Here is a 230,686-nt window from a genome sequence, read left to right on the forward strand (position 1 = left end):
AGTACAAACCAGACGACAAACACCATGAAAAAGGCAAGGTAAACCGTGGCAAAACGGTTGAATACCAGATCCATAAAACCTGAAGATTCAAACAACTTGCCATCGCCAAACAAAAAGTCCAGCGGCTGCGGAACCTTGTTCAGAACGGTGAGCGTCTGGGTTGCGCCATCAAAGAGCAAGCGGCTGATAAAAAGCGCTGAACCAGCTCCTAGAAAGTTAATAGCGATACCCGAAACAATCTGCTCAGCAGAAAAAGAGACACAGGCGATTGCATGAATAAGCCCCCAAAATGCTCCGCCAAGCGCTGCACACAGTAGCCCCAGCCAGGGATTACCGGCAAAATAGGCGACTGCCGCACCAACAAAAGCCCCGAAATACATCATCCCTTCAAGGCCGATATTAACAACACCTGAGCGCTCGGTTATAACGCCTCCCAGCGAAGTAAAAATCAACGGGGTTGAGTACATCAGGGTGGTACCGATGATAAATCCGATATCCTGAATAATAAGTTCCATGATGTTAACCCCTTCTTGACCTGAGAATCATCTGAATGAGTTTAGGCATTGCAGTAAATAAAATAATAGTACCCACAACGATGTTGATCACTTCAGTCGGCGCACCGACCGCATCCTGAATTTTTGAACCGCCATATTTTAGGCCTCCAAAGAGCAAACCCGCAAAGACAGAGCCGGGGCCGGTATTATTGCCGATAAGCGAGACAGCGATACCATCAAAACCATAGCCTTCCATGATGGCGAGTTTAGCAATTTTATGGCTGACTCCCATTACCTGAAGTGCACCTGCACAACCTGCAAGTCCGCCTGCGATGGACATGGAAGTTACGATACTTCTCTGGACATTAATGCCCCCGTATTCAGCCGCATGCTGGTTATAGCCCACTGCACGTAACTCGTATCCAAGAGTCGTTTTATTCAGGACATACCACATCAGAATTGCCAGGATAATAGCGATTATAATGCCTGCATTCACAGGTGATTTAAGGACATCACCCAGATATTTATGTGACCTGATAAAATCGATTCCCGCTTCGGTTATCTTCCACTGACCAAAGAGATCAATACGAGCTGTGTCCTGAATTATATATGATTTACCGGTCCCCATCTTGCCAAAAGATTTCAGGCTGAGTGACCAGTTAGATAAATAGAGGGCGGTCCAGTTGAGCATGATGGTAGAAATTACTTCATGAACACCAAACTTTGCCTTGATATACCCGGCAAGACCACCCCATATTGCTGATGCACCGACAGCAAGCAGGATACATACAGGAACATGGAGTAAAAGCGGTAGATGAATATAATATCCGGCCATTGCCGCGACCATCGCACCAACTATAAACTGCCCTTCCGCTCCGATGTTGAAAAGCCCTGTCCGCAGCGCAAAAGCAACCGACAAACCGGTGATGATCAGTGGTGTTGCATAAATGATGACATACGAAACATATTTCGGCTTTGCAAAGGTTCCGCGCAAGATTGCCCAGTATGCATCAATCGGATTAAAGCCTGCGATTAGCAACACAATGGCGCCTACCGAGAACCCAACCAATATAGAAACAAGAGTGAGCCCTAAGGGGCCTCTCATAAATAGCTCTTTGAGTTTTTGGAGGGTCATTTTCATGCTGATCCTCCCGCCATGAGCATTCCTATCTGTGTTTCATCAACGCCTTCGGCATCAAGAATCCCCACTATCTTCCCCTCAAAAATTACCGCTATCCTGTCTGAAACATGTATAACTTCATCAAGCTCAAACGAGATCAGTAAAACCGCCCGTCCCTCATTGCGCTGTGCCACCAGAGTTTTATGCACATATTCGATGGCTCCGACATCCAGTCCGCGCGTTGGCTGGGCCGCAATCAATACTTCGGGCTCATTGGCAACCTCACGGGCAATAATCATTTTTTGCTGATTACCGCCGGAGAGTGCCCGCGCTTCAATATCTGATCGTTCAGGGCGGATATCAAACTTTTTAATCAGGTTGTCAGCATTTTGATAAATCTTATCCCACAACAACCTGAATCCTTTAGAAAACTCAGGATTAGAGTAGGTTTCGAGAACCATATTTTCAGCAACATTAAACTCAAAGACAAGACCTCGTTTCTGCCGGTCTTCTGGAATATGGCTGACTTTATGCTCGTTGATGATCTTCCCCGGACTGAGGTTGGTGATATTCCTGCCAAGAACCTCTATGCTGCCGCTCTTGACCTTTCTAAGACCAGTGAGCGCCTCAATCAACTCTGACTGCCCATTACCATCCACACCGGCAATTCCAAGAATTTCACCTTTACGCAACTCGAGATCAAGATTATCGACTGCCACTATCCCCCTGCTGTCCTCAACACAGAGTTTTTTAATTTCTAAGACTTTTTCGCCTGGCTCCTGCTTTGCTTTTGCAACCTTGAAGCTGACCTCCCTGCCAACCATCTTAGCGGCGAGATCCTCTTCAGAAACGTTACTCACATCAACCGTATCAATGTGACAACCTCTTCTGATAATTGTACAGAAATCTGCGACTTGCTTAATTTCGTTCAATTTATGGGTAATGATAATGATCGACTTTCCGGCAGCAGTCAGATTACGGATAATCCCGACGAGTTCCTGTATTTCCTTGGGAGTAAGTACTGCGGTAGGTTCATCGAAAATAAGAATCTGAGCACCCCGATACAGAGTCTTCAGTATTTCGACACGTTGCTGGCTGCCCACAGACAAATCCTGAATCAACGCCTTCGGATCAACCGTCAACCCATATTGCTCAGAGATTGATATCACCTTTTCTTCTGCTGTCTGAAGATCAAGGATCCCGAATCGTTTGGTAATTTCTTTGCCAAGCACAATATTTTCAGTAACCGAAAATGTATCAACCAGCATAAAGTGCTGGTGAACCATTCCGATACCGTTTGCGATGGCAATATTGGGATTAGCGATATTGAGCTGCTTGCCATTTATCCGAATGGCCCCGGAGGTCGGCGGTAGCAAGCCGTAGAGGATATTCATCAAGGTCGTTTTACCTGCACCATTCTCACCAAGCAATGCGTGGACTTCGCCTTTATGAACTGTCAGGTTGATGTCATCATTGGCAGTAAAATCACCAAACTTTTTGGTGATCCCTGTCATTTCGACAGCTTTATGTGAAAAATCTATAGCTTTCAAATCATTACCCGAAGTAATGCATCAGCTGCCCAGTACAATGTCTGAGCAGCTGATTGATTTCTTTATTTCTTTATATAGCTTTCATACTCAACTGCAGTCGCAGGAACAACTATCTCGCCAGCTTTGATTTTTGCAATCAAGGTATCAACCTCAGCAAGGATCTCTGCAGGAACATGCTTTGAGCTGGTTGGTGCAATACCAACACCATCATTTGAGAGATTATATACAACAGATTTTCCGCCTTCAAACGTGCCTTCTTTAAGCTCTTTAACGATACCGAACATGGCATTATCAACGCGCTTCATAGCAGAGGTAAGAACGTTATCCGGTGCAAGAGCGTTCTGGTCTTTATCAACGCCGATAGCCCATTGACCTTTCTCTTTTGCCGCTTCGATAACACCGTCGCCAACACCACCTGCCGCATGGAAAACAATGTCTGCACCCTGCTGGTACATATTGTTGGTGATCGCCTTTCCTTTAGCTGCGTCAACAAAGGATTCTGCATACTGGCGGACAATTTCAGCATCAGGATTAGCAGTTTTTACGCCAGCCATATATCCGTACTCAAATTTCTCAATCAACGGGAACTTGATTCCGCCGACAAATCCAACCTTATTGGATTTGGTCATTTTTCCTGCAATATAGCCAACCAGAAATGAAGGCTGCTCTTCCTGGAAAACTGCACAGGCAACGTTCTTTGGAGTTTCATCACCATAGAAGAAATCGATGATTGCATACTTCTGATCAGGATTAACCTGAGCGGTGGACTTTACCGCATCAGCCATAAGGAAACCGATACCCCAAATAAGGTCATATTCTGCATCGGTGAGGGTCTCCAGGTTGGGTGCGTAATCACCATCCTGCCTTGACTCTTTATAGGTAGCCTTTATACCAAGTTCGCCCTCGGCCCGTTTCAAACCTTCCCACGCTGACTGGTTAAACGACTGGTCATTCACACCACCAACGTCTGTAACCATACCTACTTTAAGGTTCTTGGCGCTTACAGAGCCGCTGACACACAACATAGCTGCAAAAACAACTGCAGCCGATACCATGAATAACTTTTTCATTTATGCTCTCCTTGTTGTTACATTGTTCAATATTCTTCCAGTATCAGTCTAAAAACTCTCTAACGTCTTTCACTAACGTGTGTATTTACATTCTTAACCGTGCAGATAGACCAAACACATGACTTAAATCTTAAAGTATGCCGCCAGACTCCTGGCAACATCAGCAAAACTCCTTCGTATACCTAGATCGACTGCGGCCTGCTGCTTTGAAAAACTGAGCAGTGGCACATATTCGCGGGTATGATCCGTGCCTTTAAATGCCGGATCACATCCGTGGTCGGCAGTAATCACCAGTAAATCTTCATCATTCAACATGCCTATTACTTCAGCAAGTCGTGCATCAACCCGAGCAACAGCATCGTGATATCCAACGATGTCTCGTCGATGACCATAAAGCATATCGGTATCCACAAGATTTATAAATATAAATTGTTGTTTTTTCGAACAATCAGCCAAACATTCAACAAGCCTGTTAAGGCAGGCTTCATTGCCACTATCATGATAACTTCGGTCTATCCCCTGCTCACAAAAAATATCCCCTATCTTTCCAATGGCTACAGTCTCAACACCATTTTTCTGCAAGGTATCAAGGATCGTTGTCGAGGGGGGTAACATGGAATAGTCTCTTCGCAAACCTGTACGGGTAAAATTACCGACTGTACCGACAAATGGCCTGGCTATAACTCTGCCGATTCGATACGCATCGCATAGTTTTCTGGCTATCTCACAAACTCGATATAACTCTTGAATTGGAACAATCTCTTCATGGGCAGCAATCTGAAATACGGAATCCGCCGAGGTGTAGATTATTATGCCCTCACCATTCAGATGCGCTTCTCCCAACTCTTCCAGGATGGCAAGCCCCGAACTCCCTTTATTGCCAAGTACCGTATAACCGGTCTGCTCCTGAAAGTGCCCAATCAGTTCGTCAGGAAATGAGGGGTAGCCCAATGGAAAGGTCTGAAAAGGCTGTTTCAATTCTATTCCTGCCAGCTCCCAGTGACCGGTGGTCGTGTCCTTACCGCTGGACGCTTCAGCCATTACACCGTAACTTGCCATCGGTTGCTGAACGGCTTCACAACCTGGAAGTGTATACCCTAAAAGCTCAGTGCAGTTCCCCAATCCCAGTTTTTGTAGATTAGGCCATTGAACATTTTTCGATTTCACTCCTTCACAGATATGCAGGGCGGTATTGGCTCCAGCATCGCCGTACTCATCCGCATCGGGCAGTGCACCTACACCAAAGCTATCGATAACTACAAGTATAGCTCTCATCTTATGAACCTATTTCGCAGCTTGTAATTCCTGCATTATCGCTAATCCAGCACTCGCACCAATACGGTCCGCCCCTGCATCAATCATCTTTTTTGTATCTTCGAGGTTTTTTATTCCGCCTGAAGCTTTTACCTGAAGATCGTCGCCAACTGTCTTTTTCATCAATGCAACATCCTCAGCAGTAGCACCGCCTCCGGCAAAACCTGTTGAGGTTTTGACAAAATGAGCCCCGGCTTTTTTGGCGAGTTTACATGCCTCAATAATCTCATTTGTATCAAGCAGACAGGTCTCAATAATGACTTTGACCGTATTTCCCTGTGCAGCTTCCACCACAGTGCGAATATCGTTCTCTACCAGAGTATAATTTTTATCTTTCAACGCCCCGACATTGATCACCATATCAACTTCATCCGCACCATCTGCGATTGCCCGTTCAGTTTCGGCAGCTTTAATAAAACTGGTATGCGCCCCAAAAGGAAAGCCGACAACAGAACACACCTTTACCTCGCTACCAGCCAGCAACTCTTTTACTGCACTGACATGGACAGGGTTTACACATACGCTGAAAAAACCATATTTAACAGCTTCTTCGCAGATATTTTTCACTTCAGCTGCAGTTGCGGCAGGCTTAAGAATAGTATGATCAAAGTATTGAGCTAATGTAGCTGGATTCATCATTTCCCCTCAGGTTCAGGATATTTTAGCGTATATAAGCGGGTTCTTCTTTGGAGGCTGATCCCCGAGAACCAGTGCATGTGTAAATCGAGACTTTGCCTGCTCAAGCTTTTTGGTATCGTTCACATAAAAGATCGCAAGTTCATCACCGATTTCGACACGATCTCCGAGCCGTTTTTTCATCCAGATACCAACAGCTGGATCTATTGTATCAGCTTTGGTCGCCCGCCCTGCACCAAGCAATAATGCGGCCATCCCGATTTCATTAGTCATGACATCTGATATATAGCCCTCATTCTGCGAGGTGATTGACAGTATCGTATCGGCTTTAGGTAGAAGCGTTGTGTCATTACACACTTCAGGATTCCCACCCTGTGCCTCAATCATTTTTGCAAGCTGGACCAGTGCTTTTCCGGATTCAAGCGCCTCTTTGACCATAGCTATCGCCGCAGGCTCGTCTTCTACCAATTCTGAAATTAATATCATCTGAGAGGCAAGAGCGATGGAGACATCTTTTAAGTCACCATCATGCTGTCCCTGCAATATTTCTATTGCTTCCTGCACCTCAAGCGCATTACCCACAGCATTACCTAAAGGCTGATTCATGTCTGTGACCAAGGCAACAGTTTTCTTATCTGCCATTTTACCAATGCTCACCATGGCTGCCGCGAGTTCCTCCCCATTTTTCCGTTCTTTCATGAAGGCACCGTTACCGACCTTCACGTCCAGAACAATGGTATCACTGCCGCTGGCCAGTTTTTTACTCATGATGCTTGATGAAATGAGAGAAAGATTATCGACGGTTCCCGTTGCTCCTCGAAGGGCATAAAGCAATTTGTCGGCTGGCACAAGTTCGTTGGTCTGACCCGCTACTGACATCCCGCATTCGCTAACGATCTGCTTAAAGCGGCTCATTTCAATATCTGTCCGGCATCCGGGGATCGATTCGAGCTTATCAATTGTGCCACCAGTATGGCCCAATCCACGACCCGACAGTTTCGCCACCTTTATACCACAAGCGGCTACGATAGGAGCAGCGATAAGCGTTGTAGTATCAGCCACACCTCCGGTGGAATGCTTATCAACTATAGGACCTGGAACATCGGAAAGATCTATAATATCGCCTGAGTCCCGCATGGCAAAAGTCAGTTCAGCAGTCTCACGCTCATCCATTTTTTCAAACCAGATGGCCATCAGCAGCGCTGCCAACTGATAGTCAGGTATATTGCCGCCGACATACCCTGATATAAAAAATTCTATCTCCTCTTTTGATAGGCTCCCGCCGTTTCTCTTTTTGAGGATAATATCTAGAACGTGCATGTGTAAACCTGTATGTATTTGAATACTATCGAATATGTGAATAAACCAACAACAACACTTTCAGGAAGATGCTTAGCAGGCTGTCCGAGACAAGCACTTCTTATCATGATGTTATTCCGACCAAACGTATCGTATCAGCTACTGAATATCTATAGTATTTCGATACTATCATCTAGAGCGGTTAAATTATACTCGTTTGTATCAACTCCTAGTCATGTACGTTCTTTTCGTGTCCTCCACCTAACTTTATCGAGTTAACGGAAATAGAAAAGTCATCAGATCAGTGGATTAACCTGCCATGCCTTTTAATCCCACCCCTCTTCGAAGTTGCACAGATGCATATTGGAGTGCAAACATGCACACAGTACATTATAACATTAAATTCATTAGATATTTACCATTCCCTCCTCATTCCTTTGTTGCAAATTTGCAGCCGCAAAGGAGATATGGCTCTCTAAATTTTAGCTGACAACATCTTGATTTGGGAGAACTACAGACCAATCAACGTTCACATAAAATGGTCTGCATCTGTTAATTTCTTTGTAGCCCGACACATGCACAGTCAACCACAACAAATTGTTATTACACACATATTTAATGAAAACAACATTTCAGTCTCTGTATTTTTCAAGAGTACGACTCAACGTATTTTTCCATCTTCGTTCCAAAAAATTATACAAACTTCTCTCGTGCTTAACTGTTGGCACACCACTTGCAATAATGAGAACCATTCATGGATAAGAATTTATCCCTAACGGTTGTGGAAGCATTACAGGTTCTGGATTACAGCCAAGAGAAGTTCAATCATATATCAGGAGAATATTATGGAATGTTGTGTATCCCCTCACGAGCAGCGCCTCTTAGACAAGATTGAAGGTAAGGAAGATATCTATCGTGCCAGCCATCCTCGTGTATTTAAAATCCTCGATACATTTGACGGCCTAAAGCCTGTTATTGATGTAGAACGTGCCCAGTACTTCACCCAGTCCATGAAAAAGACAGAAGGAGAAATGCTCTGTCTGCGTTGGGCCAAAGCGCTCAAACATATCGCTGAGAACATCACTGTATATATAGATGACGATAACCTTATCTGCGGTCGTGGCGGTGTTAAGGGTCGTTATGGCCTGCTCTACCCTGAGCTTGACGGCGACTTTCTTGACATCGCAATTAAAGATCTGCCAAATCGTACTGAATCTCCTTTTTCTATCTCCAAAGAAGATGCCCGCATAGTTGTTGAGGAGATCGCACCGTATTGGAAAGGTAAGACGTACCACGAAGCATTGAATGCAGCCTTCCCTGAAGATGTACATAAGCTTTCCTACGATGACCCTGAAGGACTTAACTCCCGTTTCATCGTCAATGAAACTTCTTCATTCCGCTCATCCATCCAGTGGGTCCATGACTACGAGAAAATCTTAAAACGTGGTTTTGGAGGTATTAAACAGGAAGCAATTGAGAAGATTGAGGCTCTTGATCCCCTTTCTCCAAAAGATAACGTTGAGAAGAAGCCATTCCTCGAAGCGATCATTATCGTCTGTGATGCAGTAATTATATGGGCTCGACGCCACGCAGTGCTTGCCCGTGAGACTGCAGAAAAAGAAACAGATATGAACCGAAAGATGGAACTCTTCAAGATGGCAGACATCTGCGAGCGTGTTCCTGAGCACCCGGCACGCACTTTCCACGAGGCAGTTCAGTCACAGTGGTTTACCCAGATGTTCTCCCGTATCGAGCAGAAAACCGGTACTATTGTATCTAATGGTCGTATGGATCAGTACCTCTATCCATACTACAAGGCGGATACTGATGCTGGCACCATTGATGACGCCCAGGCTCTTGAGTTACTTGAATGCCTCTGGGTTGGAATGGCGCAGTTTATTGACCTCTATGTAAGCCCTACCGGTGGCGCATTTAACGAAGGCTATGCTCACTGGGAAGCTGTCACCATCGGTGGCCAGACCCCTGAAGGTCGTGATGCTACGAACGAACTCACGTATCTGTTCCTGAAGTCCAAGAGAGAGTTCCCGCTCCATTACCCTGATCTTGCAGCCCGCATTCACTCCCGCTCTCCTGAGCGATATCTTGCTGATGTTGCTGAGACAATCAAGGACGGTTCAGGATTCCCTAAGCTGATCAACGATGAGGAAGTTGTACCTCTCTATGTCTCAAAAGGCGCAACCTTTGAAGAAGCGTATGATTATGCGGTATCCGGTTGTACTGAAGCGCGTATGCCTAATCGCGACACCTATACCTCCGGTGGTGCATACATTAACTTCGTTGCAGCACTCGAAATGACGCTTCGTAATGGCAAGATGCAGAAGCATGGCGACGAACAGCTCGGTCTTGAGTCCGGTGATCCAACCACTTTTGAGACCTGGGATCAGTTCTGGAATGCTTATGTTTCACAGCATCAGCTCTTTTTAAAGACAGCTTTCCAGCAGCAGTACATCATCAACAATCTGCGTGCAAAGCACTTTGCTCAACCAATGGGTTCAGCTATGCACGACCTGTGCATGAAGCATTGCCTCGACCTGCACACCCCGCAGATCCCTGAAGGAATCAACCTTGGGTATTTCGAGCACATGGGCCTTGGTACTCTCGTTGACTCTCTCAGTGCAATCAAAAAATTTGTCTTTGAAGAGAAGAAGATCACCATGGCTGAGATCATCGAAGCCTGCGACTCCAACTTCGAAGGTAAAGAAGATGTACGCAGCCTGCTTATGACTGCACCCTGCTATGGCAACGATGATGCATATGCTGACGATATCGCGGTTAAGGTTGATGAACTGAATGTACTCTTCGGCAAGAAATACAGTCAGGAGCTTGGTATGCATAACGATATTCGTTACGTACCATTCACTTCGCATGTACCTTTTGGTAAAGTTGTTGGTGCCACTCCAAACGGACGTTATGCCTGGTCTCCACTCTCTGATGGTTCATCTGCGTCACATGGTGCCGATAAGAGTGGTCCGACATCTGTATTGCTCTCAAACTACAATTCTAAAAATCATGGTCACAGGGACCGTGCAGCGCGAATGCTGAACATCAAGTTCACTCCGAAATGCCTCGAGGGTGAAGACGGTACAGATAAGATGGTATCGTTTATCCGTACATTCTGCGACCTCAAACTCTGGCATGTACAGTTTAACGTAATCAATAAAGCAACGCTCATCGCTGCCCAGAAAGACCCGGATAAGTACAAGAGCCTGATTGTACGAATTGCCGGTTACTCCGCATACTTTGTAGATCTTTCTCCCGATCTGCAGAATGACCTGATCGCCCGAACCGAACACGAAACTGTCTAATATGTAAGCTGTTCATCAGCATGAAAACGAGGTGATTACGCAGCAAAAAGGAGGTTGCCCCGGCATAGGGGCAACCTCCTTTTTTTATTACAAAACAGCGACTACCTTCTATAAGCAAAACAAGAGCTTACTCAGCCATATGGAGATATTCTTTTTTCAGAGAAGCCATTTCCCCTTTTAAGATCATCTGGTCCATCATAAAATTGACGGTATCCTGCAACCGATAAGCATCTGGAGCCATCAAGTAACCAAGCTCGGACCGGGTAAACGGGGTATCGGCAAGCGGAGCAGCCAGCCTTGTATCGGTAGCTGCATAGTAAAGAGCTTCGACGCTATCGGTGATCATCACATCAACTTCTCCTGATGCCACAGCTACAGGAATAGCAAGATTTGACTCAAAGAGAACCACTTCAGCATTCATGATATTTGCCCGGACAAATTTCTCGTTTGTGCCACCCGGGTTTACGCCGATCCGAACACCCTTTGTATCAATATCGGCAAGCGAAGTGAATGTATCTTTCTTTGCAGCGGCTACAAGTGGTGTTTTTCCAAACATGACATACCCCTGAGAAAAACAGGCATCTTTCTGGCGGCTGATGGTACGGGTGATACCGCTCATACCAATGTCATACTTCCCTGCTTTGAGATCTTCCATCAGCGTCGGCCAGGTAGTCGGAACCAGTTCGAGCGTAACACCTAATTGTTTAGCAAAACTCTCTGCAACCGCAATATCAAACCCCTCATGGGTTCCGGCATTGTTAAATGAAAACGGCTTATAATCACCGGTTGTTCCAACCTTTAATGTTCCACTAGCCAGAACTTCATCGAGATTTCTTGCAGTTACCACACCAGCGAGAGCAAGAACCACCATACAGGTCACGAGTAAACCCAATACATTCTTCATCACATATCCTCCTAAAATTAAAGTAACGAACCAATCCCACCTATTAAAATTAGGAAATAATACGTTTTGACCTACGTATATGCAACAACAAACGCACAAAACCTAACACTACTCAAAAGAACCGCCAGCCAATGCTGCAAAAGCGTAACCTAGAGAGATGCATGGAATCATGATCAATGCTGTTGTTCCAGCAGTTGTAAGACGCCTATCTACCATTCATTTATTGATCCGGCAGCACGAAATTCTAAGTGTTTGCCGTTGAATGATCTGCTTGATTTTTTTCTTTGATAACGTTGTCTGAATTCTAAACGGCAGAAAGAAGACTCCCTACCCGCCTTCGAATATCCCCCTAATTTTCCTGGAGCACGTTGTGGAAATATTTCACCATAAAAACCATATAATTATAGACTCTTATTGCATTATAGAAAGATTTGGAGCCCCTGACCAAGATTGACAATCCCGGTCATAGCATTACATTCAATTAGCCCTATCTAACTTTATTCTATATTTCAAACTTTTAGCGTAAGTATTCCAGTCCCAAAACACTATAAGCGTCCAGCAGTATCGTATTTATTTGTTGTGAAATCATATACATGCCTTTTGGATGGAGGGGAATGATGCGTATTATTTTACTAATAATTGCATGTGCTGTTTCCGCATTGACTGCAAATGCAACTGTCAATCCACTGAGTAACGAGCAAGTACCTCTACCTAAAGCGTTTGGTAGCTCGGGAAGTGTCAGCATTTCCTCAACATCTGGTGCGGTGTCAGACAGCATCGCATTGGAAGTAGCGCCAGGGCGCCGTGGAATAAAGCCACGTTTGTCGATATCTTATAATTCGATGGCAGGAAATGGCGATCTGGGATTGGGTTGGAGCATCGGACTCGGCAGTATTCAGCGTTGGAGCGGTGATGGCATTCCGAGCGTCAAGGCAATTGTCGAACAATCGGCAAATGATCGTTACTCGTATTCTCTAGGCGGTGCAGGCGGCGAGTTGCATGACGAGAATGGTGACGGCGTTTACCGTGCGCGTATTGAGAGTGTCTATAGACCATTCGAAAAGAATGGCAATGGCTGGGTAATGTATGATGGCCGAGGCGTCTCATATCATTTTGGCAGTACGTCAAACAGTCGAATTGATGGCGAGTTATGGTTGTTGAATCAAGTTATCGATCCATCTGGAAATACCATGACCTACTCCTATAAAACGGGGTGCGAGCTTGTTCAATCCGGACAGTATTGCGACAGTGAAAGTCAGAAAAAATACATCAGCACGATTCATTACACCGGATACGGCGCGAATCTTGGCGAAAACCTGGTTGAGTTTACCTATGAACAGCGGCCTGATCAGAAGGTTTCCTACACGCGCGGTGTACGTGAGGCTGCGAACCTGAGATTAAACCGGGTCTCTAATTATGCACAAACAGATTTGGTACGCCGCTACCAACTCGCCTATGACCAATTCGAATCGGGTCCTTCACGCTTGACATCGGTCACCCTTATCGGTGCGGATGATACGTCAGAAGTGGTCTTGCGAAGCGTTGATTATAGCGAACGTCCACTGGGATGGCAGGCATCGGTAAATACAACCCTACCTGTTGATTTGGCAGAAGAAGATGGTAAAGGCACTGGCGTTCAGTTGATGGATGTCAACGGCGATGGATATGCAGACCTGGTAAATAATGCCACTGAGGTGTATCTGGGATCAGGTTTTGGCGGGTTTTCCTATGATTCATCATGGACCGGCTCGCTTGCTGATGCAAATGTAGAAATTGTCAATGATTCGGGTATTGATACCGGTGTTCGTCTGCTTGATGTCAATGGAGATGCCCGCCCGGATATCTTTATTGCTACACCTGACCGTACTGAAATTCGGCTGAATACCGGAGCCGGCTGGGAGTATGATGACACCTGGACGACGCAATTGGCCAGCCTGTCGGTATTGGAGATTGCATTAACAGATGGCTCTGCAACTACTAATTGCCGGGCACCCGCCTGTAGTTCATTTAGCGGAAATCCACCTGCAGGTTGCTCTGGCGAGTATTGTACCGGAGATCCCGAGATAGATGCTGAAGACTGCGTCGCCCTGGAAGAGGAGGAAACAGAGCTGCCTTTTTGTGTTGCACCAATTTTCACTGATCCGGGTACTGAATCGTTTTCGTTGATTGGAGCTGATGGAGAATCAAAAGGCGTCGAGCTTGCAGACGTTAATGCAGATGGAAAAATCGATATTGTCTGGTCGTTGATGTTTGATCAAACAACATTCCTGCTTGAGCTGCCCCGGATTGTTCGTGCAGTTTTTCTGAATGGCGGCAGTGATAATCCCGGCTGGTACAAGAGTGACAGCCTTTCGAACGCGTTGGGTGATGTGCTCTCTAATCAGGACGGTGCAGCCGGCGCTTTCATTGTTGAAAATAAATATCAGGGTTACTCCCTGATGGACGTGAATGGCGATGGTCTTGCAGATATTGTGCGCTCAATCGATGGCAAACAAGCTGTCTATTTAAGTAACGGTAGCGGCTGGGTGTTTGCCGATGATTTTACCCAGTCTATGATCAGCCAGGGTATTTTTACTCTTGATGCTGATTTGAAAAGCCAGGGCTTAATGCCAATGGATTTTAACGGCGACGGCCTGCTGGATTACGTGCGTGCTGATGACGGATATTACGAGGCGTATGTCAATACCGGTTACGGCTGGTTGTCTTATCCTGCCATGGTATCGGTGTTCGAAAGTGCCGATGTCGATTTTGTTGATGGGGAAGGTAAAGGAACTGGCGTCACTATGGCGGATATCAACGGCGATGGTGCAATCGATCTCGTTTCCTCCAAGGCCGGTCAACAGGGACGTTTCTTGTTTGGTTACGGCGTTCAATCTAACAAATTTCTGCAATCGGTGAATACGCTTGGTGAAATTACAGAGGTTGGATGGTCAGTTTCGACGGAGTTTGATAACACTGCGCCAAATGGTATTCAGACATTGCCTATTACGCTGTCACTCGCGAATAAACTCACTCGATATGACGGACTTGGCGGGGAATTAGTAACAGACTATGTTTACTCCGGTGGTTTATACACAGATGAAGGATTACGGGGCTTTGGCACTGTATACCAGATTCCGTCAGCCGGTTTGGAAACCGTCACGAAGTATTACCAGGACGAATACCGATCAGGTCAGCCTTTCGAGATCCGTGCCTATGACTCATTGCACAACCTACGTGCATTGACCACCTCGGTGACGGATGTTATCGATGCTCTAACGATTGACGGCTCAGGCACTGAAACCGGTGTCACTCAGGTGTTGTTGATGCGGACGGATACGCAACGTATCGACGCCGATGGCACGGTAAATCAATCTTTTGTATTACGTGAATATAATGATCGATTGCAAGCTGTACGCGTTTACAATGACGACGAAGTTGGAGTAGCAGGCGAAGAAAAAAGTAATCGGTTTAGCTGGGCGCGTAATGATAATGCCGGCATATGGGATTTGCTGGTGCGTGCCGCTGAATATGATTCCGAAGAGACACTGCTTTCTGAGACTATTACGCTCTATGACAACCTGGAACAGGGTAATGCCTCCCGCGGACTGCCCACAGCTACCAGGGAAATGGTTGAACCGGGCAGTTATGTAACCCGGTCTTTGAACTATGACAATTATGGGAATGTTACAAGCGTTGTTAATCGTACCGGAAACACCACGGCATTTTTTTATGATACTGTGACTTCGACCTTTCGCGTAGAGGCAACCGATCCATTGGGGAGAATCACGCGCAGTCAGTACGACCACCGTTTTGGCACATTAACACGTGATGCAGATGCCAGCGGCAATGCTACCACCACAGCATATGATGCATTTGGCCGCAAGACGAAAGTTGTATCACCCGGTGATGAGGCTTCACCGTTTGGTACTGTCAGCTACGAATATTCCGGGCTTGGTGATCCGCAACAGCAATACTATATAGTGAAACGAACAGAAAACGCCGGCAGCAGTGACGTTTTTGAAGAGGTGACATATTTTGATGCGTTCGGAAGAATCTATGAAACGCGTAAAGAAGCTGCAGCCGGGGATCCGATTGTAACACTGATCGGTTTTGGTGAAGATGGCCAACCAGCAGTAGTGACCTTACCATTTTTTGAAGGGGATTCGTACGTTACGATAATGACGGAACGTGATGATCTCGGTCGCATCACGGCAACGACCGATCCGCTCGGCCAAACAGTCCGGATGTCTTATTCGGGGTTAAAACTCAACATTGAAGATGCTCGTGGTAACACCACGACCGTAATCTCTAATGCAAACGGTGATCCTCAATCATTTAGCATGGAGGTGAGTGGTGAACTGCAAAACACGCAATATACGTATGATCCGCTGGGGCGCTTAACCAATCTGGTTGATGCTTTAGGAAGTGAGACGCGCATCACGTATGACTCACTTAGTCGACGTACTAAGCTGGAAGACCCAAATGCCGGCACATTCCAGTATGCATATGACGGAGAGGGGAGGTTAATTAAACAGACCGGCCCTGATGGCAAAGATACACAATTACACTATTCTCCTGCCGGCGAACTGATAAAAAAACAACTGCCCGATGGAACAGCATATACCTTTCGTTACGGGACAGGTGCTGAGCCAAACGACGCGGGGAAACTTGTAGAAGTCCAGGATGGTGCGGGTAAGCTTAAGCTGGGCTACGATAAGCGCGGTCGTGTAATAGAGCGCAAACGGACAGTTGATGGTCGTACGTATGTTACCGGCTACGTATATGATTCGATGAACAGAACACGACAGGTTATTTACCCTGATGGGTTTAGCGCTAATTATGACTACGACGCAGGCAACAATCTGGCAGCAATTACAGACAAAAAAGGTCGTCCTATTGCGGAAGGTTTTCAATATACAGCTTCCGAACGTATAGCCGAGTTTACTTTTGGTAACGGGGTCACTACGTCATATAGCTATGACGACCTGGCGCGTATGGCCTCAACGGATACCGTAACCGCAAATGGAGTGAACCTGCAGAAACTTGCGTACGTTTTCGATTCTGCAAACAATGTTCTTGAGCTCGACGACTTGGCAACCGGCATGACGCAGAGCTTCGAATATGACGAGGCGAATCACCTGACCAGAGCAATGGGCCCCTACGGCGAAGAGACCTATGAGTATGATGCAGTGGGAAACCTCTTAAAGAAGGGTAATCTGTACTTTGGTCTCGATCCGGCTCATCCTCAGCGCGTTGCTTGCGGGGTTGAAGTTAATGGCAAATCGGGTGGCAAAAAGTCCCGATCTGCTACACAAAGTAATTGTGTTCAAAATATTGCCGGGGTTGACCCCAACCTGGCAAAACGAGCGTTTGAGATTGCCTATGATGCTCGGGGTAACGTCATCTCAAAAGGCGCACAACAATACGAATACAATAGTGAAAACCAGCTTGTTCGCGCCTATGGAGAAAATGGCAAGCTTACTGAAATCAATGTGTATGACGCGGCAGGCGGTTTAATCGTCAAACAACACAGAAACGACAAAACCGTGTATATCGACGGCATTTACGAAGAGGGTAAGACACATGTCTCCAGACATATTCGCGCAGGCTCAATGCTTGTTGCCACCCTCGTTATACCACGCGCCAACGTTGAGCTTATTACAGATGCGCACCCATCTAACAATCATGTGGTATTATCTGCCGGCTTGTTTGGCGGGGCACCAATGTTACTCCTGTGGTTGAATAGCGTGTTTGGCTGGCGCATACGTAGCCGTTTTGCAAGTCTTGTCGCAATGTTTCGTAAGCATCCGGTTACCATGACGATGATTGTATTCTTCGTGATATCGGGTTTGCCACAACCTCTCCAGGCCGGCCCTCTTAAAAATAGCGATAGCGAAAAGCGGTATTATTATCACGCCAATCATCTTGGCAGCATTAATGTGATCACCGATGATGATGGTGAGGTTACGTCACGACGAGACTATCGGCCGTATGGCGAACCTTTCGAGTGGTCCGGCGCTAATGCGGGTCCTCGTGAACTGCTCCAGACATACCAGGGACAGCAGTTTGACGATCAAACCGGGCTGTATAACTTCAAGGCACGTTATTATGACTCTGAAATCGGGCGTTTTCTCAGTGCTGATACCGTAGTCGCGGATTCGAGCGACCCGAGAACCTTAAACCGTTATGCATTTGCAGGTGGAAACCCGATCCAGTTTGTAGACCCGAGCGGAAACTCGTTCTGGTCTTCTGTCGGAGATTTTTTCGGCAGCGTCGGTGATGCAATAAACTCAGCAGTTGATTGGGTTGGAGAGCATGCCATTGAAATTCTAACGGTCGTTGTCATCGTCATTGTTGTCGTTGTTGTTGTGGTAGCCATAGTTGCAACAGGCGGTTTAGCTGCAGGCGGTTTGCTGGCCTATGCCGCCGCCGGGGCCGCAATAGGATTTGCAACCTTTGGCGGGATCGCCCTATCCCAGGGGAATGATATAACGACCGGCGCATTTTGGCAGGCCGCCGGAACAGGTGCTGTCCTTGGTGGACTTGTAGGTGCTGCCTTACCGGTTGCATTTGGCGCCATATCACTAGGACCGGTCGCAGCCGGGGCGCTGGTGGGTGCTGCAGCCGGCGGGTTAGAGCAGGCGGTAGCCTGTGCCACAGGGTGCGGCGGTGTCGAGAATCTGTTTTTACCGGTAGCACAAGGAGTTGTAGTAGGAGGAATACTTGGCGCGATCGGCGGGAAGGTTGCAGGCAAGTTCCTGGGATCTCTCGGCTCGGGCGGTAATGCAAAAGTCAGCTTAGGAAGACAAGCGCTTAGATTTTTGGTCGAACCCGGAAAAATAGGGTTTGTTGGAAAGGCGGCATATGCAGGTTCTTCTCATGCGGCATCAAGTGCGGGTGCATCTGGCTTCACGGGAAGACGAACACTGTATGGTGATCTCGGAAGGCTCGTATTTTTCCAATCAGCCAGCGGGGCAGATGAAAGCTCGGCTTTTTACGGGGCACTTGATGATGCTGGCACGGGTCTATGCACTGCGCCAACACAGTGTCCGTAATAATGACACAAACCTCCGGGGGCAACGCTTCTGCGCCCCCGGATTTATGACCTGTTTAGGATAGGTTTTAAAAGCGACCAACACGTGTGCATCCATACTCTCTGAGGTGCCTGCAAACACACCACTTTTCCACTTCCAATCCTCTTTTCGTTGTCTCTTAAAACACTTTTAAGAGACAACGAAAAAGGTTTATCCTCTCCCAAAAAAAATCACACACCTCATTCAAGGACATTGGCAAGTGAAGGAATAAACTTTACCTGCTGGTACGGCAAACCATTCTGTTTGCAAAGATTGACCAAAGCTGATGTCGCTGCCATAAAAATTCGATGCTGAACAGGGTCCTGAGTTACAGTATTTCCATCTCTGACAGACGCTAAGCATAGCTGTTGGTCAGGAGAGGTAAAAGATCTACACGCCAATGGTCGGTATTCATAAATACTGCAGAGGTCGTGTTGATTCAAAAAGGGGCATTTCAGTCGATGTTGTGAACTCTCTTGTTTCAACACATACTTCTGCAATAGTTGTTGTAGTTGAGTCAACTCTTGATGTGACAATGTGTTTTTGAGATAGATAGCAATATCGGCAATAACTTGGGGAGGACAGGTAACCGGTAAAAAACAACAATGACTGCACCCCTTTTCACAATCTGTTTTTCGATGGAGAGGGAAATTATTGGAAAAGAAGATAAGCGCGTCATCTGTCCATTTTCTGCAGACAGACATGATTTGAACTGGGCTATCCAGGTCTTTAATATCCAGACTGATTTGCGATTGCAGATCGACAAACAGCTGTTCATATCGCTTTGTAGCATTGCGAATCTGCTCTGCTGTTTCAATAACTGCTTGCTCGCTGAACACCTCTGATGATGACATGGGGAACACCTCTATAATTGGTTCATAACCAATATTATGATGACTGTTATTCTGCATAGACTGGAAGCGGGCACAAGGACTAGGAGGCTGTCCGAGAATAGAAATTTTCACTCAGATCAAGGCAAACTCGAAAAATTACCGGAGGCATATAGTCGATATCTCGGAGTCTCGTCCCTCGCTTACCGGAGGATAATTTTTCGAGTTTAACGAAGATATGGGTGGAAAGGGCATTGTCGGACAGCCTCCTAGGGCCAAAGGTAAAAGGACTGAGTCCTTCAGAAGCTTATTGCATTTTCAATGCAATTTGCTCAGCCCTGCCCCCTTCAACCTCAATCTTTTTGCCATCATCGTTATGCAGATCACTGTCCTGAAGCGACTTGTATTGCGCTGATAAAGACACTCAAGCCATGGTTAGAACTGGCGTCACCGCAAACAGATTTACCATGAGAATCAAAGAACCCTGGAAGCATAGATTTTCCCTAGAGGTCAATTGTGCTGGTTCCACTCCCTGATTTCTGTAAAACAGTAACCTCATCTCTAAGAGCAACAATCCTGCCTTCTTTTTCCGCGATCGCCTCAACCTCAGGCTGTTTGTCATTCATAGTAAGTATTGAACCATTGTGAAAAATAACACCCACAGGTTCTGCACCAAATATCGGTTGGGCAAAATTCAGAAAAACAATCAAGTTGTTTAACCCAATATAGTCTTCATGAAGTTAATTCTTGGTTGATATGGGTAATAAAAGTGCTACAACACGAAAAGTATCAGAAGTAATTTTTTCTGCTTCTCTGCCCAAAACCTAACACACCATAACATCTAGAATGGAAATTTCGTAGTACACGGGATGAGTATTTGTGAATTTTTATGATTTCTGGAGGATTGTAAAAACTCAGGGATTATCTTTGACTACAAATTGCTCCTTTTCGGCGAAGATTTTCAGGCAGGATTTTTTTTAACTTAACAGGAAGAATCTTCAGCTAATGGTCCTGTACGATATTATAACTTCGACAGGGCCATCTTAGTAGCCTTTGGCTTCTGATTGTACTTATTGCCTACTTCTGTGGCTCGTAAGGATCAGGGGTTCCTAATTGAATCGGTGGTTCCTGTTCGAGCGTTTTTTGGAATGAGACAATCTTTTCAAACAACACAGGTAGCACCCATGTTGCTTCAGAAGCCATATTATATTCCTCTTTAGGGTCCGTTATTAGATTATAGACCCTTGGCACGTTAAGAGGTTTAGGTTCGCTGTTCATGTTTTCCAGCTCAACGAGATGCATCTTCCAATTGCGCCATTTGTACCCGTAGACATCATCATTGTTGTAAATGATAAAACCCTTACGGTTTGACTTCTCCTGCTTACCCATGAAAAAATCAAGTTGATCGACACCATCTATGATGCGGTCATCTGGTACTTCGTAACCGGCGATTTTCCCCAATGTAGGTAGTAAGTCGACAACATGGATGATTTCGTTACTGATACTTCCAGCCGGTATTTTCCCCGGCCAGCGTATCAAGCAGGGCGCGCGCATAGAACCCTCCCAAGCAGTAAAGTAATTACCTCTCCAGGGACCGGCTGTACCGTGATATGGGTAGAAGTATTCTGGCCCGTTGTCACTCAGCCAAATGACTACCGTATTATCTCGAACATTCAACTCGTCAATGGCATCGAGGACCTGACCAGCTCTGTAGTCAATCTCTGCCAGAACGTCTGCATAATGACCATTGCCAGTTTTTCCATCAAAATCCGGATGTGGCAACGTGGGAAGATGCGGCTGTGTATAGGGTATAAAGGCAAGGAAAGGTTTCTCTGCTTCGACATTTTTCCGAATAAATTCGATAGCCCGGTCATTGAGTTCTGAGTCTATTGTGCGACGACTTTCGATATTGTACGGCTTCACATCTTTGGGAATTTCCCCCTTTTGAGCTTCGACTATCATAGGATTTGTCCCAGCCTCAGGATCAAACTGAAACTGTGAGGAGTAATCGGACTCATCTGTTGTATTGGCCACTCCGTACCACTCATCAAATCCTTGATCTGAAGGAAAGCGGCCGGGTACATCGCCAATATGCCACTTGCCGAACATCCCAGTGGCATAACCGGCTTCAGACATAAGCTCTGCCATAGTTATCTCCCAACTCGTCAAACCATAAAGCATACCCCAAACGACTTTGGTGGTACCTGACCGAATCGGTCTACGGCCAGTCATAAATGCAGATCGAGTGGGTGTACATTGAGGCTCTACATTGAAATTCTGTAGCATCATACCTTCGCTCGCCATTTTATCTAAGCGAGGCGTAGCAGCTCCACGAAGTTCACCACCTCCATAAATACCGAGTTCTCCCCATCCAAGATTGTCGACCATCATTACTACAATATTGGGCTTTTCAGAGGCGTTTATATTAGTTGCTGCTAAAACGATCAAAGCTAATGCGGAAAACGCTAATAGAATCTTCGCCCCATTTTTCATTTAACAAAACCTCTATGGCAAGTTGACTGTAAAGATTTAATACCGCAATTGATTATAGACATGGAATCTTTCTATCAATTATGCATATTGGAAGTGGGAATGCGAGATGTTTCTAAGTTTCAAACATCAGATTGCTGATGGTAATATTAATCGAAATGATAGGTCTGTGGTTGAAGATGTTTCCTGTACACCTCTAATTTTAACTAAATGGATCGCATGTTGACTGTCAACCGGTAGATGTACAGGAAACATCTCTATTTACTGGATTTATGCAGTAATTAATCTTGCCACTGGATTCATTAGCAAGCATCTGATACATTGAAGTGATTGATATCCCTGATAACACAGACATTTTTTTTCATTTAATTATCTCTAACTTGTAAATATGGAGGTCAAATTGGAAAAACAATATCGAGTCAGCATTATCATTGCCACGCTTATTGCAGCCATAATGGGAGGGGCAACAGTCACAAAAACAGCTATTGCTGCTCCTCAGCGCCCAAGTGATGCTGACCTAATGGCCTTCAAAGTATATCATCATACCATTTACAAGGTGACCACCACGAAACAAGTTGGGGGCACTAATAAATTATTACACACAACCGAACTTCCAACTGAAGGTACGGACCCTGTGGTGACGCCCGCACTGGATCACCTTTATACTAAAGCTGTTTTAGACTTGACAGAAGGGCCGGTGATATTGGAGCTACCGGTGGTAGAAAAGGAGCGCTATTTCTCTATCCAAATTATGGATCAGGAGCACTACACCATTTATGATGAAATACAGCCTTCAGGGAAATACGTGTTTGTGCGTAAAGGGAAAAACATGAAAGTTCCCAAAGAGGCAAGGGTAATCGAGAGCCGAAGCGACTATCCGCACCTCTTAATCCGTATTCAGGTCTATGATGACGCAGACAGAGCCAATATCCCACCTATCCAAGAAAAGATTAAACTGATAGGAGAAAGTAATGCACCCCTGTCTACTGATGCCCCTGTGAAATTCTCCTTGGAAAACCATGATGTTTATCCCCAAAACAAAGCATTATTGGAGTCTGCGGTAGGATTTACAAAAGAAGATTACCTTCGTGTAAGCAAGTATGTCGGAGAGATTGCTCCTCAGTTTAGTGTGACCGGTAATACCGGTATGTTCGGTCCTATCGACAGCACAGAGCCTAAATCTAATGACCCAGTCTACCGAGCTGCAGGTATTGTTGGGCACCTTGGATTTCCCATCCATCATGCATTTTACAAGCCCTATTTCACCAATTGCGAAGAGGAAGTGTTAAACGGCAGCAAACCCGAAGTGTTTGTTTTTCCTTACGAGCCCAAAGGAGTTGAGCTGTTTTGGTCAGTAACCCGCTACAGTGCTTTGACCCGAAACACCATTCCTGGAAAAAACGATCTTTTTAACGCATACAACACCGAACCGGACGCAAATGGAAACATTACTGTTACATTCAGTGTCGAGGACCCTAAAGACGGCACTTACTGGATGCCTGTGAATGCTGACGAACCTTATTACTTTGTGGTTCGTTACTACAAGCCTGATGTGGATCAACTTCCACCAAAGCCCTGTAAATAGTAGACCTAACCAAAGAACCAAGCGCTCAACACGGGCGTGGGTGATCCTGCGTCCGTGAGCTTACTCTTAACATTGCCAATTCCAAGATATTAACTCTTTGCAACCCTCGAAAGTATAGATTCTCCCTGTTGCTCTCAACCTGGCAGTATTATTGATTACAGATGGGGAGGTTGGTCCTATTACCGCTCCCCATCAATTTTCTCGGGATTTAACCATAAAGTGTCTCGATCCACCTGATTGCTTCAGAATCATTCACCTTGCCCAGATACTTCTGTGTTGTCGACAAATCAGCATGCCGCAAAATCACTTTGCTGACAATTTCAAGAGGAGTACCAGATCGGGAAGCATAGGTTGCAGCATGTCGCCTGAGATCATGAGGTCGTAATTCAATATCAACGAGCTTGCCTGCTTTCTTGACCATCGACCATGCTGCGACATAGGAAATCGGAAAAATTCTCTCACTGCTATTGTAATTATTGGCTCTCACGTAGTCGTTTAACCTTAGCAATAATTTCCGTGGAACATAAACTGTCTCCCCAACTCGACCGCTTTTCGGGTTCTGGACGGCCAGAGTTCTCTCCTGGATATCAGCTGGTTTGAGGTTTAGAACTTCTCCTATTCTCATCCCTCCCCTGGCCATTAGCTCAAGCATAATCCTGTTACGGATGTTCATGGTCCGGAAGATAATCTCATCGATCGTTTCTTTATCTATTATTTGCCATTGAATGGTTTGGGAGCGTTTGAAAATCTTTTAAATAACCGCAGTATTGCAGGGGTTCATCAGGGCGGGTAATGCGTTGTTGATGCTGAAGTTGTAGAAAGAAGAAAGAACAGAATAGCGGTTTCTCTTTGTCGCCTGTTTGTTGTTTTTGGTCAGGGATAGAAGAAACGCCATCACCTCTTCCTGTGAGATACTAGCGAGATCACGTTTATCAAACTGTGCAGTAAAACGGGAAAGAACAAACTCGCAGGTCTTAATGGTATTTTTTTTTGGAGTTAGCTCGGTGATACTGCAGATGGAAATCGACTGCTTGTGAAACTTTCATAGTGCACCTCCTGATAGAGTGAGTATTGGGCAGAAATTGCCACATTTAATGATACTCCAGATGCAGGGTTGATGTCAGGAGGAGGGGTGATGGGCTAACAGGAACTAACATCAATTCGCCCTGACAGACACTTGTTTTAGCTTGCAAATTGTAAGGTCCGACGATTGGTCGATGATCCTGTGTAATTTATAGCAGTATTCTGCGATTGTGTTGGGCAGATTATGAGAATCCCGTTTCTTATGCAGCAAAATTTAAGCTCTTCAGTGGATACTTCTGCCTAAAATTTGAAAGTATAGGGTAGGTACGACAGCTTTGGCCCAAATCTATTTAGTCGTAGATTGCGCCTATAAAACTCCTCTAAGAGACGGCGAAAAGAAAAGGCCATCATCTCTCGAAAACCAGTTGCAGTATTGCCTGGATGACTACTATCGAACGCTACTGCGTCCCATTTTCATAACAAGAAGTGCCATTGGGCTTGCATGCATAACTAAATCAAAGATATCAATAGATTTGTTCAGGTTGCCACTGACAAGCATCCCTAGCTTTTCGATGAGATGCGGTGCAGGTGTAAATGGAGCAAGCCCCAAAGTTAACGACAGAATTACAAGTACGGAAAAAGGTATCTTATCTAGCCAGGACATTTTTGCTATTTCTCTTTCTTACCAAGAATTAATCGTATCAAATCTTCACCGTTTGTTGATCTGACTTTACCTGTTGTAATAAACCTTGTCGAACAAGCCCGTCAACAAATTCTTTTATAAACTTGACGTAGTGTTTTTCATTGCACAAAACTATCTTGGCTACAATTTACCTGGCAACAAGGGACAGTGGGTTGTGGATGGGGTGTTGTCTAAGAATCATTATTTAAGGTCAATCATGATCATTAAATCAGAACTCTTTCTTTTCTAAAAAGTTAAAAGGTGCTCCTGATTAGAAACAGGAACAAGGTCAGGTTGGAGGGCCGGTTGCATTTACATGTGTTTTCTACTGGCAACCTTAACCGCAGGCAATTGAGCAATAAAATACGTCCATTTTTCAAATGTACAGAGGGTGATGCTATACTAAGTTAATATCCAAGCCGGTACCCTGCATGGCATGAGAGCCAAGGAAAACACATGGAACTACTTTTGCTTACTGATATTGTCATTATTTTTGGGTTAGCCGTTACCGTCCTGCTGATATTCCATTATCTCAGTCTTCCATCTATTGTCGGACTGCTTCTAACCGGTATCCTGGCAGGTCCACATAGTTTCGGACTAGTTGGGGCAGTTCACGAAGTCGAGATGCTTGCTGAAATAGGGGTCATATTGTTGCTCTTTTCTATTGGAATAGAGTTTTCATTCAAAAAGCTCATTGAAATAAAAAAACAGGTTGTTGTTGGCGGATCTCTCCAGGTAGGCCTGACTATTGTTGCAGTTTTTTTGATTTCCAATCTCTTTGGTCTATCAACAGCCGATGCAGTGTTTATTGGTTTCCTGATAGCATTATCCAGTACAGCTATCGTTCTCAGACTGATTCAGGAAAGGGCTGAAGTTGACACCCCTCATGGCAAAACTGGCCTGGGAATTCTGCTTTTTCAAGATGTTATCATCGTTCCGATGATCCTCATAACTCCCCTGCTGGCGGGAATTAAACCTAACACAATCGATTCTGAAGTTCTTACCGTTTTCGCCAAAGGCATTTCAATAGTCATTCTGATTCTGGTTGCATCAAGATGGCTGATGCCCTGGCTCTTGCACCAAGTTGTTCGTACACGCAGTAAAGAATTGTTTCTGCTTAGTATTGTCGCCATATGCTTCGCCATAGCCTGGCTCACTGCAAGTGCCGGACTGTCGCTTGCACTGGGAGCGTTTATCGCGGGATTGATCATTTCTGAGTCCGAGTACAGCCACCAGGCACTTGGCAATATCCTTCCTTTTCGAAACGTATTTACCAGTTTCTTCTTTGTTTCGATCGGTATGCTGTTGGATACCAGTTACCTTTTCAATAATTTGCCTATTATCCTGGTGGCCGCTGGCGGAACTCTGATTTTGAAAGCAGTGATTGCCAGCTTTGCTGTAATGCTCATGGGAATGCCTCTTCGCTGTGGAATCCTGACAGGCCTGTCTATTTGTCAGGTGGGAGAATTTTCATTCATTCTATCTAGGACCGGAGTAAATCACGGACTTATTGCCAACTATTACCAACTGTTTCTGGCAGTGGCTGTCCTGACGATGGCTGCCACACCCTTCATCATCGCATTTGCACCACGTTTTGCTGATAATTTTCTCCAGGCTCCACTTCCTCAAAAACTAAAAACCGGGCTATGGCCTTTACCGGAAGATAATAACCTTACAAAACTGGAGAAACATCTGACCATTATCGGTTTTGGCTTAAACGGTCGAAATGTTGCCTATGCAGCTAAAATGTCGGGCATCCCATACAAAATTATCGAATTGTCATCTGATATCGTTAGGTCAGAACGGGAAAAGGGAGAGCCAATTTTTTATGGCGATGCCATTCATAAAGAAGTCCTGCAGCATGCCGATATTGAGGATGCGAGAGTGGTTGTTGTAGCCATTAACGACCCGACCGCCACCCGAGAAATTGTCGAAACTATCAGAAATCTGACCGAAAAAGCCCATCTCATTGTTCGTACCAGGTATCTTACGGAAATGAAGCCGCTCTATGATTTGGGCGCCAATGAAGTAATCCCGGAAGAATTTGAAACATCGGTGGAAATTTTTTCACGTGTCCTGGCTAATTATCTTGTACCAAGGGATGAAATAGACAAGCTTGCCATTCATCTCAGATCTGACGGATATGAGATGTTCCGTATGCTCCCAGGAAAATCATCTTTGCTCTCAAAAATAGACCTTCACCTCCCGGATGTTGAAGTTGCCGCCATCCGCATTGAAGAGAATTCACCAGTGGTGGGCAACACACTGCTCAATCTTGAACTGCGGAAAAAACATGGTGTGACGGTTCTCGCTGTGCGACACGATTCTCAAACCTTTTCCAATCCTGAAGTGGATGCACCTTTTTGTGTAGACGATATTCTTTATGTAGTCGGCACACCGGAAAAGCTGGCTGATATTAGACCATTGTTCAAGCAGGATGAGAAGTCAGATAACACAGTAAGTTGACTTTGCAAGGATTTCTCCTGGTAACCTCAACAATTGTGCAAAGAACAGAGGGTAGGATTGTTCCTGTATACCTTCAGAGCCGGACCATCCTCGGGAAACTCCACTCACCAGACAGGAGCTACCGCATCCTCACAGGACGAGTGTAAAATTTCAGATTTGCTTAAATGGTTAACATTTCCGATACTATCCTATTGAATTTCCAATGAAATGATATTCCCGCAAATAAACAGTAGTAGCATCAAACTGATAAGGTTGACTAATTCTAGAACATTAGAATAGCCAACCTGAATGGTTATTGGATCTATGCTTCTCATATACACTGTTTAATGTAAGCTGATCATCTCATCTATAGCTCCCTGATAGATGCCAATCGGAAAGATATTTCTTGACGTTCACCACAACATAATATATTTGTATGTGCAACTAAGGAGTCAGGTATGGAATGCACTAAATCAAATCCGTTAGAATGTTGTCTTTTTTTTACAGCCAATTCCCTTGCCCGTGACATAACACGGATGGGAGAAGAGGAATTTGCAAGCATTGGCATGACACCGTCCTATGCCTTTCTGATGATGCTTGCCATTGAATCTCCAGGTATTTCGCAAAAGGAAATTTCTCAAAAGATGAACATGGCACCATCAACGGTCTCACGGTTTATTGATGCCTTGGTGAAAAGAGGGATTTTGCAAAAGGAAGGGCAGGGGCGTATGACCTTTATCCACCCTACCGATAAAGGTTTGCAACTCCAAGAGAGTATAAAGGAAGTTTGGAAGAACCTCTACGAACGATACAGTATCATCCTTGGTAAGGAAAATGGGGATGAATTGACCCGTCTTTGCCTGGAGGCAAGTAGAAAGTTGCAACAGGAATAGTTGTAATTTATCCGAACCATCACTTGTATGCACAACTAACACTCAACATTCCTAGAGACACAAGTAAGCATTAAGAAATGAATACGGAGATAATTCGAGAACTAACGGCATGTATGTCCATATTTGCATGCACAACTTACTGATGAAAGGAGAATACAAATGAAACGTGTAGCTATTGGCGGAAAAAACGCTCTCTATCCCTCGTTAACAACAATAGTCGGAGCCGAGGTCGATGGAAAACCGAACTGGATTACTATTGCCCACGTCGGGATCATGAACCACTCATACGGTGAAGTACCACAGTATCTTTCCATAGGTCTTCACTCATCACATTATACAAATAAGGGAATTCACGAGTATGGAGAGTTCAGCATCAACATTCCCTCCCAGGCAATGCTCCAGATTACCGATTATGCCGGACTTGTAACTGGAGAAAAGGTTGATAAAAGCGAACTCTTTCCATTGGAGAGCGGCAGCCTGAACCATGCACCGCTCATTGCCAACTGCCCTGTATCCATGGAGCTGAAACTTTCACAAACCGTCAATATAGGCCAACATGAAATTTTCATCGGCGAGGTGGTAAACACATATATTGATGAAGCATGCCTGACAGACGGCAAACCTGACTTGGCCAAGATAGATCCCCTTCTCTTTGACTTCATGATGATTGACTACTGGTCAATCGGCAAACGAACGGGAAAACCGTGGAGAGATGGAAAATCACTTAAAAAATAGAACACGACACACAATAATCAGGAGAAGACGACAATGCCGGTAATCACGTATCAAGGCGCTCACCTCAGCACAGAAATGAAAAAAGAACTCATAGAAAAACTAACTGCTACCGCAGTTGAAATAACACAGACTCCCTCCAATTTTTTCACTGTCATCATTCAGGAATTCAGTGATGAAAATCTCGGTGTTAATGGAGAAAGTGTATCAGATATTAAAGCTCGTTTACATGGCTAACCTACCCCCCAAAGAGGTCCTAATGAAGATAATAGGAATTAACGGAAGTCCACGTCTAAAAGGAAATACCGCCCAGTTGCTTGATGAAGCCTTACAACAAGCCGAGAATAATGGCGCCGCAACCACAACCTATAACCTTAACCGGTTGAATCTCAAAGGTTGCCAAGGATGTTATAAATGTCGTGAGATCGGCAGAGAAGGAACCTGTGTTTTGAAAGATGACATGAACCAGATCCTTGAGGAGATCCTCTCAGCCAATGCTGTGGTACTCGCCTCACCTGTTTACATGTGGCAAATGACAGCCCAGACAAAGATTTTCACAGATCGCTTGATGCCTTTGCTAAAGCCCGATTACTCTTCCAGGCTTAGTGGCCAAAAATTGTTATCCATTTATACGCAAGGCCAACCTGATCTGGAAAAATTCAAACAGTATTTTGATTATGTGAATGCCATGTTCTCCTTCCTGGGATTCAGAACCCAGGAACCGCTGGTCGCCGGATGGTTACGGGATGTCAATGATATACATGAGCAACCCGAAGCTAAAGAAAACGCACGTAAAGCTGCAGAGAACCTGATACTTGCCGACTGGTAACTGACCATGCCTAGTGTCATGTCATGTGTCAGATGTCGTAATCATGTGAAGCTTTTTCTCTTCCTGCGAGGCACGAGTGATGGAGGATAGCAGCGCTATGTAACAGAACCAGTAACGAAGTCAGAAAGTGAAAAGGGCGAACAGGATTAGACATCTGAGGCATGACAGGACACTAGGGTGATCCCATCAAGAATCCAACTTATTCACCCAAGGACTAGAAAAAATGAACGAGTGTATAAATGTCATCCTGAAACGGGGAAGTGTCAGAAATTATACTGAACAGACTGTTTACGCTGAACAATTGGAATTATTGGCGCGAGCAGCAATGGCCGCTCCATCTGCCGCCAACAAACAACCATGGGAGTTTATTATAATAACAGACCATGAGAAACTGAATGAATTGGCAGAGAAGCTACCCTATACCAAAATGACGAAGAAGGCTTCAGCTGCAATGGTAGTCTGCGGTAACATCAACAGAGCATTGGCTGACTGGGAGCAGGACTTTTGGATTCAGGACTGTTCGGCGGCAACCCAGAACATTCTGCTGGCTGCAGAGGACATTGGATTAGGAGCAGTTTGGACGGGAGTTTACCCTTCAGAAGAACGAGTTAAAATCGTATCCGAAATACTTGCTCTGCCAAAGCATCTCATACCTCTGAATCTTATTCCTGTTGGGTATCCAGTGACTCCACTCAAATATTTAGAAAAATTTGATCCTACACGAATTCACTGGAATTCATGGGAAAAGGAAAAATAAGATGAGATCTTTTTACCGCTACCTGATCTTTTTAAGTTTCGCCGCCCTACTTCCGGTGATAGTAATGGCGCAACCCAGCGACATTCATCAGACACAAACAATTTTTACAATGCCTAAAGGACATTTTTTCGAGAACATAGCCTCAGGGCCTGACGAAGCATTCTACCTAACTGATTACACTGGCAAAGCTATCTATCGGTATACAACCGAGAGCGGCTTGACACTGTTCAAGACTACTGATGGTCATCCAGTTTCCCTGCGTTTTAATAAGGATGGCGATGGATTGCTTGTTGTTCACAGAATACCGATCCGTGCCGGTCCCTCCTTTACGAAGTCCATGGCACTGTACCGGATCACCATCCAAGGAGATATCTCATTTCTAAAAGAGGTACCTGAAGCATCCTTTCTCAACGGGATGACAATGCTGGATGAGCATACTTTTCTCATTGGAGATGCTATCAAGGGGATTATTTGGAAAATCAATATACAGGATGGCTCTTTTGGTATATGGCTTAAAAGTGACGCCCTCACTCAGCAGACACTTGGTGGCCATATTCCCGGTGTCAACGGAATCCAGATTTACGGAGACGATTTTTATGCAGCAAATGGTGATCGAGCACAAATTCTCCATGCGGGCATAGACCCGCAAGGAAAACCTGCAAGACTTACAATCTTACATGAAGATATCGTGGTTGATGATTTTGTGGTCGATGAAAACAAGACCATCTATGCAACTACCCACGGTAATGATGTCCTCAAGGTCGAACCGGACGGCACCATTATTCTCCATCGCTGGCAAGGAACACGATGTAACCGGCAGTACGGCTGCACAATTTGGCACTGCTCTGGGTGATCGCCAATCCCTGTATATCGTCACCGATGGTGGCCTGATTTTTGGAGAAGATACCGGGGCGAAGCTGGTTCGTATTAAGTTGCCGTAGTGTTTGCTTGACGTCGTCCCTGTTCCAGAAACTGCGGCCACTCTGTAATAGGAAGGACAAGAGTTTACCAGAATATAATGAGCAAGAGTTGACACAGAGATTTGTTGGCAAGGATTTGGCGGGGTTCTCTCAGAAAGCCTACAATTTGTCTGTCCTGAAAGGTGTAGTATAGTGCAAACTCAGATTGAAGATTTACACTGCCTTTCCCTTTAGCTTGAGCTTCTTCCTGTATCCCTGCCCCTCTGATACCGTTACCTCAAGCAAAAACTCTACGGAAAAGTCACTCTATTTCAGATGATCCGGGTTGTTATTCTCTATTCATTCCGGTCAAACGCTGTTGCTGCTATAATACTACAATCAGGGAAAAAGGTGTTGTATACATATTACGTAATTTTGAACAGTTAACTCAACCATAAAACTTGAAAGGTTAAGTTTTTTTAATTTTCAAAAGAACAGGGGAGTTTTAAAATGGTGCAACTAGGAAAGATTCAAAAACCAGATGTATCTGAATTTACTGGAAAAAGAAAACTCTATTGTATTGCGAATATTTATTCTTTTGAAGATGCGCCGGATGAATTTAACAAGCTCATTGAACAATACTGGTATGAGGTGATTCAGCATATAGAAAAGATTGAAATAGCAGGGAAGATAGAGAAGATTTTTTGCGAAACGATTTATCAGCATGGAGATGAGGCCCTTAGTGTATTATCGAAAATAAATATCCACCTTTCAAGAATTATTGAGAAGAAGATGAAAGAAGGTGCAGCACTGTTACCTTTGGAAAGTAGGGAAATACTGGGACCATATACTGATTGGGGAAACTGCTTAAGTGTTGTGTTTACAAACGAGGTATTCAATAAAGTTTTAGAATTCTACAAAGAGTATTCAGAAAAGAGACTTCGTCACATGTTTGATACTATAGAGGAAAACCTCTCCGAAGCAGAAGCAGGGCTGTTAATAATGAAAGACGAAGAAAGGGCTAAGTTTGAATTTCCAAAAGATATAGAAGTGTTTCTAATCACTCCACCATCATATGATGATATCATGACATGGTTGAGAACAACTCATGCAGCAACCTGATTCATCAATGAAAAAGAAAGAAGGTGATACGTAATCGCTTTACAGGCAGGTGGGCCATAGGTCAGATTTCCGTTTTAATCAGGAACAAGCCTCTATAAGCAACATAAACATTCCCCCCGGCATCTCGTTCCTGATGGCCGACGCTCCGCATAATTAATTCAGTAGCATCCCAAACCAGGTTGACCTTATAGTTCCTGTATCTCTACAAAGGAAGGGGACAGGAAGAACCTATAGGTGAATGGATATGTTGATTTCTTGTAACGTTGAGATGACAAGAATAAATTCCATTACGAGTATCAATGCAGCTATACATACCAGTGGGCAAACTTCTCTTTCCATTTTAATACATGTATTGTTGAAGCATCATCATCTGGTCAAGTAGATTTGCCGCAATAAACTATTTTGGAAACAGCAAGGTGATAACCGCGCGAAAGGCCAGGCCCTCTGGTCCGCTGTCTGGTGATTCTGCCCAGTACCGTAAGCCACCTGAAAAACTGACGGTCTGCCCACCGATATTTGTCACTTTCGAAACAATCCCAGCAATAGGTATTGACCACTGCTCATTCTCCCAGTCATACGTGTTCTCTGCCTGCAATGTAAAGCTCCATGCCGTTGGCGTTGTATAGGAAAGAAACGGCTGAAGAAATGTTGCATTGATATCGTCGCGGTCGTCATCACCGGAAAAAGACCAGATATGGTTCATAAGAGCACCATAGGTCCAGGGGCCTCGCTGAGCGAGTGCCACTACTGTCGGGCCCACTCCCCATTTGTCGGTAGTCAGCAGGTCATCTGAACCGGTGGGAAAAAGAAATACCGGGCCGGCACCCCAAATCCAGCCATTTTCTGTTGGATTCTTTGGCGAGAAAAACACACTTTGTACAATATCGCCAATACCCGATTGACTGCCCGCACCAGCAAAAATGTCATCCTGATAGACAACAGGCAGGATAGTACGAGAGATAAGGTTCCAGTCCTCACTGATACTAACCGGTACTACCGGCTGGATATTGAGGGTCAACCTTTCACCATCGTCATTTGCGCCAATATTCCTATCATAGTTAAACTGGAACGGTACACTGATCAAAGCCGCCACCGGATTCTGGAGCTGTTTGGCCAGTTCTTCCTCGGTTTTGGCTAGAAGAACAGTGGGGATAGCACAACATATAAGTACAGCAGTAGCGATTGGAGCAATTCTGGAAAGTTTCATATTTTTTTACCCTTACTAATTTTCAATGAGATTACGTATCTGTTGTATACTCCTTTTCAGAAAGGACTATTCTTCAACTTCGTCATCGGAAAAGACATGCGCTCCGCAATTGTCCACCGCAGGCAAGGCAACCGGTATGATTGTTTTCTCGCTGATCCAGCGATTCACATCCACCGGCTTGAACCGTCCATTTTCTTCTACAGGATACCGGATAGGCTGGCCGGGCTTCACGTCCGCCAGCACTTTGGATTTTTTGACTACAACGGTGCCGTTTACGATCACATAGGGAATGCCCGTGGAGGGAAGGCCGTTCTCACCTGCCGTAAAGGTTGAGTTGTCGGTAACTGTTTCTGGATCAAAGATCGTCAGGTCTGCAATTTTCCCTACCTGCACCCGCCCTCTGTCTTTCATATCCTGTAGCCCGGAGTCACCGAGATGCAGGGCCGACCAGTAGCTGAGTTGTGAAAGTTGAAACATCAGGGGCACACTCTGCTCGCGCCCCAGACGTAATGTCCTGGCATGTGTACCGGCCGTGCGTGGATTGCCTTCGTATGCTGAGTAATCGGCGTCCCATGGTAGAAGATTCCCGTCTGCTTCATGCCCGGGCAGGCCGTCATTAGCCACGGCCATGTGCGGCATGGTAAGCCAGTACTTGATCCATTCCTCCCGCCATGGCATGAATATCACGATAGACCGGCTGGGATCACTGGCAACTGTCTCCTGAAAAGTCTCACGAGTAAAAAAGCTGTCTGTCTGAGGGTCAAAGATGGTCTCCTCGTAGCGGTTGCCCTGAATATCTTCCCATACTTCAGAGCGAAGAAAATCCGCAGAAATTGCTGTAGCACCTGAAGCGTATGGATAATGCTCGGACCACATGTTAAGGCCCTTGGCTCGGGCGAGCTGAAGTTTTTCTTCTATTTCCCACCACCCGTAATCGTTGTTATGTTGCACCAGCAGCGGCGCATCGAGAAGATATGCATTGGTAAATACCTCGTCAAAGCCGAGGGCAGCTTCCGTAGGCGGTTCGGAAGAGAGATGAAAACGGGTATGCACTGCTGTAAGGCGTCCATAGCGAGAGGCAACACGCTGGGCCTCGAAAAGGGCATAGGTTGTCAATCCACGGGCCATGTAGGCGGGAACTGCAGCAAGACCAAGAGCTCCCTGCCGCAAATCTTCGTCAAGGAAACGAGACACCTTATTCATCGTTTCAACAGTGTCCTTTGTCATGGCCCAACCTACAACGCCGTCTTCACCTGCGGCATGCATGTAATGGGCTGCGTTGCCCATATCTACTGGCTCGTTCATGGCAATTTCCGGATCATGCACCCTCATCCGGTTCAGCGCATGGCTGGTGGTTGTACCATAATTGACCTGCCATCCGGATTGCGTTTTCCCGTCGTACCACTCTCCGACATGGATTGCGCCGACCTCAAGATCCATAGCAGTGGTCACGCCGTCACGCAGGATCATCTTTATGGTGAAGGGGTCCACTCCATGGACATGGGTGTCGATAAAGCCGGGAGCGATCACAAGACCCTTTGCGTCAATTTTTTCGGTTCCGGTAATTTTATCCGTGGTGATAACTGCTATTCGGCCATTTTTTATGCCCACATTGCTCACTGCATCAAACATAGTCTCCGGGTCCATGACACGACCGTTCAAAATCACAAGATCATAATCCTGTGCAAAGGATATTGAGATTAAGGCGAAGTGAAAAATCAATAGTGTAATTACTCGAAAAATTTTCAGGATCATTCTTTCTCCTTTTAAGGATGATCATTGCACCACTGCAGCATTTATAACCTGGGAGCGTGCACCACTGCAGCATTTATAACCTGGGAGCGTCTACTATCTGCTTATCTGACTGCATCTATTACACAATACTCTCCTGCCGTTGTGTCCATGTACTTTTGCACCTTTTCATTTCACCTCTATTACCTTTGCACAATGGCCCGCGCATAAATCAGCAGGCACAGAGATTTATTATAGACGTTGGAAAACCAGACCATAGCCATATCCTTCTTCAGAGAAACGTAGATGCACTGGCCATTATCCCCGATTTATACGGGTCACTATCTTTAAATACGGTGCCTCATTGATAGGAGGCATGGGAAGGTGACTCTTTGAAGTTCTTAATCATACGGCCGCCAAGATCACTGTCCTGAAGCTGCTTGTATTGCGCCGATAAATACACTCAAGCCATGGTTAAAACAGCCGTCACCGCAAACAGGTTTAAACCCGGTATGTTCATGAAGTATGCACACAGGGTCACTCACTGTCACTCCGAATAATGCTGCACCAGAGAGTGATGCTGCATGAGCTGGTCGTTTGTAAACTGATCGGCCTTCTTTAAACGTTTCCAGCACCTTCAAATCGTCAAGTTGGTCCTCTGGAACCTTCATCGGGTTGCCAGACAAAACAACCAGATCGGCAAGTTTACCAACTTCAATGGAGCCTTTCCGGTCTTCTTCGAAATGTTGCCAGGCTGGCCATATAGTCATTGCTTTCAGAGCAGTATCAACAGAAACACGTTGATGCGCCCCCAATATATCACCGGTACGTGAACGACGTGTAACTGTTGAAGACAATACCCGCATTGAATCAGGAAGAGCTACAGGAGCATCATGATGAGTCCCGAACATCATTCCGCGCTCTGTCAGCCATCCCGTTGGGGAAATATTTTCTGCGCGCACAGGTCCAAGTACTGAGTCACGATGATAATCACCCCAATAGAAGGTGTGCATCGGAAAAAGAGATGGGAAAATTGCGAGTTCTTTCAGTTGATCGACCTGATCTTCTCGTAAAGTCTGACCATGTATTAATACCGGTCTGTTGTGAACATCCGGAAATTTTTCTCTGGCGATCTGAACAGCCTTAATGAACAGATCAATGGCCGCATCACCATTAGCATGACAGAGAATCTGCCAGTTATGAGCAAAGGCCTTTTGAATCGCTTTTAAGGTTTGCTCTTCAGTGATTGCCGGATAACCAACATAATTTTTATCCCTTCCCGGAGGTGGTATAAAATACGGTTCTGTCAGCCATGCTGTTTTCCCCTGGGGAGATCCATCAATGGTGAGTTTGGCACCGCCTATACGATAGCGGTTAGTGTACGTGCCTGTTGGTTCAATATTCTCAACTTCAAGGATGTCTGGATACGCAACCAGATCTATCTTCAGCGCACCGGAGTCAGCAACACGCTTCATTGCATCAAGTGCCGGAGCAGTTGCCCTGCCCTCCTGACCAGTGGTATAGCCATAAGAGGCGAGCATTTTTACCCCTTCGACGACAAACATATCGTTGATATTGGTGTTCAATGATTGTGCGAAAGCACCGGCTAACTGGAAAAATGCGTACTCCTCAGCAACACCGTTTGGTTCTTTGCTATCTTCTTCACGCTGAAAAACTCCACCTGCCGGGTCTTCAGTTGCGGCAGATATTTTGGCAATTTCCAGAGCTTTCGAGTTTGCTACTCCCAGATGGCCGGACTGGTGGACAATGAGAACCGGAATGTCTTTAGATACCAGGTCAAGGTCATGACGAGTCGGATGGCGATTTTCGGCTAATTGAGAATTGTCATAACCAAACCCAATAATCCAGCCAATTTTCTCGATGCCTTCCTGGTTAGCTTTTGCCCAGTCCTGGAGTAGCGTTATAAGTGACTCAATATCCTTTCCATTTCCATCAGGAGGCGGAAGTAAATTTGCGGTGAGAGATTGGAAACCCACTAACCAGGCATGACCATGAGAATCAAAGAACCCTGGAAGCATAGTTTTTCCCAAGAGGTCAACTCGGGTGGTTGTACTCCCTGATTTCTGTAAGACAGTTGCCTCATCTCCAATAGCGACAATCCTGCCTTCTTTTACCGCGATCGCCTCAACTTCAGGCTGTTTGTCATTCATAGTGAGTATCGAACCATTGTGAAAAATAACATCCACAGATTCTGCACCAAATATCGGTTGGGCAAGATTCAGAAAAAACAGTCCAGTTATTAAACCCAATAGAGTCTTCATAAAGTTATCCTTGGTTGATATGGGTAATAAAAGTGCTATAAAACGAAAAGTATCAGAAGGAGTTTTTTGCTTCTCGGCACAAAAACCTAACACACTATACCAGCTAGTCTAGAAATTTCGTAGTACACTGAATGAATATTTCTGAATTATTATGATTTCTGGAGGATTGTAAAAAACTCAAGATGTATATCGATCATCTCTTTAGTCACCTGTATGTCCTCTATCAACCAGGAAATACAAGACTGCCGTTTCTGGATTATCCGGCTTTTCATTCTTTAAAAACCTTGAATAATCGAGTCATTAAGGAAGATCAGGCACTTGAAGCGGGCACTAGAGGTTTTATCAATAAGCCTATGGTTAAAAGTGAAATCGCTGGGATGATTCGTCAAGTACTGGCCAGCAGCAGAGATGCTAACAAAACTATTTCCAGTTAACCTGAATCTTTGATGAAAATTGTGTGGGGGGAGGAAATCTTCAGACTGAGATCACTCACTATTCATTTCAAGAATTCTGCCAGCTTCATCACGAAGTACCAAAATTTATAGAGGACGTACCAGCCGGAGCTCTGTAACGTCCGGATCACATCGATATCATTGATTATCATATCAAGGGACCAATAACCAACATCGTGCAGCACCTTTTTACTGAACACCGCAATGACTCCCACTTGCGAACACATCTGAAACCGAGATCGACCCCATGAAACAGCATTTGGTTCACGCAGTGTGTCACCATCAATACATACCAGATGTAAACTTGTCACCGCTGTTTCACACAAAAGAAAGTCCTGGCAGGACTGCATGCCAGAAGAACAAGTGAATATTTTCAAACGAGATCTCATAAAGAAGCAAACTCAGTTTACTGGAATAACAACGCTCCCCCCTTGTTTGTTATTCGAGTCAAGTAGCGTTATGAGCGTTAGCGCGTATTGAAGAGATCTTTTCGAGAAATGATCAGTTTTATCAATCCAAAACCACATGCCGAGATATTTCACCGCCACATATGCATCTCCAGGATTTTCCGAACCGCTTTGGATCTCCATGAGAGGCAATAAGCCAGACATGTCCTTCTCAGGTATCGGCTTTAAAGGTGGTGCGACCCTTGAACTGATGTGAGTTTCAGGGATTTGCACCCCTGTTGAAAGTGCCACCAAAACTTGTAGTAAAGAACGGCCTTGAATAAAAACATTCTCTTGATTGTGGAAATCTGAATCATTAACAATCCCAAATGAGTTTTTACTTACATCCAATCCTAATCTTTGTTTCAGGTCTCGAAGGTCGCTGCGCTGATTTATGGTCAGTTTTTCAGGAAATATTCTTAGAGTGACAGTTTCTGGTTTCTTTTCATTTTTCCTTATTGAAACTCTCATCGCGTCAGCGGCTTGTAAGACTTTGAGCATCGTAATAAACTGTGCGAACGCGACATCTGTTCGATGCATCACTCCATATTGAGCGCTTGAGTTGAAATTACCACTCACTGATCGAAGTGCGATACGGGAAAGATGATCAGCTGGCCAACCTGACTCGATCAGTGCAAATACAGAAGCAGGTTTAGCAGGTGTCAACATAGCATTGACATAATTTTCTCCTGAAAGTGGTTTGTATAAAATTGTTGGTCTTTCAGCGAATTTTCCTACCCAACCGGCTTCTGCCTGGTCATTTGTCAGAACATCTGAGATTCCACGCTTACCAATAAGCCTTGCAGTACCAGTATGTTCCATCGTATATGCAGTTATGATTTGGTCTACAGTCACAAAAGTTGGCCAATCGCTATATCGTATCCTGACGATATTCAACAAGACCTGTTCTTTCCATGAGTCTCCAACCGCAGTTGTATAATCGAATCGGTCCTTGTACATCATGTCCGGCCCAACCCGCGTACAACCATTTGTGACCAGAAAGAAGACTATTATGCAGAGAATAAAACCACGATGTAATCGCATATGTTGATGCCTCAAGTGCCAAATTAATACACCGATGCTTCATCAAAATGAGAGGAGATATACGTTGTAGCTGCTCAATAATACGTAGTGTTACTGTAAACTTTAATCCCCCAGGCCAATCAGGCTCGCAAGGCCATTTTTCACAACAGGAGCAATATTTAAACTGATCATCCACTCTGGACCAAAGTCGTCAGCTTTCTCAACATAATAATTCACTTCTGCCGAGAGTTTCCATGGTCTACCGTGCCAGACAACAGTCTTACCTGCGTTGATCTGCAACGGTACAGTCCACTGTTCACTCTCCCAATCATAGGTGATTGTTGGACCAGAGCCGACACTCCATCCTCCACCAGGTAGATAGGTGTAAAACACTTGAATTGAGGTGATGTTAATCTGGTTTTCAGTCCAGCCAGCGACATCCCATTGATGACTCGGGAATAATCCAGCAACCCATTTCGGGTTCAATTTCCCGATAAGAAGTTCAGGGCCGAGAGTCCACTGACCAGATCCCAGATCATTAGTAGCAGTGGGCAGTGAGGTGATTATCCCGTAGGCAAACATCAGGCTGCTGTCACTCAATTTGGGGGCATATGCAAGATCAAATGCAATGTCACCAAAGCCTGTTTCTCCTCCGAACCCTCCTGCAAATACTGGTTGATCAACAAGGAACGGGATGGCCGGTCGCCAGATGAGCTTGTCACCATTCTCCAAGACAAAAGGCAGACCTGGCTGAAAAAGCAATGTATAGCTCGATTGATCGTCAGCACCAGGTAAGTCTCCCTCAAACCAGCGTAACTGGTTTTTAAATGTCAAGGTAGCCACGGCGCTATTGGGGTTGGATAGCTCAGCAGCAAGCTCTGCAGCTGAAGGTTTTGCTGCTCCACCTTTATTATCAACTGTTTCGGGTTCTCCGATGGTTATTGCTGCACCGCCAATCACCTCAAATTCTGTCACCTTGCCTGAGACAACCTCACGGGCCCGATATAGCTTTTCGTTATCACTATTACGCTCAAATTGATAACAGGCTATCTCCTGCTCCGCGTTAATACAAACCTGATTGTCTCCTTTCACCTCCCAGGTCCTTGGAATAGTTGCGCCCCAGGCAAACAATGTTCCGGTTCCGTCATGGTTATATTCACCTCTGATGAGGTTTCCATTGGGTAAAGTACGTTGTAGTTTTTTCCCACTCATATACTTATGCAGATTTTCTTTCCCGGTAACAGGTATCCACTCGTTAGCATGTGCAAGTGCTACGAAACAGAAAATGAGTAAAGTGCCTACTGCTATTGGCTTCAAGATTCTTAAGCCCAAGCCTTCGCTTATCGACATGATTAATCTCCTGTTTTTGTTTATCATTGCAGTATTTATAATGCTACGCGAAGCCGTAACCCAAATGCCCACAGATTATCTTCATCATCATTCAACGCCGGGTCTTTGATATATTGAATCGAAGGTGTCACAGCGAGTTCTTTTGTCAGCTGAAGTCTCCAGAACAGTTCTGTTGTATACTGATCGTCTGCACCTGCAAATGATGTCTGATTGGGTTTGCCCCAGTTGAATCCCAGGCCAATAACGCCACGCATGGGAACGGGCTGATACCCGAGACCGACTGTTACTGATTTTTCAAGAAGGCTGCCGCTGTCTTCTGTATAGCCGCCCCGTACAAAAGGAAGCCATTTGTCGTTTATCCAGTTCTGCCAGGAAACATTGATTCCCCAGCCATCGGGTGTGCCGTTGGTACGCTCGTCGATCTGCCAGAAGGTTAGATGAATGTTGTCAAAATAGAGATTGTCCTGATTTGGCGTGAAACCGATTTCAACCCATTTGAAAAAATCACTATCGCTGGCCACTGAATCAAATCCATCAAAAGGTTCGGTCGGATCTGAGTTGGCATCGGCAATTCCTGCCTGAATGTAAATCTTGTCTGTCACCATCCCACCTGCACCGATACCTAGAGTGGCATCGTTGGGAAGGTCGGTAGCAGCCGAACCTGTCGAGAATACAAAGTTATTGAACCCGGTCCATGGACTGGCCATCAGGTAGACATCCACAAAATCGGTAACGTCCAGAAAACCTCCGACGATAGCCCATGTGCCTTTGCTTAAATATTGCTTCCAATAGAGGTTGGTCAGCCGTGTCCCCTGGTCGCTGAACGGCGGCTCAAAAATCCCGGCATAGCCGCTTTCAAACCCTAATGCGCTCGGAGGTATATCAGAATATTTGTGGCGATTCTCAACCTTCCAGTTTAAGCTTCCCTTGTTAGGAGTGCCGCGATTGACCAGATCCCAGAACCCAAAGAAGCGAACCATGCCACTACTTGCAGAATCCTCACCCGGACTTCCGCTGACTCCCATGAACAAAGCAGAATAGTCGAGACTCCAGTTGAAGCCGGTTCTCTCTGCCACGCCGGTTTTCCATTCCTGAATCGGAGCAAAAAGCTTTGATTCGTACAAAGGATTGACCTCTTGGTCCATGTTGATCTGGTTCTCAACCTCATCCGGGCTCAGCAGCGGACTTGTTTTGCTTCCCGATTCGCCTTCTTCTGCCAGCGTAGCAGTAGCAAATGCTGTCAGCAGAAACGTACACAATGCGAATTTTATCATTTTCATCCTTCTCTCCAGTTTATTGCTTCTCACATTCACCATCTACGTATTCAATGACCTCATGGTCAGAGCATGCTGTGCAGCCGTTGGAATACGTTTGATGACTGCCATCCTTCTTTTCTCCACAGACAGGATTATAATCCATGGTGCAAACCTGGGGCCGGGGGTCAGAACAGACAGTATGTTTTTTGTAATCCGATAATTGGTTATGTTGTCCATTAGTTGCAACACAGCCCATGAGGAAGAAAATGGCGAGCACAAACGATGTTATCCGGCTTTGTCTTTTCATTTTCTTCCTCACATGCAGGGTAGAGTTAATTGCGGAACGCTTCTGCGCTCTGCAATGTCGTTAGTTCTAGAGCGTATTCTTATAAATCTTGCCGTCCTTCATGATCAGGTTGATGGTCTCCACACCGTCGCGCGGCGGCGCCTTGTACTATTGATACGTTTAATATCACACAACCTCCCGGTTATTTTTTGTAAAAACCCAGCTTTTCGATATTCGACACAGCCATACTAAACGTCGCATGCATTGGCACCGGCCCGTCGACTACCAGGATTGTACGATTGGTGGGTTCAATTGAAAGTAGTCCCGAAACCCGCACCGGCTGGTACAGTGCCTTGGGCTGCCACTTGTTGGGCAAGCGCAGTCGAACAATCTGGTTTGGCTGCGGTGGCGGCGTATGGCTGCACATACCACGTTCCGGGACCAGGTAGGCCGTTGATGTGCCGTCAGCATCCACGGGTGCAGCAATCACGAAACCGAACAAACTAACCTCGCGGCCATCGACTGCCTTGTTGCCTGAAACTGCAGCACGTTCACGTCGCTCGGCCACGATCCAGCGCTGGGCAATCAGATCATCAACATCAATGCCTTCTTCGGTCAGAGAAGCTGTCTTCCGAGAGAGCTGCTCTTTATCGATTGATTCACCTTGTTCTGCCTTTTCAAGCAGTTGGGCAACCGTAACAAAATTAATCAGCTGCTCTTGTGACAGGTCTCGGTAAGGGTCATCGTAATCCTGTACTGACTGGTCAATGAGTCTTGACCAGTCCATATGCACGATTTCGTCTGCATTGACAGACGAAGCAATAAGCATGATCACAATGGCAGAAATATAAAGAGTAATTGAACGCATATCTCTGTCTCTATCTCCAGGAAAAAACGTAACGGGGCAGCAGCATACGCTGCCGCCCACACGGTTCAGGTTTAAAGTGTGTTCTTGTAGATTTTACCGTCCTTCATGATGATCCGAATCGTCTCGGGGCTTTCCGGACGAGGTTCGGCGTCGAACCATTTGTCACCGGTGCCGATAACTGAGAAATCCTCCAGCGGGTTGCCATCGAGGATGAGTATATCGGCATAGGCACCTTCCTCGATCACGCCGAGCTTGCCCTCGCGATAGGGGTTCGTGAAGTCGCCGGATAGCGCCATGATCTCACCACCGATTGACGTCATCGTAACAAGCGACTGGTAGGGCCCGAAGAACTCGTTGTTGAGGTATTTTTCATAGGCGATCTGGATGTTGCAGGCCTCGACGGAACCGACGCAATCGGTCTGGAAAGCGCGCGGCACTGGGCATTTTTTCATATTTGGGATGTAGTTTGCGAAGGTCGCTGATGCCGATTTCGCCTTGGCCAGGCTCGAGGGCTGGTTGGCGACAGCCGGTATTGTCAGCAAACCAGGATCGAAGGCCGTCAGGTTCGTGGTGATGTAGGCGCCCTTCTCGTTCATGACCTCTGCAATCTCGCAATCGAAGCTGAAGCCATGCTCAATGGTCTTCACGCCGGCATTCAGAGCATTCATGATGGCTTCTTTCCTATAGGAGTGAGCCATCACATAGCTGCCGTACTCGTTGGCAACATGTACCGCGGCTTTGATTTCTTCCGGTGAACCCGCGAGTAGCTGCCAGGGGTCGAACGCTGAGACCACACCGCCCGACTGCATGAACTTCAACTGTGTGGCGCCCATGCGAAAATTGTTGCGACCGTATTTGTAGACGTCATCAACACCGTGGACTTCCTGTGCCATATTTAAACGGCTGAAATTCGTTGGCGAACCTGGTGGGTTCGTGAACGTCCCGAAGTCGGCATGCCCGCCCCGCGTGCCCAGAAATGCTCCAGACGGATAGTACCGCGGCCCCACAATCTGTCCCGAGTCTATGGCCCGCTGCAGGCCACCATTGGCACCACCCGCATCGCGCACCGTCGTGAAGCCCTGCATCAGGTACATCTCGGCCATCCGCGCGCCGTGGATGGCGAAATCCTCCCAGGTCGAGTTCGTCTCCATCGCACCAATCGACGGCCCCATTAACATCAGGTGCGCATGGGCTTCGATGAAGCCCGGGGTCAGCGTACGCCCACCGCCATCGATAACCTTGACCTCAACCTCTTGTTTTGTGGTCTCTGCTCCAGGTTCCATTACAGTGATATCATATACGCTGCCACCAACATCAGAAACAGCTTTCACCTTTCTCTCGCCGCCAGTGGTTATCTCGACTTCGTAGGTGCCGCCGGTGGGGATGTCCTTGCCTATCTTCTTGATCTTGTTTCCGACAACCAGCACATCGTAGTCCATTTTCAGCTGTTCACTGACTCCGTCAAAGATATTGACATCCTTGAAAAGTATGACTTCTGCAGGATATTTGTCTGCAGCCATAGACAGACCAGCAAGTCCAAAACTGGCGACCATCACTCCCACAGACGCATATGACTTCATTTGTTTCAGCATGGTTTTCCTCCTATAGTTTTCATGCCTAATGTTGACTTACAGGCTGGAAGTTTCTACATCCTGTATTTCTCAACAAGGGTGGCCTGTAATTTGTAATTGACGTTAATGTCGTTCGACCCATCCTTGAGGAAGAGGTTTTTGGTTGTGTTTTGGGTCATCATTTCACCGGCAACCCAAACCGGTTCGTACCTGCTTCTGCTTTCAAACGCATTACCTTTATCAAGTACCACATGGACAATTTGATTTGGCGGCGGTGGTGGAGTATGGATGCAGGCCCCAACCCATGGTACCAGTAAAAATTCAGTTATCTTATGATCGGAATATTCCAACGGCAATACGTACCCCGGCATTTTAACTGAGGCACCGTCAAGGTTGGTCACCACCGCACCTGCGCGTTTTTTACGAAGTTCACGAATTTTGCCACGACGAGCAAGCAGGCCATCGATATCAATGCCATCCCTGGTCAGGATGGCTTCAATCTCTGCGAGCTCTTGCATCGTTTCCGGGCTGATCTCTATGCCCGAGGCAATCATATTGCGCACCCTGGCAACGAATCCAAGGTACTCAAGGGTCTCACGGTCCAATGCTGCAAATGGATCGTCAAACTTTACTGAACTGGGAATCAGGTCATCCCACGTCAACTCTCTTACAGTCGAGGCAAAAACAGGCGCCAGTAGCGATAGTGAGAACACCATCAGAACGAGCAATTTGAGTAGCCTATTCGTCATACCCCTATCTCCACATTAAGATCTTTTTCCCATATCAATTTCCTCAGAGCCGCACCGTCATACCGTCTGCCAGCGAAAAACGGTAGATTCGATACCCCGGTACAAGGCCGATGACCACCCCTGCAAAACACATAGACAGCACCACCGCTACCTCACTGAGGGACGGTGCACAGATGGTCATAAACAATCCCAAATAGGTCTCGATGATTGGCCGAACAACAATCAGCAGGCCATAGAGAGCTGCAATACCCAGGATAACACCTACCGTCGCTATGATTGCCGCCTCCCCGACGATAAGGCCAAGGATATGTGCCGGTCGTGCACCAACCGCCCTGAGGATTGCCATTTCTCGCCGTCTTTCGTTGAGGCTGGTCATAATGGCAACCATCATACCGATCAGTCCAACCAGGACGACAAAACCTGATATTGCCAGCAGGGATTTTTCTACTGTCCCAACTATTCTCCAGAGTTCCTGCAGGGCTGCTGCGGGAATAACTGCTGATAACGGTTCGTCCTGGTATTCATTAATTGATCTCTGGACAGCCAAAACATCTCTTCTGGATTGCAGCCCAAGAAAAATTGCACTGATTGAGGGGGATTCAGCTCCACCCAGCTCACTATGACCGTCGTATTCAAGATGGCCGGCAAGGGGATCGTGTTGGTGGCCTTCTGCCATTGTCACTTCTGCATGAATTTCATCGATACCTGTGAGACTGATATGGACAGTCTGGTCAACCGGTGTTCCGGTCCTCTTAAGGATCCCGGAAACAAGAAATGGGTGCTGCTCATGATTGATAAAACTTATATCACCTGAGCCATGGGAAACGACAATCTCACTGCCTACTGAATATCCAAGGGCTTTTGCAATCTCGGCACCAATAACTGCTCCGTGTTCATCAGCAAACCATTTTCCCTCTTCCAGGCTCAGATGCTGCTTACTGCCAAACTGCAGGTGCTTGTAATAATTTTCATTTGTACCAAGAACCCGATACCCTTTATGGGTGTCACCCAGAGAGATGGGGATAGCCCATTTAACCTGGGATGTACCGGCAATTGATTTGTAGCTTTCCCAGCTGATGTTATTAGATGTATCACTGAGCCTGAAGACGGAGGCGAGCAGAAGTTGAACCTGACCGGTGCGAGCACCTACAATGAGGTCCGTTCCCGAAATGGTATTGGTAAATCCAGCCTGCGCCTCATGCCGTATCCTCTCAACAGAGAGGAAGAGTGCAATGCTCAAACTGATAGAAACGATGGTGAGAAAGGTGGTGAACCATCGATTTTTGAGGCTTTTCACCGCAAGGAGCAAAACTGCCATCATTGCACCTCTCTATTTGTAGCGCAAGACGTACCATGAACTGCGTTTATTTCATCAAACATTAAAGCCCGGTCAAACCTGGGAGCGAGTATGGTGTCGTGACTGGCAAAAATCAGACAACTGCCACTTTTCTCGCATTCCTCGAACAGTAAATTGAGAAATGACTCCCTGTTTACCGGATCAAGAGATGAGGTAGGTTCGTCACAAATGATCAGTTCCGGTTGTCCCATGAGAGCGCGTGCAGCAGCCACCCGTTGCTGTTGCCCGACACTTAAGTTTGTTACCGCTCGTTTGAGGATTGATGAATCTCCAAGGCCAAGCCGAGTAAGAATACGTATCGCCTCTGTGGTAATATTTTCTGCGTTATAAAGGGCCCGTTTTCGACGATGTTTTGAGAACAGACAAGGCAGGGTTACGTTTTCTATAACTGATAAATACGGTAATATATTAAACATCTGGAAAATCAGGCCAATGTGATCAGCCCGGAAAGAATCCCGCTCTGCCCCGCTCATGGAATCCAGTTGATTCCCCAGTATGGAGACTGTCCCAGATGCAGCTTTGTTTACTCCTGCCAGAAGGCCTAGAAAGGTTGATTTACCGCAACCACTTGGACCTTCAACAAATAGCTTTTCCCCATGGTTTGCGGTAAATCTTGGTATTTCCAGGGTGGGTGATGTTGCCTTGCGCCAGAAGAATTGGGCATTCTCGATCTCAACGGTAGTGCTGCCCTTTTGTGAAGTTGTACCTGAGACGGCGGATCGTAATCGCGCTGATGTGTTGAGTGCTGCAAGCATCCTTTAGTTTCCCTCCGCTTGAGAGTCCTCGGTAAGATATTTCAAATGCAGCACTGCATATCCCAGGTCATGGAGTGTGTTAAGTACTCCCAACAATACTGACTGGTCAATAATCTCACCCTGTAGAATTGTCCGGGCTACCCTGTCTTTTCCCCCTCTTGTGGTGATTGACATACCAGCCAACCTATCTGACCAGCCAATATCAAGCCGTCCCTGAATATGTATCTGATATTCAGCAGGATAGGTAATAAGAGCTTTTTGACCTTTGTCTTTTTTTTCCGTGGTTGCTGTTCCCATACAAATCAGTGTAGGAGCAATTCTCAGAAATTAAAATGTGCCAAAAAGGTGTAAAAAAGGTGTAGATGATAAGGGAAATAGATGAGTGTGACTACGAGATAATATTGAGAGACTTGGCCTTGTCTACAGCTTCACGTCGATTTTTGACCTCCAGTTTTTTATAGATGTTTGCTGTGTGCCGTTTCACAGTACCGTATGATATATACAGATTATCAGCAATTTCCTGGTTGCTGAGTCTTTCATGTAGCAATGTAATTACCTCATGCTCACGATTGGTAAAAGATGGAAATATTGACTTGCTCACTGACTCTTGAGATCTACGTTGATTTGTAACGGCTTCAGGAAAAATCGACAGCAACATTCTGGCATAACCATCAAAACGATGTTCAGTGGGAAAGTTGATCAGGAGTCCTGCCATCTCTTGCCCCATATCGACAAATGTGCGTACAAACCCCCTTGGCTCTGCGAGAGTAAATGAGTCAGTCAGTTTCTCAATGGCCTTTTCTTTTTCTCCAGATTTTTCATGAAGCAAGGCCTGCAGTGCCAGAACTTTGATCTGAAACTGGAAATTGCAAATTTTGTGAAAATATCGATCCAGTGTGGTTAGAAATGATGCTGCTTTACTCAGGCTGTCAGCCGAGCCTTCAGCCAGGTATGTTCTGACAAGTGTGAGTCTGGGAGTGTAGAAACGCAGAGCCGGGCGCATGATGGATGAATCGTATGTTTTACTCCAGGCCATGGCATCATTCAATGCTCCTAACCGCACTGCCAAATCTGCTTCGAACGCTTTGGCAACACTTAAGATATACGGGTTGCTGATATCAAGAGCAAGTTTTACAATCGCCTCCGTAACTGTTCGAGCTTTTTCAACCATTCCCATTTCGAGATAGACGTATGCCAGGGCAAATCCGCTGTGTACGTAATTATGACGATTCACGAGCTTGAGGGTTTTGTCTTTTTCCACCACTTGTGACAGATGAAAGAAAGCCGTTTCTATATCGTTCATTTCATAACTACTGACTCCTAAAAAGAAATGGGCGTGAGCCACCGTCTCTGACAACCCTAATCTTTGGCCAAGCTCCAAATATACCTTTGCTATCTGTTGCAGATCTCTCAACCTTCCATCCATCCAATAAACAAAGCAAAGAGCACTCAGTAGTCGGGCATGATATGTACAATCTTTGGATTGATTTGTGCTCAGAGCATGAAGTACCAGCTTCTGAGCGTCCAGAGTTTCACCCTTCATCTGCAGCGAAACGGCCTGAATAATTACCCCAAATCCCCGCTCACTTCCATTCTCCTCAGGGAGATATTCAAGAGCTTTTGAGGCCTGCTGTAATGCTTTATCGCCATCGCTATCGAGGTAACTTTGCAAGCTTCTGAGCACCAGAAACTCTCCCCATATCCGACCTCCCCGAGGGTAATCCTGTGGAGATCCAAGCATTATGCTTTCAATAGAGTCAAGAATCGGGTTCATCTCAGGAAAACCTATCAGGGACCAGGCTCCTATCATCAGAATCTCAGGTTCGCTCTGAAGAAGCTCGGCAGGAAGAGGCAGGATCAAGCGACGCAATTGTTGCCATTCTTCTTTTTCCATGAGTATGGATTTGTTTGCTGCAACAAGGGATACGGCAAGTCTCATGTTCCCCGCCAGCAAGGCGTGACGCATTGCATCTTCGATAAAACCGTTTTCGCTGAGCCATAAGTATGCCCGCTCATGAAGAACCGAAATTTCGTCTGAGCTGAATCGTTTTTCAAGGGAATATTGGAGAAGAGATTGGAAGAGGTGGTGGTACCTGAACCAATTTTGATGTCCATCTAAAGGGATGTAGAACAGATTTGATCTCTCAAGTTGTTGGAGAAACATCGAACCATCAACATCAGGTTGGTCACAAAGGGCCTCACAAAGTGACGCACACATCCTGTTGAGAATGGATGTTTTAACAAGATACTCCCGAATGGCTGTGGGTTGGTGTAACAATACCTCCGACATCAGGTAATCCCTAATGTCTCGAGTATCTCCCCGCATCTCCCGTGCAAATTCTTTGATATTGGCATGTCCCTTTAAACCAAGAGCTACCATACGGGTACCGGCTGGCCATCCTTCGAGTTTATCATAAAACTCCATACAGTCTTCATCTGTAATGTCACCAGCTACAACGGTTCTGAGAAACTCTCTTGTCTCGCTAAGAGAAAATTTTAAATCGGTTTGCCGTATTTCGACAAGAACTCCCTTACCACGCAGTTTTGTTAAACTCAGCGATGGATCCCTCCTGGTAATGAGAACCAGGGAAAGTGCCGGGAGGTGATATTCAAGTATGCAGTCCAGAACATAATGTATGTCAGGATCGTGGATAAATCCGTAATCGTCGAGCACGAGGTGCAATGGATGACGTATCTCTGAGAGATCATTGATGAGGTCTTTGGCAAGCTCTTCACGAGAACAAGGAACTGGTGCACTCAGCAGCGCCCTCGACCGAACGCAAGAGTTAGGCGAATTTTGTTGAATTGCCTCAATAAAATAATGGAAAAATGATACTAAATCGCTGTCGGTTTCCCCAAGAGAGAGCCATGTACTGTTGATACCAGAGCGTTCAAGCCACCTGCTGACAGTGAGACTTTTACCGTAACCTGCTGAAGCAGAGACGAGAATCAGACGATTGTTCGCGCTTTTTTCCAGCCGCTTGAAAAGCTCAACACGATCAACAAAATCATTTGGGATCTGTGGCTTAAAGAGCTTTGTGCGTAAAATTGTTTTTTGAGGCATATCAGAAGAATTCCTTTTTTACCCGTGCCTCTTAGTATCTTTGATTTTGTAATTAAACACAAGATGGAACAATGAATTTGTTGAATTCAACTCCGTCATTGGTGGCTGTTTTAACCCTCTCAAACAGGGGGTCTAACCGAAGATGGGTAGGTCAGTTATTACATAAAACAACTTTATGATTTTCTGCAGCATCCTAAACCCTTGAAGTAATGAACTACCCTATATTTCAAGCCAGGAATTTGTATAAGGAGATGCCCTTTAGCAATCATAAACACTCCTTGCAAACAGCTTTTCGACCATATTCTGATAGAAGCTCAATTAAATTGAACAGTATAGGCAGCAGTGCACAATTTGCCCAGACAAGACTCAGGGAATACACCAGAAACACGGCAGCACCCTTCTGCCTTTTTTTGCTAGGATTTTCTTTAAGTAAAATCAGGTCGCAACCCCTTCCCTACCTCTGAAAACTACCAGGTTCCTCCCTATATCTCTTCAGCACCAACTGGTGGTAGTGATTATAATAAGAAGGTTAATTTGATTATGTATTGCGCTATTATCGTTTTATCAAAAAGCGGCACGCATCAACACACTGCCTCTGCTTGACAGGCATATTGTAAAGAGGTCACACAATGTTCAGAATATTCTTAATTCTTTTACTTCTCGCCCCCGGTCTTGCTACTGCTGAGAACTTCTCAAAACTCTACGAAGACGAAACAAAAATCACCTATGACGATCTTGTCGTCGATGTAAAAGGATACAACGTTCCAACCCGCGCATCATTCAGAGCCTGGATGATGCTAAACCACGCTGAAAAACGTGTACAGGCAATCGCAGATGATTTTAAAGCCAATGACATAACAGTAACGATGCCCCTCTATCTGATTCTGCTGCAGGGTACAGATTGGGTAATGAACAATACATCCCTATTCACCCTCCCGGATAAGAAAAACCTCCCCAACATGATCAAGACGATCAAATTTATTCAAACATACATTGAGCCCGAGATAGGTATAGTTATTCCGGTATCCGGGGAAAGAAGCGGCATTTACAATTCCACTGCCGGAGGGGCAGCCCAGAGCAAACATCTCAGCTTCTGTGCCCTGGATATGGTGCCTAAGGAAGATATTACCAGAGAAGCACTACATAAAAAGTTGAAAGCTGTTCACAAAAAGCACGGGCAAAAATATAATGTGGGATTAGGTTTGTACTCAGGAGTACGATTCCACATTGATACTTGTGGCTTCAGAAACTGGTAGTAATACTAAGAGCATGCTTCATCAAGAAAACCAGAACTTGCCTCTAAGTAATCCACATAAACTAATGTCATATCATGTGTCAGATGTCCTAATGTTGCGAAGCTTTTTTCTCTTCCTGCAAGGCACAACTGATGGAGCATAGCAGCGCTATGTAACAGAAGGAGTAACGAAGTCAGGAAGTGAAAAGGGCGAGCAGAATTAGACATATGAAGCATGACAGGACACTAAGATAAATCGGACTTGCAATAGTGTATTGAGTGACAGCTCCCCCTTCTTATTCACATGACATGAGGAATTATGAAATGAAGCTAGCACCAGGCATAGCAATTTGTGTCGTATTAGTTACCACCTCCTGTGCAATGGCCTTGCCTCGGGTTGGGCAAAGACCTGAGGGAATATGCACTCGTGATCTTAACCTTTGGGGGAATGCGAGCCAATGCTCCTGCACCACCGGCGATGTCTATAATGAACGATCTGGTCTGTGCCTTCAAGGCGATAATATCGAGCAGATTACGGTGCAAGGAGCTATCATAGCTGGGATGATGGCTATAGGCGGAGAATCTACTGGTTTTTCAATAAAAACTCCTGAAGGCGACTCTTACGAGCTGATTTTAACAACAGCCGATCAAGACAAATTCACTCGGCTCAACGGAATGTGGTTCGAGGTAGAGGGTGAATTAATCACCATTGATTCCGTCAAGATTAAGGGAAGGAAAGCAATCATAGCGGATAGAATTGCTGTTCTTGAGTAATCAATTCAGACCGGAATGTACGATTACTGCCTACATCTCAAAATGTAAAATAGCCGGGAGCTAGTTTATTTCCTCAGAGTCTATAATTCTGAGCTGCCATGAAGCCTCTCCTTGGAATAGCCCGTATGTTACCTTGCGTGTCCCACCATTAGCGGACGCATTTTTATCGGTAGACAAATATACCGGGAAAGATCTAATGAGCGTATTATTCGAAAATTGGAACACATCATGTCCCATATACCCATCAAAACGTTCATCATCTTCTTGAATTTCAGGGAAATATATCATCGATAGACTTTTATCTTTGTTAGAGGCAAAGGCTACTATATTTCCGTAACTACCAGACCCACTGGATATCGTGACTATATAAAATTCGTCAAACCCGTTACCGTCAAGGTCTGCTACATGAACTGTGTGGATCGGGTCAATGTCTTTAAGATTTTCAGAGAGGTCATGCTCAAATCCTGACGATCTCAGTTGGATATTACTCAGACTTTGCCCCAAAGGATGACTCTCCTCAATAAATAGAGATTTACCCGATCGAGTTACATATTCACCCGCATATGCTTCAATGCCGTCAAGACACAGAAAAAAATAGCATGTCAGGATGACGGTCATGAGAAAAGTTAGCCTCGCTTTATTCATCTTCATATCCTTGTGTCCTGTCATGCCTCAGATGTCTAATTCTGCTTGCCCTTTTCACTTCCTGACTTCGTTAGTCCTTCAGTTACATAGCGCTGCTATGATCCATCAGTCATGCCTTGCAGGAAGAGAAAAAGCTTCACAATATTACGATATCTGACACATGACATGACACTAGTAGATTTTCACCACAGAATGCATGTCAGTCCCTTCAATAATGTTAATAAATACCGGGCGCTCTGCTCTACCATCAGGATTGATCCGTATTCGTCCAAAAAGCCCGGTAAGCGGGATGCTGCTACGTAACATTGTATTTATGCATGATCTGCTCGCACTGTCTTCACAGCGTTCCATTGCCGTCATAACGAGAGATGTACCCTCGCATCCCAAACCGGCAAAGGTTGTTCCGGGTACATCAAAAGAGCTTTCAAAAATTTCTTTTACCCGTTTTCCATAGTCAGTCATCGGCAGGTTTGATGAGTATATATCTGTAGCAAGTACTCCCTGAACATAGGTTAATTTATCAGAAAACTGGACGATCATTCTACTCAACAGATTATCAGTCACCATTCTCTGGGGATGCCAGTCTATTTCCTGTGCTGCCTGCTCAATTGAGATAATCTGCTCTGCATCAAGAGGAAGATAGAGAAATTCAACACCATTTCTTTGCAGCCGCTCGGCAATTGCAGAATAATCGTCTTCTTTCTCATTAAGAGTTATAACGGTTACACGACCACCTGCTGCCCTGTACTTGCGTTCAAACTCATCAGCCAGAAATTTTGAATGCGGATTGGTAGAATCTTTAAAAACACCCACTTCATCAATAAGTAATTCATCAATGACATAAAGCGCAGCAACAGTTCCCATCACTTTGTCATCAACTGTCACCTGAGTGATCCAATCATTTTTTACTACCTCAGGATGAGATGCGAGTACTGCAATAAGTGGTGTTTTATATTTGGCAGCTAAATCCGCCACAGTGTAGGCGGCAGTACTGCTTGAAAAGAGCAGGATTGCTGATACCTCTTCCTGCAATATCAAGCGTTGCACTGCTGAAAATGTTAATGCCGGGGTGTTTCTGTCATCAGCCTCGACCAGCTTGATTGTATCTCCATTTGCCAGATATGGTTTAAGCTGAAGAGCAGTCTTTACTCCTAGAAGACCATTTATGCCCCACCCTTTATCTTCTCCGCTAAACGGGCCGACAATGCCAATTTTAATGATTTTACCACTTGCTTGAGGCTGCTTCTGTTCGCTGCATGCGACCTGAAGTATAGTGATGCCAAGTATAATTATGCACAGCATTCGGGTGAGTATTTTCATCTGAAAGCTCAAGGGATATATATTATCTTCGCCCTGATCTCAAGATCATAGGGAAAGTTCTGCACAACCTTTCGTCTAAACTCAGTCAGGTCAAATCTGTTGAGAGTTTCACGCGCATAAATCTCGACAGTAAGTATCTTTCGATCTCTGAATTTAGTTAGTTTTGCCTGCTTTACGATTAAATACTTTTCATTGACTAGAAATCGCTCTCTCTGCCAGCTCTTCTCAAATCGTGCTTGAAACACAATTTCATCATAAGCGAGGTAGAGCGGAATGGAGATAAGGAAAAGTGACAAAATCACTACTAATATTCCACGCCTATGCCGTACAACCGGAGAGAATCCAAGTACCCTGAAAGTTATAGTTGCCGATATTATAATACCGATAAGATTTGTGGAGAAGAGCAGGAAGGCCTGTCCGAAGAAATAGAGATCCCCCCTGCCCAAACCAATACCGGCAACAGCAAGCGGAGGTACAAGTGCAACAGCAATCGCGACTCCGGCAAGACTCTGCAATATTTCCTTATATGATTTGGTATAGGCACCGGCAATCCCGGCAACAATTGCGACCATCAGATCAAGAACAGATGGGTTCAAGCGTGCTGCCATCTCCTGGGTGAATGGCTGATATGGAAAGATAAGTGTAAGAATTGCTCCGACTGAAAGGGCCAGCGCTACCCCCAGGGCAATCTTGTAGAAGGAATTTCTGAAGAGTATCTGCTCATAGCGAAGCAGGCTCATGGCCATTGAAATGATCGGAGCCATGAGTGGAGCCAGAAGCATTGCACCTATAATAACAGATGAGCTGTTGAGGTAAAGACCGACCGAGGCCAGCATTGTGCTGAGCAGCATGAGTACAATATAAATCGTATCAATTTTTGCATCGGCTCGTAGTGCCTTAAAAAGATCCCTGAACCGATCTTCAGAGGCATAGGTGAAAAATGGCACCCGCTTATCCTTTGCCTTCAATAATTCTTTACCCGCAGGCAGTGAATTAATAATTGTCTTTTCTTTACCTACATCACTTGCCTGCTCAACTGGTGTTTTACATCCATGATTAATTCGGACAGCGCCAGGAACTACGCGACATTCAAGAGGGGTGGATATCTTTATTTCACCATCAATTATGAACTTGATATCCTTTTTTGAATCCAACCTGAAATGCCGACTTTTAATAAAGCCGACAGAAGGGAGAATACGACCTGCTTTGGTAGGAGCAAAGAGCCTGTAAAGCATTAATTGCAGATACGCGATAATGGAAAATGGCGCGATCAGCAACATGGAGACCATCTCATCAACACATGAATATTCATGATCTATCAAACCGGTTGCAAAACTTTTTTCACTATTTTCAAATATCAGAACTCCACTCACCGCAGTATCGATAGTGGTTTCGTTTGTACCAAGCGTGGTAATCGTGACCGGCAGCAATTTCAGCGAGAAAAGCCGTTTTATACCCCGTAAAATAATTTTGGAAAGATGAGTATGTTGAGCATTGGCCACCAAAGGTACCCGGCCAAAGCTTCCTGTGAACAACAGTACTGTATCGTTACAGAAAACAAGGTCCATCAAATGCGGACTGCTCTGAAGAGCAAGAAGCAGAGCGTCATCAGTTTTTACGGGAAGCCGATAACTACGGATAAGTTTCTTTTGCCTAGAAAGTGGGAGAATTCCTACACTGAATCCGTATTTTTGCGCCAACTCTAAAATTGTCTTTATTTCATTAAGTTCACCGCAAACTACAGCATGGTCTGCATGTGTAACGGTTTCCTGATTGTCTGGCAGTTCTTGAATGGCAATCGAAGTAATGCGGGTTCCAACCGGATTGTTTTCTACCTGCTCTCTGTATTGTTCTCCTTCAGTAGAATAGATGAACAATGCTCTGGTGACATAACCTGCCATGATTGCCTGGCGAATTTGAAGTTACTGAGATTGAGGGCGTTGCAACTCAGAAAAAGGCGAATTCCTACTTTTGTAACTAACCTTTAAGAATTTCACCTGATATTGTCCTCTTGAAATGTGTTTCCAGCAGATTTTTTTCACATTTTTTTTTCATAATCATACAACTGTCCTGACCTGAAATACAGGCCCACTATCCGATTGTTCCGAGTTAAAAAACCTGCTGTATACATTAAAATAATCGCACGACTTTTAAGAAAATAAAAGATCAGATTTTTTATAAAGAACCACACTTCCGGACAAACCTGTATAAGTTGTAATTGAAAAGGCTTAACTCCACCTAACCCGCTATTTACACCCATCTATTTTGATTTCCGTACGATTTTCAGGACCAAGGATTACCTGACAGGCATCACTGCCATCTTCAGGAATGTTTGTTTTTACAAGGCGTTTGATTGGAGTAGTAACCGGGCTTGCAATAAACTTCACCGCAGTTCCGATGACTGATGTAACTCCTCCAACACCAAATTTTATATCATCAAGGGTACCATGAATTTCAACAGGAGTTGCCAGATTAAAGAATTCAGGTCGCTTTGGAGTAGGTGATACGGTTATATCAACACGATTGTTCTTAAAATCAACTTCACCGTCACCGCAAATTCGAATTTTGCTGGTATCGATAAAGAAGACATCAGGTACAAGCTTGCCATCAACTACAGACCACCTGCCTACAGCGCAGTTGATTTCGGATTGTTGCTCTTCAGTTGAAGAGACTACCGCTGTAATGAGGTTTACCGCCCATAAATCTATGATACCTGCTGCGATATTGTTTAATTCTCCGGAAAAATCAAAATAGCCATTACCGTTTGCCAAAATCTGGTCGACTGAGGTTGCAACTGACTTTAAATCAATATCCAGATTAACTAAGCCACCCATCTTGGCTTCCGGTTTAGAACGTCTTACCAGAATACCAATATCAAAATTTTCTATCTCAACATCAAGAGATGCATCAGACTGCTGCTTACCCGGTTTTACAGATGCCTTCATCAGAATCAAACCACCCGGAATGCTGATATCAAGCTTATCCACCGCTAACCTTCCATCAAGAAGGGTTGCTTCAAGTGTTCCTTTACCAAGTTCGTCGTTCCCGGATAGAACAGCGTCCGCCTGGACATCGAGTTTTACATCCAGCTGCGCAAGCACCTCAGGGTCTAATAATCCCAGCTTTTTCTCCTCTCCCGCACCTGCCTTTTCTTCTTCAGGTTGTTTCTCCTGCTCCTTTGTAACGTCCTGTTCTTCTTTTTTTTCTTCGCCGATCCAGGACCAGTCATCAAAGACAAAATCATCGAGTTGAATCATGGGAGATTGAAGATTCAGGGCAACCTCAACCTTATCTCCCTTTTTTATATGGGCAGTTCCATTCAAGCTGCTTGATCCGGTTTTGACAGCCAGGTTTTCCAGCTCAGCCACACCTTTTTTAAGGCGTACCCTGGCTTCAACCCCATATGCTTTCATTGGTGGAAGATCAAGAAGAAGCAGGTTATCCAGACTGTTAAGATTTTCACCGGAAATTGCAGCCTCCATTACCAGTTCTTGATGGGCTTTTTCGAGATTAACATCACCTTTAAAATTCAAAAGCGTTTCTGCCAGTTCGATATTCAATTCTAACCCGGAGCGGTTGTTGAGTAAAAACTCCTCAAGTGAAGATATTGTAAGATCCAGGTTATACGGAAAAGACTGCAACATACCGCTGGCATCCATTTTCATAGGTTCCCCCGGCAGCATGATACCATTACATTTTGTCAGCTCAAATCGGGAGAGTTTTGCTTCGGGACTTATGTAATTAACAATGATGTTATCAAATGTAAGCTTACGTACGACAAGCATATCGCTTGTCAGCTTAGCTTTCTTATCACTTGCAGTAGGTTCCGATTCCTGATCATTTTTTTCTGTCGCTTCTGATGGAGTCTTTTCAGTGGAGGCAAAAATCCAGTTAACATCCCCATTCTCAAGTTCTTCCAGGTTGATATCCAGTTCGGTTACGTGTATTTCTGCAATGTGAACTTTCTTCTGCAACAACGGAAGCAACTCAAGCTGAACCCGCGCAAGATCAAGAGATACAAAGTTTTTTTCGGTAAATTTATCTGTATTCTCAACCCGTAACCCGCGTAAGGTAAAAACAGGCTTGAGGGATGTGGATATAATGATGGAATCATCAATTCGTACCGGCTGTTTCAGTGCTTTACTCGCCAGATCCTCAATAGGAGTTTTGAACCTGGTCAAATTTACAGGAATCTGCAAAAATGTTACAGCTATGACGAAAATAATGACACACAGCAGCAATGCAAAAAACGTTCTAAATAGCCAACGAAATAAAGTTTTCATCTACTCCTCCTGATTATTTCATCGTGCTTTACGATCACAACATTGCACCTAGGAGACTGTCCGAGAATAGGGATTTTGGTCAAAATCGAGACATTTTAAAAAAATAAGCACAGTCATATAGATGATATCGAAGTCTCACTTCGTTCGCTTATCTGCGAGCATTATTTTTTGAAAATTCCGAAGAGTTTGGACAAAAGGCCATTCTCGGAGGCCTCCTAGGCAATGAGTGTCATTCGTTCAATTCTTTGTATGGATTGATAATGTGATTTTTGCAGGTAAAAAAGAGCGCACCCATGCCTAACATTATCATGAACCAGAAGGTCAAATGTCAAATAAATTGTCTTTTAAAAAAAACTTCACTCAATATGTGAAGCTATGAAAATGTACAGCAGATGCTAAATCTCTATTTGACGTATAAGCATCAGCACATATAATGACGTATTGACGTTTAGTCAGAATATCTCATATGGCTGCGACAAGAACCTGTCCCATATACTCAATAGCGTTTAGTACACATAGCTCTTCAAACTGATGTTCATCGAATTATCTGGTTAACAGTTCTATCCATGAACTTCTCACTCAGGAATATCATCATGTCATGTAATGCAATTTTTCGTGTTTCATCCGTATGGGTGATATCGTTGATAACGTTAATTGCAGGCTGTGCGCGAATGCCGGATAACTCAGGAAGATCAGTCTCCTTTGCTTACTCAAATCCAGAACAGACTACTATGGGCAGGTCTGCCGCTGAGGAACTGCAAAATCATCCCGATAAATCCGCATTTTTTTTACTTAACGACGGGCTTGATGCGTTCGTCGCACGTGGTGCGCTTGCCCAACATGCGGAAAAGACAATTGATGCACAATATTATCTGCTGCACAATGACACTGTCGGAAAACTTTTTATTGACCAGTTGCTAAAGGCCGCAGACAGGGGTGTCCGGGTCAGGTTATTGGTGGATGATATTGCTATGGCCGGCAGGGATCATATGGGTGTACTCCTTGATACACATCCAAACTTTGAAGTACGAATATTCAACCCGTTCAACAGAAGGACCAACCGAGCTATTCAGTTTATTACCGGGTTTGGCAAACAGACACGACGCTCACACAACAAATCATTCACCATTGATAATGTGGCAACAATACTCGGGGGAAGGAATATCGGGAATGAGTACTTTGTTGCTGATCCTGAGTTTGATTTTCTGGATATTGATATACTTGCAATAGGCCCAATTGCCCGTGAAGCCTCTGTGGCCTTTGATGAATATTGGAACCACGAATTAAGTTACCCCATTACGAATCTATCCGATTTCAAGGCTACAGATGAGGCGATTGACAGGGGGAGAGAAGAACTTGATAACTTTGTGATAAGCAAAAAAGACTCATGGTATCTCAAAAGCCTGAGGGATTCGAGTCTGGCAAAGTCGATTCACACCAACACAATAGAATACCTGGTAGCAAAAGGGAAAGTTGTGGCAGACAGCCCGGACAAATTGAATCAAACGACTACCGACACGACATTGCACCTTTCGAGAGAGCTGCAACCGTATTTTAAAAATATACAACATGAGTTAATCATTATTTCGCCATATTTTGTACCCGGAAAATCTGGTGTGAACTATCTGCGTGAGTTACGCAGCAAAGGTATTCGAGTGAGAATTCTCACAAATTCATATGCTTCTACAGATGTCCCTATCGTACACGCTGGTTATGCAAAATACAGATATGACCTGTTACGGGCAGGTGTTGAACTCTATGAACTCAACACAAATCTTGGAAAGAAAAAACTGCAGGTTTTCCGCGGAGGCAAAATGTACCAATCACGGTCGAGTCTTCACGCTAAAGCTATGGTGTTCGACAGAGAAACAGTTTTTATCGGTTCCCTGAATCTCGACCCGAGATCAATCATTCAAAATACTGAAATCGGTGTAATCGTTGATTCCACTGATATAGCGAATGGTCTTGTCAGTTTTTTCGATAAGGATATCGAAAAAATAGCTTTTCGATTAGAGCTGCACCACGATAATGACAATATAGAATTTATCCGCTGGCACGGATTTGTTGATGATGAGCCAATCGCCCTCTTCCCTGAACCAAACATGGGAATCTGGAGCAGATTACTGCTTAGCCTAATCGGATGGTTACCGATCGAATCTCAAATTTAGCGTTTATATACCTTTAAAGTGATTCACTTATCGCTTACAAAAAAACGGTATCGCGACAATAAATGAGACAATTATAGAGAAATCGTAATTACTTACAGGGTAAGCGACTTGGTTTTGTAAACCTCTGTATTTGTAGCTGCTTGCAGGGTGCCGGAGATTTTCGCAAGCAGATTGGTGAAGCGTATATTTCATACGTAAACCAGACTGCTTGCGGAAAGATTTGGTGCCCTGTGAGCAGTTACGAAAAATCAGCATTACAAACTGCTGTAAATCACTTAACAGCAGTTGTTCTGTGTTGCCGCAAAGCCTCAGTCAGCCACTGCTGAGATAATATTTCTTTTCCCTCGCACCGTACCGTATACGCCTTTCTCGACAGACTGCTTTTAGAGGCTATTTTTTCTATGAAAACGTCTGCAGAATTTATCCTCTTTTTTACATGATTGTATTTCATCTCCAGATGCTCCGCCGCCTCTCCTGAGTCATACTCTTTCCCATTGCGTATAAACATGCATTCACTTGTGGAAATAAATGACAAAAGATAATCAATTTCATCTGCATTTTTACACAGAGCAGGGCTTGATATCATTATTGTACTCAGCAATAACAGTATACAGGTGTGTTTCATCTCAATTCTCATGAGGTATGATTGCCAGATTCTGCTCTCCCGTAAAACGGAAAACCACTGAAATAGGGTTATGATCTGATGACTCCACCTGATATGCTGTTCGGGTAACCGGTTCAAGTCCCCGATAGAGAATATGATCGACAGCCTTACCCCAAAATGTAGTGCGGGCTCCGTCTGAAAAACCGAGTGTAGAAAGGTTGAGTTCAGCAGCAAGACTCTCTATTATTTCTGCTCGTCTATCATTCCAGTTATTGAAGTCCCCGGCAAGTATAAGCGGTCCGTCATGGCCTCGAAGAGCTTCCCGAATTTCTTCAAATTGCTCTTTATACGATTGAGTTCCGAGCGTAAAATTTATGGCATGGACATTAGCCACAACCAGCTTTTTTGATGAACCAGCTATCCGGTAACTGGTGATGACCGCAGTTTTTGGTAATCCGATCACAGGCTCTGTCTGTCGCATCCCGCATCGCGTAAGAGGTTCAATCACAGAAGCTATCAGAACACCTGTTTCAACTCCTTTATACGTAAAAGCACTGTTGAAGTCCCAAAAGGGTTGAGAGTTTTGGAGAACATCCCGTAGTGGTGTATTAAATGAGACTTCTTGCAAAAGTACTATATCCGCTTCACTGGATAGGTGAACGAGATCCTCGATTAATCCAGGTTTCCTGCTCTTGTAAATATTCCAGTCAAACACTGAGATATGGTCAGGGTTGAGACCAGTTATTGCTTTTAGGGTAGCTGCTCTACCTTCAGCGTCATCACATTCTCCTGCACTTCGAGTATACATCGGTGACATCGCAGCGGTTACAAACTGCTCCTGCCTGGGAACAAATGAGCAGCTGAACATTACACTCATCAGGAGTGAGAGTAGTACTACAGCTAATCTATTGGAAGTTATTCTAAACCTGATTATTTGGGACGGTGACACGTTGAATACCTTAAAACGACAAAATATGCCTAACTGGTTCAAAGACTATTACAAAAAACGTAATACCTCATATTAAAATTTTACAAAAAAAATGCCTACTTCCTTGTAAATCATCTCTACAATATAGCAGAATAGAAATAACACCAGCCCGATCAAAGCCCCAACAACTACCTAAGCCTTAACATTCCAGTATATCACTGTAATGGGATAGAGATTTTTCTATTTTTTGTGCTTTGAACGAAGCAGGGAACTTTCTAGCACAATTTCGAGGTTATGCGTGGGAGATAACCTCGTTCCACTTTCAATGTAATCTTAGTATACAAGACCGTTTAACGAATCTGACTAACTCAATAAACAGGAAGAACCCATGAGATATCCATCGCTTTTGTGTGTGCTTATCCTATCCGTCCTTGTTGGTTGCGCAAAAAAAGCGCCTGATCCCATAGCTGTTCTGATTCCGTCTCATCCAGTCAATTACCTGCAGGAGATAAAACCTCTGCTCGATAAACGATGTGCAGTGTGCCACTCCTGTTACAATTCTCCCTGCCAGTTGAAACTCAACTCATATGAAGGCGTAGATCGTGGTGGCAGCAAGGATAAGGTCTATAACGCGACTCGCCTGACAACCATGGACCCGACGAGGCTATTCACCGATGCGATGACCACTGAGGAGTGGCGACAGAAAAACTTTCATTCTGTTACGGATAACAGTGCTCCAGCAGGGTTGAATAACTCACTCATGCTGCAGATTCTTTCCCACAAGATGGAAAAGCCTGAAGTCAAAGGAGAGTACAACTCAGAGGCGGAAAATCTGACCTGCTCTGCAACCTCAATTGAGCTGGATAAATACCTCTCCAAACATCCCAATAATGGAATGCCATTCGGTTTCCCGCCACTTCAGCAGAAAGAATTTGAACTCATCGCCGGCTGGCTTGCTCAGGGTGCCAAAGGGCCCTCACCGGCAGAGCAGGATGAATTAACGAGCCCCAAAGATCCTGATGTCGCTGAAATTAAAAAATGGGAAATGTTTTTCAATAATCCCGATCCGAAATACGTAATGACCGCCCGTTATCTCTATGAGCATCTCTTTCTGGCGCATATAAAATTTGGAACCGATACAAACGAATATTATGAACTCCTTCGCTCAAAAACAGCTCCCGGAACCCCGGTAGATATTATTGATACTGTCCGGCCTTACGATGATCCGGAAGTAGAAGTCTTCTACTATCGGTTTCGAAAAATTCATTCGACCATTGTCCATAAAACCCATATGGTCTTCAATTTTGACGATGCAAAAATGGTGCGCTTCAAAGAGCTCTTCATTGAACCTGAATGGTTGGAACAGCCACACATTGTCGGATATGAACCGGTTTTTGCAGCCAACCCCTTTGCCTCTTTTGCGCAGATTCCACCACGCTCCCGCTATCAATTTCTTCTTGATAATGCCCATTACATTATCATGACCTTTATCAGAGGCCCTGTATGCCGGGGGCAGGTAGCACTCAATGTCATAAACGACCATTTCTGGATCATGTTTAAGGATCCTGACCATGATTTGAGCATCAAATATCCAGCCTTTCTTAAGCTTCAAAAAGACAATTTGATGATGCCAATCGAGAAAGGCAGCAAATTTCCCGTGGTCGATCTCATCGGCAATAAATATGACCAGGCTCTCGACAAATATTATCGTGCCCGGCAGGAATATTACATGACCCATAATTACAGTGGGATGAACTATGAGTCCCTCTGGAAGGGTAACTCCCCTGCAGATGCACCAATTCTTACTGTTTACAGACATTTTAACAGTGCCTCGGTACATAAAGGTGTTCTCGGCTCATTACCGCGCACCATGTGGGTTATAGATTATCCGTTATTTGAACGAATCTACTATGCTCTTGTTGCCGGGTTTGATGTGTACGGCACACTCGGTCATCAACTTGCAATTCGGCTCTATATGGATGGGTTGCGGGAAGAAGGAGAAAGCTACTTCCTCAATTATATGCCTGCTGAAAAAAGACGGGAGATGATGGAGTCCTGGTACATTGGAGTAAAACCGGAAAAAGTTCCGTACTACGATGCGGGTATGCCTTCCGGAATAGCATTTTCAACAGATACTCCACGACAGGAATTTATTGAATATGTCGTAAAAGAGCATATCAAACCGGAAACACACATCACTTTTGATCCGGTCAATTATCTCCCTGCGGGAGTTGAATATCCCCCTTTGCCTGATCAATACGTCACACTTGCTGATTACCTCCAGGCGTTCCGCTCAGTTTCCCAGCCCGGTACTAAATTTGTCTCACTGGTTAACGATTATAACGCTAATGTTGTCTATATCAGGGTAAGGAAAAACGATGGAAACGATGTAGTTATCTCTATGATTATGAACAGGTGGCATGACAATGTCGCCTATCTCTTTAAAGAAGCTGACACCTTAAAGCCTGAAAAAGATCGGGCTGACTTCATCCAAGGTTTTCATGGCTCATACCCCAACTACTTCATTGATATCACACAGGACAAACTTGAAGACTTCTTTGATCTCATGACTAATCTTGACACAATTGAAGAGGATGAAGCCAGAAGAAGGTTCAACAGTTACGGTGTAAATCGGGCCAACCCGAATTTCTGGGAGGTATATGATTGGTTCCAGAGCCGCTTTGACGATGACCAACCTGTTCAGTCAGGTCTTTTTGACCTTAATCGGTATTTTTATAAGGCTCTGTAGATCGGTTTAGCCAAATAAATACACTAGGAGTGTGTCCGACAATGGCCTTTCGCTCAAACTCTTCGGAATTTTCAAAAAATAATGCTCGCAATATCATGTACATGGCTGTGCTTATTTTTTGAAAATGTCTCGATTTTGACCAAAACCCCTATTCTCGGACAGCCTCCTAGTGTCATGTCATGTGTCAGATGTCGTAATACTGTGAAGCTTTTTCTCTTCCTGCAAGGCATGACTGATGGAGCATAGCAGCGCTATGTAACTGAAGGAGTAACGAAGTCAGGAAGTGAAAAGGGCAAGCAGAATTAGACATCTGAGGCATGACAGGACACTAGAATATGTATCTCTAAAAAAGGGACAGCTATGAACACCTCTGCACAAGATCAATTTTCGGGGCAAAATATTGTTGATGCGGCTATACGCATTGCGTTACTGGGGATTATGGCTGTCGCTTCACTCCGCATTATTCAACCTTTTATCATGCCAGCAGTCTGGGGGATCATCATTGCGGTTGCTGTGCATCCGTTTGTTGAGATGCTTGCAAAGCGTTTAGGCGGCAGAAAAAAAATTTCAGCCATCATTTTTGCTCTTGTGGCTATAGCTGCTCTGGTCGTTCCTACTTTCATGTTACTCTCCTCCTCTGTAAATGCGGTTCAGGAGTTGTCTGAGCAATTAGAAAATGATGTTTTGCGGGTCCCGCCTCCACCACCTGGTGTTGCCGATTGGCCGGTCATCGGCACTCCTGTAAATGCGACATGGAATCTTGCTTCTACCAATCTGGATGCCGTAATCACCAAATACTCCCCCCAACTGAGAGAAGCCAGTACAACGCTGTTGGCTAAGGCCGGCGGAAGTGCCAAAGGTCTTTTTATGTTCATAATATCCATCATGATAGCCACCGCCCTGCTTATTACAGGTGAAGGCGGGGTACGCGCTATAAACAAAATAATTACACGATTTGCAGGGGAAAAAGGCCCTGAACTGGTAACACTGGCAACAGCAACAATCAGAGGTGTAATGCAGGGTGTTATCGGAGTTGCGGTAATTCAGTCTGTTCTCTCTGTTATCGGGATGTTGCTTGTGGGTGTTCCTGCTGCCGGGTTATGGGCAGTGCTTGTGCTTATTCTGGCGATAATCCAATTACCGCCAATTCTTATACTCGGGCCTGTTGCTGCCTGGGTATTCACTTTTGCTGACCAGGTCCCTGCAATATTATTTCTAATCTGGGCGCTGGTTGTAAGCGGCTGTGATGGTTTTTTAAAGCCTGTACTCATGGGGCGCGGCGTCGATGCTCCGATGCTGGTAATTCTTTTGGGTGCGCTTGGCGGAATGATGCTATCAGGCATTATCGGCCTCTTTGTCGGAGCTGTAATACTGGCCATCAGTTTTACACTCTTCATGGCCTGGGTAGATGAGAGTGAAACGGAAAAAACAGATGCTGGTTCTTCGGAGACGGCATGACACAGCACTGTAATTCAACAACGTTCAGTCAATTCATGTTCCGCATTTTTATCGTATTGATAATTATCTGGCAGAGTGGGTGCACAAAGGTCGGACCGGATTTTCAACTGCCAGTCCAATCCCCCCCGACAACATGGAGCCAAGAGGAAAATGATCTCTTTAAGAGTCCTTCACAGCCCGACTCTGTTGCATGGTGGGAGCATTTTAATGACCCTCTTCTCAACACCCTGATACGAACAGCGTACGAGCAAAACCTCACTTTGCGTACAGCTGCTATACGAATTCTCGAATCGCGGGCCCAGCTTGCCAGGGTCAGGGGAAACATCTACCCGCAATCCCAGAATATTAACGGAAATATTTTCACCACAGGAACACCAGAGACAGGTGCCGACAGATATTTCAATTCAATCTCCACAGGGTTTGATGTTGCCTGGGAGATGGACTTCTGGGGCAAATTCCGCCGTTCGATAGAGTCCGCCGATGCTAACCTTATGGTTTCTATGGCGGATTATGAAGATCTTCTTGTCAGTCTCACAGCAGAAGTAGCAAGAACATACGTGGATATCCGTACGGTGCAGGAGCGAATTAAGCTAGCACAAACAAACGCAGAACTTCAGGAAAAATCTCTGCGGCTTGTAACTCTGCAATTCGAGGCCGGAGTAGTAACGGAACTCGATATCCTCCAGGCCAAGACTTTGCTCTACAGCACACTGACAACAATTCCTTCATTTGAGGCCACACTCGCAACCTATATAAACAGCTTAGGGGTGCTTCTGGGTATGATGCCGGAAGAGGTTAGTCTACTCATCCAGCCCGAAGGAAATGTACCCGATTTCACCTCTCAGGTAGCACTGACTATTCCTGCCCAACTGCTGCGTCGCAGGCCTGATATTCGTCGATCTGAAATGGCGGCCGCCGCCCAAAGCGAGCAGATAGGTATCGCCCGCACAGAACTGCTGCCGAGCTTTACCCTCTTTGGTTCCATCGGCTGGAGTGCTGATGATGCAGGCAGTAACAGCCTTGATGATCTTTTTGACTCAAACAGTTTTTCATATAATTTTGGGCCGGGATTTACCTGGAGCGTCTTCAATTATGGACGATTAAAGAACGAGGTCCGCATTCAGGATGCCCGCTTTCAGCAAGCGGTTATCAGGTATCAGGAAACCGTACTTAATGCCGCAAGAGAGGTGGAAGATGCAATGCAGAGTCTTGTTCATTCTCGCAAAGAAGCTGAACTTCTGAAAAAAAGTGTCGAAACATCGAGACGATCTGCCGAGCTATCGATGTTGCAGTATACAGAAGGCCTCGCAGACTATCAGCGGGTACTGGATTCGATTCGCGCCGTCACCCAGAAAGAAGATCAATATGCCCAGACAACAGGCAAAATAGCCAATTTTACAATAGCCCTCTACAAGGCATTTGGTGGTGGCTGGAATATTTCAGAGAAAGAACCGTATCTACCGGATGAAGTAAGAGATGAGATGGAGAGCAGAACCGATTGGGGTACACTGCTCTCACCCGTACCCACTGCCACCGAGTAAAATATGTTTAAATTTTTAGATAAATTCAATTCCAGAGAATACGGCTTTAGAAATCTATTATGCTTCCTACTGATCTATATTTTCGGAAGTCCGTTTATCAGCTCGTATCCCTCGCTCTCGTTTGTTGCCCATACGTTACTTTCACTCACATTATGCTTTAGCGTCCTGGCGGTTCAAAAACAACAAAACTACCGATCTTTTGCAATGGCAGCGTTGCTCCCTGTCCTGATTTTATACTGGCTCGATATTTATAACCTGATTCCGTTCAGCCGGCTGGGTTCATATAGTCTGATAGCCCTCTATTATTGCTTGTTAGTCATATCATTTGCCATTCAGATAAGCCGTTCCAAACACATTACCTTTAATCTTCTTTGTGCAACTCTCTGCCTCTACCTGATAATCGGTCTTTTCTGGGGAACTTTATACGCTCTGCTTTATGAGATAAATCCCGAAGCCTATTCCGGAGCAATGCTTGAAAATACAAAGGGAAGACAACTTATTGTTTTTAATTATTTCAGCATGGTAACACTTACCACTCTCGGCTACGGAGATATAACCCCGCAGACACCGGGTGCAGCAGCCCTGTGTCAGTTTGAAGCAATAATTGGACAATTTTTTACCGCTGTAATTGTGGCCTGGTACGTCGGTAACTTCGTCGCCCGGCAGGATCGACCAAAAAAAGACTGAAGCACCCACTCATTTTCTATTACAGGTTTTCACATTATGTCTGACGATAAAAAGAATCCCGATTCAGCTGTTGAAAATAGCGCATCAACAGCTCCGGAAAAAGGTAGCGGAAGTAGTGCTGTCACATCATGGACGACTGCAATTATTATTGCCTGTATCGCTATATTCACCGGCCATATTATGGCTGACAAATACACGCCCTACACCAGTAACGCAAGGATAGAAGCATTTGTTGTGCCTATTGTTCCGGAAGTATCCGGAACGTTAAACCGTGTAAATGTTACCAACAACCAGCTGGTTACCAACGACGAGGTACTGGCAGTAATAGATTCAACAAAATATGAATTGGCAGTTCGTAGGGCAGAAGCTGATTTGCAACTCGCGACCCAATCATCTGAGGCGGATATTTCTTCTGTTACAACCGCTCAGGCAAAGGTCGCAGAGGCAGAAGCCAACCTAAGAAATGCAGAGGTGAAGGGTAAACGTATAATTAAACTCTCCACACAGGGCGCGGCATCTGTCTCAAGAGCAGATGATGCCCGCTCGCGGATTGAAGCGAACAAAGCCAAGTTGGCGAGTGCACGTTCCGAGCTTGAAAAGGCAAAGAGTAATCTTGGCAATACCGGCAAAGATAACGCTCGTGTACGATCGGCACTGGTAGCTCTGGAGACAGCCCAGCTTGATCTTGCCCGCAGCTCAATTCAGGCACCTTCTAATGGAATCATTACCAATCTGACTATTGATGTCGGCCATTATGCCAGTATTGGTTCTCCGCTAATGACTTTTATATCTACCCGATTTGTCTGGATTCAGGCAGATATGAGAGAAAACTGTTTAATGAACATGAAAGCCGGAAACCCTGTAGAACTGGTACTTGATGCAGCCCCCGGCAGAGTGTTTAACGGTGAGGTAATGAGTGTAGGGTATGGTGTTTCCGATAATGTGAATAACACCCTCGGAGGACTGACAACTGTTCAACCTACACAAGGATGGCTCAGACAGGCCCAACATATGCCAGTATTGATACAATTTTCTGATGATGCATCTAAAAATTTCAAACGGGTCGGCGGTCAGGTTAATGTAATTATTTATACTGGGGATAATTCAATTTTAAACTTTCTCGGAAAATTCTGGATCAGGATGATCAGTATTGTCTCCCATGTCTATTAGATTGGTGGCTAGACTTGACTCTGCAAAATCTTTCAATATTTCGGCTTTCCACCGGCGTTACCGCTGCTGTCGCTGTGAGTTACGGCGGTAGTTGGTTCCTTTCATTTCTTACGCCCATTTTCACCTTTATGTTTCTGGCCATGCCTGTCTGGATTGGAGCAAGAATGGCACGACAGCTTGTGTTTCGTCTTGGCTATTCGCTCCTGTTGGGTATTGCTATAAGTGAATTTCTGCTCAATTATCCGTTGCTCTGTGTTCCTGTATATGGATTGCTTCTCTTTTTTATCTATTATAACGATACACCAACTGCCCCTCCTATGGCTGCCATGTTCATGACAATGGGAATCACCATGATTCCGATCATAAGTTTTTCAGGTCAGGGAGTAGCACATGTTATCGCCTCCTATCTTCTGCTCAACATGGTTGGGGGGCTGATCTTTGCATGGATATTCCATAGCCTTTGTCCAAATAGTCTGGCTGAACAGGGACCACAGCAAAAAAAAGCAGCCCAGCCTCCACCACAACCCGATAATGCAGAAAGAGCACGCCTGGCAGTGGTCAGTACTCTTGTTGCACTTACTGCAGTCATCATCTTTTTTGCCCTGAACTTATCCCAACATGCTCTTGCAATGATCTATATCTGTTTCATGGCAGGCACGCCCAACACCAATGCATCTGTTGTCGTCATGAAAGCAAACGCCACCGCGACGTGTATTGGTGGCTTTGCCATAATAATAGCTTTCAATCTGCTTGTGGCAGTACCTGTCTACCTGTTTCTTATCATGCTAACCCTTGTGTTTTCGCTCTTTTTCTGCAAGCAAATCTATGGCGGCGGAACGCATGCTGCAGCATTCACATCAGGATATACAACCTTTCTGATTTTACTGGGAAGTTCAACAGGCGTTGATAAAACTGCTGCAGCAAATTTCTACCTGCGTATTGCCCAGGTTCTCTTCGCCGGGTTATTTACTCTCATGGGCCTGATGTTGGTTGAGCACTTTCTGCGTCCCAAAAAGTGGGGATTACGAAAACTGATTCACGGAGTTGCAAATCGAAGGAAAAACATTACTTCCTGACAACAATGAGCATTTTATTGGTAGGCGCTCTATGAACACCTACAGTTATGATGTTTTCCAGGCTTTGGTGTGATTAATTGATCGTTTACCTTGATCGTATTGACTGACGTGTTTCAGGATGAGAACTCACTCGAGGATTTTAGACCTGCTCCTGCCCCTTGATGCCGTCTTTCAGACCGCATCAAACGACCGTCTATCTATTCAGCTTCTGAACGAGTCAAGAAAGCGGTAGACAACTGGAGAAATCTCTCACAGATCACCTCATTTTGACTCTGGTGCAGCACTTGTGCATAATTAAAAACACAATGTTTGTGAAGTTAGCCCGAAGATTTCACAATTCTCAGAAATATTACGACATCTTAAGGTTTACAACACACTGGGCATAACGAGATCATCTGCAATATTAGGCAGAATCATCAGGTGGATACAACAATGAAACAACACAACACATATCAGCATTATTGTCTGATATTCTCATTTTTCATCTCTATCAACCTATTCATAATAGCTATTTGCACTTCTCTATCTTTTGCTGAAAAACGCTTTCCTGTATGGGATGAGCAGGTTTTTGCTGAAGTTGAAAAACGTCATGGACTAAAAGCTTCTGAAAGGATCAGAGATCTATACGACCTTATCCGGAATAATCTCAATAAAAATGAAATGGAACAGCTGGAGATTGTAAATGATTATATGAATGGTCTTCAGTGGATCGCGGATTCAAATCTCTGGAAGCAGGAAGACTACTGGGCCACACCGTTTGAGACCATGACCACCTTCGGCGGTGATTGTGAGGATATAGCCATTGCCAAATATACAGCACTCCGCCTCATGGGATTTAATGATGACAGCATGGGCTTTGCCTATGTGATTACAGCAAAGAAAGAACGACATATCGTTATGGTGTATAAATCGGCCCCAGACAAAGAATCTCTTATTTTGGACAACCTTCATCCCGATGTGGTTACAGCAAAAGAACGAAAAGATTTGATGGCCGTTTACGCATTTAAAAACAACGGTGATCTCTTTGTTATAAAAGATGAAGGCAATGGTAATCGCTCAGTGCTGGCAAAAAAGGAAAACAGCACACTTCAAAAATGGCTCACTGTAAAAAAACGCGCACGGGAAAACACAGCCAGCTATCTCCCTTTTAATGGAGGAAAACCGTTGATACCTGAGTGGGCGGAGCCCCCTGACTTGAAGGCTGTCCGAGACGAATAATTTTCATCTAAATCGAGACACTCGATAAACTTCATGGAGGATAGAATGTACAAAATTATACTCGTTGCTTTTGTTCTGATGTTGAGTGTTCTACCTGCTTATGGCACAGACGAATTCGATACTGAAAAAATGATCACTGATCTTGAGCAAAAAATTAAACTGTCACAAGAAAAACTGGAAAAACTCAAGCCTGCACTTGATGAGAAAAGTACTGAATTGAAAAAATCCATTCATGAATCTATAGACAAGGGTTTTGCAGAGCTTGAGAAGCTCTCAAAAAATTTTGAAACCTTGTCAAAAGATGCTGAGAAAAAAGTACAGGATGTGCTGACCAGCGAGGAAATGCAACAGCTCCAAGATTATTTGAAAAACATCGATAAGGAGGCGATTCAGCGGGTAAACGAAACCATCATTGACGAAGTATCAGCACTTCTTGAACTGACAGAAGAACAGGTCGTAAAGCTTAAACCGATGCTTGACGATAGCTTTAACCAGCTTGCTGATCTCCTAAATGATGTTTCCAGAAAAGGCACAGAAAGCCTTGGCGAATTTAAGACTCGATACGATGAATGGGCTAAAGATTTACAGAAAAAACTTAAAGGTGCGCTAAATAACAAACAACTCGATACCCTGGAAAAACATAACGAAGAGCTGAAAGTCAAAATTGAGGAAAATGTGTATGCAATATAATCTTTCCCTCAACCGTATTATTCAAAAACGAAACCGATCATAACTACGAATCAGCTCAAGGATGTGAGGTCTAAGGGATTAAGGTGAGAAGCAGGGCAACAACTTGCTCTGCTTGCCTTTCCTTTTACGTAGAATATTTCTTACTACTTACCTGCCTTTGAATAACCGAAGTCAATAACCCAACCTCGATAGGCTTTGAAATGTAGTCGTTCATACCGGCATCAATGCACTTCTCTTTGTCTCCGGCCATTGCGTTAGCGGTCATTGCAACTACCGGAATGTCAGCTCTATGAGAATATTTTTTGTTATGGCGTAAAATCCTTGTCACTTCAAGACCATCGATTCCGGGAAGCTGTACATCGGTAAATATGATATCATAATCGTTTATTACCAACATCTCTAAGCCTTCTTCGCCGGAGACTGCCAGGTCAACCTGTCCCCCTATTGCCTTCAACATACGAGAGATAACTATCCGGCTGATTTTATCATCCTCAATAACAAGAGCATTAAACGAAGTAATTGGTATTACCTGATGCAACGTATGAGTCGAAATACCATTTTGTGCAGGCCTATCCTGAATATGAAACGGCAAATGAAGATAAAATGTAGATCCCACACCTTGCTGACTCTCAAAGCAGAGTCCGCCACCCATCAAGAGAACAAGCTGTCTGACAATAGCCAGACCAAGGCCTGCCCCCTGCCTTTCAGAATTGTTTGCCACTTGAGTAAAGCTCTCAAAAAGGGCAACCTGATCCTCATCAGCAATCCCTATCCCGGTATCTGCAATAGTGATTAAAAGAACAGCATGAGTCCCATTGCGGTGTAAGACATCTGTTTCAATTTTTATCCCACCTTCGCGGCTGAATTTTATTGCATTACTTACGAGATTCATCAGAATCTGGGATAATCTGTTTTCATCTCCAATCAATAGCTCAGGAATGTCCGTATTATACTGAATTGAAAGGTAGAGTTTCTTGCTTTCAGCAACAAGAGAAAACATGTCATCCACACTGCTTAGGACCTCACTGAAATTAAACGGTTCCTGATGAAGGTCCAACTTCCCGGCCTCGATTTTGGTAATATCGAGGATATCTGCAATTATACCGGATAATCGTTTACATGAAGTAATCCCCATATCCACATAATGCTGCTGATTTTCTTCTAAACTTTCCGACCTAAGTAATTGAAGCGTACCCATAATTCCATTTATGGGTGTTCGCAAATCATGACTCATATTTGCCAGGAAAATAGATTTTGCATGATTGGCAAGCTCGGCCTGTTGTTGAGCATCCAGCAATTCAGTAACATCAACCTGAGAGATTAAGACTCTTGACCAGTCAGATTCACACCCTGGATCAACAGCACTACTGACTCGGATAACCCTCCTGTTTCCTTTCAAAGTATTGATTGTATATAGTTGCGATTTAGATTTACCGGTACTGGCCAAATCCACCAATCCCTCAATGAAAAGAGGTAATGCCCTATCTTCATTAAGCACACGATCCAGCCTGTTCATCAGCTGATCACGATCGTCTGCCTCAAACAAGGCCTGGCATGCGGAATTGACATCTATAATGTTTGCTTTGCAGGCTATTTTTCGGGTAAAACCAATGTCAGTCTCTAAGTAGGCTTTAAGGTCAGTAACTCCTGTCGCCAGCAAGACATCAATACTTTTTTTGATCTCAGAAAAGTCCTCTAACCAAATGGAAGCCGGAGTAAAATCAAATATGCTTCTGTATCTTTTTTCGCTCTCAACCAGTGCCTGATCAGCTCGCTGGCGCTCAGTGATATCACGGGCAACACCCAGTATATAGGTTTGTTCTCTGGTGGTGTAGCTGCATATTGCTACCTCCACAGGAAAGGTTGTTCCATCTTTCTTTCTGTGAAGCCCTTGACTTCTATGCGGTAATCCCTGGTTGAGGTCATTGAAAATTGCCAATATCTCATCATCAGTATGTCCAACTTCAATTTCATTAGTAAACATAGTGAGCAGTTCCTGCTCGCTGTATCCGGTGGAGATACACGCCTGCTCATTGACCATGACAAATCGACCAGTAGAATCCGCAAGAAAGATTGCATCCCGTGCATTTTCCACAAGTAGTCGAAACCGCTCTTCATTATCTTTAAGAGATGTAATATCAACAAGGTATCCCTGAAAGTGGGTTACCTTCTGATATGTATCTCGAATGACTGTTGTGAAATTTTCTACCCAGATAAGCTGTCCGTTTTTACCTACCAGGCAGTAAGGAGTCTGCGAAAATCGACTGGCTCCCTCGTGTTCATGACCACGAACTTCCTCTATTACACGATCAAGATGAGGCGGATAAATCAGATCTATATACGAAACTTTGCCGGAGAGAAAATCTTCAACTTCATAACCGAGCAGCTCATGCACATTTTGTGAAACATACTCAACCGGCCAACCATCTGTATTCCTATATTTAAATACAACAACATTACCAGTGACAAAGAGATTACGCTCCTGCTGCAGTTCCTCATTTGCTTTGACCAACTCACTATTGAGGCGAAGAAGTTGCTGCTCAGTCTTCTTCCTGGAATCCACCTCTTTTTGCAGCTGTATATTTGCGGAAGCCATTGTAGCGATTTCGCGCCCCATAAACTCGAGCAACATGGCCGCTGATTCTACTTTATCTCTGGATACAATCCTGACCTTCTTCAGGGCATTCCAATACACTTCAGGGTCGAGCCCCAGTTCATTGGCATAACTCATGGCCTCTTCTTTGTCAGGAGGACTGTCAAAAACCTGCCCCATGACCAGAAAACCCATTGTTTTCTGCCCAACAACAATAGGGATTCTGCCATCCAGCATACCTGCATGACAACGAAGGACTTTTGATTTCCTACCACCCACAAAGGACGGCTTCTCATTTGCTATTGCCTGACATCGTTGCAATCCCAGAGAACTTGCACGGATAATGTCCATACAGGCAGGTTCAGTTTCACCGGCAAAACAGAGGAGGCGCCCCTCAGAATCAAGACATGCATTAGCAAAACCTGTCGCATCGTAAAAGCGTTGCTGAAGCTGATTGAGCTTTTCACTTCCAATCAGGTCAAGCAGATTTCCATTCATTTCCATCAAAATCAACTGCCTTTATCGTTGGTGTTGATTGTGCATCCCTCATCGTCCAGCACGATAGGGATGTCTTTAAAATCTCATTACGAAGGTGTTCATCCTCTTTTCAATCCAATACTGTGATCCATTATGACATTTTTCAATAATGCTGAGGCAATCTCAATAGACTCTCATAGAATATCACAGCTGTCATTAATAGGAATTGCTTTTACAGCCTGGTAACTCAATCGCTTATAATGAACTCTTTAGACCTGAAACACCTTCAACAGCTGAGAGTTCTGGATAGCCTAAATATTGCTAAGTGAGATGGTCAACTAACGACAATTGCAATACACTCGTTTTCTTGGCCGGTTAAAGCTATCTGTCCATCACAATAATAGGTAAATCCGGCGACTGAACTGAGCAGCACAAAGATTTGCACACACAATATTACAAGTAGTTTATCGATAGTTTTACGACCATCACGTATCTTTGATGTATCCTTTTTATCGCCCTGTTGAGGGATTACTGTTTATCTCGAAATTTGAGATGACACCTGCATAAAAACAGTAATCATCCAAAAGTTGACATTTTGCAAGGAGTCATTCAGGCACGCATGACAGGCCTGACACATCCCCACCATTGGTATAGCCAGTCTATTATGTTACACTCTTCTGATGGGTATTAAGCGCCACATGAACTCTATGAGAAATCGTTTGGAGATCTAGATGAAAACCTATTTCGCTTCACCGGAACGATCAGACAAGCAGCAACTTGCCGCAGAAATTGAAATCGTCAGCCAAAGCCCAATTGTTTCAAGCGTACTCCATTCTGTTGGTGGCCTGCTTGCCGTATTGAATGAACATCGACAGATAATTGCCATTAACGATTCGTTTCTAAAGATGCTTGGTATCTCAGATCCGTCAGAGGCTCTAGGGCTGAGACCAGGTGAAGCAGTTGGGTGTATCCATGCTCACGAGGAAGAAGCCGGGTGCGGAACGAGCAAATATTGTTCAACCTGCGGTGCGGCTATTGCTATAGTAACCTGTCAAGAGCAAAACATTCCGGTTGAACGTACATGTGCTATACAAGCCTCCAGAGGTGGAGAAACCATCGATGTCGCCCTATCAATCCGGTGTCACCCGATAACTATCAACAACTCACAGTATCAGCTCCTTTTTGCCACAGATATTACAGCCCAGGAGCAACGGGCAGCTCTGGAACGCACATTTTTCCATGATGTTAATAATGCACTAACCATGCTCGTCCATGCAAGCGAACTTCTTCAGATACAAGCGCCTTCTCAGCTTGCAGAAATCATCCATCAGGCATCTCTGCGGCTACATAAAGAAATCGAAATCCAACGCTGTCTCTCCACAGAACAACATACCACCTACCAACCTCTATGGACTCGGGTAAAAGCCCCAAAGGTTTTCAATGATCTCAACCAGTTTTTTTCACACCACAAAGCAGCAGTCGGTAAAAAACTGGTATTTAAAGAACCAGATGAAGATTTTGAAATCACAACGGACATATCAGCACTCTATCGCATCCTCATCAATATGATAGTTAACGCATTGGAAGCCACTGAAATAGACAACGAAGTAAAAATCTGGATTGCACCACCTACTCAAACGTACCTAACTTTCTGTGTCTGGAACGATGCACTTATCCCGCAAGAAATACAAAAGCGAATTTTCCAACGTAACTTCAGTACAAAAAACGAGTCCGGCAGAGGCATAGGAACCTACTCAATGAAGCTGTTTGGAGAAGGGATCCTTGGAGGAAAAGTAACATTCAGCTCTTCACCCGGAGAAGGTACACTCTTCAGATTTTCGCACCCGATATAGTTAGTTTTCATCCTAAAACTCAGCATTTTGTTCAAGATCGAGGCGCGGCTCAAATTTTACCGCAAGCATATAGCTGATATTCTGAGGATAAAATTCGGGCCACAACGCTGATATTGAGCAGCAAGGTCGTTTTAGGACGGAAACTAGTTAGACGGCTATTTCTGACTAGTTTACAACTTAACAACCCCCAAACCATTTCCTCTTTCTGCTCGGTTAACCTTATCATTCATCATCAGCACGCATCGCAAAAAAACTTTTAACCTCAGAGGCTCTGTATGAACCGATATGAATATGATGTAATTGTAATTGGATCTGGTACCTCAGCCTATTATGCAATTGATGGGTTAAGCAAAAATTCTACTTTTAAGATAGCCGTTGTCGATGAACGTCCCTATGGCGGAACCTGTGCCCTACGTGGCTGCCAGCCCAAGAAATACCTGGTAAGTAATGCTGAGGCGGTCGCCATGGCAAACCACTTACATGGTCGTGGCATCACCTCAACCCCTACAACAGACTGGAAAGCCTTACAGGATTTGAAAAATGAATTCCTCAAAGGACGATCAGAAGCCGATGTCAAACATTGGAAAAAGAAGGGCGTAGCAACCTATCATGGCAGAGCCCGAATGACCGCTGATAACGAGGTACAGGTCGGCAATGATCTCTTGCAAGCCAACCGTATTATTCTGGCAACCGGAGCAGTACCCCGGCACAGTGATATCGAAGGCAGTGAGTTCCTTCACGACAGTGAATATTTTCTGGACATGCCAGATCTTCCGAAACGGATTGTATTTATCGGTGGCGGGTATATCTCATTTGAATTTGCTCATGTCGCAGCCAGAACCGGTGCCCAGGAAGTTGTCATTATGAACCGCTCATCACGCCCGCTCAGATCTTTTGACAATGACATTGTGACGACGATTATGCAGGCCAGCGCAGCATCTGGCATCAATGTTCTGCTTAACACTTCTCCATCAAAAGTTATAAAAAATGGTAACGAATATCTGCTGCACACGTCTACAGGAGATGTAATTACGACCGATCTTATTATCGAAGCTACAGGCCGTATACCTAATCTTTCTGTATTAGACGGAGAAAAGGGCAATGTTTCTTTCTCGTCCAAGGGAGTAATTGTAAATGATTTTCTGCAAAGCACTACAAACCCAAAAGTCTATGCAATAGGTGATTGCGCCGCTACGCCATATATGCTGGCACCGGTCGCGGATAAAGAAGGGCAGACAGTTGTTCAGAACATTGTAAACGGCAACAGCACAACCATAGATTATTCAGAAATTCCAAGTGCAGTCTTTACTATCCCAAACATTGGTTCAGTTGGCTTAACGGAAGAGCAAGCCAAAGAAAACGGTCTCGATATACGGGTAAACCAAGGAACCACGACACAGTGGCCATCATCTAAACGGATAGGTGAAGAACACGCCTCGTATAAAGTCATTATTGATAACTCCACAGATCTCATTGTTGGCGCTCACATTGCCAGACACAATAGTTCAGAAGTAATAAATGTGTTCGCCCTGGCAATCAAATTCAAGATTACAGCAAAAAATCTTGCTGATTTCATGTGGGCCTATCCAACCTACACATCTGATCTAAAATACATGGTGAAATAAGGTAACACTGCTATTGGCTTTTCTCAAAGAAGAATGAATACGCTGTTACTCCACCACTTGCAACTTAACCGCACACCACTCTGTCGTATTGCATCTACTCTCGACCTGTCCTAGCTTTTGTTACAAAAGGAAGATGTTTTAGTCGACGATAAAGCCAAACCTGTCGTAAGGTAGGGACGGAAAGCTACGGGTCTGTTGAGAAAGCCGGGCTACCTTGAGACAAGGTAGCCCGGCTTTTCTATTTCTACTGATACTGAAGATTGTGACATTACGTTGATGGATTTAGCCAGCGGTTGCCTTATGCCATCATAGCCATCATACAGTTTCACAAAATTTTGAGGCAGCCATTAATGTCCACATGAGGTAACCACAGGGAGGAACATCATGTCATTCAGCGCATATCTCGTAGGCTCCTGGGAGAGTCGGTTCGGTGTTGGTACAGCCCTTCAGATTATCAATCCAACACTTGATCATTTAGAGGTTATTGTCGCCTTTTTTGACGACAATGAACATTGCCTCAAGACCATGAATGGGGAATTGAGCCCCAATGACATGTGGGAGGTCGTAGTACCCAAATTGGAGAAACAGTTTGGTGTGGCAAAAATCATTTCGCACAGGGATAAGGAAATAATGCCGGGGATTGTTGGTTTTCAAAGGCATGTTCTGGCAATCCCCACACCCACAGAGATAGCTTTTTCAGAGGCTCCTTTGGCTGCTATTCCAGAAAAATATGCGGCAGATGAATTAAAAAAGATTTTGGCTGGTTGTCCATAAATAGTAGTAGCGTTGCATAGCAAACAGGTCTTTCAGTGCTATTCGCGGGGACTCCTGAACGGGAGTCCCTGTTTCGCACAATCAATCTGTTGGTTGCAACTCTGCAGACACTGTTTGCTGTTTTTATCAACTGTACAACCTAAGCAGGTAGACAGTCAGTACACCGGCAATCATCGTCAGTAAAAGATTTTTGGTTGTATAATGGATTACAAGACATGCAATCACTCCGAAAATCCCCTGCCAACCGGCATTAGCTGCGCTGGGTGCTACTAATGAAACCAGGATGGTTCCCGGTAATGCATCAAGAAAACTCCTCAGCGGTCCGGATTGCGGCAGTCGATCCGCCAGCAATAACCCACCAAATCGAAAGGCATAGGTAATAGCAGAGGCCGCCAATATAACAATGAGGCCGTTTTCCAGAAAAAGATTATTGTCCATTATCGTACTTCTTTAGTTTTCTTCGTTTTTAAAGCCGCTCAGGGCAGCGGCTAAAGCACCGCCAACGCCGCCGATAACTATATACCATTTGCCGGGCAGGAACGTTTCGCAAACAAGTGCCAACACAATTGCAACACCCCAGGGGATCATATCACCCTTCCCTCGCCATAAGCTGAGAGTCAATGCTGCAAATACTGCTGTAAAGGCAAAATCGAGTGCATATTTCTCTGGCTGACTGATAAAACTTCCAAGCAGATTCCCACCCAACGTCCCCGAAGACCAGGCACACAGCAGTAATAGCCCACCTCCTAAGAGAAAAAAGGGATTGGTTCCTGTTTTTCGATGTTCGGCAATAGTTACCGCCCAGTTTTCATCAGCTACCAAGTGCATAAAAAGAGCTTTTCTCCATAGTGGATGACCACTGAAAACAGGTTGCAAAGACGCGCCAATAAGCAGGTAACGTAAGTTAATGATGAAAACAGCTATAGAAATAGTGATAACCGATAGCGGAGACTGCCACATATCCACCATCACAAATTGCGCAGATCCGGCAAACATCAGAATATTCATGGCCGACATTTCAGCCCAGCTAACACCTTTCTGAGCACTCAACACGCCAAGCACCCCGCCGTACGTTACTGCACTGATTGCAAGTGGGATATTTGCAAGTGCCCCTCTATAGAGGCTTGAGTATTTTGCTAATGCAATTTCAGGTGATGCAGTCTTCATGATTTTTAAACAAGCCTAACATGTTGATGCATTTCGACAATCAGAGCGCAAGACTCCGAGGTTGTAAGTTGATCCATGATAAGAAAAACAATACCCTATAGAGTAATAGATATATAGATTCAGATTTTCAGAAATTGAACAAGTACAGTTGATGCGAAAAAGGGGATTTTATCACGACTCTCTTTCAGAGATGAAGTTTGATGATAAAAGTCGCTATTCGTTAGCCAGAAATCGGGTGAGGTGGTCAGATGCCTTAATAAGATGCCTCTTCAGCACCTTCTTTGCTGCAGGTATATTCTGCTCCCGGCACGCTTCAAGCAATTGCCAATGTTCTTTCTGCGATATTTTTGCCGCCGCCAGATGATCGAGATAAATCACCAAATATCTAGCCACATTATTATGCAGGCTCTGTATTGTATTGAGCAGCATCGGCATTTGCGCCGCGCTATAGAGTATTGCGTGAAATTCCCAGTTGAGGTCACTCCAGTTTTCTTTTTCGGAGCCACTGTCAATAATTTCAAGAATCCCCTGTGATCGAATCAGATCAGACACGCCAAGCTGCGGAATAGCTCTCTCTATTGCCACCAACTCAAGAGCAACACGCATGGCATATATTTCCTCAACCTCGGATGCCGAAAGCTCAGCGACAACTGCACCCCGTTTGGGAAAAAAAGAGACCAGACCTTCGGCTTTGAGCTGTACTAAGGCCTCTCGCAACGGGATCTTACTGACCCCCAGTTCCTCTGCAATGCGATCCTGCCGAAGAGGTTGATTGGCCTTATATTTACCATTCAGGATATCCTGTCTGAGATGATTGGCTATAATATCCGGGGTATTGGTCTGTCCACTGAGGAATACGGCTGATTTTGCATTCATGGCTCGAAAGTATACGTGGAAAGAGTAGATGTCAATATCAGGAATGTGTGCATACAATACCTGCAGCCTGCAAACTATTCGCTATTCGCTCTATTTTCGGCTGATCGGGTGAAGCCATTGCAAAATCATAGTGTTGCCCTAATGCTGCATATTTACTGCTGCCGAAATCGTGGTAAGAGAGCAACTCAACTGATTTCAAATTCTGCATATTTTGACAGAGATTTATGATACCCACTACATTTTCTTCTGTGTCGTTTAACAATTTAACAAGAGGAACTCGAAGACATACTGAATAGCCTGCCTTGTCGATCCGGAGAATGTTTTCGATGATTATCCGGTTTGATACACCTGTGAGGTCTTTATGCGTGCTCTCATGAGTGTGTTTTAGATCAATATAGACCTCATCAATATATTCGAAGATGTCAGCAACATTCTCATAGTCGAAAAATCCGCTTGTCTCTACTGCGGTGGATATTCCTGCATCAAAACAGGTGGTCACAAGTTTTCTCAACAGTTCCGGCTGAGCCATTGGTTCCCCGCCCGAAAAGGTCACACCGCCTCCGGAGCTTCTGTAAAAAACAGCGTCACGGATTAACACATCGACAATTTTCTCAACAGTCAGTTCTTCACCAACCAACTCTCTCGCAGAATTCGGGCAGACCTTAACGCAGGTTCCACAACCAGTGCAGCAATCACGGTCATAAATGAGCCGCCCGCCTTCCATGCGACAGGCCCCTGCGCCACACGATTCTACACACTTGCCGCATTCTGCACATCTCTCATGCCAATAGAGAATCTGTCGTTCGAAAGCCCAGGACTCCGGATTACTGCACCACCTGCAACGTAAAGGACATCCTTTAAAAAATACGGTGGATCGTATGCCCGACCCATCATGCAGGCTCCAGCGCTGAATATTAAAAATCATACATCATTCCCTTCCTGTAATTCCTTAAAACATAGACAGAAAATCACGTTAGAGAATACGAGGTTCGCTCTATGATCGCATTCTGAACTTCTCGTGAAAGGGTTGTAAATCGTGCGCTGTAACCGGCAACCCGTACTAATAAATTCCTATGTTTTTCTGGTTGCTCCTGCGCTTCAAGAAGTGTCTCTTTATCAAAAACATTGAACTGCACATGAAAAGCATCAAGCTCAAAATAGCCTTTTATCAATCCAGCCAACTTGTTCAGATCAGTTTTCTTTTTGAGTGAATCAGGAGAGAGTTTGATATTTAGCAGGGTGCCACCAGAATGACGACCATGATTGATCTTGGCGGTTGAGCGCATTGCCGCCGTGGGGCTTGTAACATCTGTTCCTGCATGAGCTGAACAGCCTTCTGTAAGGTGTTCACCCGAACGTCTTCCGCAGGGAGTTGCACCGACAGCTTTTCCGGCTGGAATATAGTTCGAGATCCCCATAAATGCTGAATTAAACGTGCTCCCGTAGATATCTGTATACCTGCTTATCTCCTTGTGGAACCAATTACTTACTTCGACTGCGATACAATCAACATAATCGTTATCGTTACCAAATTTTGGAGCGGCCTTTGCTTTTTGATGCAAATCTTCATATCCGAACCAGTTGCTCTCAAGTGCTTTACCAAGTGTTGTTATATCAATCTCACGATTATCAAACACAAGATGTTGTATAGCTGCAAGCCCGTTTGCTGCATCTGCAATACCGATACCTGTCAAAACAGGGCCGACATTGTAGAGGGCACCTCCACAGCTAACATCACGTCCTGATTCCATACACCCTTCGGTGTATGACGAAAACAATGGTCTCGGCGCCATCTCAGCCTGTACCTGCTGCGCAACAATAGTTGCAATAACTCCATGCTTGATCATGTAGTGCAAATGTTTGAAATAGCATTCTTTCACCATATCAAAGTTAATCAGACTGTTCACAACACCAGTTTTACAACTTAGTTGTCTATCCCATACTCTGCTTTTTCCATCGGTGAAAAGAAACTCAAGGGGTGCCGCAAGATTGATATTACAGGCTGAAGTCCATTCACTAATTTTAGGTGAGTGAGGTACAACGCATCCGCAATTGCTCCAATCCATTGCATGCTCGGGCGCAAGCCCCACAGAACTGAGCATCTGGACTCCGACCCTGTCGTTGTGAATTGCAGGAAACCCTGTCCCCTCTTTTACAAGACTGCAGACGTCATGCAGAAAACTGTTTGGGGAGTCAGGATGAATCCGAACACTTAAACCAGGCTGATGACTCTTTACTCTCTTACTGGCGTTCAGGCACATATAACTGATAGCATTGGTCCCATCGATTCCATCCGGTTTTCTCCCACCAACGGTAAGGTTCTGAAATGCGTTGTATCCCGCGAAAAAACTGGCTGTATTCTTTGAAACAAACCAAACCCACTCAGACAGCTTAATCCAGAGACAATTGATGAGCTCCTGCGCTCCGCCCGTGCTGATAATTCCCTGCTCAAGATCTGTGGCATAAAAAGGATAGATAAACTGATCAAAGCGGCCGATATTGAGTGCAACAGCATTTTCAAAGAGACCGTTTGCCAGCTGAACTGTCCAGACCATTTGTATTGCCTGCCAGCATGTCGAAGGCGGATTACCCGGGACATTTTTGCAATTATCTGCAATAGCGAGTAATTCGCTTTTTCGCACACTATCACTTTCCTGAAAAGCAAGCCTTTGAGCTTCCTGTTCATATCGCCTGCTTAGATGAATAATTGCCTGAGCACAGATGATTATCGATTGATAAAAATCGGCTTTTCCAATATCCACCGCTACTGTCAGATCAAGTTTTTCCAGCTTCGCCTGCGCTTCTTCAATTATCCCGTTAAAACCTTTGGTAAAAAGAATATCGGTATAGTCCGGAGTGATTTCACCAACAGCACAACGCCATTTGGAATCATTATCGACAATTCCGGTATCAACGGCAATATTTGCTGTTTCTTCAGGAAGACGCGCCAAAAATGCTTCCTCCACCGACTTTCCATTCCAGAAAGGTAATATTTGGCTAAGCAGTTCCTGCCTGTCATCTTCTGCTATCTGATACGGATCCTGCTCACGATGTTCTATATCTTCGATCTCGTCTTTCACCCACTGCCACGAGAGTTCAGGGCTGACAGCAGCTGAACGCCTGTGAGCACCTGAAGCGCCAACAATCAGTTCATCAGGATAGATATTCACAGGTATGCGTTCACAGATTTTTTGAAACGCCCGGGATTTTTTTATGATGGCTGAAGATCCCGAGTTTTCAAGATGTGATTCGGTAACAGCCTGAGCACGAATGATACACACCGTAGGGGTCGCCTTGTCATATTGCTCTATAAGGTTGGATATGCGCTTATCCATTCGCTTTTGCTGTACCATATCAATTTTATTGCTTTTATGAGTTGATATCATTAGCGCTCCCGCAATATATTATTCGTAAATCGACCAGGAAAAAAAGCTCATATTCAAACGTTTCCCCTATCCTGAAATTTGTAATGCATCAAGTAAAATAATATAATCGTATACTATTTGAGTCAAGAACTTTACAGCCTCACTGAGGCTCAAGGAGAGTCAGCTGATTTTGAGGTGACTAATTCCATGCGCATTTCCTCTACTGCAAGCTTTCTCCTCATGAAATCGCGATTGTAATACATATGGCAATAATAATGAGTTGCACTACTATTAATTAGTAGAGGTTGATCAATACCGACTCTCAATTGCCAACTTCACATCAATTTGAAGCTATTTGTTTGTTATCTTTATCCTGACAGGACGAGCTATGTTCAGAATTTTTTTCTTTGTGTCTCTATTTGCCATCCTATCCCTGTCCATTCTTTCAACACAGCTGCCCGCTCAGGCAGAAGACCCTGAAGGGCTAGTCCGGGCTGTTCTGATGAACACTCCTGAAGGTCGTAAAGCCGCGCTTGAAAAAATTGAAGCCCGCGGCGAGCAGGATCTTATATCTTCACTCATTCTCATTTTGCGTTTTCGGGGAAATAACCCGGCAATCCTTGAGGTCATCAGCAAGCTTGCCGGAGAAAAAATAGACAACTGGTATGAGGCTATGATCTGGCAGCAGGATCATCCGGAAATTAAGCCGCATAGTACCTACAGACCATTGAAGGTGTTTTTATACAGCCAGATTGATATCCAGTTCCTTCGTTTTTTAGGTGATGATCGTGCATTCCCGGACAACCTGAATATTCGGCTTGAAGAAATCACCTGGGGCGGAGTGAAGGTTGGAGGCATTCCGGCACTCGAATATTCACCGACCATAGCCGCAGAAAAAGCTGACTACCTGCTTGACGATGATCTGATCTATGGTGCAGTTATCAACGATGAAGCGCGAGCCTACCCGCTGCGCATTCTCGGCTGGCATGAGATGGCTAATGATATTCTTGGAGGAGTCCCTGTCTCTTTGACCTACTGCACACTTTGCGGCACAGGGATTATGTATGAAGGACAGGTTGACGGGCAGGAAAAACCATTCTCGTTCGGCTCCAGCGGTTTACTTTACAGATCAAACAAGTTGATGTTTGACCATCAGACAGACAGTCTCTGGAATCAGTTCACCGGGCGTCCTGTCAGCGGTAAACTTCAAAAGAGCGGACTGCAGCTTACAATGCAACCGTTGGTTGTAACCTCCTGGGCTGAGTGGAAGAAGCAGCACCCGGATACCACTGTACTCAGCGAGGAGACTGGATTTAAGAGAGATTACAACTCAGGAGCAGCCTATAAAAAATATTTTGACAGCCCTAAGCTCATGTTCCCTGTGCAGGTTACAGAACGTGAAGGTTTACAGCCAAAAGACAGAATTTTCGGCATTGTCCAACCAGGTGCAATGAAAGCATGGCCGCTAAACGCATTCACCTCTTCTCCTGTAATTAATGACCAGCTGGGATCTCTGCCGCTTGTACTTATCGGTGATCCGGCAACCCAGACTGTGCGGGCTTACAAACGCGAAAGTGAGCAGTTCACAGCCGGAGAAGCCGATCATCAGTTGAAAACGCCGTCCGGTATCTGGCAAATCGACGAAGATTTCCTTACAGGGCCAAACGGAGAACGACTTCCGCGCATAGCAGGGAGGATGAGCTTCTGGTTTGCCTGGAACTCGTTTATGGGAATGGAAAGCGAAGTATATACTACAGGTAAATTATGACACAAAACGACATCATGATTTCAATATTCTCACAAGATGTGTTTGTAGCTGCGTGGAATTTCTCTTCCAGTGCTCATATTAATCAGAAACTCCCTGGTAGCGAAATTCCGTACATTAACCATATTGGTAATGTGGCAATGGAAGTAGTGGCAGCAATTACGGCAATCCCTGTTGAATTTCCAAATTTATCCATTCAATGTGCATTGTTACATGATGTAATAGAAGACACAGATGTCACCTATGATCAGGTCAGATCCACTTTTGGTGAGGAGGTGGCTGCAGGGGTAATGAGTTTATCGAAAAACACCAATTTGCCGACAAAAGCGGAGCAGATGGAAGACAGCCTGAACAGAATCCTGCTGCAACCGAAAGAGGTCTGGATGGTAAAACTCGCTGATAGAATCACCAATCTGCAACCTCCGCCCCATTACTGGAATAAAGAAAAAATAACGAACTATAGAGATGAGGCAATCCTCATCCATAAACATCTTGGTAAATCCCATAGGCTGTTATCAGACAGACTCCAGCAAAAAATCGACGACTACCAAGTATTCATCGCATAGCCTTTTCACCCTAAAAAAAACGGGACTATTGCTTTTCAGCAATAGTCCCGTTTTCGTTCCAATAGTGTCTGACTCTTCTTAAATAAGATTATTTCGTATTTTGGTAACTAACAGCTCTGCCAGAATAACAACGACAAAAATAGAAACGAGAATAACCGAAACACGATCCCAAAAGAACAGGTTAAGGGCTGTATCAAGCACCATGCCTATCCCGCCTGCACCAACCAGACCGATTACCGCAGATTCCCGCACATTGATATCCCATCTAAAGAGAAATATTGCCCAGAATGCCGGGGCAACCTGAGGCCAATAACCTTTCAGAAAAATCGAAGGCCAGGGAGCACCAGCAGCTTTCAGTGCTTCTATCGGGCCTGGATTAACCTCTTCAAGAGCTTCGGCAAAAAGTTTGCCGACAAAGCCCACTGAACGAAAACCTATACAGACTGTTCCTGCAAGAGCACCTGGTCCGAAAATGGCAACAAACAGGAGCGCCCACACCAGAGAATTGACAGAACGTGACGACACCAGAATAAGCTTGGCCAGCCAGTTGAAAAGAGGCATCCGCACGATATTGTTCGCGCCCATTATACCGACCGGAATAGCCATAACTATTGCCAGCAATGTTCCGAGAGTTGCAATATGCAGAGTTTCAACCATCGCATCATGAATGCCTTTCGGATAATAGGCCACATCAAGAGGCCACATTCTGCTCAACAGATCAGCCACCTGGGTCGGCGCGTCATACAAAAACTCCGGGATAACCTCTACCGTCCTTAGAGAAACTGACAGTGCAAGAGCAAACAACAGAAACACCGCAAACCGGGCGAGCCTCTCCGCAGAGGTGAACCGTTCCCACTTGTGGTCGTATGTATTGCTCATTGGAAAACCTTTTTAACCTGAACAGAAATGAATTCACTCACCATAACAAGCGCAATAATTGAGATAAGAATCGCTGCCAGGAAATCGTAGTCAAAACGTTGAAATGCGGCAAACAACGTTCCGCCGATTCCACCAGCACCAACTATACCAACCATGGTTGAGTTACGAAGATTAGCGTCAAGCTGATACGAAGCAAAACCTATAAAACGGTTGAGCACCTGAGGCAGCACACCATAGATAATAACACTGATAAACGGTGCACCGGCAGCTCGTAAAGCCTCCAGGGGTTTCAGTGAAATCTCTTCAATAGCCTCGGCAAACAACTTGCCGATAAAACCAATGGAAGCGAAAATTAATGTCAGAATTCCCGCTAGTGGTCCGAATCCTACAGCCTTAACAAAAAGAATCGCAAAAATAACCGGATGAAAAGAGCGACATAAAGCAATAAAGACTCTAAACGGCCATGTAACCCATAAAGGCATGAGATTTCTTGCAGCACAGAGCCCGACAGGCAACGAAATTGTCACACCGAACGCCGAAGCGATGATGGCAATTTCTACTGTCTCTATGAGATTACCAACAAGCAGTCTCCAGCGTGAAAAATTGACAGGCACCATCTCACTTAAGAATTCTCCACCGTTTCCAAGCCCGGCAATAAATCTGCTCAATGAAACATCAAGATAGTTGGCGGCATACACGACATACACAGCGGCAAGTATCCAACCGGCTCTTGCCCACCAGTTAACCTTAAACGGGTTACCGTAATTTTTTACTCCATTCGGGGTCATTGCAGCCATTCCTCCCCACCATAGATCTCTTTCAGGTTCTCTCTGGTCAGTTCTGAAGGTGGGCCGTCGAAAACAATCCCGCCCTTTGAAAGCCCTATCACCCGCGAAGTAAAACGCTTTGCCAGCTCAACATCGTGAATATTAATGATAAGTGGAATATTTCTATCTTCTGAAAGCGTAACCAGCAATTCCATAATCTCTACGCTGGTCTTCGGATCTAAGGAGGAGGTCGGTTCATCAGCCAGCAGGACATGAGGCTCCTGCATTACTGCTCTGGCGATACCGACACGTTGACGCTGGCCTCCAGAGAGACTGTCCGCACGCTGATGAGCAAAGTCTATCAGGCCAATAGCCTCAAGTAATTCGAAAGCTCTGTTGACATCATCCTGCGGATATTTCCTGAGCCATGCCCGCCAGGAAGAAACATACCCCAGGCGCCCGCTCAGCACATTTTCCATCACGGAAAGGCGCTCTACAAGGTTGAACTCCTGAAAGACCATGCCGATCTTTCGTCTCGCCAGTCGCAACTGACTGCCTCTTAGTGCAGTAATATTCTCGCCACTGACATACACATTGCCACTTGTTGGTGGTATAAGTTTATTCACACAACGTATCAGCGTACTTTTTCCAGTTCCCGAAGGACCGATAATCGCCACACTTGACGTTCCATTCACCTCAAAACTGATATCTTTAAGAACAGGTTTCCCCGCTGTGTATTCTTTGACAAGGTGCTCCACCCGCAACGATCTTTCTGGCTGCATGTCTGTATAGTTCTCTGTCGTCATATCATTTCAACCGGTACTGCGTTTCAATCTTCCATCAGGATAGATAAAGAGATAAAAAAGAACCCGAATCCCCCCACAGATTATCACGGGGGGATTCGGGTAGAGAAGGTCCAACTATTACTGCTTAGCTTTTTTTGCGGCAGCCTTTGCAGCTTCTTTCTCGGCCATTTTTTTCAGGCCGGCCTGGTTGTAGGAGGTTCCTGTTGACGCAGCGATATCGCGGATAACTTTCCAGTCATCTTTATACGTTACCGGATAGAAGCGATCAGCTTTACCAAAGGTTTCCTGCATGGCTGGGGTAAAACGATACGAATGGAAGGCATCGACAATTTTCTTCACAAGGTCAGGGTGCAGGTTATGGGCATACCCGAATGAAGATGTTGGGAACTTAGGGCTTGTAAAAACAATATTGAACTCATCAGGATTAATCCTGCCTGCTTCAGCCATTCGATTATAGACATCAGATGCAACTGGTGCCGCATCGTAATCACCATGAGCTACACCAAGAATGGACTGATCGTGTTTTCCTGAATAAACAACAGTGTAATCTTTATCAGGAACGATCCCGTACTGTGGAAAAATTGCGCGCGGAGCGAGGTTACCGGAGTTTGATGATGCAGAGGTATGAGCAATTCGCTTTCCTTTGATGTCATCAAGCGTTTTGATACCACTGTCTTTTTTGGTAACTACGATCAGGTTGTAACCTTGAAAGCCCTCAGGGTAACCTTTTACAGCAATAGGTACATATCCTGCCAGGTTAACAGCAAAGCCGGTAGGCCCTGTGGAAAAGCCGGCAATATGCAGTCTTCCGGAACGCATTGCTTCAACCTCAGCAGCATTTGACTGAACTGTGTAATAAATTACCTTTTTGCCGGTTTTCTCTTCCAGATATTCCTGAAAGTCTGCAAACGCATCTTTATAAACAGCGGGATCTTCTACGGGAGTATAGGTGAAAACAAGTGTTCGCGGGTCTTTCCAGTCGTTTTCATCTTTTGGAGTATCTGCAACCAGGTCCATGTTTTCATCGCAATACATCTCATCAAGAGTACCACGATTTTTACATTCTTCAGCAGCAGTTGCTACACCTGCGGAAAAAAGGGCTGCCAGTACAAACGTCATGATTCTTTTCATCATTTTTCAATTCCCTCTCATTTTGAGTTGCTTGAAAAAACTACGAAGCAGTGGTTGATCGTTGCCGGGGTTATTGGGCAAAACACCCAAACCATTGCACTTTACGTAAATGTTATCAAAAAAGCAGAAACATCCTACAAATCCATGAACATCCATGTATATAGCTGACTATATGACGCCACATCTAGTGTGTTTTACCAACCCCTGTCAATACAAAAATGGAATATTTATTATTGAATCGACAATTTCGTTTGGAAAGGCATACTCTTCAAATAGGCATAATGGGAGATACAGGAATGAGCAGGATACACATAGATGTACATCACATGACGAATCGCGACGAAAACGTAAAGAAGTATTGAATTGCAATTTTTTTCAAGTAATAGAGACCGGTATTACCTCGCTCAACAGGTAGCAGAGCACCAAGGACAGTTGCACAAAGGGGTAGCTGCGAGATTTCGGAAGAAAATCGGCCTGCTCGCCTAAAAGGTGATTTTTAACAAGAAATCAATCAGTCCCTGGTGAGTGTTGCGGAGGTGAAAAGGCAAGTAATATCAGTTTATCTCTTCCAGCAACCGCAACTCAACACGCTCAAGCCATTCATCCTGGGCGTTTCTATCAAATACCAATGACGTGTCTTCATCAAATTGAATATGATGCTTTAGTTCATCCCGCATAGCAGCTGCTGCAACGCTTTCAAACTGTGCATTAAGTCTACTGTTGACCTCATCATAGGTGTGAGCTGTCACCACATATCCCTGCATTTTTCGGGCGACATTTTGACTTAAGACACGTGCGCTGAGTTCTGACAACGCAAAGTGGACCTGCTCATGTTGCAGGACATAATTCATCTTTTCTTCAGGTACTTCAGGATTCCACCAGGAGCAGGAGGGTTCGAATAATGCCTGAAACAAAACTCGCACCATCCGCCCCTCATAGAGCGACTGGTCCCCGATTGTAACAGGAGAGACCTCCATGACCGAATCTTCTGAGACATGCATCCGGATGCATGATTGAGCATGAATATTGTGCCGGCCATCCCGCTGTTTATTGGGGAGTGCGGGGGCATGAAAATCTTCGATAGAGAGTGTTCGATAAGAAATACCGTTTCCTTCCGGAATCGAGTAATTGTTAGATTGCTGCAGGTATGGTGGTGCATACTCCTCCCCCACAGAACATGACATGAGCGATAGAGAGACCAGAGCAGTTAATATCGCTCGACATACTCGATTCTTGAGACGACAACTATCCATTACCAGCAGGTCCCTTCAGTAGCACTACCGTTTTTAACACAACATCTAATAATTATTGCTCAATCAGGGCTCTTGTTGCACCGGCCAATGTGGGAAACGTATAATGGTAATTCTCGACACACCTGATGAGTATTTCTTTGTAATGCTAAATATACTTAATAGGTAAAGATGATGATTGCAAACACCAAATCCACCTGACACTTATCGCATAACCTTTTAAAATAAATACCTATCCATACATTTACGTGCAAATATATTCTGAGTCGGACCTGCTCTGTACGGGTTAGAATTGTGTAAAAAGAATCTTCCCTTTCACCCTTTTTGATTTTCCGAGTGTAAATTTTCCAACTCCTCCTGTTTTTTAAGCAGATCAACAAGGTGATTCTCTGTACTCATCAGCAAAAGCTGAGCGCTGTATTCACCAGGGTTCTTCTCAAAATTCTCTTTCGACTCTGCAAGAATCACTTTTGTCTTTTCTATCTGCTCTTTCAACTCGTCAATTCGGCTCATAATTCATACGTCCCTGATATTCTATTATAACGGTAATGTTTTTTTGACCTACGTTTCAACATTCAAAACGTCAATTAAAACCAATTTTTTTAATACGTCAAACAGAGGATCTTCGCCAAGTCATATATTCTCTAACCCCTCGTTATGCAGATAATAATTATCCTTATCGAGCAATTCCCGATAGAAAAAAATAATTGTGCAAACACGTTACACACACATGTCATCTAAGCAACGCATCCTCCCAACAAATAAGTTTTTGATATTTAATACATTACCATGACACAATCGCCAGATCCCTAACGCATGCACGAATCAGAAAAATCACAAACACCTCACTCCACACGATTGACAGGAACCAGCAATGGTACACAAACATCTTGAATCAAAGCATTTTTTGGTTAAGATCATACCACTGAACAATTGACTAAAGGAAGGAGATCAGCGGGTAATATTCGCAATTTCAAACTCAACAAATAGCACCACGCTTTTTAACGTAACCTGTTAATGACACACGGAAATGTTTGCTGAGTCCATCCTCAGCAACTAGCGTGATAAGTTGCAGATATTATGCGCAAAAACCTGAAACGTTCAGCAAATGGTATGTTCACATCAGATCAGAACAAATCTATATCCGTAACCAGAACGTTGGAGATGTTATGAAATCTAAAGATTTTGAAAAGTTTGCTATGCAGCAGATGGTACTCAACGTCTCTGTATTTGGCATTGTTCTAGCCTGCTCAATTGCAGTAATTGCACTTCTCAGAACTCCCATGTAGTTATGCGTTCTTATCAATAGACATTTTTGCAGGTCGAGCTACAAGCCACGCCGTTGTAGTAAACTACTCCGCATGGCGCATAACATTGCAGTTGCAAAATATTTATGAACTTCGAAATACATACTCTCAATTACCGGCTTTTCTGATGGTACGAGGGGCACTTTCACCAGGCACAGATAGATGTCACAAAACCATTGTCACTAACTGCCTGGAAGTCTCACTTATTGACGTATAAGGCTATTTCTCTTTGAGTGAAATGATCGACAGACGTAAAACGAAAACATCAAGCCGATCGTTGTGGTAAACGAAGGTGTGGGGATTTGGTAACAAAGCGACATTTTACGTTTTGAAATTAGAACTATCTGAGAACAGCACGTGATGTACCTGTCTCAACCCCATCTCGTATTGAATGGGGCTGAGACAAGAAAAAAATTAGAGTTCTATTGTAATATTTGGATACAACCCCTCCATTTCACCAAACTGGAATGGCTGTATGGTGTTAAGGGACAAGTTCTGATTTCTCTGAGCATGACCGGTATTCTTCTCACCATCATAAAAAGCACCGTTAACTTCAAGGATGTGATAAATCCGGTCCTTAAAGGCTTTTACAAAGAGCTCGCCATCACCTTCAAAATACAACCTCCCCGTGTTAAATCCTGTCTTTTGCTCTGAGAGTTCAACAAGGGAAATACTATGCTCTTTAAGATCTTCTTTGTTTCTGATCATTCCCCAGACAAGATGACCCGGCGGGATTTCCAAGGGTTCACTGATATCAATAATGGTGTGTGGCATTACTACGCAGCCTTTCCCTATATGTAACCTGCTGCCTTCCTTGCCCTGAAGAAAACTGTTGAAACCGACAAACACATCCTTTTCAAGATTAGCCTCGATTATTTTGGCACCATGGGCCGTTACATTAAAACCTTCGAGAGTCGAGTTGATGATGTAACAGTTCTCCTGAGCATTAGATCCTTTGCCAAGGGTTGAATTCTGTATATACGCCCTTTGAGAAACCAGCACATTGTCTGAAATTACAGTTTTGGGAAGGACTACTGCATAGCGGTCAAGAGAAGCTGTTTTGGGTATGGATTGAATTTCATCAAGTTTTGCTGCATCAAAAACACGCTGAAAAGCTGCTTCATGCTGCTCAATAAAATCAAATAACATACCATGTGGAAGATCACCCGCTACAACGCCTGCATATTTTTTGAGCAGAGCAGGATCATGTCGATAATAAAAATTAAAATTGCCCGGACTATTTACCCATATAGTTCCCGGTGCAATGCGCATATGACTTATTTCACCAGCCTGGACATATGAATACGTCCCAACAACACAATCCTGAATAGTTGTCAGATCAACTGTTGCAAAAGGCCCCAGGAAGGTTCCGTCGCAGGGAGCACCGTGGATGTTTGCATAATCCATAGCAAGCGTATCCCGGATAAAAAACACCTCAGGTGTCTCCGGGTCGTGGGAAAAACAATGAACGAGAGTCTTTACCAATGCACTGGATTTAATGTCAATTAACTCGTCCTGCATAAGAGGGATTGTAAAATCATTACATTGAAACGTTGTCCCCTTCCGTTTCAATTCATCACCGCGGATATCGGTCTTATAGAGCAATGAGTCGACAACACTACATTTTCCTAGAAAATAGCTCCCGGCTAAACCTGAATTTTTAAAAACCAGACTCAACGGATGATCTGTACTGATGCCATAAAACGCGTAGAACTTATGCATCTGTTCTGGCTGAATAAGCCCGGTGGAATATGCTTCAGCGTCAAAGTCGAGTTCGCGAAGATTAATATTCACCCGCTGAATGATTCTATCGTAGAGTTCTTGTAACTGGTTCATCGCTGTCCTTTAGTAGAGAATTGTTTTCACAGGAATCGCTATCCCATTAGATTTTTTTTAGGATGGAAACTAGATAGTTGAAAGTCATCCTTTAGGGGATAGAATCACATCTCCGGTGTAGCCTTAGTGGCTCTCATCTTATGAAATACAGCGGCAAAAACGTCTGCTATCCTGAGAATTCCAACTATTTCATCATTCCGTGTAACTAAAAGTGAGAGGTGTGTGCCTGCCACAAGCTTGTGAATTGCAATATCCAGCGAACTTTCTTCATCTACAAATTCACCTGGAGTTGGTTTTTGCATAAACTCTTCTACTTTCTTCGCGGCCGCTGCTCCAAGCGGTTCATTTGTTAATATAGGCCCTTGAAATCTGGCATTTTCCATCTGCCTCGCCATATATTTTTCACTAAACCTGAATTTACTCAGATTTTCTGTTTCGCTCTCCAGATCGAAGCGAGTCTCAACAGCTTTTAATATTCGCAACTGACCGATTTTACCGACAACCTTATTATCGTCATCGAGAACCAGGATTGCTCTATGCTGATACTTGTTTGTAGTAAAGGCCTCCTGGGCTGTCTCCAGTGCCAGGGTTGCTTCAAGCAAAGAGGTGCCGACCTTGACCGTAGCGTATTCCGAAATAGGCACCATAAGGTCCTTAACGCATGTTTGCTCCATACAATTCTCCTTGAGTAAAAGTTCGTAACTCTAAAATGCAATATTTTGATAAGACCGAAAGGGCATCAAGGAAAGCAGATCGTCCTTTCAATCTTAGTGTAATTTTTTCTCTCAATTCCAGACGTACCCCGATCACCCGGCTGAAAAGTACATGACCAATTCTCTTGGCGATTGACTCTTTAACCGTAAAAAATCCCGATAGCGACTGAAGATTTCTGAATGAATAAAAGGGTTGGTTAAACAGATTATGCGCCCCACCTATGTGGCAAACGCAGCTAGACATGTATATTTCTGGAAGGTGAAAAAGGAGAAGGCAATGACAGGAAGTAGAAAAATACGCGGAAATCCGCACACTAGAGAGTGCTGAGAACTTCTGCACAACCGTAGCAGTTGTTCCATAGTCCTGGAGGGAGAGAAAGATAACCTCCTTTCGTCTCCTACGATTCATCACAGGATACCAGGTGCCTGGATCTTCTATACGCAATGGTCTGGACATAGTCTATTACATTTACCACACTTCTGGAAAAAGGTAAAAGCAGACTTAATCATACGTAAGCGTTTGAAAAATAAAGTTTAGGATCAGCGTTTATGCTGAAGAAAGTGCACGAAGTATTTTTGATAGAGAACGCTTTAGGAGCCTGTCGCTTTTCTCATCTTCTCTGATACTCCACACGTGACACATGAGTAGAAAGCCAGACATACAAACACCAATCTATAGAAAGAAGACTTACACCTCGCACCAGTAAATACGTACATGTTCCGGCTGCCCAGAAAGTGCAGGAAAATCAAGAGGCGGAGAAAGCTGTGTAACTGTTCCGAAATGTTTTTGTAATTCTTTAAGATAATACGAAGCATTGCCTCCGCGATGATTATTGGCAAAAAGGGCAATACCGGTCTCTGAAAGAATAGTCCGTATCTGTCTGGCCAGTTCCGGCCATTGTTTTTCCACATGAAAGCCTCTCCCCTTGCCAGCGGAAGCAAAGACCGGAGGATCACAGATAATCAGATCCCAGTAAGCAAACTCTTCCGGATTTGCTGCCTGCTTGCGCTCCTGTCGCGTCAGCCATTTACACACATCTTCTTGAATAAATTTCCCGCGACCGTCCTGCCCCAGACCATTAATTGCAAAATTTTCTTTGCCTCGTGCCAGCGTCGAACCAGCCAGATCAACTGAAAAAACGATTTCAGCACCGCCATCAACGGCTGCTGCGGAAAACGAACAGGTGAACGAAAAAAGATTAGCTACTCGGCGCCGGGATGCAACCTTACGGATTCGCCTACGCGAATCGCGCTGATCGAGAAACAATCCGACATGCTGTGAGTCATTTATATTGACTCCAAAAGCCAGGTCATGCTCTAAGGCCAGAATTTGCTCAGGAATTGGTTCTCCCCACTGAATAACGTCATGAATCAGTTTTTTCTGATGAGGATTCTGAGCATGGCGACGCAGCAACGCTCCCTGCCATGCAACTCGGGTTGAAAGATATTTGAGCAAAGGTGCTAAGGCGTTTTTCAATTTCGTGGAGTTTAACTCATCACTGAATCCGGTGATAGAGAGAAACGAACCGTATAGATCAATACTTACCGGCAACTCGATCTCGCCACGCTGAACAAGACGATAGCTGTTACTCACCAGTGCAGGCCAACCCAGACGACGTTCCCAGGCTACTGCACCATCTATGACAACTCCTTTTTGCCCTTCAAGCAGCAAAGCAAACGAATCGGGTTGCTGAGATGTTATCGGCTCTGCAATATCCGGCCATTGTACCAAATAGCAATGGAGACAAAGCCGTGGAAACTGCTTACCGCCATACTGATCGTCACCAAGAATGGGAACACCTGACATCGCAGCGTGCTGACGAATTTGATGGGTACGTCCCCGTTCAATTACAGCTTCGTAGCAGTAGAATCCGTGCCCTTCAACAAGCAGTCGAAACGCTGTGGAACATTCCTTACCAGCCAGTGGTTCGGATTTCCGCCATGCTTTCTTACCTTTTTTATGTCGACGATCACTTATAAACCGATACGTTTTACTGGATATCTGTTGCTCATGGATTTGCTGTGCCCGCCCACTTGCTGCCGCACTTTTTGCGAGCAATAAAACCCCACTTGTCCCTTTATCGAGTCGGGAACAGATATGCAGTTGTCGGTCCTGGTGCAGGGCAAGCCACTCCACTACGCCGGTATCACCCTGCCGCGCACCGTGCGTTGCAAGGCCTGTGGGTTTATCTACTGCCAGCCAGTTATCGTCTTCGTAAAGAATCATAAATACATACTATCAGGTAAAACTGTTGTAATTCAAATAGATCAGAATCAATTGCTATTGTTTCTACAGTCCTCTCCCCCTCACCTTTCAGATGAGTGAAGTTACAGCAACACATATAACACTCTCAAAGTCTTGAGTATACAGCCGGGTTAACAAACACCTCTATATCCCACACTGCAATAGAAAACCATCAATCTTCTGATATCACTCCCCGAAAAACCAGTATCAGTTTCACGATTATACAATTTTTACGTGCTCCCCCCCCCAGCCTGCAATCCCTTATGGTCACGCCTAACCTGCATCAACTATTAGGAACAACAAACATTTTGAGATTTTTTAAAAATTCTTTAAAGATTTTAAATGCGTTGCCGATAAGAATTACTGCAGTTGTTTATGTTCTATATTCAAGGAGGAATCACATGAACAATATTACCAGTCAATTCCCACTGGCAGGATTCTCTTCCAGGCAGGCCCCATTGTCCGACTTTCGTTCTGCAGGTTATGCAAAAGAACAATCTTACAGATCACAGGAAAGCCTCAATACAGGTTTGGTCATCCAGACAAAAGATGGTGATCAGGTAACCCTGACTTCAAATAGTTTTACCGAGATGGACGCCTATATGTATGACAGCAAAGGCGTTGTCCAGACAGACTCAGGTTCAGCGGCATTCAGCCACAATGTTCGGGAAGTCACCCTGGCATCAGGCCAAAGCTTTTCTTTTACTGTTGAGGGCGATTTAAGTGAGGATGAGCTTGAAGATATCGATTCAATAATTCAAGGGCTCGATGGAGTCATTTCAGAAATGAAAGATGGCGATATGTCCGGGGCTCTCGATAAAGCACTCAATATTGGAAGCTTTGATACGGTCTCATCGTATGCTGCCGATATCAGCTACCAGCGATCGTATGAAATGAGCTCAGCGGTTGCAGCAACCGCAACACAATTTCAACCTGCAGCTGAAGAAGCGCCCGAAGAGCAACGCCTCGCTGCACCTGTTGCAGAATCTTCACCTGAACTCAGTCCTTTCAATGGAAAAAAGAGAGGCCTGATGGACTTTGATACGTTCTTCAAAAAGATGATCAAGCAGTTTGAAGCCCATGAAGACAAACAAATCGGGCTGGCCAAAGATCCTATTAATACGCTTTTTAAGCACCATCTTGATGAAATCGGTAAAGACGATGACTCTTCCGGATCTATATATAGTGCTCTCGAAACAGCAATGAATGATATCGATTCGCTGATCCAGGAAAAAATGAATACTCTGTTTAACGATCAATTGGCAGAATTTGCTGAGCCAGCGGTGTCAACAGCACCTGCTGAGACAGCAGAAGAAGACAACTAAATCATCGTCTCATGAAAGAAAGACTTCCCCCCGCATGCTTCACCCTGAAGCATGCCGGGCAAGGAAGGACATCGTAACGAGAGTATCCGAGACTATTCTTAAAAACTGTATACCTGTAACACTAAGCACAGTCCATCTCCATAGATGCCTGATTACGTCCTTTTCAGGCATCACGGAGCCACACATATTTACACCATCATATGGGTTTTAAAGATCATTGCACACTCTGCATGGATGATCTCTTACTACTCCACATCATATTGAGCATATTGATAACCTGATGAAGCTCAGGATAGGTTTGTGATAGATTGTTTGTAATTGTTATAACATCATTTTTTTCATCAATTGTAAGAAGGCCTTCATCATCGGCCTTATTGATGCTCCTCCAGATATTTCTCTGTTCATATTCTAAATACCCAAGAAAAGAGTCTGATTCGTCATATTTGTCACTTCGCATAACGTCCACCTGAAAAATAACAGTTTGTAATTGATGCCATTGGCTGGTTTCCTGCGCTAATATCTTCTAGTTGCCTCCAGCGATCTTCAGGAATCAAAGAGCGAAGAGGCTGGCTTACTTCTTTAAAAAAAGGAAACGCCTGAGAAAGCAAGGCATCCCACTCTTCCCCATGACGCAGCAGATCATCGGGATGAATTGTAACTTCGTTTGGACCCGAAATGGTAAAGGGCTCTACAATATTCAAGGTCCCGTAGTGATTGGTTATCTCTTCATCAGGATGGATATCACGAACAGCCAACTCCAGATTGTACGCTGTCGGGAAACAGTTCGGAGAGCAAGCGTGGTTAATGAATCGGGTGTTGTCCCAGCAGAAAATGTAATTCCCCGTATTATTCCTATAGCTGTAATGGAAGATGACCTCGCGTATCGGTGGGTCATATTTTTCAAATTCCTGCGGACTGATCTCACGGTCGAGCTGATCCCGAGCCCAGGTAATTGTTCCACGCGGAATATAATCAGTTGCAAAAAGGCCATACCCGATATCATCACTGATAAATCGAACTTCAGTCTTAGGATGAATCATGCCCGGACCTCTGAATACACATGCTTTCTCAAAAGCAGTGCTGTTGAACCATCGGTATAATAGCCGTTTTTTCTGCCATAAAGGCTGAATCCGGCAGCCAGATAAAAAACCAACGCCTCTTTATTCTGCATCTGAACTTCAAGATGAAGCGCGTCACAGCCTGTGTTGTCACACAATTGCTCTGCACTTTGCAGAAGATGACGGCCGGCACCTGAGTTTCTGTACTCCTGCAACACACCAATTGAATACAGGCGCAGGATAGAGCTGTTGCTTCGCCTCAGCAGCACCATGTAGCCGACAGTCGTATCATCGGGCAATTGAGCCTTAACCACCTGAGCTGTGCTGCTCTTAATCAGGTAACGCATTTGTTTGATAGAGATGAGATCATACTCAAACACTGTTTTTTCGATATCCGCAAGGATATTAACATCTTCAATAGTGGCTTCTGATAATTTCAACATAATAAATTTACTTAGTACGCTTCAAATCCAGTCGTGTAATAAACTCACGCAAAATGATACGATAGAGCTCAGTTCCCAATATTGCGTCTTCCACCCCATGGTCGATTGATGGATTGTCATTAACCTCGATGACCATCATTCCCTTTTCACTCTCTTTCAGATCAACCCCGTAAAGTCCTTTTCCAATAGAGTTTGCAACCCTCTCAGCCATCTTTACAATTCGACGGGGAGTGAGATGAATGGGAACAGTCTCAAATTTTCCTGAACGGGTATTCCCGTTTTCTGTATGGCGATATATCTGCCAGTGCCCCCTGGCCATATAATATTTACAGGCATAGATACCTTCACCGTTGAGAACGCCTATCCTCCAGTCAAAATCGGTGGGTATGAATTCCTGGGCCAGAAGAACTGAAGAGCGCTGAAAAAGACGATCGATTTTTTCCCTGTACAGTGATGCGCTGTCAACTTTATCAATACCGACAGAAAATGATCCATCAGGTATTTTCAGCACCATTGTTTTTCCTAATTCCTCGGCCAGTTCATCATAGGACAGAGGTTTCCTGCTGAAAATAAGTTTGGCACGAGGTGCCGGAATTGAGGTGGTATCGAGAAACTCTTTCAAGTACACCTTGTTGGTGCAACGGATAATGGAAGACGGGTCATCTATAACCACCATATCCGCCTGCTCCGCTGCCTGAGCAAGTTTATAGGTAATATCATCCACCGCAGTCGTTGCCCTGATAAAGAGGGCATCAAACTCCATAAGGCGACCGGAATCCGCTTCGGTAATAAGTTCTGCGTGGATCTCCATCTTCCGCGCTTCACTGATGAAGAGCTTCAGAGCTTTGTTATTACTCGGAGGAAACTGTTCCTCGGGGTTATGAAAAATTGCCAGATCATAACGGGCGGGTTTTCTGTTGCGCGGCTTTCTCCAGACTTTTTTGTTGAACCCGTCTAGGCTGTCGGCAAACAAATCCTGTTGCTGATCATTCAGAGCATTCAGTGTAAGGGTTTGAATTCCTGTAACCTGAAACGGATGTGTCTCACTTATAGTGATCCTGAGAAGTGGTGCGGGGTATTGATCAAATACTGCTCTGGCCAATTTCTGCAGGCTGACATCTTCGCATTTTCCGAAAAACAGATCCAGCTGATAACCTCCATTTCCTGATGCCTTATCAAGATTGTGCCGGCAGTTACAGTGACGCTGCAACGACTGGTTCATTTTGAGAAGCGTGATACCTTCTAGCTGATTGAGCGTCTCAATAGATGGAAGAACCTTGTGTTTTCGCGCCTGCCCCAAAAGAGAACAGTAATACCCCTCTGAGAGATAACTCAGGTTGGAACAGAGATTTATGACCGAAAAGTGTGATTTGCTGTATTGGTCGTCCTGCAGATATTCATCTGCAGTGACGACACTTTCCGATCTAAAATACGGTGCCCATTGTTCCGGGGAATCAATAACAATCAATGTTGAATTCATTGTGCCTTTGGAAAAGTACCATTATGAGGTTGTATTGTGTGCAACAAAGACATTGGCTCGGTTATCGATATCAGGTCCGGTCGTGTATCTGATTATATTGCAGGTCTTTACGCCCGCAATACTCGGCACGGGGTCGAATGAGCCTGTTGTCCGACCATTGTTCAAGAATATGTGAAGTCCAACCGACAATACGGCTGACCGCAAATACCGGTGTAAAGAGTTCTTTCTGCAAGCCCATGGCATCGTAGAGAGAAGCTGTGTAGAGATCCACATTTGCATATACTTTGGTCTTCTCTAAAACAACACGCTCAATTTCACGGGTAATCTCAAAAGTATTTCTCTTGTTCATGCTGCGTGTTACTTCCTCGGCGTGTGCTTTCAAAAGTGCGACCCGTGGATCTTCACAGCGATAGACACGATGCCCGAATCCCGGAATCTTGACACCATTAGCCAACTTATCGAGAATAACCTCTTCCGCCCTCTCCGGATGCCCGATCTCCTCTATCAATTGCATAACTTCCATATTCGCACCTCCATGCAGCGGACCTTTGAGGGTTCCGATGGCCGAAGTGACGGAAGAATAGATATCCGACATTGTTGCTGCAGTGACCCGTGCGGCAAACGTTGAGGCATTCAATTCATGATCAGCATGGAGAATCAGGGCTGCATCGAATGCTCTTTCAACAAGTGGCTCAGGTTCCTGCCCCAGCAATGTATAAAGAAAGTTATAGGCTATGCTGTGTCCGGGAACGGGTTTGATCGGCTCCAAACCATTGCGTAATCGCTGGTGAGCTGCAATCAGCAATGGAATTCTGAGTGTGAGCCTCTGCGCTTTACGCAGGCATGCATCGAGGCGTGTGTTTCCGCTTTCCGGATCCCAGTGGCCGAGCGAAGATACCGCTGTCCTGATCACCTCCATTGGAGTTGCAGCCTTAGGAAACATACGTAAAATCATTATCGTCTCAACAGGCAGAGACATTGACCCGGTAAAACCGTCAAGAAAGGCTTTGTATTCCCTTTCTCGTGGAAGACAACCATGCCAGAGCAGATAAGCCACTTCTTCAAAGCTGCTTTTCTTTGCGAGTTCCAGTGCATCATAGCCTCGATAAATAAGCCGCCCCGCTGTTCCGTCGATAAAACAGATTTCAGATTCACAGGCTACAATATCGGCAAGGCCTGCTTCTGCCATTTTGGGCGCTGCTTCGGTAATTGCTGATTTCATTCTAATTCGATTCACTCCACAATAATTAATAATCCACTCCTGTTGACCTGTTGGCGGCTTTACACTATCAAGTTTCATGCCAACGAATCAAAAGTCGTAACACTCTGATATTATGCTGTTATTTAATTTTATCTGTATAGAAACGTCCCAGATATCGGAAATTGATTTCTTTTCTATGCCAACGTCGCTATATTTACTGATATTCAAGAAACACATTTCCGTTTTCTTCCACTCACAACAGGAACAGACATGCTTATTCGAATGGTGCTTGCCCTAGCAAATGAATCGCTGGAACGATATCTTGAGCATGAGATTTCGATGGCAGACATAGAGTTAGAAGGGGTCAGCAAATATGACGACTCCTGGCAGAGGGTCGTACGCAGTTGCGCTGATATCATCGTAATAAGTGAATCTGTTTTCCCGGAACCGGTTGAATCCGGAATTGGAGTTCTCACCTCTCTTCCGGAAGGCCCTACAACAGTAGTTCTCCACAATGATGATTCAACCGATGTTCAGGCAGGTTTTATTGCGGCCGGAGCACATTCGGCACTCTACTCAGGCATTTCGCAAACGAGGCTTACCAGCGCTCTGGAAGCAACAGTTGAAGCACGACGCCAGCTCATGCAGCTTGAATGGAACGAACATAGAAGAAAACAAAAGCCCAAAATGGCGGACTTCTCCTCGGGCAGCGAGACGATGCAACTTTTTATGCGGGAAGTACAGCAAGTGGCTGTGAGTGATTCCCTGCTGTTGATCACCGGGGAAACCGGGGTAGGAAAAGAGCATCTGGCAAAGGTAATTCATGCCGAAAGTTCACGTGCATCAGGCCCTTTTGTTGCGGTAAATACTGCGGCATTACCTGAACAACTCCTCGAAAGTGAACTCTTCGGGCATAAGCAGGGTGCCTTTACCGGCGCAACGCGCTCACGCCGCGGTGCTTTTGAACAGGCACACGGCGGAACAATCTTTCTTGATGAAATCGGAGAGATGCCACTTCACCTGCAAACCAAGTTACTTCGTGTTCTGCAGGACTATGAAATACGTCCACTCGGAGCAGAAAAATCATCATGGGTGGATACCAGGGTGATCGCCGCCACCAATCGTAATCTTGAAGAAGATGTCGAGAATGGCATTTTCAGAAAAGACCTTTATTACCGACTCAGTGTTGTGCGGCTGCAGATACCACCCTTAAGCATGAGAAGTGTGGATATACCTCATCTGGCACGCAAATTTGTGACTGACTTCAAATTGAAAATTCGAAGAGATGTACATCATATCTCAGACTCGGCCATGGAAGCGTTATGTCGTTACGACTGGCCTGGCAACGTCCGTGAGTTAATGAATGTTATTGAACGCTCCATGCTGTTATGCCAGGGAAAAACTATCAGGGTTGAAGACCTGCCATCCACCTTTCAGACGGTAAGCGATACATCTGGAACACAACCGGACGGCCCTCACCTTCCGCAGGATTGGGAACAGAAGACACTTGTCGAAGTGGTACAGCGTGTTCAGGAACAAACTGAAAAATGTTACCTGGAAATGATTTTGCAGAAAAAGCAGGGGCGAATCAAACACACTGCCGAGCACGCAGGAATTACAACCCGAAGCCTGTATAATAAGATGCGAAAGTATGGCCTTAGAAAAGAAGATTACAATTAATGTCGCCATCTCCTGCAATATGCATTTCAGCCGGCCTGCTGAGTAGAAGATCTGCAGGTCGGCTTATCAAGCTTTACCTTGCCGGTTCAAGGTAAACAGAATGAGGCACTTCCCGCTAAGACAGAGACAACGAATCGTCGGCTTATTGATCGGGATCACTGTCAATATTCCGCCAAATCTCCCTAATCAGCTCAGGCAACTTCGTACTTATACCCCACGCCATACACAGATCGAATCATCTCAATATCTGGTGCAACCTGCGATATTTTCTTACGTAGATTTTTGATGTGGCTGTCTATTGTCCTGTCACAAACTATGCGGCGATCGGTGTAAATACTGTCCATCAACTGGTCGCGTGTGAAAATTCGTCCGGGCTTTTCATAGAGAATCTTCAGCAATTGAAACTCTACTGCGGTGAGATCGAGTTCACGCCCCTGAAGGGTTGCGAGATAACGATCTGAATCCAGATCGATAAGCTGGCCTGTCTGTACAGTTCCACTACTCCGACGAAGCACCGCCTTGACCCTCGCCATAACTTCACGAGGACTAAAAGGTTTACAGATATAATCATCGGCTCCGAGTTCAAGACCGAGCAGCCGGTCTATCTCTTCGACCCGTGCTGTCACCATAATAATCGGCACACTTGAAAAGCTGCGCAGCTCTTTACATATATCCAGCCCGTCTTTACCGGGCAGCATCAGATCCAGTAGAATGAGTATCGGCTTGTTCTTCTTCACCCAGTCGGCAACTAATGTACCATCACTGAGACAGGCTGTTGCATAGCCTGACTGATGAAGATAGTCCCGGTGGAGATCAGCCAGCCGCTGTTCATCTTCCACAATGAGAATTGTTTTTTCCATTTCTGTAGCCATGTTATCAACTGAGAGGAAGCTCTATGCGAATTCCAAGTCCACCATATGGTGACGCATAGGCGGTTATATTTCCTAAATGTGCTTCTACGATATTAAGACAGATTGCCAGGCCGAGCCCGGCGCCATTACCTTCACGGTTACGTGACGGATCTGCCCGAAAAAGTTTGTCAAAAAGTTTTGGCAGTTGTGCTTCACCAACTCCGGGTGACGAATCCTCGAACACTATCGTAACGTATTCATTGTCATGCGTTATCCGTACTTCGAGTTTTCCAGGTACATCCGTATAGCGTAAACTGTTTTCAAGTACGTTGGTGAAGAGTTGATGCAACCGGTCCGGGTCTCCGAGCAGTGAACCTGGAAAATTCTCTGGTAAATCGGCAGCCAGCTCAATTCCTTTTGTCAAAAACCGCTGTTCAAACAACTCAACAGTTCCTCCAAGAATACCCACCGGATTTACAGCAACGCGTTTATATGTCAAAGCACCTATATCAGACATAGAAAGTTCATACAGGTCATTTACCAACCGTTGCAAATGCATGATCTCACTATGAAGAGGATCAAGTGTCGCTGGCCCCATCTCACGTACTCCGTCCTGCAGCGCCTCAACTTCTCCCCGCAACACGGCAAGCGGCGTTCGCAGTTCATGCGAGATGTCTGCAACCCATTGCTGACGGGATTTCTCGTTTTTCTCAAGGGTCATTGCAAGAATGTTAAAATGTTCTGAGAGCTGCCCCAGCTCATCTCCAGTGGTAACAGGAATACGTGTCGAGAATTTTCCGCCTATAAGTCCGAGTGTTCCATCAGTCAGCTGTCGTATCGGTCTAAGCAAATGGATGGCTACAGGAAACGAAAGCAAAATGGAAACAGCCAGCATAACCAGCGTAACTAATGCAAACGTTTCAGTCTGCTGCTCCACAAATCGCAAATCACCTGATGCAGATATCTCCATTACCGGGGCCAGCCCCAGATACCCAATCGTTTTTCCCTGGCGGGTAATATCCAGCAATTTGAGATCATTGCTATCGCCGGGAGGCCCACCGATTATTTTGTGTTTGTCTGCATTATACAAAACGATTCGCCCCCTTATGCCCTCTGGATCATGCGGAGGTCCTATATGACCTGCAGGGAAAGGTTTTCGGCCTGAATCCATTCTCGGCATAGGCCTCCCGGGTGTCAAAAAGACTTCGCTGTGAATACGAAACCACAGGGGGTAATTGTCTTCCAGAAAATCCCAGCTCCCCTGTTCCGCATAATACCCTGAGAGGCGATCTGCCAGCTGATCCAGTTGAGCCAGTTCCTGGTTTTTAACATAGTTAAGAAAACCGCGATCAAAGCTCCATTGCAAAAAGACAAATAATCCGGCAGCGACCACTGTACTTGTGAGCAGTAAGGTAAAGAACAGCTTATGTTTTATCTTGATTTTCAACTGATCTCCTTAAATATCGTAGCAACATCGTCCTGAACATCTCTCATCGAAAATACTCATATCGCATTCTTTGGGGTACCATTTCCAGATTACCTCCTAACATCAATTCAGTCAGCATACTGCACAAATGTGGAAGAAATATGAATTGTATACATTTATGACTTTCTCATATCTTTTTATGTGGTCAATCCTTGTTGAAATGGTAGGTAAAAAAAAATCAGCTGAATATACAGCTACAGAAAAACACTCTCCTCCATATTTCCTGCATAATTGCATTCTACACTGAGAATGGACAGGTGAACTGACACAGCCAGCTTTTCATCAGATTACCTCCAGATTCACACCTGCCTCTATAAAAGCGCGAAAATGACTATGGGATATTTCGTATCGTATGTATTGGAGGGCTTTTCAATGCCATTCAAACAAGGAGGGAACTCATGATCAGTATTATCAATAGTTCTAACCAAATAATGGCGACTATGCGCAGCGCGACGCAGCGACATCCGCCACCACCTGACAAAGATGTTTTCAAGCTTTCTGACACCGACAGTGATGGTCAGGTGTCCGCTACTGAACTTGAAACTCTGACAAATGAAATAGAAGAACTAACCGGCAATACAATACAAGCAGATGAGGCTCTCAGCGAGTTTGATGCTGATCAGAATGGAAGTCTCAGCGGCGAAGAATTACTGGACCTGCTAACCGGCAATGGATTTTCTCCCCCCTTGCAGATGCTAAATGGAGAAAATGGCGAGACAGGTTCGCAACCGCCACCACCGCCTGATCAGGTTCTCGCGTCCTACGCTGTAAACTCTGGTGACGACCTCATTCTACTGCTCATTGATCGCCTACAGCAATCCGGTGTAAGCGAAGAGAACCTGGGAGGAATTAACATAATAACCTGATGAGATCCAAACAAAACCATACACATTCATAAAAGCCTCATTGGATAACGATCTATCCCATTTGTTGCAATGAGATGACTACTTACTACCACTCCTCAATTTTCCATATCACGATCTGCTGAACTTGATATGGCAATTTTAAAAGAACATGGAAATACATAAGAATGATAAGGAAAAACGGGAGACAGGGAGACTGTTTAGCCAGTGTACTTGGAGGCTGGTAATTAAAGATAAAAGAAAAGGTCTGCGCAGATTAGAAGAACCATCTGCGCAGACCTCGTTCTTCACTGAGTTACACTACATTCAAGGGGGGGGGGAGAAGAGTGTACCCAGGAAGCTTAATAAGCTTTCATATCGTTTCGGTTTTTACTAGTCTTTTTTTGAAGACTGCCGTCATCTATGATCTTCATTTCCTTCTAGACAACGGGGATCCATTCAAAACCAGGCACTAATATCATTACCCTTTCCGTCATCTCTTCGATCACAATAATTGTTACGTTTAAAACCGCCACGTCCACAGCCGCCGACATCATAATTGCCATGCGTGCTAAAAATACTTTAAGAGTTGCTCAGCTATTAACAGAACGTTTGGAGCCGGAAAAGGTTACAGAAAAATCGTATAGTTAATAATATCAAGTGTTCATGCAGCATAAAACTGTTGATCTGACAGCCACTGTGAAAATTGTAAAGAAACGAGTAACTATTCAGCAGCACCCCATCTGCCCCCGATCGGGACGCTTCGCATAGGCATACTATAGCCAATCGCCCCGCTTGAGGCCATCTTGAGCACTGCTAAACAGTTACAGCCTGCAAAGAAATGACGATTCCATGACAACACCCTAACAAACTATCAGACTAAGCTTTCTTTAATACAGAGTGATTATCTGATACACTCTCGTATGAAATCAGGGTAGCCAGAGATTGGATTAAATATCATGACCGATAAAGATATGACAGACCAGCACATGTTGCTGTTACCATCCGGCTGAGTCTAAGGGTCTATCGGAAACCGTGTTTGTAAGTAGATATTTTTCTATTGTCTATAAATAGAGTCAGCCAGAGCCTTTTGAATTGCTTCACTTATATTACGCAGCGTGTAGGGTTTTGAAACGTATTGACTGATACCGAGTCGCTCTGCCTCATCAATCCGTTCCTTCTGGGAATAGCCGCTGACTATTATGACTCTCTGGTTCGGAAGAAACTCTAGAATCCGTTTATAGGTCTCAAGTCCATCAATCCCATTTGGCATGATCATGTCCAGCAAAACCAAATCTGCCCTGTTTTTTCTGAGATATTCTATCGCTGCCTCTCCGCTATCAGCTGTCGTGACAGTATAGTTGAGATGTTGGAGAATTTCTAAAGCTATCTGCCGCTGATTTTCTATATCATCAACAACAAGAATAGATTCTCCATTACCTTTCACCGGGTCTTTCTTTCCCGTTTCGGCCTGCTGTGCTTTATCCCCTCCCTGCAAGGGAAGGTAAATATGAAAGCTCGTCCCTTTCCCTTCCGTACTTTCAACACGTACAGCCCCGTTGTGATCCATGACAGTTCCCCAGACAATAGCCAGTCCTAGACCTGTGCCACTACGCCCGAGCATCTTTCCTGTAAAGAATGGATCGAATATCTTCTGCAGCATATCTTCAGGAATGCCGGCCCCGGTATCTGCTATGGTCAACTCGACATAATCACCTGCACGCCAGACCGGCCACCCCTGAGGATGACTCAACAAGGAGATTACCTCAAGACTGATAGTAATTGTCCCGCCATCCGGCATCGACTCGATGCCATTGTTAACAATATTCATGAGAACATTTGAGAGGTGAACAGCCGATCCCAGTACAGGTAAAAAAATCGGATCTTCCGGACTGACTATTTTCACATTACTGTGGCTTCTAAGTAATGCTCTACATTCAGCACTCTCGACATATTCCTTGACGATATTTCCAAGATCCACCGTTTGCTCAATGTTAAGTCCACGACGTGCAAGAGTGAGCAGGTCTCTGACGATGGCAGCAGATTTTCGACCAGCTGTCCTGATAGTTTCCAAAGGTTTGCGCATTTCGGAATCGGCAGCAAGGTTGGCAAGAAGAAGATCCGGGTAACTGACGATCCCGGATAGGATGTTGTTCAGATCATGGGCAACGCTTCCTGCAAGAACTCCGACCGCCTCCATTTTTTGCGCCTGCTGAAGACTTTTCAGCATCTCTTCGCGCTCTTCCTCGGCCTTTTTAATTTCGCTGATATCTGTTGAAATTGTCAATTTTGCCCGATTGACATTCGGCCACGACACCACTTTTTCTCGATTCAAAATCCATTTGTTGATTGCGGGATCCCAGAATTCCCAGACAATTACCTTGTCAGATGTAATTGAGGAAGTGAGAAATTCGGGAATTTTACAGTTTTGGCAGGGCAAATTTTCGTGTCGTAGATATTTGTAACAGGGCTTGCCGGTAGTGGCGCACGGTAAAGAGCTTGCTGATTTTCTGTTTACATACAAGATATCATAGGTCTCCATATCGACAACATAGATATGGGCATCAATTCCATCAAGCACTGCTTCAAATCGTATATGGGCTTCCTGTAGTTGCTCATTTGCACTCCGCAGAGCAGCCGTCTTTTTTCGAATTCGTCCTTCCAGGCTTGTGTTTAATATATCGAGTTCTTTTGTTAAATAGAGATTATTAAGCCGACCGACAGCCATGTTTACAATCTGATCAAGAAGAAATAACCCGGAAGTGTGGTAGTTCTGACTCGATTCCCTGTCAAAGAAGAGAAAAATGCCATTGTGATAATCATGACAAGAGAAGGGAATAATTGTAACAGAGGTTGCTGTAAAGCCCTGCGTATTAAGGGTTGTTGCAATCCCATCCATGGAATGTGAGACAAACGGACCGGCATCGAGTTCCTCACATATTTCCGGACCGATAATGATAGGATAACCGATGTTCTCATCATCAGAAAAGGAGCAATAGGAGCTGATACACTCGACATTACCCTCTACAAGTTGGCCACAGGTTACAAAAGGATAATTTTTCAGAATCGAGGCTCTTTCAAGCACATTGGTCAGAACATCCAGAGGATCTTTCATTCCCTGGATTGCTTCAGCTACCAGGCCAAGCAGCATAGCATCTTCCGCTCTTTCAGAAAGTTGGGAATTTTCCTGTTCAAGAACTGCGATTGCGGCCTGTAAAACCTCTATCTTTTTAAGGGGATCATCCATCAGGTACTCTGAAAAAATTTAAGCATCTCTGTGGCAATCATCTCCGGCTCATCTTCCTGAATAAAATGCCCCCCTGTAGCTATTCGTATCAGGCTGCTGCGAGGGATGTCACGATGAAGTTTTTCGGAAATAGCAGCGCTCAAATACACATCTGCCTCACCACGAATGATAAGTGACTTGACTGCAAGATTGCAAAGCTGGTTTTCAATCTCAACAAGATGCCCATTGTTAAGGCAATCGGCAAAGTGCAGAAACGCTCTACGCCCTTCTTTGGTGCTCATAGGTTTCCAGAAAAGCTGCATCAATTCGTCATCGAGCCGATCTTTGTAATGAATACCTCTGCGCACAATCAGACGAAAGGCACCTATATCAAGAGTTGCCATAGCGAGTTGCCGTATTATTGGGGTTCGCATGGCTATTATCGGCTGAACTGGCCAGAAGTCGTGACCTACTGTATTTATGAGCGTCAAATCATATACACGTTCAGGAGAGTTGACTGCAAATATCTGGGCGATTCCGCCGCCGACATCATGGCCGACCAGATGTATCCGCTCGATATCAAGTGTATCGAGCAGTTCATGAATAATGGTGGCATGGTGGGGAAGAGAATAGTCTGTATCAAGAGATTTGTCAGAGTCCCCGCAACCAAGCAGGTCAATGCTTATCACTTTATATTTTTTACTCAACAGTGGTGCGATATTACGCCATATGAACGAATACGTCGTAATTCCATGCACAAGCACAACTGCCTGCCCTTCACCTTCAACATGATAAGCAATATCATATCCGTCAACAGTACATACAGAAATTTCAGGGGCCATAATACTCTACTCCCTACAGCTCATTACTGGTATTCAGGTGTCGCTTCCTTACAGTAATACGTCAGTCACTCTTTAATTCAGGATAATGTTCTTCTAAACATTTATCGCAAATTGAATGGCTGAATTGTGCCTCTGTATGTTTTGAGATATAGGCTTCCAATTGATTCCAATACCCCTTGTCATCACGTATCTGTTTGCAGTGCATGCACAGAGGTAAAATGCCTTCCAGGGTTTTGATTTCTGTTATCGCTTCCTGCAATTCCAACTCAACCTTTTGTGAGTTGAAAATTATAAGGCTCAGAAATATCAATATATTGCATCCAATAAGCATCATAAAGGTAAATGCCTGAACCGATGAGCTTGACATAAAATCTCGAATGCCCATCTCAAGAAGAAGCGTATAAAAGATACGAAACAGCATATAACCTGCTTGCACAAATAGCGCGAGAACGACCAGATTGTTTCTTCCATTGATAATTTCCGGTGAGTTCACGTGGACGCGATACGCGCCAATGGCGGAAAAAAGAAAGGCAAGAGTGGATATTATAATAATTCTAACACTTACGTCTGGGCTCACATAGGTGAAATAGAAAAATGAGAGAACCAACACAACCATTGGCGCGATGTAAATCCACACACGTATTTTTCTGACCAAAAACAATTCGATACCGTAGGTCACCATTACAAAGTAGAGAGCAATACATGTATTTGCAAAAATGATTGTTACAAGATCAGGAAACAGACCTCGTGTACTCAAAAGTAGCATTCCTAAACAATAGAGGAGAGACGCATACATCCACTGCTTAAATCCTGGATATGTTTTCCTTGACTGGTACACATACAGCATAATAATGCCCATCATTATGCCTACAAAGCTGGTTATCGCTGAAATTGTCCGTATGTCAAGATGGTAAGTCATTGCCTATATAGTGGTCCGGTCAGGGGGCAGGAGTAGAACAAAAGAGGGGCATAAAACAGTACACCTTTGTTTGTTCGTAATACTGAAAATGATACATCAATTTCACAGTCCCTCTCAAGATATTTCACGTTTATTTACCTGTTTCGAGAATACGTGAATAGTACAGGTTAAGAAAAGAACCTATTGAGTTTACGCCCACAGGTTGATTATTGAGCGAACTACTCGATCCGACCTTTAGCGCACAACCACTGCTATATATTAGAAGGCCACGATATCGAAGGTATCAGTAAATGGTCTGCGAAATCATAAGAACAATATTTGTTTTTTCTAACTCCAACCACAATACCACTCAGGCTAAAGGCAGAAAAGTCTTACTCAACACAAGGCTTTAGCGGATATTCACTTCTCAGCAAAAAATGATGGATTCGGTATGAAAAAAATCAACATTCGGTCAATCTCATTCAAGCTTGTGGTAGGCGGTTGTATTGCCGTCCTGATTCCGTTGTTAGCAGTGGGTGCTATCTCTATTGGTAAAGTTACTGAAGCTATTAGCTTCGTTCCTGATGAATGATGTGACCCAGCCATGCCACAGTTCCTCTCATAATATCCAATAGTGCTTTACCTGTTTTCAACACTGCGGCACGTTGTCGGGATGAGGACAAGAACCCGAGTTACTCGCGATCCCCCCCTCCACATGTTTAACCACTATTGCTTATTCTCCTGTCGGCATATACCAAAATTCTTTATGTGAAAATGGCGTATTTTCGGGCAGGATAGGATTATCAACCCTCAGTATTTTCCTCTTGCTCAACCCAGCCCTTTCAATATTATCACCCTGAAATTCATAAAATATTTTATCAAAGGTACCATCTTCAATCATCATCAAAAGCCCTGTTTCAATTCGCTTTGCGAGTTCGGGATTTGCAGGGCTTACAAAAAAGTAGGATGGAGATGGCAGGTACAGTGCAAGTGACGACTCAATGGCAAGATCAGGGAATTCAGCCTTGTGCGCCTCAAACTCGGAAAATATTTCATTCACGCCTCTCGGGAAATAATCAAACCGCCTCTGGCTCAACATTCGAAAGAGCCCTTCATAAGAGCTCCCTGTAACAATCAAAAAACCAAGCTGGTCCAGTGCCTTGGTCGTACTCCATTGTTGTCTGAGGCCGGCTTTAAGCACTTTTACCTGTGCGATATCATGTATCGCATCAAAAAGGTATTGATTATCTTGCCGTATCAAAAAGAGTCGGTAACCCAAAAGCCCTTTGAGCAGCGGGATTCGAACCGGGATTGTCTCTGTCTCCCATTCCGCGCGAGTGACAGCCACTATCACATTAATTTTTTTACCGTAAACCATCTGTTGCAGTGCGCGATCCCTCTGCATTCCCTCAATTGATTGTTCAATTCTATACGGTCCGTAAGTGGGAACTGTTTTCTGCAATGCTTCTTTCAACAGAACTCTGGGATAAATATGGCGCACATCTTTCTCTGAGTGCGGTGCGTGTAAACGAACCACATCCAAAGCGTGCGTTAGAGGTACATTACCGAAGAGGAAATACCAAAAAAACACAACTGCATTTATAATTAATACCAACACCTTAAGAGACTTCCTGGTCAGGAAAAATGGTAACATCGCTCGCGCTCCAAACTTAGCAGACATCAACACGCCTGAAACATTGCTCCTCTTAACAGTTATATCATACGTTTTCTGATTGTGACAATTGTAGCGACCGATATGTGACTGAATGAGAAACGAAGTCAGTGTACTAAAAGGGCAGGTAAGCGGAGCATAGCGAAGACTCAGAACAATATCCGATAGGTAAAGTTTTACAGAGCACTAGGAGGCTGTCCGAGAATAGGAATTTGGGCTAAAATCGAGGCATTATCAAAAAACTAGCGCAGCCATATAAATGATATTGCGAGCATTGTTTTTCGATAATAACGAAGAGTTTGGAACAAAGGCCATTCTCGGACAGCCTCCTAGAACACGCCGGTTAAAAATGGACAGCAGAGAACTTCGACCAGAGGGAATGAAAATTTCATCAGGACAACGCGAACAGGCATATTGTATAACCGCATTGCCATGGTGATACGGGTTATACGGTAATCAATCACAACATCTAACACTTCGAAATACAGGGCCATAATGGCCCTGTATTTCGTTTGCTATTGACGAGCGTGAAGCGGAACATAATCATATTTATTGCTACCCGTGTAAATCTGACGGGGACGACTGATCTTCCATTTGGGGTCATCCGTACTTTCCTTCCATTGGGCAATCCACCCTGGAAGGCGACCAAGAGCAAACATCACTGTAAACATATTGGTAGGAATCCCAATGGCCCGCAAAACAATGCCACTATAAAAATCAATATTAGGATAGAGATTGTGATCGATGAAATATTGATCTTTCAGCGCAATTTCTTCGAGCTCCCTCGCCGTATCCAGAAGAGGGTCAGAAATATGCATTGATTCCAATAACTCATCGCACATTTTTTTCATTATTTTTGCCCGAGGATCATAGGTTTTATAAACCCGATGACCAAACCCCATAAGTCGGAACGGATCATTCTTATCTTTAGCCCGCTCAACAAGTTTGGTGCAATTGCCACCTTCACTCTGGATTCTGGTCAGCATTTCAATGACCGCCTGATTAGCTCCTCCATGAAGCGGCCCCCATAAAGCGGCTATACCTGCCGAAATAGCAGCATAAAGGTTTACTCTGGCACTTCCTACCATGCGAACCGAGGAGGTCGAACAATTCTGTTCATGATCTGCGTGGAGAATCCAGAAAACTCTCAGAGCATTAACCGCTTCCCGCTTAATCTCATAAGGCGTAACCGGTGTATCAAACATCATGTTGAGAAAATTTTCGCAGTAGGTCAGATCCGGCCTTGGTAAAACCAGCTCATGCCCTCTGGAAATTTTATACGACATTGCAGCCATTGTGCGCACTTTTGCTAACAACCGTGTCATGGTTATGTTGATCTCTTCCTCCAGAGTATCAAGTCCCGGATAGAAGCTCTTCATAGCATTAACCATTGACGACAGGATTCCCATAGGATGTGAAGCTCGTGGGAAATTCTGGTAAAAGGCTTTTAAATCAGTATGGACAAGACTGTTGTCGTTAAGCATCACCGAAAACTGAGTCAGTTCATCCCTGTTTGGTAGCCTTCCGTTAATAAGCAGGTAAGCAGTCTCTTTGAATGACGCATTCTCGGCAAGTTGTTCTACAGGAATACCGCGATAACGCAGAATCCCTTTTTCACCATCCATGAAAGTGATGGCGCTCAGACAGCTACCGGTATTACCATAGCCAGGGTCAAGGGTAATATATCCAGTTTCAGCCCTCAGTCTGCTAATATCAATAGCTTTTTCGCCTTCACTTCCGATAACAACTGGAAGCTGTAATTCTTTTCCATCGTAAGTCAGAGTCACAAATTCGTCCACAGTATCCCCTTTCTTCTAAGAAGCTGACATGCCGACCTTATTAAAATCGGCAATTTTGAATTTTATTACCTTTAGGTATACAATTAAGAAAAAATATTTCATTATTGTCAATATAAATAAAAGCATCAGCATGCTATCCTTTCGCACCCTGATTGCAATATGATTTAAATAACAGCCAATATTCCCTTTTATTTGCCCTAAAAATTCCTCATGCCTATCAGCATCTGAATAACGTCGCCTAATCAGTAAATATCACTAGTGTCCGGTTAAGTTTAAAATAATTTCAACTGGTTACGAGTGTCGGTATTGACAGGTTTGCAATCTCTTTCTGTAACTAGCTGATAAAGATCGATCTTTTCGAAAGCTGACACGCTTAAAATCTGTAAAATTGTGTAGAGGCTTTCTTCGAAGTTGAGCCGTTTTTTCATTATTGCTACGATGACATAAACAGAGACTGCTATCCAGACCTGAGTTTTGACTGCGTTCTCCGAAGTTCCATAAAATCTTTTTATCCTCAAATGTTGTTTGATCCATTTGAAAAACAGCTCGACTTGCCATCGACTGCGATACAATTGTGCTATTGTTAATGCTGGCAAAGTAAAATTGTTGGTGAGAAACACGAGAATTTTTCCGGTCTTGGGGTCCCGGAATTTTACTCGACGCAAAGTGTCTGGGTAATGCTTGCCTGTATAGAAACCGGTTAACACAATTGTCTGATCGCAGCGAAGCCCCGTCTCTTTGTCGACGGGATGTGAGTAACGTCTTTGGAATTTCATGTTTGTTTTCGCACGGGTAACGAAAAACGCAGGGATCTGGTTGAAGGCATAAAGCCTTTCGAAGTCCAGATAACCTCGGTCCATTACGTAATATGCGCCAGCTTCCAAACGTAGAAGATCGAGGGTGTTGACATCGTGTAGCTTGCCGTCTGAAATGTGGATGAACGTGGGAATGTTGCCTTTTAGGTCCAGCAGTGTGTGGAGTTTGACAGCGGCCTTGTTCTTTCGAAAAGGTGCCCAAGGAAACATTGACAGGCATAGATCGATCGTGGTTGCATCCAGAGCATATACTGTTTCGTTCAGCTCTTCGAGAAACGAGTCTTCCTTGTATAACTCTCTGGCTGTAGTAATCAGGCTTTGAGCGAACTCGGCATATATGCGCCAATCGCGTTTTTCGTTGGCTTCGGCAAGAGTTGACCTTGAAACTGTTCCACGGATTCCCATGTGATAGAGCTTTTTGTTTTGAGATCGTAAGCAGATTTCGATGTCGCGTAGACTTTCTCTGTGCGTAATCTGTGCGAAAGCCATGCATAAAAACTGATCCAGGCATGAGAAGGTTCTTACTCTGAAATCGCCCTGGTATCTGGACACGCAACGGCGGAATGTTGGTAACGGCACGAAGTCCATAACTTGTTTGAAAATCAATTTTCCGGCAAACATCTGTATACCCCCACAGGGTTTTGCCGAATATCCTCCTCTGAAAGGGATGTGATTTCAAGTCGATTATGGTCATATTGTTGCCGATTTACATTATATTCAAGAGGTTGCGATGTGCTTGGAAAAGTTTAACCGGACACTAGTGAGTAAATATCCATAGTTAAAATCGAGGCATTTTCAAAAAAGAATCGAAGCCATATATATGATATCGAAGCCTCACTTCGTTCGCTTATCTGCGAGCATTGTTTTTTGATAATAACGAAGAGTTTGGAACAAAGGCCATTGTCGGACAGTCTCCGAGTATTCGCCGTAGTGAAACTGATCTATACGTATCCTCAATCCATAACTGTTCTGCGGTGCTCCAAGTGAGCATAACACCAGTACAGTTATGTATCTCTAGACTACCTTGTCTTTTCGCGTACACATCAGGCACTGTCTATTTAATTGAAATGACAAAGACTTACCTGCTGAATATCCAGCTATAATCCATTGTCTTCCCTCAAATACACTGATTTTTAATCTAACGATTGCATAACGTAAAAAAATTTTGTAATCTCCCTGAACCGACCGAGCGTTTGCTCGGATATTCTTTAAACTGTAGATGCTTAATTCATATAGGCATAAATTAGTATTCCAATGGGCGGGTAGTACTAAGAAGTGAGTCGTTGACACAGGTGACAGGAAGAACGATTTCCTGTCGCGAAATGATGCGCAATCGAGGAGAGGTAGAATAGCACCAATGCACTGCCTCAAGTATTCACAACAATAGTATAAGGAGTATTGCAATGTCACAGGACCACACATTTGTATCACCCGGCCCGGCTGGACTCGGAGCACTGGCAGTAGCCTGCTTTGGATTTGGTGCAGTATTCACAGGTAAAGTCGGGCTCGGCGGGTTACCCCTCCTGGCCGCATGGCTTATCGGTGGCGGCATAGTGCAGTACACAGTAGCTGTCATGGAACTCAAGGACCATAACATGACAGGTGGTAACGTCTTTTTGTTTTTCAGCGCCTTCTTTATGTTTGGTGCATCCCTCTCTGTTCTCGCCAAATACCTTATGCTTTCAGGTATGATTGGCTCGGTTAAACCAGACACAATGGTTGAAGGGTTCTGCTGGATGGCTGGTGCAGCTTTCCTTACTGCGGTCACTCCGGCTTACCTTAAAGGCCCGAAACCGTTATTCATGATCGTCCTGCTGCTTGACATTGCACTCTGGATTATTGTCGGACTCGACATGAAACTTATTGGCCCAGAGCTTAAACCAGTTGTCGGATACCTGTTATTTGCAACAGGCGGCATCGGTGTTTATTTAGTAGCCGCTATTGTCAATAACCACACATTTGGTCGTGTCGTTATCCCAACCTTCGGCACATTCATAAAATAGCTTCCCCCCAATATTTCGAGCTGGAATAGTCAGACTTTCTTGTTGAGTCTGCACCTGACTATTCCAGCTCAATTCTTCCTACATTCCCGTTTAAGTGCCTGAGAATAAAAAAGAAGCCCAACCAGCCTCTCAATTATTTCACAGATCTATGATAACCTACATACTCACCAACGACCTGACGAGAGAATAACTCATCTCTCGATATCGATTTCAATCACTTTTTCCTTTTTGACTGTCTACTGAAGCTTCAAACCACTCTTCTTTCCCATAGAGCTTAATCATACAGTTAGGGCAAAGACCGTGACTAAAGTCTGCCTCAGAGTGATCTCTTATGTATCTCTCTATTTTCTTCCAGTATCCTTTATCATCGCGGATGCTTTTGCATTCACAACAGATTGGCAGAATACCGTGTAATGTCTTTATATTACCCAGAGCATCTTTAAGTTCGACAATGAGATTTTCCTTTTCACGCTCAGTTCGTTTTCGCTCTTGAATTTCATTGACGAGTTTCTTGTTCCAAAAATGATATATTAATATTAAAATCGATGCGATAAGACCGACAGACACTGTCCACAAAATGATATCTTTTGCCCTGACACCATGTTCGTATCGTACAGCAATCCACTTTTGTCGAATTTCATTGTGCTTTTCCTGGCTGATCGCAGCAAACCCTTTGTTAAGGATGCTGACCAATTCCGGCCAATCATTGCGTACAGCAACTGATAATGTGTAATTTTCGTAGGAAGTTGGAGCCGCAATCTTCAAATTTGACAGTCCATTTTTCTCAATCAGGTACGTTGCAGCAGCTAAGTTTTCGATCGCAACGTCAGCATGCCCTAAAGAAACTTGCTTTAAGGCTTCTAAAGGTGAATCGACATAATGTGGCACTACATTGATGTTATCTCTTCGAAGCCATTCAATTGATGCATTTTTCCGGATGGCTGCAAGCTTGAGTTTATGCAGGCTATCGACACCACTTATAAAAGGTGCATCCTTCCTGCTTATTATTATCAACGGAAAAGATAGATACGGCTTTGTATACATCAAGTATGCTTCTCGCTCAGGTGTTACCGCAGCGCAGGTCAGCATATCGATTTCTTTATTTTCGATTTTTTTAAGTATTTCCGACCACGGTTGCTTTTTTACTACTTCGACTTCCAAGCCAACCATTTCAGCTATGAAAAAGATATAATCGGAAGCCATTCCTTTGAAAACACCATCCTCATCAAAGTATTGAAAGGGCGGGAAAGCCTGAGGCCCACTTACTCTGATCTTCGAGTTTCTTGCAATCCATGCGTGCTCTTCACTTGAAAGGTCTACCGGAGAAGTGGCATTGGAGGGGTGGCTAACTAACACCACGACGAGAACTAAGAATGCACCAAGCGACTGTATTCGTATCATTAATCACTGTTCGGCAGATAGTTTTAAGGATTCAACGTCTAGAAAAATTTCTTATTAAAGTCTACAGCAAACACCCTTCAATTACAAATTTCGGCATACTTCATTGCCGCGAGCCCGAACTTCTCATTAATAAAGAGACAAGATAGGTTTTACCCCTTCATATTTTCCTCATCACTACGAATCTGGTTCAATTTTCTCCCAAGCCTGCTTATACACTTTTGTAAATACCAGACAAATATACGACATTAATGTAACGTGTTTTTGACTAGGCGATGCGTGTGTGGAGCTGCTTCGTTAATATCAGTATTACACCTGCAATGAATTTCTTATATCAAATCGGTCACCTTAATCTCTTCTCTCGTATCATAAGGAATCTGGCACCTTTCTTGAGTATAGTATCGAACCCTTACACGACTATTGTAAAATCACTGGATTTATGATTTTAAGTATTCGCGATCAGCCTTGGCATATCGGGTTTATTCAATGTATGCTGCGGCACACAATGAAATTGAAAAAAATGTTAATCTTATCTCAAAACTTCAGGAGTGTGATCATGAGAAAACCGTTTTCGTTCGTCTGTTTCATCCTGCTTTCGGCCTTGCTCTGCCTGCCCGGCTCTATTTTGGCAGCCAAGATCAAAGTAGCTGGTGTGTATACCCAGCCGATCCAACAGAAATGGGATGCCTGCCTTCATAAAGCGCTGCAGTCTCTCTCAGAAAAGGGAGAAATTGAATATGTTTTTTCCGAGAAAGTATCAAACACCGACTATATTCGTGTTCTTCGCGAGTATGCTGAGTCCGGAGTCCAACTCGTTGTAGGTGAAGCGTTCGGTATTTCTCGCGATGTCCGCAAAGTCGCAGATGATTATCCTGAGGTCGCTTTCCTGATGGGGGACTCCTTCGGACCGTATGGTAAAAATATGTCTGTTTTTGATAATTACATTCATGAGCCATGTTACCTGATGGGTATGCTTGCCGGCACCATGACCAAGACCAATAAGATTGGAATGGTCGGCGGTTATCCTATCGGTGAAGTTAACCGTCTGTTCAATGCGTTTATGGCTGGTGCAATAGCAGTTAATCCTGACGTTCAGTTCAAGGTATCCTTTATCGGCTCCTGGTACGATCCACCAAAAGCGAAAGAATTTGCATACGCCCAGGTTGAAGCTGGAGTAGACGTATTGTACGCCGAGCGTGCTGGCGTTGTTGATGCTGCACGTGAGAAATCTATTGTGGCCTTTGGTAACGTTAACGATATGAACAAGGAAGAAAATGGTACCAATGTCGTCGTTGCCTCAGCTCTGTGGCATATGGAACCAGCAATCAGCCATGCTATCGAGATGGTAAAAGCTGGAACGTTTGCGGCTGCTGATTACAAGGAGTGGACCATGATGGGTAAAGGTGGTGCTTCACTTTCCTCATACTACGAGTTTGATACCACGCTGACTACAGAGATCAAAGCAAAGGTTTCTGAAACTGCGGCTGCGATCAAAGATGGTTCTTTTGTTGTGGAGATTAACGATAACGAGCCGAAGTCTACCTTCTAACGTCATTCCACCCTCGTCGGCGGCACAAATCGTGCCGCCGACTCCCGCGAGCAAATTGCATGAATCTGGAATATCCTCTTCTCCGCCTTGGCGGCATCACAAAAAAGTTTGGCAACCTGGTTGCCAATGACAACATAGATCTGGAACTGAACCGTGGTGAAATTCTCGCCCTGCTTGGAGAAAACGGGGCAGGAAAAACCACACTCATGAATATCCTGTTTGGCCATTATGTTTCAGATCAGGGAACGATTGAGATCAACGGTTCTCCACTTACACCAGGCTCGCCAAAAGAATCGCTGCAGGCCGGTCTTGGCATGGTACACCAGCATTTCACCCTTGCCGACAACATGACCGTTCTCGACAATATCACGTTGGGAACAGAGCCACTGTTTTCCCTGTATCGAAAGAAGACCGAAGCTATCAAAAAGATTAAACGCCTTTCAGAACAGTATGAAATCGGCGTCAATCCAAACACCAAGGTCAAAAACCTATCCGTTGGTGAGCGACAGCGTGTGGAAATACTCAAGGCACTCTACAGGGATACCAGCATTCTTATTCTTGACGAACCTACAGCGGTTTTGACCCCGCAGGAAAGTGACCATCTCTTTGCTACACTCAAACTCCTTGTTCAGGAAGGACTCGCAATCATCTTCATTACCCATAAACTGCGCGAAGTCATGGCTGTCAGTGACCGGTGTCTTGTCCTGCGCCATGGGAAGACGATCTACCAGTGCAACACAGCAGATACAACCGCCGACATACTCGCTAAAGAGATGGTTGGTGGTGAATTGCCAAAAGTCACCCGAAAGGAATCTACACTGGGAAAAACGCTGTTTGAACTGAAAGGTGTACATGCAACGGACCGCAAGGGACATCAGCTCTTAAGTGATCTTTCTCTTACCCTTAAAAGCAGCGAGATTGTAGGTATTGCCGGTGTATCCGGCAATGGCCAGAGCCATCTGGCCGATCTGGTCTCAGGGTTGCTGACACCTTCATCCGGGGAGATGATTCTTCAGGGAAACCGGATAGAAAAACCACACCCCTTGTATATGGTACAAAACGGTATTGGCAGAATACCAGAAGACAGGATTGCAACCGGCGTCATTGGTGACATGAGTGTCCTTGAAAACATAACTCTCGAAAAGTACTGGAAAAAAGAATTCAGTCGTTTTGGTTTGTTGAACAACACAGCACTTACCAACCACACCAAAGAGCTAACATCCACCTTTGATGTACGCTGCGGTGGCTTGAACGCCAGCGCCAGGACCATGTCCGGTGGCAACATGCAAAAGCTTATCCTCTCACGGGTTCTGTCTGAAAACCCACAGGTCATATTAGCCAATCAACCAACCTGGGGACTTGATGTCGGAGCGACCGCCTTCGTCCATCGCCAGCTTATCGAAGCCTGCAAAAATGGTGCTGGTGTCATAGTTATCTCCGAAGATCTCGATGAGCTATTCAGCGTTGCCGATACAATCCAGGTCATGTATCAAGGCAGTCTTTCACCGCAAATAGATCCTGCCAAAACAACTGCTGCAGAACTGGGGCTTGCCATGAGCGGCCATAGAGACGTCATTCATACCATGCTGCTCAAGGAGGCCACCAGTGAGGCTTGAACCACGTGAAGATACAACCTTGATGCTTAAGGCCCTAGGCCCCCTCAGCGCCGGCTTCATCGCCCTGCTCTGCTGCTCGGCCCTTATAATATGGGCAGGAGCATCACCCATTGAGGCATTTGCACTTCTGATCAAGGGATCATTGGGATCCCGTTTTGCCATTTCTGAGACCCTTACCCGGGCAATCCCTCTCATCTTCTGCGGGCTTGCCGCGGCTGTTGCTTTTCGCGCCAAATTATGGAACATCGGCGCTGAAGGCCAGCTTTATGCAGGTGCCTGCATGGCCACCTGGCTTGGGACAGGCATGATTGACCTACCACCCTGGCTGATGATTCCTTTTCTTTTTGCCGCTGGAGCCTTGGCGGGCGGCCTTCTGCTTCTTGGACCGACTATTCTGAAAACAAAATTTGCGGTGGATGAAGTTGTTACAACCCTGTTACTCAACTTCATTATGCTCCTTTTTGTCAACTGGCTCGTTTTCGGTCCCTGGAAAGACCCCATGGCAATGGGGTGGCCCCAGGCTGCACCTGTCGTAGATTCGGCAATTATCGGCCCTCTGCTGGCGAAGACCAGATTACACTGGGGCCTTGCCATTGCAGTTCTTACCGCAATCGGAGTCTGGTTGCTGATGCGTTTCACTACCTGGGGATTTGAGATCCGTGCTGTCGGTCATTCTCCTAAAGCGAGTACTTTTGCTGGCATTCCTGTTAACCGCGTCGTTATTCGTACCGCACTCATCTCAGGGGGACTCGCTGGATTTGCAGGCGTTTCAGAGCTGTGTGGCCTAAAAGGGTATCTGACACTCGATCTCTCACCGGGTTTCGGATATTCGGGTATTGTGGTTGCCATGCTCGCTTCTCTGCATCCGCTTGGTGTTTTGCTCTCCTCGTTGTTTATCGCTGTGCTGTCTATCGGGGCTGATTCTATGAGCAGATCACTCAATATATCCAACTATATTGCTGATGTCGCAACAGCCTTGTCGCTGCTTGCGGTGCTTGTCAGCATGATGTTGACCAAATACAGAATACGGTGGAACTAACCAATGGATATTGTACAACTGCTTTTTGAAGCCGGCTTCTGGGCCGCCACCGTTCGTATGGCCACCCCGCTTATATTTGGCACCATTGGTGAGCTGATCTGTGAGCGTGCCGGAGTACTCAACCTCGGCATAGAAGGTATCATGGCCGCAGGCTGCATGACCGGTTGGACCTGGGTCTATTTCGGCGGTGATCTCTGGACCGGGGTACTTGTAGCGGCCGTTGTTGGTGCAATGTTTGGCCTGCTTCACGCCGTTTTTACCGTTCATCTCGGGTTGTCCCAGCATGTTACCGGCCTCGGTATCACCATGTTGGCGACCGCGATTTCCTCTTTCGTGTTCCGTATGCTGTTACCAAACGTGACAACACCCCCGAAAATCATACCATTCCAACCTCTGGAGATACCATTTCTCAGTGACATTCCCTTTCTTGGTAAAGTGGTGTTCACTCAGTCGCCGATGACCATTCTGGCGCTCTTCACGGTTGTCGGAGTTGCTTATTTCTTGAGGAAAACTCCTGCAGGGCTCGCACTCTGCATGACAGGTGAAAATCCGATGGCAGTAGAATCACAGGGGCTTTCGGTTTTTGCCATTCGCACCTGGGCTGTTATGATGGGCAGTGCCCTGATGGCTGTGGGTGGGGCATTTCTTACCATGTCCGCTTTTGACGCCTTCTATATCGGTATGGTCAATGGACGAGGGTGGATATGCATAGCCCTGGTGGTTTTCGCCTCATGGAATCCCGGAAAAGCTCTGGTTGGCACACTCATCTTCGCAGCGTTTGATGCCTTGCAGATGCGTGTACAACAACAGTCGGGCATGGTCATTCCCTATCAATTTTACCTGATGATGCCATATGTTTTCTCTATTGTCGCACTCATCATCATGTCGCGCAGATCCGCCTACCCTAAAGCCCTGCTCGTTCCGTTCAGAAAAGGAGAGCGGTAAGGAGATACAATGTTTGACTATCTTATAAAAAACGCGAATCTACCAGGTCAAAAGAATGCCGTAGACATTGCAATAAAAGATGGATGCTTTGCCGCGATTGAGCAAACCATAAACGGTCCAGCCAAAAAAGAGTTGGATGTAAGTGGTTGCCTGGTCACTCCGCCTTTTGTTGACAGTCATTTTCATTTGGATGCCCCCTTGACCCTCGGAATGCCAAGGCATAACCAGAGTGGTACACTGCTGGAAGGCATACAGCTCTGGAGCGAACTCAAACCAGAGCTGACCGCCAAGGCGATCAGGCAACGTGCGCTGAAGTTGCTCAACTGGTCCATCGCCAAAGGGACGCTGGTTATCCGTACTCATGTAGATATAACCGACCCTTCCCTGCTGGCCGTTGATGTACTGCTTGAAGTACGTAAAGAGATGGCGGAATGGGTAGATATCCAGCTGACAGCCTTCCCTCAGGATGGTCTTTTACGTACACCGGGCGGAAAAGAACTTCTCATCAGAGCGTTGGATAAAGGTGTCGATGTCGTTGGTGGTATTCCCCACTTCGAGCGAACAATGCAGGAGGGCAGTAAGTCGATCAGCTGGCTGCTGGAGATTGCCGAGTCCCGCGGCCTGCTTGTTGATATGCACTGCGACGAAAGTGATGACCCGCACTCAAGACATATAGAACATCTTACTTTCGAGACCCAGCGCATGGGGCTTGGCGGCAGGGTCGCGGCCTCGCATCTGACATCCATGCATTCTATGGATGACTATTATGTTTCAAAACTGCTGCCGCTTATGGCGGAATCCGGTATTCAGGCGATCTGTAATCCGCTAATCAACATCCATCTTCAAGGCCGCCACGATTCCTACCCCAAACGCCGGGGACTCACACGGGTTCCGGAACTGCTCGAATCGGGCGTGAATGTGGCCTTTGGTCACGACTGCGTGATGGATCCCTGGTATCCCATGGGAAGTCACGATATGCTGGAAGTTGCCCATATGGGTGGACACTGTCTGCAGATGATGGGAGCAACACAGATCCCCACCCTCCTTAAGATGGTCACCACCCGAAGTGCTGAAGTGCTCAACCTTAAGGGGTATGGGATCGAAGTGGGAAATCAGGCTGATTGTGTTGTACTGCAGGCTGCCGATGCTTTGGAGGCACTCAGGTTAAAACCAGCCAGGCTCTATGTATTCCGCAAAGGAAAAATTATAGCCTCAACACCACAGGTAAAAAGCACTGTTCAGCTGGGGAACTCTGTACAGGAAGTGACGTTTCAGCAAGCCGATCTGAACTCGAACGAATATCTCGATTTTCATAATCAGCAGGAAACTGGAACTATATCGTAGACCAGTTCATGAAACCTGGCACAATCCTTTGCAGCTGCAGAGCGCAACGGATTGTGCCAACCTTTTGAATTAAAACGGATAATCGGGTCAACGAAGAGCGGAAAGTTTCTGCAGCCTCTCTTTGGCAACCTGCTCAAGAGAGACGTTTCCAAATCGGGAGATATCCAGCTCAGGAAAACGTTCAGCCATCATCTCGGCAAACGTCATTGTTTGTGCCAGCCCCAACACACTCTGCCAGTACTCGATCACATCTTCGAGATACTCTGTAACCTGAAAGGCACGGGAACCTGCGTCATAAATGGTGCATCGTTCCAGAGGGTATGAGGGAGCAGAAAAATTAGATTCAATAAACTCCGGTGCCATGAGCGAGTCGCACCGCATAAGATCGGTACCGGTAATTTTGATTGAGACCTTGGACTCAACAGTCGGTACGAAAAAGCGACCTTCAATATAGCAGACGTACGTTCCCTTATAATTCGGGAAATGTTTACGACAGGCAGTATCTGCTTCTATCAGTCGTTCTTCGCTTATTGGGCCGCCGATGGTGAAAAAAAGAATCGAACCCAACTCTGTGCCCTGTTGGATCGCTTCATTGATCATGATATCCAGACCATGGCGCAAGCTTGTGCCCGTAGCAACAACATCACCGATTATGATCTGGGCGCTCTCAGGAAATGTGATTTTCTTATACTCGTCTTCCGTGATATGCCATTGCTCAGAGTCTTCATCGCTCCTTGCTCGCTGGGCTGTGACAAAGGAGGAACTGTGCGTGTTCCAGCCGAAGGCTTTCGCCAGCGCACCACGCAGACCGAAATTTAAACCACCACGCAGGATGTTAAACACTACAGAACGTTTTTCCTGCAGGGCAATAGGGGTCGCTTGCGCAGTGAGTCGAAAAAAGGCCGCACAGGCAGCTTCCAGCTTTTCCGTGTATTCATAACCCAATACCAGAGGATCATTACAAATGGCTCGTGTTTCCGGGGTTGAGAGTATATAACGGTTCACCGTTGTCTCAAGATTATCTGATATCTGATAAACTACGCTGCTCTCTTCTCTGCTGACTTCAGTGAGTATGGCATCTTTTTTCACAAAACAACCTAATAGCTAACTTTTACTTTCTACATATACAGAATGGCAAAGAATTATCTTTTCGCCTCCCGGTCTCCAACACCAGGCAGACTATACACGTTCTACAAACGAGAGTTCAGAAAAATTTGTATCTTTCATGCTTTTCCTTCTCTCTAAGAAATTAATGAGATGATTAGCCTGCGCCCCGCGAAGACCCATATTCATTTAAATCAAATAGTTATAATTTCAACATGAACCAACACGAAACCCAAAAGCACCTACAGCATAAAGCTATACGAGCTTGAATTTGATGCTCAGGGCGGTAGGACTCTAACGTAGAGCCTCCTGCTCCCAAAACGTCTGGCCCTCCCTCACCACAACCTTTTTGTTCTCCTCATTAGCTAAGCTTCCCTGAAAATTGTTTCTTAGACAAATCTGTTTGTGTTCAACAACAAGCTCAAATTACATGCATTGTCAATTACCTGTTGTAGTCACCAGGCAGTAGCCCAAAACCTACGCCCAGCTTGGTCAAATATCATCTCTCAATAACCACTTGACCAGTTAGAGTAATTACTCTATTTTAATGCAAAGCCATATTAACTAGCAATAATTAATATAAAAGGAGAACGCTATGCGGATTTTGCTCGTTCAGCCACCCAGTGCCATTGAATTTATTGATGGTGTTTATATGCATGAACCTTTGGCTTTAGAATACCTTGGGGCGGGGCTAAAAATGGATGGTCATGATATCCTGCTGCTTGATAGCCGTATTGATCCAGACGTAGTGACGTTTGCCAAAAACTTCCAACCAGACATAGTCGCTCTTACCGGGTATACAAGCCAGGTCAATATCCTCAAAGAACTTGCCAAACAATTTAAGGCACTTCAGCCTGTACCCTTTATAATCATTGGAGGGCATCATGCCACAGTACGTCCCATTGACTTCAACGTTTCAGATATTGATCTGGTCGTAGTCGGTGAGGGAGTTACAGCACTGAGAGAGATAGCAGGTGAACTGGAGGGGAAGAAGAGATTCGACACCATTGATGGCTTAGCCATCCCAGGAAAGACTATGCATTTCACCACTGTTCGCCCCCATTGTGATCTGGACGACCTGCCTCTGCCTGACCGAACCCTTACAGCTCGTTATCGCAAATATTATTTCAGCGAATGGCTGCTACCTCTAGCCTCAATTCGTACTTCTCTGGGATGTGTTGGCCGATGTAATTTTTGCGCCTTATGGTCGCTCACTGGTGGTAAGTATCTAAAACGAAGCATTGAAAAAGTGGTTGAAGAGCTAAAAGGAATACAGGAGGAAAATATTTTCTTCTGTGACGATGAGTCAATGTGTGATGTAAAACGGATGGATCTGTTGGCTGACCTTATTGCTGAAAAAGGAATTCACAAAAATTATTTCCTTTATGCCAGGGCCGATACTATTGCCCGGCACCCTCAACTCTTTAAAAAATGGCGGGATATAGGGCTGAAACAGGTGTTCGTCGGCATGGAGAGCTTTTCAGACACTCATTTACGTTCGATGAATAAAGGTGTCACAATTGCACAGCAGGAAGAAGCTGTACGCATTTTGAAAGAGCTTGGAATTTTACTCTATGCCTCCTTTGTTGTAGACTCTGACTTTTCTAAGAAAGATTTTCGTTCTTTGACCAGCTACGTGCGACATCTTAAACTTCACCACGCCTCTTTTTCAATTCTAACACCACTGCCCGGCACCGCAATGTATCAAGATCGTCGTGAAGATTTACTCCCGTATCGTCCAGAGATGTTCGATTTTCTTCATACGGTACTACCAACCCGTTTGCCTTTAAACGACTTCTATATCGAGTTCGCACGTCTCTGGCAAAGCGCAATCCCTCCACATCGAGCACTACGAACCTTTTCTCGTTATGGCTTAAGAAGACTCCCTGGTGTTTTTCGCCTCCTTAATAAAGCCATGAAAACTATGCGTTCAGCCCATATGGACCACATTTAGAAAATACGTTATTGTGTCATCTATGACAGTAAAAGCTAAACTAAAAACACGAGATAAAATTCTAGCAAAAGCTCTTGCTCTCTTTAATGAAAGCGGGACAGCAGCTGTGACTACTAACCACATTGCCTCTGAAATGGGTATAAGCCCGGGGAACCTCTACTACCACTTCCGTAACAGGGAAGAGATTATACAAAATATTTTCACCATGATGGAGGCCGAAAGTAGAGAAGGATTCGGACCAATCGCTGCAAGAGCACACGACCTCGGTCTACAGGCCTTCGAGGAAACATTTCGTTTTATCCAACAATTTAATCAACGATTTATTTTCTTTAAGCGAGAACTGCCAATCTTGTTGATGCGCGACCCTGGATTGAAAGCGCGTTTCAACTCCGTTCACATTGAGACGTTAGGGCTGATCCGTATCCTGATTGACGGGGCTGTTTCCGGTGGTGCCCTACGTCCCCTCAATGAAGAGGAGAGACAATTACTTGCCGAGATGAGCTGGATGCTGACACTTTTCTGGCCCAATTATCTCGAAATCACAGGAGTAGAAAACCATGAAGAAGGACTTGAGCGAGGTGTCGCTATGATCCGACTACTGCTACAAGGATTCAGAGAAAATGCCAATTGATCAGCTCACAAAACAGATGCAAATGTCTCATACATGGTAGCGGCGAAAACACAAATCATCTCAGCTCGTCGCAACTTCCTGCCAATACCTGTCGATATCATTTTGAATATCCCTCAGAACGGCCTCTTTTTTTTGCGGCTCAAAAAGGTGTCTGAAGCGGCCCTGTTTTTCAAAATACGTCTCCACCGGTAACAACGTAGTGTGGGTTTTAGTGTGGCTGACCTTGCCGTCGGCAAATTCTTTCAGTGGCCAGACTCCGGTGCGTACCGCCAGCTTGCCGATGTTCATGGTTTCCTTGGGATCGAAATCCCAGCCGGTGGGGCACGGGGCCAGAGTGATGATAAAGCGCGGTCCGGAAATCGACTTGGCTTTTTCTATTTTCCTCGCCAGGTCAAGAGGTTCTGAACCAATGGCCGTTGCGACATAGGCGGCGCCGTTGGCTGCAAGGATCGAGAACAGATCCTTTTTGAACCCCTTGTGGCCGTATGCACATCTACTCGTCGAGGTCCGTGCGGCGTGAGGCGTTGCCGCGGAGTACTGTTGACCCGTGTTGCCGTAGCCTTCGTTGTCATAAATGATGTAGAGGTAATCAAGACATCGGTCTATGGTGCCGGAGGTCGCTGAAATGCCCATACCATAGCCGCTGCCGTCACCAGTGAGGACCACCACGTCGAGGTCGTCGGCGACTTCGATTCGGCCTTTGTCCATGAGGATATCCAGCGCGTCGCGCACCCCCTGGGCACCTGCCGGGGCCGCGCCCATGGCGGTGTAGATCCAGGAACCGCGAAATGGCGTGAACGGGTAGACCGAGAGTAGGGTCATACAGCCTGCGGCGTTGACGAAGATCGTATTTTCACCAAGGACATCATACGCGATATGGATCGCCTCCAACCCGCCGCACCCGGCACACATCGGCGTGCCTGCGCTGAGCAGGTGGTTTTCGGGAAGGTCTTTCTGGCGTTGAAATGCAGTCTCAGTCATGGTGCACCTCCTCAAAGGGAATGCGGACTCCTGCTATTGCCTGGAGCTTGCGCATCTCCAACATCTCTGTTTCTGTGTAGAGTAGCCGGGGCGATGGAGTAGTGCCGGTGGCAGCACTGTCCCGTAGCGTTTTGGCAATTTCAAAAAGCTCCTCAAACGGTAAGTCCCGGCCTCCCAGGCCGCCGATGAAGCTCGCCAGAACCGGCGGGGCTCCAGGTTTCCCGTAAAGAGCGGAAGCCAGTTCGGTGTGCAGGACGCCGCCCTTGCCCATAGAGATGTTCTGGTCGATGACAGCGATCGCTTTCTTGCCCCTGGCAAGCGTATATATCCGCTCGGCGGGAAACGGGCGCAGCATATGTGGACGAATGAGTCCGATTTTCCAGCCCGCTTCACGCAAGCTGTTCACCGCTTCCTTGCCTTTTGTGGCGAAGGAACCGATCATAAGAAAGAGATATTCAGCGTCTTCGTGACGGTATCCTTCAACAGCATCGTGACGCCTGCCAAAGATCTGGGCAAATTCTTCGGCAATCTCTTCATAGACGGGCAGCCCTCGTTGTGCCGCCAAATGCTGGCTGTATCGGAAATACGAATAGGTAGAGCCGCCAAGCACGGCCGAAGCGTGACTCAGCGGTGCACCGGCCTTGAAATTGATGGATCTGGAGTCAAATTCACCCACGAAGGTGCGGCTTGTGTCATTATCGGGAATGGTAGCCGGTTCCCGGGTATAGGAAAGATAAAATCCATCAAGGTTGACAATGACCGGCAGCCTGATATCTGGATGTTCCGCCAGCCGGTAGGCTATGAGGATGGAGTCGAGCACTTCCTGGCAGGTGGCGCAATGCAACTGAAGACAGCCGGAATCCCGGACGGCCATGATGTCGTTATGGTCGGATTCCAGGGTGAGTGGTGCGGCAAGCCCTCTGGAGACGTTGACCATGACAAACGGTACACGCCAGCCCGCCACTGTATAGATCATCTCCATGCCATGCAGTAGTCCCTGGCTTGAGGTTGCGGTGAAGGTACGGACTCCGGTTGCGGCGGAACTCCCTGCCGCGGTTATCATAGAATGTTCAGATTCGAGCGTGACGAGCCGGGCGTCAAGGTCACCGTTGTCCACCCAATAGGCCAGGGTCTCCAGGATCTCGGTCTGCGGGGTGATCGGAAAGGCGGGAATATAATCGATGGCGGCAAGTCGGGCACCCCAGGCCGCAGCACCATTGCCGGTTAACAGGGTTCGTTTCATGATGGCACCTCCTGTAGCGTTACCTTATCCGCGTCCTTCTCAGCTATGGCGAGAATGGCGTGCGAAGGGCACTGCATCACGCAGACCATGCACCCCTTGCAGTGGTCGTAATCAATCCTGGTATAGCGGTTCTCGGTGACCGAGATGGCGCTGTCCGGGCAGAAGGTGGAGCAGATCCACCAGCATTGGCGGCATTTTTCATATTGAATAACCGGTCGCATAGTTCGCCAGAGTCCGGTCTTAACCTTGCAGCTGGTGCCGCCGCCGTAAATGGCCGGGGCGCTTATGGCTGCCGGTTCTGCAGCCAGCTCAAGCCATTCCGGTGACGTATACTCTACGGCACTGATCGGCTCGCCCTCCTCAATGATAGTGTCATGCTGCACCAGCAGTGAAAAGGTTGTGTTGGCGTGATCGATATTGGTGGAGACTGTAAGAGGGGAGCGGTCCGCCATTTCCTCTTCGATGGCTGTATTTAAAGTGGCCTGATCGATGACGCCCGTCAACCGTGCCGCTCCACCCACGCAGCTCACTCCCGCATACCGGCGCTGCAACGGATCGGCCGCCTGTTGATCGACAGGGATGGTGAACAGTCTGTTTTTCAGGTTGAGCCTGTGTTGCCAGCTCTTTTCGTCCGTGTCCGAGTATAACAGGAAAATAGTCCGATCCGTGAGACCTGCTAGCACTCCTGCAGCCGGCAGGCCGATAAGGCTGTCGTCAGCGACGACCACGAGATCCGGGTGCTGGATGATGCCCCGTTCGTTAATCGGTGATCTTGCTGCCCGGACATAGGCGAAGATAGGTGCACCGCGGCGTTCAGCGCCGTAGCGTGGCGCGTCCTGCACCTCGTATCCTGCAAGAAAAAAGGCCCGGCCGAGAATGCGGCTTGCAGTTTTCATGCCTTGGCCCCCCCGTCCATGAAAACGAATGCGATACATAATCACACCTCCTCATGTTGGTAGGATTTGGAACCGTGGTAACTTTGGCCGGAGGTCTCCGGGATCCGGTTTCCGGTCCCGTATCAATCAGTGGAAACGTTCCACGTCCCGCTCTATTGAACTGCTCCCGGTACTACTATTATAGCATTTTTGTATGGGGAAAAGGAAATGAAGGTCCAGAACTCTAAGCTTTATTGCTTTTTGACAGATTTTTCCCTTCTACCCTTTATTAGAACAAACATCCCTTGGGATTGCAGTTACCGGATGCCGGAGAATCCAGCAGAGGAAATCCTACCTGAAATTTTTTCAAAGGTGTAACTGCTGCTGGCAGTGCTGCTAAATCTCATGTTCCCCGCAGCCAAGGAACCATCGAGCGTTACAGACAGCTAAAAAGAAGTGGGGCCGCTTTTAGGTCCACATAATATCAAAAGAATGTAACAATCCTATTTTTGTGCAGGTAACTGTCAAACTGGCTCCTCAGTGGGCCATCCTCTTCTTAGGCTTTATCGTTTCATAAACATACTTACAAAGTTTCAAATTGAAACTTTGAGGAGTGTTGCTGAGCAAACTGTTGATATTCAGCAAATGTAAACAACCAAGCACTGTTTATGGATAAATCGGTTACTGCGACCAACTCAGCAGGGCTATTGTCCCTGAGATCCCAACCAAGTACCAACTTCCCTTTCCTACCACATCAGTCCCAGGAGGCTGGTCTTGCAGGACTAGAAACGGGGATCATGAAACTGAAATGGAGCTCAATCATGTCAATGAGCAAACAGGTAATCTTGAGATGAAACAGGTGGCATAAATTCGAGGATACAGCGAACGTAAGTCAGAGACAGTCTGAGAATAGGTCTTAAGTGGGCTCGTCGGCTGAAGTTGATTGTGATACCCATATGCCATTTCATTCTTTTACAAATGCTTCCAATTGGCAAAAAGTATATTGAAACCTACAGATAATCAACAAAGAACAATATGAATAACAGCATATAAAAGGATAAGATTAAGAAATTGCGGATGCTGCGGTTTCAAACCTGTCAAAGCCACAACGAAAAGCCCTGAAGTTGAGTCCACTTCTACCTGTTAGGATTAACAGGCCTATTATGACTGTTTTTTTGCACGCAGGCTAAAAAAAAACGAGACAGGAAAATTTCAATCCTGTCTCGTTTATGTATACACTACAGTTAAAGTCACTAATTATTCCTAAATTACCCTCTTCAAAACAACTTTTAGTTTCTATAACGTTTCCTGTTACAAACGTACAAACTTCTTACTATTACTTCGTACTACAAACATATAAACTGCTTACTACAAACCTACAAACTTCGTGCTACTACTTCGTACTGCAAACCTACAAACTTCTTACTACTGCTTCGTACTACAAACATACAAACTGCTTACTACTACTTCGTACTATAAACCTACAAACTGCTTACTACTACTTCGTACTACAAACCTACAAACTGCTTACTACTACTTCGTACTACAAACCTACAAACTGCTTACTACTACTTCGTACTACAAACCTACAAACTGCTTACTACTGCTTCGTGCTACAAACATACAAACTTCGTGCTACTACTTCGTACTACAAACATACAAACTTCTTACTACTGCTTCGTGCTACAAACATACAAACTTCTTACTACTGCTTCGTGCTACAAACATACAAACTTCTTACTACTACTTCGTACTGCAAACCTACAAACTTCGTGCTACTACTTCGTACTACAAACCTACAAACTTCGTACTACTACTTCGTACTACAAACATACAAACTTCGTGCTACTACTTCGTACTGCAAACCTACAAACTTCTTACTACTACTTCGTACTACAAACTTACAAACTTCGTGCTACTACTTCGTACTGCAAACCTACAAACTTCGTGCTACTACTTCGTACTACAAACCTACAAACTTCGTACTACAAACCTACAAACTTCCTACTACTACTTCGTACTACAAACTTACAAACTTCGTGCTACTACTTCGTACTACAAACCTACAAACTTCCTGCTACTACTTCGTACTACAAACATACAAACTTCCTGCTACTACTTCGTACTACAAACATACAAACTTCTTACTACTGCTTCGTGCTACAAACATACAAACTTCGTGCTACTGCTTCGTACTACAAACATACAAACTTCGTGCTACTACTTCGTACTACAAACCTACAAACTTCCTACTACTACTTCGTACTACAAACTTACAAACTTCGTGCTACTACTTCGTACTGCAAACCTACAAACTTCCTACTACTGCTTCGTACTACAAACCTACAAACTTCGTGCTACTGCTTCGTACTACAAACCTACAAACTTCCTACTACTACTTCGTACTACAAACTTACAAACTTCGTGCTACTACTTCGTACTGCAAACTTACAAACTTCGTGCTACTACTTCGTACTGCAAACCTACAAACTTCCTGCTACTACTTCGTACTGCAAACCTACAAACTTCCTGCGACTACTTCGTACTACAAACCTACAAACTGCTTACTACTACTTCGTACTACAAACCTACAAACTTCGTGCTACTACTTCGTACTACAAACCTACAAACTTCTTACTACTACTTCGTACTGCAAACCTACAAACTTCTTGCTTACTGTTTCGTATTACAAATGTACAAATGTCCTACTACAATCTTACAGATTTTTCTCAGCTAACAAACTAAAATCTTGAATGCTGGCTACAGTTTACATGAGGATTAATACAAAGTTTCGCCCTCAACTTTCGACAAATATATCTAAGATATTTTTAAAGTCAACCTTTTTAGTGGAAAAAAACAAGCGAACCCTAAGTACCTGTTATAGCAACACTCTATTTGATATTTCATTTTAAAAGGGTAATGCGTTGGGGTATTTTTCATGACAGACAATATACCTGTCAGATATCTTGAAAAAATCGGGTAATTTTTTTATGGAGATTACCCGATTTTTCCTTATCGTGTTTTTCAGAGGTGGGAGGTAATAATATACTCTTCGCCTAACAAGATCACCACTACGGCATATTGCTCCTCCCCTAGAATGTAGACACTCAGCTACTCCACTGTTATGAACTCATAAAAGGATAAGATGAGCACTCGACAAAGACAAAATACGACTCAGAATTCAACAGGAGGCTCATCTACATAACACCAGGATAAGTCGCAGCTATCTGAAGCAAGAACAACTGTATGCTCATGCTATGGTCAGCGTTGAAAATGCTCCATCTCCCCACCAAACACAATAATAACAAGCAGTTAACCTCACCACTCAACCTTACAGGTGGCCGACTGTAAACAGAAGAACGTGGATCAATTTATGAACCAATGAGTTCAACGGAGATAGAGCCAATGATGGTTGCGCCTGAGAATCGTCTAATCGATTGCTAACCTGATTTGATTCTCCTATAAGGAGATAACTTCCTATAAAAAATACCAGGAGGGTGTCCGAGAATGGCCTTTTTCTCAAACTCTTCTGAAGTTTATTCACAAATAGACATTTTGTTTATCCACTAAAGGATTTTGAAAATCACATTCATATAAATCTTATGAGTACCATTAGGATTTAGTTCAATTTTAATAACGTGATTATCTCTTACTCCTACCGGATAACTAATGAGCACAGGCCTCTATCCCCTTAAAATACCTGTACCATTGCAACGCGAACACAAAGCCGTATCTGGAATATCGGTGACATGATGGGCAAGTTACTTGAAAAGGAAGATCAACACGGGCATTGCCACCAACTTGTGCTTTTATGGGTGATAGAGATATTTCCACGGAAACCACCTGCGGTAGCATCATTTCGGATTTAAATGATTTGCTAATTCCCCCTCCCCATCGACCAAACATATTATCGAAAAGAAACCTTTGCTGGCAAAAAGATCGATTATAAGATCCCAGCTTGCTTAAAGTGGTATCTCTCTCAGGAATAAGCGGCTCAATATTTATATCTATATCGCTCTTTATACGTGTCCCTTACAGGATTGCTAACTGCCGATTTTGGTCGCAATGAGTGGTCGTATGACTTTCTGGCTCTTTGGATTACTGAGTATTGAATAAGCCTCAAAGGAGGTACAGTTATGTGGACAAGAATGAATGAGATTGATCGTATGTTTTCCGCAATGAATCTGCTTCGTTCAATTAACTCTGACAGGTCCTATGGTGAAGGTTCAGGCTCGAGGGTTGCAGGCGGCTTCCCTAAAACTAACATGTATGATAATGGAGATTCATTTCAGGTTATTGCAGAGGTTCCAGGTGTGAATAAAGAAGATCTTAGTATTAAGGTCCAAGGTAACTACCTCGAACTAAGCGGTACTCGACAATCTGATGCTCCTGAAGGATTTACAATTCATAGGGTTGAGCGCGACCAATCAACCTTTTCGCGTAGTTTTACCCTTGCCGCTGACGTTGATGCTGACAAGATCGAAGCTGTCTTGAAAGATGGCCTGTTAACACTGGTGCTGCCCAAAGCAGAATCTGCAAAACCTAAACAGGTTACTATCAACTAATCTATCAACTAATGAGTCCCCTTTATTTAGATCATGAGTTAATGGAGGTGAAACTATGAGTAAAGATATGGAAGTTACAAAAAGAACTGAAAATATGGTTGAAAAGCAACAAGACCTACCTGTTATAGCTCCTATGGTGGATATATATGAAAACGATGAGCCAACGAACCCTCACGACAAACAACTAATAGTAGAGTGAAAACCTCTGAAGAAACATGGTAAAGAAAAATCGGGTAATCTCCTTAAAGTGATTACCCGATTTCTTCAAGTTATCTCGAAGGTATATTATCTGTTCGTTAAAAATGCTCTCCAGCATCAAGAGTTCACTTTCACACCACACATACAGATATTATCAATAAAAGCAAGCAGGTAACAGAGGCGTTAAACGCAAAAAAAAGCCAATCACTATAAGTGATTGGCTTTTTTTACGAATTGAATGGTCGGGGCGGTAGGATTCGAACCTACGGCCTCCTGCTCCCAAGGCAGGCGCGCTAACCAGGCTGCGCTACGCCCCGACTATATCAAATAAACATCCCGACCTGTTAAATCGAAATGGTATGTATTGGCTCCCCGGGACGGATTCGAACCGCCGACAAGGTGGTTAACAGCCACCTGCTCTACCAGCTGAGCTACCGAGGATTAAAAGACTCTATTCAGCAACATTGTTTGCTGTTAAATGCAATCTTGTAGCGCGAGAATATATCTGGCTGAAGGTATGATGTCAAGACTTACAATAGGTAGCTGAGCATTTTTAATTTTAACTATGACCTACTGTTTGCAATAAAGGCTATTAGCAGAATCTCTCAAGAAATATAACCAGCTGTTTTCTATCAATTTACCCCAAAGAAAGCCACCAGATATACCTCCCAAAATACAGTACACAGATATCCTGAAATCTATAGCATTACGACGAAACCTGATTAACCGACACCGAACAAACGTTAAATTCTTACGAAATCAACGTGAGAAAGCACAAACTGACGTAGTCCCGTCTTCAAGACAACCACTTGTTGTTTCCATGTCGACTGTTTAACGTAGTCCTTAATATCGAGAGAGAACGCATTCGAATGAAAAAAATTGTAATACGTAGTTTGAACAGATAAGCTCAAATCATTCAATACACGCACCCCATCTCGTGGATAGCCGTTCTTCCATTACGTACACTCAATCCCACCACTTGATGAGGGAAAGATCACCGGTTACGAATTGAAATACTCCACTGCCTTTAGAAGTCGCTACAATGACAATACAGACCGTTTTTCTAAAGGGCATATTGCTCGCCTGGCTTCCCTGCTCACTTCAGTCCTGATTGTTCTAACCTCTATATCCCTTGCCTTTACAGGTCTCGTAGCATCCAGAGAAGCCGACAGACAGGCTATATTCAATCAAAAATTCCTGCTGGGCATTGCACTCAAAAACACATTTGCCTTAATGGCTCGGGATCAGTTAAGTCTCGCTCGCTGGGACAAATCGGTTTTAAAGATCAGTCAAAACATCGATCGGGACTTTATCACCGACGAGTTCATAGATTCGCTCTGGTTCGATTTCGGTCTTGACTATAATTGGATCATTGGCCCGACTAACACTGTCCTGGTTGAATCTTTCGAGGATAATGTTCAATTCAACACCAGAAAATTACTACCAACCGAACCGCTATATCAGGTTGTCGAAAAGGCTCGAAACAGTTTTTTCAAATATAGAACTATTGTCGAGAGCGGCTATAACAAGGGACGTATTGCAAACACTGAATCTGAACCGGACGTAGCCCATGGCTATATATTGCTTGATGACCACGTCGTCATGCTAAGTGCAATGGCGATAGTTCCGGATGACGGTGCTTATTCCCTACCGGAAGGCAACCCCGTTGTCCTCCTGTCAGCACTGCAACTAGGACCAAAGCTCATTAGCGACCTCAACAATCAACTCTCATTTTCTGATTTGCAATTTTTACGGCTACAACCTTCTTTGCCAGAGCATTCCCTGCATCAGGTACATTCAATCACAGGAGAACAGCTCGGTTTCTTTTCCTGGAACAGCACAATGCCAGGCCAGCAGATCTGGCATACCGTTATCCCTGTTATCATCCTGCTCGGCATTTTGCTTTCAGTAGTCGCCTTTGCTATAGCACGGAAAATAGGCAATCTGACCATTTCGCTGGCAGCCAGCGAGGAGCATAATTTCTACCTTGCAATGCACGACAATCTTTCAGGCCTTGCCAATCGGTTGCAGTTCAACCGGGCACTTGAGACTGCTGTTCAGAATCAAACAGACACGCCATTCACTCTCATCCAATGTGACCTGGACAGATTCAAGCAGGTGAACGACACCCTTGGCCATGCCGCAGGAGACACTGTAATAAAAACTGTGGCAGATCGACTCATGCAGGTAGTTGGATTAGCTGGTCTGGTTGCACGGATCGGTGGGGATGAATTTGCCATCCTTTTAGTCGATTGTGTTGATCACTCCCGCCTTAAAGACTGCACTTCCCGGATTATTACTGATATTCGCCTGCCGATAGAAATAGAAAATGGTGAGCATGCACAAATCGGGATTAGCCTTGGAATTGCTTTTGGACCGGCCAACGGCACTACCGTTGAAACTATTATGGCAGCGGCAGACGCTGCACTCTACCAGGCAAAGGATATGGGGAGAAACCGGGCAATATTCGCACAGAACTGCCCGAATATTGTCAATCAGAAAAACATGGCGCCCATAAATGACTATACTGAAAGGTAATATCCAGGTTTATTCAGCCAGCGGTAGCCAATATATGCTTTGATAAAAATAAAAAGCTATACGTGGCACGCATCAGGGCTTTCCCTATTTTGAGATTTGGTGACTTTATGCTAACAACAAAAATTACTCTTCTCCTCTCCGTTCTGATTTTCTCTGTCCCGACACTTGCAGCAGACAATCACACTAAAACCTATGACGTGATCATTGTCGGCGGTGGGATTGCCGGCCTCACCGCAGCCTTCTATCTTGACGATTACGATCTTCTACTTCTGGAAAAAGAGCAACAAGCTGGAGGCCGTGCCACTTCTGGCCAATACAAGGGGCTATACTATGCAAAGGGTGCGGAATATCTCGGCACACCGGAAGGCCCGCTCAAAGAGATCATTTCAAAATTTAGTCTTCGCCTCCGGGAAATCCCAGCTCCTGCCGATGTCATCCTATCAGAAGGGAAAATGTACTTCGGGGATTACGGTAAGGCACAACTTCTGGTAAAGAAAAGCAGTGCCTCTGAACTCAACCGATTTGCCCGACAGACTCTGACAGTGTATGAGAAGTATGACGATATCCCCGACCTTGAACTCAGTAAAGAGCTTAAGAGGCTCGATGACATCACCGCCAGTCAATGGTTTCAAGAAAATCATTTTTCACCAATTTACAGCGAAATCTACAATGTTACCTTCAGAGGGTTGTTCGGTGCTGGCAGCGACGAGATTTCTGCTCTGAGCGCAATCCCTGAAATAGCTTTTGATTTTGAGGGATTCGAAGAAATAGACGAAGAAAATACTTTGGCGGAAGAATTTGCTAACAGCACCAATTCTACTGAAATGTATTCGTTTGATCGTGGCATAGCAGAGATTCCCCTGGCCCTGGCCAACCATCTTGGCAACCGGCTGCGAACCGGAACCACAGTGGTTGAGGTCAAGCGGGAAGAAGACATCTTTGCAGTAACCGGCATCCAGACAGACGGTTCACGAAGAACCTACCTGGCAGAATCGGTCATCCTCGCCACCCCCTCCCCTATTACCCTGAAACTTGCAGAAAACATACTGAGCGACGAACAACGCAAACTTCTGAAGAGCGTAAACTATGCTCCCTACATAACAATAGCGTTGTTCAGTGAGGAACCGATATTTAATACTGGTTTTGATCTGGCAGTACCTGACGGACTCATTTTCACAGACATCTACGATGCCACCTGGATTTCACGACATTACCATGAAAAATCACGCAACCATGAAACCTCAATCACCCTCATCTATGCGGCTCCATTCTCCTATAAAGATAAATCCTTACTCAACATGACGGATAAGGAACTCATGAAAAGGGTCTTGACCGAGCTCGACACTCTTCTTCCAGGCTCATCAAATCGTGTAAAAGACTTTAATATAACACGACATCCCTATGCCTACCCTGTCATGACACCCGGCAGTTACCAGCGAATGACCAGACTGCATGCGATCACCGGCGAAGGCCTCTTTTTTGCTGGTGACTATATGATTTATCCTACCTTTGAGGCTGCTGCTTCATCCGGCCAGCTTGCAGCAGAGAGGGTAAAGGATTGGCTGGAAGATTAATGTGAACTCAATCCGTAACCGATTGTTCCAACTATTGTGAATCGGCAATTTTGAATTTCACATCCAGGAAAAGTCCGGGGTAAGTGATGTCAGGTATTTTAAGGTCGGCCGGAAATGGCATTATTTAACTGTATTTATGGATATGTTTTCTCGTATTGTTGTTAGCTGGGATTTACGTTATTCTCTCAGGCGTCATTCCACTCATTTAACAGAGCTCTGTGGCACCCTCTACCTAAAAAATGTCTTTGGGTAGATAGCGATCGTAGTGGGTAATATGACAATATCGATTTCAGAATTTGCTTGCTGCGCACGGTTGTGTTCGAAGCATGAGTCGCAAAGGGAATTGTTGAGACACTCAGATAATTTGTTATGAGCGATTTACAGACCAAGACAAGCGTAACACGCATAGTCTACGTATTTAGAAGCATATTATAATAGGCGAAGAATACATTCGCATAATGGCTATAAATCTCCAGCAAAATTTGAACTGGAAGCGGAACAACCCCACATTGCGGTTAACATCGTGACCACCATTTAAGGAAACACCAGTTTGAAAAAAAGACCAGTCCCGGACAGCCATCCCAGTGTTAAACAGAACAGCATGAACGACAAAGGAAAACCTAAAAAGGTATCCGAAAATCGTGAGTCCAGACTGCTCGTCAGGCACAGTTTTGAGATGGCGCGCGAGCTAGGCATTTCAACAATTCTCGTTTACGCTGAGTCTGTTCAGGATCAGAGGTATATCCTCAAATCCAAAAAACATGAAAAGATAATATTCTTATCGCAACGCACACACGACATACATGAGGATTTTCGCGATTCGTGTGATATTCTCACTCTTCCGCATCATGACCTGTCCAGATCCGAACAATTTCAACTTGGTTTATTAATTGCCACACTCAGCGATAAAGTAGAAATAGATGAAACTGTCTTATGTATGGCCGGCCTTGTTGGGTCGCTCAGGCTGGACAATTTACTGATAACGAACCTGAAACGTGATAATAAGTGGTTCAAACAACACAATTACGAGAGTATCCCCAAAGACCTGCTTCTTTCCAAGCAATTCATCAAGCTTCTTGATATCGTTTTACGCCTTGCAAAAGAGGGACGAGAAGGAAAAAATATCGGCACGATGTTTGTTCTTGGAAACCCGCATTCATTTAGCGAACACTATGAACAAATGATCCTCAATCCCTTTGCTGGTCACCCCGAAGAATTCAGAAACATGCATAATGAAGACTTTTTTGAGACCATAAGAGAATTTGCTGCTCTTGACGGTGCTTTTGTTGTCAACAATGAAGGGACATTTGAGAGGGCAGGAGTGTATATCCGCCCACCAACAAGTAATACTCTTAAACGCCCCCGTGGGTTAGGCGCCAGACATACGTCCGCGGCCGCTTTCACTTCCTCAATAGATGCGCTGGCCATTACCTTATCAGAGTCGTCTTCTATTGTAACAGTCTTCTCAAAAGGATCTGCAGTTCTTACCCTCAATCCTTGATAAGGAACCTTCCCTTTCAAGAAAAAGTCTCCAATCTCATTGAAAATAATGATTTCAGGAGAGACTGCTATACTCAAACTCCAAAGCTCATTTTCACACTACACAGACAGATATAGTCCCAAATAAGCAGATGAGATCAAAAAGCAAAAAGGCCGATCACTGTATCAGTGATCGGCCTTTTTTATAATTTGATGGTCGGGGCGGTAGGATTCGAACCTACGGCCTCCTGCTCCCAAGGCAGGCGCGCTAACCAGGCTGCGCTACGCCCCGACGTATCAAACGAACATCCCGACCTGTTAAATCGAAATGGTATGTATTGGCTCCCCGGGACGGATTCGAACCGCCGACAAGGTGGTTAACAGCCACCTGCTCTACCAGCTGAGCTACCGAGGATTAAAAGATTCAAGTGAAGAACAATGTTTATCTTCATGTCCAAATCTTGTAGCGCGAGAATATAAACGGATGACGGGGTAGTGTCAACGATTTTCTACCACATATTTTACACTTTTCAATGATACGGTGAAAACACATGGAAAATCAACGTCCCTGAAAAAAAATTTCTGCTTTTATTATCTCACAACACAGTCCGGAGTGGCTCAAAATTCAAATTTACTTATTATTGAGCATTGCTTCCATCATCTTCTGGGCCTGCCTCATTGCCTCTTCAAGCTCCGCCGGGTCCTCTCCGTCGGCAGACATTGCTCCGGCACGTAACTGCATCTGTGATTTTTTGCTTGCCGCTTCAGGATCTTTAAGCCAGCTGATTGTCTGCTTCATCATCTGACTGGCCATAGCATCAGCCTCATGATCATGAATAGGTTTTATACCTGCTGGGAATGCAAAATACGCATCATCAACATTTCCCTCTTTAAACGACGTAGCAACGCTGCTGATCTTAACACCCATCATCTCAGTTTCACTCTTTAAGGGAATACCTGACTCATGATCAGTATAAACGGTTGCCCCCATTATCTGCGTTCTGTCACATTTACGACCAAGGATCTTCGTTACATTTTCTTCGACTATATCAGGCACCCCGCCCAGCAGATCAACCCCAAGATTTTTTGTATTGATATCCATCTGCTTCTTTTCTGCAGCCGAGAGTTTCTCATATTCCTCTTTTGCATACTTAATCGGATTAGTGGCCCGACTACCCGTGCCCTCGGTTAAATCAAAATCGTATATATAATCCGGGTCTTCAATGACAATGGTTTTATTCTCCATGCGCATACCCATCACATTGGTCACCGTACTATTATGTGTGGCGGTACGTTTCCCCCAATCTTTTATGTACACAGTCTCCTGCCCCTCTTCCATACCGTTTATCGTGTATGCAATAGTCGCACTCTTGAACGGCATCTTCATTTCCCAGGGATACAAGCCTTTTTTTGCATGGGCTACAACAGGCAACAGCAGGACAAGCGCAAAAAGTACACCCAGTTTTTTCAGCGTCATTTCAACCTCCAGTGTTTTAATAAATTAGAATCAAATATCCAGAAACAGATAACGAAAATTTTAGTAACTCGAGTAGTATCAACGATTCCCTCATACTCTGAGGTTCTTAACAAATCATTACAATCCACGTGTTGCTTTAGCTGAATCCCTATTAACAGGTTATATTTATGTAATTGATGAATTTCATGTTTTTTTCAAGACGCTGAAAGAACGTTATTGAGGGTGCTGGCGGCCTTTACCATCTGCTCATCCTTCATGTAAAAATGCGGGGCCAACCTGAGAACACCAGTGGGACCTGTAATGACCACCCCACGTTCATACATCTCCTTCATGATGTGCTGCGGATCTTTACTGATCTTCATGGTAATAATTCCCGAACGATTCTCTGCTGGCGGAAGTTGATAGCTCACCAGATCGGTGTCCAGCTGGTCAAGAAAAATGTCTTGTAAGCGGAAAATTTCATCCCTGATATCTTCCATACTGTTTTTCAGAAAAACCTGAGAAATCACAGCATCAAGAGCAGCAATATGATCCCATGGCGCCGCTGAGAACTCAAACATTCTCCCGTCGGTATGTGGGTCCCACGTGTGATCGAGGTAATTCAGCCCCTGCTTCATCATTCCCGGCCCCCCCATAGTCAGGCTCAACTTCGAACGAAAGCCCTGACTGGTGTACATAACACCGGCTCCAAACGGCCCCATAAGCCACTTCCAACCGGATGAAGCAACAGCTGCTATATTATATTCTTCAGGATAGACAGGCAAACAGCCAAGGCTCTGGGCACAATCAACTATCAGGTCAATATTTCGCTCTTTACAGAACGCTCCCAGGCGAGCAAGATCGGCAGCAAAGCCTGAAGCAAACTGCACATGACTGATAGCCACAACTCGCGTACGCTCGCTCACCACCTCTTCGAGTTCTTCAAATGACCAGCCCTCAGGAGTATCTTCGCCGGATTGTGCAACATCTGAGAGCAGAACAAGTTCAACGCCACGGCTTCTCTGTATAACCCATGGATAATGATTACTCGGATATTCATGTTGATAGCTGATAATCTGGTCGCCCGGCTCAAACGGATATCCCCCTGCTATCATGGACATGGCCGTTGCAGTATTCTGAACAAAGGAAATATTTTCAGGCTGAGTTTTCATCAGCCTGGCAGCGCTTGTATGAAATTTCGGTAACAGATCAAGATTACTCAACAAACCAATCACACCATTTTCCGCCATGTTTACAGAAAAATCCTCTATAGCTTTCAGCGAACCTGAAAAGAGCGGTGAGATTGCACAATGACCTAAGAACACTTTTTTGTTCATATTTTTAAACAGAGAACTGCACTTATCTATCATTTATCTCTCCTGAAAAAAAAGACCTATTGTTTTTACACTCTTGAATTCAGTAATGTATAACTAAGGGGTAACAATACGCTAGGAAAATGTTAAGGAATAATGATTACTATTCAGCGGTTATGATGCAACTCATAATTTCCTGCTTATTGTATACTTACAGTAGATAAACCTCAGGAATTGCTCCATGGCAATGGTTTTGGCAAGATATCAGGAGCTGCAACCATACTCCCCTTTATCAATAACGACCGGATAGAAGGCAGCAGGCCTGAACGGTAGAGGAGAACCAGGATGAAATCAACACTCGACATCATTACCCCTGAAGCAGCTCCAACACTATCCAAACTCCTGCATGAGCGGGCACTTAGATCACCAGACAGCATCGCCTACCGACATTGCAACAAGATAACAGGCGAATGGTATACTCTCACCTGGGAACGTATACAGCAAAAAGTAAATCTCTGGAGTACCGCCTTAAAAAATGAAAATCTGGATCCAGGTTCAAGGGTTGCGATCATGCTGCCCAACTGCCCGGAGTGGGTATATTTCGATATGGCAGCACATGCGCAGGGGCTTATCGTCGTTCCTTTGTATGTAAATGATCGCCCCGAAAATGTCGCCTACATTCTTGAAGATACCAGTGCTAAAGTATTTCTCTGTCCGGGAGTTACATGCTGGGAGCATCTTGAACCGGTCTTTAACAGGCTAAGCGGGCTTCAGCGTATTGTTACAATTGATTTTTGCCAGGCAATTAAAGAAGATCCGCGCATCACCTGTATTTCCGATTGGATCCCTGACGAACCGGACATAGACAAGAATCATTACGGGTCTCCGGATGACACTGCAACAATAGTTTACACTTCAGGCACCACAGGCACTCCAAAAGGGGTTATGCTCAGCCATAGAAACATCATCGGTAATGCCTTCTCAGGCTTACAATGCATGGACATTTTCCAGCATGACACCTTTTTATCCTTCCTCCCGCTCTCACACATGCTGGAACGCACAGTGGGATACTACCTTCCGATGATGGCTGGGGCATCAGTTGCCTTTGCCCGTTCAATCCCGGAACTTGCTGAAGATCTGGTGACCATCAGACCGACTATACTGGTGGCTGTACCCAGAATTTTTGAGCGAATTCATAATGGAATGATGGAAAAAATCCGTAACAAACCAGCTATTATGCAAAAACTCTTTAATGCTTCTGTCACTGTAGGATGGCAGCAGTTTCTGCATAGCCAAAAACGCACTGCGTGGTGTCCATCACAGCTGCTCAAACCTTTGCTGGACAGGATAGTGGCTAAAAAAATCCAGGCAAAACTTGGCGGAAAACTCCGAATAGTCATAAGCGGCGGAGCTCCGCTCTCACCTGAAATTGCCAAGGTTTTCATTGGCCTCGGCCTTCCTATTTATCAGGGATTCGGGCTGACGGAAACCAGCCCTATAATAAGCGTTAACCGTATCGAAAATAACGAGCCGAACGGCGTCGGTGTCCCAATTCCCGGTGTAGAAGTTATGCTTGGCAAACATAATGAACTGCTCGTTCGGGGCAATTGTGTAATGAAGGGGTACTGGAACAATCCTGAAGCAACTGCAAAGGTTATAGATGGTGATGGCTGGCTGCATACAGGAGATATAGCCGCACTCATTGACGGGCATATCCGAATAACCGGCAGACTAAAAGAGGTCATTGTACTGAGTAACGGAGAAAAAGTATCTCCAAACGAAGTTGAACAGGCCATTTCCATCGACCCGCTCTTTGAACAATCAATGGTGGTTGGCGAAGGAAAGCCCTATCTCGTATTAGTGGCCGTACTGGCAAAAGAGCGTTGGCAAAGACTGGCTGAAGAACTTGGTGTTTCGCCTGATCCAGCCTCACTGAACAAGGAAGAAGTAGAAAAAGCAATACTTGACAGGGTAGAAAAACTGATGCACAACATGCCGGGTTATGCCTTTATCAAACACGCTGTGCTGACCCTTGAACCGTGGACTGTGGAAGAAGGCTTGTTGACCCCTACACTCAAAATCCGCCGCAAGTCAGTATTAAGTCTTCTGCAGGGAGAAATTGATAAGATCTACTCTATCTAACCTATGATGTTACCTTAGTCAGCAGGTGTTTTATGAAATTGCTGATATTACGGTGCACCCGACCGGCACCGTCACCATTAATGATAACGTGCCGGTCAAAATTAAACAGGCTGTATTGCTTATCTTTGCTTCCAATCCTCTGGAAAACCTTTCGTCCACTTTTCACATTCACTATCGGATCATTGTCTGCCTGGATAATCAACGCCGGCACCTCTACTTTTGACAGACGTCCCTCTACACTTTCCAGTAACCTCCCGACTTCGCGAATACCGGCAAAAGGATTACGCCGATAGTTAACATGCGGGTTATCCGCAACAAACTCGAAAAACGGATCACTATCAGTTCTCCGTATTTTCTTCACAACCCTGTTCCACACATCAATAGCCGGCATAAAATTATGAGAATAATCCTGCAATTTCAATGGTGGACAAATCGCGATGACACCGGCAACATTTGGAGCTCTCGATGCAACATCAAGCGCCAGACTGGCCCCGATCGAAACACCCGCAAGTACCACTTTTTCGCAGATACTGCTCATCATAACATAGGCATTTTCAACAGCCTCAAGCCATTCTTCCTGCGTGTGCCGAGCAAGATCCTTCGATGATGTGCCATGCCCAGGCAGACGGGGCGCATAAATCCACACACCGCTTTGCCAGAGATGATGTGCCAGACTCTTGACCTCTTCAGGTGCTGCTAGATAGCTATGAACAAGAACTACCCCTATCTTTCTCCTATAACCCGGTAGCAGAAAGGGTTTACCAAAACTCTTCCGTTCAAGATCATCTCCGTATCCATACGCCTCATAGTCTTTTTCGTACCTCCTCTTCTCTTGTTTGTGAAGATACTTTGCCAGATACAGACGCAGTATCGGCCGTGGCTGAAGAGCAATGGAGATCAAAACTTTACGTATCCATGCGAGCGGCTCAACTTCATTAGCCATAACCTCAATAGGATTATCGATTCTGCCTCGATGAAAATTTACAGGGGTCGAGAGCAGCGATCTATCGAGCAGGAGACACCCATCATCAGATCGTTTAAGTATCCCTTTATCCAATGCAAGCTGGAGGAAGTTATGAAATTTTTTATATCTGTCATCGGTAAACAAGTGGCCCTGCGGTTTTAAAAGTGACTTATGGAGACAAAGATTTTCCTGATCCATATCACTGATTTTATTTGCCGCCAGAAACACCCGTTCTTTCAGTTCCGTTTCACAAATCTTTTTCCAGGGATGCATCCGCAAAAATGAGGCGAATAAATGTTCATGGTTAACCGTTGTCATGGAGTAGATATCAGCCATATACTGTTGCATGATATCTTCGCCAAGTTTCATCATGATATCTTTTAACTCTGGCGACATGAGGAAACCCGACACCTCCTGTTTACCCAACACCCTTTTGATTTTCTCGCGCTCAAAGTAGGGCGCAATCGCAATTGGTTCACCAAATCGAACACTGATATCGACACCCGAGAGCAACATGGTACCTTCGGTCATGATCTCCTCAACCATGCGTTCCGGGATATCCTTCACCAACTTGGCGGCAAGATTGGAAAGAACATTCTCTTTAGCCCGGATTGGATAATAGGTAAGGTTAACCGGCACAATACTGGTGCTCGCCTCGCCCACCTGGTCAAGGGTTTCGATATTCAGAAAATCCAGCATACTCCTGGCGCCATCCTGACTGCCCGCACCTTTGTGCAGCAGGTATCTGCGGAACAATTCCGTTCGCAGCGCAAGTGAAGCAGCACCGGTGTGCGGCTTACGCAGCCCCTTGGGAGAGTTGACCATATATTTGCCGCGATGCATGATCTCCTTGGTCTTGACCATACTTCCCTCTGGGAAAATGATCCAGTTTGCCTCACCGGTCAGCAGACTGCGGACAATCAATTCATCACGTTTCGGATCAGTAGTGGAGATGGCGCCGACCATATCAAAAAAGGTCCCGAGTCCACCCTGAAAAAGACTTGAGTGCGCAAGCGACCAGACTGGGAGATTAGTCAGTTTGTAGATATGATATGGCAGAAGAACGGTTTCAAGGCGGGTAAAGTGGTTAATAACAAATATGATCGGTCCGTTGGGAATGTTCTCACGCCCGTGGATCACGACATCAGCTTTTGTCATGTTGGCGAGAGCTTTAATGGCCAGGCCTGTAGTAAGATATGCGGATCGGTTCATAGAATGTCCGTGCTAAATTCAATCCAGCTGAAAAACTATGTTATATCATAAGTGTATACAGCCCCCACTGTCAGGTCAAGACTCTTAATCAAAGCCGGGAATAATTGGTTAACACAACTACGCCAGATCAGCTCTCACGCTTTTTCCGTTCTCTCCTTCGTGCCGCGTCATCAAGATATTTTCTCACCATCCTGACCAGGGTTGCGCGACTTAGTGGCTTATCCATAATATCAATAACACCAGGATGATCGACAGTTTTTTCAATAACGATATCAGGCAACCTTATTGGGCAATCCCCCCTGAGTTCTATAACCAGCAACACAATCTTGCTTTTTAACCTGACAGGGCCATGACTTTCATCAACAACATACTACAGCTGAACACGTGATATTTTATACCTAAACGCAGTAAATATTCAGGCATGTTCCAGACCTATGTGTATCCAAACACAAAATCTAGCCAGGCTGCGATCGCGCCTTTACTTGTAAAATTACTCTTCTCCCTGTAATCTCAATGAATATGTATCAGGATTTTTGCATTTACCAGCAACCTACACTCCGAGGTAAACAGATGGCTCTCAACCTTTCGTACAATACTCCTGACTTCAATGACAAGCGTTTTACTGATGCCCCGGCAGCAAAAATGGAATCGACCCCAGCAGACGGCATAGCACCTGAAAAATATCATGCCACTTCCAACTTTCCAGAATATGTGAAGCTTGAATCTGGAGAGTGGAAACTCGGCCCCGAAGGCCGTATGGATGCAGTGCTGGTATATAAAGATGGTGAACTGGAAGTTACTGAGGCCCGACGCTTAAAGAAAGGTGATATGGTAGTTATCGGCAGAACCGAAAACGGAGAAGAAGGGATTTTTGTACATAACAACTGTTTCAGCGATAAAGTTGAAAGCGAAGATAAATTCACCTTCCGTTCACGGGGCACCCGCGAGACACCATTTTCTCATTCATACGATAACCTTTATGAAATCCTTAAGCATGACAAAGACCATGGACATATCGTCTGGGTTCTCGGCCCCGCTGTAGCCTTTGACAAAGATAGTCGTGATGCCATGCAGGGCTTGATAGAAAATGGGTATTGTCATGCACTCATGGCCGGAAATGCCCTTGCCACCCATGATATCGAGGCCGCTCATTTCGGCACTGGCCTTGGCCAGAATATTTACAGCCAGGCCCTGCAGCCGCTAGGCCATTATAATCATCTCGATATACTGAACGAAGTCCGAAAAGCCGGTTCAATCAAGAAGGCTATTGAAATATTAAATATCAAAGATGGCATCATGTACGCCTGCGAAAAAAAGGGAATCCCATACGTTCTTGCTGGTTCAATCCGTGATGACGGCCCGTTACCCGAAATCATCAGCAACGTATATGAAGCCCAGAACCGCATGCGGGATCACGCACGAAAAGCGACGATAGTCATCACCATGGCGACCCAGCTTCACTCTATTGCTTTTGGAAATATGACACCAAGTTACAGGATAGAGGCTGACGGGTCCATCCGCCCTGTTTATTTTTATATTGTAGATATGTCAGAGTTCAGTGCCGACAAGCTCGCAAATCGTGGTTCGGCACAGGCCCAGGCGATACTGACCAACGTGCAGGACTTTATCGTCAATCTCTGGAATCATTTATCAGCCTGGTAAATACCATGAAAGATAAAAAATTACGCATCATCGGTGTCCCCATGGATCTCGGCCAGAACCAGCGCGGCGTTGACATGGGACCGAGCGCCATCCGCTATGCCGGGCTCACCAGGAAACTTACCGGCCTTGGCCACTCTGTACGAGACAGTGGAAACATCAGCATCCCTGGAGTCTTCAGCTTAAAGGACAGCAGCCTGAAAGAACGCCTCGTGCCTATTCGGCAGGCATGTAAAACTGCGTATGATATGGGTAAAAAAGCTGTTCGTAAAGGAGAGATCCCAATCTTTCTGGGTGGCGATCACTCTGCCTCTATCGGTACTGTCGGTGGCGTTACTCACGACGATCCGGTTGGTCTTATCTGGGTTGATGCACATGGCGATTTCAACACTCCCGAGACATCGTCGAGCTGTAATGTTCACGGTATGGCTCTCTCCGCGCTGTTGGGGTACGGCCCTGCAAAACTGGTTGATGTAGGACGCCCCGGCCCCAAAGTCTCACCCGATCAGGTAGTGGTGATTGGTGTTCGTGATCTTGATGCTCAAGAGAAGGTTCTCTTGAAAGAATCAGGCTGCACGATTTTCACAATGCGCGACATTGACGAAATCGGCATGCACGCAGTACTCATCAAAGCCCTGGCGAAGTTTGAGTATCTGCCGAGAATCCACGTTAGCTTTGATATGGATGTAATGGACCCCATTGAAGCGCCTGGAGTCGGGACTCCTTCCCGCGGGGGTCTTACCTACCGTGAAGGCCAACTCATCATGGAAATCATCGCAGATACCAACAAGCTTCACTCTGTGGATATCATGGAGATCAACCCTATCCTCGATGTGGGGAACCGATCAGGTGAGATGGCTGTTTCGCTTGCCTCATCACTATTTGGCAAATCTATCATCTAAAACAATCAGATACGTATTCTATAAACAAAAAAAGCTGTTTACCTTGTGAAGGTAAACAGCTTTTTTGTTGGTAAATGTGTTCTGCGTATTATCAGGTAAAACCGTAAAATCCTGGGAAGATAACAATTGAAATCAACACAAGTATCTGAATAACAATAAACGGAATTACACCTCGATAGAGGTCAACCGTTCGCACATCGGGCGGACAGACTCCTTTGAGATAAAAGAGTGAAAACCCGAACGGCGGTGTCAGAAATGACGTCTGCAAATTCATTGCTATAAGGATCGCATACCATAAAGGATTGATTCCAATAATTTCTGCAATCGGCAACAATATCGGCACAACAATGTAGCTGATCTCGATAAAATCAATAAAGAATCCGAGCACCATAATTGCCAGCATCGAGAGTATTAAAAATGTCCACTTCTGGCCTGGCAGGTTAGTCAGCGTCTCTTCTACAATATAGTCAGCGCCGCTATAGACAAAAACCATTGAGAAAGCTGTTGCACCAATGAGGATAGCAAACACCATCGCAGTGATTTTAACCGTTTCAAGCGATGCCTCTTCAACGATTTTCCAGCTGAGTTTACGGTATAGCGCCGCAAGTGCCATTGCACCCACACTACCTACTGCAGCCGATTCTGTAGGTGTCGCGATACCGGCAAAAATAGAACCCAGAACCATTATGATGAGAGTAAGCGGCGGGATAATAGCAAAGAAAGCACGTCGTAAATTACCAATCTTCGAGCCGGTCTGAGGTGGCATGGGTGGGGCAACAGTCTTATCGAAAAATGCCCAGATCAGAATAAAAGCGATATAGCAAACCACAAGAATCAGGCCGGGTTTTAGTGCCGCCTGAAAAAGGTCACCCACTGGTTGCTGGAAGACATCGCCCAGAATAATCAGCACAATGGACGGGGGAATAATCTGTCCAAGGGTACCTGCAGCACAGATGGTTCCTGTAGCCAGCCTTTTGGAGTAACCGTATTTGAGCATTACCGGCAGCGAGATAACTCCCATAGCAACAACAGACGCACCAACCACACCGGTGGAGGCGGCAAGCAGAGTTCCCACAAGTACAGTACTTACTGCGACACCACCTCTTACCTTGCCAAACAACGTGCCCATAGCTTCAAGCAGTCGTTCTGCAAGATCAGATTTCTGCAGCACTATACCCATAAAGATAAACAGCGGGACCGCCATCAGGATCGTGTTATTCATGATGGAGTAAATACGAAACGGCATCATGGAAAACATTGAGAGAAACTCTTCCACCACATACATCGTGGTAAGATCAGGAGCAAGTTCTACAATCGCTGCGAGGATTCCGAAAAAGATGGAAACAGAACCAAAGGTAAACGCCACGGGATAACCGATTACCAGCATCATTAAGGCGGCACCAAACATGATAATACCAACCATCAGTTCACCTCCCCTGCACTATCCCCAGCTTGAGGGTCTTTCTGACTGAACTGACGAAACAGATTGATATTCTTGACAGTATAACCGACAGCAGAGAAAATCAGATACGCAAATGCCAGCGGAATCATGCCTTTAATTATCCAGCGATAGTGCAATCCACCCGGATCTTCTGATATCTCACCGATAGAATAGGCATCCCATACAAAACTAAACGATCCCGATAAAATAAGAATAGCCAGCGGAAGCAGGAAAAATACGGTACCGATAATATTGATCAGCGCCTTAGTGCGCGGCTTGTATCGATCATACAAAAAATCGACACGAACATGCCCCTCATCCAGTAGCGCTACCGACACACCGAACAGGATGATCACCGAAAAAAGGTGCCATTCCATCTCCTGCATACCGACAGAGCTATTATGAAAGAAATAGCGCATAATAACATCGTAGAAGACGTTAAGCGTCATCAGCACCAGTACACCTGACAGGATTTTCCCCGCCACCCTGTTTATCCGCTGATAAAATTGTTCCACCCTGATCAACATTTCACACTCCTGCTACAAAACAAAAACCGTCCGTCCTCCGATGACGGTGGACAGACGGCTCAGATAGAACCTACTGCTGTTTGCGGTTTATTCCTTAACCTGCTCTGTTGTCTGAATGTACAGATACTCAGACATCTTTGACCAGTCACGCGCTTTAGCTATATAGGCCTTATACGATTCATAAACCTCATTAAACTCTGCATTCTCTGCAGCATATGCTTCCATAACTTCATCTGAAGCCTTCTTCATCTCTTTCAGGATTTCCGGCGGAAAGGTTCTGAGTTTAATACCAGGGAACTCAGCCTTCATTGCCTGCCATGCCTTGGCGTTAGTATCAAAATGTAACGATGTCATCTCAGCGGCAACAGTCTTGATTGCGCACTTGAGTATCGCTTGATTTGCTGGCGAAAGTTTTTCAAATTCACTTTTATTTACAAGGAACTGTGTCTCAGCAGAAGGTTCCTGCCATCCGGTATAGTAAAATGGTGCGATCTTGTGAAATCCCATTTTGATATCCAGACCAGGTCCTACCCACTCAAGTGCATCAATGGTACCACGATCCAGGGATGTATACAATTCACCCGCAGGAATGTTGGTAACTGCAACACCAAGCTTGGCGAAAACTTCTCCACCCATGCCCGGGATACGCATCTTCAATCCTTTGAGGTCATCAAGTGTTTTGATTTCCTTGCGGAACCAGCCACCCATCTGCACACCGGTATTACCGCCGGGGTACGAGAGTACATCAAACTTATCGAATACTTTCTGCTGTAATGCCTGCCCGTCATTATTATACGTCCATGCATACTGCTCAGCTGCGGTCATACCAAACGGCACTGTGGTAAAGAAGACGGTGGAAATATCCTTGCCCTTCCAATAATACGATGCGGAATGGCCCATTTCGTACTGACCACCTTTGACCATATCGAGAATACCAAGTGCTGCCTTATGTCTTTCTGCACCTTCAACCCGAATCTCAAAATTACCACCGGACATTTCATTTACCAGCTCAGCGATCCGTGGCCCTGAATCCGCCAGCGGGCTAAGGGTACTTGGCCAGCTCATCGCCAATTTCCAGCGAACCTTCTTTTCAGCCATTGCCGGTGTTGCAGCAAGCATAAATGCAGCAGCAACTAAAGCTATCTTACCTATACGTCTCATTTTAACTCCTGTTGTTGTATTTGCATATCGCCCCCTGTTAAGGGCGCTACCACACCGGTTTACGCCAGAACGATCCGGTATGACAGTCAATTCATCACGTGATATCTAATACGGCAGCACTGAATTGGCAACAAATGAAACATGGTTTCAGATAAGAAAAGGGGCTTTCATTGAAATAACAGACAGTTTTGTTCAGGAAACCACAAAAAAAAGATTAACATTGTTCTGACCTTGCATTTTAAAACCGAACAATGTTCCGGCACACCAAACACAGTTGATTCGTGTGCCGGAGATAACATGATAGAGAAGAGCGGAGTTATACCACGTGAACGCTACCGGGACCGGAAGTATTTCTGGACATATCGGATATGCTCTTGCATAGCCCGCCCTGCTTTTTCAGGCTCACGATCACGAATGGCTGCAAACACCTCTTTATGATGGCTTAAGGCGTCATGCAAACTATTGGAATCCTGATACATATGCGTGAGATTTTTCTTAATACCGATAAAAAGAAAATCATAGAAATTACGCATGAGATGAATGAGCACAGGATTTTTGGTAGCAAAGGCAACTGCCATATGAAATGCAGCATCAGATTCAGTATTTATCTTATCTGTTGCTTCAAGATCATCTATCATTTCTTCGAGCGAACGCTCCATGGAAAGGATATCGTTTTCAGTTGCCCGTTGAGCAGCAAGAACAGCGGCGTTTGCTTCCAGCCCCATGCGAACCTCGAGCAGATCATCAAGAGTGGCCTCTTCGGTATTCATCACCGCAGCGAGAGGATTTCCTTTTCGACTGTCAGGTGAACTGACAAAAGTACCCTGCCCCTGACGATGCTCAAGCAACCCCATAGTCACAAGTTTATTAATCGCGTTACGAACCGAAGTACGGCTGACCGCCATGGAAACAGCCAATTCACGTTCTGGCAGAATCTGCTGCCCCGGCTTGAATTCACCTTTATATATTAATTCTCTGATCTGTTCAAAGACCTGGTCTGATATCCGTTTTGGCCTGATAGGTTTAAGCTTCATATTACCTTCAATACTATAATTTTACATGCCAAAGTAAATGACTGAATCAAAATCGTTAATGGTTCAGAACCACTCACCTGCAATGTTATTTATCTGACAATATAGATCCCGCCTGAAAGGCGATTAACCAGTTCAGGTATCGTTCTCCCGCTGAAAACTGGTCTCTGAATTTTGTCAACTTCACACGGTTTATTTTACATACCGCAATATGTTTTGCATTTTCAACAACTTAATCATAAAACATCTAGACAACCTGTAATCAGGCCACCCAACACCGACTATTGGTCCTACCATTTAGTCGACGACAATAGGCAAATATCCATCTCCTGAACAACGTTTTAAAGTCCATATACTATGCCCGATAGATCAGTGAATTGCAACAACCAACTCGCTTTTGCAGTAAGATCAAAAGCCAACATCACAAAAATTGGTACGACCAATCCCCCTATGCCCAGAAGCACTCCTGGTCATCTGACTATACCTTTAATTGTAAATCTTTCGTCAATATCCCAAACTCCATCCATATCCTCATTATGCCTGAATCCGGTCACATTATCATTGCACGTACTCCCACCGAATTTTTCACCAGTCAGGTTCTTTTCGGATGAGTAGTATTCAATAATGCTGGACTTCATTTACAATCCCATTATCTTGACTCATACAGACAAACCGAGAAACAGATCGGACGATTCTAAACAACTCCAGTTATCTCAGAACCAGACGGGTAATCGAACGTATGCTGACACATCTATTTTTCCCTCAAACGTTAGCCCTGATCGGCGCTTCAAGATCCCCGGGCAAGGTCGGCCATGACATCCTCGCAAATCTCGTACAGGGCGGATTTACAGGAACTATAATTCCTGTAAACCCTGCAGGAGGTGAGCTTTTTGAGCAAAAAGTATTCACCAACCTCGACGAATATGACGGCACCATAGACCAGGCCATAATCGCTGTTCCTAAAACTGATGTGATACACGCTGCCAGACAGAGTCTAAAAAAAGGCGCCAGAACCATCATTGTTATCACCGCAGGATTCAAGGAAACAGATCAGGATGGCGTCATTCTCGAGAGAGAAGTCGCTGAACTGTGTCGCAGAAACGGAGCCCGCCTTCTCGGCCCTAACTGCCTCGGCCTGATAAACTCTCAGTATCATCTCAACGCGTCCTTTGCGGGACAGATGCCTAAAAAAGGTAATGTCAGCGTCTTCTCACAGTCCGGCGCCCTCTGCTCTTCAATTATTGATGTTGCAAACGACCGCGACCTCGGCCTTTCAAAACTTATCAGCATCGGCAATAAAGCCGACATCTGCGAAAACGATCTTCTGGAATATCTTGGCAATGACCCCGATACCGCAGTTATTGTTGGTTACCTTGAAAATATCGTCTCTGGTGACAGCTTCATCAAGGTGGCAACAGAAACAGCCAATAGAAAACCTGTAATTATACTCAAATCCGGCACCAGCGAAGTTGGCAGACGTGCAGCTGCCAGCCACACAGGTGTTATGGCCGGAACCGATACAGCATACGCAGCAGCTTTTAAACGATCAGGGGTCATTCGCGCAGACACCTTCGAAGCACTCTTTGATTATGCCACCGCATTTTCCATGCAGCCTCTCCCGGCAGGAGACAGGGTACTCATAATCAGCAACGCCGGCGGTCCCGGCACAATGGCTGCTGACGCTGTAGAACATTCAGGAATGACTGTAGCCGAACTGGCAAGCAACACCGCCACCTCCCTGAGAGAAAAACTTCCATCTTCAGCCTCCACCAACAATCCTATCGACGTCCTGGGTGACGCACCTCCTGAGCGCTATGGCGAAACCCTTGCCGCAGCACAGAAAGACCCTGCTGTTGACAGCATAATCATCATTTTGACTCCACAGACGATGACCGCGCCAGAGGAAACCGCTCAAACCATTGCCCGTGTAATCGATGGCTCCAAACCTGTCTTTGTTTCATTTATGGGCGGAAAAAGCATCATGACCGGTCGCGATCAACTTATTGCCGCCGGCCTACCAGATTTCCCATCACCTGAACGGGCAGTTGCAGCACTTAAAGCCATGCACCAATACGCCAAATGGAAATCGCGCCCTCCCCGTGTAATCACCCGCTTTCGCGTAAACCGCAGACGAGCCGGACAGACCATCAATAGAAGTAGATCCAACGGTATCTTCAGGCTAAGCGAAGTTAAGGCAAAAAAGGTTCTGGAAGCGTACGGCTTCACCATACCGGAAGGCCGCCTCGTAACCTCCCGCGACGAAGCAGTTGAACATGCACGACATATCGGCTTTCCGCTGGCAATGAAGATCGCCTCCCCTGATGTCATTCACAAAACGTCCATTGGAGGAGTGCGCCTCAATATCACCTCAGTCCAACAGGTTAAAGACAGTTATGACCTGATGATGCTCCGTATAGGTCAAAAAATGCCGGAAGCCCGGGTTGAAGGAATTTATCTTGAGCGCATGGAAGATCATGGAATAGAAGTGATACTCGGCATGACCCGTGACCCGCAATTCGGGCCTATGCTGATGTTCGGGCTTGGCGGTATCTTTGTTGAAGTGATGAAAGATGTCACTTTCAACCTCGCCCCGATAACCCATGAAGAAGCAATCCAGATGCTCACATCTACACGCTCGTATGACGTTCTTCAGGGCAAGGCCGGCCGAAAGGGCGTAGACATAGACACAATCGCAACAGCCTTACAGCGCGTCAGTCAGCTGACTACCGATTTCAAAGAGATCACTGAGCTTGAGATCAACCCGTTTTTTGTCGGAGAATATGGAACAGAACCGGTTGTTGCCGATGTACGTATACAGTTGTCGGAACCGCCCAAGAAGACCAAACGCTATCTAGTGCCCGACTGAAAACCGACAATTTCTTCGTTGGTCTCACATTTTAATCCTCAAAATACTTAAAGTATTCTTCTGGTTAAAATGTATCGGCCGCCTTGAACTTGAAAAAATTTGCAGGTTTTCGCTCAAGCACTATTTCTAAAGGGTATTACGATGAATTTTGATTACAACTGGCAGGATAGCTATCGCGCAATGATCAACAGTCCGAGGAAGGCTCTGCGGAATGTCCGCTCAGGTCAGCGCGTTTTTATAGGCACCGGGTGCGGTGAACCGACAGTACTGGTCAGCGCCCTCACAGCTCGGGCGGATAGCCTTGCAGACGTTGAGGTTCTTCAACTTTTCACCAAGGGTGATGCCTCATATGCCCGTCCGAATTATTCTAACAGTTTCCGACTCAATTCGTTTTTTATCGGTAAAAATGTCAGGTCAATTATTCAGGAAGGGCTTGGCAGCTACACTCCCATGTTGCTCTCAGATATCCCGCAACTCTTCAACTCAGGCCGGATGCCGATCGATGTCGCCTTGATACAGGTAAGCCCACCCAACGAGAATGGCATGGTCAGCCTCGGCATCTCGGTTGATATCGTTAAAAGTGCTATTGATAATGCCTCACTCGTCATTGCTCAGGTAAATCCACAGATGCCGAAAACACTCGGCGACAGCCTGATCAATGTCCACGATCTCGACATTCTGGTTCCGGTAGATATTCCGCTTTTAGAGCGGGAGGATGAACCGGTACACCCTATCTCCAGAAAAATCGGTAAACGCGTTGCCACCCTCATTCCGGATGGCGCGACAATCGAGTTTGGCTTTGGTCGCCTCGACGACTACGGCCGCATTCCTCACGCTACTCTTGAATTTCTGCATGACAAAAAGGACCTAGGCATTCACAGTGAGATGATAACTGATGCTGTTCTGGCACTAATAGCATCCGGCGCTGTTACAGGAGCCCGCAAATCCAGCGATCGCGGGAAAATAGTCACCAGTTTTTGCCTTGGCACCAGAAAGCTCTACGATGTAATTAACAACAACCCGCTCTTCTGCTTCAGGCCGACAGAGTATGTAAACGACAGTCAGGTAATCAGCAGTCAGACCAGGATGGTCGCAATCAACACGGCCCGTGAAATTGACCTTACCGGCCAGGTTTCAACAGACTCACATTTAGGCCAGCTCTATTCTGGAATCGGCGGATTTATCGACTTCAACCGTGGGGCCGCCCGTGCAAAAGATGGCAAATCTATCATCACCCTGCCATCAACCGACCCGGACGGTAAGCGATCCAACATCGTTCCTCACCTGAGCACCGGCTCTGGAGTGGTTGTAACCAGAGGCGATATATATTACATCGTCACCGAATACGGAGTTGCTTACCTGCATGGCAAATCAATTCAGGAGCGTGTCCTCTCACTCATTTCCATTGCCCACCCGGATTTCCGTGAAGAGTTGTTTAACCAGGCTATAGAAGCTCACTTTATACGACCGGAACTGGCAGAAGTCGGCTACAAATTCAGCATGAATCAGGATGACGACATGCGCGATGCCATGCTGCTGAGAGACGGCACCCAAATCACTCTGCGCGGCGTACAGCCAACCGACGAACCTGGTATGCGCGACCTGATGTACGATCTATCCAAAGAAACCGTCTATTATCGGTTTATGAGTAGACAGTCAAACTTCTCACAACGCCAGATTCAGGACTTCGTCTATGTCGATCACCGGCGAGAGGTGACCATTGTGGCAACTGTGCCGGAAGCGCATGGTGAGAGTATCATCGGTGTAGGCAGATACGTCCTTGATGAGGAAGATAACCGTGCCGAGGTTGCCTTTGTGGTGCGTGATACCTGGCAGAACCGCGGTATAGGTTCGGCGCTGTTCAAACATCTCACAAACTGTGCAATCATCAACGGTATTCATGGTTTTACGGCAAACGTCCTGAGAGAAAACCAGAGGATGCAGACAATATTCAACCACTCAGGCCATGAAGTCACCACATCGCTCCAGGAAGGGGTTTACAAATTCACCCTCGATTTCTAAGAGATAGCGCAACAAAACAACCTGCCATATTCATATACGGCATTATCAAGGGCTTGCGGTTACAGCCTACAACCGCACCCTTGAGCTCAAACGTGCAAACCAGTCAGACTCGCAGATTATTCAGACTAATATTTCTTTGCATTTTGGTCTTTTTTCTTTATTATGCTCGGTTCCTGCGAATAATCCGTTATAATCCTACAGAAGACATCATGTTTTCATCAACACCAGCATAGAAAGGACGTATACTCAGATGGGGAGATCAATAGAAATCTACGATACCACGCTTCGTGACGGTACTCAGGCCGAGAACTTCAACCTTTCGGTGGAAGATAAAATTCGAATTACCCGGGCACTGGACCAACTTGGTATTGATTTCATTGAAGGCGGCTGGCCAGGATCAAATCCCGTCTCTGTTGAGTATTTTGAAAAAATGCAGGACATCAAACTGAAGAATGCAAAACTTGCAGCCTTCGGTTCAACCCGTCATTTCAAAAACAGTCCTGCTGAAGATCCAAACCTTCAGGCACTGATTGATGCCAAACCACAAGCGATCACCATTTTTGGTAAGAGCTGGGATATTCACGTTATTGAGGCGCTGAATATCGAACTGGAAGACAATCTTCAGATCATAAAAGACACGTTAGAGTATCTTCGCCCGTTCGTTGAGCATCTCATCTACGATGCAGAGCATTTCTTTGACGGCTATAAGAACAACGAAGAGTATGCACTTGCGACACTGCTTAAAGCGGCGGAAGGCGGCGCTGAAACACTTGTTCTCTGTGACACTAATGGAGGCACTCTGCCCCACGAGATCGCACCCATAATACTGCATGTAAAACAGCATCTGGCTGACAACAATCATCATGTAAAGATTGGCATCCACTCTCATAACGACTCTGAATCTGCTGTTGCTAACGCATTACTCGCCGTTAATTCAGGCGCTGACCATGTTCAGGGTACAATCAACGGATATGGCGAGAGATGCGGTAATGCCAACCTGACCTCCATAATCCCGGCACTCATTTTCAAGATGGGTCTCAGTTGCAACCTGCAGCAACATATAGACAGGCTTTACTCCACTTCGCGACTGGTGAACGAACTGGCCAACCTGCCTCATAACCGCTACCAGGCATATGTCGGTGAATCCGCATTTGCTCATAAGGGCGGTATACATGTGAGCGCGGTTAAACGTAACCCACTCACCTACGAGCATATCGAACCGGATAAGGTTGGCAACATTCGCAGAATTCTTATATCTGACCAGGCCGGACGCTCAAATATTCTGCATAAGGCAAAGCTCTGGGGTCTTAACCTCGACTCAAAAGATCCGGTACTGCCTTCTATTATAAGTGAACTGAAAGACCTGGAAAACCGCGGCTTTTCTTTTGAAGGAGCCGAAGCGAGCTTTGAAATCCTTATGCGACGCGCCATGGGGTTACAAAAACAGTATTTCAAGTTCGAGACCTTCCGGGTCATGAATCATAAGTTCAGCATGGAGCAACCACCTCTCACTGAGGCCACCATCCGACTCTATGTACACGGTGACGAAGTACATACCGCCGCAATGGGCGATGGTCCTGTCAACGCACTCGATAAGGCAATCAGAAAAGCGCTTGTTCGTTTTTACCCATGTCTTGAGGAAATGGAACTTGCTGATTACAAGGTACGTGTACTTTCCGGAGAGCATGGCACTGAAGCGAAAGTCAGAGTTCTTGTTGAAAGCCGCGACCGCAAATGCAGCTGGTCAACTGTCGGTGTTTCAGTTAACATTATAGAGGCAAGCTGGCAGGCCCTGATCGATGCGATCAACTACAAGCTGATGAAGGAAAAACAGTAGTAAACGCTGCCTACAATACAGCCTCTCAAACAACTTCAGGAGAAAGATATGGATAACAGGATTCGTCTCGGCATCAGTTCTTGCCTGATGGGTAACATGGTCCGTTTCGACGGTGGGCATCAACATGACAAATACCTGACAGGTACTCTTGGCGTCTATGTTGAATATGTTCCTGTCTGCCCTGAAGTTGAATGCGGAATGTCAATCCCACGCGAATCCCTTCGACTTGTCGGAGATCCCGAATCGCCACGACTGGTAACCTCCCGCAGCAACATTGATCATACCGAACAGATGCAGAATTGGGCTTCGGGAAGAGTCAAGCAGCTGGAATCCGAGCAACTTGATGGCTTCATTTTTAAGAATCGCTCTCCCAGCAGCGGCATGGAACGGGTAAAGGTTTACCCTGCCAGCGGTAAAGGAATGGCCGAAAAAAAGGGTGTTGGAATGTTTGCACGTGCTTTCATGGAACATTTCCCCAACCTTCCGGTCGAAGAAGACGGCCGACTGCATGACCCTGTTCTACGCGAAAATTTCATCGAGCGAATTTTTGTACACCGGAGATGGAGACAGCTGCTAACTGAAAAAAAGAGCGTCGGTGCCCTGATACAGTTTCATACCCACCACAAACTTCTGCTACTCTCACACAGCGAAAAAATTTACAGAGAGATGGGGCGGCTGGTCGCAAGCGCCAAACATATCCCGGAAGATGAACTGTACAGCCAGTATGAATCACACCTGATGACCGCCTTGAAACTTCGCTGTACTCTTAAAAAACACACTAACGTCTTACTGCACCTGCTCGGCTATTTCAAAAAGAAGATTTCTGCGGATGAGAAGCAGGAACTTATCGAAATAATTGACAGGTTCAAAGATGGCATGATCCCGCTTATCGTTCCGATAACAATGATCAACCATTATGTGAGAAAATATGATCAGGAGTACCTTGCGAAGCAATATTACCTCAACCCGCACCCTATCGAGCTAAAGCTTCGTAACCATGCGTAAAGGAGCATATGAAGTGAGGAGTTAGGTGAGCGAACACCTTATTGCAATTATTTGTCAGGTAATTATTTATCAGGGTACTGCTCGCGTATTCGGATAAATTCCGGCAGGTTTTCAATCAGGATGTCCACAAGTACTGGATCGAAATGGCTCCCCCGCTCACTCTTCACCTGCTCAACGACTTCATCCAAAGGCCACGCCTTTTTGTAGCAGCGCACAGAACCAAGCGCGTCAAAAACATCTGCGAGCGCCACAATTCTGCCATAAATGTGAATATTATCTTCCATCAGACCCTGCGGGTAACCTTCTCCATCCCAGCGTTCATGATGTTCATGGGCCACAACAGCTGCCATCTGCAAAATCTGCCTCTGTGATTTCTTAAGAATATCGAAACCGAGAATAGTGTGATCGTGCATCACCTCAATTTCTTCAGCCGTGAGCCTCCCCGGCTTATGGAGAACAGCATCAGGTATACCTATTTTTCCTGCATCATGCATTGGCGAAGCAAAACGCAGCAGCATTGCTTCCTTTTCACTCAGACCGTATTTGATTGCCAGCAGGTAGGTGTACTCAGCAACCCGCTTCACGTGATTTGCGGTTTCGTGGGACCGCGACTCGATAACCTCACCGAGTGTGATCACCACTTCTTTCTGGGTATTAATGATTTCTTCCTGCAACATCAGTGAGTCGATGGCGCTGGCGATATTATTTTTATAAATCTTCACCAACCTGCGATCCGACCTGGACTCAAGACAACAACCATCAAGGTAAATAATACAGGCGACATTATTCGGTGTTTGTATATACCCCAGAAAATCGGTATCACCGTATTCACTCTGCTTATTAGCCAGCACCCTCAATACCCGCCCATGAAGATCTTCGGGTAAAGCTGCTGACAGCAACATATCATCACAATCGCGAAAACTCCCTTCACCGCAGAATATGCTTTTCTGACCTCCTTCTGCCAGAAGAACAAAAGAATTCCCCTCAGAATGGAGGACCTCAAGTTCTACCCTGCCCATATCATGCCTGAGCAGATGATGCATGGAGCGCAGGACCCCCCGCATGAGTTCACGTAACGCTGTGTACCTGAATAATTGCCCGGAAACGTCAACGATCGACTCGAGATTCCTGTTAATCCTTCGAACCTCCGCCTCTTTTTGCTTTCTTTCTGCAATTTCTTCCTGCAAGGCGATGTTCTTTCGTCGCAATTCATCAGTTTTTCGTGCGACTTCAACTTCAAGATGTTCCTGATAACGCTTATTCTCCTTAACCAGCCATACCTTTTCAAGACATCTACTGATAGTGTTTTCCAGAATAACCATGTTACTGATCGGCTTGGTGAGATAATCCCACGCTCCGAGCTTTACACTCTGCACCGCATCATCGAGTTGTCCGGCTCCTGAAATAATCACCACAGGCGTTTCAGGTGAATTTTTATGGATATGCGCAAGAACCTCAAGCCCGCCGACAACAGGCATATCCAGATCAGTTAACACCAAATCTACATCTTCCTTTTCGAACAAATCAATGCCTTCCCTGCCATTTTCCGCATCGAGGGTTGAATACCCCCACTGCTCAAGAAAGGCACATAAGATCTGCCGGATCATCGGCTCATCATCTATAACGAGAATAACAGTTTTTTCTTCTGACATTTCAAAATAGCTGGAAAAAGGTATCTCAGAATTTCACAACTTCAGCTGACATATAATTTAATCATACGAGTGAGGCATATACAAAAATAATCGGAAATACTGTTTCATCAGGTTTTATCTATGGTGATTATTCCAAGGTAACCATCTACTGTAACAGTGTCCCCGGTTTTGACATAAGAGAGTACTTTACTCACGCCCGTGACACATGGAATGCCGTACTCCCTGGCTATTATCGCTCCGTGGATAAGCATCCCACCCCGTGTCTCGACAATTGCAGCGGCAAGGGGAGCAAGAAACGTCATATTCGGGTCGATGGATTGAACTATAAGTACTTCACCAGATTTAAACTCTGCCATTTCTGCGGCTTTCCTGATGACCCGTGCCTTACCTTTGGCAAAACCATGCGAGGCTGGCTGCCCCAAAAGCTGACGCGCCCTTTCATACTCCACCGTTTCCTTGCAATTATCGACGGTGGTTGAGGCTGCCGTAGCCAGAGCAACCGTCTCCCCGACAAGTAATCTACAGATTTCATCAGGTGTTGCGAGAGCCAGTGCAGTATCAGCATGGTCCAGACGACTACGTCCTTCTACCATTGCCTGAGATAATGCCTGTTCTATCTTACCAATATAAATATTATCATCATCGCGAAGCCTGTAACTCGCCCTTGCAAGTCTAAGCAACTGCTTCCCGTCAAACCCGGATCCGGAATCGGCCATACGCTCTAAAAAACGCACTTCAAGACTACTGCAATCACGAGCTTTCTCATTAGCCGGGGACGTAGGCAAACGTGAATATTCAAGCAGGATTTTGACGATCATATCACGCTGATTCATCCCCTCTTCACTCAAGCCGGCAAAGAAATTACCAAACCGGTGTTCAAGCTCAGCCAGGCCATGCTTAAGCTCGGGATCTGTTATAGCATCTGCCCCCTTATTTTCGAGCACGTGTTGCAGCCTCTGGTCATTCTGCACAATTTTCGCTAATCGAAGCAGCTCGGAATTTCGTTCAGTGCTCAACATTTTACCGCCACTTAAAAGGCGCACAAACTCATACGGGTCATCAGGCACCATATGATCATTATACACTTCACCAAAAAGCCTGACTCCGTGAGCAAAAGGAATGCAATCATCCCAATATTTTCGACTCCAATGGCTCGATCTTTCGAATCTGTAATGTATCTCGCCGGCCAGTGCACCGTTATCCAGCGATGGCAAATCAACCGCCGCCATTGCGGTGGCTTCGATCTCCATTTCAGGCAACATATGGTTTTCAACTTCATCCCAGAGTTGCAGAAGGTTCTCGTAACTTCTGTGCAGACTCAGGTACCAGGAGCGCTTATCGTCACTTTTGCCTGTCGCAAGTGCAGTTATCGGCCGAGCCTGAAGTATAAACAGCTTTTCCCCAGCAAAGGTCCATTCGATATCTAACGGGTAACCAAAAAATTTCTCAAGCACTGCCATCCGGTCGGCAAGCTCTTTCAACTGCATAGAATTGAGAGGTGCTTTTTCCTTCTGTTGAGTGTCGAGTTCAACTATATGCGTCCCCTGCTCTGTTCCTACACACTTTTGCTTACGCTCATCAGGAGCATCATGGCTCACAGACTTTGCTGAACTCAAACGATCAATAAGGTATCGGTCTGGAGCAATAGTTCCATCGACCAGTCCCTGATTAAGGCCATACACAGCCTCAATCATCATTTTTCCTTCACTAAGGGGAGCTCGCGTAAACCCGACTCCAGAGACATCACCAGCAATCATCTCCTGTAAAACAACCGCCATGGAGCTTTCTTTCACCGAAAGAGAAAGTTCCTGTCTGTAAAGTAATGCCCTGTCAGACCAGAGTGATGCCCACACCATCTTTATATGATCAACCACCTGTTCTTTTCCGGAAATATACAGATACGAATCATGCAGACCCGCAAATGAAGTTCCGGCCAGATCCTCTTCGGGGGCTGATGAGCGAATGGCCAGCGGCGCCTCATTAAACTCAATCTTGATACATCTCTCAATTTCACATTCGAGATCAGCAGGTAGCGAAGTGCGTAAAAACAGATGCCGGATACGCAGGGCAACGTCCCAGATCTCCTCCCATCGCATATCGCTGAATTGCTTTCGATTAAGCTCCAGGTTCAGCTTTTCCCGTAAGCCGCGAGTATCAAGAAAATGATCATATGCCAGAGTTGAAAGACAGATAGCCTTCGGTACGAGAACGCCACTGCCGGTAAGTTGCGCGAGCGCTTTCGCCTTGCCTCCTACCTCTGAAACCGAAAGATCATGACTGTTTTGCAGCGAAAAGATCCATTTCATCTGATAAATGAAGCTCCATTACCTGTTGAAATCGACTAACCATGACATAATGGTGAACCACCACCTTGAGCAATGCCGTGGTTGGCGACTGTATAAAGTCGTTGAGATAAGGATGTCGAGATAAGTAAAGGTGTTCCAATTCCGGTCTTTCATCGCTGTCAACATTCCTAACATCACCTATCACGGTGACAGCTACCGCTTTATGGAAGTCTGCTTCGCTGTTACTGCGGGTATCAATCAGCAAAGAGACCCGTGATTCTGCCTGCAGATTCATATGTTTTCTGGTAGCCCTGCCTGTTGCCACAACAATAGATGCAAGATCGTCTGTATAAGCAAAAGCCATCAGGTTGGTGTAAGGCTGTCCGTCTCGTTCTGTTGCCAGTACCGCAAGTTTCTGTGAAGCGAGCGCCTCTGCAATATCCCGGCGAATCTGCTGCCCACTGTTATGCACATCGTTATCCATCTTCACCCCGCGATTTTATGAATTCGTTATTTCATATAAAGTCATGTGATTAGCACTAACTCTCAGCTTGCAAAGGTGAGGAGAAAGGCGTGAGCTTTTGTGTTAAATATTTTTTTAAATCCAATTACTTAAAATGATACCAGAAGCTTTGAGTTATTACTACTCACCCATCACTTCACTCCGCTGAGTTTCGATGGTAATCATTTAAAGACATGTGGTAATTCTATTCATCGAAACAGACAATTGACAGGAATTCTTTCATACATCCAACACCAACCACCTGAAAATCTGAAGATATTTTTATACTGAGCCGTAATCCATACAGTTTTCGTAATGATTGTGGTAACATTGCTTGATGGACTCGTAAAAAGCCCGATCTACTTCGTTGTAGGTCTTCCAGAGCCCTTCCGTACGCCAAGGCTAACTTTTACGAGATCATAATTGCTTAACTTGAATTTTTTTCAGCAAACATAGACCCGACAAAAATTATGACTGACTCAAAAACACCGAAAAAAGAAATAACCCCGATTGTATCCTCAGAGCATTTGACTTCACCCGACAGCTGGCAATTGAGTGAGTTTGAATATGGCCTTATCATTGCTTACAATGCGTTCTCACGCTGGATGATGCGGTGTATGAGCGCAGCGGGCCATGTTGATTTCAGTCCCTTGGATATTCTCGTCTTACACAATGTCAACCATCGTAAGCGGGAAAAACGGCTCATTGACATATGCTTTGTACTCCATGTCGAAGATCAACACACAGTAAATTATTCGCTGAAAAAGCTTGTTAAGGCAGGACTTGTAGGTAGGGAAAAACGGGGCAAAGAAATATTCTACTCAGCCACAGAGCAAGGCGATGAAGCGTGTGCGCAATACCGGGAAATACGTGAGAAATGCCTTACATCATCCTATCGCGCCATGGATCAGGAGAGTGCAGAGATGAGTGAATCAGCAGCGCTGTTGCGGCTGATGTCCGGTATTTACGACCAAGCATCACGGGCGGCATCATCACTCTAAATTGAGGCAAGGGAGACTATCCCGCCATGAATTCAGGCAGGATTGTTACAACTTCAGGAACCACCACAATTATTGCCAGCGCCAGCAACAGGAGCAGAAAAAATGGGATGGCCGCATAGGCAACCCGCAGAATGTTCATCCCAGTCAGCCCCTGTATAACAAAAAGGTTAAAGCCGACAGGTGGTGTAATCTGCGACATCTCCACCACGATCACCACAAAAATACCGAACCAGAGCGGATCAATTCCCGCCTGCTCAACCATGGGCATAATCACTGAAGTTGTCAGCACCACGACAGAAATACCATCCAGAAAACAACCGAGAACTATAAAAAATATAGTCAATGCCCCGAGCAAAGCATATGGGGACAGGTCCATAGTCGATATCCAGCCGGCCAGCATCTTTGGAATTCCGGTAAAACCCATTGCCACTGTTAAAAAGGCAGCGCCTGCCAGAATAAACGCGATCATACAGGACGTTTTCGTGGCTCCAAGCAGCCCGTCAACAAACGTCTCTCTATTGAGCGAATCACCGTGCCATGACAGCACCAGCGCCAAAACGACACCAACCGCAGCAGCATCAGTCGGAGAAGCGATTCCCGAATAGATCGAGCCGATCACCCCACCAATAAGTAAAACAACAGGAATCAGACCACGGGAACGATGTATTTTTTCTTTAAACGAGATCTGCTCGTCGGAATCACGGGGAATGGCATCTTTATTTAGCAATGACCAGATCACCACATAGCCGATAAAAAGAGACACCAGCAATATACCAGGCAGTAGCCCTGCAATAAACAATCTGGCAATCGACTGCTCTGTAGCTACACCGTATACAATCAGAATAATGGAAGGCGGGATCAATAACCCCAGCGTAGCAGAACCTGCAAGAGTCCCTATCATCATTTTTTCAGGATAGCCTCTTTTCGACAGTTCGGGGATGGACATCTTGCCGATAGTCGCAGCCGTTGCAGCTGAAGATCCTGAGACCGCTGCAAAGATGCCGCATCCGAGGATATTAACGTGCAGCAGTCGGCCGGGCAGTTTGGTCAGCCAGGGAGAAAGCGCGGTAAACATATCTTCAGATAGCCGCGAACGAAACAGTATCTCACCCATCCAGATAAACAGTGGTAAGGCCGCAAGTGCCCAGCCGTTACTCGCACCCCAGACCGTTGTGGCAAGCACATCCCCTAAAGGCGCCTCGGTAAAGAGAAACATGCCGGTCATACCAACTGCCAGCAAAGAAAAAGCTACCCAGATACCGCTGCCCAAAAGAGCGAACAGGACCAATAACAATAGTATGGTCATGGAAACTTCAGACATATCGCTCTCCTTAACTCCCCGATTCCGTTGGTAATTCTTCTAATTCATTATCACTTTCAAGCAGCTTCTCACCTTTATCGGCATAACTGGCTGGTCTACCCGAAAGAATTGCTACAAGCTCATCCAGAAGCGCTATAGCCAGGATCACAAGACCCATTAGCATTGCGCATTGAGGTATCCAGATAGGTACGGCAATCATGCCCGCAGAAAGGTCGTTGTAGCTGTAGGATTCCCAGACAAGGCGTGCAGTATAGTACGTGAAATAGCAGGTGATGGATGTTGCAACGCCAAGACACCAGATCTCAAAAAATCGCCTGATTACAGTTGGAAGATTACCTATCACCAGCGTTACACGAATATGACCACCTTCACGCAACGTATAGGCAAGGGCCAGAAACGAGGCAGCAGCGAGAAAAAACCCTGTAAAATCAGCATAAGAAGGAATGGTTAGCCCCACCGCAGTGCCTGTGATCAGGGTGCTCATGCGGTCAATCAGGTTAAGGACAACCTGGGAGACGACCAGCAAACAGATCAGTGCAATAAACATTGCAGCCAGATATCCACTCACCACATAAAGTTTGTTTAACCAGCCTCGAACCATAGTTCCCCCTTCCCGGCATAGCAATTTTTGACACAATGGATCAGGCAAAAGGACAACGTGCCGGGCAAGCTGCGGCCCGACACTGTAATCCAACCACAATTTACACGTTATTTTTGGTAATTCTTCAGGAGTTCTTCACCTTCTGCACCTGCATCTTTCTGCCAGTCCACAAGCATCTCAGCACCAACTGCTTTTAATCCAGTCATCAACTCGGCGCTTGGAGTGACAATGATCACACCGTTGTCTTTCATGATCTGAATTTTTTCAGAAGTCTCCTTCTTACTCATCTCAAGACCGCGCTTTTCTGCTGTTGCTGCTGCAGCAAGAACCGCATCCTGAGTTGCTTTATCAAGTTTACGGAAAGCTTTTTTGCTGACAACAACGATATTTTTAGGAACCCAGGCCTGAATATCGGTAAAATGGGTTACAAAATCCCACGCTTTTGAGTTAGCACCTGTTGATGGTGAAGTAATCATAGCTTCGACACGACCAGTAGCAAATGCCTGCGGGATATCCGGCACCTCAACCTGTGTCGGTGCTGCTCCGATCTTCTTGGCAAAGGTCTCAAGAGTTGCATTGTAGGCCCTGAACTTGATGCCTTTTAAGTCATCAACAGTCTTGATCTCTTTTTTGGTATACAAACCCTGTGGCGGCCAAGGCACTGAAAAAAGCGGCATCAGCCCCTGCTTATCAAGAAGTTTTGCAACCACGCCGCGCTGGGCATTCCACAGGTTTTCTGCATCATCATAATTCGTTGCCAGAAACGGTTGGGAATCTGCGCCGAAAACCGCATGCTCGTTGGAGAGACGCGAGAGAAAAAATTCACCAACAGGTACCTGCCCACCACGTACAGCATTCTTAATTTCAGGATGCTTAAAGAGTGACCCTGCAGAATGCACCTTTATTGTTAATGCCCCGCCGGTTGCAGTTTCCACATCTTTGGCAAATTCTATAATATTCTGAGTATGGAAAGTTTTATCAGGATAGGGGGTTGGCATATCCCAGGTTGCTGCCTGGCCGGCAGTTGCCAGTCCTACGGTAAGTGCTGCACAGCTGAGAGCTGCCATCATGTTCTTGCGCATCTTCATAGTTATCTCCTCCTCTAAAGATTTACACCTGCGATTCAGGTGCAGTTATAACTGCTGCGACTACACTGATGTCACATTATTGCAAGATTGATATTGACTTTTCAACTCAATATTGACATTCTTCCATAACGTTGACATTTTGTCGATAAAAATTATCTATCTATAACAGAAATGTAATCGAATAAACCGAAAACATCGTATATTCAATTTCATAACCTCATGCAGCAACAGGAGCAGAGCAATGGGAAAATGGCAAATATGGGTTGATCGCGGAGGAACCTTTACCGATATCGTCGCAAAACGTCCGGACGGCTCACTGGTCAGCCATAAGCTTTTGTCCGAAAACCCAGAAAACTATACTGATGCTGCAATTCAGGGAATACGTGACCTGCTCGAACTTGGTTCTGAGGATGCTCTGCCGCAGGAAGCCATTGAGCATGTAAAAATGGGCACTACCGTTGCTACCAATGCCCTGCTGGAAAGAAAAGGTGAACGCACCCTCCTCGCTATAACCAAAGGTTTTGGCGACGCACTCAGGATAGGTTACCAAAGTCGCCCCGATCTCTTCGCCAGAAATATTGTATTACCTGAGATGCTCTACGAAGATGTACTGGAGATTGATGAGCGACTCAGCGCCAGCGGCGAGGTCATCACTGCACTTGATGTTGAAGGATGCAGAGCAGGACTTACACAAGCATATACCAATGGAATTCGCTCAATCGCCATTGTTTTTATGCATGGGTATCGCTACCCTGACCATGAGGTGGCGCTGGAAAAACTTGCCGCTGAAATCGGCTTTGAACAGATTTCTGTCAGCCATAAAGTCAGCCCGCTTATGAAGCTGGTCGCCCGCGGAGATACCACTGTCGTTGATGCATACCTCTCTCCGATCCTCCGCAGATATGTAAATCAGGTTGCCGGACAGCTTAACGCAAGCTCAGGAAAAGGTCCTCGACTCATGTTTATGCAGTCAAACGGAGGCCTTACTGATGCCAATTTCTTCCAGGGCAAAGATGCTATCCTCTCAGGCCCGGCTGGCGGTGTTGTCGGTATGACCCGCACTGCTGCAATGAGCGGATTTACAAAGTTGATCGGTTTTGATATGGGCGGAACATCCACTGACGTCGCTCATTATGACGGCGAATATGAGCGGAGTTTTGAAACAGTTGTGGCCGGGATCAGGATGCGCGCACCGATGATGCATATTCATACCGTTGCCGCAGGTGGTGGTTCAATTTTACAGTTTGACGGTTCACGCTACCGTGTCGGCCCCGAATCCGCTGGCGCCAACCCGGGCCCTGCATGTTACAGACGTGGTGGGCCTCTCACTGTTACAGACTGTAACGTCATGCTTGGCAAAATTAATCCGATTCACTTCCCTAAAGTTTTCGGCCCAGAAGCCAACGAAGCACTTGATGCTGAAGCTGTTACAACCGGCTTTCTGCAACTTGCCAAAGATATAGCACAGGCAACCGATACTCCACTACAAACACCTGAAAAAGTCGCGGAAGGCTTTCTTCGAATCGCCGTCGAGAATATGGCCAATGCCATCAAAAAGATCTCGGTACAACGCGGATACGACATAACTGAGTATACACTGAATTGTTTTGGCGGTGCAGGCGGTCAACATGCCTGTCTTGTTGCAGATGCCCTGGGGATGAAACAGGTTTTTCTCCATCCGTTTGCAGGGGTTCTTTCTGCCTACGGCATGGGGCTTGCCGACATCCGAGCCATGCGTGAAAAACAGATCGAGCAACCCTTTGACGCTAACGCTGAAAAACTGATTGAACACGCATCTTCATCTCTTTCTTATGAAGTCATTGAAGAAGTAAAAAGCCAGGGCGTTGAAGAAGCACACATCAAGCTCATCTGCAAAGCCCATCTTCGCTATGAAGGAACCGACACTCCCCTGCTCGTGGACGCCGGATCGCACTCTGCAATGCAGAGTGACTTTGAGCTGGCACATAAAAAGCGTTTTGGTTTTATCGCAGAAAACCGTGCACTCGTAATTGAGGCAATCTCCGTTGAGGCTGTGGGTATCAACGAACCAATTATTGATCCTGAAACTTCAGTACGTGCACAAACTGATATCCAGCCAATCGACACAATCACTCTCTTTAGTGGTGGAGATTCCCACACCGCTCCGCTCTATGATCGTGACCAGATGGAATGTGGACATCTTGTAACCGGCCCTGCCGTCATTGTCGAATCGACAGGTACCGTTGTTGTTGAGGAAGGATGGCAGGCCAAGGTCAACAGTCGCCAGCACCTTATTCTCAACAGGCACATAGCCAGAAAGCAGACTGAAGCTATCGGCACCAGTGTTGACCCCGTTATGCTTGAGGTATTCAACAACCTGTTCATGTCAATCGCCGAACAGATGGGGGCAACGCTTGCCAACACTGCCTACTCAGTAAACATCAAGGAACGTCTCGATTTTTCCTGCGCGCTCTTTGACGCTAAAGGAAATCTGGTTGCCAATGCCCCGCATGTACCTGTGCACCTTGGCTCAATGGGGGAATCAGTCAGGACCGTTATTCGTGAAAATAGAGGCACAATGCAGGCAGGCGATGTCTACATGCTGAATGCGCCCTACAATGGCGGTACACATCTGCCGGATGTAACGGTCATAACACCTGTTTTTGATGAAAAAGGCGAGGATATCCTCTTTTATGTTGGTTCACGCGGCCACCATGCTGATATTGGTGGACGCACTCCCGGTTCATCGCCACCTGACAGCCGTCACATAGAAGAAGAAGGTGTACTTATCGATAACTTCCTCCTGGTACACAACGGCAAATTACGAGAACAGGAAACGCGAAACCTTCTCACATCCGGACGCTATCCTTGCAGAAACATAGAGCAAAACATGGCAGATCTCGCTGCCCAGATCGCCGCCAATGAGACAGGAGTTCGGGAACTGCGCAGGATGGTCAATCATTTCAGCCTTGATGTTGTCCATGCCTATATGCAGCACGTGCAGGATAACGCCGAGGAATCGGTTCGCCGCGTACTCGACGTATTGCAGGACGGCTCTTTCATCTATCCTCTTGATGGCGGTGCTCACATCAATGTAGCTATCTCAGTTGACCGTAATAAACGAGAGGCCACCATTGATTTTACAGGAACCTCCCTGCAGAACGAAGGCAATTACAACGCGCCCAAAGCTGTCTGCAAGGCAGCTGTGCTGTATGTCTTCCGCACACTTGTTGAAGACAACATCCCTTTAAACCAGGGTTGCCTCAAGCCACTCAACATTCAAATTCCTGAAGGCACTATGATCAGTCCGGTCTACCCTGCAGCCGTTATCTCCGGCAATACCGAGGTGAGTCAGGCGATAACCGACGCACTCTACGGTGCACTTGGTATTCTCGCTTCCTCACAGGGGACGATGAATAATTTCGTCTATGGCAACGAGATACACCAGAATTACGAAACAATCTGCGGTGGCACAGGCGCAGGACCCGACCACAATGGTACATCAGCGGTCCACAGCCATATGACCAACACCAGAATGACCGACCCTGAAGTTGTAGAATGGCGCTTCCCGGTACGCATTGATGAATTCTCAATCCGCCGTGGATCTGGTGGTGCAGGGAATTATTCAGGCGGCGAAGGAGTCATTCGCAAAATACGCTTTCTTGAAGAAATGACCGCAACCATCCTCTCATCACACAGGCAAACGCCCCCTTATGGCTTAGCCGGAGGCATGGATGGAAGCACCGGGGATAACAGTGTTACTCGACAAAACGGAGTTGTTGAAAAGGTGGCAGGAAACGATGAAGTGACCATGCAACCCGGTGATGTTTTTTGTATATTGACTCCAGGCGGCGGCGGCTACGGAAAGATTACAAATCAATAATTTTATGTTTTCTTATTTATATTTTTACTGTAAGAAAATCAGGTTCTATCTAGATTCTTACAGGACAGTATGTTAAGGTTTCACCTCGACTTCATAAACCCGGTTTCACAAACGGCCGTTTTGACGAGGACGGTTACCTACTGGCCGGAATCTGAATGCCTCTTCCATGAGGCTTCAAGGTGAAAATCTTTCACGAAACATTTCCACGGAGGCAACGATGAAAACACCTGTACGCGTAGCAGTCACCGGTGCAGCAGGACAGATCAGCTATTCTATTATTTTTCGTATTGCCGCAGGCGATATGCTGGGCAAAGACCAGCCGGTAATCCTGCAGCTTCTTGAGATTCCACCAGCCATGGGCGCCCTTGAAGGTGTTGTCATGGAACTGAATGACTGCGCATTTCCTTTAGTCGATTCCATCGTTGCGACCGACGATCCTAACGTTGCATTCAAAGATACCGACTATGCAGTGCTTGTTGGTGCACGTCCTCGCGGACCTGGCATGGAACGAAGTGATTTGCTCATGGCAAACGCTCAGATTTTCTCTGTTCAGGGCAAGGCATTAAACGATAACGCCAGCCGTAACGTAAAAGTTCTGGTTGTAGGTAACCCTGCGAACACCAACGCACTTATCACCCTGAAAAACGCTCCTGATCTCAATCCGCGCAACATCACCGCAATGATGCGTCTGGACCACAATCGTTCACTTTCTCAGGTTTCCGAGAAGTTAGGTTGTGCCACCACCGCCATTGAGCAGATGGTTGTCTGGGGTAACCACTCAGCTACCCAGTATCCTGATATCAGCTATGCCACTGCAGAGGGTAAGTCTGTAAAGGATAGTGTTGATAACGAGTGGTATGTTGAGAATTTCATTCCAACAGTTCAGCAGCGTGGTGCAGCGATCATCAAGGCACGTGGCGCATCCAGTGCTGCATCTGCCGCTTCTGCCGCTATCGACCATATGCGTGACTGGGCTCTGGGTACCAACGGCAAATGGGTAAGCATGGGCGTATACTCTAAAGGTAACACCTATGGAATCGATGAAGATATCGTTTACTCATTCCCTATCACTTGCGAGAACGGTGAGTGGAAAGAAATTCCAGGCCTTGAAATCAGTGACTTCAGCCGCGAGATGATGGGTAATACCGAAAAAGAATTGACTGGTGAGCGTGACGCTATCTCAGATATGCTCTAATTCTTAACTGGTTGTTTTATACATAGTGTAGAGAAAAAGGGTGAAACCGTAATGCTTACGGTTTCACCCTTTTTTTATTGGAAACTATTTGGCTTTGTCCTGCGTATCAATCAGCTCAACTATTCTCCTGCCATATTCTTCTTTAAGCGAATCAAGATAGGTTGCATCGACAGGCCCCTTCCATGTCTTCACTGAGTAAAATCGTTTGGGGATAGAAAAATTCTCCGGAGAAAAGCCAGTATCAGCCCGCACCTTCCATCGAAGGATTCGAATATGCTCGCCCGCTTCTCCAATTGATTCCGCAAGTTTTGAATAACCAATACTTTTAAGGCACTCAGCAAGTTGCTCATCGGTATAGATTGAACGGGCAAACAAGCAGGATACCATTGAGGTGAGATATGCCCTTCCCGGCTCATCGCCCATAAGGAAATCAACTGCCGTGTTCACATCTTTTTCGCTATTTTTCTGATCATAGCTGTAGGCACCGGTATCGAGATGTGAATGGCGAAACCCGAGAGTCTGCGCTGCAAAAAACAGTTCACCAGTTGCATAACCAGCCATCTCCTGGCCAAGCACACAGCCAAACTCTTCACCGCCATAGACTGCTGCAGCCTTTAACGTGCCCTGCCCGAGTAAGCGATAAAACTCGTTTGTTCCACGCCCGAGATGCATTGCAGCCTGCTGATACCCTTCAACATCGCCAAAGGCCAGTGGGATAAGAGTTTCTTTCTCTGACACCAGGCCGCGTTCGGTCGCCTCTGTTGCCCAGGCCAGGGCAACGCCTGCTGACATCGCATCAAGACTCACCTTTTCGATCACATCAAGGACACGCAGCACACCGAATGCATGGGTTATCCCAAGCATTGTACCTGCTGAAAAAATCGGTTCATAATCGTAAGCAACCTGATGATAGTGATACCGGTTTTCGGATTTTGCTTTCTCACGAATATATCCGATATGGACACAGCCTACAGGGCAACCTGCACAAGCACCATTTCTGAGTAGGGTTTCATCAGCAAAAGCGGCACCTGTAACACTGGTTATTGCAGGGTCACTTGTCTGCTGCAGATTCCTCCAGGGGAGCGATTCTATATCATTGAGACTCTGAAGATTTACCGCCGTTCCCAGATCATGATATTTTTTCATCATATCTGTGGAGGTAACTTTTTTATACACCTCCTCAAATGTCTTCAGATATGTCTTTTGAATTTCAGCAGGTACGTTCAATTCCCCCTCTCCACAAACAACTATACCTTTGAGATTTTTTGCTCCCATGGACGCACCACCACCCATACGCCCGAAATGCCTGTACGTATCAACATTTATGCAGGCCATTGAAGAGCAAATTTCCCCGGATGGTCCAATACGCAAAATCGATCTGTGACCTGAACCTCCGGGATACATCCGGCGCAGAGTCTTACCCGCCTTATCCACATCCATCCCCCGCATAAACTCGACATCTTTAAGCTCAATTCGTCTAAGACTCACATAGAGACATGAAAGACGTACCGCTTTCCCGATTATCACCAAACCATCAAGATTACAAAACTGCAAAGCCAACGCAAGCCTGCCGCCACCGTGACTTTCGGTATATTCATTGTGATAGGATGAACGAAATGCGCAGACAGTTTTGCTCATGAGCGGAAAATACCCGGTCAATGGACCGATAGTGAAAATCAGCGGCTGACCGTCATCATCCCAACGCTTTTTCGCATCACCGTAACGGGAATAGAGCATTGCCGCGAGGCCGCTTCCACCGACTACCTCTTCCCTCCCGGCTAACTCAACAATTTCCCCTTTACCTTCGTGTAGATCAAAGAGCAAAATCCTGAAATTTTCACGTATCATGGTGTCCCTCCATCAACCTCTGGCCCATCTCCCATCTCAAGGCAGTTTTGTGGACAATACGGCACACAACGACCGCAATGGATGCAGACAAACACCTCACCCAGATGATTCTGGTAAACAGCGTCAACCGGGCAGACCGGCACACATTTTCCGCATTGAATACACAATTTCTTACGTACAACAACCCCACCTCCAGGCCTTTGCCTGAAAGCAGAAGTCGGACATACCGTTGCACACGGAGCAGGGTCACATGCCAGGCATCGAATTGCAGTAAACCCAGTGGATAAACCACCGGACGACTGAATACGAATTCCTGCAGCGGACCACGAAAGCCTGCCATGAATAAACCGTGCACAAGCAAGCGAACAGGAATGACAACCGATACACTGGTCCATTCGTGGTGCTTTTAACTGTTTCATTATCTACCTCATCTCAGAGAAACCGTGCTGAAATTTTAAGCAGTTGTCCATCACTGCAATCTGTTAATCATTTGAGCTGTTACCAGCAATCTGTTTACATCAAATTTTCTTCGACAGCCTTTCTCGTTCATATAACGGATTTTGCCGAAAACACTTCTCTCCTTCCAGGCACGGTCATGGACCCCGCCTATTGACCAGGCGATCCCTGTATACCCGTTAGGATCACGGCCGTCGAAAGCAAATGTATCATTTAAGAGAATTGCTATACGCATGGCTTCTTCCGGGGATTCACTCCACTCGAGAATCTTTTTCGCCCAGTACATCCTGAGATACCCATGCAGACGACCGCTCTCTACAAGCATTTTCTGACAGCAGTTCCATAACGGTTCATGAGTGAGAGATGATACAAACTGTTCTTCGGAGTAGACATAATCCCGCGTATCAGCCCTATGGATATCCAATGATTTCCTGGCCCAATCGGGAAACCCATCAAAGCTATCGTAATCATGACAATAATAACAAAAGTTGTCACTCAATTCTCTTCGAACTATCAACTCTTCAAGATAGGCATCTTTGCTTGGCTGAACATCTTTGCTTTCCGAAACAGCAAGAGCTGCACGCTGCGGTGATAACTGGCCGAAATGAAAATATGGGCTAAGCCCAGATTGCGCATATTCAAGCGGATCGTTTCGTTTGTTGTCGTAATTGCACAGTTTGTTTTGAACAAAATTGTCCAGCTCACGTTTTGCCTGTTTCTCACCAGGTATGGGCCAGCGATGATCTTCAATATATTCTGCGGTTACTTCTCTGGATGTTGCTTGCCAATCTACTTGTGAAACCCGTCGATTTTCAGGATACGGATGTATTTCTACTCTTGGAAATTCCGTCAAAAACTCAGGCAGCAGACGATTGACCTTCGGCCTGAATGTGTATGCTGCATATTCCCGTTTTTCAGATGCGTACCAACAGGGAATAATATTATGCGCATCCACTTCCAGAAATGGCACCTTCACCGAATCTGCAATCTGCTCCTGCCAACGCTGTTTGATTTTTAAAGGATTAAAATCGGTAACCAGAGAATGAGCATCTATTGCAGTAATATATGCAGTAAGCTCGCGCTGAGGCTCTCCCCTCAGTAGAATAAAACCGATATTATTTTCGGCCAGACATTCGGCCATTTCCCTTAAGCCTTGTATCATAAAGGCAAAATGACGATCACTTGCATTGAGAAACAGTTTCTGCAGACAAAAAACTACATATAACTCCCGTGAATCACGAATCGCAAGATCCTGAGCATGTAATAATGCCCAGTTATCATGCAGACGCTGATCTCTGCTCAACCAATAAATAACCGGCCCATCACCACGTATTCCATCCTGCAGCACCCGTACTCGACGGGCATCAACTCTGTACTTTTCGGGCATAGGTTTTCTCCTGACTGGAGTAGGTAATATACATCACACTAGGGTACTGATGAAGTTTCAGGATAGACTGCTTTCGGCTGGAGCATCAAACATGATCAGCAAAGGACACTTACCGTACAGACACTCAAATATCGAAGGGCACACTATTAAACGATATAGTTATATGTAATCGCAAGTGATTATAGCAATCCAGTTATCGGGAGAGACCACGCCACTACATTCCGCCATTAACACAACCAACGTTCATACGCTACACCACAGGATATTCTTGTATAACATACTATTTTTAAGCCACTCTCAGAAAGAGCACGGGAGCTGTTAGATATCCTTACCCTCAAAGAATTTCACGTAGGCCATATCTGTCTTCATTATATGATCCCGCAACCAGGAAGAGAGAAAATTCATCAGATCCATGGATAACCCGGCCTTCCCCTGATTAAAGTCATTACTGAAGCTTGTCACTTTATCAACCAGATCTTTATGCGCTTTTTTATGTTGCTCAATAGCAGGGTATTTATATTTCTCAAAAAACTCTTCTTCAAAAGCGAAGTGAGTTTTCGTATAGGTGGCCAGCTCGTTAAGTATCCTCCCTGCCTCTTTCGCTCCAGCCCTATTTTTCATTGCCCTATGCAGCTCATTTACCAGTTTGACTAATCGTTTATGCTGCGTGTCTACCGACTCAAAACCGGTCTCCAGCTGCTTACTCCAGACAAAGAGATCTTTCACATCAATGTGCTTTTGCTCGACAACGATCCTATCACCGCTTTTGTCAGCTTCCTCAACAGAAACTTTAAATATACTGATCATTTGGCGAAGCTGTGTGGCAAGTTCTGAAAGCCCCTCGGCACTGGCCCGCATATCGGCACTATGTGAAGACATATCCGCCGCAACTTCATTTACCTCCGCAATGTTTTCTGCGATAAGGGTTGATACATGAGAACTCTGGGCCACATTCTGGTTCACTTCAGCGATTCCCTGAGATGCCTGCTCGATGTTCTGGGCAACCTCTGCTGCCCTTGCAGACTGCTCGGCCATCGAAATGGCAATCGACGAAATAATAGCGTCAACATCGCGAATCACATCCGCAATCAACCCGACTTCCTGAACTGTATCGTTTGTCGATGCCTGTATATCTTCAATTCGTCCTTTAATTTGCTGAGTTGCCTGCTGGGTCTGATTTGCGAGTTCCTTGATTTCTCCTGCGACAACAGCAAACCCCTTACCCGCGTCTCCAGCACGTGCCGCTTCTATTGTTGCGTTTAAGGCCAGGAGGTTGGTCTGGTCAGCAATCTCAGTAATCACCTCACTTACTTTGCTTATATCTCTGGCCGCTTCCCCTAGCTGAGCCACCTTATCCGTCGCGCTCTTAACCTGAGTGGATGCTGTCTGGCTTACCCCTTGGGCCCTGTCGCACTCAAGAACAACCCCATCAAGAGCCTCCCGCATCTCAGACGCTGCTTCAGCCACAAAACCAATATTCGTCGAAGCCTCTTCGCTTGCAGCTGCCACTGAAGTCATACTGACATCCATCTCCTCACTAGAAGCCGCCACGCCACTGGCTTTTTTCTTCAGACCATCCGATTGCTGAAGCATCTGATCCGAAGCCGACAACACTTCAAAAGCAGACGAAGTTACTGTTTCTGAGTTTGCCCCGATATCTACAATGATAGTGTTGAGTTTAGCCACAAAGGTGTCAAACCACTTTGCCAGCATACCTATTTCATCAGGCCGTGATATACTAAGCCGTTTGGTAAGGTCTCCATCACCTTCCGCGGCATCCCGTAACCCCTCCGTAATTTCATAAATAGGCTTAACCACCATAAACCTCAACATCATTCCCACTGCTACAATTACACCCAAACAGCAAATTGCACCGATGACAAGCACTGCCCAGGTAGTTCCGGATTTTACATCTAAAGCTGATGTCTCAAGAATCCTACCCGTCTCATCAATCGCCGCATTATTCTGAACAGCAACCCGTTCAAGATCGTTTTTCATGCTGCCGATAACCTTTTGCGACTCTTGCTCAATAATGGTTTTAATAGATTCTTCATTGGCATTTTTTAGCGCCTCAAAGCGAGTAGCAAGTGCTTCGACCTCACGGGTTACCGCAATTCTATTAACACAGACGATCACTTTGCCCAGTGGCAGGCCAAAATATTCGATTACAAGCTCATGAAGCATTACAGACGGATCGTTCCGGGCTGCATTCAATATTATCCCTGCCCGGATCTGCAAATCCTCTTCATCTTCGCCGTCTCCTTTTCTTAGATAGGAGATAACCAGATCGTCTACAATATTTATGTAGCTCGGTAAAAATGCATCATCCTTATCCAGATAGAACGCAAAAACGATTTCTTCTGTCTGAGCAACGGCTCTGGTGAAATCGACAAGCTGACTGTAGTTTTCTTCAAGTATCCTGCTCTCACCAACCTTGGCAAGTACCGCAGCCACAGCTTCGGCATTGCTTACAAGCAACTTCTCCATCCCTTTACCAATGTTGGCTTCTTCTGTTGATAAGGCTTCAGTCGTCACTTCAGAGAGGTTTAAGGCTGTTTCTTTCCCCATTGCCGTCAGCTGACTCCCGACACTTTTTTCAAGTGAGTCGAATTGCGTACGAGCCTCATCACCCGTTTGTTTGAGCTTGGCATAGACGCTTTCACGCATCTCCGTCAGCAGATCACCCTGCTTCCTAATTACAGAAAGTCCCAACCCTGCAAACGAAATGGCCAGGATAACAACAAGCACCACCAGCATTTTGGCGCTAAGACGTTTTTTTAAATATCCGATCATTCTTTTCCCTCTATATATCAGCAAATACCTTTAGCCTGATAGATCTGGTCCGGTCTGACAGCCCCAGTATCCATACATAACAAGGTTATCGCAGGATGGGCTTCTTATTCAAGGAAGCTCCCGAAAAAAAACCTGATATTGTAGAAAAGGAAAAAATAGTTCACAGTACAACAAAGAAGAAATATGCTATACCTTAGAAACGCAGATGATACCTTCTGGATTCAGAAGGGCTGAATCAACTGTTTTTTCTAAAAGAATCTCTACCATGAAGCAAATTATCGACCGAAATAGACAATATAGTTCTGTTGAAAAACATACTCCAGGCCTCGATCGTGATCAAACAATCTACTTTTTCAAAGTACCCTGCTAATGAACATCGTTAGGCAGTATTTATGAGAATTACTTTTAAGTACCTAGTTGGGAAGCCGGTGTGAGCATGAACAACCTCTTAATCGACGCAAAAAAGATATCTGAATATCTTGAATCAGAAAACAGCACCGTTAAAAATGCGGTTGCGGCTATAACCTCTACCGTCCAGGCCGCCGCAAACCAATCGGTACAGGTAATCCGAAAAAATCGTGAACGCATTTCTGATTCCACAGACCATCTCGACGGAGTACTTGAACAGGAACTCAAAATCAGCCAGGCAGAGGAAATAAAAGAAATTGCTGCCATCGGTCTTGAATTTGACAACTATTACGACAGAACTGTCAGTAGAGAAGCATTTCCGAATATTTTTCGTGCTCTTGAGGAGCGTATCGTAGCACTTGAAGAAAAAGAACAGGAACTAACAGCAAAAGAAGCGCATCTTGAAAAGATAATTCACCAGCGGGTTGCTGATGCAGAACTGAAAGCTAAAAAAGAGAGCACCAGCAGTAAAGGGTTATTTGAAAGCGCACTTCTCAAGTCAGAAAAAGTATTCGATCAGAACAAGATCACCCGTTTTGTCTGCTCTACCATCTCAAGGTTTCAAGATGAATTTGAGCGCATCCAAACTGATCGGGATGTAGAGCATGTCACCAGACTATTCCAGGAAACAATTGAACCTTTCCAGACCACAAAGATTATCGCCGATAAAGATGGTAAACTTACAAAAGTCATAACCAATTCATTCTCGGAAGACTGCTACCAGGACCTCTTTCTCTTTTTCTACAAATATTACAACGAATTAATGGACATATATGATTCTGAGAAAGTTCTCCCATCAACCGCAGAGGAGCTTTCCCGTGTATTTCGGAAAAAGAAGAAAGGAGCAGAGCAGATAATTGCTCAGATGCATAATCGCAAATAGCGAATGTTTCCTATTGTGAACCGAAAGTCACACACTGAAATTTATTTTTTTCACCGCTGAGCCCAGATTCTATCCATCCCCCTGTACCTCCACAATATTATAATTTTGAGTCGATCATTCTGTCTAATAATCACCTCTAGCGACTTTTAAGTATACAAAATCACTGAATGCGTATTGGTAGTACCAATAACCTCTCTGGATAAAGCCTGCCAATTGCCAGGATCTTTTCATGAGCTGAATAGCCGTTGATACTGAACAATACAGCTTATTGAGAATCAATACCAGCCAGTTTCGTCTTGACAATAACATTGGTATCTCCTAATATTGGTCTGACCTTTTAGAGTCTAAAAGGTGCGGAGCAAACAGTTACGTAAAGAAATCGGGTTTCTAAAATGTCTGCATTGCCAAATGGTGTTCACAGGCTCCATTTTAATGGCTCAAAACGCAGACGGTGAGTGAAATACAACGTGACACGGTCTACTGCATCACAGAATATTTCAGCTAATGGAGTTTAAACGACTATGAAGAAAAGTATTATCGATGAGTTGGTCTCAATCTTCGGCCAGGATAACGTCCTTACAGAACGCGAGGATATGATCGCCTACAGCTACGATGCTGCACCGGTAGAGATCGAACCAGAAGCTGTAGTATTCGCTACCACCACTGAGCAGATAAGCCAGCTGATGAAACTCGCTTACCGAGAAGAAATCCCAGTCACTCCACGTGGACAGGGCAGCGGACTTTCAGGCGGTTCTATTCCTTTAAAGAGCGGAATTGTTCTTGCTATGGATAGAATGAAGAATTTGATTGAGTTCGACCCAAATAACCGCCTTATCACCATTGAAGCGGGTTTCACAACCGCAGACATCGACCCGATTGTTGCTGAAGCAAATCTTTTCTACCCTCCCGATCCAGGTTCTGTAGCATTCTCCACTATCGGTGGCAATGTTGCTGAAAATGCTGGCGGCCTCCGTGGTCTAAAGTACGGTGTTACCAAAGACTACGTTAAGATGCTCAAAGTTGTTATGCCTCAAGGCGACATCGTGACCCTCGGCTCCAAGTGTGTTAAGCACGTTGCCGGTTTCAACTCCGAGCTTATGTTCGTAGGTAGCGAAGGCCTTCTCGGTATCATGACCGAGGTTACCCTTGCGCTTCTGCCAGTTCCACAGCATCGCGAGTCCGCTCTTGCAATCTTCAATAGCCTTGACGGAGCTGCTCAGGCGGTTTCCGATATCATTGCAGCAGGTGTAACCCCATCAACCATGGAGTTCATGGATAACGCTACCATCAACGCGGTTCAGAACTTTAAAGATTGTGGTCTTCCTCGTGATGCAGCAGCTGTACTGCTTATTGAGACTGATGGCGAAGAGAACTCTGCAAAAGCTGAGATGGCCATTGTTGAAGAGCAGGTTCAGAAAAATGACCTCCGTAATTTTGCCCGTGCTCAGAACAGTGCAGAGCGTGACGCACTTTTTGCCGGTCGCCGTGTAGCACTTAATGCACTTGCTTCCGTTAAGCCAAACCTCATTCTTGAAGATGCGACTGTAAAGCGTTCCGTACTTCCTGACATGGTTCGCGGAATCATCGCAATCGCTGAGAAACATGACATCCAGGTTGGTATTTTCGGTCATGCCGGAGACGGTAACCTTCACCCGACCTTCCTCATCGATCAGAGCAATAAAGAAGAAATGGCTCGTTGCCACAAAGCTGTTGATGAACTCTTCCAACTCGCTATTGACCTTGACGGAACCATTTCTGGTGAGCACGGAATCGGCCTTGAGAAGAAACCATACCTGCAGAATCAGATCGGCGCTTCCGGCATTAAACTGCTTCAGGACTTAAAGCGTATGTTTGATCCTAAAAACCTTCTCAATCCCGGCAAAATGTTCGACATGCCAGGTGAAGCATAAGAGAAGGAGAGTTATATAATGAATGCTAAAATATCCCAAAAACAACTCGCGGAAGATCATCTCCTCGAAGCTGCTAAAGAATTCCAGAAATGTATGCAGTGCGGTAAATGCCGTAGTGTATGTCCGGTATTCAAAGAGTTCGGCAACGAACTTTTCGTAGCTCGTGGTAAAAATAAGCTTGCCGAAAAAATCGTCTCCGGAGATCTTCAGATCACCCAGAGAGTTGAAGATGCAATCAACGAATGTCTGAACTGTAAAACCTGTTCTGCCAACTGCCCTGCCGGCGTTAGCCCTGAGCACGTAGTTCTTCGACTTCGCTGGTACATCACCACCCAGAAAGGTCTCCACTTCTTCAAGGCGCTTATTTTCCGTCAGCTCCTCTGGAGAAAATGGCCAATCACTCTCGGCTGTGCAGTTGTTGCTATCGCTCAGAGAGTACTTTTCGGCATTGGTCCGAAAAACCCTGTTCGTCACCTGTTTCCGCTCTTTGGATTCGCTAAACGCAGGAATTTTCCTGAGCTTGCAATCCGTAGTGCACAGTCTCAGTTACCTGAAGTAAGTCCTCCTAAAAAGGGACCTCGCAAAGCACGTATCGGTTATTTCACCGGTTGTGCAGGTAACCTTATCTACACCAACGTTGCAAAGTCTGTTGTAGATGTACTGACCGGATACGGATACGAAGTTGTTATCCCTAAAAAGCAGAAATGTAACGGTACCCCAGTTCTTGCTAACGGTGACTATGAAGGCGCAAAGAAGCTGATGCAGTACAACTTTGATCTTTTCCAGAAATATGACCTGGATGCGATTGTGGTTGCCTGTTCATCCTGCGGTATGTCTTTAAAGAAAGAGATCAAGGTATTCGTAGACGACAGCCCTGAGCTCCGTGAATTCACGGGTAAGGTTTTCGATATCAATGAGTTCATCGAAAAGAATATTGAGTTCAAACCTGAAGAGCTCGGACGTATTCCTTACAAAATCACCTACCATGATCCATGCCATATGGTTCGCGGCCAGGGCGTTAAGGACCAGCCTCGTGAAATCTTAAAGAGAATTCCTGGTGTTGAGTTCAAAGAGATGAAAAATGCTGACACCTGCTGTGGTTCTGCAGGAAGTTACTGTATCACTCACTACGAGACCTCCATCAAGATCAATAACCACAAGGTTAAAGATATTCAGGATGCTGACGTAGATCTCGTTGCAACCGCATGTCCGACCTGCGTAATGCACATCAATGACAACCTTGCTCAGCACGAAAGTAAAGAGACATCCAAGTTTGTCATAGAGATCCTTGCTGATTCGTTAAGAGCAGCAAAGACCATCTAAAATCAGACTACTTACTGTCTCTTTAGCTCCACGCCTGTTATTTCAAGGAAATAAAGAAACAGTTCGGCCTCACTCCTATCGAGATAGCCCGAGTTCCTATTCAGGAACTCGGGCTATTTTTATTTTATCAATACCGATAGCGTAAATTTCAATCTAGCTCACGCATTCCGAAAGTGAAATTTAATCTCAATGGACTTTTTGAGCCTCTTCTATATTTATCAGCATAATAATTAAAATAATAGTCCCCCCCACTATTTTCATTCTTAACCATTTATCGATTGAATATTCAAAGACATCTACAGGATAGGCTTTTTTTATGTTTCTGCATTCCTGCAAATGAACTATTGCCCATAGTTCACTGGAATACATTAGTTATTTTTTCGATATCGAGAGACTCAACTCAAACAAATACATACTATCTCATTTTCGTCCGGGTAGCCTTTAGACTTCTCAATTTACTGCCCACTATCCGAGTAAACTAAATTTGTTACCACTTTAGGTAGAATTACCTATTTACTTAGGCTACCAAGTTGAGTTAGAGTAGCCTCCGAATATGCCAAGAAGGACCGATATCATCTCATTACAAACCCTTAGAAAACATACTCTCTACAGATGATAGGCATGTAGTTTATTTGTGGCAGCAGCAACAGTATATTTTATCGCAGTACAACATATGGGCCCCCACCCAATTTACAACAGTATTCAGTTAGGATTATTTTATACTTCTAGACGTATTCTTAAAACTATATTCGACACAGTTGATGCATATCCTTCCGAATATAACACTTATAACTTAACAGCACCTTTTCAATTCGATTCTATGAAAGTTGTAATTGTAATTCCTGCTCGTTATAAATCATCACGTCTTCCGGGGAAACCACTCGCAGACCTATGCGGAAAACCCATGGTTCAGCATGTGTATGAGCGGGCGCTATTAGCGAAAAATGCGCACAAAGTTATAGTTGCGACAGATGACCTGCGGATATTTACAGCAGTAAAGAAGTTCGGTGGAAATGTTCTCATGACATCGCCGGAACATCAAACAGGTACAGATAGAGTTATCGAGGTTTCAAAGAGAATCAACGCTGACATCTTTATTAATGTGCAGGGTGATGAGCCGTTAATTCGTCCAGAAGACATTGATTCACTTATAGATCAAATGCTTAGTAACCGGTCCTGCCAGGTCGCAACGCTCTGCCATCCCGTTCAAAAAGAAGATGCCCTTGATCCTAATGTCGTAAAAATTGTTCGCTCGATGGATGGCAAGGCTCTCTACTTCAGCCGCCACCTGATCCCGTTCGCCCGTGAAGATAACCACCAGGCAATCTACCTGAAACATGTGGGTATCTATGGGTATACAGCTGAGCTTCTAAAAAAGTATGACAAGCTGCCCTTCTCTCAACTCGAGAATATGGAAAAGCTGGAACAATTACGGCTTATCGAAGCTGGAATAGCAATCAACGCTATTGAAATAGACAGCATGGCGCAGGGGGTTGACACACCAGAGGACCTGGCACGAGTCAGACAGTATATGACCAGATTTATGAATGAAAACCATGCCCCGCAACGGGCAATATCAATATAGTATCTCAATACATATTTTAGATGAAAACAACAAAACCATTTATCCTCGCTCTTCTTTTTGCGGTTCTTGTGTCAGGCTTCTGTCATGCGGCCGGATTATCCATTACTGAGTCTGTAATGGCTGACCCCGATAAAGAACTTGCTGACATAGAACTCCAGGATGGGCTTAATCCTGTATTCGGCAACAACTTATTCAGGGGGCATTTCCGTGACATCCAGCAACCGGGATTCAATAAAGATTACATCATCAACATTGGTGATATAATCCACATCCGCATCTGGGGTGCATTTGAGTTTTCTCAGGAAATGTCAGTAGACACTCAAGGAAACATATTTCTTCCCAAAGTCGGTACAGTACAGGTTCTCGGGGTGAAAAACAGTGACCTTGTTTCGGTTGTTGAGAACAAGATTAAAAAGTCCTATAAAGACATGGTATTCTGCTACGCTAACGTGGCGAGCTATCAGCCGATTACAGTCTTCGTTACCGGCAATGTCGATTCTCCCGGCCTATATAAAGGGATGTCTTCGGATTCTGTTCTTCAATACATAGACAGAGCTGGTGGCATTACCCAACAGTTTGGGAGCTTCCGAAACATTGAGATTGTCAGAGGAAACAAGACAATCAAGAAATTTGACCTTTACTCTTTTTTGGTGAGCGGGCAGAACGACCTTTTTCAATTCCAGGGTGGAGACGTAATCTCAGTAAACAGCATTATGCATCAGGTTACCGTAACTGGTGACGTAAAACGCCCTTTCAAATTCGAGTTTTCTGAAACAAAAGTGCCAATGCGGCAGTTGCTGTTTTTGGCAATGCTTAAACCTGAGACGACCAACTTCACTATCACACGATGGAGAAGGGACAACAAGCAACAGCTCATCTCAGGATCTTTAGAAAACATCAAAGATCTCTATGTAATGGCTGGTGATACTGTTGATTTTTTCTCAGATCATACTTCTCGTTTGAAAAAAATATCTATTACTGGGGAGCACGACGGACTCGATTCCATTCTTGTTGGTAAGGATGAAACTCTGGGAGGGGTTTTGGAAAAGCTCAAGCTGAATTCCAGGTCCAACCCTGCTGCAGTACAGGTCTTCAGGCAATCGGTAGCAGATAAACAAAAAGAATTATTGCTTGCTCATCTCAATAAGCTTGAATCTGTCATCTTAACGTCTTCATCCGTTACTTCGGAAGAGAGCCAGATCAGAAGCCAGGAGAATAAAGCCTATATGAGCTTTATCGACCGAGCAAAGCGCGTAGAACCCAAAGGGCAGATCATCATAAATAAGAAGACTGACCCCTTCACAATTTTTCTGGAAGATGATGACCAGATTTACATACCATCCATCACTAACCTCGCTATGGTACAGGGCGAAGTCTCTATTCCAGGCACACACACTTACGTCGATGAGTTTTCAGCACTCGATTATATAGATCTATCAGGAGGCCTAACAGAGCGTGCTGATGATAAAAATATTCTCGTTGTTTCTCAAAATGGCAGTGTTAAACGCTATGATTCAGAATCACAATTGAAATATGCCCTTGTTCGTAACGGTGACTCTATACTCGTACTTCCTAAAGTCACAGGGAAAAATATCCAACTGGCTAAAGGCATTACGCAGATCATGTACCAGATCGCAGTCAGTGTTGGCGTTTTGGTTGGCCTGTAATAATTTGTGTGCATAAGAACCTAATGATGTTAACGGATTTCAATAGAGTTGTTACATTTTCCCGAGGGATAATGAAGCATAGAGCACTCAATTATTTTTTGGGTGATCGCCTCAGCTTTGCTTCGCGCAAATTTGACAACAGCACCTGCATCATTGGCTGGGGCAAGAAAGGAAACACCAAAAAAGCCAGACGTATTGCAGCTGAAAATAATCTTCCATACTTCAGTCTTGAAGATGGCTTTATTCGCTCTGTAGGCCTTGGTATAAAGGGTGCTCCCTCATTCTCACTAGTCGTTGATAATTGTGGCATTTATTATGACGCTACTCGCCCGTCTAAACTTGAAAACATTCTTTGCACTCATGACTTTGAAGGGAACAGAGACTTGATGGTAAAAGCTGACCAGGCAATCATGCTGATCAGGCAATACAATATCTCCAAATACAATATTGCAAACGAAGATATAACCACAACCAACATAGCAGATACTCCCGGTAAGAACATACTGGTTATTGCCCAGACTCTCGGGGACATGTCTCTTGAGTTCGGCTCAGGCAACAAATTTTCCACCAGACAGATTATTGACGCTGCCCTTGATGAAAACCCCGGCGCAAAAGTGTACCTCAAAATCCACCCCGACGTTATTGCCGGTAAAAAGAAATCGGATCTTAATATCAACAATGTTCCCAGTAGTTGTAGAGTTATAACCCAAGATGTAAATCCAATTTCATTGCTCAAAAAATTTGACAAAGTATATACAAAAACCTCTCAAATGGGTTTTGAAGCTCTCCTGCTTGGTAAAGAATGTGTCTGCTTCGGCCTTCCTTTCTATGCCGGATGGGGACTTACGGATGACCGAGTGACATGTAGCCGTAGAAAAAGAAAGCTAACTGTTCAGCAGGTATTTGCAGGGGCATATATTCTATATTCCTGTTATTACAATCCGCATCTGAACCGGGAATCAGACATTATCGACACTCTGTATACAATAAAACGCTATAGAGAAATTGAGCACGTCAATGGATACGTCTTACTGCTTCATGGTTTTCCTGCCTGGAAACGTTTCTGTCATCTGCATTTTTTCAAATCTTATCAGAGAAACGCGCTGATATTCTGTTCAACCCCAAAAAAAATAAACACGGAAACAAAAAGAAAAAATAGAAATTTAAAATTGCTTGTCTGGAGCAAACCTGATGATTCAGATCTTAATAAGGCAGCCACAAAGAATAATCTTGAGACCTATCATGTCGAAGACGGATTCATTCGTTCAGTCTCTCTAGGCTCAGACCTAACAACCCCCTATTCCCTGGTCGTCGATTCAAGAGGACTCTATTTTGATCCATCCACAGAAAGTGATCTTGAGCATATTTATAACACCTATGATTTTCCATCCCACACTGGACTCCTGGAGCGAGCTAGGAAAATCGGAAAGAATATAGTTAAGAGCAAACTCTCTAAATACAACAACGCTCCCCATGGAGTTCTGGATATTGACAGATCTACCTCTGACAAGGTGATCCTCATACCTGGTCAGGTTGCAGACGACGCATCCATCCGTCTCGGTGGTTTGGGTATGACAAATCGTTCACTTATTGAAAGAGTAAGAAACCATAACCCAGACTCGTATATCATATACAAACCTCACCCAGATGTTGTTGCGGGAAATAGAAAAGGTAATGTTCCTCCTCATATCGTTCAAAAGTATTGCAATCTCACAATTACCAATATCAGCATCGACACATGTATCAACTCCGTCGACGAAGTACATACAATTACATCACTGAGCGGGTTTGATGCAATATTACGTGATAAAAAGGTTGTCACCTACGGAATGCCCTTTTATGCAGGTTGGGGGCTTACTACAGATAGCAGAACTTGCCCTAGACGTGCACGAATGCTTACAAAGGAAGAGCTCATTGCAGGTGCCCTTCTCCTTTATCCTCGTTATATCCACCCAGTCACAAAAGAATTGTGTGAGATTGAGCTGGTTCTTGAAGAAATCAAAAAAGAGCAGGAACGATACAAAAAACACCCTGCATACCGGCGCGCTAAAGAGTTTAGAAATCGGACTTTAACTACTTCAAGAAAACTCATTAGCCAACTGAAATAGACCATATGTTATTAAATACCATAAGACAACAACGCAACTCCTTAGAGGTACTGAAAGATGTGGTTTTTGCCCTCTTTATCCGCGAGATAAAAACCCGATTCGGTGCATACCGCCTTGGGCTTATATGGGCTTTTCTTGAGCCGATGACATTCGTTGTCTTATTGACAGGGATACGCTCTCTCAGCAGAACAGGAACGCTCTTTGCGGGGGAAAGTCACGGGATACCATACCCACTTTTTTTCACCTTAGGATATATTCCTTACCAATTGTTCTCTAAACTTTTAAGTCAAGGAGCTGCAGCTGTTAATGCCAATAAGGGTCTTTTTAAATACCGACAGGTTAGACCCATTGATGCATTACTAGCACGCACAGTTCTCGAGACAATTATTTTTTGCAGTGTATTAATTCTCTTTTTAACACTCTTCTGGTGGTTTGGGTTTAATGTTCACATAGCAAATCCCTTAGAATTTATTGTTACGCTCCTGTTACTCACATTATTGGGAGCAGGGGTTGGAATCATTATATGTGTAGGACAATTACGTTTTCCTGAACTTGGAAAAGTCGTACCGTTGCTCACTAGACCACTATTCTTTATTTCAGGACTGTTTTTTTCAATAAATGATATACCCAGCCAATATCAACATTACCTACTCTGGAATCCAATTCTACATGCCATCGAATTAATTCGCGGTTCCTGCTATCAAAACTTCGATACAGATTCGGTATCTCTAGAATATCTCGCTTTCACTAGCCTGGTTACTATATTTATAGGCCTTGCACTGTACCGCCTGGACTGGAAACGAATGGTGGCGTCATGATCCAATTAACAAATGTCACAAAATCATACCCTACCAAACTTGGACGTCAATATGTGATACGTAATGTCACATGCACTCTACCCTCGGCCCGCAATATCGCGATATTGGGACGTAACGGGGCAGGCAAATCAACTCTTTTAAAACTTTTGGGTGGAATAGATTTTCCGGATAGAGGAGAGATTACAACAAACAAGCGGATCTCCTGGCCCCTTGGTCTTTCATCAGGGTTTCAGGGAAGCATGACAGGCCGTGAAAACTGTCGTTTTGTCTGTCGTATCCACGGTCAAAGAAATTTCAAGGAAATGGAATCTTTTGTCCAGGATTTTTCTGATCTTGGTGTCAAATTTGATCTGCCAATCAAAACACTGTCCAGTGGCCAGAAAGCACGCATTGCATTTGGCATGTCCATGGCGTTTGATTTTGACATCTACTTGCTAGATGAAATCACATCTGTAGGTGATCCTACCTTTCGAAAGAAGGCCCGCGCGCTCCTTGAATATAAGCGTAAAAATGCGAATATCATCATGGTATCCCATGCAGCAAAACAGTTACGACAGTTCGATTGTAATTTAGGTATTGTCGTCAACGAAGGGAAAATGGTTGTTTATGATGACCTTGAAGAAGCCATTTCGATATACCAAAAACTATAATTACATCTATATTGCGCCCCTATGACACAAAATGCAACACAGACAGATGGTTCTGAAAAAAGAAAAGCGCCCACCGTTCCACCAAAATTGGGAAAAAAGCAGAAACCTCAATCAATACAGGCCCAAAACGAACTAAAAGCGTTAGGCACAGCTTTGATTTCTGACAGGACAACCTCCGAACGGGATGAAGGCACTAAGTTTTACACCAAATTTTGGAAACACTCCCTTGGCTGGTGTGTGATTTTTCCATTTCTCACTTGCTGCTGTTATTACGGTTTTATTGCCTCTGACCGCTATGTTGGAGAATCCAAAGTAATTATAAAACAAGCTGACACCAGTAGCAGCAGCAGTTTTGATATCCCTCTACTAGGGTCTGGTACTTCAGCTGACATGAAGGACACCCAACTCATCCGTGAATTTATCTTATCACGTGACATGCTCCATCACTTAGATACGACAATTGCTTTACGCAAGCATTACCAAAGCAAAGAAGCAGATATATTATCAAGACTTTGGGAAAATGATTCGCAGGAAGCTTTCTTGAAATTTTATCGTAAGCATCTCACTGTTGATTATGATGATGTCTCAGGTGTGCTTTCTATACGTGCTCAGGCTTTCCATCCTGATTTTGCTCAACAGATTGTAAAGATAGTCCAAAAACACAGCGAAGAATATATCAATCAGATAGGCCATCGTCTTGCAAACGAACAGGTTAACTTTGTACAGACTGAGCTTGAAAGAGCTTCGAAGCATCTTCGCCAAAGCAAGCAACATATACGACTTTTTCAAGAACAATATCAGCTTTTTAGTCCTGAACAGGAAAGCGGTGCAAAATTGAAGGTTGTAAACGAGCTGGAAGCAGAACTGACACGGCAACGAGCAGCAATAAACAATCTACGCAGTTATATGAACGATAGTGCGGCCGATGTTATGGCACTAAATGCCCAGATAACTGCTCTAGAAACCCAATTGGCTGTGGAACGAAAAAAACTGGTGGGTACTGGCAACAGTAACTTCAGTGGTATCAATTCTCAATACGCAGAACTCTTATTAGACCTTGAATTCGCAACCGATCTCTACAAAGCATCTCTTATGAGTCTAGAACAAGCACGAATCGAGGCATACAGAAAACTTAAGCACCTTGTAGTAGTTGACAGCCCTAGCCTGGCTGAAGAAGCGGAATTTCCGAAAAGATTTTTCAATCTAACTAATATTCTAGCAGTTTTGCTTGTGTTCTATGGTTTTTGCAAAATCACAATTGCGACAATTCGAGAGCACCGGGATGTATAAACACACAACGGGTTACTCAATACTTTTCACCGTCATCAATCACTAACCTTACAATTTGATAATTATTGAATAAACAGAACTATTTCAATATCATACTAAACAACCTGCTAAATTATATATTCTTAAATTAACTATCAAGAGAGATTCATGATACTGCCAAATTTTCTATGCATAGGATCCCAAAAAGCCGGAACTACTTGGCTAGAATCCAACTTACGATTTAACCAATCAGTTTGGTTACCACCAATTAAAGAAATACATTATTTTGACTATACGTATGGAATTAATACCGGAACGCAAATCTGGGGAAAAGGACACGTAGATAATGCATTAGCACGAGAATTAAGAAAATCATCAGCAAATGCAGAACAAGTTCAATATTTGGAAAAAATAAAAAATCATGTTTGGTTCACAGATGATTGGTATCAATCTATTTTTGATCATAAAGATAGATACAATAAAATATCTGGCGACATCACGCCTGAGTATTCTTCAATAAGTCAAGAAGGAATAGAATATGCTATAGATTACTTAAAATATCCGAAAATTATTTGGATAATTCGCGACCCAATCGATCGAGCTATAAGTCAGATAAAAATGGTACTCAATAGATCCATTGGTCCAGAACCTCTCACCAAGAGAGACTGGTCTAATTTCGTAGCAAAAGTCAGATACACAGAAAGAGGAAACTTGGAAAGGTTTCTGCCTTTATGGGAAAATATAGCAGGCAAGGATAACATCCTATATATACCTTTTGGAAACATCAAATCAAATCCGCTCGAAACTCTCGGAGAAATAGAAGTTTTCTTAGGATTAGATAAGGCAGAGTACCCATCTGCTAGAAAGATTGTTCATAAAACAAAAAGAACAGATTTGCCCGACTGGATTATTGCCAGTCTTGCCAGAGAACATGTAACTCAATACAATTTCTTAACAAATAGATTTGGCAAAGAATTCGTTTCAAACACAATATGACGCATCAATTATTATCAATTAAATTGATAATAATTGAATCCAATTTCAGAGCTATATAATTTATATTTTAATCAACAAGAGATCGCGTCAATACTTATTAAGGATTTTTAGATATCTGTCATGCCAAACTGTAAAGGAATTATTAGATCAAAATTCACACTTAACCTTCCCTGCTATATTGCTATTATTATATCCTGTTTTTTCGTTACCCCAAGTAACGCTAATGAACTCAGCCTTTCACTGACTCACGATAAAGGTTATTTGAGTAAGCACTTGGTGGGCATTCACTTTGTATATAATGACGAGGCAGATGCCATCTATTCAAACGACGATATCGCAAAATGGGCCAAAAAAGCAGGCGTCAGTACTGGTCGATTTCCAGGTGGAAATACGATTAAATATTGGGACTGGCAAAACCCAACCGGCTATCAGGAAGAGGACCCATGGGACCCAAACGTTCCCGAACCGATCGATCCAGCAAATTGGATGAGTCTTGATGAATATCTTCATTTTGTTGATGTAAGTGGCATAAAACCACTTATCGGTATAAATATTTTTTCAGGACATCGATTTGGCCGTGAACGGGAAAGCATCAAACGTGCCGTCAATCAAGTAAAATATATTGTTTCTAAAGGTTACCGTGGTTGTTACTACTATTTAGGTAACGAGGATTTTGGTCCTGCTTTTTTTGGTAACAGGGATAATGCTGCAAAGGCATTTGTAATGCATGCAAAAGAAATAAAGAAGATTGACCCCGAAGCAATTCTATTTTGGAACGACAATCATATTACTCCAAAAAGACTTGAAAATTTCCTTAGAATTGCCGGAATTTATGCTGATGGTGTTGAATTTCATACTAAATGGCCATTTGGCGGAAAAAGACGTAATTACTCAGTAGATGTTAATTATTGGCAAAACCAATACCCTATTCAGACCGATCCACATGGCAGTTTTAGTAAAAGAGCAGAACTGCTTCGAGCAACTGCCGTCTCCATGGGATATCCGAAATTTAAAGTAGCAAACAATGAATACGGTTTAGCACAATTTGTACGTGATCCTTTTATTGATTATAACCGTTACATTTATAGTTTAGTTGCAATCGAGATTCTTCAGGATTTATTTATTGGTCGCTTCGAAACTTCTTCTTTCTGGTCAAACGTACCTGCTAACAGAAAAGGTGGAACAGATCGCGAGCAAAAACGACTAATTGACACAAAGAATGGAAACCGTATGAATCCAATTCATTACGGTTTTGAATTAATCTCAGTTGCACAAGGTATGAAATTAATCCAAATTGAAGGTGGAAGTATATCAGCATATGGTTTTGGGGCAATAAATGAAAAAGAGTTGCACATATTTCTATTGAATAAAACTGGAAAACCTAATTCTCTTATATTAAATATTCATGAACCTGAGAAAATCAACCACATATCATCTGCAAAAAGTTTGGTTGACACTAAAGATCATTGGGGGACAATCATAGATATTCCTGCCTTTTTTAAAGAAAAACAAATAAATGCAACATTACCACCTTTATCTTTTACCCGAATTACTATTTCTCTAGCAGAGAAAAGTGAATAATATCTCGTTTTTACAAACCATTAGCCAATCGTATTTATTACTTTTCTTTCTTACATAATTTATTCCCGCAAAAGCATTCAGGATATATACCTCATGAAAATAACACTCCATTTAGGTGTCCATAAAACAGCAACAACTTACATTCAATCACGTCTTTCAAACTCAAAAGATACTCTTGCTGCAAATGGCATTTTTTACTTAGGACTTAATGATACTCGTAGACTAATTACATCAAAACTAGATAAAGATTTAACACTAGACCCAGAGTTAACTTCACAAATATCTGGTTGTGAACGTTTTATTCTTTCTGATGAAAATTTTATTGGTGGTACCAACAAGCTAAGAAACAACAGACTTTACCCTAATGTAGCTCATAGACTTAGAAATTTAATTGAGTCACTTAACAATGAAAACATCGATATATATTTGACCATACGAGACCCTGAAAGCTACATGGTTTCGCGTTATATTGAATATCTAAGACATTTTTCTTTTTTGTCATTCAATGAATACTATGATGAGTTCTTCATTCGGAATTTCTCATGGAAACCATTGGTTAGATTGATAGAAAAGGTATCTGGAAAATCAATTAAAGTCCAGTGTTTTGAATCTATATTCAATAGAGAAGACGAATATTTTGAAAAGTTAATCGGAATCCCTGATATTGTTTTAGAAAAGGCAGATTCTAATCAATCAATAAAGCGCGCCAAGGTTTCTCGTGAGTCTTATGAAATTCTAGAGCATCTCGCTCAACATTATCCACGCCGTATGACTAAAAAGATACTAAATATGATGGATAATAATGTGCAGATTTCAAAACAAAATTCGATAACTCCATTTAGCCCTGCGCTCTCTCTTCGACTGAAAGAAAACTACAAAATGGATATTACTACATTGTGCACAGAGTAAAAAGGAAACAGAACCTTGTATAAAACAATCCGCAAGTTTATTTTACAAAAATACAATTGGGCGAAAGAAATATATCCTTTTTACAAGGAAGCTTACCGTGCCAGCAAAGAAATGGTATTAAAACAGGATAATCGCAGAAACATTAAACCATCAGATATCTTATTATTCTGTACGATGAAAAATGAGGCTCACCGATTAGAATATTTTTTAAATTATTATCGAAAGCTTGGTGTAAATCATTTTTTATTTGTTGATAACAATTCAACCGACAACACTGCAGAATTACTTGAGTCCTATAATGATGTCACCCGTTTCCATACTGAAGGCAGTTACAAAAACTCTAACTTCGGAATGCACTGGCTTAATTATTTGCTATTCACATATGGCCGTGATCATTGGTGTTTAACTTGCGATCCAGATGAATTCATCATATATCCACACATGGAAACGCGTGATCTTTATGATTTGACGCAGTACCTCTCATCTATTCGTCAAGATTCTTTCTTTACGGTAATGACTGACATGTACAGCAAATTACCGGTATCTGAAACAGTATATGTTCCAGGTACTAATCCTTTAAACACCTGCCAGTATTTTGACAAAAATGGATACACAAAAAAGTACAACCCTGATATGCGCAACTTATACGTACAAGGCGGAGTTCGTCGACGTATCTTCTCATGTAATACACCAGATAGCGCCCCAGCCCTAAACAAAATTCCGTTAATAAAATGGAAATGGAATTATATTTATACTTCTTCAATGCATATGGCTTTGCCTAGACGATTGAACAACTGTATTGACGCTCGAACCATAACAGGCGCCTTATTACATTTCAAATTCATTAGTGAGCTTGATAAAAAAGTTAAATATGAGTTACATGCAAAGCAACACTATAATGATTCAGCTGAATATAAACAGTATGGACAGATTATTGACAATAATGACCGTCTTTACCATCCAGCAGTTTCAACTCATTTCGAAAACTGGCGGACACTTACAAAAATCGGACTCATTAACCAAGGAGAGTGGTAGTTGTGAAAGTTGCATTTGTTTTACTCGCTCACGAAGAACCAGATTTGTTACGGCCACTTATTACCAGTCTGCTGGCTGCAGGAGCTAATGTTTTTGCACATCATGATGTTAATGGCACAGGCGATCTTGAAAAATCTTTTGAAAAATGGGGAATAGCAGACCTTGGAGGTAATTTATTCATAGCACCTAAGGTTCAAGTTCGCTGGGGAGAATGGTCCATAATTGAAGCAACCCTAAATTGTCTCGATCTTGCCAGAAAGCAGAATGATGACAGTGACTTTTATATGCTTATCTCTGGCTCTTGCATGCCTGTTAAGCCTATAGCACTGCTTGCAAAACACTTAGAGGCTAACCCATATGATCACATCGAGGCCGTTAATGCTCTTGAGCACCGCTGGGTCAAGGATGGTATTCAAGAACCAAGATGGGAAAAATATCATTTCTTCAACTGGCGTTACAATCAGTCACTCTTTGATCTCTCACTTAAGTTACAGTCAAAAATCGGTATCAAACGCAAGCTACCATTGAACCATATTGCTCACATGGGCTCTCAATGGTGGTGTTTAAGGAGAGGGACAATACACAAAATACTTTCTTTAATTGATGACAATTCAAATTTATGTCGTTTCTTTAAAAAAACCTGGGTCCCAGATGAGTTATTTTTTCAGACCCTGGTAGCCAACTTAATAGCAAAGAATGAAATAGTCTCAAGGCCTCTAACACGCTATACATTTAACTCCTGGGGTATACCGCGCGTATACTACGATGATGATTATCCCGAACTACTAGCAGAAAATAAATTTTTTGTTCGCAAATTGTCCCATCGTGCGTTTGAACTTAGAAAAAAACTGACATCAATAGCTTCGATGCATATTAGGCAGTTCTCAGAACTACTTAATGAGAGTGTTATGGAACATACTGATTATGTCGAGCGAATTAAATTACAAAATCATTGTAATGATAAATCCTGGCATTCATTAGTTACAAGACATGAAAACTGCTATGATTATGTCAAATCTATTCCTAACCGAATTGTAGTCGTTTGCTGTAATGATACTTCTTTGAAGAATCAGGCACTCAATCAACTGGATCGGTTAGACAAAACTGTAGTGTACGGAGATCTATTTGATTCTAGTGAAGTTTGCAAGGGCTATTCTTGCCATGAGAATTTACCCATTGACATGTCCAACCCTAAGTTAATTCGACATGAATGGCAGTTAGTATTAGGTGAGATCTCCTTAACGGAACAAGGTAAAGTAATTGTTTTCTCGATAGGTGAAGATTCTTTAGAGTATCTTGATATTTTACGATGGAAAAAGAACCTAAATATCATACTACTCGATCATAGTAACATCGACAAAATCAACAAATCAATCCTTTCTGATTTGTATTTACAAAGTATAATACTCAACATGACAATAAAAAGACATTGTGACTTAACACGATTGTCTATTACCGAATTAACAAATATAATAGATAGCAACATCGGTAAAAAAAATCAATTACGTCATATCCGTATGTCTTTAGCAATGCATAGAGAAAACGAAAAAAAACAATCACTATTAAAACATGGCCATGACCATTATGATTTCATAAAATCAATTGAGTGTAAAATTGTAGTTCTCACCTGTACAGATACCGTTCTCAATTCAATTAAAAATAAAATTGAGAATTACTACAACACCCAAATTATTGAAAATTTCTTTAACGCTTTATCAACTGACTCCAATACATTCGATTGGCATTACTTATTGGCGGATGTTGCACATATTTGCTCTCAACTCTCTCCATGCAATATTCTATTTATTCACGTGGGAATTAAACATCTACATTTCCTAGAAACGCTCCGGTGGAAAAAAGACCTACTAGTTCTCGACATCACTATTAACCCAGAGATATTAGACAATGAATCACATAATTTTTACTTCAATTTAAATGGCCTTGATTATAATGTCCATAATTATCAACCAGAACTCGACAGTATTTTATCTGATCGCAATTGTCACTATGAAAAATCAAACAATGAAAATATAGATCTAATCCAAGACCATATTTCTAACTTCATTGAAAGAAATTGATCACGAATACTATTACTTTTGAATTTGAGTATACACATATCATTTTTAGGCTAAGAGTTCCTTCACAAATTGAAGCCAATATTTTAGTAAATACAAGTGGAAGACTCCAATAAGCACACTCGTCAGAAGTCATATCTCCTATTATCTAAAAACCTAGATGAAGAGGCAGATAATGGGTGGGGGACATGAGCACCATTTTTTCTGTTACCACTCTTGTCAATTTCGCAAAAGGAAATGCTAAATGAAAAAATGCCTATTGCCGTTGGTAGGCAACGCTGAAATCGTTGCTTAGTCACGTTAAGAAAACTATATTTTTGACTGCTACCACGAATAGGAGGAGTCCATTTCACCCTACTTTCCCCAACTTCAACATTATACTCAATAGCCTTTTCATATGTGCATTTCACCTTTTGATCAACAGCCAAAAAGAGTAGCGACCATTGTCATTCCTATTCGAGCCCGTAAAACAAGCGAGGATTCCCTCCAAAGGCTGAATCGTCTTATGACAGTTATTCCTGATATATTTGAAGTTATTGTTGTAGATGATGGTAGCTCTTCCGCCGTTAGAAGATATCTTCACGAAAATATTCCCAAAAGACCTGATGCTTTGTGCATTTCACTTAACACTAGGTGGCGCCGATTTTCGCTTTCAAGAAGTCGGAACTCAGGTGCAGCTGCTGCTAAATCTTCGGTTGTAATTTTTCACGATGTTGACTTTATCGGAACAGCAATCCTATATCAAAAATTGTCTAGCCTTATTGCAGAAAGAAATATAGCCGATAAACCTGAGAATTTCTTCTGTGTCCCAGTAGCTTTTTTAAATGAACATGGCACTACACGGTATCTAAATGATTTTGGTGACCAGCTCAACTTTAACAAATGGTCATTCAGAAATAGTGCTCCAGAACTAGACGAAAATATTTTGCATTTCGTTAAAGGAAGTTCTTGCATAGTCATCAATAAGCAGCAGCTTATTAAGCTTGGTGGTCATGACGAGTCCTATTATGGCCACGGTGCTGAGGATTTTGAGTTATTACACCGTTTGGGAGAACTCTACCCCATCAGTAAAAAACCTGTAGATTATAGCATCAACACTGGTAGTGGACCAATTCATTCTTATCGTGGATTTAGAGCATATTTTGCACTTTACGGAGAACAAGCTTTTAAAGCTGGGGTCGTGATCGTACATTTATATCACCCAAAGCGTAAGGTGTGGGGATATTATCAGCATCGACGCAATTTTTCTAAATTAAAACGGTTAATGGAACGTGACTCATAACTCCCAAGGCATCAAAATTGGTTTTTTGATATTAGCACATAATAATCCTGCCAGATTACTACGACTAATTACTAGACTACATTCCGAAGATCCCACCTGTAATATAATTATTCACTATGATCGCAACTCGACATCTGGAGAATTTCAAAATTTACAAGAATCCTGTATTTCAATGCAACGCATACACATCCTAAAAGGAAAGAATAGAATTAAGTGCAATTGGGGGGGATTTAGCATAGTTCAGGCAACACTGAATTTGATGGAATATGGGTTAACCAACTTAAGTAATTGTGACTACTACTACCTCCTAAGCGGATCTTGCTATCCGGTAAGACCTCTTCACCACCTCAAGTCATTTCTTACTAAAAATTTAGGTACAGCTTTTATAGAATGCAATGATGCTCAATGGATTAAAGGAGGAATGAGAGAGGACAGATATTTATATCGTCATTTTTTTAATTTCAAAACACAACCGTGGATTTTTCGTCGCACGTATTGGTTGCAGCGTTTTTTTGGTATTAAACACAAACTACCATCTCCAATAGAACGAATATATTTTGGGAGTCAATGGTGGTGTTTACCTGCAACTTCAGTCTCACATATTTTCAAACTCTCCAAAGACAAAATCATTATTAACTTCTTCAAACGCGTTTGGATCCCTGATGAATGCTTCTTTCAATCATTGATTATTCTAAACACTGCTGCAATAGAAAGAACAAATCACTCGTTAACATATTACAATTTTGACAACCTTGGAAGACCAACTATTACTCCAAAAGAAAGTCTTAAATATTTCAATTTTAGGAACCATTACTTTATTAGAAAAGTCCCTTAATATAATCTAAGATCTCGAGTGGTACGTTCCGTTTCAAAGACTGATGTTTAAAAATACGTCGATTAGAATGTTTGCTACAATACACATTACTATCACGTGCAATATTTTTCCGATAACCTCTTAAGTCTGATATCTTTCTTATTTATAAAAAAACACATATATGCTAAAAAAAATTACCAAAAATAAGCAAAGTGCTGGATTAGTAGAATAAGTGCAACAGACTGAAGTTTGAAAAGTGAGTGAGTTGAAGGCATGTTCTCAGCTCTCACACTTAAAACAGGCCTCTAATGAATAAGCAAAACAAACACTACCAGCAACTCACTCAAGAACCAAGATACCAGCTTTCCGCTCTTCGTAAGGCAGTGATGTCACTCAGAGCTATAGCACAGTAAGTCGGGAACTTCGGAGAAACACATCGGCTGACGGTTATAGCCCCCAAGTTGCCCACCAGCTGAGTGAACGTCGGAGAAAAACAGCCTTAAAACCCAACAAGCGAAGAGTTTCAACAGACGTTATCATCAGCGAGCCGTTGACTCTTGGTTAGACACCAGAAACCATTATTCAGCGATTAAAGATGGAAACTCAACCTCTTGACTAGCTCTGTCACACAACGATTTATAGACGAATAGAAGAGGATCGAGACCAAGGCGGAAAGCTCTACTGTAGCCTCCCGCGATTTGGCAAAAAGCGCTGGAAAGGTTGGAAACGCAACAAAAAAGCTGGAGTAAAACTAATCCCAGATAGAATTGACATCAAGGAGTGACCTGAGTTGGTTGAGGCTAGAGAGCGTATTGGCGATTGGGAGGGAGATACCGTGCATGGCCAAAATGCTCATCTGGTGACGCTTGTAGACCGATCAAGTCGATTCACGCTAGTAAAGAGAGTGTTCAAAAATACTAAGGAAGCCGTTGCCGATGCCATTTTTGAGTTATTTAGTAAAGTCCACACTATCATAACTGTAACTCTCTATAACGGCGAGGAATTTTCGGCCCACACTCGTGTTTCAGAGGCAACAGGTGCTAAAATATATTTTGCTAAGCCTTATGCTAGTTGGCAACGAGGAAACAATAAAAATACTAATAGTAGAATCAGGCGTTTCTTGCCCAAAAGTTCAACAGCGCAACTCTCACAGATAAAGAAATTGATGACTCAATTTTGTTGTTAAACTTAACTCCACAAAAAATATTAGGTTGCATTACCCCATTGGAAGCCTTTATTGGCAGGCGTGTTGCAATTATTACTTAAATCCAGCTGCGTCTAATGGGGATTGACGGTATTTATCCAAAAAAATGATCGACGAGACCTTGTGGACCCTCAGGAATTTACCAATATCGTTTGAAAGGGCTAGCTATTAATAGAGCCAATCAGGTATTGGTATTCGATATAACGTATATACCTATGAGGCATAGGTTTCATGTATCTGTTTGCGATATGTTCGAAGAGCACTAAATAAATATACAAATCCTCAAATACTTAATAGCGATCAAGGTTGCCGGTTCACTTCTTACGAATGAAATAATTGCCTGAAGTAACAAAACATATCCATCTGTATGGATGGTAAGGGGCGATGGCTCGATAATCTAGCAATTGAGTGATTCCGGAGAAGTCTCAAGTATGAGGATATTTACATGAAATCGTATGACAATCCAAGAGAACTAGCAAAGGGAATAGCTGCATATATGTATCAATACAACAGTAACCGACCACACTCGTCGCTTTCCGATGCTACACCGAATGAGGCATACTACGATAAATTACCCAAAGCCGTCTTAAAACCAAATAGCCTTTCTCCCTGAAGGAGAGAGGGGCAATACCAACCTGAGCTGTAAGATGTAAACTTAAAAAGTACAACTAGTGGTCCTAAAAGAGGAGCCACTCGCTTCTAACATTAAACTTAACACACTATTTAATATCGATCCTTTTGAGGATTAAAACTCATTATGAGGAAGACATGAAACAGGTTTCACAATTTGTAATAATTACTTCACCGAGGTCAGGATCTTACTACCTAACAGGTTTACTAGATAGTGCCTCAGACATAGTGTGCCATGGTGAAATTTTTAAAAAAAACAATGTTGAATTGAAAAAATCGTATTCAGATAAACTTAATATACAACGTTCTGACATTGAGAAAAGAAACGATGCTCCACTCAAATTCGTTCGTAGATTGCGCAATCTAACCCCGAAGAAAATTATGGGTTTTAAAACATTCTATCGGGACGTTTCACGCCACAAACCAGTGGTCAACAATGTGATCAATTCTGCTGACTGGAAAAAGATTTTCCTCGTACGTAATCCGATAGAAACCTATGCATCGCTTGAACGTGCACGGATCACCAACATTTGGACATTACATGCAAATCAAAAGAAAAGAGATAATTCAGCGAAACCGGTTTTAGTTACTTTCAATCGTGAACGTTTTGAGAATCACATGAAGACATACCAGCATAATTTATCCCGCAATGACAAGTTAAGATGTGCATATCCTGAGAGTTGCTTCGCCCTTGACTACAAAGAATTATTCGACTCTCAGAAACTAGCACAGATGTTGAAATTTCTTGGTTCAGAAACGCCAGTTGAATCTCTAAAATCTGATTACATAAAACAGCATACTAAGCCTTTAGAAGAGTCATTTGTGAACTATGAAGAGTTACAGTCCTACCTTCGCCAATCTGATACAGGGGGACTCACTACTTAAGAGAGTAGTTAACCCACCCGCGAAATCCTACTTCAACGGCTATGAGAACTTTAGTGAAGTTAGTTGCACTTGATTTCACCTCGTGGCTTATAAAAAGACCAGAGGTATCTAGAGTCAAAAGAAGTTGACAACGATAAACGACCTCGTTTTTTTTGGTTCTTCGACGTTTTAAGTGGATTTCAAGGGAGTGTCCATAATTCTGTATCATCGAGAGTAGTCCGTTCTTGCCGCATCAGTGAACGGTGTTCAGATGTGGTAGGATTTTAATGGACGCTCCCGTTTCGTCCAACATGATTGGCTCGGTCAATATATCATTTCCCGCTTGAATGCTATGAAAGATTTTTGAACGCAATGATTGTGGAAATTCAATAATTCCCAGCCGAATATGACACTTGATGATTTTACACGACAACAACACGTCATGAAAAGGTGGATCTGGAGGCATAAACCACATTTATTCCGATGTGGTAGGCAGCGGTTATATCGTTGCCAAGGCCAAGTCAAGACAACTTTGTTTTGATTGCTACCAAGAATGAGAGGAGCACCACCAGTCCCATTCACAAAACGGGAGCAACTGGCATAAACCGGTTTTAGTCAGTTGCAATAAATAACAGAAGAGTCTTCCAAAAAACATACTCACCCGACCCTTCTGTTATTAGGAGCCAGCAATACTCTGCTTAATTAAGAATTCTAACCCGTGTAACTAAAGAACGCCAATTTGTACTTTGGACCGTAAATGACACCTTTTTTCCAGTGCTCATAGCAGTTAGAGCAAGAGCATAACCCGCCGCGCCAATATCTTTGGTAAGCACAAATTCACGTAGCTTGCTTTCTTCAATAGAGTCCCAAGACGCATTATCACAATCTGGAGTAATAACATATTTACTTACTGCTTCGCTTTCCAGTTCAGGTACAATTACAATACTTTCGATTGTCGCTGAAGTACAGCTAGTTGCTGCAGACACCATACCACCCCAAAGAAGTACACTGGCTACTATTCCGACTAATCCAACTACATATTTTGACAGTTTCATATTTATTTCTCCTCAATTTTGTGATTTTCATATTTTCTTTGAAGAAGCCCCCCCCCTACTAAGAGTAGGCTATCTTTAAATACGAAGATCAATAGGTTTAGTTTTGCTGGTTATTTTTATACTCTTTATATTGCTGAACATGCATTTCGCTCAATGCACTTTTAGACATGCCATCCTCAAGAAATGTACCCCTGTCAGCCAGGCTGTTTTTATAGCTCTCATACTGACCATAGTGCATTTCACGAAGCTCTCCTCTCGTCATCATGTCATCACCGAAAATCACGCTGTCATCTTCAGTTTCTGACTTGTACTCTTCATACTGCTGGATATGCATGGTGTAAAGCTGGTCTCTAGTCAAATCGTTTTCGAGTAAACTATCGCCATCCTCTTTCAAGTTCTGATAGTCTTCATATTGCTGATCATGCATGACAGTCAACTCACTTCTTGTCATACCATTCTCCATGAGTTCATAATCATTACTCAAGCCTGCCAGGTACTCACGATACTGTTCATCATGCAACTCTTCAACTTCCTCAGCAGTCATTTCCTGGGGGAAGGACATCTGGTTACGATCTCGCGCAGTCCAGACATATTGCTTTGCACCAAATGTTTTAACTGTAATGATTTTCTCTTCAACATTAAAAATCATGCTCTTATTTTGATGGGCAAATAGCCTAGATAATACTGTCCGTAACGGCATATTTTTATACGCAATAGATACCGGAATGTCCCTCTGTTCCTGATCAAATACAATTACAACACCTGTTTTGAATGAAATTTTGCCAAGAACACTTCCAAGTGTTTCATTCTTGGCTAAAATCGAAACAGGCTGACTGACCCATGAATCTCCAGTAACATCTGCATGCCCTGCTAGAGGCCAAATGACAAACAACAAAAAAATGTAATACTTCATAATTACTCGTTTTCTAGATCGAGCATAATAAGAAGAGCTGGAACTATTGCTGATCCATCTGATTGCATTCCATAGCCATCACCACCTGGAGCATTTACCACAGTCGGATCAAATGCATTACCTTCAGGATCTTGACTATCACGATTCAGATATTCTTGATAATCAGAGTATCCATCCTCATCGTAGTCACCATTTTCAGAGAACACATCTAACGGATCACCAGGAGTACCCAGCGGTACGTTAGCAATCTCCCAATCATCATCGATTTTGTCTCCATCCGCGTCGAGAATTGCAGGACTAATTACAAGTGAAGCGGGATTAACAGTAGAAACACTATGTGCCGGGTAGGTACCAGACGTGCCTATACCTACAAGAAATGGGATAAACTCCCCATCGGCACTATATCCAGCATCAGTATTACTGATTTTTGACTGGATAATAGAGACTGGATACGTTCCCGGACTCCCAGTAAGAGTAAAATTCAAGGTGAAAAGTTTGACGTTTAAACCCGTCCCGTTTTCAACCTTTGCTGCTGCAAGCATACTCCCTGTGGTAACACTACTCTGGAGTCCACTGACAGTATTATCTACAATGGGTCGGTCATAATCTTTATTATCTACTGTGACATATCCCTGACCTGATGGAGTTGGGATATTCTGACTTACGAACGTTCCGAAAAAAGAACTATCAACACTCGTGAGTGCTAAATTTGCTGTATCGTAAGTAACAGTGAATGATGCCCCGGCAACTATCGAAGCATTATCAATCCGAACCTCAATTGCAATGGGGTCGCCCTCATTCACTGTTATTTTACTTTGCCCAGTTGTTGAGACAAGAGACAACGTCTTGTCTTCAGCATGGGCAACTCCAAAACTCAGAGATGTCACACATAGAAGAGCAAACAAACTGCTACAAATTCTTCTCTGCATGTATTTTTCCTATTCTAAATTAAAACAACATCAACATTAAGAAACATCGTGAAATTCTTGCTTTCCAGTGAGCATATAAAAAATGCTTTCACCTATTTACTTCGGATACAATGCCTAAATATAATATCAGCTAATCAATGGGGGGGGAGTGGGTGGTTTTATGATCAATGACTCATGTGACCCTATTACACTGAAATTAAATACAATACCACTTGCTGGTGCTGACAACTGTATTATTTCAGGCAAGAGATATGGAGATTTAGTTTCTACTATTAAAATCGTAGGCTGCTGATAAGGACCTCCATCAGTAGCTTCAATAATAATTACATTGCTTGCTGTAGAACGCAGTGCATTGAGTGAGGCAATAAATACAGCCTGAAACTCTAACTGTTCTGATATTGATGAGTCTGAAAGCTTTTGCATAAGCTGGACAACAGTTCTCAAGTCACTATGATTCTCACCAGGCAAGCGCAATGATGCCTGCATAGAGATAGCATATAGAAAAACAGTAGTAATGAGAATAATCCTAACTCGCATGCCAGCGTTCCATCTGAGTCTTTGATTAAATAAATTATTTAAGGCACATATATCATTTCCGATTATTCTGTGCAACAATAAGTACGAAGCATTTTCAACCCGTTCCCTCATATAACTACACACCAGCAAACAACATAATATCTAATTACTAGATCTTAAAGACTGCTAATTATGCCAAAACTGCTGAATTATCAATAGATCTAAAGGAATGCACAAAACGACAGCAGGAAGATGTTTGTCATCTACTCAGTCTTAGAATTCGCCTTTTTTTATTTCTATGCCCTCCACTGTTACTCATCATCTATCAGCTATATCCTCAATGCTAAATAGGATATTTAATATCATTATTAGCACCAAGAGGCTGTTTGAATACTTTCATGACACAATACTGGAAAATTCAATAATAAAAGATTATACAGAGATGCAGATGATAGCCAGCACCTTGACTAACAACTACGATTTTCCTTTTATAATCATTAACGATGCCGTACTTACTACCATCTTCATTCACTCAATTTTTCTTATCGTATTATGTTTTCACAAAGCGAATCAACTCTCAAATTTCTGTCAATATTAATAGTTACACTTGGACTCTTGTCTTTACGCACTGTGGTAAGTGCTGCAGAAATAGAAATTGTACGTATCGATACGGCACCTTCTCCCCGATTCTCAATAGAAATTGATAAAGCCGAACAATTGGCAGGCCTTAAGATCGTACTCAACTACCCTGCCGACTTGCTCATCTATACTGATGGAACAAAGACAGACATAACTTCATCGTTCATGTATGTTATCAACGACAAACAGCCAGGTAGGCTCATTCTTGTGATGGCCAGTGCCAAAGGAATATCTGGAAAGTCAGTAGAACTCTTCAATCTCGAATTTACACATATTGCTAATAGGGAAACAAGGGTAGATGATTTAAAGATCGAACAATGTGAATTGATGAGTGAATTTTTAAAAACAATCCCATGCGAACTCAATTCTTCACAGCTACAAATCGAAAAGTCTCAGTAGCAATCAACCTGCTCTTCAATTTCACACTAACTACATTGACTTTTCCTTCTCAATTGATATTTCTCCCATGAAAATAATTGGTCCGATTTCGCAATCAAAAATACTATTTCTTCAAGGCCCAATGGGTTATTTTTTCCGTAACCTCAGTCGTCATTTTTCTTCACATGGAGCAACAACACATACAATTTGCTTTAACGCTGGCGACTGGCTTTTCAGTGATTCCGAAAACAGATACAACTTTTTTGCCAGTCTCTCTGAATGGGAACCATTCTTCACTAATTTCATTTCAGATTTCGCTATTAGTAAAATATTTCTATTCGGGAATTGCCGTCAATACCATAAAGCAGCAATCAAAATTGCTCAGGAAGCTGGTATAGAGGTTTACGTCTTCGAAGAGGGTTACATAAGGCCGAACTACATAACCCTTGAAAAGAATGGTGTTAATGGTGACAGTGGCTTGCCAAAAGATCCTTCTTTTTATAATAAGTGGCAAATCAGGCCTACTGGTTCTGAGAGTGCTGCAGAGAACCGATTTTTAAAAATGGCTTTATTAGCCACCATATATTACCTCGCAACTGCGAGCTTTAAGCCTGTCTATCCTCACTACATTCACCACAGGTCTCTTAACCTTGGAAAAGAGTTTTTTTCTGGACTTAGAAATTTCATCCGAAAATTTAGTCTCTCTATAACAGAGAGACACTTCGAGAAGATGCTAACCTCCCTAATAAATGACACTTATTACTTTGTTCCTCTACAAACACGAACAGACTTTCAACTCACTGAATATTCAGATTTCTCAAGCATAGAAGAATTTATCACAGAAGTTATCACTTCCTTCTCAAAGTATGCCCCCCCAGAAACTTACCTTGTAATCAAACATCATCCCATGGAACGCGGCATGAGCAACTATAAACAACTCATCTCAGATCTTTCCAGTAAACATGGGGTTGAAGATCGAGTCTTTACCCTTTTTGATGTGCATCTACCGACATGCCTAAAAAAGGCTATTGGCACTATAACAATTAATTCTACAGTAGGATTGTCTTCTCTTTTTCACGGGACTCCCACTATTGCACTTGGAACAGCTATATACGATATAGAAGGTTTGACGTGCAAAGGCATGAAACTAGATGATTTCTGGACGCAATTCGTTATGCCTGATCGTAGATTGTTTAGAAAGTTTCGCAATTATGTAATCATACACACACAGCTGAATGGTGGTTTCTATGGAAGATTCCCTGATTTTTCTTCCGAGAAACATTGTTAGTTATAGCATCGCAACCATTCTTGCGCTAAAAAACATAACCAACCTGTAACCCAAATGTCTCCAGACCGTTATTGGGTTCTGCTAAACCCGCATTCGAAATATGGTCAAATGAAAGCGCAAAGTTCCAGTTTTCGTTGATTCTGAACCCCATGCTGACTGCACCTCTAAACAGCAACCTGGATCCTAATCGTTGACAATCAGGGTCACTACTTTCCAACTCACCGGTGTGTTTTGCTCCACCAAAGTCTATAGAGAAAAATACAGTTTCATCTGTTTCAAATTCCCAGGCAAGTCCAGCATAGAACTGATGATTTTCATTCCCTAAATGCAAAAGAGCACCAAGTATAGATCTTGATTTACTCAGTACTTTAAAAAAATTATTATCAAGTGGATAAAAATAGAATTTGAGGCTCAAATCCACTCCGTCCTCATGCATTTCACCCAGGTTACTACATCATATATTGCCAACCCCACCCTCACCTCATCAAGAACGCTTGAATCTCCAGGCTCTGCAATCGTTCCTCCAAAAACAAAAGAGGGGAACCCGAGAACCGGATCCCCCTCCACACACAGGCAGTCTGCTCAGATGCCCGTGCCTGCTACTGCGAAAGTGTTACATCGTGCAATAGCTTTTATCCCTGAACCATCTTTCTAATCTCTTCTACGATCTCAGGATTCGCGAGTGTCATAACATTACCAACGTCGCCTTTATTTGAGATCGCGCCAAGTACCCTTCTCATCAGTTTGCCTGAGCGGGTCTTAGGCATATCGGGCACTATCCAGACATTCTTACACTTGGCGATCTTTCCGATCTGGTAAGTGATAGCGTCTGCAACCTTTTGCTGCAGTTCCGGAGTGGCTTCGATACCTGGTCTAAGCGATACATACAGCTCCGGCTCCTTACCTTTGATCTCATGGGCAACCGGCACAACAGCTGCTTCTGCGACCTCAGGTACTGTCAGTGCTGCAGATTCGATTTCCTTGGTTCCAAGACGATGACCGGATACATTAATAACATCATCAATTCTACCAAGCACACGAACATACCCATCAGCTGCAAGCATAGCAGCATCACCTGTCATGTACGGCCAGTCACGCCAGTCCTTACTGCTACGATCATTGTTGTACATGCCGAAATAGCTCTCGACAAAACGCTCACGATCGCCCCATACTGTCATCATCATACCCGGCCATGGATTCTTGATGCAGATGTTACCAGCCTTGCCACAACCTGGTGCAAGCTCAGCTCCAGTCTCATCGAAAACAACAGGATGTATACCAGGAACACCAGGCCCTGCACTACCAGCTTTCATCGGCTGCATACCGGGAACAGTTGAACATAAGAAACCACCGGTCTCTGTCTGCCAATAGGTATCAACAATTGCAGCCTCACCACGACCGACTACATTATAGTACCACTTCCAAACCTCAGGCTCGATTGGCTCACCAACCGTTGTCATATGCTTAAACTTGTAATTATACTTGGCTGGCTCATCCGGCCCTACTTTTCTGAGTGCGCGAATGGCTGTCGGAGCAGTATGGAAAATATTAACATCGAGCTCCTGAGCAATTCTCCACGAGCGACCTGCATCTGGATACGTTGGTACACCCTCATAAATTACTGACGATGCACAAAGTGCCAACGGTCCGTAAACAATAAAGGAATGACCGGTAATCCAGCCGATATCAGCCATACACCAGTAGACATCCTCAGGATGAATATCCTGAATATACTTTGACATTGCTGTAACGTATGACAGATAACCACCTGTTCCGTGCTGACAACCTTTTGGCTTACCAGTTGTTCCAGATGTATACATCAGGAACAATGGGTCTTCAGAGAGCATTTCCTCTGGCTCAACAAGAGCACCGTAATACTTTTTCAGCTCCTGGTTGACCACAATATCCCGACCTTCAACTAATGGTGCTTCACACGACATTTTACCTGGATAACGCTGCCATACAAGTAACGTGTCAACTTTCTGACCACCGTCTGCTGCAAGAGTACATGCTTCATCATCTACAGATTTATGATCAAGCAGTTTACCTGAACGATAGTATGAATCCATTGTAATAAGAACACGGCTATTGGAATCAATAACCCTGTCAGCACATGCACTGGCAGAAAAACCACCAAAAACAACCGAATGGATGACACCTATTCTTGCACAGGCAAGCATAGTGATCGGCAGTTCAGCAGACATAGGCATATGTATTGTAACCCTGTCGCCTTTCTTCAGTTTTGCAGTGTTTTTCAAAAGTGCTGCAAACTCGTTAACTCTGGTATACAATTCCTGATAGGTGATATGACAAACGCGCTCATCTTCAGGCTCCGCAACAAAGTGAATAGCTGTCTTATTTTTATTTTCTGCAAGATGTCTGTCGATGCAGTTGTAGCTCGCGTTTAACTTCCCACCTTTGAACCACTTAAAGCTGGGAGCATCACTGGTATCAAGCACTTCGTCCCACTTTTTGTACCAGGTAAGCATATCTGCAAATTCAGTATAATAGTCAGGAAAATTATCAAGGCTGAAACGCTCGAAAATCGACTTATCGGTGAGGTTTGCCTGAGCGATAAATTCTTCTGACGGGTTGATATACTCTTCTTCTTTCCAATGTACGGCTATCTGGGCTTCAGAAGTTTCTACGACTTTTGTTTCGTCACTCATCTAGTTACTCCTTCATATGATTTGAATGTAACAGCGTACGATACGCGTTGGAGATGAATATCCTCCCCAGATCTGTGTTTGGATAGAGTTGGCTGTCCTTTAAACTCGAACCGACTCAGTATCCTCTTTGCCATGATATGCTTCATAATTGGGCCGCGTTACAACCTTAGCCAGAATAACTCCTAGAATAAGCAATGCGCCTGAGAGATAGAATGCATAGTTCAGGCTTCCGGTAACATCCTGAATCCAGCCACCAAGACGAGCCACGAAAACACCGCAACCCCAACCGATGAAGACTATTCCGTAATTTGCACCCAGGTTTTTCGCTCCAAAGAAATCTGCAGTAAATGAAGGCATAAGCGCAAGGCCACCGCCGTACTGCCAGTATGCGATACCAACAACAACAAACAGTAACAATACATTCTTAGATGCAATAACCATCGGTAATGAGAAGAGACACAGTGCAGAAATGCCGCAGTTCAGTGCGTAGGCATTTGTACGACCTATCTTATCCGAATATGCACCTGTTCCGACACGACCTGCTGCGTTAACAAATCCGCCAAAAGAGACAAGGATCCATGCGTTGGCCAGGAAGAATGGAATATCTTTGGCTGTCGAGGCAAGGATACCTTTGGCACTACTGATGATGAGAAGACCTGATTGGGTGGTTAGGATGAACATGAATATAAGTGCGTAGCATTGCCAGGTCTTGCTCATCTCAGCAGTAGTCCAACTTGCAACATAACTCGCTGCACCTTTGTCTTGAGTATTGTCAACACCAGGAGGCACATAGCCCTCTTCAGGTGTCTTAAGAAGTTGTCCTGCGATAATAACAACAACAGCAAAGAATGTACCCAGTCCGATGAAACTTCCGGTTACACCATATTTATCAATGAGGTACTGGCCCAGATAACCGATATAGAGTGCAGCACCACCGTAGCCACCAACAACCAGACCGGCTACCAGACCACGTTTTTTCGGTCCGAACCATTTAAGAGCTGCAGGAGTCGGAGCAGCATAACCAATACCCATGCCCATTCCACCGAGAATACCGAAGCCTACAAGAAGGCCTGTGTAGCTTTTCATCAACCCGGCGAGGATACAACCTGCCGCCAGCAACAAGCCGCCCAGTGTTGCGCCAAACTTAGGGCTGATCTTATCTTGAATTTTGCCACCCGGGATCATGAACACCGCGAAGATAATTACACAAAGGGTAAATGGAGTTGCCGCCTGAGCGTTTGTCAGATAGGTCCAGCCTGCATTCATGCTGTCAGCCGGGAACTTTTGCCCGGCCAGGTCTACGTTCACCAGTGCGGATTTCCAAATACTCCAGGCATAAAGTATACCGAGACATAGATTGATAGATGTCCCCGCAAATGTTGTGATCCACGCTTGGATTGGTACTTTTTGATCCTGTTGCATCATCTGTATCTCCTTTAAAAAGATAATTTTGGATGAGTAGCCACCTTCCTCAGCCGACCAGGATACTGATAAGAAATGATTCACCAGGAAATGCGTCGACTTCCATAACCTCTTCTACCTTCCGGATATGCTCCTGTATCACTCCTCCTTTAACAGTGTTGTCTGCCCAAATCTCAAAATAGGATCGTGCAGTTAGAATGGTTACATCTGAACAGTAGCTATCAACCGGCCCCAAGCCGCCCATGCAATACGATGACACCCTATCCAGACAATTCTACCTCATCAATTTTATTACATATTACAGCAATCCACCTGCACCGCCGCTCCAGTTCCTATACGAAACCTGGTTTCTATCGGTGTTCAGCAAAAACTTGCGGAGTGTTTTATCCTTCGTGGTGATAGTCTTTCTTATGACGATCACTTCGCTTAAAATCAGGACGTACAACTCCGCAGGAGCGTGTACACTATGTTCTACAAAAAGAAGTTTAACCAACTGGTAAAAGAAGAACCCGGCCCCTCTAAAAATGACAGCACCCTGTAATTATATAGCGTATCACAAGCACAACTCTTTGCTGTCTGTAACCGACCTCTATGCACTGCCCAGGCATTTGAGGTCAGCTGACGACCTATAACCACTCTGTGGGAATCTGTCATCACTTTCTATCAATTTTATTTATCAAATGATTCACAATAACTCAAGAGAAAAAATCACTTAAGCAACATATTTATCGAAATAAAAACAATAATTAATCACAAAACTACAGCGAGATAATTATTAGAAACCTGGTTTCTATATTTATCTTCCAGTAGTTACCAACTACAGCGTAGACAATTTGCCACTACAGATATAACAAGTTAGGTGATAAAAAAAATTACACGTGACATCGTTAAATCAGAGTGATTGTTCTCTTGATAAATAATGATGTTGAAAGCAACGAGATCGCATCCGCAACTCATATGAGGTTGAAGAGAAGGAAACTACATAGAAGAAGTTTGAGCATTTTACATTAAAAAAAATCAAAACTATGCGCTTTCTGAGACAACAGGAGCTAAGCCCAGAGGTTTAACTTTCTGTTCTCGGCAAAGCCACGCAATATATCACCTCGCGTTACGATTCCACTCAGAGTGTCATTCGAGCCAATTACCGGCATTGAAGCAACATGATAGTACGCCATTACACGAGCTACTCTTCTGATATCACTCATGTAATCAGTAGTGATAACTTCTTTCTGCATAACATCGCCAACCGTTAATCCTGGTTCTACAACTATTTCATCATCAACTATATTTATTCGCCGGAGGATGTCCTTGTCTGACAACAGGCCGGTAACAGCCATCCTATCTGAAACTACTACCATCTGACTGATACCTTTTCTATCAAGTTCTCCCCACGCATCCAGTAACAATCGGTCAGCTGTAATCGTATCAACAGGGCTGGACATGATCTGATAGATATGAACCAGAGGTTCTATCATGTTTTCTTTTTTAGTAGCGTTAAGATATGCTGTCACAGCCGTATATTCAGGCCCTTTACCAAAAGGAGTTCTCCGCCCTCCGCTCTCAAGCGGAGGTACAGGCGCACGGCGCTCGACTTTTCTTTCTCTCTCCAATTGCTCAAGCGGTCCTTTAAAACGTAGCCCATCCAGATCATACACATAAAACATAATTCACCCTCCCGGATGAGTTCATCCACTTTATACATCCACGCTCATTCCCTCTGCCACCTGACAAAAGTTCTGCCTTCAAATATCCGATATTTACTCTTCTCTATCAATCACTCCACGAACCAGTCTGACCAGTTCAAGCTTGGTAAAAGGCTTCTGTAAAAAGTCAATATTGTCCTCTAGCAAGCCATCATGATCGCTCAGAGCATTATCAGTATAGCCAGACATGTAAATCACCTTCATCTCAGGCCACTTTCTGAGAATTTCACGGACCAATATGTTCCCATTCATGCCTGGCATTACCACATCAGTTAGCACCAGGTTAATATCTTTACCATTCTGTTCCACAAGAAATAGCGCTTCTGCACCGTTACCAGCTGAATAAACAGTGTATCCGTAATCCATTAAAATTGTTCGGGTAAGGCTCCGCACCTCTGGATCATCTTCAACCAGCAAAATGGTTTCGACTCCATTGAGGCTTTCCATACTGTCGTCAAACGAAGGGGAGGATGTCGTGCTGATTGGATCGTTCGTTTTGGGGAGGTATATAGTAAATTCTGCTCCACCACCTGGGTGGTTAGTTGCATAGACATACCCTTTATTCTGCTTCACAATCCCAAAAACCGTGGCGAGCCCGAGCCCTCTTCCCTGCTGTTTTGATTTTGTTGTGAAAAAGGGTTCAAAAATATGATTTTTAGCCTCTTCCACAATACCGGATCCAGTGTCGGTAACGACAAGCTGCACCCACTCCCCAGGCTGTATTTCCTGAAATCTGCCATGCCCTGATTCATCAGCTGCTACGTTTGCAGTTTCTATTATCAGATGGCCTCCTTCGGCCATCGCTTCACGCGCATTAGTAACAAGATTAAAAACAACCTGTTCAAACTGGGCGGGATCAATTCGCACAGCCCAAAGTTCTGTGGCAAGCCGCATCTCAACCTGTATTTTTTCGCCGACTTTCCCTCTGATAGTTTCGGATAGAGCATTCAGTTCATGATTGATGTCTATCACCATCGACTGAGCAGCCTGTTTTCTACTGAATGCCAATAACTGACTAACAAGCTTGGCTGCACTTCGCCCCGCCGTAAGGATCTTAGCAACTATCTCCTGGTTCTTTGGATTATCCTGAGATGTAAGCGACATCAGCTCTGCATAACCATTTATCACAGAGAGCAGATTGTTAAAGTCATGGGCAATACCGGCAGTAAGAGTCCCAATTGTCTCCATTTTCTGTGCCTGATACAGTTGCTGCTCAAGTCGTGATTTTGCAAGCCCCGCCGCCCTTTCCTCGGTAATATCATGCCCGATCCCGATGATTCCTATAATCTCATCATTAAGACTCTTAAGTGGGACTTTTGTCGTTTTTACATATCGCACATTTCCAGCTGAATCTGTTACTGGTTCTTCAACATTGATAATCGCCTTGCCGGAAGAAATTACCTGTTTCTCATCAGCTCTGAATTTATCAGCCTCAATCTTATCAAAAAAATCGTGATCTGTTTTCCCTAGAAGAATATCAGAATTATCGAGTCCTAACAATTTTGCAACAGGTTCATTTGCCACCATAAAACGGCTTTCAGTATCTTTTACATAGATCCAATCGGGTAGATTATCTATTAAGGTCCGGAGCAGATTCCTTTCTTCCGCACGTTTAAGCTCACTGACCTTTCTTTCCGTAATATCAAAGAATACTCCAATAGTGCCCAGAATCTGTTGATCAGCTCCTCTCAGGGGAGCTTTCACCACTTGCACCCAATGTTCATCGCCTTCAAGGGTTTGCCATTTTTCTTCAATGCTTTCGGTTTTACCGCCAGCCATTATACGACAGTCATCTTTGCGGTATTTCTCGGCAAGATCTTGTGGGTGAATGTCATAGTCATCGTGGCCAATAATCTCTTCAAGCTTCAGTCCGAGACTTGTACAATACGATTCATTGGCATGAATGAATTTCCCGTCACTATCCTTGACGAATATCTTCAGAGGGAGAGAGTTAATAAGAGCTAAGAATGTTTCGGACTCCTGTAGCGGGACTACTTTTCCGGGATTCTGCATGAATTACCGTTTGCAAACGTTTGATTATGTTTCTCAATACATGTAGCTACGTTGTATTACCGATCAATCTGAGAAGTACTCTATTTAGAGGCTACCGGAAATAGGTGATTTTTTCAAACTGCTCGATCATTGAGTTTCGGCCGAAAACTCAGCATTCTGTTCAAGACCGAGGTGCAGATCATGTGTTACCACACGCATATAACTGATATCTAAGAGTTTCGCTCCTCACTAACAGGAGGATAAACATTTAATCCGCAATGCTTAGATTGAGCAGATAGGTCATTTTCGGAAGGAAACTATGTAGGGAAATAGTAAGAAAACTTTCAGGATATACAAGCTCAGGAAGAAATACCGGCCATCATACAGGGAATTGCTGCTACTTTATCACTTTCACCACGCTGAAAACACTCTACGATACGACCGTCATACATCACAGCAATTCTATCAGCAAGCAAGAGAGCTTCGTTGAGATCACCGGTTACAAGCAGGATACCAGCCTGCTCCCGTGCTTTGAGCAAAAGATTTCGGACATCCTCAGCAGCAGAGACATCGAGTCCCTGAGTAGGCTGTTCTGCCACAATGAGCTTCGGTTTCCTGAAGAATTCACGGGCAAGAACCATTTTCTGCAGATTACCACCAGAAAGATGCTTAGCCAGAGCATCATCACCGGGAAGACGCACATCAAAATCAGCAAACAACCGCTCCATCTTCTCCCGTGCTTTTTCCTTTTGCAGCCATGGGCCTTTGGCAAAATCATCGCGGGTGGTGAGTAGAAAATTGTCGAGTAAATCGAGTCCCGGGCATGTTGCAAGGCCCTGACGGTCTTCAGGAATATAACTCAAATCATGATACCATGATTTTGAATTATAAAATTCGCTCCATCCTCTACCCAGGATTTTCAGCGTCCCACCTTGTGGTTTTTTGAGACCACAGATATTTTCAACCAGATTTTTCTGGCCACTTCCAGCTATCCCAACCAGAGCAAGAATCTCACCCTTTCTAAGGTCCAGATCTACGCCATTAAGTTTTTCCCCTGTTAGTCCAGTGATTTTCAATATAATCTGACCAGGTTTAGATGGCTGGTGGTCAACCTGAACACGACCCTTTCTCCCCGTCATCCGTTCTGCGAGATCAGCAGCAGATGCAACATCCGTCGAAGCAAGTCGGTCTACAACTTCTCCGTCTTTCAAAATTATAATATCATCTGCTATGGCCATCACTTCATCAAGCTTGTGGCTGATCAGGACTATGCCTTTACCTTCATTAGCTAAAGCCCGTATAGTGTTGAACAGAATCTGGGATTCTTCAGAGCCAAGTACTGCTGAAGGCTCATCAAATACAAGAATATGTGAATTGCTGTAAAGGAGCTTGAGAATTTCAACCTGCTGCTTCTGGCCGATAGAAAGTTCGCAGATTTTTGCCGATGGTTCAACTTCAATCCCATACTGCAGGGCAAGGTTCTGTACATTGGTTAACATAGTCTTCTTCCTCACCCAGAAACCACCCTTCCGACCAAGAAATATATTTTCGGCGACAGTCATCGCCTCCACCAGCTGTGCATGCTGATAAACCATTCCCACACCTGCCATGAGGGCACTGTCAGTTGATGTGAAAACGGTTTGTCTATCGTCAAGATAGATAGTACCAGAGGTAGGTTGGAGCTGACCTGCAAGGATTGACATTAGGGTGGATTTCCCGGCACCATTCTCGCCAAGCAAAGCAAGAACCCTGCCGGGTATAATCTCGAGGTCCACGTTAAGATTAGCGTGGACCTCGCCAAAAGATTTGCAGATCTTCTCAAGGCGTATGCGCGGCGGCAACGACTTTTCCGCCATGCTTACCGTTCCCGTCCCACAAGCGGAGTTGCGAACTGTGACTCAGTATCCCATGGAAAAAGAATCCATGTATCCTGGCTCACTTCAGTGACATAGGTATCGACAAGAGGTCTCCCTGCAGGTTTTGCGTATACAGTGGCAAAATGTGCTTTAGGCACCATCTCACGAACCACCTTGGCGGTACGACCGGTATCAACAAGGTCGTCAATCAGCAACCATCCTTCACCATTGCCATCGAACTTTTTCAGCATCTCAGCATCACCCTTCTTGTCTTTCCAGTCATAACTTGAGATGCAAATGGTATCTACAAGGTGAATATCAAGCTCACGGGCTATGATTGCTGCGGGCACCATACCACCACGAGTAATGGCAATAATACCTTTGAAGTATTCTCGGTCGAGTAAGCGCCAGGAAAGTGCTTTGCAGTCTCTATGCAACTGTTCCCAGCTTATCGGATATGTTTTTTTATAATCTGCGTTTTTTGCCATATCTTCCTCATGATTCGATCCGGTCAGTCGCACGCATGCCTGTATATCTCCGGACCGCAGTTTTTCAAATTTTGCCAGTTCAATTCGATCATTCAGCGCAGGCCGGCAGCTGAACAATCGGGCAGACAATTTACAATTCCTTGCAATTCAGGGAAATCGTATTCTCTACTATTGGCGCCGCAAGGTAACCGTAGCTGGCTCCCATGCCAAGCCTAAAACGTATCAATAAAAAAAATAGTCATACTTACTGTGAAAAACTACAATTTATAGCAGAAATACATCTATTGAGTTTTCATCCCGAAACGAAGATTTCTCATCTCAATCGAGACGCTCAATACATTGTATCACAGCCATATATTCGATATCGGAGTCTACACTAACCTGCGATGATAATTTTCTAAGAGCAACGAAAAATTAGATGAAAAGCATCGTTTTCGGATGGAAACTCATTAGCGGAAAAATGTAACAATCTCAAAGTAGTCACAACCACTGAAAACAACAAAGCGTAAAGAGTGAGGAGTATTAGAGCATCTCACCAACAGGTGTTTGCTCTTCACATCTCACGCTTTACGCCTCACGTTGTGTGTACTGCCATACTCTCTGATTTTTTTTTTACAGCACCTGCTTCAAGAACAGCTTTGCACGTTCTTCCTGCGGATCTGTAAAAAAGTGTTCAGGTGTACCAACTTCCACAACCTTGCCTTCATCCATGAAGATAACCCTGTCGGCCACCTCGCGGGCAAAGCCCATCTCGTGAGTGACCACAACCATGGTCATACCTTCACGAGCAAGTTGTTTCATAACATCCAGAACCTCGCCAACCATTTCAGGGTCGAGCGCGGATGTCGGTTCATCAAACAGCATAATCTTCGGATCCATCGCCAGGGCTCTTGCAATGGCAACACGCTGCTGCTGCCCGCCCGAAAGTCTAGATGGATATTCATCTGCTTTTTCAGAAATTCCTACTTTTTTCAGCAACCGTTTCGAATTTTCTTCCGCTTGACTTTTGGAGCGCTTACGCACCCGCATCTGTGCAAGGGTCACATTCTCCAAAACAGTCATGTGCGGGAAAAGATTGAACTGCTGAAACACCATTCCAACTTCGGCTCTTACATGGTTGATATTGGTTTTCCTATTGGCAAGATCAACACCGTCAATAACGATATGCCCGCTATCAAAGATCTCCAGACCATTTATACAGCGCAAGAATGTGGATTTGCCGGAACCTGACGGCCCGATGACCACAACAACCTCACCCGGTTCCACATTCACCGAAACATCATCCACCGCCCTGACTTCGAATCCACGGCCGGTGAACACCTTCATAACATTCTGTGCTTTAATCACTGACCGCGAGCCTCCGTTCCATATAGAAAACCAGTTGTGACAACACCGAAGTAACAACCAGGTACATAGCGGCAACAACCAGCCAAACCTCAAACGGTGCAAACGTACTGGTAATAATTTCCCGACCTGATTTGGTTAGATCAGTAATGGCAATTACAGAAACCAGAGAAGAATCCTTGACCAGGCTGATAAACTGGCCCGAAAGCGGGGGTAGGATGCGCTTGAATGCCTGAGGCAGAATAATATCAATCATCGCCTGCGGCATAGTCATTCCGAGTGACCTTGCAGCTTCCATCTGACCTTTCGGGATCGACTGGATACCTGCACGGACAATCTCGGCCACATATGCACCCGCAAAAAGTGAAAGTGCTCCAATACCGGCAACATTTCGACTTAAGTCAAATACCGTCCCTATAAAGAAATAGGCGATAAAGATCTGGACAAGCAATGGAGTGCCGCGAATAATCTCGATATAAATAGCTGCCAGCGAACTGGCGACATAACTTTTCGAGATCCTGGCAAGTCCTGTGAGCAATCCTAAAAATAACGCTACTACGCTGGATATTGCAGACAGCCATATAGTTGTCCACAAACCGGTCATCAGCGGACCGAGATACCACTTACTGGTAAACCCTACAGTATCACCTTCAAAGAGGTCATCACCTTCAGCGACTTCCAGCGCGTTACTATTTACGACAAGAGTTTCCACATCCCCTGACTCAGAGGTCATGGTCACAGTGGCAGATTTGCCATCCTGCTTAATTGCAGAGATAATACCGTCAAACGGAATTTTGTGTGCTTCCTGATCCAGATAAAAAAAGTACTGAGGGATCCGGTACCACCGCCATTCATAATCAATCTTTTTTACGGACCCATAAATCGAGGCGGCCATCCCTATAAGGATGACCGCCAGCAGAATCTGATGGGGCCACAGCTTTTGTGTGGCTTTCACTGGACTTCCTTTAATTTCAGATTACTGGATCTCTTTTAACCACGTGTCGCTCTGGAACCACTTCTGGTAAATCTTGTCATAGGTTCCATCATTTTTCACCTGGTACATGAAGTTGTTCAACCAGTTGAGGAAATCAGGATCACCTTTACGGATACCCCATGCAAGCGGCTCAAAGGTAAACGCTTTATCAAGATGGGTAACTTTGCCCTGACCACGCTGACCAACAGCAACAGTGTTGTAAGGCATATCATAGATGAATGCATCTACTTTACCATTTACTACTTCAAGTACGCCTTCCTGCTCGGTCTCAAAAGATACGTATTTAGCTTTAGAGATCATACGCTTGGTAGCCT

The 230,686-nt window shown here is 44.6% G+C and carries 177 protein-coding genes, 4 tRNA genes, 1 pseudogene and 1 riboswitch (2 of these 183 cut by a window edge); of the genes and pseudogenes, 76 read left to right on the forward strand and 106 right to left on the reverse strand.

Features of this window, described 5'->3' with window-relative positions:
• From FCL46_RS21035 to FCL46_RS21065, 7 genes are all read right to left on the reverse strand, one after another.
• On the reverse strand, nt 1-515 hold the 5' portion of the coding sequence (locus tag FCL46_RS21035) for an ABC transporter permease (protein WP_136809054.1). It extends 439 nt beyond the left edge of the window; the window shows 515 of its 954 coding nt (coding positions 1-515); the start codon lies at nt 513-515; its stop codon lies off the left edge, out of view.
• Nucleotides 516-519: 4 nt separating this feature from the next.
• The gene (locus tag FCL46_RS21040; RefSeq protein WP_136809053.1) at nt 520-1,635 is read right to left on the reverse strand and encodes an ABC transporter permease; all 1,116 of its coding nucleotides are present in this window, start codon (nt 1,633-1,635) and stop codon (nt 520-522) included.
• A complete protein-coding gene (locus FCL46_RS21045; protein WP_136809081.1) occupies nt 1,632-3,128 on the reverse strand; it encodes an ABC transporter ATP-binding protein in 1,497 nt (498 codons plus the stop codon). Before FCL46_RS21045 ends, FCL46_RS21040 begins: the two co-directional genes overlap by 4 nt.
• 98 nt (nt 3,129-3,226) lie before the next feature.
• Nucleotides 3,227-4,234, reverse strand: a complete 1,008-nt coding sequence (locus FCL46_RS21050) for a BMP family lipoprotein (protein ID WP_136809052.1) — start codon at nt 4,232-4,234, stop codon at nt 3,227-3,229.
• A 123-nt stretch (nt 4,235-4,357) separates the two neighbouring features.
• Complete coding sequence (locus tag FCL46_RS21055) at nt 4,358-5,509, reverse strand: phosphopentomutase (RefSeq protein ID WP_136809051.1); 1,152 nt, start codon at nt 5,507-5,509, stop codon at nt 4,358-4,360.
• 9 nt (nt 5,510-5,518) lie between these two features.
• A complete protein-coding gene (deoC, locus tag FCL46_RS21060) occupies nt 5,519-6,184 on the reverse strand; it encodes a deoxyribose-phosphate aldolase (RefSeq protein WP_136809080.1) in 666 nt (221 codons plus the stop codon).
• Between the two features lie 15 nt (nt 6,185-6,199).
• Nucleotides 6,200-7,504 (reverse strand): thymidine phosphorylase, encoded by a 1,305-nt coding sequence (locus FCL46_RS21065; protein ID WP_136809050.1) that lies wholly within the window; start codon nt 7,502-7,504, stop codon nt 6,200-6,202.
• A gap of 824 nt (nt 7,505-8,328) precedes the next feature.
• Here FCL46_RS21065 and hpsG point away from each other — a divergent pair.
• Complete coding sequence (gene hpsG / locus FCL46_RS21070) at nt 8,329-10,809, forward strand: (2S)-3-sulfopropanediol dehydratase (RefSeq protein WP_136809049.1); 2,481 nt, start codon at nt 8,329-8,331, stop codon at nt 10,807-10,809.
• A 127-nt stretch (nt 10,810-10,936) separates the two neighbouring features.
• Here the strand turns inward: hpsG and FCL46_RS21075 are convergent, their stop codons facing one another.
• Nucleotides 10,937-11,713, reverse strand: a complete 777-nt coding sequence (locus FCL46_RS21075; RefSeq protein WP_136809048.1) for a transporter substrate-binding domain-containing protein — start codon at nt 11,711-11,713, stop codon at nt 10,937-10,939.
• Between the two features lie 614 nt (nt 11,714-12,327).
• Here FCL46_RS21075 and FCL46_RS21080 point away from each other — a divergent pair.
• Nucleotides 12,328-18,750 carry an RHS repeat-associated core domain-containing protein gene (locus FCL46_RS21080; RefSeq protein WP_167505979.1) on the forward strand — a complete coding sequence of 2,141 codons (6,423 nt, stop codon included), beginning with the start codon at nt 12,328-12,330 and terminating at the stop codon, nt 18,748-18,750.
• Nucleotides 18,751-18,968: 218 nt separating this feature from the next.
• Here FCL46_RS21080 and FCL46_RS21085 read toward each other — a convergent pair whose 3' ends face one another.
• The 3 genes from FCL46_RS21085 to FCL46_RS21095 all read right to left on the reverse strand — a co-directional run bounded on the left by FCL46_RS21085 (nt 18,969) and on the right by FCL46_RS21095 (nt 22,091).
• Entirely contained in the window at nt 18,969-19,622 is a 654-nt protein-coding gene (locus FCL46_RS21085) for a YkgJ family cysteine cluster protein (protein ID WP_167505978.1), read from the reverse strand.
• Nucleotides 19,623-20,101: 479 nt separating this feature from the next.
• Complete coding sequence (locus tag FCL46_RS21090) at nt 20,102-20,308, reverse strand: hypothetical protein (RefSeq protein WP_136809045.1); 207 nt, start codon at nt 20,306-20,308, stop codon at nt 20,102-20,104.
• A gap of 367 nt (nt 20,309-20,675) precedes the next feature.
• Nucleotides 20,676-22,091: an arylsulfatase gene (locus FCL46_RS21095; RefSeq protein ID WP_136809044.1), complete on the reverse strand. Its 1,416-nt coding sequence runs from the start codon at nt 22,089-22,091 to the stop codon at nt 20,676-20,678.
• Nucleotides 22,092-22,488: 397 nt separating this feature from the next.
• On the opposite strand from FCL46_RS21095, the gene FCL46_RS21100 reads away from it, so the two are divergent.
• Nucleotides 22,489-23,673: a DUF1254 domain-containing protein gene (locus FCL46_RS21100; protein WP_167505977.1), complete on the forward strand. Its 1,185-nt coding sequence runs from the start codon at nt 22,489-22,491 to the stop codon at nt 23,671-23,673.
• Nucleotides 23,674-23,881: 208 nt separating this feature from the next.
• Here the strand turns inward: FCL46_RS21100 and FCL46_RS21105 are convergent, their stop codons facing one another.
• From FCL46_RS21105 to FCL46_RS21115, 3 genes are all read right to left on the reverse strand, one after another.
• A complete protein-coding gene (locus FCL46_RS21105) occupies nt 23,882-24,346 on the reverse strand; it encodes a tyrosine-type recombinase/integrase (protein WP_136809042.1) in 465 nt (154 codons plus the stop codon).
• A gap of 78 nt (nt 24,347-24,424) precedes the next feature.
• Nucleotides 24,425-24,697, reverse strand: a complete 273-nt coding sequence (locus FCL46_RS21110; RefSeq protein ID WP_136809041.1) for a phage integrase N-terminal SAM-like domain-containing protein — start codon at nt 24,695-24,697, stop codon at nt 24,425-24,427.
• A gap of 447 nt (nt 24,698-25,144) precedes the next feature.
• Entirely contained in the window at nt 25,145-25,360 is a 216-nt protein-coding gene (locus FCL46_RS21115) for an RND transporter (protein ID WP_136809040.1), read from the reverse strand.
• Between the two features lie 474 nt (nt 25,361-25,834).
• Here FCL46_RS21115 and FCL46_RS21120 point away from each other — a divergent pair, with 474 nt between their 5' ends.
• The 8 genes from FCL46_RS21120 (at nt 25,835) to FCL46_RS21155 (ending at nt 33,055) form a co-directional block, all read left to right on the forward strand.
• Nucleotides 25,835-27,844, forward strand: a complete 2,010-nt coding sequence (locus FCL46_RS21120) for a monovalent cation:proton antiporter family protein (protein ID WP_136809039.1) — start codon at nt 25,835-25,837, stop codon at nt 27,842-27,844.
• Between the two features lie 437 nt (nt 27,845-28,281).
• A complete protein-coding gene (locus FCL46_RS21125; protein ID WP_136809038.1) occupies nt 28,282-28,716 on the forward strand; it encodes a MarR family winged helix-turn-helix transcriptional regulator in 435 nt (144 codons plus the stop codon).
• Between the two features lie 159 nt (nt 28,717-28,875).
• Nucleotides 28,876-29,451 (forward strand): flavin reductase family protein, encoded by a 576-nt coding sequence (locus FCL46_RS21130; RefSeq protein ID WP_136809037.1) that lies wholly within the window; start codon nt 28,876-28,878, stop codon nt 29,449-29,451.
• Between the two features lie 33 nt (nt 29,452-29,484).
• A complete protein-coding gene (gene dmpI / locus FCL46_RS21135) occupies nt 29,485-29,685 on the forward strand; it encodes a 4-oxalocrotonate tautomerase DmpI (RefSeq protein ID WP_136809036.1) in 201 nt (66 codons plus the stop codon).
• A gap of 22 nt (nt 29,686-29,707) precedes the next feature.
• Nucleotides 29,708-30,277, forward strand: coding sequence for a flavodoxin family protein (locus FCL46_RS21140; RefSeq protein ID WP_167505976.1), 570 nt, complete (start codon nt 29,708-29,710; stop codon nt 30,275-30,277).
• Between the two features lie 223 nt (nt 30,278-30,500).
• Nucleotides 30,501-31,034, forward strand: coding sequence for a nitroreductase family protein (locus FCL46_RS21145; protein ID WP_136809034.1), 534 nt, complete (start codon nt 30,501-30,503; stop codon nt 31,032-31,034).
• Nucleotide 31,035: 1 nt separating this feature from the next.
• Entirely contained in the window at nt 31,036-31,887 is an 852-nt protein-coding gene (locus FCL46_RS21150) for an SMP-30/gluconolactonase/LRE family protein (protein WP_136809033.1), read from the forward strand.
• A 556-nt stretch (nt 31,888-32,443) separates the two neighbouring features.
• Nucleotides 32,444-33,055, forward strand: coding sequence for a hypothetical protein (locus FCL46_RS21155; RefSeq protein ID WP_136809032.1), 612 nt, complete (start codon nt 32,444-32,446; stop codon nt 33,053-33,055).
• A 397-nt stretch (nt 33,056-33,452) separates the two neighbouring features.
• On the opposite strand, the gene FCL46_RS21160 is transcribed toward FCL46_RS21155, so the two are convergent.
• The 3 genes from FCL46_RS21160 to FCL46_RS21170 form a co-directional block, all read right to left on the reverse strand.
• Nucleotides 33,453-34,262, reverse strand: a complete 810-nt coding sequence (locus FCL46_RS21160) for a transporter family protein (protein WP_136809031.1) — start codon at nt 34,260-34,262, stop codon at nt 33,453-33,455.
• Between the two features lie 66 nt (nt 34,263-34,328).
• A complete protein-coding gene (locus FCL46_RS21165; RefSeq protein WP_217909481.1) occupies nt 34,329-35,930 on the reverse strand; it encodes an amidohydrolase family protein in 1,602 nt (533 codons plus the stop codon).
• A 485-nt stretch (nt 35,931-36,415) separates the two neighbouring features.
• Nucleotides 36,416-38,275, reverse strand: coding sequence for an amidohydrolase (locus tag FCL46_RS21170; protein ID WP_136809029.1), 1,860 nt, complete (start codon nt 38,273-38,275; stop codon nt 36,416-36,418).
• A gap of 182 nt (nt 38,276-38,457) precedes the next feature.
• Here FCL46_RS21170 and FCL46_RS21175 point away from each other — a divergent pair, with 182 nt between their 5' ends.
• Nucleotides 38,458-38,709 (forward strand): hypothetical protein, encoded by a 252-nt coding sequence (locus tag FCL46_RS21175; protein ID WP_136809028.1) that lies wholly within the window; start codon nt 38,458-38,460, stop codon nt 38,707-38,709.
• Between the two features lie 419 nt (nt 38,710-39,128).
• Here FCL46_RS21175 and FCL46_RS21180 read toward each other — a convergent pair whose 3' ends face one another.
• From FCL46_RS21180 to FCL46_RS21230, 11 genes are all read right to left on the reverse strand, one after another.
• Entirely contained in the window at nt 39,129-39,995 is an 867-nt protein-coding gene (locus tag FCL46_RS21180; protein WP_136809027.1) for a hypothetical protein, read from the reverse strand.
• A gap of 324 nt (nt 39,996-40,319) precedes the next feature.
• Complete coding sequence (locus tag FCL46_RS21185; RefSeq protein ID WP_136809026.1) at nt 40,320-41,546, reverse strand: hypothetical protein; 1,227 nt, start codon at nt 41,544-41,546, stop codon at nt 40,320-40,322.
• Nucleotides 41,547-41,581: 35 nt separating this feature from the next.
• A complete protein-coding gene (locus FCL46_RS21190; protein WP_167505975.1) occupies nt 41,582-42,826 on the reverse strand; it encodes a carbohydrate porin in 1,245 nt (414 codons plus the stop codon).
• A 13-nt stretch (nt 42,827-42,839) separates the two neighbouring features.
• Nucleotides 42,840-43,109 (reverse strand): Kazal-type serine protease inhibitor family protein, encoded by a 270-nt coding sequence (locus FCL46_RS21195; RefSeq protein WP_136809024.1) that lies wholly within the window; start codon nt 43,107-43,109, stop codon nt 42,840-42,842.
• A 181-nt stretch (nt 43,110-43,290) separates the two neighbouring features.
• A complete protein-coding gene (locus tag FCL46_RS21200; protein WP_136809023.1) occupies nt 43,291-43,956 on the reverse strand; it encodes a DUF3299 domain-containing protein in 666 nt (221 codons plus the stop codon).
• Nucleotides 43,957-44,027: 71 nt separating this feature from the next.
• A complete protein-coding gene (locus tag FCL46_RS21205) occupies nt 44,028-45,548 on the reverse strand; it encodes a metal-dependent hydrolase family protein (RefSeq protein WP_217909482.1) in 1,521 nt (506 codons plus the stop codon).
• Between the two features lie 53 nt (nt 45,549-45,601).
• On the reverse strand, nt 45,602-46,276 hold the full coding sequence (locus FCL46_RS21210; protein ID WP_136809022.1) for a DUF3299 domain-containing protein: 675 nt from the start codon (nt 46,274-46,276) through the stop codon (nt 45,602-45,604).
• A gap of 43 nt (nt 46,277-46,319) precedes the next feature.
• On the reverse strand, nt 46,320-47,597 hold the full coding sequence (locus FCL46_RS21215) for an ABC transporter permease (protein ID WP_217909483.1): 1,278 nt from the start codon (nt 47,595-47,597) through the stop codon (nt 46,320-46,322).
• Entirely contained in the window at nt 47,594-48,388 is a 795-nt protein-coding gene (locus FCL46_RS21220) for an ABC transporter ATP-binding protein (RefSeq protein WP_136809021.1), read from the reverse strand. Before FCL46_RS21220 ends, FCL46_RS21215 begins: the two co-directional genes overlap by 4 nt.
• Nucleotides 48,389-48,391: 3 nt before the next feature.
• Nucleotides 48,392-48,685, reverse strand: coding sequence for a hypothetical protein (locus FCL46_RS21225; RefSeq protein WP_217909484.1), 294 nt, complete (start codon nt 48,683-48,685; stop codon nt 48,392-48,394).
• A 91-nt stretch (nt 48,686-48,776) separates the two neighbouring features.
• Nucleotides 48,777-51,452 carry a winged helix-turn-helix domain-containing protein gene (locus FCL46_RS21230; protein ID WP_136809020.1) on the reverse strand — a complete coding sequence of 892 codons (2,676 nt, stop codon included), beginning with the start codon at nt 51,450-51,452 and terminating at the stop codon, nt 48,777-48,779.
• Nucleotides 51,453-52,081: 629 nt separating this feature from the next.
• Between FCL46_RS21230 and FCL46_RS21235 the strand changes: the two genes are divergently transcribed.
• Together FCL46_RS21235 and FCL46_RS21240 are read left to right on the forward strand one after the other, a co-directional pair.
• Complete coding sequence (locus FCL46_RS21235; protein WP_136809019.1) at nt 52,082-52,708, forward strand: D-Ala-D-Ala carboxypeptidase family metallohydrolase; 627 nt, start codon at nt 52,082-52,084, stop codon at nt 52,706-52,708.
• A gap of 302 nt (nt 52,709-53,010) precedes the next feature.
• On the forward strand, nt 53,011-53,460 hold the full coding sequence (locus FCL46_RS21240; protein WP_136809018.1) for a hypothetical protein: 450 nt from the start codon (nt 53,011-53,013) through the stop codon (nt 53,458-53,460).
• Between the two features lie 60 nt (nt 53,461-53,520).
• Here the strand turns inward: FCL46_RS21240 and FCL46_RS21245 are convergent, their stop codons facing one another.
• The 4 genes from FCL46_RS21245 to FCL46_RS21260 all read right to left on the reverse strand — a co-directional run bounded on the left by FCL46_RS21245 (nt 53,521) and on the right by FCL46_RS21260 (nt 59,708).
• Nucleotides 53,521-54,111: a hypothetical protein gene (locus tag FCL46_RS21245; protein WP_136809017.1), complete on the reverse strand. Its 591-nt coding sequence runs from the start codon at nt 54,109-54,111 to the stop codon at nt 53,521-53,523.
• Nucleotides 54,112-54,276: 165 nt separating this feature from the next.
• Nucleotides 54,277-55,425: an ABC transporter substrate-binding protein gene (locus FCL46_RS21250; RefSeq protein ID WP_136809016.1), complete on the reverse strand. Its 1,149-nt coding sequence runs from the start codon at nt 55,423-55,425 to the stop codon at nt 54,277-54,279.
• 8 nt (nt 55,426-55,433) lie between these two features.
• Nucleotides 55,434-57,326: a DUF389 domain-containing protein gene (locus FCL46_RS21255; protein WP_136809015.1), complete on the reverse strand. Its 1,893-nt coding sequence runs from the start codon at nt 57,324-57,326 to the stop codon at nt 55,434-55,436.
• Between the two features lie 345 nt (nt 57,327-57,671).
• Nucleotides 57,672-59,708, reverse strand: coding sequence for an AsmA family protein (locus tag FCL46_RS21260; RefSeq protein WP_136809014.1), 2,037 nt, complete (start codon nt 59,706-59,708; stop codon nt 57,672-57,674).
• 593 nt (nt 59,709-60,301) lie between these two features.
• On the opposite strand from FCL46_RS21260, the gene FCL46_RS21265 reads away from it, so the two are divergent.
• Entirely contained in the window at nt 60,302-61,876 is a 1,575-nt protein-coding gene (locus tag FCL46_RS21265) for a phospholipase D family protein (protein ID WP_176371619.1), read from the forward strand.
• Nucleotides 61,877-62,147: 271 nt separating this feature from the next.
• Here FCL46_RS21265 and FCL46_RS21270 read toward each other — a convergent pair whose 3' ends face one another.
• Complete coding sequence (locus FCL46_RS21270) at nt 62,148-62,462, reverse strand: DUF5329 family protein (protein ID WP_167505973.1); 315 nt, start codon at nt 62,460-62,462, stop codon at nt 62,148-62,150.
• Between the two features lie 40 nt (nt 62,463-62,502).
• On the reverse strand, nt 62,503-63,348 hold the full coding sequence (locus tag FCL46_RS21275) for an endonuclease/exonuclease/phosphatase family protein (protein ID WP_167505972.1): 846 nt from the start codon (nt 63,346-63,348) through the stop codon (nt 62,503-62,505).
• Between the two features lie 448 nt (nt 63,349-63,796).
• Here FCL46_RS21275 and FCL46_RS21280 point away from each other — a divergent pair, with 448 nt between their 5' ends.
• The 8 genes from FCL46_RS21280 to FCL46_RS21315 all read left to right on the forward strand — a co-directional run bounded on the left by FCL46_RS21280 (nt 63,797) and on the right by FCL46_RS21315 (nt 73,997).
• Complete coding sequence (locus tag FCL46_RS21280; RefSeq protein ID WP_136809010.1) at nt 63,797-66,157, forward strand: fatty acid cis/trans isomerase; 2,361 nt, start codon at nt 63,797-63,799, stop codon at nt 66,155-66,157.
• A 360-nt stretch (nt 66,158-66,517) separates the two neighbouring features.
• On the forward strand, nt 66,518-67,615 hold the full coding sequence (locus FCL46_RS21285) for an AI-2E family transporter (protein WP_136809009.1): 1,098 nt from the start codon (nt 66,518-66,520) through the stop codon (nt 67,613-67,615).
• Nucleotides 67,612-69,156, forward strand: a complete 1,545-nt coding sequence (locus tag FCL46_RS21290; protein ID WP_217909485.1) for an efflux transporter outer membrane subunit — start codon at nt 67,612-67,614, stop codon at nt 69,154-69,156. Before FCL46_RS21285 ends, FCL46_RS21290 begins: the two co-directional genes overlap by 4 nt.
• Nucleotides 69,157-69,159: 3 nt before the next feature.
• Nucleotides 69,160-69,843, forward strand: a complete 684-nt coding sequence (locus FCL46_RS21295; RefSeq protein WP_136809008.1) for a potassium channel family protein — start codon at nt 69,160-69,162, stop codon at nt 69,841-69,843.
• 36 nt (nt 69,844-69,879) lie between these two features.
• The gene (locus FCL46_RS21300) at nt 69,880-71,013 is read left to right on the forward strand and encodes an HlyD family secretion protein (RefSeq protein ID WP_136809007.1); all 1,134 of its coding nucleotides are present in this window, start codon (nt 69,880-69,882) and stop codon (nt 71,011-71,013) included.
• Nucleotides 71,014-71,027: 14 nt separating this feature from the next.
• The gene (locus FCL46_RS21305) at nt 71,028-72,089 is read left to right on the forward strand and encodes a DUF2955 domain-containing protein (protein ID WP_167505971.1); all 1,062 of its coding nucleotides are present in this window, start codon (nt 71,028-71,030) and stop codon (nt 72,087-72,089) included.
• 432 nt (nt 72,090-72,521) lie between these two features.
• Nucleotides 72,522-73,307 (forward strand): transglutaminase-like cysteine peptidase, encoded by a 786-nt coding sequence (locus tag FCL46_RS21310; RefSeq protein WP_136809005.1) that lies wholly within the window; start codon nt 72,522-72,524, stop codon nt 73,305-73,307.
• Nucleotides 73,308-73,352: 45 nt separating this feature from the next.
• On the forward strand, nt 73,353-73,997 hold the full coding sequence (locus tag FCL46_RS21315) for a hypothetical protein (RefSeq protein WP_136809004.1): 645 nt from the start codon (nt 73,353-73,355) through the stop codon (nt 73,995-73,997).
• Nucleotides 73,998-74,121: 124 nt separating this feature from the next.
• Here FCL46_RS21315 and FCL46_RS21320 read toward each other — a convergent pair whose 3' ends face one another.
• Nucleotides 74,122-77,094 (reverse strand): PAS domain S-box protein, encoded by a 2,973-nt coding sequence (locus tag FCL46_RS21320; RefSeq protein ID WP_136809003.1) that lies wholly within the window; start codon nt 77,092-77,094, stop codon nt 74,122-74,124.
• 704 nt (nt 77,095-77,798) lie between these two features.
• Here FCL46_RS21320 and FCL46_RS21325 point away from each other — a divergent pair.
• From FCL46_RS21325 to FCL46_RS21335, 3 genes are all read left to right on the forward strand, one after another.
• The gene (locus FCL46_RS21325; RefSeq protein WP_136809002.1) at nt 77,799-78,920 is read left to right on the forward strand and encodes a sensor histidine kinase; all 1,122 of its coding nucleotides are present in this window, start codon (nt 77,799-77,801) and stop codon (nt 78,918-78,920) included.
• Nucleotides 78,921-79,195: 275 nt separating this feature from the next.
• Entirely contained in the window at nt 79,196-80,545 is a 1,350-nt protein-coding gene (locus FCL46_RS21330) for a dihydrolipoyl dehydrogenase family protein (RefSeq protein WP_136809001.1), read from the forward strand.
• A 143-nt stretch (nt 80,546-80,688) separates the two neighbouring features.
• Nucleotides 80,689-80,762: riboswitch (cyclic di-GMP riboswitch) on the forward strand.
• Between the two features lie 167 nt (nt 80,763-80,929).
• Nucleotides 80,930-81,319, forward strand: a complete 390-nt coding sequence (locus FCL46_RS21335) for a hypothetical protein (RefSeq protein ID WP_136809000.1) — start codon at nt 80,930-80,932, stop codon at nt 81,317-81,319.
• A 126-nt stretch (nt 81,320-81,445) separates the two neighbouring features.
• Here the strand turns inward: FCL46_RS21335 and FCL46_RS21340 are convergent, their stop codons facing one another.
• The 5 genes from FCL46_RS21340 to FCL46_RS21360 form a co-directional block, all read right to left on the reverse strand.
• The gene (locus FCL46_RS21340) at nt 81,446-81,757 is read right to left on the reverse strand and encodes an AzlD family protein (protein ID WP_136808999.1); all 312 of its coding nucleotides are present in this window, start codon (nt 81,755-81,757) and stop codon (nt 81,446-81,448) included.
• A 12-nt stretch (nt 81,758-81,769) separates the two neighbouring features.
• Nucleotides 81,770-82,486: an AzlC family ABC transporter permease gene (locus FCL46_RS21345; protein WP_136808998.1), complete on the reverse strand. Its 717-nt coding sequence runs from the start codon at nt 82,484-82,486 to the stop codon at nt 81,770-81,772.
• 213 nt (nt 82,487-82,699) lie between these two features.
• Complete coding sequence (locus FCL46_RS21350) at nt 82,700-83,362, reverse strand: GntR family transcriptional regulator (RefSeq protein WP_136808997.1); 663 nt, start codon at nt 83,360-83,362, stop codon at nt 82,700-82,702.
• Nucleotides 83,363-83,399: 37 nt separating this feature from the next.
• A complete protein-coding gene (locus FCL46_RS21355) occupies nt 83,400-84,287 on the reverse strand; it encodes a glycyl-radical enzyme activating protein (protein ID WP_136808996.1) in 888 nt (295 codons plus the stop codon).
• A gap of 43 nt (nt 84,288-84,330) precedes the next feature.
• On the reverse strand, nt 84,331-86,748 hold the full coding sequence (locus tag FCL46_RS21360) for a glycyl radical protein (protein WP_217909486.1): 2,418 nt from the start codon (nt 86,746-86,748) through the stop codon (nt 84,331-84,333).
• 367 nt (nt 86,749-87,115) lie between these two features.
• Between FCL46_RS21360 and FCL46_RS21365 the strand changes: the two genes are divergently transcribed.
• Both FCL46_RS21365 and FCL46_RS21370 read left to right on the forward strand, forming a co-directional pair.
• Nucleotides 87,116-88,495, forward strand: a complete 1,380-nt coding sequence (locus FCL46_RS21365) for a DUF3179 domain-containing protein (protein ID WP_136808995.1) — start codon at nt 87,116-87,118, stop codon at nt 88,493-88,495.
• Nucleotides 88,492-89,058 (forward strand): HD domain-containing protein, encoded by a 567-nt coding sequence (locus FCL46_RS21370; protein ID WP_217909487.1) that lies wholly within the window; start codon nt 88,492-88,494, stop codon nt 89,056-89,058. Before FCL46_RS21365 ends, FCL46_RS21370 begins: the two co-directional genes overlap by 4 nt.
• 78 nt (nt 89,059-89,136) lie before the next feature.
• Here FCL46_RS21370 and phnE (FCL46_RS21375) read toward each other — a convergent pair whose 3' ends face one another.
• The 9 genes from phnE (FCL46_RS21375) to FCL46_RS21415 form a co-directional block, all read right to left on the reverse strand.
• Nucleotides 89,137-89,937: a phosphonate ABC transporter, permease protein PhnE gene (gene phnE, locus FCL46_RS21375; RefSeq protein WP_136808994.1), complete on the reverse strand. Its 801-nt coding sequence runs from the start codon at nt 89,935-89,937 to the stop codon at nt 89,137-89,139.
• Nucleotides 89,934-90,734 (reverse strand): phosphonate ABC transporter, permease protein PhnE, encoded by an 801-nt coding sequence (gene phnE, locus FCL46_RS21380; RefSeq protein ID WP_136808993.1) that lies wholly within the window; start codon nt 90,732-90,734, stop codon nt 89,934-89,936. Before phnE (FCL46_RS21380) ends, phnE (FCL46_RS21375) begins: the two co-directional genes overlap by 4 nt.
• Complete coding sequence (gene phnC, locus FCL46_RS21385) at nt 90,722-91,510, reverse strand: phosphonate ABC transporter ATP-binding protein (RefSeq protein WP_136808992.1); 789 nt, start codon at nt 91,508-91,510, stop codon at nt 90,722-90,724. Before phnC ends, phnE (FCL46_RS21380) begins: the two co-directional genes overlap by 13 nt.
• Before the next feature lie 117 nt (nt 91,511-91,627).
• Nucleotides 91,628-92,641: a phosphate/phosphite/phosphonate ABC transporter substrate-binding protein gene (gene phnD / locus FCL46_RS21390; protein WP_420811289.1), complete on the reverse strand. Its 1,014-nt coding sequence runs from the start codon at nt 92,639-92,641 to the stop codon at nt 91,628-91,630.
• A 554-nt stretch (nt 92,642-93,195) separates the two neighbouring features.
• Nucleotides 93,196-93,894: a hypothetical protein gene (locus FCL46_RS21395; RefSeq protein ID WP_136808990.1), complete on the reverse strand. Its 699-nt coding sequence runs from the start codon at nt 93,892-93,894 to the stop codon at nt 93,196-93,198.
• Between the two features lie 312 nt (nt 93,895-94,206).
• Nucleotides 94,207-94,404: a hypothetical protein gene (locus tag FCL46_RS21400; RefSeq protein ID WP_136808989.1), complete on the reverse strand. Its 198-nt coding sequence runs from the start codon at nt 94,402-94,404 to the stop codon at nt 94,207-94,209.
• A 1,208-nt stretch (nt 94,405-95,612) separates the two neighbouring features.
• The gene (locus tag FCL46_RS21405; protein ID WP_136808988.1) at nt 95,613-97,034 is read right to left on the reverse strand and encodes a transferase; all 1,422 of its coding nucleotides are present in this window, start codon (nt 97,032-97,034) and stop codon (nt 95,613-95,615) included.
• 104 nt (nt 97,035-97,138) lie between these two features.
• Entirely contained in the window at nt 97,139-97,708 is a 570-nt protein-coding gene (locus FCL46_RS21410) for a CBS domain-containing protein (RefSeq protein ID WP_136808987.1), read from the reverse strand.
• Nucleotides 97,709-98,435: 727 nt separating this feature from the next.
• Nucleotides 98,436-99,974: a class I SAM-dependent methyltransferase gene (locus tag FCL46_RS21415; RefSeq protein ID WP_136808986.1), complete on the reverse strand. Its 1,539-nt coding sequence runs from the start codon at nt 99,972-99,974 to the stop codon at nt 98,436-98,438.
• A gap of 419 nt (nt 99,975-100,393) precedes the next feature.
• Between FCL46_RS21415 and FCL46_RS21420 the strand changes: the two genes are divergently transcribed.
• Nucleotides 100,394-101,317, forward strand: a complete 924-nt coding sequence (locus FCL46_RS21420; RefSeq protein WP_136808985.1) for a hypothetical protein — start codon at nt 100,394-100,396, stop codon at nt 101,315-101,317.
• Between the two features lie 214 nt (nt 101,318-101,531).
• On the opposite strand, the gene FCL46_RS21425 is transcribed toward FCL46_RS21420, so the two are convergent.
• From FCL46_RS21425 to FCL46_RS21445, 5 genes are all read right to left on the reverse strand, one after another.
• Nucleotides 101,532-101,774, reverse strand: coding sequence for a hypothetical protein (locus tag FCL46_RS21425; RefSeq protein WP_136808984.1), 243 nt, complete (start codon nt 101,772-101,774; stop codon nt 101,532-101,534).
• Complete coding sequence (locus tag FCL46_RS21430) at nt 101,764-102,357, reverse strand: SET domain-containing protein (protein ID WP_136808983.1); 594 nt, start codon at nt 102,355-102,357, stop codon at nt 101,764-101,766. The genes FCL46_RS21425 and FCL46_RS21430 overlap by 11 nt, the downstream gene beginning before the upstream one ends.
• Nucleotides 102,354-102,818: a GNAT family N-acetyltransferase gene (locus FCL46_RS21435; protein ID WP_136808982.1), complete on the reverse strand. Its 465-nt coding sequence runs from the start codon at nt 102,816-102,818 to the stop codon at nt 102,354-102,356. Before FCL46_RS21435 ends, FCL46_RS21430 begins: the two co-directional genes overlap by 4 nt.
• A gap of 7 nt (nt 102,819-102,825) precedes the next feature.
• Nucleotides 102,826-104,298: a RimK family protein gene (locus FCL46_RS21440; protein WP_136808981.1), complete on the reverse strand. Its 1,473-nt coding sequence runs from the start codon at nt 104,296-104,298 to the stop codon at nt 102,826-102,828.
• Between the two features lie 70 nt (nt 104,299-104,368).
• Nucleotides 104,369-105,520 (reverse strand): citrate/2-methylcitrate synthase, encoded by a 1,152-nt coding sequence (locus FCL46_RS21445; protein ID WP_217909664.1) that lies wholly within the window; start codon nt 105,518-105,520, stop codon nt 104,369-104,371.
• Between the two features lie 249 nt (nt 105,521-105,769).
• Here FCL46_RS21445 and FCL46_RS21450 point away from each other — a divergent pair, with 249 nt between their 5' ends.
• Nucleotides 105,770-107,179: a sigma-54 interaction domain-containing protein gene (locus tag FCL46_RS21450; protein ID WP_136808980.1), complete on the forward strand. Its 1,410-nt coding sequence runs from the start codon at nt 105,770-105,772 to the stop codon at nt 107,177-107,179.
• Between the two features lie 191 nt (nt 107,180-107,370).
• On the opposite strand, the gene FCL46_RS21455 is transcribed toward FCL46_RS21450, so the two are convergent.
• Together FCL46_RS21455 and FCL46_RS21460 are read right to left on the reverse strand one after the other, a co-directional pair.
• The gene (locus tag FCL46_RS21455) at nt 107,371-108,039 is read right to left on the reverse strand and encodes a response regulator (RefSeq protein WP_136809072.1); all 669 of its coding nucleotides are present in this window, start codon (nt 108,037-108,039) and stop codon (nt 107,371-107,373) included.
• Between the two features lie 16 nt (nt 108,040-108,055).
• Nucleotides 108,056-109,477 carry an ATP-binding protein gene (locus FCL46_RS21460; RefSeq protein ID WP_136808979.1) on the reverse strand — a complete coding sequence of 474 codons (1,422 nt, stop codon included), beginning with the start codon at nt 109,475-109,477 and terminating at the stop codon, nt 108,056-108,058.
• A 437-nt stretch (nt 109,478-109,914) separates the two neighbouring features.
• Here FCL46_RS21460 and FCL46_RS21465 point away from each other — a divergent pair, with 437 nt between their 5' ends.
• Nucleotides 109,915-110,382 (forward strand): EF-hand domain-containing protein, encoded by a 468-nt coding sequence (locus FCL46_RS21465; protein ID WP_136808978.1) that lies wholly within the window; start codon nt 109,915-109,917, stop codon nt 110,380-110,382.
• 1,033 nt (nt 110,383-111,415) lie between these two features.
• Here the strand turns inward: FCL46_RS21465 and FCL46_RS21470 are convergent.
• The 3 genes from FCL46_RS21470 to FCL46_RS21480 form a co-directional block, all read right to left on the reverse strand.
• A complete protein-coding gene (locus FCL46_RS21470; RefSeq protein WP_136808977.1) occupies nt 111,416-113,605 on the reverse strand; it encodes a hybrid sensor histidine kinase/response regulator in 2,190 nt (729 codons plus the stop codon).
• Nucleotides 113,605-114,426 (reverse strand): alpha/beta fold hydrolase, encoded by an 822-nt coding sequence (locus FCL46_RS21475; protein WP_136808976.1) that lies wholly within the window; start codon nt 114,424-114,426, stop codon nt 113,605-113,607. Before FCL46_RS21475 ends, FCL46_RS21470 begins: the two co-directional genes overlap by 1 nt.
• A gap of 61 nt (nt 114,427-114,487) precedes the next feature.
• Nucleotides 114,488-115,183, reverse strand: a complete 696-nt coding sequence (locus tag FCL46_RS21480; protein ID WP_136808975.1) for a hypothetical protein — start codon at nt 115,181-115,183, stop codon at nt 114,488-114,490.
• Nucleotides 115,184-115,775: 592 nt separating this feature from the next.
• On the opposite strand from FCL46_RS21480, the gene FCL46_RS21485 reads away from it, so the two are divergent.
• Nucleotides 115,776-115,916, forward strand: a complete 141-nt coding sequence (locus tag FCL46_RS21485; protein ID WP_153307134.1) for a hypothetical protein — start codon at nt 115,776-115,778, stop codon at nt 115,914-115,916.
• A 141-nt stretch (nt 115,917-116,057) separates the two neighbouring features.
• Here the strand turns inward: FCL46_RS21485 and FCL46_RS21490 are convergent, their stop codons facing one another.
• The 4 genes from FCL46_RS21490 to FCL46_RS21505 all read right to left on the reverse strand — a co-directional run bounded on the left by FCL46_RS21490 (nt 116,058) and on the right by FCL46_RS21505 (nt 120,231).
• The gene (locus tag FCL46_RS21490) at nt 116,058-117,005 is read right to left on the reverse strand and encodes a type 2 periplasmic-binding domain-containing protein (protein WP_136808974.1); all 948 of its coding nucleotides are present in this window, start codon (nt 117,003-117,005) and stop codon (nt 116,058-116,060) included.
• Nucleotides 117,006-117,325: 320 nt separating this feature from the next.
• Nucleotides 117,326-117,490, reverse strand: a complete 165-nt coding sequence (locus FCL46_RS21495) for a hypothetical protein (protein ID WP_153307133.1) — start codon at nt 117,488-117,490, stop codon at nt 117,326-117,328.
• Between the two features lie 21 nt (nt 117,491-117,511).
• Complete coding sequence (locus FCL46_RS21500; protein WP_136808973.1) at nt 117,512-118,795, reverse strand: citrate synthase; 1,284 nt, start codon at nt 118,793-118,795, stop codon at nt 117,512-117,514.
• A gap of 272 nt (nt 118,796-119,067) precedes the next feature.
• The gene (locus tag FCL46_RS21505) at nt 119,068-120,231 is read right to left on the reverse strand and encodes an IS4 family transposase (RefSeq protein ID WP_136808972.1); all 1,164 of its coding nucleotides are present in this window, start codon (nt 120,229-120,231) and stop codon (nt 119,068-119,070) included.
• A 782-nt stretch (nt 120,232-121,013) separates the two neighbouring features.
• On the opposite strand from FCL46_RS21505, the gene FCL46_RS21510 reads away from it, so the two are divergent.
• Nucleotides 121,014-121,613, forward strand: a complete 600-nt coding sequence (locus FCL46_RS21510) for an acetate uptake transporter family protein (protein ID WP_136808971.1) — start codon at nt 121,014-121,016, stop codon at nt 121,611-121,613.
• A gap of 210 nt (nt 121,614-121,823) precedes the next feature.
• On the opposite strand, the gene FCL46_RS21515 is transcribed toward FCL46_RS21510, so the two are convergent.
• Nucleotides 121,824-123,014 (reverse strand): transporter substrate-binding domain-containing protein, encoded by a 1,191-nt coding sequence (locus FCL46_RS21515; RefSeq protein ID WP_136808970.1) that lies wholly within the window; start codon nt 123,012-123,014, stop codon nt 121,824-121,826.
• Nucleotides 123,015-123,567: 553 nt separating this feature from the next.
• Between FCL46_RS21515 and FCL46_RS21520 the strand changes: the two genes are divergently transcribed.
• Genes FCL46_RS21520 through FCL46_RS21540 form a run of 5 tightly spaced genes read left to right on the forward strand, consistent with a single transcriptional unit; the run spans nt 123,568 to nt 129,504 of the window.
• Nucleotides 123,568-124,560 (forward strand): BMP family protein, encoded by a 993-nt coding sequence (locus tag FCL46_RS21520; RefSeq protein ID WP_136808969.1) that lies wholly within the window; start codon nt 123,568-123,570, stop codon nt 124,558-124,560.
• A gap of 59 nt (nt 124,561-124,619) precedes the next feature.
• The gene (locus FCL46_RS21525; RefSeq protein WP_136808968.1) at nt 124,620-126,176 is read left to right on the forward strand and encodes an ABC transporter ATP-binding protein; all 1,557 of its coding nucleotides are present in this window, start codon (nt 124,620-124,622) and stop codon (nt 126,174-126,176) included.
• The gene (locus FCL46_RS21530; protein WP_136808967.1) at nt 126,166-127,215 is read left to right on the forward strand and encodes an ABC transporter permease; all 1,050 of its coding nucleotides are present in this window, start codon (nt 126,166-126,168) and stop codon (nt 127,213-127,215) included. The genes FCL46_RS21525 and FCL46_RS21530 overlap by 11 nt, the downstream gene beginning before the upstream one ends.
• 3 nt (nt 127,216-127,218) lie before the next feature.
• The gene (locus tag FCL46_RS21535) at nt 127,219-128,160 is read left to right on the forward strand and encodes an ABC transporter permease (protein WP_136808966.1); all 942 of its coding nucleotides are present in this window, start codon (nt 127,219-127,221) and stop codon (nt 128,158-128,160) included.
• Between the two features lie 9 nt (nt 128,161-128,169).
• Nucleotides 128,170-129,504, forward strand: a complete 1,335-nt coding sequence (locus FCL46_RS21540; protein WP_136808965.1) for a cytosine deaminase — start codon at nt 128,170-128,172, stop codon at nt 129,502-129,504.
• An 87-nt stretch (nt 129,505-129,591) separates the two neighbouring features.
• Here FCL46_RS21540 and FCL46_RS21545 read toward each other — a convergent pair whose 3' ends face one another.
• On the reverse strand, nt 129,592-130,593 hold the full coding sequence (locus tag FCL46_RS21545) for a type I phosphoribosyltransferase (RefSeq protein ID WP_136808964.1): 1,002 nt from the start codon (nt 130,591-130,593) through the stop codon (nt 129,592-129,594).
• Nucleotides 130,594-131,203: 610 nt separating this feature from the next.
• Between FCL46_RS21545 and FCL46_RS21550 the strand changes: the two genes are divergently transcribed.
• Both FCL46_RS21550 and FCL46_RS21555 read left to right on the forward strand, forming a co-directional pair.
• Entirely contained in the window at nt 131,204-132,562 is a 1,359-nt protein-coding gene (locus tag FCL46_RS21550; RefSeq protein WP_136808963.1) for a B12-binding domain-containing radical SAM protein, read from the forward strand.
• 22 nt (nt 132,563-132,584) lie between these two features.
• The gene (locus tag FCL46_RS21555) at nt 132,585-133,193 is read left to right on the forward strand and encodes a TetR/AcrR family transcriptional regulator (RefSeq protein WP_136808962.1); all 609 of its coding nucleotides are present in this window, start codon (nt 132,585-132,587) and stop codon (nt 133,191-133,193) included.
• 60 nt (nt 133,194-133,253) lie between these two features.
• On the opposite strand, the gene FCL46_RS21560 is transcribed toward FCL46_RS21555, so the two are convergent.
• The 3 genes from FCL46_RS21560 to FCL46_RS21570 are packed head-to-tail and all read right to left on the reverse strand — an operon-like array spanning nt 133,254 to nt 136,313.
• Nucleotides 133,254-134,174 (reverse strand): thiamine pyrophosphate-dependent enzyme, encoded by a 921-nt coding sequence (locus FCL46_RS21560; RefSeq protein WP_217909489.1) that lies wholly within the window; start codon nt 134,172-134,174, stop codon nt 133,254-133,256.
• Entirely contained in the window at nt 134,167-135,417 is a 1,251-nt protein-coding gene (locus FCL46_RS21565; RefSeq protein WP_136808961.1) for a pyruvate synthase, read from the reverse strand. The genes FCL46_RS21560 and FCL46_RS21565 overlap by 8 nt, the downstream gene beginning before the upstream one ends.
• Nucleotides 135,414-136,313 carry a 2-oxoacid:acceptor oxidoreductase family protein gene (locus FCL46_RS21570; protein WP_167505970.1) on the reverse strand — a complete coding sequence of 300 codons (900 nt, stop codon included), beginning with the start codon at nt 136,311-136,313 and terminating at the stop codon, nt 135,414-135,416. Before FCL46_RS21570 ends, FCL46_RS21565 begins: the two co-directional genes overlap by 4 nt.
• A gap of 4,115 nt (nt 136,314-140,428) precedes the next feature.
• On the opposite strand from FCL46_RS21570, the gene FCL46_RS21575 reads away from it, so the two are divergent.
• Both FCL46_RS21575 and FCL46_RS21580 read left to right on the forward strand, forming a co-directional pair.
• Nucleotides 140,429-140,857, forward strand: a complete 429-nt coding sequence (locus FCL46_RS21575) for an Hsp20/alpha crystallin family protein (protein ID WP_136808959.1) — start codon at nt 140,429-140,431, stop codon at nt 140,855-140,857.
• Nucleotides 140,858-140,912: 55 nt separating this feature from the next.
• A complete protein-coding gene (locus FCL46_RS21580) occupies nt 140,913-141,056 on the forward strand; it encodes a hypothetical protein (RefSeq protein ID WP_153307132.1) in 144 nt (47 codons plus the stop codon).
• A gap of 238 nt (nt 141,057-141,294) precedes the next feature.
• Here the strand turns inward: FCL46_RS21580 and FCL46_RS21585 are convergent.
• Both FCL46_RS21585 and FCL46_RS21590 read right to left on the reverse strand, forming a co-directional pair.
• Nucleotides 141,295-141,372 (reverse strand) — tRNA-Pro (locus FCL46_RS21585).
• Between the two features lie 48 nt (nt 141,373-141,420).
• A tRNA-Asn gene (locus tag FCL46_RS21590) sits at nt 141,421-141,496 on the reverse strand.
• Nucleotides 141,497-142,063: 567 nt separating this feature from the next.
• Between FCL46_RS21590 and FCL46_RS21595 the strand changes: the two genes are divergently transcribed.
• From FCL46_RS21595 to FCL46_RS21605, 3 genes are all read left to right on the forward strand, one after another.
• A complete protein-coding gene (locus FCL46_RS21595) occupies nt 142,064-143,593 on the forward strand; it encodes a sensor domain-containing diguanylate cyclase (RefSeq protein ID WP_136808958.1) in 1,530 nt (509 codons plus the stop codon).
• Nucleotides 143,594-143,700: 107 nt separating this feature from the next.
• The gene (locus FCL46_RS21600; protein ID WP_136808957.1) at nt 143,701-145,167 is read left to right on the forward strand and encodes a protoporphyrinogen/coproporphyrinogen oxidase; all 1,467 of its coding nucleotides are present in this window, start codon (nt 143,701-143,703) and stop codon (nt 145,165-145,167) included.
• Nucleotides 145,168-145,717: 550 nt separating this feature from the next.
• Nucleotides 145,718-146,668: a DNA integrity scanning protein DisA nucleotide-binding domain protein gene (locus tag FCL46_RS21605; protein WP_136808956.1), complete on the forward strand. Its 951-nt coding sequence runs from the start codon at nt 145,718-145,720 to the stop codon at nt 146,666-146,668.
• 192 nt (nt 146,669-146,860) lie between these two features.
• On the opposite strand, the gene FCL46_RS21610 is transcribed toward FCL46_RS21605, so the two are convergent.
• The 4 genes from FCL46_RS21610 to FCL46_RS21625 form a co-directional block, all read right to left on the reverse strand.
• Nucleotides 146,861-146,938 (reverse strand) — tRNA-Pro (locus tag FCL46_RS21610).
• Between the two features lie 47 nt (nt 146,939-146,985).
• Nucleotides 146,986-147,061, reverse strand: a tRNA-Asn gene (locus tag FCL46_RS21615).
• Nucleotides 147,062-147,277: 216 nt separating this feature from the next.
• Complete coding sequence (locus tag FCL46_RS21620) at nt 147,278-148,123, reverse strand: hypothetical protein (protein WP_136808955.1); 846 nt, start codon at nt 148,121-148,123, stop codon at nt 147,278-147,280.
• 194 nt (nt 148,124-148,317) lie between these two features.
• Nucleotides 148,318-149,472 carry an aminotransferase class V-fold PLP-dependent enzyme gene (locus FCL46_RS21625; protein WP_136808954.1) on the reverse strand — a complete coding sequence of 385 codons (1,155 nt, stop codon included), beginning with the start codon at nt 149,470-149,472 and terminating at the stop codon, nt 148,318-148,320.
• 288 nt (nt 149,473-149,760) lie between these two features.
• Between FCL46_RS21625 and FCL46_RS21630 the strand changes: the two genes are divergently transcribed.
• Nucleotides 149,761-151,557, forward strand: a complete 1,797-nt coding sequence (locus tag FCL46_RS21630; protein WP_136808953.1) for an AMP-dependent synthetase/ligase — start codon at nt 149,761-149,763, stop codon at nt 151,555-151,557.
• 1 nt (nt 151,558) lies between these two features.
• Here FCL46_RS21630 and FCL46_RS21635 read toward each other — a convergent pair whose 3' ends face one another.
• Both FCL46_RS21635 and FCL46_RS21640 read right to left on the reverse strand, forming a co-directional pair.
• Nucleotides 151,559-153,733: an alpha/beta fold hydrolase gene (locus FCL46_RS21635; RefSeq protein ID WP_136808952.1), complete on the reverse strand. Its 2,175-nt coding sequence runs from the start codon at nt 153,731-153,733 to the stop codon at nt 151,559-151,561.
• A 127-nt stretch (nt 153,734-153,860) separates the two neighbouring features.
• Nucleotides 153,861-154,055 (reverse strand): hypothetical protein, encoded by a 195-nt coding sequence (locus tag FCL46_RS21640; RefSeq protein WP_136808951.1) that lies wholly within the window; start codon nt 154,053-154,055, stop codon nt 153,861-153,863.
• Nucleotides 154,056-154,303: 248 nt separating this feature from the next.
• On the opposite strand from FCL46_RS21640, the gene FCL46_RS21645 reads away from it, so the two are divergent.
• Together FCL46_RS21645 and rocF are read left to right on the forward strand one after the other, a co-directional pair.
• A complete protein-coding gene (locus FCL46_RS21645) occupies nt 154,304-155,395 on the forward strand; it encodes a putative NPN-dependent ornithine cyclodeaminase (RefSeq protein WP_136808950.1) in 1,092 nt (363 codons plus the stop codon).
• 5 nt (nt 155,396-155,400) lie between these two features.
• Nucleotides 155,401-156,294 carry an arginase gene (gene rocF / locus FCL46_RS21650; RefSeq protein ID WP_136808949.1) on the forward strand — a complete coding sequence of 298 codons (894 nt, stop codon included), beginning with the start codon at nt 155,401-155,403 and terminating at the stop codon, nt 156,292-156,294.
• 91 nt (nt 156,295-156,385) lie between these two features.
• Here rocF and FCL46_RS21655 read toward each other — a convergent pair whose 3' ends face one another.
• The 5 genes from FCL46_RS21655 to FCL46_RS21675 form a co-directional block, all read right to left on the reverse strand.
• Nucleotides 156,386-157,717, reverse strand: coding sequence for a TRAP transporter large permease (locus tag FCL46_RS21655; protein ID WP_136808948.1), 1,332 nt, complete (start codon nt 157,715-157,717; stop codon nt 156,386-156,388).
• On the reverse strand, nt 157,717-158,262 hold the full coding sequence (locus FCL46_RS21660) for a TRAP transporter small permease subunit (protein WP_136808947.1): 546 nt from the start codon (nt 158,260-158,262) through the stop codon (nt 157,717-157,719). The genes FCL46_RS21655 and FCL46_RS21660 overlap by 1 nt, the downstream gene beginning before the upstream one ends.
• Nucleotides 158,263-158,349: 87 nt before the next feature.
• Nucleotides 158,350-159,423 carry a TRAP transporter substrate-binding protein gene (locus FCL46_RS21665; RefSeq protein ID WP_136808946.1) on the reverse strand — a complete coding sequence of 358 codons (1,074 nt, stop codon included), beginning with the start codon at nt 159,421-159,423 and terminating at the stop codon, nt 158,350-158,352.
• A gap of 332 nt (nt 159,424-159,755) precedes the next feature.
• Nucleotides 159,756-160,457 carry a FadR/GntR family transcriptional regulator gene (locus tag FCL46_RS21670; RefSeq protein WP_136808945.1) on the reverse strand — a complete coding sequence of 234 codons (702 nt, stop codon included), beginning with the start codon at nt 160,455-160,457 and terminating at the stop codon, nt 159,756-159,758.
• Between the two features lie 467 nt (nt 160,458-160,924).
• Nucleotides 160,925-161,092, reverse strand: a complete 168-nt coding sequence (locus FCL46_RS21675; RefSeq protein ID WP_153307131.1) for a hypothetical protein — start codon at nt 161,090-161,092, stop codon at nt 160,925-160,927.
• Between the two features lie 101 nt (nt 161,093-161,193).
• On the opposite strand from FCL46_RS21675, the gene FCL46_RS21680 reads away from it, so the two are divergent.
• The 4 genes from FCL46_RS21680 (at nt 161,194) to FCL46_RS21695 (ending at nt 168,184) form a co-directional block, all read left to right on the forward strand.
• On the forward strand, nt 161,194-163,320 hold the full coding sequence (locus tag FCL46_RS21680; RefSeq protein WP_136808944.1) for an acetate--CoA ligase family protein: 2,127 nt from the start codon (nt 161,194-161,196) through the stop codon (nt 163,318-163,320).
• A gap of 141 nt (nt 163,321-163,461) precedes the next feature.
• Nucleotides 163,462-165,342 (forward strand): GNAT family N-acetyltransferase, encoded by a 1,881-nt coding sequence (locus tag FCL46_RS21685; protein ID WP_136808943.1) that lies wholly within the window; start codon nt 163,462-163,464, stop codon nt 165,340-165,342.
• Nucleotides 165,343-165,592: 250 nt separating this feature from the next.
• On the forward strand, nt 165,593-167,179 hold the full coding sequence (gene cimA / locus FCL46_RS21690; protein WP_136808942.1) for a citramalate synthase: 1,587 nt from the start codon (nt 165,593-165,595) through the stop codon (nt 167,177-167,179).
• Between the two features lie 48 nt (nt 167,180-167,227).
• Entirely contained in the window at nt 167,228-168,184 is a 957-nt protein-coding gene (locus FCL46_RS21695; RefSeq protein ID WP_136808941.1) for a YbgA family protein, read from the forward strand.
• Nucleotides 168,185-168,246: 62 nt separating this feature from the next.
• Here FCL46_RS21695 and FCL46_RS21700 read toward each other — a convergent pair whose 3' ends face one another.
• From FCL46_RS21700 to FCL46_RS21710, 3 genes are all read right to left on the reverse strand, one after another.
• On the reverse strand, nt 168,247-169,836 hold the full coding sequence (locus tag FCL46_RS21700) for an HD domain-containing response regulator (protein ID WP_136808940.1): 1,590 nt from the start codon (nt 169,834-169,836) through the stop codon (nt 168,247-168,249).
• A 107-nt stretch (nt 169,837-169,943) separates the two neighbouring features.
• Nucleotides 169,944-172,142 carry a PEP/pyruvate-binding domain-containing protein gene (locus FCL46_RS21705; protein ID WP_136808939.1) on the reverse strand — a complete coding sequence of 733 codons (2,199 nt, stop codon included), beginning with the start codon at nt 172,140-172,142 and terminating at the stop codon, nt 169,944-169,946.
• Nucleotides 172,108-172,605 carry a pyridoxamine 5'-phosphate oxidase family protein gene (locus FCL46_RS21710; RefSeq protein ID WP_136808938.1) on the reverse strand — a complete coding sequence of 166 codons (498 nt, stop codon included), beginning with the start codon at nt 172,603-172,605 and terminating at the stop codon, nt 172,108-172,110. Before FCL46_RS21710 ends, FCL46_RS21705 begins: the two co-directional genes overlap by 35 nt.
• A gap of 488 nt (nt 172,606-173,093) precedes the next feature.
• Between FCL46_RS21710 and FCL46_RS21715 the strand changes: the two genes are divergently transcribed.
• Nucleotides 173,094-173,624 carry a winged helix DNA-binding protein gene (locus tag FCL46_RS21715; protein ID WP_136808937.1) on the forward strand — a complete coding sequence of 177 codons (531 nt, stop codon included), beginning with the start codon at nt 173,094-173,096 and terminating at the stop codon, nt 173,622-173,624.
• Nucleotides 173,625-173,640: 16 nt separating this feature from the next.
• On the opposite strand, the gene FCL46_RS21720 is transcribed toward FCL46_RS21715, so the two are convergent.
• The 3 genes from FCL46_RS21720 to FCL46_RS21730 form a co-directional block, all read right to left on the reverse strand.
• Entirely contained in the window at nt 173,641-174,945 is a 1,305-nt protein-coding gene (locus tag FCL46_RS21720; protein ID WP_136808936.1) for a TRAP transporter large permease, read from the reverse strand.
• A gap of 10 nt (nt 174,946-174,955) precedes the next feature.
• Nucleotides 174,956-175,546: a TRAP transporter small permease gene (locus FCL46_RS21725; protein WP_136808935.1), complete on the reverse strand. Its 591-nt coding sequence runs from the start codon at nt 175,544-175,546 to the stop codon at nt 174,956-174,958.
• 107 nt (nt 175,547-175,653) lie between these two features.
• Complete coding sequence (locus FCL46_RS21730) at nt 175,654-176,628, reverse strand: TRAP transporter substrate-binding protein (protein WP_420811290.1); 975 nt, start codon at nt 176,626-176,628, stop codon at nt 175,654-175,656.
• A 247-nt stretch (nt 176,629-176,875) separates the two neighbouring features.
• Between FCL46_RS21730 and FCL46_RS21735 the strand changes: the two genes are divergently transcribed.
• Both FCL46_RS21735 and FCL46_RS21740 read left to right on the forward strand, forming a co-directional pair.
• Nucleotides 176,876-180,496: a hydantoinase B/oxoprolinase family protein gene (locus FCL46_RS21735; protein WP_136808933.1), complete on the forward strand. Its 3,621-nt coding sequence runs from the start codon at nt 176,876-176,878 to the stop codon at nt 180,494-180,496.
• Nucleotides 180,497-180,713: 217 nt separating this feature from the next.
• A complete protein-coding gene (locus tag FCL46_RS21740; protein ID WP_136808932.1) occupies nt 180,714-181,691 on the forward strand; it encodes a malate dehydrogenase in 978 nt (325 codons plus the stop codon).
• 84 nt (nt 181,692-181,775) lie between these two features.
• On the opposite strand, the gene FCL46_RS21745 is transcribed toward FCL46_RS21740, so the two are convergent.
• The 4 genes from FCL46_RS21745 to FCL46_RS21760 all read right to left on the reverse strand — a co-directional run bounded on the left by FCL46_RS21745 (nt 181,776) and on the right by FCL46_RS21760 (nt 188,175).
• Entirely contained in the window at nt 181,776-183,539 is a 1,764-nt protein-coding gene (locus tag FCL46_RS21745; RefSeq protein WP_136808931.1) for an aldehyde ferredoxin oxidoreductase N-terminal domain-containing protein, read from the reverse strand.
• Nucleotides 183,536-183,958 carry a 4Fe-4S binding protein gene (locus FCL46_RS21750; protein ID WP_136808930.1) on the reverse strand — a complete coding sequence of 141 codons (423 nt, stop codon included), beginning with the start codon at nt 183,956-183,958 and terminating at the stop codon, nt 183,536-183,538. Before FCL46_RS21750 ends, FCL46_RS21745 begins: the two co-directional genes overlap by 4 nt.
• Before the next feature lie 50 nt (nt 183,959-184,008).
• A complete protein-coding gene (locus FCL46_RS21755; RefSeq protein ID WP_136808929.1) occupies nt 184,009-185,382 on the reverse strand; it encodes a deoxyribodipyrimidine photo-lyase in 1,374 nt (457 codons plus the stop codon).
• A 318-nt stretch (nt 185,383-185,700) separates the two neighbouring features.
• A complete protein-coding gene (locus FCL46_RS21760; protein WP_136808928.1) occupies nt 185,701-188,175 on the reverse strand; it encodes a bacteriohemerythrin in 2,475 nt (824 codons plus the stop codon).
• 436 nt (nt 188,176-188,611) lie between these two features.
• Between FCL46_RS21760 and FCL46_RS21765 the strand changes: the two genes are divergently transcribed.
• The 19 genes and pseudogenes from FCL46_RS21765 to FCL46_RS21855 all read left to right on the forward strand — a co-directional run bounded on the left by FCL46_RS21765 (nt 188,612) and on the right by FCL46_RS21855 (nt 212,207).
• Nucleotides 188,612-189,466 carry a hypothetical protein gene (locus tag FCL46_RS21765; protein WP_136808927.1) on the forward strand — a complete coding sequence of 285 codons (855 nt, stop codon included), beginning with the start codon at nt 188,612-188,614 and terminating at the stop codon, nt 189,464-189,466.
• Between the two features lie 521 nt (nt 189,467-189,987).
• Nucleotides 189,988-191,376 carry an FAD-binding oxidoreductase gene (locus FCL46_RS21770; protein WP_136808926.1) on the forward strand — a complete coding sequence of 463 codons (1,389 nt, stop codon included), beginning with the start codon at nt 189,988-189,990 and terminating at the stop codon, nt 191,374-191,376.
• Nucleotides 191,377-191,394: 18 nt separating this feature from the next.
• Nucleotides 191,395-192,699 (forward strand): (Fe-S)-binding protein, encoded by a 1,305-nt coding sequence (locus FCL46_RS21775; RefSeq protein ID WP_136808925.1) that lies wholly within the window; start codon nt 191,395-191,397, stop codon nt 192,697-192,699.
• 820 nt (nt 192,700-193,519) lie between these two features.
• Nucleotides 193,520-194,284 (forward strand): 3-deoxy-manno-octulosonate cytidylyltransferase, encoded by a 765-nt coding sequence (gene kdsB / locus FCL46_RS21780; protein ID WP_167505969.1) that lies wholly within the window; start codon nt 193,520-193,522, stop codon nt 194,282-194,284.
• Nucleotides 194,285-194,304: 20 nt separating this feature from the next.
• Nucleotides 194,305-195,951 (forward strand): polysaccharide biosynthesis/export family protein, encoded by a 1,647-nt coding sequence (locus FCL46_RS21785; RefSeq protein ID WP_136808923.1) that lies wholly within the window; start codon nt 194,305-194,307, stop codon nt 195,949-195,951.
• 71 nt (nt 195,952-196,022) lie between these two features.
• On the forward strand, nt 196,023-198,059 hold the full coding sequence (locus FCL46_RS21790) for a capsular polysaccharide biosynthesis protein (protein WP_167505968.1): 2,037 nt from the start codon (nt 196,023-196,025) through the stop codon (nt 198,057-198,059).
• Between the two features lie 5 nt (nt 198,060-198,064).
• Nucleotides 198,065-198,877, forward strand: a complete 813-nt coding sequence (locus FCL46_RS21795; protein WP_136808921.1) for an ABC transporter permease — start codon at nt 198,065-198,067, stop codon at nt 198,875-198,877.
• Nucleotides 198,874-199,527 carry an ABC transporter ATP-binding protein gene (locus FCL46_RS21800; RefSeq protein ID WP_136808920.1) on the forward strand — a complete coding sequence of 218 codons (654 nt, stop codon included), beginning with the start codon at nt 198,874-198,876 and terminating at the stop codon, nt 199,525-199,527. Before FCL46_RS21795 ends, FCL46_RS21800 begins: the two co-directional genes overlap by 4 nt.
• 21 nt (nt 199,528-199,548) lie before the next feature.
• Nucleotides 199,549-200,817 (forward strand): KpsE/RkpR family capsule polysaccharide export protein, encoded by a 1,269-nt coding sequence (locus FCL46_RS21805; RefSeq protein WP_136808919.1) that lies wholly within the window; start codon nt 199,549-199,551, stop codon nt 200,815-200,817.
• Nucleotides 200,818-200,964: 147 nt separating this feature from the next.
• Nucleotides 200,965-201,792, forward strand: coding sequence for a sulfotransferase family protein (locus FCL46_RS21810; protein ID WP_136808918.1), 828 nt, complete (start codon nt 200,965-200,967; stop codon nt 201,790-201,792).
• Between the two features lie 120 nt (nt 201,793-201,912).
• Nucleotides 201,913-203,373 (forward strand): hypothetical protein, encoded by a 1,461-nt coding sequence (locus FCL46_RS21815; protein WP_136808917.1) that lies wholly within the window; start codon nt 201,913-201,915, stop codon nt 203,371-203,373.
• 93 nt (nt 203,374-203,466) lie between these two features.
• Nucleotides 203,467-204,282 carry a hypothetical protein gene (locus tag FCL46_RS21820; protein WP_136808916.1) on the forward strand — a complete coding sequence of 272 codons (816 nt, stop codon included), beginning with the start codon at nt 203,467-203,469 and terminating at the stop codon, nt 204,280-204,282.
• Between the two features lie 15 nt (nt 204,283-204,297).
• The gene (locus FCL46_RS21825) at nt 204,298-205,317 is read left to right on the forward strand and encodes a glycosyltransferase family 2 protein (protein WP_136808915.1); all 1,020 of its coding nucleotides are present in this window, start codon (nt 204,298-204,300) and stop codon (nt 205,315-205,317) included.
• A 2-nt stretch (nt 205,318-205,319) separates the two neighbouring features.
• Nucleotides 205,320-207,395, forward strand: a complete 2,076-nt coding sequence (locus tag FCL46_RS21830) for a beta-1,6-N-acetylglucosaminyltransferase (RefSeq protein ID WP_167505967.1) — start codon at nt 205,320-205,322, stop codon at nt 207,393-207,395.
• A gap of 394 nt (nt 207,396-207,789) precedes the next feature.
• Nucleotides 207,790-208,674: a glycosyltransferase gene (locus FCL46_RS21835; protein WP_136808913.1), complete on the forward strand. Its 885-nt coding sequence runs from the start codon at nt 207,790-207,792 to the stop codon at nt 208,672-208,674.
• On the forward strand, nt 208,664-209,509 hold the full coding sequence (locus FCL46_RS28930) for a beta-1,6-N-acetylglucosaminyltransferase (RefSeq protein ID WP_136808912.1): 846 nt from the start codon (nt 208,664-208,666) through the stop codon (nt 209,507-209,509). The genes FCL46_RS21835 and FCL46_RS28930 overlap by 11 nt, the downstream gene beginning before the upstream one ends.
• A gap of 287 nt (nt 209,510-209,796) precedes the next feature.
• Nucleotides 209,797-210,754: pseudogene (locus FCL46_RS28935) on the forward strand (IS30 family transposase).
• 383 nt (nt 210,755-211,137) lie between these two features.
• Nucleotides 211,138-211,305, forward strand: coding sequence for an integrase core domain-containing protein (locus tag FCL46_RS28940; RefSeq protein WP_136808911.1), 168 nt, complete (start codon nt 211,138-211,140; stop codon nt 211,303-211,305).
• Nucleotides 211,306-211,460: 155 nt separating this feature from the next.
• Complete coding sequence (locus FCL46_RS21855) at nt 211,461-212,207, forward strand: hypothetical protein (protein ID WP_136808910.1); 747 nt, start codon at nt 211,461-211,463, stop codon at nt 212,205-212,207.
• A 677-nt stretch (nt 212,208-212,884) separates the two neighbouring features.
• Here the strand turns inward: FCL46_RS21855 and FCL46_RS21860 are convergent.
• The 4 genes from FCL46_RS21860 to FCL46_RS21875 all read right to left on the reverse strand — a co-directional run bounded on the left by FCL46_RS21860 (nt 212,885) and on the right by FCL46_RS21875 (nt 215,731).
• Complete coding sequence (locus tag FCL46_RS21860) at nt 212,885-213,241, reverse strand: hypothetical protein (RefSeq protein WP_136808909.1); 357 nt, start codon at nt 213,239-213,241, stop codon at nt 212,885-212,887.
• Nucleotides 213,242-213,338: 97 nt separating this feature from the next.
• Entirely contained in the window at nt 213,339-214,154 is an 816-nt protein-coding gene (locus tag FCL46_RS21865) for a hypothetical protein (RefSeq protein ID WP_136808908.1), read from the reverse strand.
• 2 nt (nt 214,155-214,156) lie between these two features.
• Entirely contained in the window at nt 214,157-215,083 is a 927-nt protein-coding gene (locus FCL46_RS21870; protein WP_136808907.1) for a hypothetical protein, read from the reverse strand.
• 126 nt (nt 215,084-215,209) lie between these two features.
• The gene (locus tag FCL46_RS21875; RefSeq protein WP_136808906.1) at nt 215,210-215,731 is read right to left on the reverse strand and encodes a hypothetical protein; all 522 of its coding nucleotides are present in this window, start codon (nt 215,729-215,731) and stop codon (nt 215,210-215,212) included.
• Between the two features lie 483 nt (nt 215,732-216,214).
• Here FCL46_RS21875 and FCL46_RS21880 point away from each other — a divergent pair, with 483 nt between their 5' ends.
• On the forward strand, nt 216,215-216,637 hold the full coding sequence (locus FCL46_RS21880) for a hypothetical protein (RefSeq protein ID WP_136808905.1): 423 nt from the start codon (nt 216,215-216,217) through the stop codon (nt 216,635-216,637).
• A gap of 67 nt (nt 216,638-216,704) precedes the next feature.
• Nucleotides 216,705-217,904: a capsule biosynthesis protein gene (locus FCL46_RS21885; RefSeq protein WP_136808904.1), complete on the forward strand. Its 1,200-nt coding sequence runs from the start codon at nt 216,705-216,707 to the stop codon at nt 217,902-217,904.
• A gap of 25 nt (nt 217,905-217,929) precedes the next feature.
• Here FCL46_RS21885 and FCL46_RS21890 read toward each other — a convergent pair whose 3' ends face one another.
• The 11 genes from FCL46_RS21890 to FCL46_RS21940 all read right to left on the reverse strand — a co-directional run.
• Complete coding sequence (locus FCL46_RS21890; RefSeq protein WP_167505966.1) at nt 217,930-218,319, reverse strand: acyloxyacyl hydrolase; 390 nt, start codon at nt 218,317-218,319, stop codon at nt 217,930-217,932.
• Between the two features lie 217 nt (nt 218,320-218,536).
• Entirely contained in the window at nt 218,537-220,573 is a 2,037-nt protein-coding gene (gene acs, locus FCL46_RS21895; protein WP_136808902.1) for an acetate--CoA ligase, read from the reverse strand.
• A 99-nt stretch (nt 220,574-220,672) separates the two neighbouring features.
• Nucleotides 220,673-221,998 (reverse strand): L-lactate MFS transporter, encoded by a 1,326-nt coding sequence (locus FCL46_RS21900; protein ID WP_136808901.1) that lies wholly within the window; start codon nt 221,996-221,998, stop codon nt 220,673-220,675.
• A gap of 46 nt (nt 221,999-222,044) precedes the next feature.
• The gene (locus FCL46_RS21905) at nt 222,045-222,254 is read right to left on the reverse strand and encodes a hypothetical protein (protein ID WP_136808900.1); all 210 of its coding nucleotides are present in this window, start codon (nt 222,252-222,254) and stop codon (nt 222,045-222,047) included.
• 790 nt (nt 222,255-223,044) lie between these two features.
• Entirely contained in the window at nt 223,045-223,659 is a 615-nt protein-coding gene (locus FCL46_RS21910) for a CBS domain-containing protein (RefSeq protein ID WP_136808899.1), read from the reverse strand.
• A 93-nt stretch (nt 223,660-223,752) separates the two neighbouring features.
• The gene (locus FCL46_RS21915; protein WP_136808898.1) at nt 223,753-225,711 is read right to left on the reverse strand and encodes a hybrid sensor histidine kinase/response regulator; all 1,959 of its coding nucleotides are present in this window, start codon (nt 225,709-225,711) and stop codon (nt 223,753-223,755) included.
• 338 nt (nt 225,712-226,049) lie between these two features.
• Nucleotides 226,050-227,546: an ABC transporter ATP-binding protein gene (locus FCL46_RS21920; RefSeq protein WP_136808897.1), complete on the reverse strand. Its 1,497-nt coding sequence runs from the start codon at nt 227,544-227,546 to the stop codon at nt 226,050-226,052.
• Nucleotides 227,547-227,548: 2 nt separating this feature from the next.
• The gene (gpt, locus tag FCL46_RS21925) at nt 227,549-228,034 is read right to left on the reverse strand and encodes a xanthine phosphoribosyltransferase (RefSeq protein WP_136808896.1); all 486 of its coding nucleotides are present in this window, start codon (nt 228,032-228,034) and stop codon (nt 227,549-227,551) included.
• A gap of 612 nt (nt 228,035-228,646) precedes the next feature.
• On the reverse strand, nt 228,647-229,381 hold the full coding sequence (locus tag FCL46_RS21930) for an amino acid ABC transporter ATP-binding protein (RefSeq protein ID WP_275942839.1): 735 nt from the start codon (nt 229,379-229,381) through the stop codon (nt 228,647-228,649).
• Entirely contained in the window at nt 229,374-230,333 is a 960-nt protein-coding gene (locus FCL46_RS21935; protein ID WP_217909491.1) for an amino acid ABC transporter permease, read from the reverse strand. Before FCL46_RS21935 ends, FCL46_RS21930 begins: the two co-directional genes overlap by 8 nt.
• Nucleotides 230,334-230,354: 21 nt before the next feature.
• Nucleotides 230,355-230,686 carry the final stretch of a transporter substrate-binding domain-containing protein gene (locus FCL46_RS21940; RefSeq protein ID WP_136808895.1) on the reverse strand. It continues 469 nt past the right edge of the window, so only the last 332 of its 801 coding nucleotides appear in the window; its start codon lies off the right edge, out of view; it ends in the stop codon at nt 230,355-230,357.

This window comes from Desulfosediminicola flagellatus (assembly GCF_005116655.2).
Classification (GTDB): Bacteria; Desulfobacterota; Desulfobulbia; order Desulfobulbales; family Desulfocapsaceae; genus Desulfopila; species Desulfopila flagellata.

Bases quoted from the DNA above. Each gene is read 5' to 3' on its own strand.
- FCL46_RS21205 (WP_217909482.1), bottom strand. From the start codon at position 45,548: ATGCTGAAACAAATGAAGTCATATGCGTCTGTGGGAGTGATGGTCGCC.
- FCL46_RS21775 (WP_136808925.1), top strand. From the start codon at position 191,395: ATGAATGCTAAAATATCCCAAAAACAACTCGCGGAAGATCATCTCCTC.
- FCL46_RS21855 (WP_136808910.1), top strand. From the start codon at position 211,461: ATGAAACAGGTTTCACAATTTGTAATAATTACTTCACCGAGGTCAGGA.
- FCL46_RS28940 (WP_136808911.1), top strand. From the start codon at position 211,138: ATGAAATCGTATGACAATCCAAGAGAACTAGCAAAGGGAATAGCTGCA.
- FCL46_RS21345 (WP_136808998.1), bottom strand. From the start codon at position 82,486: ATGAAGACTGCATCACCTGAAATTGCATTAGCAAAATACTCAAGCCTC.
- FCL46_RS21885 (WP_136808904.1), top strand. From the start codon at position 216,705: ATGAAAATAATTGGTCCGATTTCGCAATCAAAAATACTATTTCTTCAA.
- FCL46_RS21455 (WP_136809072.1), bottom strand. From the start codon at position 108,039: ATGGAAAAAACAATTCTCATTGTGGAAGATGAACAGCGGCTGGCTGAT.
- FCL46_RS21075 (WP_136809048.1), bottom strand. From the start codon at position 11,713: ATGAAGAATGTATTGGGTTTACTCGTGACCTGTATGGTGGTTCTTGCT.
- FCL46_RS21310 (WP_136809005.1), top strand. From the start codon at position 72,522: ATGAAACAACACAACACATATCAGCATTATTGTCTGATATTCTCATTT.
- FCL46_RS21290 (WP_217909485.1), top strand. From the start codon at position 67,612: ATGACACAGCACTGTAATTCAACAACGTTCAGTCAATTCATGTTCCGC.
- FCL46_RS21710 (WP_136808938.1), bottom strand. From the start codon at position 172,605: ATGGATAACGATGTGCATAACAGTGGGCAGCAGATTCGCCGGGATATT.
- FCL46_RS21395 (WP_136808990.1), bottom strand. From the start codon at position 93,894: ATGGATAGTTGTCGTCTCAAGAATCGAGTATGTCGAGCGATATTAACT.
- FCL46_RS21315 (WP_136809004.1), top strand. From the start codon at position 73,353: ATGTACAAAATTATACTCGTTGCTTTTGTTCTGATGTTGAGTGTTCTA.
- kdsB (WP_167505969.1), top strand. From the start codon at position 193,520: ATGAAAGTTGTAATTGTAATTCCTGCTCGTTATAAATCATCACGTCTT.
- FCL46_RS21750 (WP_136808930.1), bottom strand. From the start codon at position 183,958: ATGAAACAGTTAAAAGCACCACGAATGGACCAGTGTATCGGTTGTCAT.
- FCL46_RS21685 (WP_136808943.1), top strand. From the start codon at position 163,462: ATGAATTTTGATTACAACTGGCAGGATAGCTATCGCGCAATGATCAAC.
- FCL46_RS21675 (WP_153307131.1), bottom strand. From the start codon at position 161,092: ATGAAGTCCAGCATTATTGAATACTACTCATCCGAAAAGAACCTGACT.
- FCL46_RS21555 (WP_136808962.1), top strand. From the start codon at position 132,585: ATGACAGTAAAAGCTAAACTAAAAACACGAGATAAAATTCTAGCAAAA.
- FCL46_RS21330 (WP_136809001.1), top strand. From the start codon at position 79,196: ATGAACCGATATGAATATGATGTAATTGTAATTGGATCTGGTACCTCA.
- FCL46_RS21055 (WP_136809051.1), bottom strand. From the start codon at position 5,509: ATGAGAGCTATACTTGTAGTTATCGATAGCTTTGGTGTAGGTGCACTG.
- FCL46_RS21400 (WP_136808989.1), bottom strand. From the start codon at position 94,404: ATGAGCCGAATTGACGAGTTGAAAGAGCAGATAGAAAAGACAAAAGTG.
- FCL46_RS21800 (WP_136808920.1), top strand. From the start codon at position 198,874: ATGATCCAATTAACAAATGTCACAAAATCATACCCTACCAAACTTGGA.
- FCL46_RS21245 (WP_136809017.1), bottom strand. From the start codon at position 54,111: ATGAAGATGAATAAAGCGAGGCTAACTTTTCTCATGACCGTCATCCTG.
- FCL46_RS21085 (WP_167505978.1), bottom strand. From the start codon at position 19,622: ATGTCATCATCAGAGGTGTTCAGCGAGCAAGCAGTTATTGAAACAGCA.
- FCL46_RS21410 (WP_136808987.1), bottom strand. From the start codon at position 97,708: ATGGAGCAAACATGCGTTAAGGACCTTATGGTGCCTATTTCGGAATAC.
- rocF (WP_136808949.1), top strand. From the start codon at position 155,401: ATGAAAGATAAAAAATTACGCATCATCGGTGTCCCCATGGATCTCGGC.
- FCL46_RS21450 (WP_136808980.1), top strand. From the start codon at position 105,770: ATGCTTATTCGAATGGTGCTTGCCCTAGCAAATGAATCGCTGGAACGA.
- FCL46_RS21120 (WP_136809039.1), top strand. From the start codon at position 25,835: ATGGAACTACTTTTGCTTACTGATATTGTCATTATTTTTGGGTTAGCC.
- FCL46_RS21230 (WP_136809020.1), bottom strand. From the start codon at position 51,452: ATGCCTCAAAAAACAATTTTACGCACAAAGCTCTTTAAGCCACAGATC.
- FCL46_RS21140 (WP_167505976.1), top strand. From the start codon at position 29,708: ATGAAGATAATAGGAATTAACGGAAGTCCACGTCTAAAAGGAAATACC.
- FCL46_RS21695 (WP_136808941.1), top strand. From the start codon at position 167,228: ATGGATAACAGGATTCGTCTCGGCATCAGTTCTTGCCTGATGGGTAAC.
- FCL46_RS21670 (WP_136808945.1), bottom strand. From the start codon at position 160,457: ATGAAGCTTAAACCTATCAGGCCAAAACGGATATCAGACCAGGTCTTT.
- FCL46_RS21040 (WP_136809053.1), bottom strand. From the start codon at position 1,635: ATGAAAATGACCCTCCAAAAACTCAAAGAGCTATTTATGAGAGGCCCC.
- FCL46_RS21660 (WP_136808947.1), bottom strand. From the start codon at position 158,262: ATGTTGATCAGGGTGGAACAATTTTATCAGCGGATAAACAGGGTGGCG.
- FCL46_RS21565 (WP_136808961.1), bottom strand. From the start codon at position 135,417: ATGAAACGAACCCTGTTAACCGGCAATGGTGCTGCGGCCTGGGGTGCC.
- FCL46_RS21430 (WP_136808983.1), bottom strand. From the start codon at position 102,357: ATGATTCATCCTAAGACTGAAGTTCGATTTATCAGTGATGATATCGGG.
- FCL46_RS21795 (WP_136808921.1), top strand. From the start codon at position 198,065: ATGTTATTAAATACCATAAGACAACAACGCAACTCCTTAGAGGTACTG.
- FCL46_RS21425 (WP_136808984.1), bottom strand. From the start codon at position 101,774: ATGCGAAGTGACAAATATGACGAATCAGACTCTTTTCTTGGGTATTTA.
- FCL46_RS21645 (WP_136808950.1), top strand. From the start codon at position 154,304: ATGGCTCTCAACCTTTCGTACAATACTCCTGACTTCAATGACAAGCGT.
- FCL46_RS21125 (WP_136809038.1), top strand. From the start codon at position 28,282: ATGGAATGCACTAAATCAAATCCGTTAGAATGTTGTCTTTTTTTTACA.
- FCL46_RS21340 (WP_136808999.1), bottom strand. From the start codon at position 81,757: ATGGACAATAATCTTTTTCTGGAAAACGGCCTCATTGTTATATTGGCG.
- FCL46_RS21255 (WP_136809015.1), bottom strand. From the start codon at position 57,326: ATGGCAGGTTATGTCACCAGAGCATTGTTCATCTATTCTACTGAAGGA.
- FCL46_RS21665 (WP_136808946.1), bottom strand. From the start codon at position 159,423: ATGAGACGTATAGGTAAGATAGCTTTAGTTGCTGCTGCATTTATGCTT.
- FCL46_RS21705 (WP_136808939.1), bottom strand. From the start codon at position 172,142: ATGAAATGGATCTTTTCGCTGCAAAACAGTCATGATCTTTCGGTTTCA.
- FCL46_RS21300 (WP_136809007.1), top strand. From the start codon at position 69,880: ATGTCTGACGATAAAAAGAATCCCGATTCAGCTGTTGAAAATAGCGCA.
- FCL46_RS21520 (WP_136808969.1), top strand. From the start codon at position 123,568: ATGAGAAAACCGTTTTCGTTCGTCTGTTTCATCCTGCTTTCGGCCTTG.
- FCL46_RS21190 (WP_167505975.1), bottom strand. From the start codon at position 42,826: ATGAAAATGATAAAATTCGCATTGTGTACGTTTCTGCTGACAGCATTT.
- FCL46_RS21365 (WP_136808995.1), top strand. From the start codon at position 87,116: ATGTTCAGAATTTTTTTCTTTGTGTCTCTATTTGCCATCCTATCCCTG.
- FCL46_RS21515 (WP_136808970.1), bottom strand. From the start codon at position 123,014: ATGATACGAATACAGTCGCTTGGTGCATTCTTAGTTCTCGTCGTGGTG.
- deoC (WP_136809080.1), bottom strand. From the start codon at position 6,184: ATGAATCCAGCTACATTAGCTCAATACTTTGATCATACTATTCTTAAG.
- FCL46_RS21505 (WP_136808972.1), bottom strand. From the start codon at position 120,231: ATGTTTGCCGGAAAATTGATTTTCAAACAAGTTATGGACTTCGTGCCG.
- FCL46_RS21325 (WP_136809002.1), top strand. From the start codon at position 77,799: ATGAAAACCTATTTCGCTTCACCGGAACGATCAGACAAGCAGCAACTT.
- FCL46_RS21715 (WP_136808937.1), top strand. From the start codon at position 173,094: ATGACTGACTCAAAAACACCGAAAAAAGAAATAACCCCGATTGTATCC.
- FCL46_RS21740 (WP_136808932.1), top strand. From the start codon at position 180,714: ATGAAAACACCTGTACGCGTAGCAGTCACCGGTGCAGCAGGACAGATC.
- FCL46_RS21360 (WP_217909486.1), bottom strand. From the start codon at position 86,748: ATGATATCAACTCATAAAAGCAATAAAATTGATATGGTACAGCAAAAG.
- FCL46_RS21235 (WP_136809019.1), top strand. From the start codon at position 52,082: ATGTTCAGAATATTCTTAATTCTTTTACTTCTCGCCCCCGGTCTTGCT.
- FCL46_RS21815 (WP_136808917.1), top strand. From the start codon at position 201,913: ATGCCAAACTGTAAAGGAATTATTAGATCAAAATTCACACTTAACCTT.
- FCL46_RS21570 (WP_167505970.1), bottom strand. From the start codon at position 136,313: ATGAAAACTGCAAGCCGCATTCTCGGCCGGGCCTTTTTTCTTGCAGGA.
- FCL46_RS21535 (WP_136808966.1), top strand. From the start codon at position 127,219: ATGGATATTGTACAACTGCTTTTTGAAGCCGGCTTCTGGGCCGCCACC.
- phnC (WP_136808992.1), bottom strand. From the start codon at position 91,510: ATGACGACAGAGAACTATACAGACATGCAGCCAGAAAGATCGTTGCGG.
- dmpI (WP_136809036.1), top strand. From the start codon at position 29,485: ATGCCGGTAATCACGTATCAAGGCGCTCACCTCAGCACAGAAATGAAA.
- FCL46_RS21095 (WP_136809044.1), bottom strand. From the start codon at position 22,091: ATGAAAAATGGGGCGAAGATTCTATTAGCGTTTTCCGCATTAGCTTTG.
- FCL46_RS21445 (WP_217909664.1), bottom strand. From the start codon at position 105,520: ATGAAATCAGCAATTACCGAAGCAGCGCCCAAAATGGCAGAAGCAGGC.
- FCL46_RS21225 (WP_217909484.1), bottom strand. From the start codon at position 48,685: ATGGGAACAGCAACCACGGAAAAAAAAGACAAAGGTCAAAAAGCTCTT.
- FCL46_RS21870 (WP_136808907.1), bottom strand. From the start codon at position 215,083: ATGCAGAGAAGAATTTGTAGCAGTTTGTTTGCTCTTCTATGTGTGACA.
- FCL46_RS21065 (WP_136809050.1), bottom strand. From the start codon at position 7,504: ATGCACGTTCTAGATATTATCCTCAAAAAGAGAAACGGCGGGAGCCTA.
- FCL46_RS21525 (WP_136808968.1), top strand. From the start codon at position 124,620: ATGAATCTGGAATATCCTCTTCTCCGCCTTGGCGGCATCACAAAAAAG.
- FCL46_RS21835 (WP_136808913.1), top strand. From the start codon at position 207,790: ATGTGCATTTCACCTTTTGATCAACAGCCAAAAAGAGTAGCGACCATT.
- FCL46_RS21920 (WP_136808897.1), bottom strand. From the start codon at position 227,546: ATGGCGGAAAAGTCGTTGCCGCCGCGCATACGCCTTGAGAAGATCTGC.
- phnE (WP_136808994.1), bottom strand. From the start codon at position 89,937: ATGAGCAATACATACGACCACAAGTGGGAACGGTTCACCTCTGCGGAG.
- FCL46_RS21130 (WP_136809037.1), top strand. From the start codon at position 28,876: ATGAAACGTGTAGCTATTGGCGGAAAAAACGCTCTCTATCCCTCGTTA.
- FCL46_RS21175 (WP_136809028.1), top strand. From the start codon at position 38,458: ATGTATATCGATCATCTCTTTAGTCACCTGTATGTCCTCTATCAACCA.
- FCL46_RS21760 (WP_136808928.1), bottom strand. From the start codon at position 188,175: ATGATCGGATATTTAAAAAAACGTCTTAGCGCCAAAATGCTGGTGGTG.
- FCL46_RS21160 (WP_136809031.1), bottom strand. From the start codon at position 34,262: ATGAAACTTTCCAGAATTGCTCCAATCGCTACTGCTGTACTTATATGT.
- FCL46_RS21370 (WP_217909487.1), top strand. From the start codon at position 88,492: ATGACACAAAACGACATCATGATTTCAATATTCTCACAAGATGTGTTT.
- FCL46_RS21240 (WP_136809018.1), top strand. From the start codon at position 53,011: ATGAAGCTAGCACCAGGCATAGCAATTTGTGTCGTATTAGTTACCACC.
- FCL46_RS21810 (WP_136808918.1), top strand. From the start codon at position 200,965: ATGATACTGCCAAATTTTCTATGCATAGGATCCCAAAAAGCCGGAACT.
- cimA (WP_136808942.1), top strand. From the start codon at position 165,593: ATGGGGAGATCAATAGAAATCTACGATACCACGCTTCGTGACGGTACT.
- FCL46_RS21755 (WP_136808929.1), bottom strand. From the start codon at position 185,382: ATGCCCGAAAAGTACAGAGTTGATGCCCGTCGAGTACGGGTGCTGCAG.
- hpsG (WP_136809049.1), top strand. From the start codon at position 8,329: ATGGAATGTTGTGTATCCCCTCACGAGCAGCGCCTCTTAGACAAGATT.
- FCL46_RS21280 (WP_136809010.1), top strand. From the start codon at position 63,797: ATGAGATATCCATCGCTTTTGTGTGTGCTTATCCTATCCGTCCTTGTT.
- FCL46_RS21575 (WP_136808959.1), top strand. From the start codon at position 140,429: ATGTGGACAAGAATGAATGAGATTGATCGTATGTTTTCCGCAATGAAT.
- FCL46_RS21470 (WP_136808977.1), bottom strand. From the start codon at position 113,605: ATGGATGATCCCCTTAAAAAGATAGAGGTTTTACAGGCCGCAATCGCA.
- FCL46_RS21745 (WP_136808931.1), bottom strand. From the start codon at position 183,539: ATGATACGTGAAAATTTCAGGATTTTGCTCTTTGATCTACACGAAGGT.
- FCL46_RS21420 (WP_136808985.1), top strand. From the start codon at position 100,394: ATGAACAATATTACCAGTCAATTCCCACTGGCAGGATTCTCTTCCAGG.
- FCL46_RS21770 (WP_136808926.1), top strand. From the start codon at position 189,988: ATGAAGAAAAGTATTATCGATGAGTTGGTCTCAATCTTCGGCCAGGAT.
- gpt (WP_136808896.1), bottom strand. From the start codon at position 228,034: ATGGCAAAAAACGCAGATTATAAAAAAACATATCCGATAAGCTGGGAA.
- FCL46_RS21490 (WP_136808974.1), bottom strand. From the start codon at position 117,005: ATGTCTGCTAAGTTTGGAGCGCGAGCGATGTTACCATTTTTCCTGACC.
- FCL46_RS21405 (WP_136808988.1), bottom strand. From the start codon at position 97,034: ATGAACCAGTTACAAGAACTCTACGATAGAATCATTCAGCGGGTGAAT.
- FCL46_RS21785 (WP_136808923.1), top strand. From the start codon at position 194,305: ATGAAAACAACAAAACCATTTATCCTCGCTCTTCTTTTTGCGGTTCTT.
- FCL46_RS21680 (WP_136808944.1), top strand. From the start codon at position 161,194: ATGCTGACACATCTATTTTTCCCTCAAACGTTAGCCCTGATCGGCGCT.
- FCL46_RS21510 (WP_136808971.1), top strand. From the start codon at position 121,014: ATGTCACAGGACCACACATTTGTATCACCCGGCCCGGCTGGACTCGGA.
- FCL46_RS21145 (WP_136809034.1), top strand. From the start codon at position 30,501: ATGAACGAGTGTATAAATGTCATCCTGAAACGGGGAAGTGTCAGAAAT.
- FCL46_RS21720 (WP_136808936.1), bottom strand. From the start codon at position 174,945: ATGTCTGAAGTTTCCATGACCATACTATTGTTATTGGTCCTGTTCGCT.
- FCL46_RS21860 (WP_136808909.1), bottom strand. From the start codon at position 213,241: ATGAAACTGTCAAAATATGTAGTTGGATTAGTCGGAATAGTAGCCAGT.
- FCL46_RS21435 (WP_136808982.1), bottom strand. From the start codon at position 102,818: ATGTTGAAATTATCAGAAGCCACTATTGAAGATGTTAATATCCTTGCG.
- FCL46_RS21195 (WP_136809024.1), bottom strand. From the start codon at position 43,109: ATGAAAAGACAAAGCCGGATAACATCGTTTGTGCTCGCCATTTTCTTC.
- FCL46_RS21335 (WP_136809000.1), top strand. From the start codon at position 80,930: ATGTCATTCAGCGCATATCTCGTAGGCTCCTGGGAGAGTCGGTTCGGT.
- acs (WP_136808902.1), bottom strand. From the start codon at position 220,573: ATGAGTGACGAAACAAAAGTCGTAGAAACTTCTGAAGCCCAGATAGCC.
- FCL46_RS21730 (WP_420811290.1), bottom strand. From the start codon at position 176,628: ATGCGCAAGAACATGATGGCAGCTCTCAGCTGTGCAGCACTTACCGTA.
- FCL46_RS21285 (WP_136809009.1), top strand. From the start codon at position 66,518: ATGAACACCTCTGCACAAGATCAATTTTCGGGGCAAAATATTGTTGAT.
- FCL46_RS21635 (WP_136808952.1), bottom strand. From the start codon at position 153,733: ATGAACCGATCCGCATATCTTACTACAGGCCTGGCCATTAAAGCTCTC.
- FCL46_RS21415 (WP_136808986.1), bottom strand. From the start codon at position 99,974: ATGATTCTTTACGAAGACGATAACTGGCTGGCAGTAGATAAACCCACA.
- FCL46_RS21265 (WP_176371619.1), top strand. From the start codon at position 60,302: ATGTCATGTAATGCAATTTTTCGTGTTTCATCCGTATGGGTGATATCG.
- FCL46_RS21765 (WP_136808927.1), top strand. From the start codon at position 188,612: ATGAACAACCTCTTAATCGACGCAAAAAAGATATCTGAATATCTTGAA.
- FCL46_RS21045 (WP_136809081.1), bottom strand. From the start codon at position 3,128: ATGACAGGGATCACCAAAAAGTTTGGTGATTTTACTGCCAATGATGAC.
- FCL46_RS21540 (WP_136808965.1), top strand. From the start codon at position 128,170: ATGTTTGACTATCTTATAAAAAACGCGAATCTACCAGGTCAAAAGAAT.
- phnD (WP_420811289.1), bottom strand. From the start codon at position 92,641: ATGAAAAGAATCATGACGTTTGTACTGGCAGCCCTTTTTTCCGCAGGT.
- FCL46_RS21080 (WP_167505979.1), top strand. From the start codon at position 12,328: ATGATGCGTATTATTTTACTAATAATTGCATGTGCTGTTTCCGCATTG.
- FCL46_RS21805 (WP_136808919.1), top strand. From the start codon at position 199,549: ATGACACAAAATGCAACACAGACAGATGGTTCTGAAAAAAGAAAAGCG.
- FCL46_RS21620 (WP_136808955.1), bottom strand. From the start codon at position 148,123: ATGACGCTGAAAAAACTGGGTGTACTTTTTGCGCTTGTCCTGCTGTTG.
- FCL46_RS21625 (WP_136808954.1), bottom strand. From the start codon at position 149,472: ATGATAGATAAGTGCAGTTCTCTGTTTAAAAATATGAACAAAAAAGTG.
- FCL46_RS21295 (WP_136809008.1), top strand. From the start codon at position 69,160: ATGTTTAAATTTTTAGATAAATTCAATTCCAGAGAATACGGCTTTAGA.
- FCL46_RS21275 (WP_167505972.1), bottom strand. From the start codon at position 63,348: ATGTTCAGCTGCTCATTTGTTCCCAGGCAGGAGCAGTTTGTAACCGCT.
- FCL46_RS21350 (WP_136808997.1), bottom strand. From the start codon at position 83,362: ATGAATGCAAAATCAGCCGTATTCCTCAGTGGACAGACCAATACCCCG.
- FCL46_RS21875 (WP_136808906.1), bottom strand. From the start codon at position 215,731: ATGAGGGAACGGGTTGAAAATGCTTCGTACTTATTGTTGCACAGAATA.
- FCL46_RS21215 (WP_217909483.1), bottom strand. From the start codon at position 47,597: ATGATGGCAGTTTTGCTCCTTGCGGTGAAAAGCCTCAAAAATCGATGG.
- FCL46_RS21475 (WP_136808976.1), bottom strand. From the start codon at position 114,426: ATGGCCCCTGAAATTTCTGTATGTACTGTTGACGGATATGATATTGCT.
- FCL46_RS21355 (WP_136808996.1), bottom strand. From the start codon at position 84,287: ATGATTTTTAATATTCAGCGCTGGAGCCTGCATGATGGGTCGGGCATA.
- FCL46_RS21910 (WP_136808899.1), bottom strand. From the start codon at position 223,659: ATGTTTTATGTGTATGATCTGGATGGGCTACGTTTTAAAGGACCGCTT.
- phnE (WP_136808993.1), bottom strand. From the start codon at position 90,734: ATGGCTGCAATGACCCCGAATGGAGTAAAAAATTACGGTAACCCGTTT.
- FCL46_RS21915 (WP_136808898.1), bottom strand. From the start codon at position 225,711: ATGCAGAATCCCGGAAAAGTAGTCCCGCTACAGGAGTCCGAAACATTC.
- FCL46_RS21655 (WP_136808948.1), bottom strand. From the start codon at position 157,717: ATGGTTGGTATTATCATGTTTGGTGCCGCCTTAATGATGCTGGTAATC.
- FCL46_RS21155 (WP_136809032.1), top strand. From the start codon at position 32,444: ATGGTGCAACTAGGAAAGATTCAAAAACCAGATGTATCTGAATTTACT.
- FCL46_RS21735 (WP_136808933.1), top strand. From the start codon at position 176,876: ATGGGAAAATGGCAAATATGGGTTGATCGCGGAGGAACCTTTACCGAT.
- FCL46_RS21865 (WP_136808908.1), bottom strand. From the start codon at position 214,154: ATGAAGTATTACATTTTTTTGTTGTTTGTCATTTGGCCTCTAGCAGGG.
- FCL46_RS21170 (WP_136809029.1), bottom strand. From the start codon at position 38,275: ATGAAGACTCTATTGGGTTTAATAACTGGACTGTTTTTTCTGAATCTT.
- FCL46_RS21105 (WP_136809042.1), bottom strand. From the start codon at position 24,346: ATGAACATCCGTAACAGGATTATGCTTGAGCTAATGGCCAGGGGAGGG.
- FCL46_RS21180 (WP_136809027.1), bottom strand. From the start codon at position 39,995: ATGGAACATACTGGTACTGCAAGGCTTATTGGTAAGCGTGGAATCTCA.
- FCL46_RS21485 (WP_153307134.1), top strand. From the start codon at position 115,776: ATGAAAAAAATCAACATTCGGTCAATCTCATTCAAGCTTGTGGTAGGC.
- FCL46_RS21260 (WP_136809014.1), bottom strand. From the start codon at position 59,708: ATGAAAACTTTATTTCGTTGGCTATTTAGAACGTTTTTTGCATTGCTG.
- FCL46_RS21270 (WP_167505973.1), bottom strand. From the start codon at position 62,462: ATGATATCAAGCCCTGCTCTGTGTAAAAATGCAGATGAAATTGATTAT.
- FCL46_RS21320 (WP_136809003.1), bottom strand. From the start codon at position 77,094: ATGGAAATGAATGGAAATCTGCTTGACCTGATTGGAAGTGAAAAGCTC.
- FCL46_RS21700 (WP_136808940.1), bottom strand. From the start codon at position 169,836: ATGTCAGAAGAAAAAACTGTTATTCTCGTTATAGATGATGAGCCGATG.
- FCL46_RS21440 (WP_136808981.1), bottom strand. From the start codon at position 104,298: ATGAATTCAACATTGATTGTTATTGATTCCCCGGAACAATGGGCACCG.
- FCL46_RS21220 (WP_136809021.1), bottom strand. From the start codon at position 48,388: ATGCTTGCAGCACTCAACACATCAGCGCGATTACGATCCGCCGTCTCA.
- FCL46_RS21115 (WP_136809040.1), bottom strand. From the start codon at position 25,360: ATGTCCTGGCTAGATAAGATACCTTTTTCCGTACTTGTAATTCTGTCG.
- FCL46_RS21250 (WP_136809016.1), bottom strand. From the start codon at position 55,425: ATGAAAATACTCACCCGAATGCTGTGCATAATTATACTTGGCATCACT.
- FCL46_RS21495 (WP_153307133.1), bottom strand. From the start codon at position 117,490: ATGGCCCTGTATTTCGAAGTGTTAGATGTTGTGATTGATTACCGTATA.
- FCL46_RS21210 (WP_136809022.1), bottom strand. From the start codon at position 46,276: ATGACGAATAGGCTACTCAAATTGCTCGTTCTGATGGTGTTCTCACTA.
- FCL46_RS21630 (WP_136808953.1), top strand. From the start codon at position 149,761: ATGAAATCAACACTCGACATCATTACCCCTGAAGCAGCTCCAACACTA.
- FCL46_RS21580 (WP_153307132.1), top strand. From the start codon at position 140,913: ATGAGTAAAGATATGGAAGTTACAAAAAGAACTGAAAATATGGTTGAA.
- FCL46_RS21550 (WP_136808963.1), top strand. From the start codon at position 131,204: ATGCGGATTTTGCTCGTTCAGCCACCCAGTGCCATTGAATTTATTGAT.
- FCL46_RS21465 (WP_136808978.1), top strand. From the start codon at position 109,915: ATGATCAGTATTATCAATAGTTCTAACCAAATAATGGCGACTATGCGC.
- FCL46_RS21725 (WP_136808935.1), bottom strand. From the start codon at position 175,546: ATGGTTCGAGGCTGGTTAAACAAACTTTATGTGGTGAGTGGATATCTG.
- FCL46_RS21900 (WP_136808901.1), bottom strand. From the start codon at position 221,998: ATGATGCAACAGGATCAAAAAGTACCAATCCAAGCGTGGATCACAACA.
- FCL46_RS21150 (WP_136809033.1), top strand. From the start codon at position 31,036: ATGAGATCTTTTTACCGCTACCTGATCTTTTTAAGTTTCGCCGCCCTA.
- FCL46_RS21200 (WP_136809023.1), bottom strand. From the start codon at position 43,956: ATGCGTTCAATTACTCTTTATATTTCTGCCATTGTGATCATGCTTATT.
- FCL46_RS21600 (WP_136808957.1), top strand. From the start codon at position 143,701: ATGCTAACAACAAAAATTACTCTTCTCCTCTCCGTTCTGATTTTCTCT.
- FCL46_RS21790 (WP_167505968.1), top strand. From the start codon at position 196,023: ATGAAGCATAGAGCACTCAATTATTTTTTGGGTGATCGCCTCAGCTTT.
- FCL46_RS21185 (WP_136809026.1), bottom strand. From the start codon at position 41,546: ATGTCGATAAGCGAAGGCTTGGGCTTAAGAATCTTGAAGCCAATAGCA.
- FCL46_RS21820 (WP_136808916.1), top strand. From the start codon at position 203,467: ATGAAAATAACACTCCATTTAGGTGTCCATAAAACAGCAACAACTTAC.
- FCL46_RS21050 (WP_136809052.1), bottom strand. From the start codon at position 4,234: ATGAAAAAGTTATTCATGGTATCGGCTGCAGTTGTTTTTGCAGCTATG.
- FCL46_RS21560 (WP_217909489.1), bottom strand. From the start codon at position 134,174: ATGACTGAGACTGCATTTCAACGCCAGAAAGACCTTCCCGAAAACCAC.